Annotated in this window: 215 protein-coding genes and 1 riboswitch (2 of these 216 only partly in view); of the genes, 96 read left to right on the forward strand and 119 right to left on the reverse strand. The window is 44.9% G+C overall.

The features are described from left to right. Together dcd and apbC are read right to left on the reverse strand one after the other, a co-directional pair. On the reverse strand, positions 1-416 hold the 5' portion of the coding sequence (gene dcd, locus DFP76_RS06865; RefSeq protein WP_113873915.1) for a dCTP deaminase. 175 nt of this gene lie to the left of the window's left edge; 416 of the gene's 591 nt are visible here — the first part of the coding sequence; the start codon lies at positions 414-416; its stop codon lies off the left edge, out of view. Positions 417-425: 9 nt separating this feature from the next. Continuing rightward, entirely contained in the window at positions 426-1,508 is a 1,083-nt protein-coding gene (gene apbC / locus DFP76_RS06870; RefSeq protein ID WP_113873916.1) for an iron-sulfur cluster carrier protein ApbC, read from the reverse strand. A gap of 312 nt (positions 1,509-1,820) precedes the next feature. Between apbC and metG the strand changes: the two genes are divergently transcribed. From metG to DFP76_RS06920, 10 genes are all read left to right on the forward strand, one after another. Continuing rightward, positions 1,821-3,872, forward strand: a complete 2,052-nt coding sequence (gene metG, locus DFP76_RS06875) for a methionine--tRNA ligase (protein ID WP_113874147.1) — start codon at positions 1,821-1,823, stop codon at positions 3,870-3,872. Between the two features lie 243 nt (positions 3,873-4,115). Further along, a complete protein-coding gene (rsxA, locus tag DFP76_RS06880) occupies positions 4,116-4,697 on the forward strand; it encodes an electron transport complex subunit RsxA (RefSeq protein ID WP_063333039.1) in 582 nt (193 codons plus the stop codon). 10 nt (positions 4,698-4,707) lie between these two features. Beyond that, positions 4,708-5,304, forward strand: coding sequence for an electron transport complex subunit RsxB (rsxB, locus tag DFP76_RS06885; protein WP_113873917.1), 597 nt, complete (start codon positions 4,708-4,710; stop codon positions 5,302-5,304). Continuing rightward, on the forward strand, positions 5,304-8,408 hold the full coding sequence (gene rsxC / locus DFP76_RS06890) for an electron transport complex subunit RsxC (RefSeq protein ID WP_113873918.1): 3,105 nt from the start codon (positions 5,304-5,306) through the stop codon (positions 8,406-8,408). The genes rsxB and rsxC overlap by 1 nt, the downstream gene beginning before the upstream one ends. Further along, positions 8,409-9,467 carry an electron transport complex subunit RsxD gene (gene rsxD / locus DFP76_RS06895; protein WP_113873919.1) on the forward strand — a complete coding sequence of 353 codons (1,059 nt, stop codon included), beginning with the start codon at positions 8,409-8,411 and terminating at the stop codon, positions 9,465-9,467. It begins immediately after the preceding gene. After that, on the forward strand, positions 9,467-10,084 hold the full coding sequence (gene rsxG / locus DFP76_RS06900) for an electron transport complex subunit RsxG (protein WP_113873920.1): 618 nt from the start codon (positions 9,467-9,469) through the stop codon (positions 10,082-10,084). Before rsxD ends, rsxG begins: the two co-directional genes overlap by 1 nt. Before the next feature lie 9 nt (positions 10,085-10,093). Next, positions 10,094-10,888: an electron transport complex subunit E gene (locus DFP76_RS06905; RefSeq protein WP_245931902.1), complete on the forward strand. Its 795-nt coding sequence runs from the start codon at positions 10,094-10,096 to the stop codon at positions 10,886-10,888. 12 nt (positions 10,889-10,900) lie between these two features. Then, on the forward strand, positions 10,901-11,536 hold the full coding sequence (gene nth, locus DFP76_RS06910) for an endonuclease III (protein WP_113873921.1): 636 nt from the start codon (positions 10,901-10,903) through the stop codon (positions 11,534-11,536). A gap of 151 nt (positions 11,537-11,687) precedes the next feature. Then, positions 11,688-13,025, forward strand: a complete 1,338-nt coding sequence (aptA, locus tag DFP76_RS06915) for an omega-aminotransferase AptA (RefSeq protein WP_113873922.1) — start codon at positions 11,688-11,690, stop codon at positions 13,023-13,025. 154 nt (positions 13,026-13,179) lie between these two features. Then, positions 13,180-13,506, forward strand: a complete 327-nt coding sequence (locus DFP76_RS06920) for a hypothetical protein (protein WP_063333032.1) — start codon at positions 13,180-13,182, stop codon at positions 13,504-13,506. A 118-nt stretch (positions 13,507-13,624) separates the two neighbouring features. On the opposite strand, the gene DFP76_RS06925 is transcribed toward DFP76_RS06920, so the two are convergent. The 4 genes from DFP76_RS06925 to DFP76_RS06940 all read right to left on the reverse strand — a co-directional run bounded on the left by DFP76_RS06925 (position 13,625) and on the right by DFP76_RS06940 (position 18,037). Next, complete coding sequence (locus tag DFP76_RS06925; protein WP_113873923.1) at positions 13,625-14,566, reverse strand: nucleoside hydrolase; 942 nt, start codon at positions 14,564-14,566, stop codon at positions 13,625-13,627. A 22-nt stretch (positions 14,567-14,588) separates the two neighbouring features. Further along, entirely contained in the window at positions 14,589-15,482 is an 894-nt protein-coding gene (locus DFP76_RS06930) for a ribokinase (protein ID WP_113873924.1), read from the reverse strand. A gap of 205 nt (positions 15,483-15,687) precedes the next feature. Further along, positions 15,688-16,917 (reverse strand): argininosuccinate synthase, encoded by a 1,230-nt coding sequence (locus DFP76_RS06935; RefSeq protein ID WP_113873925.1) that lies wholly within the window; start codon positions 16,915-16,917, stop codon positions 15,688-15,690. Positions 16,918-17,110: 193 nt separating this feature from the next. Next, the gene (locus DFP76_RS06940; RefSeq protein WP_113873926.1) at positions 17,111-18,037 is read right to left on the reverse strand and encodes a flagellar protein MotY; all 927 of its coding nucleotides are present in this window, start codon (positions 18,035-18,037) and stop codon (positions 17,111-17,113) included. Positions 18,038-18,091: 54 nt separating this feature from the next. Between DFP76_RS06940 and rnt the strand changes: the two genes are divergently transcribed. The 7 genes from rnt to DFP76_RS06975 all read left to right on the forward strand — a co-directional run bounded on the left by rnt (position 18,092) and on the right by DFP76_RS06975 (position 27,023). Next, positions 18,092-18,760 carry a ribonuclease T gene (gene rnt / locus DFP76_RS06945; protein ID WP_113873927.1) on the forward strand — a complete coding sequence of 223 codons (669 nt, stop codon included), beginning with the start codon at positions 18,092-18,094 and terminating at the stop codon, positions 18,758-18,760. A gap of 63 nt (positions 18,761-18,823) precedes the next feature. Then, positions 18,824-19,204: a YbaN family protein gene (locus DFP76_RS06950; RefSeq protein ID WP_113873928.1), complete on the forward strand. Its 381-nt coding sequence runs from the start codon at positions 18,824-18,826 to the stop codon at positions 19,202-19,204. Between the two features lie 60 nt (positions 19,205-19,264). After that, positions 19,265-22,306, forward strand: a complete 3,042-nt coding sequence (locus DFP76_RS06955) for a DUF748 domain-containing protein (protein ID WP_113873929.1) — start codon at positions 19,265-19,267, stop codon at positions 22,304-22,306. A gap of 272 nt (positions 22,307-22,578) precedes the next feature. Next, the gene (locus DFP76_RS06960; protein WP_113873930.1) at positions 22,579-22,839 is read left to right on the forward strand and encodes an HP1242/YdcH family protein; all 261 of its coding nucleotides are present in this window, start codon (positions 22,579-22,581) and stop codon (positions 22,837-22,839) included. 288 nt (positions 22,840-23,127) lie between these two features. Further along, the gene (locus DFP76_RS06965; protein WP_113873931.1) at positions 23,128-25,221 is read left to right on the forward strand and encodes a TonB-dependent siderophore receptor; all 2,094 of its coding nucleotides are present in this window, start codon (positions 23,128-23,130) and stop codon (positions 25,219-25,221) included. A gap of 193 nt (positions 25,222-25,414) precedes the next feature. Continuing rightward, a complete protein-coding gene (trhP, locus tag DFP76_RS06970; RefSeq protein ID WP_113873932.1) occupies positions 25,415-26,770 on the forward strand; it encodes a prephenate-dependent tRNA uridine(34) hydroxylase TrhP in 1,356 nt (451 codons plus the stop codon). 1 nt (position 26,771) lies between these two features. Next, the gene (locus DFP76_RS06975; RefSeq protein WP_113873933.1) at positions 26,772-27,023 is read left to right on the forward strand and encodes a YfhL family 4Fe-4S dicluster ferredoxin; all 252 of its coding nucleotides are present in this window, start codon (positions 26,772-26,774) and stop codon (positions 27,021-27,023) included. Positions 27,024-27,098: 75 nt separating this feature from the next. Here the strand turns inward: DFP76_RS06975 and DFP76_RS06980 are convergent, their stop codons facing one another. Then, complete coding sequence (locus DFP76_RS06980) at positions 27,099-27,758, reverse strand: NADPH-dependent FMN reductase (protein ID WP_113873934.1); 660 nt, start codon at positions 27,756-27,758, stop codon at positions 27,099-27,101. Positions 27,759-27,775: 17 nt separating this feature from the next. Continuing rightward, on the reverse strand, positions 27,776-28,360 hold the full coding sequence (locus tag DFP76_RS06985) for a TetR/AcrR family transcriptional regulator (RefSeq protein ID WP_113873935.1): 585 nt from the start codon (positions 28,358-28,360) through the stop codon (positions 27,776-27,778). A gap of 130 nt (positions 28,361-28,490) precedes the next feature. Between DFP76_RS06985 and DFP76_RS06990 the strand changes: the two genes are divergently transcribed. Next, positions 28,491-29,048 (forward strand): carboxymuconolactone decarboxylase family protein, encoded by a 558-nt coding sequence (locus tag DFP76_RS06990; protein ID WP_113873936.1) that lies wholly within the window; start codon positions 28,491-28,493, stop codon positions 29,046-29,048. 53 nt (positions 29,049-29,101) lie between these two features. Here the strand turns inward: DFP76_RS06990 and DFP76_RS06995 are convergent, their stop codons facing one another. The 19 genes from DFP76_RS06995 to DFP76_RS07090 all read right to left on the reverse strand — a co-directional run bounded on the left by DFP76_RS06995 (position 29,102) and on the right by DFP76_RS07090 (position 45,073). Further along, a complete protein-coding gene (locus tag DFP76_RS06995) occupies positions 29,102-29,563 on the reverse strand; it encodes a methyltransferase family protein (RefSeq protein WP_113873937.1) in 462 nt (153 codons plus the stop codon). Positions 29,564-29,635: 72 nt separating this feature from the next. Beyond that, positions 29,636-29,998 (reverse strand): hypothetical protein, encoded by a 363-nt coding sequence (locus tag DFP76_RS07000; RefSeq protein WP_113873938.1) that lies wholly within the window; start codon positions 29,996-29,998, stop codon positions 29,636-29,638. Positions 29,999-30,095: 97 nt separating this feature from the next. Further along, positions 30,096-30,758 carry a YoaK family protein gene (locus DFP76_RS07005; protein WP_113873939.1) on the reverse strand — a complete coding sequence of 221 codons (663 nt, stop codon included), beginning with the start codon at positions 30,756-30,758 and terminating at the stop codon, positions 30,096-30,098. Positions 30,759-30,921: 163 nt separating this feature from the next. After that, entirely contained in the window at positions 30,922-31,542 is a 621-nt protein-coding gene (locus DFP76_RS07010; protein ID WP_113873940.1) for a LysE family translocator, read from the reverse strand. Between the two features lie 41 nt (positions 31,543-31,583). Next, positions 31,584-32,024: a hypothetical protein gene (locus tag DFP76_RS07015; RefSeq protein WP_113873941.1), complete on the reverse strand. Its 441-nt coding sequence runs from the start codon at positions 32,022-32,024 to the stop codon at positions 31,584-31,586. Positions 32,025-32,154: 130 nt separating this feature from the next. Next, positions 32,155-32,610, reverse strand: a complete 456-nt coding sequence (locus tag DFP76_RS07020; RefSeq protein ID WP_245931890.1) for a GFA family protein — start codon at positions 32,608-32,610, stop codon at positions 32,155-32,157. Between the two features lie 195 nt (positions 32,611-32,805). Continuing rightward, the gene (locus tag DFP76_RS07025; RefSeq protein WP_113873943.1) at positions 32,806-33,441 is read right to left on the reverse strand and encodes a DUF998 domain-containing protein; all 636 of its coding nucleotides are present in this window, start codon (positions 33,439-33,441) and stop codon (positions 32,806-32,808) included. An 80-nt stretch (positions 33,442-33,521) separates the two neighbouring features. Further along, positions 33,522-33,932, reverse strand: a complete 411-nt coding sequence (locus DFP76_RS07030; RefSeq protein WP_113873944.1) for a GFA family protein — start codon at positions 33,930-33,932, stop codon at positions 33,522-33,524. 201 nt (positions 33,933-34,133) lie between these two features. Further along, positions 34,134-34,565 (reverse strand): GNAT family N-acetyltransferase, encoded by a 432-nt coding sequence (locus DFP76_RS07035; protein WP_113873945.1) that lies wholly within the window; start codon positions 34,563-34,565, stop codon positions 34,134-34,136. A gap of 151 nt (positions 34,566-34,716) precedes the next feature. Continuing rightward, positions 34,717-35,256 (reverse strand): hypothetical protein, encoded by a 540-nt coding sequence (locus DFP76_RS07040; protein ID WP_113873946.1) that lies wholly within the window; start codon positions 35,254-35,256, stop codon positions 34,717-34,719. A 544-nt stretch (positions 35,257-35,800) separates the two neighbouring features. Then, complete coding sequence (locus DFP76_RS07050) at positions 35,801-36,226, reverse strand: hypothetical protein (protein WP_113873947.1); 426 nt, start codon at positions 36,224-36,226, stop codon at positions 35,801-35,803. Between the two features lie 56 nt (positions 36,227-36,282). Then, on the reverse strand, positions 36,283-36,849 hold the full coding sequence (locus tag DFP76_RS07055; protein ID WP_147084181.1) for a hypothetical protein: 567 nt from the start codon (positions 36,847-36,849) through the stop codon (positions 36,283-36,285). A gap of 470 nt (positions 36,850-37,319) precedes the next feature. After that, positions 37,320-37,565, reverse strand: a complete 246-nt coding sequence (gene brnA, locus DFP76_RS07060) for a type II toxin-antitoxin system BrnA family antitoxin (protein ID WP_113873949.1) — start codon at positions 37,563-37,565, stop codon at positions 37,320-37,322. Next, entirely contained in the window at positions 37,555-37,818 is a 264-nt protein-coding gene (locus tag DFP76_RS07065; protein WP_113873950.1) for a BrnT family toxin, read from the reverse strand. The genes brnA and DFP76_RS07065 overlap by 11 nt, the downstream gene beginning before the upstream one ends. Before the next feature lie 921 nt (positions 37,819-38,739). Next, complete coding sequence (locus DFP76_RS07070) at positions 38,740-40,410, reverse strand: amino acid ABC transporter ATP-binding/permease protein (RefSeq protein WP_113873951.1); 1,671 nt, start codon at positions 40,408-40,410, stop codon at positions 38,740-38,742. Then, positions 40,379-42,151: a thiol reductant ABC exporter subunit CydD gene (gene cydD / locus DFP76_RS07075; RefSeq protein ID WP_113873952.1), complete on the reverse strand. Its 1,773-nt coding sequence runs from the start codon at positions 42,149-42,151 to the stop codon at positions 40,379-40,381. Before cydD ends, DFP76_RS07070 begins: the two co-directional genes overlap by 32 nt. A gap of 5 nt (positions 42,152-42,156) precedes the next feature. Further along, on the reverse strand, positions 42,157-42,267 hold the full coding sequence (gene cydX / locus DFP76_RS07080; protein ID WP_113873953.1) for a cytochrome bd-I oxidase subunit CydX: 111 nt from the start codon (positions 42,265-42,267) through the stop codon (positions 42,157-42,159). Positions 42,268-42,360: 93 nt separating this feature from the next. Beyond that, on the reverse strand, positions 42,361-43,497 hold the full coding sequence (gene cydB, locus DFP76_RS07085) for a cytochrome d ubiquinol oxidase subunit II (RefSeq protein WP_113873954.1): 1,137 nt from the start codon (positions 43,495-43,497) through the stop codon (positions 42,361-42,363). Between the two features lies 1 nt (position 43,498). Continuing rightward, the gene (locus DFP76_RS07090) at positions 43,499-45,073 is read right to left on the reverse strand and encodes a cytochrome ubiquinol oxidase subunit I (RefSeq protein WP_113873955.1); all 1,575 of its coding nucleotides are present in this window, start codon (positions 45,071-45,073) and stop codon (positions 43,499-43,501) included. A gap of 332 nt (positions 45,074-45,405) precedes the next feature. On the opposite strand from DFP76_RS07090, the gene DFP76_RS07095 reads away from it, so the two are divergent. Beyond that, positions 45,406-46,293: an alpha/beta fold hydrolase gene (locus tag DFP76_RS07095; protein ID WP_181799805.1), complete on the forward strand. Its 888-nt coding sequence runs from the start codon at positions 45,406-45,408 to the stop codon at positions 46,291-46,293. Positions 46,294-46,390: 97 nt separating this feature from the next. Here the strand turns inward: DFP76_RS07095 and DFP76_RS07100 are convergent, their stop codons facing one another. From DFP76_RS07100 to DFP76_RS07115, 4 genes are all read right to left on the reverse strand, one after another. Then, on the reverse strand, positions 46,391-47,665 hold the full coding sequence (locus tag DFP76_RS07100; RefSeq protein WP_113873957.1) for an O-acetylhomoserine aminocarboxypropyltransferase/cysteine synthase family protein: 1,275 nt from the start codon (positions 47,663-47,665) through the stop codon (positions 46,391-46,393). A 160-nt stretch (positions 47,666-47,825) separates the two neighbouring features. Beyond that, positions 47,826-48,731, reverse strand: a complete 906-nt coding sequence (locus DFP76_RS07105) for a patatin-like phospholipase family protein (protein ID WP_113873958.1) — start codon at positions 48,729-48,731, stop codon at positions 47,826-47,828. 18 nt (positions 48,732-48,749) lie between these two features. Beyond that, the gene (locus DFP76_RS07110) at positions 48,750-49,220 is read right to left on the reverse strand and encodes a hypothetical protein (RefSeq protein WP_113873959.1); all 471 of its coding nucleotides are present in this window, start codon (positions 49,218-49,220) and stop codon (positions 48,750-48,752) included. Position 49,221: 1 nt separating this feature from the next. Beyond that, positions 49,222-50,172, reverse strand: a complete 951-nt coding sequence (locus DFP76_RS07115; RefSeq protein ID WP_113874149.1) for an SDR family oxidoreductase — start codon at positions 50,170-50,172, stop codon at positions 49,222-49,224. 224 nt (positions 50,173-50,396) lie between these two features. Here DFP76_RS07115 and DFP76_RS07120 point away from each other — a divergent pair, with 224 nt between their 5' ends. Together DFP76_RS07120 and DFP76_RS07125 are read left to right on the forward strand one after the other, a co-directional pair. Beyond that, positions 50,397-51,293 carry an AraC family transcriptional regulator gene (locus DFP76_RS07120; protein WP_113873960.1) on the forward strand — a complete coding sequence of 299 codons (897 nt, stop codon included), beginning with the start codon at positions 50,397-50,399 and terminating at the stop codon, positions 51,291-51,293. Positions 51,294-51,365: 72 nt separating this feature from the next. Beyond that, positions 51,366-51,731 (forward strand): DUF4345 family protein, encoded by a 366-nt coding sequence (locus tag DFP76_RS07125; RefSeq protein WP_113873961.1) that lies wholly within the window; start codon positions 51,366-51,368, stop codon positions 51,729-51,731. 67 nt (positions 51,732-51,798) lie between these two features. Here the strand turns inward: DFP76_RS07125 and DFP76_RS07130 are convergent, their stop codons facing one another. From DFP76_RS07130 to arfB, 10 genes are all read right to left on the reverse strand, one after another. Next, the gene (locus DFP76_RS07130) at positions 51,799-52,662 is read right to left on the reverse strand and encodes a TauD/TfdA dioxygenase family protein (protein ID WP_113873962.1); all 864 of its coding nucleotides are present in this window, start codon (positions 52,660-52,662) and stop codon (positions 51,799-51,801) included. A gap of 72 nt (positions 52,663-52,734) precedes the next feature. Next, on the reverse strand, positions 52,735-53,088 hold the full coding sequence (locus DFP76_RS07135) for a hypothetical protein (protein WP_113874150.1): 354 nt from the start codon (positions 53,086-53,088) through the stop codon (positions 52,735-52,737). Positions 53,089-53,193: 105 nt separating this feature from the next. Continuing rightward, entirely contained in the window at positions 53,194-53,625 is a 432-nt protein-coding gene (locus tag DFP76_RS07140; RefSeq protein ID WP_113873963.1) for a BLUF domain-containing protein, read from the reverse strand. Between the two features lie 137 nt (positions 53,626-53,762). Next, on the reverse strand, positions 53,763-54,077 hold the full coding sequence (locus tag DFP76_RS07145) for a 4a-hydroxytetrahydrobiopterin dehydratase (RefSeq protein WP_113873964.1): 315 nt from the start codon (positions 54,075-54,077) through the stop codon (positions 53,763-53,765). Between the two features lie 188 nt (positions 54,078-54,265). Beyond that, positions 54,266-54,571, reverse strand: a complete 306-nt coding sequence (locus DFP76_RS07150; protein WP_113873965.1) for an NIPSNAP family protein — start codon at positions 54,569-54,571, stop codon at positions 54,266-54,268. Positions 54,572-54,656: 85 nt separating this feature from the next. Beyond that, positions 54,657-55,283, reverse strand: a complete 627-nt coding sequence (locus DFP76_RS07155) for a LysE family translocator (protein ID WP_113873966.1) — start codon at positions 55,281-55,283, stop codon at positions 54,657-54,659. A 53-nt stretch (positions 55,284-55,336) separates the two neighbouring features. Continuing rightward, positions 55,337-55,870: an NADPH-dependent FMN reductase gene (locus DFP76_RS07160; protein WP_113873967.1), complete on the reverse strand. Its 534-nt coding sequence runs from the start codon at positions 55,868-55,870 to the stop codon at positions 55,337-55,339. Between the two features lie 85 nt (positions 55,871-55,955). Next, complete coding sequence (locus tag DFP76_RS07165) at positions 55,956-56,249, reverse strand: antibiotic biosynthesis monooxygenase family protein (RefSeq protein WP_113873968.1); 294 nt, start codon at positions 56,247-56,249, stop codon at positions 55,956-55,958. Positions 56,250-56,363: 114 nt separating this feature from the next. Continuing rightward, positions 56,364-57,059, reverse strand: a complete 696-nt coding sequence (locus DFP76_RS07170; protein WP_113873969.1) for an aspartate/glutamate racemase family protein — start codon at positions 57,057-57,059, stop codon at positions 56,364-56,366. Between the two features lie 208 nt (positions 57,060-57,267). Continuing rightward, positions 57,268-57,681 carry an alternative ribosome rescue aminoacyl-tRNA hydrolase ArfB gene (gene arfB / locus DFP76_RS07175; protein ID WP_113873970.1) on the reverse strand — a complete coding sequence of 138 codons (414 nt, stop codon included), beginning with the start codon at positions 57,679-57,681 and terminating at the stop codon, positions 57,268-57,270. A 138-nt stretch (positions 57,682-57,819) separates the two neighbouring features. On the opposite strand from arfB, the gene hisA reads away from it, so the two are divergent. Together hisA and DFP76_RS07185 are read left to right on the forward strand one after the other, a co-directional pair. Continuing rightward, a complete protein-coding gene (gene hisA, locus DFP76_RS07180) occupies positions 57,820-58,581 on the forward strand; it encodes a phosphoribosylformimino-5-aminoimidazole carboxamide ribotide isomerase (RefSeq protein ID WP_113873971.1) in 762 nt (253 codons plus the stop codon). 147 nt (positions 58,582-58,728) lie between these two features. Then, positions 58,729-59,460 carry a hypothetical protein gene (locus DFP76_RS07185; RefSeq protein ID WP_113873972.1) on the forward strand — a complete coding sequence of 244 codons (732 nt, stop codon included), beginning with the start codon at positions 58,729-58,731 and terminating at the stop codon, positions 59,458-59,460. A 131-nt stretch (positions 59,461-59,591) separates the two neighbouring features. Here the strand turns inward: DFP76_RS07185 and DFP76_RS07190 are convergent, their stop codons facing one another. After that, positions 59,592-60,083, reverse strand: a complete 492-nt coding sequence (locus DFP76_RS07190) for a hypothetical protein (protein ID WP_113873973.1) — start codon at positions 60,081-60,083, stop codon at positions 59,592-59,594. A 232-nt stretch (positions 60,084-60,315) separates the two neighbouring features. Here DFP76_RS07190 and DFP76_RS07195 point away from each other — a divergent pair, with 232 nt between their 5' ends. Continuing rightward, positions 60,316-61,668 carry a sigma-54 interaction domain-containing protein gene (locus DFP76_RS07195; RefSeq protein WP_113873974.1) on the forward strand — a complete coding sequence of 451 codons (1,353 nt, stop codon included), beginning with the start codon at positions 60,316-60,318 and terminating at the stop codon, positions 61,666-61,668. Between the two features lie 110 nt (positions 61,669-61,778). On the opposite strand, the gene DFP76_RS07200 is transcribed toward DFP76_RS07195, so the two are convergent. Next, entirely contained in the window at positions 61,779-62,084 is a 306-nt protein-coding gene (locus DFP76_RS07200) for a hypothetical protein (RefSeq protein ID WP_113873975.1), read from the reverse strand. Between the two features lie 355 nt (positions 62,085-62,439). Between DFP76_RS07200 and DFP76_RS07210 the strand changes: the two genes are divergently transcribed. From DFP76_RS07210 to DFP76_RS07230, 5 genes are all read left to right on the forward strand, one after another. Continuing rightward, positions 62,440-64,311 (forward strand): cation:proton antiporter domain-containing protein, encoded by a 1,872-nt coding sequence (locus DFP76_RS07210; protein WP_113873977.1) that lies wholly within the window; start codon positions 62,440-62,442, stop codon positions 64,309-64,311. 76 nt (positions 64,312-64,387) lie between these two features. Beyond that, complete coding sequence (gene hemG, locus DFP76_RS07215) at positions 64,388-64,915, forward strand: menaquinone-dependent protoporphyrinogen IX dehydrogenase (protein WP_113873978.1); 528 nt, start codon at positions 64,388-64,390, stop codon at positions 64,913-64,915. A gap of 27 nt (positions 64,916-64,942) precedes the next feature. Then, entirely contained in the window at positions 64,943-65,743 is an 801-nt protein-coding gene (locus DFP76_RS07220) for a M48 family metallopeptidase (RefSeq protein WP_113873979.1), read from the forward strand. Between the two features lie 30 nt (positions 65,744-65,773). Further along, complete coding sequence (locus DFP76_RS07225; RefSeq protein ID WP_113873980.1) at positions 65,774-67,195, forward strand: SLC13 family permease; 1,422 nt, start codon at positions 65,774-65,776, stop codon at positions 67,193-67,195. A gap of 69 nt (positions 67,196-67,264) precedes the next feature. After that, positions 67,265-68,641, forward strand: coding sequence for a YdgA family protein (locus tag DFP76_RS07230; protein ID WP_113873981.1), 1,377 nt, complete (start codon positions 67,265-67,267; stop codon positions 68,639-68,641). Positions 68,642-68,743: 102 nt separating this feature from the next. Here DFP76_RS07230 and DFP76_RS07235 read toward each other — a convergent pair whose 3' ends face one another. Further along, a complete protein-coding gene (locus tag DFP76_RS07235) occupies positions 68,744-69,511 on the reverse strand; it encodes an SPOR domain-containing protein (protein ID WP_113873982.1) in 768 nt (255 codons plus the stop codon). An 83-nt stretch (positions 69,512-69,594) separates the two neighbouring features. After that, a complete protein-coding gene (locus DFP76_RS07240; RefSeq protein ID WP_113873983.1) occupies positions 69,595-70,026 on the reverse strand; it encodes a YqaA family protein in 432 nt (143 codons plus the stop codon). 158 nt (positions 70,027-70,184) lie between these two features. Between DFP76_RS07240 and DFP76_RS07245 the strand changes: the two genes are divergently transcribed. The 4 genes from DFP76_RS07245 (at position 70,185) to glgX (ending at position 79,388) form a co-directional block, all read left to right on the forward strand. Then, a complete protein-coding gene (locus DFP76_RS07245) occupies positions 70,185-71,795 on the forward strand; it encodes a methyl-accepting chemotaxis protein (protein WP_113873984.1) in 1,611 nt (536 codons plus the stop codon). 186 nt (positions 71,796-71,981) lie between these two features. Continuing rightward, positions 71,982-75,107, forward strand: a complete 3,126-nt coding sequence (locus DFP76_RS07250) for a phosphorylase b kinase regulatory subunit alpha/beta (protein ID WP_113873985.1) — start codon at positions 71,982-71,984, stop codon at positions 75,105-75,107. A gap of 23 nt (positions 75,108-75,130) precedes the next feature. Then, positions 75,131-77,323, forward strand: a complete 2,193-nt coding sequence (gene glgB, locus DFP76_RS07255) for a 1,4-alpha-glucan branching protein GlgB (protein ID WP_113873986.1) — start codon at positions 75,131-75,133, stop codon at positions 77,321-77,323. 28 nt (positions 77,324-77,351) lie between these two features. Next, positions 77,352-79,388, forward strand: a complete 2,037-nt coding sequence (gene glgX, locus DFP76_RS07260) for a glycogen debranching protein GlgX (RefSeq protein WP_113873987.1) — start codon at positions 77,352-77,354, stop codon at positions 79,386-79,388. A gap of 4 nt (positions 79,389-79,392) precedes the next feature. Here the strand turns inward: glgX and DFP76_RS07265 are convergent, their stop codons facing one another. Beyond that, complete coding sequence (locus DFP76_RS07265) at positions 79,393-80,961, reverse strand: methyl-accepting chemotaxis protein (RefSeq protein WP_113873988.1); 1,569 nt, start codon at positions 80,959-80,961, stop codon at positions 79,393-79,395. A 210-nt stretch (positions 80,962-81,171) separates the two neighbouring features. Here DFP76_RS07265 and DFP76_RS07270 point away from each other — a divergent pair, with 210 nt between their 5' ends. From DFP76_RS07270 to DFP76_RS07280, 3 genes are read left to right on the forward strand one after another with little or no spacing between them, the layout of a single operon-like run. Beyond that, a complete protein-coding gene (locus DFP76_RS07270) occupies positions 81,172-82,437 on the forward strand; it encodes a response regulator (RefSeq protein ID WP_113873989.1) in 1,266 nt (421 codons plus the stop codon). A gap of 60 nt (positions 82,438-82,497) precedes the next feature. After that, positions 82,498-83,466, forward strand: a complete 969-nt coding sequence (locus DFP76_RS07275; protein WP_113873990.1) for a serine/threonine protein kinase — start codon at positions 82,498-82,500, stop codon at positions 83,464-83,466. Next, positions 83,466-85,409 (forward strand): RecQ family ATP-dependent DNA helicase, encoded by a 1,944-nt coding sequence (locus tag DFP76_RS07280; protein WP_113873991.1) that lies wholly within the window; start codon positions 83,466-83,468, stop codon positions 85,407-85,409. The genes DFP76_RS07275 and DFP76_RS07280 overlap by 1 nt, the downstream gene beginning before the upstream one ends. A gap of 34 nt (positions 85,410-85,443) precedes the next feature. Here the strand turns inward: DFP76_RS07280 and DFP76_RS07285 are convergent, their stop codons facing one another. From DFP76_RS07285 to DFP76_RS07300, 4 genes are all read right to left on the reverse strand, one after another. Then, the gene (locus DFP76_RS07285) at positions 85,444-85,842 is read right to left on the reverse strand and encodes a VOC family protein (RefSeq protein ID WP_113873992.1); all 399 of its coding nucleotides are present in this window, start codon (positions 85,840-85,842) and stop codon (positions 85,444-85,446) included. 84 nt (positions 85,843-85,926) lie between these two features. Beyond that, entirely contained in the window at positions 85,927-86,244 is a 318-nt protein-coding gene (locus DFP76_RS07290; RefSeq protein WP_113873993.1) for a GIY-YIG nuclease family protein, read from the reverse strand. 18 nt (positions 86,245-86,262) lie between these two features. Beyond that, positions 86,263-86,865, reverse strand: coding sequence for a LysE family translocator (locus DFP76_RS07295; protein ID WP_113873994.1), 603 nt, complete (start codon positions 86,863-86,865; stop codon positions 86,263-86,265). 3 nt (positions 86,866-86,868) lie between these two features. Then, entirely contained in the window at positions 86,869-87,060 is a 192-nt protein-coding gene (locus tag DFP76_RS07300; RefSeq protein WP_113873995.1) for a DUF1127 domain-containing protein, read from the reverse strand. A 236-nt stretch (positions 87,061-87,296) separates the two neighbouring features. On the opposite strand from DFP76_RS07300, the gene DFP76_RS07305 reads away from it, so the two are divergent. Continuing rightward, entirely contained in the window at positions 87,297-88,700 is a 1,404-nt protein-coding gene (locus tag DFP76_RS07305; protein WP_113873996.1) for an aminotransferase-like domain-containing protein, read from the forward strand. A 52-nt stretch (positions 88,701-88,752) separates the two neighbouring features. Here DFP76_RS07305 and DFP76_RS07310 read toward each other — a convergent pair whose 3' ends face one another. The 6 genes from DFP76_RS07310 to DFP76_RS07335 all read right to left on the reverse strand — a co-directional run bounded on the left by DFP76_RS07310 (position 88,753) and on the right by DFP76_RS07335 (position 95,853). Next, complete coding sequence (locus DFP76_RS07310) at positions 88,753-89,553, reverse strand: ABC transporter ATP-binding protein (RefSeq protein ID WP_113873997.1); 801 nt, start codon at positions 89,551-89,553, stop codon at positions 88,753-88,755. A 46-nt stretch (positions 89,554-89,599) separates the two neighbouring features. After that, complete coding sequence (locus tag DFP76_RS07315) at positions 89,600-90,673, reverse strand: FecCD family ABC transporter permease (protein ID WP_113873998.1); 1,074 nt, start codon at positions 90,671-90,673, stop codon at positions 89,600-89,602. Beyond that, positions 90,670-91,689: a FecCD family ABC transporter permease gene (locus tag DFP76_RS07320; RefSeq protein ID WP_113873999.1), complete on the reverse strand. Its 1,020-nt coding sequence runs from the start codon at positions 91,687-91,689 to the stop codon at positions 90,670-90,672. The genes DFP76_RS07315 and DFP76_RS07320 overlap by 4 nt, the downstream gene beginning before the upstream one ends. 5 nt (positions 91,690-91,694) lie before the next feature. Continuing rightward, a complete protein-coding gene (locus DFP76_RS07325) occupies positions 91,695-92,636 on the reverse strand; it encodes an ABC transporter substrate-binding protein (protein ID WP_113874000.1) in 942 nt (313 codons plus the stop codon). Positions 92,637-92,840: 204 nt separating this feature from the next. After that, the gene (locus tag DFP76_RS07330; protein WP_113874001.1) at positions 92,841-94,754 is read right to left on the reverse strand and encodes a TonB-dependent receptor domain-containing protein; all 1,914 of its coding nucleotides are present in this window, start codon (positions 94,752-94,754) and stop codon (positions 92,841-92,843) included. A 31-nt stretch (positions 94,755-94,785) separates the two neighbouring features. After that, positions 94,786-95,853, reverse strand: a complete 1,068-nt coding sequence (locus DFP76_RS07335) for an MBL fold metallo-hydrolase (protein ID WP_113874002.1) — start codon at positions 95,851-95,853, stop codon at positions 94,786-94,788. 132 nt (positions 95,854-95,985) lie between these two features. Here DFP76_RS07335 and DFP76_RS07340 point away from each other — a divergent pair, with 132 nt between their 5' ends. Next, entirely contained in the window at positions 95,986-96,900 is a 915-nt protein-coding gene (locus DFP76_RS07340; RefSeq protein ID WP_113874003.1) for a LysR family transcriptional regulator, read from the forward strand. Between the two features lie 104 nt (positions 96,901-97,004). Here the strand turns inward: DFP76_RS07340 and DFP76_RS07345 are convergent, their stop codons facing one another. The 4 genes from DFP76_RS07345 to DFP76_RS07360 form a co-directional block, all read right to left on the reverse strand. Then, complete coding sequence (locus DFP76_RS07345; protein WP_113874004.1) at positions 97,005-98,717, reverse strand: tannase/feruloyl esterase family alpha/beta hydrolase; 1,713 nt, start codon at positions 98,715-98,717, stop codon at positions 97,005-97,007. 209 nt (positions 98,718-98,926) lie between these two features. After that, positions 98,927-99,730 (reverse strand): cyclase family protein, encoded by an 804-nt coding sequence (locus tag DFP76_RS07350; protein ID WP_245931891.1) that lies wholly within the window; start codon positions 99,728-99,730, stop codon positions 98,927-98,929. Then, entirely contained in the window at positions 99,720-100,715 is a 996-nt protein-coding gene (locus DFP76_RS07355; RefSeq protein WP_113874152.1) for a fumarylacetoacetate hydrolase family protein, read from the reverse strand. The genes DFP76_RS07350 and DFP76_RS07355 overlap by 11 nt, the downstream gene beginning before the upstream one ends. Before the next feature lie 29 nt (positions 100,716-100,744). After that, the gene (locus tag DFP76_RS07360; RefSeq protein ID WP_113874005.1) at positions 100,745-101,968 is read right to left on the reverse strand and encodes an MFS transporter; all 1,224 of its coding nucleotides are present in this window, start codon (positions 101,966-101,968) and stop codon (positions 100,745-100,747) included. Between the two features lie 269 nt (positions 101,969-102,237). On the opposite strand from DFP76_RS07360, the gene DFP76_RS07365 reads away from it, so the two are divergent. Then, on the forward strand, positions 102,238-103,143 hold the full coding sequence (locus tag DFP76_RS07365) for a LysR family transcriptional regulator (protein WP_113874006.1): 906 nt from the start codon (positions 102,238-102,240) through the stop codon (positions 103,141-103,143). A 66-nt stretch (positions 103,144-103,209) separates the two neighbouring features. Here DFP76_RS07365 and DFP76_RS07370 read toward each other — a convergent pair whose 3' ends face one another. Both DFP76_RS07370 and DFP76_RS07375 read right to left on the reverse strand, forming a co-directional pair. Then, on the reverse strand, positions 103,210-104,361 hold the full coding sequence (locus DFP76_RS07370) for a porin (RefSeq protein WP_113874007.1): 1,152 nt from the start codon (positions 104,359-104,361) through the stop codon (positions 103,210-103,212). A gap of 415 nt (positions 104,362-104,776) precedes the next feature. Beyond that, a complete protein-coding gene (locus DFP76_RS07375) occupies positions 104,777-105,682 on the reverse strand; it encodes a LysR family transcriptional regulator (protein WP_013796865.1) in 906 nt (301 codons plus the stop codon). 176 nt (positions 105,683-105,858) lie between these two features. Here DFP76_RS07375 and DFP76_RS07380 point away from each other — a divergent pair, with 176 nt between their 5' ends. The 13 genes from DFP76_RS07380 to DFP76_RS07440 all read left to right on the forward strand — a co-directional run bounded on the left by DFP76_RS07380 (position 105,859) and on the right by DFP76_RS07440 (position 119,042). Next, positions 105,859-106,845 carry a 2Fe-2S iron-sulfur cluster-binding protein gene (locus tag DFP76_RS07380; protein WP_113874008.1) on the forward strand — a complete coding sequence of 329 codons (987 nt, stop codon included), beginning with the start codon at positions 105,859-105,861 and terminating at the stop codon, positions 106,843-106,845. A 109-nt stretch (positions 106,846-106,954) separates the two neighbouring features. Further along, complete coding sequence (locus DFP76_RS07385) at positions 106,955-108,211, forward strand: aromatic ring-hydroxylating dioxygenase subunit alpha (protein WP_113874009.1); 1,257 nt, start codon at positions 106,955-106,957, stop codon at positions 108,209-108,211. A 2-nt stretch (positions 108,212-108,213) separates the two neighbouring features. Next, positions 108,214-108,687, forward strand: a complete 474-nt coding sequence (locus tag DFP76_RS07390) for an aromatic-ring-hydroxylating dioxygenase subunit beta (RefSeq protein ID WP_013796868.1) — start codon at positions 108,214-108,216, stop codon at positions 108,685-108,687. A 22-nt stretch (positions 108,688-108,709) separates the two neighbouring features. Continuing rightward, positions 108,710-109,024, forward strand: coding sequence for a non-heme iron oxygenase ferredoxin subunit (locus tag DFP76_RS07395; RefSeq protein WP_013796869.1), 315 nt, complete (start codon positions 108,710-108,712; stop codon positions 109,022-109,024). Between the two features lie 77 nt (positions 109,025-109,101). Next, positions 109,102-110,064, forward strand: coding sequence for a TAXI family TRAP transporter solute-binding subunit (locus DFP76_RS07400; protein WP_113874010.1), 963 nt, complete (start codon positions 109,102-109,104; stop codon positions 110,062-110,064). A gap of 41 nt (positions 110,065-110,105) precedes the next feature. Beyond that, positions 110,106-112,049 (forward strand): TRAP transporter permease, encoded by a 1,944-nt coding sequence (locus DFP76_RS07405; protein ID WP_113874011.1) that lies wholly within the window; start codon positions 110,106-110,108, stop codon positions 112,047-112,049. A gap of 9 nt (positions 112,050-112,058) precedes the next feature. Further along, positions 112,059-112,700 (forward strand): maleylacetoacetate isomerase, encoded by a 642-nt coding sequence (gene maiA / locus DFP76_RS07410; protein WP_013796872.1) that lies wholly within the window; start codon positions 112,059-112,061, stop codon positions 112,698-112,700. A 38-nt stretch (positions 112,701-112,738) separates the two neighbouring features. Next, entirely contained in the window at positions 112,739-113,770 is a 1,032-nt protein-coding gene (locus DFP76_RS07415) for a cupin domain-containing protein (protein WP_113874012.1), read from the forward strand. A gap of 35 nt (positions 113,771-113,805) precedes the next feature. Beyond that, positions 113,806-114,504: a fumarylacetoacetate hydrolase family protein gene (locus DFP76_RS07420; protein WP_013796874.1), complete on the forward strand. Its 699-nt coding sequence runs from the start codon at positions 113,806-113,808 to the stop codon at positions 114,502-114,504. 259 nt (positions 114,505-114,763) lie between these two features. Next, entirely contained in the window at positions 114,764-115,837 is a 1,074-nt protein-coding gene (locus DFP76_RS07425) for a TRAP transporter substrate-binding protein (protein ID WP_113874013.1), read from the forward strand. A gap of 253 nt (positions 115,838-116,090) precedes the next feature. After that, positions 116,091-116,723 (forward strand): TRAP transporter small permease subunit, encoded by a 633-nt coding sequence (locus DFP76_RS07430; RefSeq protein ID WP_113874014.1) that lies wholly within the window; start codon positions 116,091-116,093, stop codon positions 116,721-116,723. Positions 116,724-116,731: 8 nt separating this feature from the next. After that, a complete protein-coding gene (locus DFP76_RS07435; protein WP_013796877.1) occupies positions 116,732-118,081 on the forward strand; it encodes a TRAP transporter large permease in 1,350 nt (449 codons plus the stop codon). Between the two features lie 190 nt (positions 118,082-118,271). Then, positions 118,272-119,042 (forward strand): IclR family transcriptional regulator, encoded by a 771-nt coding sequence (locus tag DFP76_RS07440; RefSeq protein WP_113874015.1) that lies wholly within the window; start codon positions 118,272-118,274, stop codon positions 119,040-119,042. Between the two features lie 34 nt (positions 119,043-119,076). Here the strand turns inward: DFP76_RS07440 and DFP76_RS07445 are convergent, their stop codons facing one another. After that, positions 119,077-120,081 carry an AraC family transcriptional regulator gene (locus DFP76_RS07445; protein WP_113874016.1) on the reverse strand — a complete coding sequence of 335 codons (1,005 nt, stop codon included), beginning with the start codon at positions 120,079-120,081 and terminating at the stop codon, positions 119,077-119,079. 189 nt (positions 120,082-120,270) lie between these two features. Here DFP76_RS07445 and DFP76_RS07450 point away from each other — a divergent pair, with 189 nt between their 5' ends. The 13 genes from DFP76_RS07450 (at position 120,271) to DFP76_RS07510 (ending at position 137,191) form a co-directional block, all read left to right on the forward strand. After that, on the forward strand, positions 120,271-121,722 hold the full coding sequence (locus DFP76_RS07450) for an FAD-binding oxidoreductase (protein ID WP_013796880.1): 1,452 nt from the start codon (positions 120,271-120,273) through the stop codon (positions 121,720-121,722). Positions 121,723-121,793: 71 nt separating this feature from the next. Further along, complete coding sequence (locus DFP76_RS07455; protein WP_342767821.1) at positions 121,794-123,053, forward strand: (Fe-S)-binding protein; 1,260 nt, start codon at positions 121,794-121,796, stop codon at positions 123,051-123,053. Further along, positions 123,053-124,729 (forward strand): FAD-binding oxidoreductase, encoded by a 1,677-nt coding sequence (locus DFP76_RS07460; protein WP_113874018.1) that lies wholly within the window; start codon positions 123,053-123,055, stop codon positions 124,727-124,729. Before DFP76_RS07455 ends, DFP76_RS07460 begins: the two co-directional genes overlap by 1 nt. 62 nt (positions 124,730-124,791) lie before the next feature. Beyond that, complete coding sequence (locus DFP76_RS07465; protein WP_113874019.1) at positions 124,792-126,312, forward strand: class I adenylate-forming enzyme family protein; 1,521 nt, start codon at positions 124,792-124,794, stop codon at positions 126,310-126,312. A 35-nt stretch (positions 126,313-126,347) separates the two neighbouring features. Next, positions 126,348-127,778, forward strand: a complete 1,431-nt coding sequence (locus DFP76_RS07470; RefSeq protein WP_013796884.1) for an aldehyde dehydrogenase family protein — start codon at positions 126,348-126,350, stop codon at positions 127,776-127,778. 138 nt (positions 127,779-127,916) lie between these two features. Then, the gene (locus DFP76_RS07475; protein ID WP_113874020.1) at positions 127,917-128,849 is read left to right on the forward strand and encodes an NmrA family NAD(P)-binding protein; all 933 of its coding nucleotides are present in this window, start codon (positions 127,917-127,919) and stop codon (positions 128,847-128,849) included. Positions 128,850-129,215: 366 nt separating this feature from the next. Next, entirely contained in the window at positions 129,216-130,187 is a 972-nt protein-coding gene (locus DFP76_RS07480; RefSeq protein WP_113874021.1) for a fumarylacetoacetate hydrolase family protein, read from the forward strand. Between the two features lie 2 nt (positions 130,188-130,189). Further along, positions 130,190-130,702: a cupin domain-containing protein gene (locus DFP76_RS07485; protein ID WP_113874022.1), complete on the forward strand. Its 513-nt coding sequence runs from the start codon at positions 130,190-130,192 to the stop codon at positions 130,700-130,702. Positions 130,703-130,815: 113 nt separating this feature from the next. Then, positions 130,816-131,751 carry an NAD-dependent epimerase/dehydratase family protein gene (locus DFP76_RS07490; RefSeq protein ID WP_113874023.1) on the forward strand — a complete coding sequence of 312 codons (936 nt, stop codon included), beginning with the start codon at positions 130,816-130,818 and terminating at the stop codon, positions 131,749-131,751. Positions 131,752-131,773: 22 nt separating this feature from the next. Continuing rightward, positions 131,774-133,381 carry a carboxyl transferase domain-containing protein gene (locus DFP76_RS07495; RefSeq protein ID WP_113874024.1) on the forward strand — a complete coding sequence of 536 codons (1,608 nt, stop codon included), beginning with the start codon at positions 131,774-131,776 and terminating at the stop codon, positions 133,379-133,381. A 95-nt stretch (positions 133,382-133,476) separates the two neighbouring features. Then, on the forward strand, positions 133,477-134,268 hold the full coding sequence (locus DFP76_RS07500; protein ID WP_113874025.1) for an enoyl-CoA hydratase/isomerase family protein: 792 nt from the start codon (positions 133,477-133,479) through the stop codon (positions 134,266-134,268). 5 nt (positions 134,269-134,273) lie between these two features. Then, positions 134,274-136,295, forward strand: coding sequence for an acetyl/propionyl/methylcrotonyl-CoA carboxylase subunit alpha (locus tag DFP76_RS07505; RefSeq protein ID WP_113874026.1), 2,022 nt, complete (start codon positions 134,274-134,276; stop codon positions 136,293-136,295). Continuing rightward, positions 136,292-137,191: a hydroxymethylglutaryl-CoA lyase gene (locus DFP76_RS07510; protein ID WP_113874027.1), complete on the forward strand. Its 900-nt coding sequence runs from the start codon at positions 136,292-136,294 to the stop codon at positions 137,189-137,191. Before DFP76_RS07505 ends, DFP76_RS07510 begins: the two co-directional genes overlap by 4 nt. Positions 137,192-137,220: 29 nt before the next feature. Here the strand turns inward: DFP76_RS07510 and DFP76_RS07515 are convergent, their stop codons facing one another. Continuing rightward, positions 137,221-138,132 carry a LysR family transcriptional regulator gene (locus DFP76_RS07515; RefSeq protein ID WP_013661360.1) on the reverse strand — a complete coding sequence of 304 codons (912 nt, stop codon included), beginning with the start codon at positions 138,130-138,132 and terminating at the stop codon, positions 137,221-137,223. A gap of 147 nt (positions 138,133-138,279) precedes the next feature. Here DFP76_RS07515 and DFP76_RS07520 point away from each other — a divergent pair, with 147 nt between their 5' ends. From DFP76_RS07520 to DFP76_RS07565, 10 genes are all read left to right on the forward strand, one after another. Next, positions 138,280-139,875, forward strand: coding sequence for a DUF1302 domain-containing protein (locus DFP76_RS07520; RefSeq protein WP_113874028.1), 1,596 nt, complete (start codon positions 138,280-138,282; stop codon positions 139,873-139,875). Between the two features lie 15 nt (positions 139,876-139,890). After that, on the forward strand, positions 139,891-141,252 hold the full coding sequence (locus tag DFP76_RS07525; protein WP_113874029.1) for a DUF1329 domain-containing protein: 1,362 nt from the start codon (positions 139,891-139,893) through the stop codon (positions 141,250-141,252). Between the two features lie 158 nt (positions 141,253-141,410). Further along, the gene (locus DFP76_RS07530; protein ID WP_113874030.1) at positions 141,411-142,568 is read left to right on the forward strand and encodes an alpha/beta hydrolase family protein; all 1,158 of its coding nucleotides are present in this window, start codon (positions 141,411-141,413) and stop codon (positions 142,566-142,568) included. A 22-nt stretch (positions 142,569-142,590) separates the two neighbouring features. Beyond that, the gene (locus DFP76_RS07535) at positions 142,591-143,544 is read left to right on the forward strand and encodes a VOC family protein (protein ID WP_013796896.1); all 954 of its coding nucleotides are present in this window, start codon (positions 142,591-142,593) and stop codon (positions 143,542-143,544) included. 242 nt (positions 143,545-143,786) lie between these two features. Beyond that, positions 143,787-144,953 carry an MFS transporter gene (locus DFP76_RS07540; protein WP_113874031.1) on the forward strand — a complete coding sequence of 389 codons (1,167 nt, stop codon included), beginning with the start codon at positions 143,787-143,789 and terminating at the stop codon, positions 144,951-144,953. Continuing rightward, complete coding sequence (locus DFP76_RS07545; protein WP_113874032.1) at positions 144,950-146,011, forward strand: WD40/YVTN/BNR-like repeat-containing protein; 1,062 nt, start codon at positions 144,950-144,952, stop codon at positions 146,009-146,011. Before DFP76_RS07540 ends, DFP76_RS07545 begins: the two co-directional genes overlap by 4 nt. Next, entirely contained in the window at positions 146,008-148,518 is a 2,511-nt protein-coding gene (locus tag DFP76_RS07550; RefSeq protein ID WP_113874033.1) for an efflux RND transporter permease subunit, read from the forward strand. The genes DFP76_RS07545 and DFP76_RS07550 overlap by 4 nt, the downstream gene beginning before the upstream one ends. After that, complete coding sequence (locus DFP76_RS07555) at positions 148,515-148,880, forward strand: Rieske (2Fe-2S) protein (protein ID WP_113874034.1); 366 nt, start codon at positions 148,515-148,517, stop codon at positions 148,878-148,880. Before DFP76_RS07550 ends, DFP76_RS07555 begins: the two co-directional genes overlap by 4 nt. Position 148,881: 1 nt before the next feature. Continuing rightward, positions 148,882-150,012: an FAD-dependent oxidoreductase gene (locus tag DFP76_RS07560; RefSeq protein WP_113874035.1), complete on the forward strand. Its 1,131-nt coding sequence runs from the start codon at positions 148,882-148,884 to the stop codon at positions 150,010-150,012. A 45-nt stretch (positions 150,013-150,057) separates the two neighbouring features. Further along, the gene (locus DFP76_RS07565) at positions 150,058-150,642 is read left to right on the forward strand and encodes a cupin domain-containing protein (RefSeq protein ID WP_113874036.1); all 585 of its coding nucleotides are present in this window, start codon (positions 150,058-150,060) and stop codon (positions 150,640-150,642) included. Positions 150,643-150,842: 200 nt separating this feature from the next. On the opposite strand, the gene DFP76_RS07570 is transcribed toward DFP76_RS07565, so the two are convergent. Both DFP76_RS07570 and DFP76_RS07575 read right to left on the reverse strand, forming a co-directional pair. Next, a complete protein-coding gene (locus DFP76_RS07570) occupies positions 150,843-151,082 on the reverse strand; it encodes a hypothetical protein (protein ID WP_013661371.1) in 240 nt (79 codons plus the stop codon). After that, the gene (locus DFP76_RS07575; protein WP_113874037.1) at positions 151,079-152,665 is read right to left on the reverse strand and encodes a phytoene desaturase family protein; all 1,587 of its coding nucleotides are present in this window, start codon (positions 152,663-152,665) and stop codon (positions 151,079-151,081) included. Before DFP76_RS07575 ends, DFP76_RS07570 begins: the two co-directional genes overlap by 4 nt. A gap of 116 nt (positions 152,666-152,781) precedes the next feature. Here DFP76_RS07575 and DFP76_RS07580 point away from each other — a divergent pair, with 116 nt between their 5' ends. The 4 genes from DFP76_RS07580 (at position 152,782) to DFP76_RS07595 (ending at position 159,907) form a co-directional block, all read left to right on the forward strand. Continuing rightward, complete coding sequence (locus tag DFP76_RS07580; RefSeq protein ID WP_013796904.1) at positions 152,782-153,729, forward strand: AraC family transcriptional regulator; 948 nt, start codon at positions 152,782-152,784, stop codon at positions 153,727-153,729. 375 nt (positions 153,730-154,104) lie between these two features. After that, positions 154,105-155,481, forward strand: coding sequence for a TolC family protein (locus tag DFP76_RS07585; RefSeq protein ID WP_113874038.1), 1,377 nt, complete (start codon positions 154,105-154,107; stop codon positions 155,479-155,481). Continuing rightward, positions 155,478-156,725 carry an efflux RND transporter periplasmic adaptor subunit gene (locus DFP76_RS07590; protein WP_113874039.1) on the forward strand — a complete coding sequence of 416 codons (1,248 nt, stop codon included), beginning with the start codon at positions 155,478-155,480 and terminating at the stop codon, positions 156,723-156,725. Before DFP76_RS07585 ends, DFP76_RS07590 begins: the two co-directional genes overlap by 4 nt. Beyond that, positions 156,722-159,907, forward strand: a complete 3,186-nt coding sequence (locus DFP76_RS07595; protein WP_113874040.1) for an efflux RND transporter permease subunit — start codon at positions 156,722-156,724, stop codon at positions 159,905-159,907. Before DFP76_RS07590 ends, DFP76_RS07595 begins: the two co-directional genes overlap by 4 nt. A gap of 100 nt (positions 159,908-160,007) precedes the next feature. Here DFP76_RS07595 and DFP76_RS07600 read toward each other — a convergent pair whose 3' ends face one another. Then, positions 160,008-161,900 carry a methyl-accepting chemotaxis protein gene (locus DFP76_RS07600; protein WP_113874041.1) on the reverse strand — a complete coding sequence of 631 codons (1,893 nt, stop codon included), beginning with the start codon at positions 161,898-161,900 and terminating at the stop codon, positions 160,008-160,010. A 121-nt stretch (positions 161,901-162,021) separates the two neighbouring features. On the opposite strand from DFP76_RS07600, the gene DFP76_RS07605 reads away from it, so the two are divergent. The 3 genes from DFP76_RS07605 to DFP76_RS07615 all read left to right on the forward strand — a co-directional run bounded on the left by DFP76_RS07605 (position 162,022) and on the right by DFP76_RS07615 (position 164,639). Then, a complete protein-coding gene (locus tag DFP76_RS07605) occupies positions 162,022-162,228 on the forward strand; it encodes a hypothetical protein (RefSeq protein ID WP_113874042.1) in 207 nt (68 codons plus the stop codon). 164 nt (positions 162,229-162,392) lie between these two features. Then, positions 162,393-162,869: an Lrp/AsnC family transcriptional regulator gene (locus tag DFP76_RS07610; protein ID WP_113874043.1), complete on the forward strand. Its 477-nt coding sequence runs from the start codon at positions 162,393-162,395 to the stop codon at positions 162,867-162,869. Positions 162,870-162,920: 51 nt separating this feature from the next. Then, positions 162,921-164,639: an aminotransferase class V-fold PLP-dependent enzyme gene (locus tag DFP76_RS07615; protein WP_245931893.1), complete on the forward strand. Its 1,719-nt coding sequence runs from the start codon at positions 162,921-162,923 to the stop codon at positions 164,637-164,639. Between the two features lie 30 nt (positions 164,640-164,669). On the opposite strand, the gene DFP76_RS07620 is transcribed toward DFP76_RS07615, so the two are convergent. The 3 genes from DFP76_RS07620 to DFP76_RS07630 are packed head-to-tail and all read right to left on the reverse strand — an operon-like array spanning position 164,670 to position 166,193. Further along, positions 164,670-165,125, reverse strand: coding sequence for an MOSC domain-containing protein (locus DFP76_RS07620; protein ID WP_113874044.1), 456 nt, complete (start codon positions 165,123-165,125; stop codon positions 164,670-164,672). A 16-nt stretch (positions 165,126-165,141) separates the two neighbouring features. Then, positions 165,142-165,561, reverse strand: a complete 420-nt coding sequence (locus DFP76_RS07625) for a GNAT family N-acetyltransferase (RefSeq protein WP_245931894.1) — start codon at positions 165,559-165,561, stop codon at positions 165,142-165,144. Further along, positions 165,558-166,193 (reverse strand): DUF6500 family protein, encoded by a 636-nt coding sequence (locus DFP76_RS07630; RefSeq protein WP_220150986.1) that lies wholly within the window; start codon positions 166,191-166,193, stop codon positions 165,558-165,560. The genes DFP76_RS07625 and DFP76_RS07630 overlap by 4 nt, the downstream gene beginning before the upstream one ends. Before the next feature lie 153 nt (positions 166,194-166,346). Between DFP76_RS07630 and DFP76_RS07635 the strand changes: the two genes are divergently transcribed. The 5 genes from DFP76_RS07635 to DFP76_RS07655 all read left to right on the forward strand — a co-directional run bounded on the left by DFP76_RS07635 (position 166,347) and on the right by DFP76_RS07655 (position 170,055). Further along, positions 166,347-166,607 carry a DUF4212 domain-containing protein gene (locus tag DFP76_RS07635; protein ID WP_113874046.1) on the forward strand — a complete coding sequence of 87 codons (261 nt, stop codon included), beginning with the start codon at positions 166,347-166,349 and terminating at the stop codon, positions 166,605-166,607. A gap of 6 nt (positions 166,608-166,613) precedes the next feature. After that, positions 166,614-168,380, forward strand: a complete 1,767-nt coding sequence (locus DFP76_RS07640) for a sodium:solute symporter family protein (RefSeq protein ID WP_113874047.1) — start codon at positions 166,614-166,616, stop codon at positions 168,378-168,380. 89 nt (positions 168,381-168,469) lie between these two features. After that, complete coding sequence (locus tag DFP76_RS07645) at positions 168,470-168,976, forward strand: hypothetical protein (RefSeq protein ID WP_113874048.1); 507 nt, start codon at positions 168,470-168,472, stop codon at positions 168,974-168,976. 90 nt (positions 168,977-169,066) lie between these two features. Next, a complete protein-coding gene (gene bluB / locus DFP76_RS07650) occupies positions 169,067-169,726 on the forward strand; it encodes a 5,6-dimethylbenzimidazole synthase (RefSeq protein WP_113874049.1) in 660 nt (219 codons plus the stop codon). 125 nt (positions 169,727-169,851) lie between these two features. Further along, on the forward strand, positions 169,852-170,055 hold the full coding sequence (locus tag DFP76_RS07655) for an RSP_7527 family protein (protein ID WP_113874050.1): 204 nt from the start codon (positions 169,852-169,854) through the stop codon (positions 170,053-170,055). A 149-nt stretch (positions 170,056-170,204) separates the two neighbouring features. Here DFP76_RS07655 and DFP76_RS07660 read toward each other — a convergent pair whose 3' ends face one another. The 3 genes from DFP76_RS07660 to DFP76_RS07670 form a co-directional block, all read right to left on the reverse strand. After that, positions 170,205-170,732 carry an Mpo1 family 2-hydroxy fatty acid dioxygenase gene (locus tag DFP76_RS07660; protein WP_113874051.1) on the reverse strand — a complete coding sequence of 176 codons (528 nt, stop codon included), beginning with the start codon at positions 170,730-170,732 and terminating at the stop codon, positions 170,205-170,207. Between the two features lie 246 nt (positions 170,733-170,978). Then, the gene (locus DFP76_RS07665) at positions 170,979-171,461 is read right to left on the reverse strand and encodes an FKBP-type peptidyl-prolyl cis-trans isomerase (protein ID WP_113874052.1); all 483 of its coding nucleotides are present in this window, start codon (positions 171,459-171,461) and stop codon (positions 170,979-170,981) included. A 216-nt stretch (positions 171,462-171,677) separates the two neighbouring features. Further along, the gene (locus tag DFP76_RS07670; RefSeq protein WP_113874053.1) at positions 171,678-172,040 is read right to left on the reverse strand and encodes a DOPA 4,5-dioxygenase family protein; all 363 of its coding nucleotides are present in this window, start codon (positions 172,038-172,040) and stop codon (positions 171,678-171,680) included. 185 nt (positions 172,041-172,225) lie between these two features. Here DFP76_RS07670 and DFP76_RS07675 point away from each other — a divergent pair, with 185 nt between their 5' ends. Then, entirely contained in the window at positions 172,226-175,669 is a 3,444-nt protein-coding gene (locus tag DFP76_RS07675) for a PAS domain-containing hybrid sensor histidine kinase/response regulator (protein ID WP_113874054.1), read from the forward strand. Between the two features lie 23 nt (positions 175,670-175,692). On the opposite strand, the gene DFP76_RS07680 is transcribed toward DFP76_RS07675, so the two are convergent. The 17 genes from DFP76_RS07680 to ppsR form a co-directional block, all read right to left on the reverse strand. After that, on the reverse strand, positions 175,693-176,313 hold the full coding sequence (locus DFP76_RS07680) for a TetR/AcrR family transcriptional regulator (protein WP_113874055.1): 621 nt from the start codon (positions 176,311-176,313) through the stop codon (positions 175,693-175,695). A gap of 82 nt (positions 176,314-176,395) precedes the next feature. Next, positions 176,396-176,767, reverse strand: a complete 372-nt coding sequence (locus DFP76_RS07685) for a DUF2750 domain-containing protein (protein ID WP_113874056.1) — start codon at positions 176,765-176,767, stop codon at positions 176,396-176,398. Between the two features lie 27 nt (positions 176,768-176,794). Then, complete coding sequence (locus DFP76_RS07690) at positions 176,795-177,484, reverse strand: pseudouridine synthase (protein WP_113874057.1); 690 nt, start codon at positions 177,482-177,484, stop codon at positions 176,795-176,797. A gap of 17 nt (positions 177,485-177,501) precedes the next feature. Beyond that, positions 177,502-178,032: a GNAT family N-acetyltransferase gene (locus DFP76_RS07695; RefSeq protein ID WP_113874058.1), complete on the reverse strand. Its 531-nt coding sequence runs from the start codon at positions 178,030-178,032 to the stop codon at positions 177,502-177,504. A gap of 145 nt (positions 178,033-178,177) precedes the next feature. Then, positions 178,178-178,798: a YitT family protein gene (locus DFP76_RS07700; RefSeq protein WP_113874059.1), complete on the reverse strand. Its 621-nt coding sequence runs from the start codon at positions 178,796-178,798 to the stop codon at positions 178,178-178,180. Between the two features lie 129 nt (positions 178,799-178,927). Further along, entirely contained in the window at positions 178,928-179,230 is a 303-nt protein-coding gene (locus tag DFP76_RS07705) for a S24/S26 family peptidase (RefSeq protein WP_281269730.1), read from the reverse strand. 83 nt (positions 179,231-179,313) lie between these two features. After that, positions 179,314-179,817, reverse strand: coding sequence for a superoxide dismutase, Ni (gene sodN / locus DFP76_RS07710; protein ID WP_113874061.1), 504 nt, complete (start codon positions 179,815-179,817; stop codon positions 179,314-179,316). Next, the gene (locus DFP76_RS07715; RefSeq protein WP_113874062.1) at positions 179,807-180,028 is read right to left on the reverse strand and encodes a hypothetical protein; all 222 of its coding nucleotides are present in this window, start codon (positions 180,026-180,028) and stop codon (positions 179,807-179,809) included. Before DFP76_RS07715 ends, sodN begins: the two co-directional genes overlap by 11 nt. Before the next feature lie 29 nt (positions 180,029-180,057). Next, positions 180,058-180,501 (reverse strand): tetratricopeptide repeat protein, encoded by a 444-nt coding sequence (locus tag DFP76_RS07720; RefSeq protein WP_013796931.1) that lies wholly within the window; start codon positions 180,499-180,501, stop codon positions 180,058-180,060. Positions 180,502-180,711: 210 nt separating this feature from the next. Then, entirely contained in the window at positions 180,712-181,326 is a 615-nt protein-coding gene (gene cobO / locus DFP76_RS07725; RefSeq protein ID WP_113874063.1) for a cob(I)yrinic acid a,c-diamide adenosyltransferase, read from the reverse strand. 22 nt (positions 181,327-181,348) lie between these two features. Beyond that, positions 181,349-181,963: a trimeric intracellular cation channel family protein gene (locus DFP76_RS07730; protein WP_113874064.1), complete on the reverse strand. Its 615-nt coding sequence runs from the start codon at positions 181,961-181,963 to the stop codon at positions 181,349-181,351. Positions 181,964-182,047: 84 nt separating this feature from the next. Beyond that, complete coding sequence (locus DFP76_RS07735; protein WP_113874065.1) at positions 182,048-182,647, reverse strand: histidine phosphatase family protein; 600 nt, start codon at positions 182,645-182,647, stop codon at positions 182,048-182,050. After that, positions 182,644-183,429 carry an adenosylcobinamide-GDP ribazoletransferase gene (gene cobS / locus DFP76_RS07740; RefSeq protein WP_113874066.1) on the reverse strand — a complete coding sequence of 262 codons (786 nt, stop codon included), beginning with the start codon at positions 183,427-183,429 and terminating at the stop codon, positions 182,644-182,646. Before cobS ends, DFP76_RS07735 begins: the two co-directional genes overlap by 4 nt. Positions 183,430-183,475: 46 nt before the next feature. Continuing rightward, positions 183,476-184,537 (reverse strand): nicotinate-nucleotide--dimethylbenzimidazole phosphoribosyltransferase, encoded by a 1,062-nt coding sequence (gene cobT / locus DFP76_RS07745; protein WP_113874067.1) that lies wholly within the window; start codon positions 184,535-184,537, stop codon positions 183,476-183,478. 10 nt (positions 184,538-184,547) lie between these two features. Continuing rightward, positions 184,548-185,315, reverse strand: a complete 768-nt coding sequence (rlmB, locus tag DFP76_RS07750) for a 23S rRNA (guanosine(2251)-2'-O)-methyltransferase RlmB (protein ID WP_113874068.1) — start codon at positions 185,313-185,315, stop codon at positions 184,548-184,550. 44 nt (positions 185,316-185,359) lie between these two features. After that, positions 185,360-187,936, reverse strand: coding sequence for a ribonuclease R (rnr, locus tag DFP76_RS07755; protein ID WP_113874069.1), 2,577 nt, complete (start codon positions 187,934-187,936; stop codon positions 185,360-185,362). Between the two features lie 372 nt (positions 187,937-188,308). Then, the gene (gene ppsR / locus DFP76_RS07760; RefSeq protein ID WP_281269731.1) at positions 188,309-189,127 is read right to left on the reverse strand and encodes a posphoenolpyruvate synthetase regulatory kinase/phosphorylase PpsR; all 819 of its coding nucleotides are present in this window, start codon (positions 189,125-189,127) and stop codon (positions 188,309-188,311) included. Positions 189,128-189,360: 233 nt separating this feature from the next. Here ppsR and ppsA point away from each other — a divergent pair, with 233 nt between their 5' ends. Beyond that, a complete protein-coding gene (ppsA, locus tag DFP76_RS07765; RefSeq protein ID WP_113874070.1) occupies positions 189,361-191,757 on the forward strand; it encodes a phosphoenolpyruvate synthase in 2,397 nt (798 codons plus the stop codon). Between the two features lie 222 nt (positions 191,758-191,979). On the opposite strand, the gene DFP76_RS07770 is transcribed toward ppsA, so the two are convergent. Beyond that, positions 191,980-193,098, reverse strand: a complete 1,119-nt coding sequence (locus DFP76_RS07770) for an enoyl-CoA hydratase/isomerase family protein (RefSeq protein ID WP_113874071.1) — start codon at positions 193,096-193,098, stop codon at positions 191,980-191,982. A gap of 189 nt (positions 193,099-193,287) precedes the next feature. Between DFP76_RS07770 and DFP76_RS07775 the strand changes: the two genes are divergently transcribed. Further along, on the forward strand, positions 193,288-193,833 hold the full coding sequence (locus DFP76_RS07775; RefSeq protein ID WP_113874072.1) for a DUF3237 domain-containing protein: 546 nt from the start codon (positions 193,288-193,290) through the stop codon (positions 193,831-193,833). 69 nt (positions 193,834-193,902) lie between these two features. On the opposite strand, the gene DFP76_RS07780 is transcribed toward DFP76_RS07775, so the two are convergent. Beyond that, positions 193,903-195,102 carry an MFS transporter gene (locus DFP76_RS07780; protein ID WP_113874073.1) on the reverse strand — a complete coding sequence of 400 codons (1,200 nt, stop codon included), beginning with the start codon at positions 195,100-195,102 and terminating at the stop codon, positions 193,903-193,905. 101 nt (positions 195,103-195,203) lie between these two features. Here DFP76_RS07780 and DFP76_RS07785 point away from each other — a divergent pair, with 101 nt between their 5' ends. The 3 genes from DFP76_RS07785 (at position 195,204) to DFP76_RS07795 (ending at position 199,186) form a co-directional block, all read left to right on the forward strand. Next, complete coding sequence (locus DFP76_RS07785) at positions 195,204-196,085, forward strand: LysR family transcriptional regulator (RefSeq protein ID WP_113874074.1); 882 nt, start codon at positions 195,204-195,206, stop codon at positions 196,083-196,085. Positions 196,086-196,173: 88 nt separating this feature from the next. Continuing rightward, complete coding sequence (gene tmpT / locus DFP76_RS07790; protein ID WP_113874075.1) at positions 196,174-196,815, forward strand: thiopurine S-methyltransferase; 642 nt, start codon at positions 196,174-196,176, stop codon at positions 196,813-196,815. Between the two features lie 127 nt (positions 196,816-196,942). Continuing rightward, complete coding sequence (locus DFP76_RS07795; protein WP_113874076.1) at positions 196,943-199,186, forward strand: YgiQ family radical SAM protein; 2,244 nt, start codon at positions 196,943-196,945, stop codon at positions 199,184-199,186. A gap of 57 nt (positions 199,187-199,243) precedes the next feature. Here the strand turns inward: DFP76_RS07795 and DFP76_RS07800 are convergent, their stop codons facing one another. The 23 genes from DFP76_RS07800 to iscR form a co-directional block, all read right to left on the reverse strand. Beyond that, positions 199,244-199,858: a hypothetical protein gene (locus DFP76_RS07800; RefSeq protein ID WP_245931896.1), complete on the reverse strand. Its 615-nt coding sequence runs from the start codon at positions 199,856-199,858 to the stop codon at positions 199,244-199,246. Positions 199,859-200,065: 207 nt separating this feature from the next. Next, the gene (gene der, locus DFP76_RS07805) at positions 200,066-201,406 is read right to left on the reverse strand and encodes a ribosome biogenesis GTPase Der (protein WP_063332707.1); all 1,341 of its coding nucleotides are present in this window, start codon (positions 201,404-201,406) and stop codon (positions 200,066-200,068) included. Positions 201,407-201,493: 87 nt separating this feature from the next. Beyond that, positions 201,494-202,627 (reverse strand): outer membrane protein assembly factor BamB, encoded by a 1,134-nt coding sequence (gene bamB / locus DFP76_RS07810; protein WP_113874078.1) that lies wholly within the window; start codon positions 202,625-202,627, stop codon positions 201,494-201,496. Between the two features lie 2 nt (positions 202,628-202,629). Next, positions 202,630-203,271: a YfgM family protein gene (locus tag DFP76_RS07815; protein WP_113874079.1), complete on the reverse strand. Its 642-nt coding sequence runs from the start codon at positions 203,269-203,271 to the stop codon at positions 202,630-202,632. A 58-nt stretch (positions 203,272-203,329) separates the two neighbouring features. Next, complete coding sequence (gene hisS, locus DFP76_RS07820; RefSeq protein ID WP_113874080.1) at positions 203,330-204,601, reverse strand: histidine--tRNA ligase; 1,272 nt, start codon at positions 204,599-204,601, stop codon at positions 203,330-203,332. Between the two features lie 9 nt (positions 204,602-204,610). Then, a complete protein-coding gene (ispG, locus tag DFP76_RS07825) occupies positions 204,611-205,723 on the reverse strand; it encodes a flavodoxin-dependent (E)-4-hydroxy-3-methylbut-2-enyl-diphosphate synthase (RefSeq protein ID WP_113874081.1) in 1,113 nt (370 codons plus the stop codon). Positions 205,724-205,731: 8 nt separating this feature from the next. Then, positions 205,732-206,901, reverse strand: a complete 1,170-nt coding sequence (locus DFP76_RS07830; protein WP_245931897.1) for a RodZ domain-containing protein — start codon at positions 206,899-206,901, stop codon at positions 205,732-205,734. 1 nt (position 206,902) lies between these two features. Beyond that, positions 206,903-207,523 (reverse strand): hypothetical protein, encoded by a 621-nt coding sequence (locus DFP76_RS07835; RefSeq protein WP_245931898.1) that lies wholly within the window; start codon positions 207,521-207,523, stop codon positions 206,903-206,905. Between the two features lie 182 nt (positions 207,524-207,705). Further along, positions 207,706-208,821 carry a dual-specificity RNA methyltransferase RlmN gene (rlmN, locus tag DFP76_RS07840; RefSeq protein ID WP_113874084.1) on the reverse strand — a complete coding sequence of 372 codons (1,116 nt, stop codon included), beginning with the start codon at positions 208,819-208,821 and terminating at the stop codon, positions 207,706-207,708. Positions 208,822-208,964: 143 nt separating this feature from the next. After that, on the reverse strand, positions 208,965-209,372 hold the full coding sequence (gene ndk, locus DFP76_RS07845) for a nucleoside-diphosphate kinase (protein WP_013796955.1): 408 nt from the start codon (positions 209,370-209,372) through the stop codon (positions 208,965-208,967). 167 nt (positions 209,373-209,539) lie between these two features. Beyond that, positions 209,540-211,639 (reverse strand): putative bifunctional diguanylate cyclase/phosphodiesterase, encoded by a 2,100-nt coding sequence (locus tag DFP76_RS07850; RefSeq protein ID WP_113874085.1) that lies wholly within the window; start codon positions 211,637-211,639, stop codon positions 209,540-209,542. Between the two features lies 1 nt (position 211,640). Further along, positions 211,641-212,144 carry a Rab family GTPase gene (locus DFP76_RS07855; RefSeq protein WP_113874086.1) on the reverse strand — a complete coding sequence of 168 codons (504 nt, stop codon included), beginning with the start codon at positions 212,142-212,144 and terminating at the stop codon, positions 211,641-211,643. After that, positions 212,145-213,911, reverse strand: a complete 1,767-nt coding sequence (locus DFP76_RS07860; protein ID WP_147084184.1) for an OmpA family protein — start codon at positions 213,909-213,911, stop codon at positions 212,145-212,147. It lies immediately after the preceding gene. Positions 213,912-213,919: 8 nt separating this feature from the next. Next, positions 213,920-214,498, reverse strand: coding sequence for a hypothetical protein (locus DFP76_RS07865; protein ID WP_113874088.1), 579 nt, complete (start codon positions 214,496-214,498; stop codon positions 213,920-213,922). Positions 214,499-214,702: 204 nt separating this feature from the next. Continuing rightward, complete coding sequence (locus tag DFP76_RS07870) at positions 214,703-215,851, reverse strand: IscS subfamily cysteine desulfurase (protein WP_113874089.1); 1,149 nt, start codon at positions 215,849-215,851, stop codon at positions 214,703-214,705. 21 nt (positions 215,852-215,872) lie between these two features. Continuing rightward, positions 215,873-216,298 (reverse strand): SufE family protein, encoded by a 426-nt coding sequence (locus tag DFP76_RS07875; RefSeq protein ID WP_113874090.1) that lies wholly within the window; start codon positions 216,296-216,298, stop codon positions 215,873-215,875. A gap of 131 nt (positions 216,299-216,429) precedes the next feature. Continuing rightward, on the reverse strand, positions 216,430-216,960 hold the full coding sequence (gene sufT / locus DFP76_RS07880; RefSeq protein ID WP_113874091.1) for a putative Fe-S cluster assembly protein SufT: 531 nt from the start codon (positions 216,958-216,960) through the stop codon (positions 216,430-216,432). Positions 216,961-216,965: 5 nt separating this feature from the next. Beyond that, positions 216,966-217,316, reverse strand: coding sequence for a HesB/IscA family protein (locus DFP76_RS07885; protein ID WP_113874092.1), 351 nt, complete (start codon positions 217,314-217,316; stop codon positions 216,966-216,968). An 8-nt stretch (positions 217,317-217,324) separates the two neighbouring features. Beyond that, positions 217,325-218,542, reverse strand: coding sequence for an aminotransferase class V-fold PLP-dependent enzyme (locus DFP76_RS07890; protein WP_113874093.1), 1,218 nt, complete (start codon positions 218,540-218,542; stop codon positions 217,325-217,327). A 12-nt stretch (positions 218,543-218,554) separates the two neighbouring features. Next, positions 218,555-219,814: a Fe-S cluster assembly protein SufD gene (sufD, locus tag DFP76_RS07895; protein ID WP_113874094.1), complete on the reverse strand. Its 1,260-nt coding sequence runs from the start codon at positions 219,812-219,814 to the stop codon at positions 218,555-218,557. Between the two features lie 3 nt (positions 219,815-219,817). After that, the gene (gene sufC, locus DFP76_RS07900; RefSeq protein ID WP_113874095.1) at positions 219,818-220,594 is read right to left on the reverse strand and encodes a Fe-S cluster assembly ATPase SufC; all 777 of its coding nucleotides are present in this window, start codon (positions 220,592-220,594) and stop codon (positions 219,818-219,820) included. Between the two features lie 13 nt (positions 220,595-220,607). Then, on the reverse strand, positions 220,608-222,044 hold the full coding sequence (gene sufB / locus DFP76_RS07905) for a Fe-S cluster assembly protein SufB (protein ID WP_113874156.1): 1,437 nt from the start codon (positions 222,042-222,044) through the stop codon (positions 220,608-220,610). 70 nt (positions 222,045-222,114) lie between these two features. Beyond that, positions 222,115-222,603, reverse strand: a complete 489-nt coding sequence (gene iscR, locus DFP76_RS07910) for a Fe-S cluster assembly transcriptional regulator IscR (RefSeq protein WP_113874096.1) — start codon at positions 222,601-222,603, stop codon at positions 222,115-222,117. A gap of 264 nt (positions 222,604-222,867) precedes the next feature. Between iscR and DFP76_RS07915 the strand changes: the two genes are divergently transcribed. Beyond that, on the forward strand, positions 222,868-223,377 hold the full coding sequence (locus tag DFP76_RS07915) for a hypothetical protein (protein WP_113874097.1): 510 nt from the start codon (positions 222,868-222,870) through the stop codon (positions 223,375-223,377). A 54-nt stretch (positions 223,378-223,431) separates the two neighbouring features. Here the strand turns inward: DFP76_RS07915 and DFP76_RS07920 are convergent, their stop codons facing one another. Beyond that, positions 223,432-225,453 carry an NADPH-dependent 2,4-dienoyl-CoA reductase gene (locus DFP76_RS07920; protein ID WP_113874098.1) on the reverse strand — a complete coding sequence of 674 codons (2,022 nt, stop codon included), beginning with the start codon at positions 225,451-225,453 and terminating at the stop codon, positions 223,432-223,434. A 123-nt stretch (positions 225,454-225,576) separates the two neighbouring features. Here DFP76_RS07920 and DFP76_RS07925 point away from each other — a divergent pair, with 123 nt between their 5' ends. Further along, positions 225,577-226,176, forward strand: coding sequence for a TetR/AcrR family transcriptional regulator (locus tag DFP76_RS07925; RefSeq protein ID WP_113874099.1), 600 nt, complete (start codon positions 225,577-225,579; stop codon positions 226,174-226,176). Positions 226,177-226,211: 35 nt separating this feature from the next. Here DFP76_RS07925 and DFP76_RS07930 read toward each other — a convergent pair whose 3' ends face one another. Continuing rightward, positions 226,212-226,883, reverse strand: a complete 672-nt coding sequence (locus DFP76_RS07930; protein WP_113874100.1) for an energy-coupling factor ABC transporter permease — start codon at positions 226,881-226,883, stop codon at positions 226,212-226,214. A gap of 60 nt (positions 226,884-226,943) precedes the next feature. Continuing rightward, positions 226,944-227,169: riboswitch (cobalamin riboswitch) on the reverse strand. Positions 227,170-227,554: 385 nt separating this feature from the next. Between DFP76_RS07930 and DFP76_RS07935 the strand changes: the two genes are divergently transcribed. Continuing rightward, positions 227,555-228,931, forward strand: coding sequence for an EAL domain-containing protein (locus tag DFP76_RS07935; protein WP_181799806.1), 1,377 nt, complete (start codon positions 227,555-227,557; stop codon positions 228,929-228,931). Between the two features lie 53 nt (positions 228,932-228,984). On the opposite strand, the gene DFP76_RS07940 is transcribed toward DFP76_RS07935, so the two are convergent. Together DFP76_RS07940 and yegD are read right to left on the reverse strand one after the other, a co-directional pair. After that, positions 228,985-230,055, reverse strand: coding sequence for an FUSC family protein (locus DFP76_RS07940; protein WP_113874102.1), 1,071 nt, complete (start codon positions 230,053-230,055; stop codon positions 228,985-228,987). A 37-nt stretch (positions 230,056-230,092) separates the two neighbouring features. Continuing rightward, positions 230,093-230,686, reverse strand: partial view of a molecular chaperone gene (yegD, locus tag DFP76_RS07945; RefSeq protein WP_113874103.1) — the final stretch only. Its footprint extends 771 nt past the window's final position; only the last 594 of its 1,365 coding nucleotides appear in the window; its start codon lies off the right edge, out of view; its stop codon occupies positions 230,093-230,095.

The following is a 230,686-nucleotide window of genomic DNA, read 5'->3' on the forward strand; positions in this document are numbered from 1 at the left end:
AATTCCAAAACAATACCCCCACTCCAACCTGGGTCAATACGATGAGCCGTTACGTGCACCATGAGCCCTAAACGCGCCAGAGAAGAGCGACCGTCTAACCACCCCACCAAGTCATCTGGAATCGTCACCGACTCTTTGGTCACACCCAACACCAGTTCCCCTGGGTGAATGAAGAAAGGTTTGCCATCCTCCACTAAAATTTCGTCGCTCATGACAGATTCGATAACTTTACTCAGGTCATCTTTGGAACTGCTCAGGTCAAGGTAAGGCGCAGGGTGACCTTGAAACACTCGAAACGAGTTGCCCAAACGCAAATCCACCGACACACCGCTGATCACGCTGTTGTCTGGGCGTGGTTCAATCACTATGTCGCCTTGGTCTAGGGCTTTAATTATATCTCGGTCACACAAACGCATGTTACTTCCTCAATCGTCGCTCATGCCAATGGTTGGCATCACAAATTGCTGTTCTTGTTGGCGGGCAAGGGTAGCACCCAACTGACGAGCAATCGACTGATAAATGCCCGTCACGTCACTATCGGGGGAATTTACCACAATCGGCTTACCTAAATCACTCTGTTCACGGATCGATAAACTCAATGGCAGCTTGCCAAGCACATTCACACCGTATTCTTTTGCTAAGCTGGCACCGCCCTCATCCCCAAAGATGGCTTCATGATGACCACAGTTAGAACAAATGTGCGTCGACATGTTTTCCACCACGCCTAAGACTGGAATCTTCACCTTGTTAAACATTTCAATGCCACGACGAGCATCCAATAAAGCAATGTCTTGTGGTGTGGTGACGATCACTGAGCCTGCTACTGGCACTTTTTGCGATAAAGTGAGCTGAATATCCCCTGTGCCCGGCGGCATATCAACAAATAAGTAATCCAAATCATCCCAATCAGTTTGCGTCAGGATTTGCATCAAAGCCCCCGTTACCATGGGACCACGCCATGCCACAGGCGTATCTTTGGTCGTCAAAAAAGCCATCGACATCACTTGCACACCATGCGCGCTCGGCGGAATAAAGAACTTTTCATCACGCACTTGTGGTCGAGTACCATCAGCAAAGCCCAGCATCATACCTTGGCTTGGACCGTAAATGTCTGCATCCAGAATACCAACCCGCGCGCCTTCACGCGCCATCGCCAAGGCCAAATTCACCGTAGTTGTAGACTTGCCAACCCCACCTTTGCCCGACGCCACGGCGATCACATTTTTCACGCCATTCAGGCCAGGTAAATTACCCTGTGTGGTGTATTGACTGATTTCGTGCTCAACCTCTAAAGTCAATTCCCGACTATCATGCAAGGCAGTTTGAACGACTTGCTCCAATTCGGCCTGCTGTTGTTGCGCTGGGTAAGGTAAAGTCAAGCGCAGATGCAAACGAGTGTCATCACCGGTCAATTGCCAGACATCGCCATAGGCTTGTTGGGTATTGGGGTCGATCAATTCAGCCAGAATGGTCTGCTGTTTAGCATGCAATTCGTCTAAGGTGGACATGTAGGCTCCTATTAACAAGCGGCGCAAATAAATGAGTAAGATGATGCCAATGTGGGGGCAAATTGCGGAAAAGCAAGGCTGAGACTTGCACTCAACCTGCACTTAATAAGAAGTAGAGACTTATTGCACAAAATAAGAAGTGGCGACTTATATCGCGGAAAAGCAAGGCTGAGACTTGCACTGAATAAGTGGCGACTTATAATGTCGCCTTCTAATAGATTATCCCTATTTTTGACATGCGCTCAATTAGCATCAATAACAAGAATACGGATGGAATTTTCGACCTTTTTTAATCCAGTAGGCTTATCAAAAATGGCACAAACGCAACGTAAAATACTCGTCACCAGCGCCCTTCCTTACGCAAATGGTTCTATCCATTTAGGACACATGCTGGAACACATCCAAACCGACATCTGGGTGCGTTTTCAGAAAATGCGTGGGCACGTGTGTACTGCGGTTTGTGCTGATGACGCTCATGGCACTGCCATCATGCTCAAAGCGGAACAAAACGGCATCACTTCAGAAGAGCTGATCGAAGGCGTGCGCCAAGAGCACATGAAAGACTTCAATGATTTCTTGATTGGTTACGATAACTACCACTCAACTCACTCAGACGAAAACCGTGAGATTTCTACCAGCATTTATAAAGCTCTGCGTGATAACGGCAAAATCTCAGTACGCTCCATCGTGCAAGCCTACGATCCAGAAAAAGAAATGTTTCTTGCTGATCGCTTCATCAAGGGAACTTGCCCTAAATGTAAAGCAGAAGATCAATACGGTGACAACTGTGAGGTCTGTTCTGCCACATACACGCCAATGGAAATGATCAACCCACGTTCGGTGTATTCCGGTGCGACCCCCATTGAAAAAGAGTCTGAGCATTACTTTTTCAAACTGCCAGACTTCCAAGATTTCTTGGCAAAATGGACCCGCAGTGGCACCTTGCAAGACCAAGTGGCGAATAAATTAGCAGAATGGTTGGACTCTGGTCTGCAAGAATGGGACATCAGTCGTGATGCACCTTATTTTGGGTTTGAAATCCCAGATGCACCAGGCAAATACTTCTACGTTTGGCTAGATGCCCCGATTGGCTACATGGCGAGTTTCCAAAATCTGTGTGAGCGTACTGAGGGTTTGAACTTTGAGGAATACTGGGCGAAAGATTCAGACGCTGAGCTTTACCACTTCATCGGTAAAGACATCATCAACTTCCATGCCCTGTTCTGGCCAGCCATGTTGGATTGTGCAGGATACCGCACGCCAACTGGCGTCAATGCCCACGGCTATGTCACGGTAAACGGCACTAAGATGTCTAAGTCACGTGGTACTTTTATTAAAGCACGTACTTACTTGAATCATTTGGATCCGCAATACTTGCGCTACTACTTTGCCGCTAAGCTTAACGCCAGTGTCGATGACATAGATTTAAATTTAGAAGATTTCATCCAACGAGTGAATTCTGACGTAGTAGGTAAAGTGGTTAATATCGCCAGCCGTACCGCCAGCTTTATTACTAAGAAGTTTGATGGTCAGTTGGCTACTGAGGTCAGCGAAAACGACATGATTCAATCTTTCATTGATGCAGGCGATGTGATTGCCGAGCATTTTGAAAGCCGCGAATACGGTAAAGCCGTTCGTGAAATCATGCGTCTAGCGGATGTGGCGAATACTTACATTGCCGATCAAGCCCCTTGGGTATTGGCAAAAGACGAAGCCACGCTGCCTAAGGTTCAAGAAGTCTGTACCGTAGCACTCAACCTATTCAGCATTTTGGCGACGTATTTAAAACCAGTTATGCCAAACATGGTGGCTGACGCCGAAGCCTTCTTAAATAAAGAGCTGACTTGGAACAATCGCTCTGAATTATTGTTCGGCAACACGATCAATAAGTTCAGACCATTAATGGGTCGCATTGAACAGAAGCAAATCGATGACATGATCGAAGAAGGCAAAGTAGAAGCTGCAGCAGAGGCCGCAGCGAAAGAAGCGTCAAACACCAGCAAGGAAGAAACCGAGCTGAGTAAAGAGCCGATTGCTGAGGAAATCAACTTTGACGATTTCGCGAAAGTGGATTTGCGCATTGCTTTAATTGCGAAAGCAGAGCATGTAGAAAAAGCCAACAAGCTTTTGAAACTAACGCTTGATATAGGTGGTGAAACACGCACTGTTTTCTCTGGTATTAAGTCAGCTTATAAGCCAGAAGATTTAGAAGGCAAATATACGGTCATGGTCGCAAACTTAGCGCCACGTAAGATGAAGTTTGGTTTATCTGAAGGCATGGTATTAGCGGCAGGCCCTGGTGGTGAAGAGATCTACTTACTAGAACCACACGCTGGCGCAAAACCTGGCCAACGCGTCATGTAACAGCGATCCGCTATTGTTTAACCTAGATGAGAAACATTCTTAATAGGTTAAACAATAGCATTGTAATAGATACATAAATCCAACTTATATAATCGAAACTTATTATCTATATACTAAATCAGACTATATATCTGGCATTTTTACCTTTGTTAGTTATAAGCAGATTGGTATAGTTACGCTCGCAGGAAGTGCTCGGGCAAGCACTATTAGTTTCAATGAATTTACCCTTTTTTTGGACGTGAGATGACTGAATATCTGTTGATACTAGTCAGCACCATTTTGGTGAACAATTTTGTCTTGGTACAGTTTTTAGGACTCTGCCCTTTCATGGGTGTGTCTGGCAAACTGGAGACATCTATTGGTATGGCCATGGCCACCACCTTTGTACTGACACTTTCCAGTCTGTGCAGTTATCTTACTTTTACCTACATATTGCAGCCATTTGGCTTGGAATATCTGCAAACCATCTCCTTCATCTTGGTGATTGCCGTTGTGGTGCAATTTACTGAAATGGTGGTACACAAAACTAGTCCTTTGTTATATCGCGTATTGGGGATCTTCCTACCCTTGATTACAACCAACTGTGCTGTGTTGGGTGTCGCGCTGCAAAATATCAGCAAACAAAACGACTTTGTTGAATCCATTTTATATGGCTTCGGTGCCGCCGTTGGTTTCTCCTTTGTCTTGGTATTGTTTGCCGCCATGCGTGAACGCATTAATGTGGCTGACGTGCCTGTGGTGTTTAAAGGCTCAGCAATCGGCATGATTACGGCAGGTTTAATGGCTTTGGCTTTCATGGGCTTTACCGCCCTAGTACAGATTTAGGAGCCAAACCATGACAACTGTATTATTGGCCATCGGCATCCTAGTTTTATTAGCGTTAGTCTTCGGCGGTATCTTAGGTTATGCCAATGTACGCTTCCATGTGGAAGGCGATCCTATTGTTGATCAAATCGATGCTTTGTTACCTCAAACTCAGTGTGGCCAATGTGGTCACCCAGGCTGTCGACCATACGCAGAAGCCATCTCCAATGGTGAAGCCATCAACCACTGTCCACCGGGTGGTCAAGCAACGATTCAAGCTCTGGCCGACCTACTCGACGTAGAAGCTATTCCTCTAGACGGTGATCACGGCACAGAAAGTGCCAAACGCGTGGCCGTCATTCGAGAAGACGAATGCATAGGCTGTACAAAATGCATTCAAGCTTGCCCTGTTGACGCCATTTTGGGTGCAGCAAAGCAAATGCACACAGTGATTTCAGATGAATGTACAGGCTGCGATCTGTGCGTCGAACCTTGTCCGGTAGATTGTATTGATATGGTAGAAGTGGGCGTAAACACCAAAACTTGGTCTTGGGATAAACCTCAAGGCGTGGCCAGCACCTCGTTGAATATTATTGCGACAGATCGTCAGACGGAGGCCGCGCACTAATGCAGACGTTTGATATTTTTTCTTTTCATGGGGGCATTCATCCACCAGAAAACAAGGCTCAATCACTGCAGCTGCCTTTGGGACGTCCAAGTCTACCAAACGAATTAATCTTGCCGTTGGGTCAACACATTGGTCAGAGTTCACGACCTATGGTGAAAGCCGGTGACAGGGTATTAAAAGGCCAAGCCCTTGCCATGAACAATGGCTTCTTAAGCAGTTTTTTACACGCGCCGACATCGGGCACCATCAGTGCCATTGAAGAACGTCTGATTGCTCATCCATCAGGTTTAAGCGATCTGTGTGTCATTTTACAACCAGATGGTTTGGAAGAATGGCAAGCCCTAGAACCTTTGGTCGATTGGCAAACCCAAAACCGCACTGACGTGTTGGCTTACTTATCAGAAATGGGCATTGTCGGCATGGGCGGCGCAGGCTTCCCTACACAAGTCAAACTGCAAGGTGCCAACAAATCCCCTTTGACTCACTTCATCATCAATGCTGCAGAATGTGAACCATACATTACAGCAGACGATATGCTGATCCGTGAAAAAACCTTGGAATTGATCCTTGGTATCGAAGTGTTACAACACCTAGTTAATGCCAGCCAAGTAGTGATCGGCATTGAAGACAACAAACCCACTGCCATTAAATTACTGAACGACTTATTGGCTGAACGCAACAGCACCATCAAAGTGGCGGTGGTGCCAACCAAGTATCCGTCAGGTGGTGAAAAACAGTTAATCCAACTGCTTACTGGTAAAGAAGTTCCTAGTGGTCAACACCCAGCCGACATCGGCATTTTGTGCCAGAACGTGGGCACCTGTGTCGCCGTACACGACGCTATTTATCTTGGTAAACCCCTGATTTCTCGTTTTACCACATTAACAGGCGACGCTCTGAATGCACCACAGAATGTGGAAGTGTTACTAGGCACACCTGTGTCTCACCTATTGGAATACGCCGAATCACAAGACAACAAATTGCATCGCTTAGTGATGGGCGGCCCTATGATGGGCTTCACTCTAGACTCTACCCAAGTCCCCGTTGTGAAGACCAGTAACTGTATTTTGGCTGCGACCAAAGAAGAGTTGCCGCCTCCAGCGCCAGAGCAGGCCTGCATTCGTTGTGGCATGTGTGAACAAGCCTGCCCTGTTAGCTTGTTACCACAGCAATTGCTTTGGTTTAGCAAAAGCCAAGAACACGAAAAAGCCGAACACCATAATTTATTTGATTGCATAGAATGTGGCGCTTGCTCTTATGTTTGCCCCAGTAGCATCCCATTAGTGCAGTATTATCGTCACTCTAAGAGCACCATTCGTGAAGCTCGTGAATCCGCTGTGAAAGCCGATCTGGCTAAGCAACGTTTTGAAGCGCGTAAAGCTCGTCAAGAAGCGGAAGCGGCTGAGAAAGAAGCGAAACGTCTGGCACGCCAAAAACCGGCACCAGCAAAAGACGCTAACAAAGTCGCACCAAAAGCGGCTGCCAGTGCGGCACCTGCGACAAACGACGAAGCCAAAAAGCTCAAAGTGGATCTGGCCATTGCCAAAACCAAATTGAAGAAGTTGGAAAAGCAATTACTAAGCGCACAAGAAAACGAGCATGTAGAAGAAATCAACAGCTTACAATTACAAGTGACAGACCAAGCTAACCAAGTGAAAGACTTGGAAGCACAAATGGCCAAATTTGCAGAGGCTGCACCGGTTGCTAAACCAACACCGGCTAAACAAGACAGCGCCGGCGATGAGTTGAAAAAGGCCAAAGTGGATCTTGCTCTGGTGGGCGTGAAGCTGAAAAAAGCCCAAAAGCAACTGGACGAAACACCAGACGATGCGGACTTGAAACAAAAAGTCGCAGACTTGGAAGCACAGCAAAAAGCCGCTCAAGCCAAATTGGATCAAGCAACAAGTGCCGCACCCGCTCAGACGACGCCAAAAGCAGCAGCAAACACTAACAGCGATGAATTGAAAAAAGCCAAAGTAGATCTAGCGCTCGCTGGCGTGAAGCTGAAAAAAGCACAAAAGCAGCTAGCTGAAGCACCTGATGACGCAGACTTGAAACAAAAAGTGGCAGACTTGGAAGCGCAGCAAAAAGCGGCTCAAGCCAAATTAGATCAAGCGCAAACAATTGATACAGCGCCAACCAAACCAGCCAATGATGGAACGACGGCCAACAACGATGAGCTGAAAAAACTCAAAATTGACGCAGCCATTGCCAAAGCAGCTGTGAAGAAAGTGGAAAAGGCCTTGAAAAAAGCCGAAGAGCTGCAAGCGCCTGAGCTAGACACCTTACGTCAGCAATTCAAAGACGCTCAGCAAAGAGCTACTGAATTGGAGAACGCTCTGGCCAACCCAAATGCACAACAGGCCACAGCCACACCCAAATCGGCTGAAAACAATGTCGGCACAGCAGACGAAGATAAAAAGCGCAAAGTGGACCTTGCCATCGCCAAAGCGGGCATCAAAAAAGCCGAAAAGAACATTGCCCTATTAAAAGAGCAAGGTAAGAGCGAGGAAGAGATTCAAGCTTCCGAATGGCCGCAAAAACTCATTGAAGCACAGCAAAAATTGGCACTATTAGAAACAGCGACAGCAGCGGAAGACACCTCGTCGAAAGAAACATCGACGGCAACTCAAGCACAGCCAGCCGCACCAACGAAGGCGGACGATGATAAAAAACGTAAGATCGACCTTGCCATCGCCAAAGCGGGTATTAAAAAAGCCGAAAAAAACCTTGTCCTGTTAAAAGAGCAAGGTAAGAGCGAGGAAGAGATCCAAGCTTCCGAGTGGCCGCAAAAATTGCTTGAAGCTCAGCAGAAACTGGCTCAACTGGAGTCGAATGAAGCACCGCAACCGGCAAACGCTGAGCCATCGAATGCCGAACGAGCGAATGACGAAGCCCCTCAAGCTAGTTTGGCTGAGCAAATTAAGCAACAAAAAATTGCCGTTGCACTCGCTAAAGCCCAAGCCAACAAATTGGCGAAAAAACTTGGCGTAGAACCAGACAATGCCGAGCAGGTGCAGCTAGAAATCGCGCAACTTAAAGACAAGCAAGCGCAAGCAGAACATTTGCTTGAGCAACTGATGAAACAGCAAGAGAGTCAATAAATGGCATTATTGAGAATATCATCTCCCCATGCGCAACGTGCCGGTCATCGCACTTCTTGGGTGATGCAAATGGTGATCTTGGCAACTGTGCCAGGCATCCTAGTGCAGACTTGGTTATTTGGCTTTGGCACCCTAATCAATGTTGTCATTGCTTGTTTAACCGCTTTGGCCAGCGAAGCGCTGATTCTGTTGATCCGTAAACGCTCTGTGGCTTTCTTTCTAAAAGACTACAGCGCCTTATTAACGGCTGTATTGCTGGGCGTTGCCCTCCCTCCTGTCGTGCCTTGGTGGGTCACAGTCACTGCGGTTGGTTTTGCCATTATTTTCGCCAAACAATTGTACGGAGGTCTGGGCAATAACCCATTCAACCCAGCTATGGTTGGCTATGCCATTGTATTAGTGTCCTTCCCTGTACCCATGAGCCAATGGCTTGGTCACACCAGCCTAACCACTTCAGGTGAAACCCTGTCTTTCTTGCAAAGTCTGCAAGCCATCTTCCATCATTTACCCAGCATTGATGGTTATACTATGGCGACCCCATTAGACGGCTTTAAGCACAAAGATTTACTCGACAGTGACGCCGCTTTTAATACCATCCCAGCCTTACAAGCAGCCAGTGTAAACGCTTGGCTGTGGATCAACCTTGCTTACCTCATCGGCGGTTTAGGGCTACTCTGGTTGCGCATCATTACTTGGCACACGCCAGTGGCGTTCTTATCAGGTTTGCTACTGATGTCTGGCGTGTTTTATGTCATCGATCCAAGCCTCTTCGCTTCGCCAGTGTTTCACCTAGCAACAGGTGCAGCCATGTTTGGTGCCTTCTTTATTGCCACCGACCCAGTGTCCTCTTGTACCAGTAATCGTGGCAAGCTGATCTACGGTTTAGGCATTGGCATTCTCATTTACATTATTCGTACTTGGGGTGGTTACCCTGATGGTGTGGCATTTGGCGTACTCTTGATGAACTTTGCTGCGCCACTCATTGATTACTACACCCAGCCACGTAGTTATGGTCATAGCAAAGCCAAAAAAGGCCTAAAATTCGGGGAGGATAAATAGTGGACATCCTTTCTTCGATTCGACGCAACAGTCTTGGCTTAGGCATATACGCTGTCTTAACGGCAGGCTTGATTGCCGTGACGCACCAGCTGACAGATCACACGATCAAGGACAACATTCTTGAAGCTCAGATTTCGGCTTTTAATGAAATTTTGCCTGCTGACTTTTACGACAACGACCTCACCAAGGACACTGCCATTTTACCAGTTGATCCTTTGTTAGGCAGTGAAACAGGCACTAAGATACACATTGCTCGTAAAGACGGTGACGTCACTGGCATCATCTTCGAAACCACCGCCACTCGTGGTTACAATGGTAATTTGGATATGCTGGTAGCGATTAACCGTGATGGCGTCGTAACCGGAAGTCGTGTCATCAGTCACAAAGAAACACCTGGCTTAGGTGATAAAGTAGACTTGAAAAAATCCGACTGGATCCTTAGTTTTGCCAATAAATCCTTAAGCAACCCACAGCTATCCGGCTGGGCGGTGAAGAAAGACGGTGGTGACTTTGACCAATTTACTGGTGCGACCATTACACCAAGAGCCGTGGTTCGAGCGGTCAAAAACACCCTTTTGTACTTTGATCAAAACAAGGACGCGCTGTTGGCGCGTTAGTGAATGACGATGAAAATGAGCGCACAAACCGCCGTCGCTGACGACGTACAAGACCCTAGTTCACAAAGCACAGATTCAGCTGAGGCAAAGCCAACCGCTAATTATGCCGAGATCATCTACAACGGCATCTGGAAGAACAACCCAGCCTTAGTACAGTTACTTGGCTTGTGTCCCATGTTGGCGGTCACTAGTACGGTTGTTAACGCGTTAGGACTTGGCCTAGCAACACTGGTGGTGTTAGTCGGTTCCAACATCGCGGTGTCTATTATCCGTAACTATGTCTCTGAAGCGGTTCGTTTACCAGCTTTCGTGATGATCATTGCTTCTTTCACCACCTCCATCGAACTTATCATGCAGGCTTATACTTATGAGCTGTATCAGATCCTTGGCATCTTTATCCCTCTGATTGTAACCAACTGCGCGATTCTAGGCCGAGCTGACGCCTTTGCCAGCCGTAATCCTATTTTACCGTCGGCGATTGATGGCTTAATGATGGGCTTGGGCTTCATGGTCATATTGGTGGCCTTGGGAGCCATGCGTGAATTGATTGGTCAAGGCACCCTCTTCTCGGATATGCATTTATTATTTGGCGACATGGCGCTGCACTGGAAACTCACGGTTTTCCAGAATTACCCAAATGTCTTGTTTGCCATTTTGCCGCCAGGCGCCTTTATTGGATTGGGCTTACTGATTGCTGGCAAGAACTACTTTGATGAAAAAGAGAAAAAACGCATTGCCGCTGCGAAAGCCGAAGCCGGTCCTGCGGAATCAAAGCGTGTACGTGTGACTGGACAAGCAGGTTAAGGTTGTTCACAAATGAATAAAGCCAAACGCTATGAAATTTTTTCCCGATTACGAGCAGAAAACCCAAACCCAGTAACCGAACTGGAATACAGTTCGCCGTTTGAACTGCTCATTGCAGTACTGTTCTCCGCACAAGCGACGGACGTCAGCGTCAATAAAGCTACCCGTAAGCTTTTTCCTGTCGCTAACACACCTGAAACCATGCTGGCCTTAGGTGTAGAAGGGTTAAAAGAGTACATTAAAACCATTGGCCTATTTAATGCCAAAGCCGAAAACGCCATTAAAACTTGCCAAATTTTAGTCGAACAACACAACAGCCAAGTCCCCGAAACCCGTGAAGCACTTGAAGCACTTCCGGGGGTTGGTCGAAAAACAGCAAATGTGGTTTTGAACACCGCTTTTCGACAAATTGCTATGGCCGTGGACACACACATCTTCCGCTTCAGTAATCGCACAAAAGTAGCACCTGGAAAAAACGTCTTAGAAGTAGAGATGAAATTATTAAAATTCGTACCAAAAGAATTTCTACTGGACGCTCATCACTGGATGATTCTTCATGGTCGCTACATCTGCGTTGCTCGCAAACCCAAATGTGGTGCCTGCATCATTGAAGATTTGTGTGAATTTAAAGAAAAAACGTCCGATTAACCCTTATCTTTTCGCTATCGCGAGCACTCAATTAACCAACACCATTTAGTTAAATAAAAGCTAAACTAAATTTAACTAACCTGAGATTTATCTAACCTTTCCTTCAAGGCATCCTCAATGTCATGTTTTTACCCATGATAATGAGGATGCTATGAGCCATATCGCTAATACCAACTTAACTCAAGCTCAACTTGATGCCCATTGGATGGCCTACACAGGCAACCGTCAATTTAAGAAAGATCCTCGTATTATCACGGCGGCGTCAGGTCACTATTACACCGATGCGGACGGCCGCCAGATCTTTGATGGCTTATCAGGCCTTTGGACCTGTGGTCTAGGGCACAGCGTCCCCGCCATCAACGAAGCCGTAGCCAATCAAGTTAAAACCCTAGATTATTCCCCCGCCTTCCAATTTGGTCACGAAAAGTCTTTCCAGTTGGCAGAGAAAATTACTGAATTCATGCCAGCTGGTTTAAACCGCGTATTCTTCACAGGGTCAGGCTCTGAGTCCGTGGATACCGCACTCAAAGTAGCACGAGCATATTGGCGCAAAAAAGGCATGGGTACCAAGACTAAGTTCATTGGTCGCGCTAAGGGTTATCACGGTGCGGGGATTTCTGGTTTCAGTGTCGGCGGCATTCCTGCGAACCGAGTTTTATATGGACAAGGCCTAGAAGCCTATCATTTGCCTCATACCCAAGTACCGGGCACAGAGTTTAGCAAAGGCATGGCAGACACAGGCAAAGAGCGCGCAGAAGACTTACTAAACATGATTGCCATGCACGATGCCTCTAATATCGCAGCCGTTATTGTTGAGCCTATGTCTGGCTCAGCTGGTGTCATCGTACCACCAAAAGGCTACCTACAACGCTTGAGAGAGATTTGTGATCAACACAATATCCTGTTGATCTTTGATGAAGTCATCACAGCATTTGGCCGTATGGGAGCACAATCTGGCTCCGAAGCCTTTGGGGTAACGCCTGACATTATTACCATGGCAAAACAAGTAACCAATGGTGTGATTCCAATGGGCGCCGCGGTATTTAAACAAGAAATTTACGACACCTTTATGGACACAGGTGGTGCAGATTACATGCTAGAGATTCCCCACGGCTATACCTATTCAGCTCACCCTATTGCCTGTGCGGCGGGTTTAGCATCGTTAGAAACCATTCGTTCTCAGGGGCTGATTGAAAGAGTCAAGCAGATGAGCCCAATATGGGAAAACTACGTTCACTCTTTAAAAGGCGCAAGCGATGCCATTACAGACATTCGTAACTATGGTTTTGCCGCTGGTATTAGCTTAGCCGCCGTTGACGGAGAAGCGGCGAAACGGCCTTTCCAAATTGCCATGTCCATGTGGGATAAAGGCTATTATGTACGTTATGGTGGTGACACCATTCAATTGGCTCCGCCGTTCACAACGGAGGAAACTGAAATGAGTAGTCTAATTGACGCGCTAGGGGAAAGTATCAAGAAATTCAGCTAAATTCGCTGAAATCAGCAGTAAAAATCAATAGATTGAATTTCGAACTTTTCATTCAATCTATTGATTTCACTTCCTTCCTTCCCAAAATAACATGCACTATACTGTTATCAATAACGCCACCGGCGACATCCCATAGATAGGAAAGGAATGGCCCATGTCTATTACCCAATCCCCTTATGTCCGCTGCTTTTGGACGGGGTCTTTGTATCTTACTAATGGCAAAGTGATGCCAATTCACTGCACCCACATATCAACCAAGATGATTGAAGTGGAAGCGCCAACAGGACTAGAAGGTTCCAAAATGGTCAAATTGGAACTTAAAGCCATGCACGAAGGAGAGCGCAAACTGATTAAGGTTTTGTGTGACCCAGACCTCGACATTTTCAACGAGCACAACAAGCATTACATTAAACTCAAATACCACACCATTTCAGACAAAGATGTGGCCTTTATTAAAGACTTTGTTGAAGCGCACGAGTAACACACCAAACAGCGCTGATTATTCCTTCATAGAAAACCCATAAAAAAACCACAAAGACCAACGCCTTTGTGGTTTGTTCAACGTCTTAACAGAACGCTAATCAGCGCTATTGTTTCCGTTAAGATAATGTCGTTTCAAAGAGCTTCAGCAGCTTGTCACTGTCCACTTCCATGCACACCTGTGTCATTGGCACGTCTGCCCAATGTGGCTCAGGGAAAGTCATCCCTTCCGGCGCAAAGATAGTTTGACCAATACCAATGCCTTCACACGCAACACGCACTGCACCAAGTTCTACACCAAAGATGCTTGGGTCCATAAGATAAGCAATGGTTGACGCATCATGGAAGTAACATCCGTCCATATCGAATCGGCTGCTGTAGAAATTGATGTAATGCTGCGCACAATCGTACAAGAAACCACCTTCAGTTGGGTTAGCTTCACGAATACGCTCAAGTACACCGTTGTCTAGCAAGACTTGGTGAGTAACATCCAAGCCAATCATGGTCACTTGCCAAGGCGCAGTGAAGACTTTATCTGCCGCATGAGGATCATTCATAATGTTCGCCTCAGCAACAGGAGAAACGTTACCGTATTCGATCGCAGTACCGCCCATCAACACCACTTCATCCACTAGGTTGGCTACCTCTGGATCCAGCTCTAACGCTTTCGCTAGATTCCCTAACGGGCCAAGCGCCACAATCGTGACTTCACCTGGATTAGCGCGAACGGCATCAACAATAAACTGCGCTGCACTTTGCTCAACAGCCTGACCTTTTGGCGCAGGCCAATCGATATTACCAAACCCATCTGAACCATGAACGAAATCTGGGTGTGGTCGTGGGGCGATGACACTCGGTACCGCAACCCCTTTAGCAACAGGCACATCAACCTTGGCGATTTCCGTTAAGGTGATGGCATTTTGAGTCGCCAAATCCACCGACACATTACCAAAGGTTGTGGTCAGACCAAGTACCTCTAATTGCGGTGCTTGGAAAGCAAAGAAAATCGCCATAGCATCATCAATGCCTGGATCCGTATCAATAATAATTTTACGAGCCATATCGCCTGTTCCTCTTTTTAAACTAGTCATGCTGAGCAAGAAATTCAGTCACTTCTTGCTGCGTTGGTATAGATGAAGCCGCCCCTAAACGGGTGACACATATTGCTGAAGCGGCACAAGCACGTCGAATGGATTCAGCCATGCCTTGGCCTTGCATCATGGCCGACAAACAAAAACCAATAAAAGTATCACCGGCAGCCGTAGTATCAACCGCCTTCACGGAAAAGGCCTCCACTTGAATACGCTCTTCACCATTAAAATAACACACACCAGCTTTGCCTAACGTCATCAGTACCGCTAAATCAGGGTAAGCGTCTGGAAATGCCGTAATGGTCGTGTCGATGTCAGGCGTACCAATTAAGTCCATCGCCTCCACTTCATTAACGATTAATAAATCTACCAAACCAAGTACTTGTTTGGTCAGAGCTACGTCCATTGGCGCAGGGTTAAAAGCCACTTTTACACCTTGCTGTTGCGCTTTCTGCATCACATATTCAATGAGATTGGTCTCATTTTGCAGCAACACCCAATCACCCTGCTGAGCATTTTCCAATACCTGATCCACCTGCTCTTCCGTTAAAGCATGGTTTGCACCTTGGTAGAGAATGATCGAATTTTCCGCCTCTTTCGTCAGCTGAATAATCGCGTGCCCTGTTGGTACATCAATTTGTCGGATTAAACTGGTGTCGACACCCAAAGACTGCAGTTGTGTCACCACACTTTGATCGCTATGGTGAATCGCTCCAACGTGTTTAACGTCAGCACCGGCTTTCGCTAAGGCAACGGATTGATTCGCCCCCTTCCCTCCCAGCAAACACTGGTAATGGTCTGAGGCCATAGTTTCACCAGGTCGAACGAAATGGTCTAACTGATAGAGGTGGTCGAGATTAATCGAGCCAACATTATAAATTGTCATATTGCCCATCCTTCTGGGTGACACAAAGCCAAACACTTGGCCCATTTTTATTCGTAGCCAAGAGTGTACGATAAAAAAAGTCACTCGTCGGCGTTATCAATGGATAAATTAGCAAATTTTGACCGATTGGACAAAACATAAAAAAACGCTCAATCCAATTTGGAAGGAGCGTTTCTTAGAAACACTAATAAAACAATATTAGTCTTTATTTTTTATCTAGAAAGCCACGGCCTTTTTGTGCCGCAATACGCATGCGCAATGCATTCAATTTAATGAAGCCTGCTGCGTCTTTCTGGTCGTAAGCACCGGCATCATCTTCGAATGTCGCCACAGAGCTATCGAACAAGCTGTTTGGAGACTGACGACCAACAACTTCAACGTTGCCTTTGTACAATTTCAGACGCACAGTGCCATTTACGTGCTCTTGAGATGTGTCGATCAAAGCTTGCATCATACGACGCTCTTCAGACCACCAGAAACCGTTGTAAATGATTTTTGCGTAACGAGGCATCATTTCATCTTTCAAATGTGCCGCTTCACGGTCTAGGGTGATGGATTCAATCGCACGGTGTGCTTTCATCATGATGGTGCCACCAGGTGTTTCGTAACAACCACGGGCTTTCATACCAACAAAACGGTTTTCAACGATGTCGACACGGCCAATACCGTTCTCGCCACCAATCTTGTTCAATGTTGCCAAGATGGTTGCTGGAGACATAGCTTCACCATTGATGGAAACTGGGTCGCCTTTTTCATAACCGATTTCAAGATAAGTCGGCTCATTTGGTGCTTCTTCAGGAGACACAGACCAACGCCACATGTCCGCTTCTGCTTCCGCCCAAGGATCTTCCAGCATGTCACCTTCGTAAGAGATGTGAAGTAAGTTCGCATCCATAGAGTAAGGAGATTTTTTCTTCTTGTTAGAGAAGTCCACTGGAATCTGATGTTTTTCACAGTATGCCATTAGAGTTTCACGAGACGTTAAGTCCCACTCACGCCAAGGCGCAATGACTTTCACACCTGGTTTAAGGGCATACGCGCCTAATTCGAAACGTACTTGGTCGTTACCTTTACCTGTCGCGCCGTGAGAAATGGCATCAGCGCCCGTTTCATTAGCAATCTCAATCAAACGCTTAGCGATCAAAGGACGAGCAATTGACGTACCTAGTAGGTATTCGCCTTCATAAATAGTGTTCGCTCGGAACATAGGGAATACGAAGTCGCGGACAAACTCTTCACGCAAATCTTCGATGTAGATTTCTTTAATACCCAACGCTTGAGCTTTCGCGCGAGCTGGTTCAACCTCTTCACCCTGTCCTAGGTCAGCGGTAAAGGTCACCACTTCACAGTTATACTCTTCTTGAAGCCACTTCACGATTACGGAAGTATCCAGGCCGCCTGAATAGGCAAGCACTACCTTCTTCACGTCAGACATTATTTCTATTCTCCTCAACGAGCTCGCGCTCCCACGCCAATGCTTTTAAACCAGTACACGGCGGCGCAAATAATTTTAAAAAAAGGGGATGTAAGTTTAAATTTTCGCTACTGGCTTAGCAAGTAAAAAGCCTTATTTCGCGAGAAAATAAGGCTTTTAGAAGAGAAATCGAGGCACACAATTATGCGACAGACTAATTGATGTCGTTTTTTTCCAAACGAATGGTCACCCGTCGGTTACGCTCACGACCTTGCACATCATTATTGCTGGTCGATGGATAACGTTCACCGTGATAACGAGAAATAATTTTCCCCGCGGCCACGCCCTTTTCTAATAAATACGCGGTGACTTTTTCCGCCCGAATTTTCGACAGTTCACGGTTATCTCGACGAGAACCTATGTTATCGGTATGACCATCGATGTAGATGTATTCCACACTAGGATCAGACGACACATACAAGGCCACCAAATCCAAACGAGCTTTAATGCGGTCCGTTAGGTTTACACCGTTAACAGGAAACAGCGCAGCCGTTCGTGCAATTTGATCATAATTTACCGGTAATAAAGTAGCTAAGCAGCGACGAAATTCATTATAGGCGGGGGCGAAATTGATATTCGACAAGCCCACTTCAACGGTTTCTTTGCTGTTTTCCCATGCTCTGCCAGCCACCACAGGGTGACGGCCACGGTCTAAACTGGTCAGCATGCGTTCTGCTACTTTACCGCCCACTTCCACCGTCAGACCGTATCCAGGGTAAGGTAAAATATCCAAAGTTTCAGGTTTGCTGCCAGGAGACCAGTCCGGCGCTTGAGAAAGAATGTACACCTGACCCGGTCCGAGTTTTTCATTTCTAGGCTGCAACACAAACTTCATAGGCTCGCCCGCTTCTTTAATAAACTGGCCTTCACCATAGTGTGGTACTGGGTGTGTCAAGCTACAGGAGAAAATATCCCCAGATAACAGCCATTCAGAATCGGTAATTCCGGACTGATAATGAGTCAATGCATAGGCCTGGTTAAAACTTAACCCAGCCGTCAGTAAAAACGTTGTTCGAATTAGCAGTTGTTGGGCAATTCCCATTGAGACATCTCGTTCAAGCGTAATCAGTTGTGTTATCATCAAATCCTATTGTACCGTTAATCTTATACAAGCGGCAGAATTAAGGACCTTCTTTTGTCAAACCATGAAATCAAAGATCGATTCCGCGGCTTCCTACCCGTAGTTATCGACGTCGAAACCGCAGGCTTTAATCAAAAAACCGATGCATTGTTAGAAATGGCTGCCAGCATCCTCAGAATGGATGACAATGGTGACCTCTACATACATGAAACCGTTGGCTTTTTAATCAAACCGTTTGAAGGTGCCAACCTAGAAAAAGCCGCTTTGGAGTTTACTGGCATTGATCCTTTTGAGCCTGGCCGAGAAGACATGACCGAGAACGAAGCCATTACTCAAATGTTTGCTAAAGTTCGTAAAGAGCTAAAATCCGTAGGCTGTAAACGTGCGATTTTAGTGGGTCACAATGCCGCATTCGACCATGGTTTCCTAAATGCTGCAATCGAACGTGCCGACATCAAGCGCAACCCATTCCACCCTTTTTCCAGTTTTGACACCGCCAGCTTAGCCGGTTTGGTGTTCGGACAAACTGTGTTGGCAAAAGCTTGTGAAGTCGCCTCTATTCCCTTCAGTAACTCAGAAGCACACTCCGCCAAATACGATACGGAAAAAACCGCCGAACTATTTTGTGAAATGGTAAACCGTTGGAAACGCCTTGGTGGCTGGCCATTAATTGCCAACGAAACCGAAGATGACATGTCAGCGATTTTCAATTCTGGTCAATAAGCACCATAATGAAACCCTATCGCAGATTTTTACTGTCTTCACTTCGTCCATAAGGTGGTTGCTATGATGCCAGCAAAAAAATACCTTTACCTGCTACTTGGCTGGTTATCGTTAATCACAGGTATTATTGGCATCTACCTCCCCTTGCTTCCGACTACTCCTTTGGTACTGCTTGCGGCTTGGTGTTTCTCCAAGTCGTCCAAACGTTTCCATTCATGGTTGATAAACCACAAATTCTTCGGCCCCATTGTCCGCGATTGGCAATCGGAAGACGGCATTCCCAAACGCTCTCGTAACCGAGCCATTATTTTCATGTGGCTCGGAATGAGCATTTCCATGCTGATTGTTTACCGTTTCTGGGCAACGGTAGGCTTGATAAGCATCGGCGTTTGCGTCAGCATTTATTTACTCAGATTACCGCTCCGCGAAGATCTGCAAGACTAACACCCTGCGTTGTTTGCAGATTGACAGACATTTAATTTCCAAGACATCATAAGGTCATCCATGATAACCCGTCGCCAGTTTCGTCTATTCATCTTTTACCCAGCTCTCGTTATCAGCTTAATCATAATGTGCTTATGGGGAGCCGCGCCGTTTGTCGCCAAGCACTATCTACAAGACTTTTTCCAACAACATGGTCAACGTGCTACGCTGGATGCGCCAGCCATTGATTTCTTTCCGCCCCGACTTGAGGTCAATAACCTCATCGTCCAACAGCAGAATACCCCAACATTAACCCTAGAACATGCCGAGTTCGCCATTGAGTTTTGGCCCTTGTTTAATCAAACGTTAGCCGTGTCCATTGCCGACATAGAAGGCCTAAACCTTAACGTAAAACAACAAGCGGACACTTGGATCATCGCGGGACTGGATCTGGAAAAACTGACATCAGACAACACAGAAACAAAGGATGTTGCGCAACCAGACCTTTCAAATGCCGAAACAGATAACAACGCAAGCGCATCACCTTGGGGAATTTCTGTTCCTCAAATCCAGATTAAAAAAGCCTTTGTGGATCTCACCCGTGACACCAAACAAAACGAAGCCGCCCAGACAGATCGCTTAGGCTTGACCTCATTAGAGGTCCAAAACCTCATTGGTCAAGGTTTAGATTGGCAAGCCGACATCGCTCTCGCAGCACAAGTAAACGATGCCACGTTGCGCCTTGATAGCGAGCTAAACTACCTGAAAGAACAAGCCAATCTAGTGATCAACACCTTATCCGCAAACCTATCGGTCGAGAGTATTCGACACTTTTTACCTGCCGACTATCAGGCCACAGAAGGCGACATAACGTTAAATGCTGCCTTATCCTTGACGCACGATGCCACCAGCGGAAAATTTAAACTCGATGCATCATTCTTTAACTTAGACCTTAAAAATGCCTTCGTGCCTGTTAAGCAAGCACAGAGCATTCGCTTGCAAGCGGCTAATCTAGACCTAAAAAACAGCCAACTAGACTATGTTCTTCCTCCCAAAGCGACCGATGCGGACCATGAAATCATCAATCTAACAGCCAATACCAAGCTAACCCTAAAGGCTTCAGATGTGGCCATCCAACAAGGTGAACAAAGTCTGGCTTGGCAAACATTGGACATCACGAGCCCAATCAAGGCCATTAGCGATGAATCCGGATATCAATTGCAGTCTGACCGTTCGACACTCGCCCTATCTGAATTAAAGCTCTCCTCCGACAGCCTGATTCTAAGTGGTCAAGCCCTTGCTCTACAGCTGGCAAACCTTGATCTTACTCTGGACTCTGATAATCACATTAAAGTGGCCGTCGACAGTCAATTTAACAGTCAACAGATAGCGATTGAACAAGCCGGCAACAGCTTGTCATACCAATCACTGGCGCTGGACAGCCAGTTAGCTTTTTTACAAGACGCCCAACACACACATGCACAAAGTGACGCGCTCAATCTCCAACTGGACGAATTTAATGGCGACCTCATTAACGGGCAAAGCATTTCATTGCAAACAACTAAGTTAAAGGCAGATCAGCTGACACTGGATCAAACGACAGATCAGTCACCAATAGCAACCAGCCTTTCAGGTCGACAGGTTTCTCTCAGCACCGAAGGCTTAGACAGCTACGCCAGTCAAGATAAGCGCCTTGCCGCATGGCAAAGCAGCCAGCTTTCTGGGGTCAATTTTGAACAACAAGGGGACTTATTTTCGGTGCAAGCTGAGCGTTTAGACGTTAATCAAATCAGCTTATCAGACCATCTTGACGCCCCAGACACGCCAGTGCTAGCGACATTAGGGAAGATTAGCATTAGCCAACTGGAAGCCGATCAAGACGTGGTAAAGATAGACACCATCAACACTCAAGATGTGATCATTAATTTGCTGTTAGACGCCGAAAAAAATCTCGCTAATCTAGTCTCAATCAACGACACGCCAGCGACCTTGCCAGAACCGAAACTGCAATCGAACGCTAGCCCGAGAGTGTCTGACGTCCGTGAAAGCAGCCCCTCAAGCACACAAGAAACGGAAACAACCGAGTCAGCGTTTAAAGCCCCTTATCAATTGGTGTTAAACCAATTTGCCATGACGGGAAAATCCCATATTTATGTCAAAGACGAAAGTATTTCACCAGCATTAGAGCGCACCTTAGACATTGACACCCTAACCCTGGCTAACTTGAATACCCAAGACGAAAAACAAGCCATGGACGTCACCCTAAAAGCCCATAATGGTAAGTACACAGAAATCCAATCCGATGTAACCCTATGGCCATTGGCGGACAGACTCACCATGCAGAGTGAATTAACCATTAAAGAAGCCGAATTACCGCCTTATTCCGCTTATCTTGCCTCCGTATTAGGTTATCAAATTGACTCAGGACAATTAGACCTTGACCTCAAATTGCATGCCCAACAAGGGCGTTTGGATGGCAATGCGCATATTTTACTTCGGGAATTTGACTTAGGCGGTCGGCAAGAAAGCGGTTCAGTCATGCAAGCAGGCGTTGTCCCGCTCAATATTGCGGTGGGGATTTTAAAAGACAGCGACAATAACATTGATCTCGACATTCCGCTCTCTGGTGACGTCGACAACCCTGAATTTGGCTGGCGCAACTTCCTATTCCTACCGGTTCGAAAAGCTTTATATTCCGCATCCAGTAACTACTTGATGCAAACCTTTATCCCTTATGCCAATGTCATCAGCATTGCTCAATTAGCAGGGGATCAGCTGCTAAAAATTCGTGTTGAACCGCTTATTTTCGAGCCAGCAGAAGCCCAACTCAGTGACAGTCAAAATGATTTTTTAGTGCAACTGAGTCAACTGATGAAAGACAAAGAAGACAGTCAACTAAAAGCTTGTGGCGTTACCAACTATGTGGACCTTGGCTTTGATACACCGCCTGCGACCTTGGATGAGAGCCAGAAAGCACAAGCAAGAGAGTTAGCCCAAACAAGGGCAAATCACTTAAAGGACTATCTTGTGTCCTCAGGCATCCGCTCGTCACGTATTTTGCTCTGCTCGCCAGAAATTGACTTGTCTAAAGACAGTCAACCACGAGTGGAACTCAACTTTTAATTCAGACGTTTTCCTCTCGCGTTTCTCTCACTCACTTGTCCGTTGTCATGCAACGGACAAGGACTCTGTCAGCAAACTTTCAAGTGCCACTACAAATGTCCAACAAATGCGTAGTCAGCGAAACCTGCGTTGAAAATACAAGCGTATGACCTATTACTTAAGAGAAGAAGATAAAGGTTAGAAAAGCTGACAAGGGTCAAGAATGTTTCTCTTTGTCTGAGCTAATCTATAAATAAGCTTAATGATTAAATGAATGCAGATCGGAGGACACTATGCCAATTTCAGATCACAACTTAGTGAATGAATTCCCAGAGTACAAAGACGACATCCACCACTTAAAAATGGAAGATGCCCATTTCAAAAAGCTATTTGATGAATACAACCATCTAACTCATGAGATTGAAAAAATGGAACAAGAATTGATTCCTTCTACTACTCAAGAGGAAGAAAGCCTGAAAAAACAACGTTTGCAACTCAAAGACACATTACAAGGTTACATCAAAGCCAGCAAAGCAGCGGCCGAAAAAGCCTAACCACGACAACTCAAAGACGTGAAAAAGCGGGCCTTTATGGCTCGTTTTTTGTGTCTCCCCTCCCTAAGCCGCCACTTTTTCTACAATGAACTTCGCAGGTTTAAGGTACGTTTACTTCGGCAAACCACAACACATTGACACATTTTCTCATCACGCTAGCAGACGCTCTTAAAAACCCAATGACCTTAGCGTGACTTTTGTAAGAATTGCCCTACAAATATTGATTGTAAACCATTCTCATAATCATTATCATGCCGACCTTTCTCCCCCGACCTAGAGACACTCTCCATGTTTAAGAAAACCTTTTTGATGATGCAGGCATGCGGCGCTCTGACGTTCTCGTGTATTGCATTTGCAGAAACAGCAACGGATGATGACACCATTGAATTACAGGCATTAGAAGTGCAAGGTCGCGCTCTATCCTATTACAAAGAAGATGAAACCAGCTTAGCCACTAAAACGGCGACCAGCCTCGATAACACGCCTCAATCCGTTCAAGTGGTCACTAAGACCTTGATTGAAGACCAAGCGGCTCGCCAGATTACCGACCTCTATCGCTCCATCTCTGGTATGTCGCAGAACAATGTATCCACCGTGACGTTACGTGGTTTTGCCCAAGACGAGATTCTTTACGATGGCTTAAAAGGCAACCCATTTGGCAACTTTTCCATCCCGCAGCTTTTTACCATAGAGCAAGTACAAGTGTTAAAAGGCCCTTCTGGCGCAATTTATGGGGCTGGCGAACCCGGTGGTGTGATCAACTATGTGACAAAAAAACCCACCTATGAGCAGCAAAATACTCTGCAAGTCACTGCGGGCAACAAAGATTTCTTAAGTGGCAGTATTGAATCATCAGGTCCAGCTAACGAAGATGCCTCACAACGCTACCGCGTGGGCATTTATTCCGACAGACAAGATTCTTACCGCAACAATGTGGAAGAAGAAAATCAAATCATTGATCTTGGCTATGCTTGGGACATTGATCAAGACAATACTTTAACAGTGCAATACACAGACATTCACCAATACCTTTCCGGTGCTCGTTTACGTGGTATTCCAACCGATGACGATGGCAATTTCTTAGCCGATACCTCATGGAACAACAATGAGAAATCCGATTACCAAGAGCTGGATGCCCAAGTCTTCCAAATGCGCCTTGATCACAGCATCAATGACTGGCTAGAAAGCAATGTCGCCCTACGCTACTTTGAGAATACCGAAACGCAAAAATACCACGAAGTCGTCGGCTTACTAGACACCGACAGTGATGGTGTAATGGATACCACACAGCGACAATATCGTGACCAAGTGCGTTCACGCCAAGGCATCACACTTGCCGGAAACCTGATTGCCGAATTGGGCGATCATACTGTGCTGCTTGGCAGTGACTATCTCCATGAAGAAAATAGCTTTTTATACTACCGCGCCAGCAAAACAGCGGATGGTGTCTCTAACCTGAGCCTGGCCAATCCTGTCTATGGTCAAGACGATGTCAGTGATTACACCATGCACCTTAAAACAGATGAGACCACCACGTCGGATCGTCTTGGTGTCTACGCCCAAGACCAATGGCAGATGACCGACAAACTAAACTTGCTCAGTGGCATCCGCATTGACCGCTATGAAGAAAGCTACCAAGATCACACGTCCAGTGATGGAGAAAAGCAATATAACGACACAGGCTACTCTTCTCGCATTGGTGCCAGTTATCATGTCAATGAGATTTGGAAGCCCTATGCCTCTGTCTCTACAGGCTTTGCACCACAAGAAGCAGATGACCAACAAAAGTCGCAAGATGGCCAATTATTTGACCCTGAAGAAAGCCGCCAAGTTGAAGTCGGAGTGCGCAGTTACTGGTTTAATAATAAGCTGAATATCAATTTAGCGGCTTATCACATAATACGTAAAAACATTCTACAAGATGACCCAGAGGACGATAGTTATCTGGTTTCCATTGGTCGTATCCGCAGTCAAGGCGTTGAATTAGACATACTCGCTGATATCACACCTCGTTGGGTGGCGAATGTCAGCTACGCCTACAATGATGTGAAAGTGACTGATGCCGAAGATGGTGTCTATTTTGCCAACACACCTTATCATCAGCTTGGCGCATGGACCCGCTATGACTTCCCTAGCATTCAGTCTTCTATTGCTTTTGGTGCAGATTACGTTAGCCAACAAAAAAACCGTGACGAGCAAATTGTTAAACCCTTCACGGTTTACGACTTGTCTTGGCAAACCCATTGGCAGGATTGGAAATTCCAAGTCAATGTAAAAAACTTGTTTGATAAAGAATACGCGGTCAGCGGCTTTACCGAAAAAATCGGCTCTTTCGTAGGTGAACGACGTCGCGTTTACCTGAGTGCGGCTTACCAGTTTTAGTGTGACTTGATAATAAACACTTTGATACAAGCGAGTCTAAGTACTCGCTTTTTTTGTGTTCAAGAATCCCCTTTTAGCGAAATTTTGACCTAAATCAAACCTCCCTCAATTAGCTTGGCAAAGCCCTGCCAATCTCTTGAGTTCGTTCTTCAAGAGGTTACACTCCGCGCGTTTTCAATTTTAGGGCCAAGTCATGTTTACACCAGAATTATTGTCGCCAGCCGGTTCGTTAAAAAATATGCGCTATGCTTTTGCTTACGGTGCAGACGCAGTGTATGCCGGACAACCTAGATATTCTCTTCGTGTGCGCAATAATGAGTTCGACTTAGAAAAACTTGAAATCGGCATCAATGAAGCCCATGAGCTGGGTAAAAAGCTTTATGTGGTCAGCAACATCGCCCCCCACAATGCCAAGCTAAAAACCTACATACAAGACTTAACCCCTGTCGTAAAAATGCACCCTGACGCCCTGATTATGTCGGACCCTGGCCTTATTATGATGGTTCGCGAGGCGTTTCCGGATCAAGCAATCCACTTGTCTGTCCAAGCCAATGCGGTGAACTGGGCGACGGTAAAATTTTGGCAACAGCAAGGTATCTCTCGTGTCATCTTGTCTCGGGAATTGTCCCTAGACGAGATCGAGGAAATCCGCATGAAGGTGCCTGAAATGGAACTGGAAGTCTTCGTCCATGGGGCTTTGTGCATGGCGTACTCTGGCCGTTGTTTACTGTCTGGCTATATGAACAAACGCGACCCGAACCAAGGGGCTTGCACCAACGCCTGTCGCTGGCAGTACAATGCTCACTCAGCCACACAAGACGACAGCGGACAAATCATCGCTACAACCAACTCGGCGGTGCAAATTCAAGAGCCAAGCGATCAGCTGTTTTTATTGCAAGAACAAGGTCGACCTGACGAATACATGCCCGCCTTTGAAGATGAGCATGGCACCTACATCATGAACTCCAAAGATTTACGGGCGATTCAACACGTAGAGCGCCTAGTGAAAATGGGCATCCACTCGTTAAAAATTGAAGGTCGAACCAAGTCTTTCTATTACTGTGCGCGAACCGCACAAATCTATCGCCAAGCCATCGACGATGCAGTGGCTGGAAAAGGCTTTAACCCACAATTGATGGACAATTTAGAGAATCTTGCCAATCGTGGCTACACCGACGGTTTCTTGCAGCGTCATCGTCATGTGGATTTGCAAAACTACGAAACGGGCAATTCCGTTAGCCATCAGCAACAGTTCGTCGGCGAAGTCTTATCTTGCCACAACAACCAACTGACACTGGAAGTCAAAAACCGTTTCAGTGTCGGCGATTCACTGGAATTAATGACACCGCAAGGCAACCAAACCTTCACCCTGACTCAACTATGGGATAAAAAAGGCCAAGACATTGACGTCGCCAAAGGCAGTGGCCACATTGTCAGCCTCCTCTGCCCTGACGGTATGAAGGCATCTATGGGCATACTGTTACGCAACTTGCCAGAGGGTCAAACCACCCGACAACCGCACAAGCAAGCCACAGCGGAAAGGGAATAAGATGGCTTTGTTGATCAATGAGCGTTGTATTAACTGCGACATGTGTGAACCAGAATGCCCTAATGACGCCATCAGCATGGGGCCAAAAATCTATCAAATCGCTCCTGAGAGATGCACGGAATGCGTGGGGCATTACGACCAACCGACTTGTGTCGCGGTGTGTCCAATTGATTGTGTAAAACCCGATCCCAAAAGACAAGAAAGCGAAGCACAGCTCTACGAAAAATTTGTCGAGCTGCATTTTGATATTTAACCCAGCCTTGATGACTACCAAGCATCGGCTTTAAGCGATTTATACCAAGCTCAGCAATTGAGCTTGGTTGGAGTATTAAGGGGCGTTTCGTTGAGAAGGTTGACGAGTAAAAGCCTTCGCATGGGTGAACGGGTCTTCTATTTGACGTTGCTGGTGAGTCGCTTCTGCCCACCAAACCAGCTGATAAAAACTACGGCCAAAATAATCAAACCAAGCACTCTGGTCTTCCCCCACTTGCAACGCACCATCGTCATGAAAGACTTCTTGCGCCTTAGGGATGTGAATCATTGCTGAGACCGACAAACAGCCCAATTCAGCCAAAAAGTTTCTCATGCCTAGCGCTGCTCGCATGCCACCCCACTGACCAGCCGAATAAGTCACAATGGCACTGGGTTTGTAGGAGAAAATCGAACTACCAAAATGGTTTAGCAAGTTCGCCAGCGCAGGACTCATAGAATGGTTGTATTCTGGGCTCACCATAATGTAGCCATCGGCAGCAGCAATCTTATCCGCCAAGTTATCTAAAGCCGTTGGCGCTTTGCCTTTCACATAGGCGAAGTGTGGTTTGAAAACAGGCTCCATTGGATAATCCAACGCATCGATGAGTTCTACCTCATGGTCGGCAAAACGCTCTGCAAAGCAGTCTAAGCAAGCTTTGGCAACGCGTTCACCCAAACGTGCAGGTTTAGGTGGCGTACTGTTACGGACACTGCCAAGAAACACCAAAAACTTCATCATTGAACTCCATTTAATCAGCTCAGGGAATGTTCGAAAAAATCCTCGATCATCGCCTCTAAAATCTGAATATCATCACAGGTTTTAGCATAGACGCGCAAGCCCGTTATTTGAATTTGTAGCAATCTTGCCAGTTGTTGTGGGTCTTTCTGCGCAGAAACTTCATTTTGTTGTTGCGCTTCAGCCATAATCTTAGCAAAGGCATCTTCCACTCTTTTTAAAGCGGCCTTGGCTTGCTCAAACAAATCACCCTGCTCTTCCGTTAGCTCCGCCACGGTTTTTGCCAGTAAACACATACTGCTCGGAGCATTTTGACGTGATTCAATGACCACCAATCTCACAAAACGCTGTAACGCATCGAGCGGTGAATCCGATTGCTCTCGTAATTGTTCAAGCTGATCTAGACTGACCTGTACGTAATAGTCAATCGCCGCCTTAAAGACCCCATCTTTACTACCGAATTCGGCATAAATACTTCCCGGGCGCATATCAATAGCGTCTTGGAGATGGCGCATCGACGTTGCGTGATAGCCTTTTCCCCAATACAAATTTGTTGCTTTTTCAATGACTTGCTGGCGATCAAACCTTGGCTTTTTACTCACTTCATAACCTTATAAAAAAATATAATTGAGCGAATGTTCAAATATATATTGAACGATCGTTCAATTAAAGTTAAATTGCTCATTACTTAAGCAAAGCACACTTTTCATTAACCAACCTAAGGCCGTAAAAATGACCGAATTTACATTACATGACTTGGACTCCACTCCTGAAGGCAGCAAAGCCATTTTGGAAAATGCTGTAAAACAAATGGGAACCGTACCTAGCCTGTATGCAGTGATGGCAGAATCACCAGAGATTCTTCAAGCCTATACGCAACTGCATCAAGCTTTCACAAACACCTCTTTTGATGCCGAAGAACTGACCGTTGTTTGGCAAACCATTAACGTTGAACACGAATGTCACTTCTGTGTTCCAGCACACACTGCTATTGCTCATTCTATGGGAGTGGACAAAGAGTTGATCGAAGCACTACGCAACAGCGAACCAATGCCCACTGAAAAATTACAAGCGTTACAAGATTTGACGTTAACATTAGTCCGTAAACGTGGTTTTGCTTCTGATGAAGAATTAGCCGCTTTTTATGCCGCTGGCTACGAGCCTAAGCAAGTGTTGGAAATCATCTTAGGATTGTCACAGAAAGTGATTAGTAACTATGTGAATCATGTCGCGAAAACCCCAGTTGATGAGATGTTCAAGCCGTTTGCATGGCGCAAAAAACAAGCTTAACGTCACCATTCTTTAGACAAAAAAATAGGAGCCATGGGCTCCTATTTTTTTACCTAAAACCAGCGCCTAACGCGTGCGGAATATGAGTCAAACTCCTCGGCAAACTTTTCTTTCATATGCCGCTCTTCCGGCACGATCTGAAAGCGTGTCATATAGAACACAAAAGCAAAAATCCAAACCACCGCCAACAGATTCATTAAGTACCAAGCCACACCAATCAATAACAACACAAAACCTAGATAAATAGGGTTACGACTCACCCCAAACACACCACAGCTGACTAAATGAGAAGATTGTTCAGGATAACGTGGGTCCAGCGTGGTTTTCGCTTGACGAAACGCTACCACCGACAGAATGATCAACGCCCCACCAAGCAGAAAAAAACCACCAGCAACAAGCTTAGCCCAAGCAAAAGATAGAGAGACAGCAGGCATAAACACCGCCGTTACCCACATACCAACAAGACAGATAAGCAGCAATAAAACAGGCGGAATACGCAACTCAAGTTTTGACATATTAAGCTCCAATGAACTGAGTCTAAATAGATGAAATGTGTTTATTCGGCCACGCCAAGTAATCGGTTGAATTTACTTTGGTCGATGCCCCAGTAAATACGCCGTCCAAGTTAAAAGACTAATAAAAACACACGCCGTTATGGCGATGAAAGCCAAGATGGCCCGCACCAAATCACTACCGTGCACATGGCCTTGCTCATTATCTTTTGCTAGCGAACTCAAACAATGTTTTGGGCCGTCTAACGGATAGAAGGTGAAATCGATGACCCGTTCCAAAAATCGCCAATAGTAATGGAACTGCTTGTTAGGGCTTCTATTGGCGAAGTAACCAACCCTCGCAGAGATGGTAATATCAGGATCCCCTCCGGCAATGGCATTGCCAAGTTGATCAATGGCCACCAATACGTTCCACAACCATTTAGCGACGGCATCCATAGTTTATCCCTCGGCACACTTGATGGATGATAAAAGCAACATAACACTAATACTAGTCTACTCAAGGGCACTCTTGCTTAAAAAACAAGCGATTCTTTTATGCTGATTGGCGGGTCATATAGACACGATAAATAAACGCCATCAGCAAACAACTTGCCGCAGGAAATAAAAGCGCCATAAATTGAAACGACTCATACAATAAAGCCCCAATGGCACCGCCAGAAACAAAGCCAATGATGATGTACAGGAACAGCTGAACCTTACGTTTATCAAGCGCTTCCCCCCTGATACACTTACCCAGCATAATGCCCAAATCGGTAAAAATCCCCGTTACGTGAGTGGTTCTGATAATGGCGCCGCTGTAAGTCGTGGCTAAAGCATTTTGCAAACCACAGGCCGCCGACGCAAAAAAATGCCCATAAAAAGAACCGTTCGATAACAGAAATAAAGAGACAAGTAACAAGATGGCTTCTAGGAACAAGGCCGTATCATAATGCCGTCCCAATTTAAGGCTTGCCCCGTGTAAAAGAACACCTGACAACACTGAGCCTAGTAAAAAGGAGAAAAGCACACCGAGCAGATGCAAACTGGTTTGAAAAGAAGAATAGAAAAAGCCTGTACCAAGCAAGGTTGCCGTGCCCGACAAATGCGACACTGACTGATGATCAAAACTCAGCAAACCAATGGCGTTCACACAGCCAGCCACCAGAGCCAGAAAAAAGGCACCTACCTCTACCCATCTCGGTAATTGTGAAATCAAGGCTGAAAGACTCCTATACAACTCACATCATTCTAAGTGAATAAGCCATAAACTACCGCCAGATCTGGCTTCGAACACCACTTCTCATATTCTCTGCGATGTACTTTCGTTGCTGTTTCAGACAGAGAAGAACAAGGTTCTTACTAACAAAACAAGTAATGGGTTACGACAAACGTTCACTAAGCGCTAATTTGATCCCAAGTGCTGCAAAGCTTGAAGCAAAAAACTTCTGCATAGCCAGACTCGCCTTTTCAGACTTCACAATAAACGCACTGAACGTTCCCGATAAAAAACCATAAAAAAGAAAAACGACAAACGTCATCAACATAAAAATAGAGCCGAGAGCCAGCATGTTCATGAACACACTTTGTGTTACATTGGGAATAAATTGAGGCAAAAAGGCCAAGAAGAAAATAGACAATTTAGGGTTTAAAATATTCAACAGAAAACCCTTCATAATAAGTCCACGATACTTAGTCGCAGCTTGCGCTTCATTAACAGACAGAGGCGAAGAAGCACGCCACATTTGCCACGCCAGATACAGTAAATACATGGCACCAGCATACTTAACGACCTGAAAAGCGAGCGTACTGGTGTGAAAAATTGCCGCTAACCCAAACGAACTGGCTAATAAAGCAGGAAGAATGCCCAAGGTACAACCCAAAGCGGCAAAAAAACTGGCTCGTTTCCCCACAAAAAGCCCAATCGCCACAGTATACAAAACACCCGTCCCTGGCATTAGCACAACCACCAAAGACGTCAGTAAAAACTCAATCGAAATCATATTCTCATTCCTTTTCGTTGAAAGACAAACTCACTCGTTATTTAAACGTCTTCATGGTCCCTAGGAATTGACTCTAAATCCGGCGCCAAAAAATGCCTTCTTGCCTGATCCGAGAACAAGAGCTCAGCTGAGTAATGACTCAGCATGATATTTGAATCCAGTAATACGGTATTTTGTTGAATAAAATCTTTTGCGCAATCAGCAGACTCTGTCTGGTGCATAAAATGATGGACAGCATAAATCCAAGCTTGCGTCATCGTCTCGTGATACTTAACACTAGGATCTATCCCTGCATGTATTAAAAGGGCATGTAAGGCCGACTTCATTGAACGGATAGCCGAATCCGTATGTTGATCCTCTACCAGATACACATAGGCCAATCGAATGTGAGCAGCATGGTCAAAGTCTGGAATAGGAAAGTCACAAGAGGCGACAGAGTCTCTGAACGCCCTATCGTCATCACTTAGCTTAAAATCGTTCATATTGCCTCCCAAATGATCGACACAAACCACTAAATTACACATTTACGGGTGGCTAAAACACCTAACTCATAACCACTCAATAAAGTACTAAAAGCCACAGAGCTTTAGTACTTAGTCTTTCACCTGTCTTTTAGCCTTGCTTTTGCGCGTATGCTTGAAGCAACTCAGGAAAGGCTTCCTGTGGTGGGAACTGACTAAAACTGTGTTCTGCACCGGTCACTGCCCACGCCAACTTTTCATCCGTGTAGGTTTCAACAAATGGTTGATAGCTTCCTGCGTCGTCTAACATGGTTGAACGCACATTGACAAAATCATCCATTCCTTCTGGGCGAGTAAATAACCAACTCATACAGTGCCCGCAGAAAAAATGACGCGTGCTGCCGTGCAGTCCACCAATCACAGGCTCCCCTGCCGTAATCGAAAACGCAGCACTTGGAAATAACGAACTCAAGCTAAATGCACTCGCCGTCATTTGCTGACAGCCTGTACAATGACAAGCCATAGTAATCATTGGCTTAGCATTTATTTCAAATGTGACCTGACCGCAACGGCAATGTCCCTTAACTTTATGAGATGTACTGTTCACGTTACTCTACCTCCAAATGTAAAATCGTTAGCGCTTACTCCATCCCGAACCAAAAATTGCAAACGAGATACTGAAAAATAAATCCCTTTTAATCCGAAATTTTGAGCACCCCCTTTAATCCCCCTTACCAAGGGGATTAAAGGGGGTTGCGAAGCGGATTAATACGCCGTTGGCTTAAGTGCAAAAATACAGTTGTTATTTGTCCCGTTTTAAAGCTTTGTTAGGCAATTTCCTTCTCAAAAAGTACCCAAAATAAATAAACCATGAATACAGTATAAACTCCAAAACGCGCTGATTTAACCCTACTGTGTTTGAACTTGGATCTAAATTGATCAAGGCGAACACAGCGAGTATCCCTGCCACATAACCAGTGTATCTAAATGTCCTTGATTTGGACCATGACTTAGAAGCTGAAGATATACAGAATATGGCGAGAATCCCGCATAGATAGCCTGGAAAAGCCGATGCCATATGAATCATGTGAGACAGTGTTGCTACATCAGGTTCACACTCAAAATCACATGGGAAAAAAGCCGCAACACCAAGACTAACACCATAGACTGCTACCAAAATAAGTCCAATGGTATTCCACTTTGTACGAGGCAATACGGAATAACTAACAAAGACAAAACCAAGCAAGAACAATTCAGTAGGGATAAAGCCTAAATAGTTCACGTAATCCCCATAGGGCGACCCAGTTGCCCCCAATTCACTTATAAATTGAGCAACATGACTGTAATCTGGATAAAAGTGACCAGCTATAAAAATAGTACTGACAAACCAAAGAAAGCTAAATACAGGTAAAGCGAGAAGAAAATATCGACGGTTCAACGTGCCCTTCCTTGTTTGACTATGAGTATCTCAGCGAGCTGACGAAAACGTTTATGCGTTAATTGGACACATACATAATGCTAACTTGCCCTATTTGGTTCAAAACCATCATATCTAGGTAATTCTGCATCCAAATTATCCCAGTTTGCTTTAGATGATACGAAGTTATGAGATGCCGGTCTTTCTTTAATGTCTGTATCTAAAATACCAAGGCGAATTCTAAGTTTTGTCGGGTTGTCTGAGTTTGAGCTAAAAACCGGAGAAGCGCACACAGAGCAAAAATGCCTTAACTTACCCTCTTTAAATTTGAAGTGACTAAGTTTATTTTCTGGGTCTAAGACATTGAAGTCTTCTGTGTTTACGAACCCATTTGTAGCGTATGCCGTACCACTATTTTTACGACACAATGAACAATGACAGTGAATTATGTTATCAATTGAACCCTTAAGTTCAACTTTAATTGCCCCACATAGGCAAGAGCCCTTGTACATGAATAGATCCTTTCAATCAGAGAGTCGGAGTATGATTTGTTTAATTTTACTCTGAACCTGATTATTCGATACTGAAAAATAATTCCCCTTTAATCCGAAATTTTGAGCACCCCCTTTAATCCCCCTTACCAAGGGGGATTAAAGGGGGTTGCGAAGCGGATTAATACGCCGTTGGCTAAAGTACAAATTCCCGATCATTTATTAAATCGCCTTGTCGTAAACATGAGACGTTTTAGCACAACGGAACCCCATCGCTGCGTAAAAAAGATGAGAAGCTTCACGCGATACGTTTGATCTCACGACGATTTTTGCTAAGCCCTGCTCTTTCGCCCAATCCTCAGCAGCAGAGACCAAAGCCTTGGCAATGCCATGGCGACGATAGCTTTCACCCACCACCAAACCCGTAATTTCAGCCTTATAACCCGATTCAAGAAACAAACGCTTTTCTACTACCAACCAAGCGGACACTTTGCCCTCACACACAGCCACAAAGACTTGATGAAAAGCTGAGTGGACTAGGGATTTCAACCAGAGTGTCGTTTCTTCTCGATTCGCTTCATAACCTAATGCTTGGGTTAGATACATGATGTCATCAGCATCTTTTAATCTGGCAGGAATGATTTCTAAAAGCACGGGGGTAAGCCTTTAATGTGGGTGGGATTGGGTTGGGTTCGATTTTACTCTGATTATGTCCTGTAGCGAAGTAAGCGGAGCGGTGTTAATGTTTGAGCGCAGCAAGCTACACAAAATTGCGTAGTGCACATCGTCTATCTGAAGCAGCTTATTAGGCACCCCGTTGATAAGCCTTGCTAAGCTCGAGATAGAAATCTTTGCGGGCTTTCGATATTAGTTCTTTATGATTATTTAAGTTTTCTTTTGTACAGTTACTATTACTTATACTACCAATCCTAAAAAGGGCATCGAACTCAGTTCTTAATACAGACAATTTGGCTTCTGAAATTTCTTCACCAAGAAGTAGTAACTTTGCTCCACTTGAATTTAAAAGAGTGAATGCTGCGAAGAAATTATTTTGAAGCTTATCAAGTTCTTCTTTTTCATTTTCGAGGATTTGCTGATTATTATCTCGTTTATAAACAGTATTCGCTAGGTTTGCCCAGAATAGAGACGCTGCATTTGCGGATGAGTCAACGGATTCTAATACTCCTTCAAGAATTGCCCTTCGCCTATCGTGAAGGTCTTTCTTTACCTGACTCTTGTTGTTCATCCATGCTACAAATAGACCAAAACCTCCCCCCAAAAGAGCACCCAAACCAATTTTAACTGCATTATCTGCAACATTAATCCATGTTGTTACATCAGTCATACTTCGTTCCTTCTAATTGATAACTAACGCTTTACTAAGAGGTTTTAAAACAGGTTAATTGAGGCAAATTTAAATATATTTAATTTTACTCTGACCCCAATTATTTGACCCCAATTATTAATGTCTATAAGTGAATGTTAAAATTAAGTTACTCTGTTCCACGGTTCTAATAATCATATTAATTCTTAACAGGTATAAGACCTCGCCGACTTGATATCAAAGCAACATCCTTATTTTTAGGTATTCGCTGCAGACGCTGAATAATTTTCTGCTGAGTCTCCGGCGTCCAAAAAACCTTCAAATTTTCCCTAGCCCTTGTAATTGCGGTATAAAAAATACTATGAGAAATATCATCTTCGTTAGAAAATTGATTAGGGTCAGAGTTAAATTATATTTAATTTTACTCTGCCCCTAATTATTCTAATTTTACTCTGACCCTAATTATTCCGGGTGACGACCGCGCAGCGGTTGGCAACCCAGCGGCCGCAGGCCGCGAGTGCTGCGCCTTGTTAGAGGTTTATTTTCAAACTTGCAGGGGTTAGATTTAGTGTTTTCTATTTTTACCAAGACCATATGTCCCACCGTTTAAAACTAGTTTTTTTTCAAATATATCTTGCTGATCTTCCTTAGCATCTGGACCCAATTTTTCCCTCCAGAATGCCTCACGTTCTCTTGAACTGTTAAATCTATTCTTTCCAGTATTTGTAGCTTGCGTGACCTGACTAGGGTAAAGCCCGTGAGTTTTTGCGCAATGGTCGATTAGATTTTTGCTTTTTATTTGACAGTTGCAGACATGACAAATAACTAGGCTGTTATCTATTTCTTTCTTTGCCATTTTTTCACGCTCAGCTGTCAGTCTCAAGACTTCCGCTTGCGGGCTATGGACCTTCTTTAAATGCTTTTTCAATCTATGAGAACGAATTAGAACTTTGCATTTTGGACATTCCACTAGCTCAGAAGGTGAATCCATAATGACCTCTAACGCTTCACTCAGCCGCAGCTTTAGCTGTCGGCTGGAGTGACTTGTTATGAGCTTGGCTGAAAAATAAGTATATGTTGAACATAATTAAAATACGTTTCATTAACATCAAAATGCGCTATGAATGGGTCTTTACATCCAAATTTCTTATACAAAAAAATTATCTTGCACAAAGTAGTACCCGCCAACTTCACAAGGCGGTCAGTGTGAACACCTTGTGCTTCATGCTCGTAGCCATAACGCTCTGAAGTAAATACTGACCTGTGCTCCGTTAACGTGTCAATATCCGAATGTGAAAATAGATAACTTTGAAAAACTGGGTCTATTAGCTCATATAAACATACTAAGTCATGAGCTTTACCTTTAAGGTCCTTTACTCTTTTATTTGGCTTGTATGTCTCATTAATTTTACCCGCATTAGTCGAAACCTCTGCATTAAAACTCTTAAGCATAATTTCTAGTGAAAGCGCACTAAGACTAGTTTGGATAAAGCCTTTTACTCGGGCGTGATTTTGAGCAACAAAGAAATAGTCAGCCGCTGTTTCGATCATATATGGTCGAAAATCAGGAGATACTACATCATCACAGTTCGGTTTAAAGCTCAATTCACTCAAATGTCTGCGACCTCATAATATTTTAATAGTGCGCATGCGCGTTAAGACAATTCCAAAACTTCACCAATACCTTTATAAGCAATTGAAAAGTAGTACTTTTATATACCTATTAACAATATCCAAATCTGGAAAAACGAGCATGCGCATTATAAAAAATAGGATGTGAGATCAAACTAGGTAGGAAAGCTCCTTCTCAATTCATTCGTACATCCTTTACTTGAATTTCATCATAGAACAGCGTTTTGAGTTTTTCCAATAAGAGTTATAATTTTTTAACTAGGATTCATTTCGTGATCTCAAGTCCGCAAGTGTTTGATGGTTTTGTTTGAGGCTGCTGGACTAACCCCACCCTCACCCTCCCCTTGAAAGACATAAGGGGAGGGAACATGAGATTTGGTTTGGCTGTAGATGGTTTTGTTTGATGGCGCTGCGCTTATCAAACCTACAGATCGTAATTTACGCTACCCTGTTTAACGGTCGATGCGATCCAAGGATTCTGACTGTTCTAGCCTTTCGGCTAACCAGACTTTTATGATGGACTGACGAGTCACTCCGATTCGACGAGCTTCTTTATCAAGCGAGTCTATCATCCATTCTGGAATATCTACGTTGATTCTTTTTTGTTTCTGTAAAGGACGCTGGGCTTTTATCACATCAAGCTGCTCTAGCAAGTCTTCTCCTGCATCAAATTTGTCATCAAATTCTTTAGCTTTCATATAAGATTACCTCTGATTTTCTTGCGCGCCGCACTGATATGATCCTTATGTTGTTGTTCCTGTATGTGATAACAGCGGTCCAATGCTTATCATCCATACGGCCAATGACAACATACCTTTCTTCATCTTCTGTTTTGGCGGGAATTTCGAGCAACATTGAATCATCCCACAGTCTCTGAGCTTCATTGAAGTCGATTCCATGTTTAGCTAAATTCGCATCACTTTTTAGTTGGTCAAATTCAAATGCATGCATGAGTAAAAAATATGCTTTTTTTACTCATCCTGCAAGAAATGGCATTTGATTTGATGGAATTAATTTTGTTTGATTTAGCCTGTCTGATGGCGATGCGCTTATAAGACCTACTTTTTTCGCGGTTTACTCTGAATTTGTCTGAGGTTGCTGGACTAACCCCATCCTAACCTTCCCCTTAATAAGGGGAAGGAACAAGAGATTTGGTTTGGTAGCTTACTCTGAGTTGCTGTGAGGCTGCGGGACTAACCCCACCCTAACCTTCCCCTTGACTTTCCTTTCGAAGATAAGGGGAAGGAACAAGAGATTTGGTTTGGTAGCTTACTCTGAGTTGCTGTGAGGTTGCTGGACTAACCCCACCCTAGCCCTCCCCTTGAAAGACATAAGGGGAGGGAACAAGAGATAATGAGCCACTCAACCCTTGTCAGTTCGACGCGATCCTGATTGCGCGACCTTATGGTCTTCCCAAGTCAGTAACCGACAGTCAACTTCCAGCCATAAGTGCCATTCAACACCTTACGGTACAGAACGCTATATAAATATAGGAAGTGTCAAAAAGAAAAGAGCCCTTATGATTCTGAAAAAGATTTTTTGGTTACTTTTGCATCGTTTGGCAAAAGTTACCCGCCTAGCAGGGCGGAAAAAAGCTCCCCAATCAAAGCCAATCAGAGGAAACCCAAAAACTATCGAACACAGTAAAACCCCATCCTAACCCTCCCCTTGAAAGACATAATGGGAAGGAGCATGAGATTTGGTTTGGTAGCTTACTCCGAGTTGCTGTGAGGCTGCAGGACTAACCCCACCCTAGCCCTCCCCTTAATAAGGGGAGGGAACAAGAGATTTGGTTTGGTAGCTTACTCTGAGTTGCTGTGAGGCTGCAGGGCTAACCCCACCCTAGCCCTCTCCTTAATAAGGGGAGGAAAATTATAACTCAATGACTCTTGCTTGCTCCGACAATGGGCTATCGATGTGACTCACTAAGATCAGCATGTCAGGTTGGTAATCATGCTGCAGGGCATGACAAATGCGTTCGATGGTGGCTTTGTCTAGGCCGTCAAAGGGTTCGTCTAGTAAGAGTAAAGGCGCGCGGCGCAGGAGCAGTCTTGCTAGCACGAGACGTTTGCGCTGTCCGCCGGAAAGGTCGCGGCCTTGTGAGCTAAGTAAGGTGCTCAGTCCGTTGTCTAATCCCCTCACCCAGTCGGCTAACGCCACGGCTTCCAGTACGGCCCACATTTCGGCATCGCTGGCATCGGCTTTGCCCAGCATGAGGTTGGCGGCGATGCTTTGTTGGAACACATAAGGCGACTGGGGTAAGTAGCTGAGCTGCCCTTGGAAGTTCGGATTGTCGTAAATCCCGCATTCATCTTGGTTAACATATGCCTTGCCTGTGGCTAGGCAATCTCCAGCAATGGAAGCCAATAAGGTGGATTTACCGCTGCCGCTGACACCGCGCAACCAAAGGCTGTCCCCTGTGTTGAGTTCAAGGTCGATAGCTTGGTTGCCCATGCCACTTGCTAGGTGGTAACCACGCCAATCTCGCAGTGATAAATGAGTGAGTTTTTCCAAAGCAGAAGCGGATACCGGTGGTGCGTCTTGTTGGATTTGGTTTAAGCGACGCAAGCCCACTTGCGACTGTCCTTGTGCGACAAAGGATTGCACCAAGGGCAACACCAGTTCATTCACTGCTAGCAAGGCCAGTACTAAGCCGACTAACCAAGTGCCAGACACTTGGTCTTTGAGTTGCCAGCTCATGGCGCTGGCTTCGGACGTGTCTGTTTGAAAGTCGCCTAATAGAAGAAATACGCTGGCGAGTAAGCCGATGGTGACCATGTATGCCAATAATCGCCCTAGGCTAATGGCTTGTTGAATCACCACTTCCATGCGTTTTTGACGATTGTCTAATTGCTCTAAACGAGCTGCGTAATCTTGCCAATGCCCGCGAATGGTTAGGGTAATCAAAGCGGAAAACAAACTGACAAAACGGCCACGTCTGTGCACGCCAAGAATTTGTCCAACGTGCACGGCATGGGACGCAAAACGGCCACATACATAAGGCAAAACGACTAGGTGGCACAATGCCGCGATGCCTAGCAGCCAGAGTAAAACAGGGTCGATGAAGTAGGCAAAAATGCTCACGCCAACATAGCCGAGTAAGGCGTAGAGCCAAGGCAAAAACACTACCAAGGGCCAACGTATGATCTGATCCAGATCGCTCACCAAGCGTTGCAATAAGTCGCCACGGCTTTGTTGGTGCAAATCGGCAATCGGTTTGGCGACACGCTGATCCCACACCCAAAGACGCAAGGTGCGCAGTAAACCTAATAAATGGTTGTGTGCGGTCACTTGTTCACCGTAGCGCCCTGCTGTTCTGAGGATGGCTAAGCCGCGCACTATGGCACCCGGCGTTAGGTAATTAAAGACTAAGGCGGTGCCCAAGGCGGTGGCCAATCCGGCGGCGGAGATAAACCAGCCAGACACGCCCAACAGAGCCACGCCAGCAATACTGGACGCCACACCGGTTATGACGGGAATGATAAAGCCCCAAGGATTGGCTAATAATAGTTTAGCGAGGGATAGCGTAGTTGGCTTTTTCATCCAATCCTCCTGTGCTCTCATCCAGCCCTTCTTTGTTTAGGCTCCAGTGTTTGTCGGCCCAGTGAATCGGGTGTGTATCATGGCTAACAATGAGTAAGGTTTTTCCTCGGGAGACGGTTTCTAAGGTGTTTAATACGGCATCGGCGGTGTCTGTGTCTAAGCCAGAACAAGGCTCATCCAGCAGCCAGACGTCAGCCTTTGATAACAAGGCTCTAGCAATGGATAAGCGCTGCATTTGCCCACCCGATAAACCACTGCCCAACTCCGTTAAAGCGGTGTCTAAACCATTAGGAAGCGCAGCAATAAAGTCCGCACATTGGCTGTCTTGCAAGGCTTTTTGTATGCAACTTTCGTCCGGTTCAGTAATGCCCAATAAGAGATTGCGACGAATGCTACCATTCACCCATTCAGGGGTTTGTGGCAACCAAGCCAGTTTGTTGCGCCAGTCTTTTAAGTTAAGTGTGGAGAAGGCTTTGCCTTTAATATAGAGCTGACCTTGGTAGTTTTCTTCAAAGCCCAGTAGTAAGTGCAATAAGCTGGACTTACCGACACCAGACTCACCGCTCAGCCAGACTCGCTCTCCTTTAAGAATATTGCCTGTAATCGGTGCTAGACGTTGTCGTCCTGTGTCTTGCCAAGCCAGCTCATAAAACGATAAATAAGCCAATTGCGCTGAGCTTGGTACGTAGTCTGTGGTGCTCTCCGATGTTGTCTCTACCGACAAAGGCGTGTCTAAAATACTCATAAGATCCGTGGCCGCCGCTTCGGCTTTTTGTTTGGCGTGGTAATCGTTGCCTAGCTGACGCAGTGGTAAGTAGAACTCAGGGGCAAGCAGTAAGAGAAACATGGCTTGAGTTAATGTCACAGGCGCAGTGCCCACTTGCCAAGGTAAAATTTCCAATAGGCCCAAGCCTAAATATAAGGCGATCATGGCAATGGAAATGGAAGCAAACAGCTCTAGGGTGGCGGTGGATAAGAAGGCCAATAACAACACACTCATGGTGGTTTTTTGGTACGCCTTGGCGCTGTTAGACAGACGATCTCGTGCAGCGGGTGTACGACCAAGGCGTTTGAGTTCCGCCAAACCTTGGCTGAGATCCATAAATTGGTTGGACAACATGGCCAGCACATTAAATTGACGACGATTCGCCTGCGCCGCCTTGTAGCCGACAAAAATCATAAACACGATCACCAATGGCGCGGTGAGCATGAAAACTAAGAAGGCCACCCATGACACAGGGGCGACCGATAATAAGATAACGCTGGGAATCAGCGTGACCATAAAAACTTGTGGTTTATAGCGACTGAAATAATCGTCTAAAGCGTCTACTTGTTCGTAGACTCGTGTCGATAGTGCCGCGTCTTCTTCGATGCGCAAACGCGCTGGGCCCAATTGCGTGAGATGGGCGATCAATTTGTGCCGCAAGCCGTAACGAATGTGTCGGCTCGCCGAGGCACAAACGCGCTCTCGACCATAGTTGGCAAGAGCGCGCAGTAACAAAGCAAATAAAGCCAGAAACAGGAAGGAAAGCGAGAACGCCTGTTGCAACACCATGTCGGAAAACACGTTGGCAAACGCCCAAGCTTGCAGCACCAAAGCCACCGCAAACAAGACACCAAAGCCTTGCGCTAATCGGTACTGAGCCGACTGTTGCGTCGCCAATTCCGCTAGGAAACCAGCTTCAGGGGTTTTAATGCGCTTACTTTTTGACGCTTTGGAGACTGCTTTTCTTCCCGCCATAATGCTTAGTGTTGCTCCTCTTCACCTTCGTAACCGCTAAACTCTAACCATACCGCATTGATGATACCGAAAGAGCAAGCTAATAAAATGCCTAGAATCCAAGCGAAATACCACATGATTCATTCTCCTATTTATGGATTGGCTGAAGTATCAGGCCTCAGCCAATCTTGGGTCAATATTGTTAATGTCTTATCTCTATCGATCTAGACTTAGTACAAAGAATGCTTGTTGGCTTCAATGTGCTCTTTGTTCAAGCGACCGTACATGACGAAGTAGCTCCACAAGGTGTAGCCCAACACGATTGGCACAAAGATGCAGGCCACAACAAACATGATCATCATGGTGTTTTCGCTAGAAGTCGCGTCCCACATAGTCAAGCTCATGCTTGGGAAACTTGATGAAGGCATCAAGAATGGGAACATAGAGCCACCAGCCGTGACAATAATGCCTGTAATACCCAGAGAAGAGCTCAAGAAGGCCATGCCACCTTTACGCTTGATGCCTGCAATCGCCGCCATCAACATGCCTAAGATGCCAATCGCCGGTGCCAACATCAGAGCTGGTACTTTTTCATAGTTCGCTAACCAAGCACCTGGCTGAGTTTCCGCTGTTTTCATTAGCGGTGTCATGGCTTCATTACCATTAATGGCGCTAGTAATCACATAGCCGTCAATACCAAAGGCTAACCACACACCCGCAAGGATGAAGAACACCGCGGCCAACAAACCTGTAATGGATGTTGCCATACCAGCTTTACGCAACAGGTCGCCTTCGGTTTTCATTAGCAACCAAGCACCGCCTTGAGTCACCAGCATCATCAAGCTGACCAAACCACATAGGATGGCGAATGGGTTCAGCAAGGCGAAGAAGGAACCTGTGTAAGTGACACGAAGGTATTCATCAAACTGGAAAGGCACACCTTGTAGCAGGTTACCGAATGCTACACCGAAGATAATCGGTGGCACAGCGGAACCAAATACAATGCCCCAATCCCAAGAATTACGCCACTTTGAGCTTTCTAACTTAGAGCGGTAGTCAAAGCCGATTGGACGGAAGAACAAGGCCGCCAACACCAACATCATGGCAAAGTAGAAGCCAGAGAAGGACGTTGCGTAGACCACAGGCCAAGCCGCAAACAAAGCACCACCAGCGGTGATGAACCAAACTTGGTTACCGTCCCAGTGCGGTGCAATGGAGTTGATCATGATACGACGCTCAGCATCGTTACCACCGATTACTTTCAACAAGCTACCGACGCCCATGTCGAAGCCGTCGGTTACGGAGAAGCCAATCAGCAAAACGCCGACCAACACCCACCAAATGATTTTTAATAATTCGTAATCCATCTTATACCCCTTGCTTTAACTGATCAGCTTCTTGTTCAAGCGCGTAGCGTCCAGTGTGTAAGCTGGAAGGCCCCTGCTTGGCAAAACGAATCATCAAGTACATTTCTGCCACTAAGAAGGCGGTGTACAGAACGGTGAAACCAATAATAGTCAGCCAAATTTCGCCAGCAGTTAGACTGGAAACCGCTACGTGAATCGGTAAGACCTCACCAATCGCCCAAGGTTGACGACCGTATTCGGCAACGAACCAGCCAGTTTCACAAGCGATCCAAGGCAGTGGCAAGCTGGCAACGAAGAACTTAAGCAAGGTACGGTTTTGACCAATGCGACGACGTGCGTTTTGGTAGAAAGCCACCGCAAACATCAGCAACATTAGGAAGCCACAAGCCACCATGATGCGGAAGGAGAAGAACAAAGGTGCTACTCGTGGAATGGAATAGTCCACCGCCATATCGATGTCTTCAGGGGTTACTCGGTTAATGTCTTCGTTGAAGGCAGTAACCAGCAAACCGTAGCCTAGATCGTCTTTCACTTTCTCAAAGTTTTCGATGAGCAAAGGATCTTTGTTGCCAGAACGCAATTCTTCCAACAGCTGATTGGCATAGATACCGTTAATAATGCGCTGACGGTTATGCTCTTTCAGGTCTTTGATGCCCATCACTTCTTCGTCTAAAGAACGTGTGGCAATCAAGCCCATCAAGCCGGGTATACGCAAGGCAAACTCAGTTTCTTCAAGCTCTTGATTTGGGAAGCCAATCACGGTGAAAGGCGCTGGTGCTTCGTGTGTTTCCCACTCAGCTTCAACCGCCGCCAATTTCACTTTTTGTACTTCACCTAACTCGTAACCCGACTCGTCACCAAGGATGATCACACTCAATACAGACGCTAAACCGAACGCAGAAGCGATAGCGAAAGAGCGACGCGCAAAGGCAAGATCACGACCTTTTAATAGGTAATAACTGGAGATGGCCAATACGAACACTGCGCCAGTTGTGTAACCAGCAGAAACGGTGTGAACAAATTTCACCTGTGCCACTGGGTTCAATAACAAAGCACCGAAATCCACCAATTCCATTCGCATGGTTTCGTAGTTGAAGTTTGAGCCAACTGGGTTTTGCATCCAGCCATTGGCGATCAAAATCCATAACGCCGATAAGTTAGAACCTAATGCAACTAACCAAGTCACCATCAAGTGCTTGACCTTGCTCATACGGTCCCAACCAAAGAAGAACAAGCCGACTAAAGTGGACTCTAAGAAGAAGGCCATCAAGCCTTCAATGGCCAGCGGCGCGCCAAAAATATCGCCCACATAATGAGAGTAATATGACCAGTTGGTTCCGAATTGGAACTCCATGGTCAAACCGGTAGTTACCCCCAAGGCAAAGTTAATCCCAAACAATTTACCCCAAAACTTCACCATGTCTTTGTAAATTTGTTTACCCGTGATCACATAGACCGACTCCATGATCGCAAGTAAAAAAGCCATCCCTAGTGTTAAAGGGACAAACAAAAAGTGGTACAGAGCAGTAAGAGCAAACTGAAACCGCGATAATTCCACTACAGCTTCGTTAATCATATGACTTCAACCCATTCATTTGATTGAGAAAAAGGCGTTTGTCGACACATTCTGGCACCGTGTTCTTTTTATCTAACGCCCACCGAAGCCCCAAAACTAATATCAGGGCTTACTATAAGAATGGATTATGATTGCTGTTGAATTTCGAAACATTGCTGTAGATCAAGATAAAGAGATTGAAAGAAATAAGCAGGAAAAAACTTTGCTTTGAAAGTAAAGAGCAATGATTATTGCTAACGATGATGTACAATCTTTAGCTTTATCGAACAAGTGGTCGCGGATGACCCTGACTATCGCTATACGGAAATCAATTCATGAAGGCCTTTTTTAACATGTTTGCTTTTTTACGTCTGATGACATTCGTGTCGTTGGCTAGCTTATTGCTGGCTTGTGAACAGAGTACGGATGTCGAAAAAAACGCCAACCTGACACAACAGGTCACGAATAACCCAGAAGGTGTCCAAAACCACCTACTCTATATGGAAGGCCCAAGTGGCGATTTTAAACTCCATTATGCCAGCAGTGACCGCACGCTTACCCCAAGAGACACCCTAGTTTTTATTCACGACACTGGGGAAGACTCATCCAGCTTTCGCCGCTACTTTCAAGCGGATAACGTCAAACAAAAGTATCGTTTAATCGCTTTGGATCGTCCTGGTTGGGGCAAGTCCACCTACGCTGGTGATTTTCCGAGTCGCTTGGAAATACAATCTGAAATGCTCGCGCCTGTGATCCAGAATATCTGGGAACGTAATGGCAAAGAGAAAATTTTGTTAGCCGGACAAGGTTATGGTGGCGCGTTGGCTTCTTTACTGGCCGCCGAGCACCCAAATTTTGTGCGCGGGGTTGTCTTGATCAATGCCACACTCACCGAGCAACAAACTCAAGCCGCATGGTATGCCTCAGCCTTGAAATGGCTGCCGAGTTTTTTCTTTTCTCAGTCTTGGCAACATGCTCAATTGGAGCAGGTTGATTTGGCGTCGAGTTTAAACCAAGCAAAAGTCCAATTTGCGGGTTTAAATCAACCTATCGGTTGGTTGCAGACGGTTGAGGCGGAATCGGCTCATCCGGGCACGTATATGCGCTTGGCCAAAGACTTATTTCAACAGGCTGATATCCATCTCACCCTAATCGAAAAAGCCGACAATAAAGGCCAACAACAATATCCAGAGCAAGTCATGAGATCGGTACAAGCCATTAACATTCATAGCCGCTATTAATCGCTGTGACGTAATGGCTGTGACGGCTAATCGGAAGAAAGACAAAGCGGCCATTTTGTTCATTAAGAGACCGCTTCGTTTCATGTTCCAAGTGACGTTAGCTTACCGCTTCAAGGGCTTGGCGCACATCGGCAATAATGTCGTCAATGTTTTCGATGCCAACAGAGATACGTACTAGGTCTTTACTCACACCCGCTTTCGCCAGTTCTTCATCATTCAACTGACGGTGAGTGGTCGACGCCGGATGACACGCTAGAGATTTCGCATCACCTATGTTCACCAGACGCAGGATCATCTGTAAAGCATCGATGAATTGCGTACCAGCCGCTAAACCACCTTTGATACCAAAGCTCAGTACCCCAGACGCTTTACCACTGGTAATGCGTTGGCTGATGTCATGATACTGGTTGTCTGCCAAGCCCGCATAATTTACCCAGCTGACTTTGTCATGGGATTGTAGATAGTTCGCCAGTTTTTCAGCGTTCGAGCAATGACGTTCCATGCGCAGACCAAGGGTTTCCAAACCCTGCATAATCAAGAAAGCACTGTGTGGCGAAAGTGCTGCACCGGTATTACGCAGCGGCACCACACGACAGCGACCAATGTACGCTGCCGCGCCTAACGCTTCGGTATAAACCACATCATGATAAGACGGATCTGGTTCATTCAACATAGGGAAACGAGCTTTGTTGGCCACCCAATCAAACTGACCAGAATCGACGATGATGCCGCCGACAGTGGTCCCGTGACCGCCAATGTATTTGGTTAGGGAATGCACCACAATGTGTGCGCCCAATTCAAACGGACGACATAAAAATGGTGTCGCCACCGTGTTATCAACAATCAGCGGAATACCGTGTTTGTTAGCAATTTTTGCTAAGGCTTCAATGTCGACAATGTTACCTGCTGGGTTGCCAATGGATTCACAAAAAATCGCGCGGGTATTGTCATCAATGGCGGCTTCAAAACCGTCAAAATCGTCTGCTGATACCATACGCGCTTCAATGCCTTGACGCGGAAAACTGTGAGCAAACAAATTATACGTTCCGCCATACAACTGACTGGTACTGACAAAGTTACTACCCACATCGCAAATACACTGCAACGCATACGTGATGGCCGCCATACCGGAAGCGACTGCCAAGGACGCAATGCCACCTTCCATTGCCGCAATACGTTGCTCAAGCACGTCTGTGGTTGGGTTCATGATGCGTGTGTAAATATTGCCTTGAACTTTTAAGTCAAACAGATCTGCGCCATGCTGAGTATCATCAAAGGTGTAAGACGTGGTTTGATAAATCGGCACCGCTGCGGCTTTCGTGGTGTCTTCGGAAGTGTAACCATGGTGAAGAGCAAGTGATTCTAACTTCATTTTTATCGCCTGTTATTGTTTTTAGGGGAAGATAATAGTACGCAGAACCAGAGACAGGATAAAGGGCAAAACTGTCAACTGAGTATGAACCCGCTTAGTCACAGGAGACTAAGCGGGTTCGATGCTATTGATACCCTACTCTCTTTATCGTAAACAAGGATTAATCGACTTGGCCTAACAACGACTTTAATTCTGGCATTTTCGCCATCATCGCTTGGTATCCAGCCTCTACGCCAACCTGTTTGGAGCTCGAAACACCACTGCCTTTTGGCTCATAACTTGGCCTCACCACAAGGTCGGCACTCATAATTTCGTCTTCGCTGAGACGACAAGCCAGTAACCTGAAGGTAGCCAGTTGCACGCCTATCGAAGTTTTATCCGCCGCAGGCTGATTGCCACAATAGATATCAACGGCGATGACCATATCTGCTCCCATGGCTCTGGCGTAATGCACAGGCACAACATTTAACACACCACCATCGACTAACAAATGCTCATTGTGCTGAACGGGAATAAACGCCCCAGGGATGGAGGAGGATGTCTGCACAGCCTGCCCCGGGTTCCCATCCGTGATCAACACCGATTCAAGGTCTGTCATATCAGTGGCCGTAATGCCAATCGGTATACTCATGGCCGATAATGTTTGCTGAGGCACCGACGCATTTATCCAGTCAGCCAGATTTTGTCCGTTCACAAGACCTTGCTTTGATAACACAAAGTCCATTAAGTCATACTCGCTAAACGCCATGAGAATACTTTCTAGCTTGTCATAAGACTGACCAGAAGCATACAAGGTAGCGGCAACAGAACCAGCCGAAGAACCAGTGACTAAGTCCGCTTTAATGCCATGCTCATGCAATGCTTTGATCACCCCTAGATGCATGTAGCCTCTCAAGCCACCACCACCAAAAGCAATTGCTAAAGTTTGATTATCTGTCTGTAAGGGTTCCACCGCCATTTGCTTAGTGATGTGCAATTGTTGATAGTGGTTGTCTTTGGCACATCCCACCAACAGCCACAAAGAAAGCATCACCAAGCTGATGAAGCGAATTTGTCTATTAATCATTTGAGGATTTTTCCTGAATCAGTATAGATAAAAGCGGACCCCTAATGCGGCCGTTGTTTCGTATTCCTGTTGTGACGCAAAAAACAGCGTAGGAACAACTTCTGCGAAAAATGACATTCCAGAATCCAGCAAGACTTCTGCGCCTATCGGCAATCTGAGTCCCCACACTTGCTCTTTACTGCCATGAAAGTCTCGAAAAGCATTCGCAGACATTACAACCCCTCCTATTCCGCTATAAAGTACGAGAGCAGGTGCAAACACCGACTGAGAGGCCGTTGAATAAAGATGCGCGTCCAAATATAAGAAGTGTGAGCTGTTTAGGTCTGAATACGCGCCTAAATCCATACTGAATCCATCAAAGTAAGCTTTATCGGTATAGTAGAAAGCATCATTGTTATAATGCCCTATCCCCAGTGAAAAATGCTCTGTCGCGATTGCCCCACTGGGCAGCGCCCCTAAGAAGATGCTAAATAAAACCCACTTTTTCATCCTACAAAGTCCATTTCAGGGAGGTTTTTTCTTCCGATAGCTGCCACAACTTAGCGGCCATATTTCTGTCTAGCGCCACCTCGTCCAGTGGACACTCTCCCACTGGGCCAACCGTCTGAGCTCGGCTGGTTGGACCATAAAGTTTGTTTGCTTTCAGGTTATCTTGAGTCGCACACATGACTTCTGGCCATGCGCCTTTCTCCGCGGACTGAGCAATCACACGAGATAAGACAGCCCAAAGAATCTTATTGAAACGGCTTGCCGTATCCTTCAATAAATTTGTTCTTGAAGCCCCTGGATGACAGACTTGTACTTGAACGTTGGCATTCGATGCGGCAATGCGTCTTTGCAGCTCATAAGCAAACATCATTTGCGCTAATTTGCTTTGCGCGTAAGCATTCCAAGCGGAGTAATTTTGGTTAAAGTTTAAATCGTCAAATTGAATGGTCTTCAGTCCCATTTTGTAGGCATTACTTCCCACTACAACAATACGCCCACCAGTTGCCTCGATACGCTCAAACAACAAACCACACAACAAAAAGTGACCGAAATGATTAACGCCTAGCTGGCTTTCAAAACCGTCGACCGTCATTTCCTGTTGCGCGACTTGCGCTATGGCCCCATTGCAAATCAGCGCATCAATCTGTTGAACATTTTCCAATATTTGCGCCGCAGCATGACGAACCGAATCCAGTTTGGCGAGATCCATTTGAATGAACGAGAGCTCCGCCTTCTCACCAAACTCTTGCTTGAGATCCGCGATGGCTTGTGTCGATTTCACTGGATTTCGATTCAACATGACAACTTTCGCTCCTTTGCGAAGGAAGATGCGCGCTGCCTCAAACCCAGCCCCCGAATTTGCGCCAGTGATCACAAAGGTTTTACCGTCCAAAGTATCAATCGCTTCTGGTGTCCAGCCAATTGCACCAAATAGATGTTTATTCGTTGTCATAGTGTTAGATCCCATCGTTTTTTCCTGCCCCAACAATAAGAGGTCGAGCGTCAGAGAAAGTGAATTTATATAAAGTATTCAAATGTCTGAGGAACACTATAACTCTCAGACAAGAACACAAATAGGCGATAAACTCTCTAAAAATTGCCTATTTGTATCATTACATTGATGAGCTGATTTTCGGATGCTAATTTAATGGCAACACTTCATAGCATGGTGACACGATGAGTAAACCTTTAATAAAACAGCTGATTGAAAGCAAAATGAGCGAAGATGGTATGTTCGATACCGGCATCAAGGGCGTACAACTGTTTCGAGTTACTAGTCCTGTTCGCTGTGCACCTGCTGTTTATGAACCGAGTGTGATTGCCATTGTCAGCGGGGCCAAAGAAGCCATCTTAGACGGGAAACGCTATGTGTATGACAACAGCCAATACATGTGTTGTTCAATGTCAATGCCAGTTGAAGCTGGCACGCCGACTGCCTCCCCTGAAAAGCCATTATTGGGCGTTTCCATTTCCTTGAGTACTAAGGTTATGACAGAACTGGCGATTGAAATGGAAAATGCCAGTGGGGCCATTCGCAAACCTCAATCCAGCGCCATTCCACCAGGCTTTGCGCTGTCTGAGTGGGATGATGATTTTTCCGATGCGTTATTAAGGCTTTTACAGTTAGGTCATAGTGCAGCGGATTCCTCTATCCTTGGTGAAGGACGACTTCGTGAGCTTTATTATGCGGTACTAAAAGGCGCTGCTGGGGAATCAGCAAGACGGGCTTTTGGCGTCGGTAATGAAATTGCCAAGTCCATTGAATACCTTTCAACTCACCTTAACGACACCATTACTATTGATGAAATGGCTTCTCAGATAGGCATGAGTCGCGCGGTTTTACATCGCAAATTCAAGGAAGCCACGTCTATGTCTCCTATTCAATTTGTGAAATCAATGCGATTGAATACCGCCGCGATGAAAATTGCGACCGGAACCAATGTTAGTCAAGCCGCAATGGAAGTGGGTTATGTCAGTTCTTCTCAATTCAGCCGAGAGTTTAAACGCATGTACGGCCAGTCGCCCAAACAATGGAGTCATGGCTCACAGATACCAGACAGCATCAAAATTTGATGCTCTAAGCCCATTGTCATTAAGGCATGGAACCATTCTCAATATCTAATTTAACGAACGCAGGAACCGTAAATGGACTCTGTTTTACTCTACAGAATGATCGGCGTGGTGCTCATTTTTCTTGGTATTTTACTTGCGGTGAACCCAGAGCTGGTGAGCCATAAGCCCATTCCCGAAGATACCTTTAAAGCCATTGAAAGACGAATTTGGTGGGGGTTATTGATTGGCGTGGGAATGCTACTGCAGTTTCATCAGCAGTGGCTTCCTTGGCAAGCGACAGTTTCAGCGACAGGCGCAACCTTGCTCCTAGGGTTACTGATCGCCCGTCTGATTGGCATCCTCTTGGACGGTTCAGTCATGAAACAATGGGTAAATGTCGGTATTGAGATTATCTTACTCATACCTTTTATTTGGTGGTATATGAAAGTTCGTGTGTAGGCTGTTTTTAATCTTCATCAGTAAGCCGCGACAGAATAAGACACCTTTCATTCTATTTCTGACAGGGTTAAGCCTGAGATGCATTAGAGTGAAAAGGCTGCGCCGCCATTTCAGCATCGCCTTGCACGGTTACTCGATGCAAACGTCGCGGTTCATCACCATAATCAGTGACTGCAAAATGCTGCGTAATACGGTTGTCCCAAATCGCCACGGAATTTTCTTGCCATTGAAAACGCACCTGATGCTGGGTTTGTCGAGCTTTGCTAAAAAGTCGCTCTAATTGTGCGTCACTTTCCTGTTCACTCATGCCGACAATAGCGCGAGTAAATTGTTCATTAATGAAAAGTACGCTTTGTTGCGTTTCGGGATGCGGTTGTACCATGGGTCTGAGCAAGGGCGGAAAATCTTCGGATCGTTTGCTCACCGAGCTTTCACCCTGTTCATTTATGTCATCGTAACGACTGCTGGCAAAGGCGTGCAATGCGTGAACCGCTTGTTTATCTTGCACGCTTTCTTGTTCGGCTTCACTCAGCTCTGTCCACACGGCAGCCATGTCACACCAGATGGTATCGCCACCCTGTTGTGGAAGATGCTGCGCATGTAGGATGGAGCATTTAGGAGGGATACTTTGCCAGGTCATATCCGTATGCCAGAAACTTTTACCTGGCGGATTACCGCGAGCCGTTTCAATCACCACCACACGATTATCCTCCTCCAAATGAGGGAAAAATGGGTGCGCAGCTTCCAGTTCCCCAAAGCGCTTGCCTAAGGCGAGATGCTCATCGACCGTTAACCCTTGATCTCGAAAGAACAGCACCTTGTGCTGCAAAAAAGCCTGATACAAGAGCGCAAACTGCGCATCAGACAAATCGCTCAATACCACATCTTCCACCATAGCACCGATGGATTCCGTTAACGCTTGTATTTTCATCACAGGCTCTAATTCTCTTTGGCTCGACACAGTTTCATATTATTAGACGTGTTTTCCCTGTGATGATTACACTTATAAGAGTCGAAAACCGACCTCTTTCACCTCTTCACCGATTTGCTGGATCGAATAGCAAGCCAATGCTTCGCCTTCAACCTGAGTGCTGGTTTGTTTCCAAACCAAAGTGGCGACGCCCCCACGCCGTAAGATCGTGAGTAGCTGCCATTCTAGATCCAAGCTGGTCAGAAACTCGCTCTTCTGCCACTGAGCCTCAACATTCTTTCTGTTATCTGGGTCGTATAATTCTTCATCCGTTTGGTATTTAGAGAAGAGCGCCCAGTCTTTAGCATTGGATCCCTTAATCACGTCATCAATCATTGGCTTGGCAGTGCTAAAAATATCTTCGTCTGTTTTTTCCGTTACCTTCATAATACCGACCTCGATGCTTCCTTTTATATTGATCATTCAAGACCAAGAATTCGCTGATGATTTCCTGAACTCAGTCTCCAACAGCCTCATGTTTTGCCGAATGAATTATGACGTTTGCAAAGCTTTCTGTATTTCTGCCTTAATATCCAACAACAATAAAAAAGCCCCCTCTGGCGACATATTGTAAGGGTCAAATTGATCATTTGAGCTGTACTGATAAAACAGCTCGGACAAGGTCTGAGTGTCTTGTAAATAGCCCATGTGCCATTCAGAAAACGATCGTTTAGGGATGGATTGATAGTCAAGGATTTCAAGACGCTGATGCCGCGGATCACGAGCAATACGGTGGTATATTTCGTTAACCTGCTGACGAGAGCCCTCAAGGCACTGTAAAAAATATTGCCGATTAAAAGACAGCATTCCAGTGACATGTTGCTTCGCATTGTTTCGCTCAGCCGAGGACAGAATCTGCTTAATGTCATCTGGGGAAAAATCGTCACTAATGGTACTCGCATAAAGCAAACAAACTAAACTCATAACCACCCTTAAACTGTACAAAATTATTAACGTTGACGATTCTTATCGTCGTGATGTCGTTCTGTCTTTACAGAGAGTATGCAGGCTCAATCTTAAAGAAAAGTAATACCCCGAGGTTTCCTCTTCAGTTTAGTCAATCAAACCAGTGTTAAAGAAGCAGCACAGACATCCATGTATTTCGCCAACTGAGCGTCTTTCTCAGAGATACCAGACACATCATGCGTGGTCAATTGGACGTTCACCTTACTGTAGACATTAAACCATTCGGGGTGATGGTTCATTTTCTCCGCGTACAAGGCCACCATAGACATAAAACCAAAAGCGGCGACAAAATCCGCAAACACAAACTGCTTGGTGATTTTTCCCTCTTCTAAATGCCAACCATCATGGTGCTGATTGAGTTCAGCCAGAAGCGCTTGGATTTGAGTTTGGTTGTATTTTTCAATCTGCATGTCACTTCCCCTGAAATGATTCCACTCATTTAAATAATCAACAATGCCTGAAGCTTCCTAAGCTGGCTTGCCTATTCCTACAAAACCTAGAATATTAGTGTAAACAAAACAAGTTTAGTACTAAGCAAAGAAGAACGTCACTGTCGTCTTAAATAGCGCAATCATGACGACGATTGTCTGTTATCTCTTTATTCAAAAAGCGGGCGAAAAAAGCTTCGATCGTAACTTAAAATACACTGAGTCTCTTCTGCATATTGGAAGGCGCGAATGCATTCTTCATCTGCAAGCGATTTCATTCGATATTCTTCGTATGCCGCTAAGCTAGGAAAAGAAAATAAGGCCAAGGCTTTATTATTAGCGCCCTCTGAAGGAAGAAAATAGCCATGATGGGTGCCACCAAATTTATTGACGAGTGGGATCCAAAGCTTAGCGTAATGCTCAAATTCTTTCACTTTGTAAGGGTCAATGACGTAATTAAGATAACAAGTAATCAATTTTACTACTCCAAATCTCTATGCTTAACCTTCGGCTAAGCGGTATATAAAAGGTTATTGCTTGACGATGCGGCGCAAACCGCCTTTATGTCTTATTACTGAAAACCAGTGCCGACCCAAACCCAACGAAGATTCCTCCAGTAATACGGTTAAACCACACCAAGACTTGCTCTTGTTCTAAGTAGCTACCTAACCGAGAGGCCAATACAACATAGGTGACTAGAAACAAGAAGGAACAAATGGCAAACGTACCAGCGAGTATGACAAATTGCAGAAAAACAGGTTGATCAAGATTGATAAATTGAGGAAATAGCGCGGTATAAAAAGCAATCGCTTTAGGGTTACTGAGACCGACGACATAGGTTTCGCCAAATAGTTTTAAACGACTTGGGATTGCCAATTTCACAGATGTGAAACGATCTCCATCACGAGATACTGGCTGAGAACGCCATGCTTTTACACCCAAATAAATCAGGTATAAGCCCCCTATCACTTTTATAACGGTATACAACACGGGAGACGCTAAAATAACGGCCCCCAAACCGACTGCCGACACAGAGGCCAACGTCAGCATGGCGACGACATTACCAACGACTCCGATAAGCGCCCTTCGCACTCCATATTTCGCACCATTTTTAATAGATAAAAAGACCGCTGGTCCAGGGCTTGCGGTCGCGACAATGCAAATACCCAAATATAAGAAGTAATCCATCCTTTCAACTCCACTAATAGGTAAAAGTTATCAGTATTAACGAATAAATTGGTTCAGCGACAAGCTTGAATGTCATCACAAAATGCCTTGAAAGCCACCTGCAATACACTGGCTATGTCTTTGTCGTTAACAATGCCATCAGAGTCTAAACCACTGCTCAATAAAGGTATCGAGACACAAGCCTCTTCAACAATTCGCCCAGACATGGTGGTGAGCACTTCCCTTAAGTGCGCTTGCGCATGAGATGCTCGTGGCGATGTGTTGATCAGCATTATGGGCTTATATGGAAACTCAAGGCTGCTGACCAACCAATCAAGGGCATTTTTTAAAGGCCCGCTAATGCCGTGAGCATATTCCGGCGTTGCCAACACTAACCCTGACGATGCTTTTAACGCGGCCTTTAAATTCTCCAAAGAAGCAATTTTTTCGTTTTCACGATCTGGATTAAATAACGGCAAATCCCCAATCTCGCCCACCTCGACTTCGACATGATCAGGTGCCAATATTTTCAGTGCATTGATGACGGCTGAATTGTATGAGTTTTTTCGAAGGCTGCCCGATAATGCGAGGACATTTAAAGTTTCCATTTAATGCAATACTTCCTAAAGGTAATACGAAGCGCCTAGCAGTGTGAGCCAAATAGCGCTATGTGATACTAGAGTTTGTTAGATATTACACACCGATTAACTTAAGAACGCTTGCAGGCCCAGCTCTAAAGAGTGGACTAATGGAATCAGCTTCTTTCATGTGAGGCGTTTCATCATGCTTAGCAAGACATTCTTCTGATGCCCAACGTTCCGTTAGAACAAATTTCACATCGCTGCCTGACACCCTATTCAATTCATACTCAAGACAACCCTCTTCACCCAACACAAGCGGCCTAATTTTTTGGTATAAACTGATTTGCTCCTCAGCCTTTCCGGGTTGAACTTCAATTAATATGACAAGTTTTACTTCCTTTCCCATTTCTTTTCCTTAATCAATTTTGCAAAAAGCGAATCTGATCGATTGAGCACACGTTTCCTTACTCATAATGACCGCCTGTCGTTGATGTTAATGCCTTTACCAATGGAGAACACTTCATTTACCTAATGAAAGTAAAACAGCTTGTTCAGCATGAATCGCCGTCGTGTCATATAAACGCACACTTGTATGCTCTTGTTTTACCAATAGCGCTATTTCTGTACAACCGAGCACAATCGCTTCTGCACCCTGCTGATGCAAACGATCTATTATTTCGAGATATTGGTTTCGAGAATCCTCTTGGATAATACCGAGACACAACTCATTGTAAATGATGTCGTGAATCACCTTTTGGTCATCTAAATTCGGCACCATGACGTCGACACCAAATTTATCAATAACGCGCTGCTTATAGAAATCTTGCTCCATCGTAAAACGTGTGGCTAATAAACCAACTTTTTTAACCCCGTCAGAAACCAATTTGTTGGCCGTGGCATCTGCGATGTGAAGAATAGGAATGGTAAGGGAGGATTCAATTTGAGAAGCCACTTTATGCATAGTATTCGTGCAGATTAGTAAAAAGTCGGCACCGCCCGCTTCAATACCTTTAGCGGCTTTCGATAAAATATCAGCCGTCTCAGCCCACTTTCCCTGATGCTGTAGATGTTGGATTTCATCAAAATCCACACTATACAAACAAATTTTAGCAGAATGTAGACCACCTAAATGGTGTCTGACAGATTCATTGATGGCTTTGTAATAACTCGCGGTGGATTCCCAACTCATGCCACCCAACATTCCAATTGTCTTCAAAGTTTTCTCCAGATGTCGGTTCAGTTTTTGCTTCTGCTTTGACCACCGAAAAGAGCATTAGCTATTGATACGCTTTCTTGCCACTCTACTGTTTCTTTCTTCCAATTGGGAGTTCTAGATGTATAACCACCTTATTATCGACTTTTTTAGAAAAAAGTACTCCAACGCCAGCCAGAAGAAATCGAAACACTTGCGAGCAGAGAAAAAACTAATCCCAATTACGCTTTCGCAAGCTTTTAATCTGCCCCTTTTTCTTCTTGCTATCAACACGCTTTTTCTGTGAAGAGCGAGTCGGTTTGGTTGGGCGACGGACCTTTTGCACCTTGATCGCGTCAAGAATCAGTTCTTTGAGGCGTGCTAAGGCGTCTTCTCGGTTCAGTTCTTGGGTACGATGCTGCTGAGCTTTAATCACAATATCGCCGTCTTTTGTAAGACGCGAATCTTGCAACGCCAGCAATCGTTCTTTATGAAAGTCAGGTAAAGAGGAGCTGGCTACATTGAAGCGCAGATGAATAGCGGAAGAGACCTTGTTGACGTTTTGTCCACCCGCGCCTTGTGCTCGAATGGCGGTCAATTCGATTTCGTCATCGGGTATGGCAACCGCGAGGGATATTTGCAACATAGTCAGTTCATTCTTTATCTATTTGATTGATGGCAAAGAGTATATCAGGATTTGTAATTTGTGACTTTACGGCATCGTTTCGTGGGTTTTTATCCGCTATACTGGGTGTTTTATTTTGGCTAAATTTAGGAGTGTCATGTGACTCAGTTCCGCCCTTGTATCGACTTGCATCAAGGTAAGGTTAAACAAATCGTTGGCGGCAGCCTCAATGATGAAGGCGCAACAGAGAACTTCATCAGTGAGTACAATGCAGAGCATTATGCTCGCTTGTACCGTGAACACGGTTTAACGGGTGGTCATGTGATTGCGTTAGGCAAAGGCAATAAAGATGAGGCCATGAGCGCCTTACGTGCCTACCCTAACGGCTTGCAATATGGCGGTGGCGTGAAAGATTCTAATGCTGCTAGTTATCTAAACGCTGGCGCTTCTCACGTTATTGTAACGTCCTACTTATTTGAAAATGGCGAATTCTCTTGGGATCGCCTTGATAAAATCAAACGTGAAACCGGCACAGACCGTTTAGTATTAGATTTAAGTTGCCGACGCACTGCAGACGGCTGGTTCATTGCTACGGATCGCTGGCAAACCATTACCTCAACGCAAGTCAATCACGATAACTTGGTGGAATTAGCCAATCACTGCGACGAATTTTTGATTCACGCGGCCGATGTAGAAGGCTTGCAAGCAGGCATTGATGAAGACTTGGTCAGCCTACTAGGAAAGGCCTGCCCTGTGGCCGTCACCTATGCTGGTGGCGCGCGCGCTTTGCACGATTTAAAACGTGTTCATGAATTGTCCGCAGGTCAAGTGGACTTAACCATTGGCAGTGCCTTGGATATTTTTGGTGGCAAAGGGGTGACCTTGGACGAATGCATTCTGTGGAATCAATCCCAAGCATAATACCTTGCTCAAGCCTTACCACAGACAAGCTTTACACTTTATTTAGTCAAATTCGACTGGGATGTCGACTTGGCTTATCTCGACATCAAGTGCCGCATACCGCATACTTGGTGTCTGTATTTTTTTCCTAATTGTCAGGACGGTTAGATGTCAATATTTCGTAGTGGCCTGTTACTTGTGACGCTCTTTTTGAGCGCTTGCTCGATGCCCATTTTTTCTCCTCAACCAGACGCTACTGACCAAGTTAAAGACTCTGCAACGGATTTGATTACACCCAATCAACAAGTTGTTATCGAAGAGCCAGCAAAAGCGACTGGCTATGCGGAGGACTTGGCAGATTTAAACAAATATCAGCAAAGTGCTGAAAAGCATTATCAAGCATTAAACACTCGTCTTGGCAGTGCCAATAAGCCGCCGAGAATCATTGAGGCCGATCTATTATCTCGTGAAGCCTTGCAAGCCAGTATTCAACAATTGCGCACTTATATAAGCCAAACCAATACGGAATTGGCCGCATTGGATGCCCGCGTAGGTGAGCGTCAACAAATGCCGATCAGCGGCGATCTGGTGCGTTTGTTCTTATCTGAAACCACGGTCAATGAAGCGGTAGGCAGTTTTAAGGCGCAACCTCTGATTGGTCAATGGGTCCGCGGCGAATCCCGAGTCATTCGTTTAAAAGACAATTTTTTGTTTGAGAGCCCGAATTCAGAAGACGTAACCATTACTTTTTCTGAGCGATATCAAATTTTGATCAACGGCCAAGTCGTAATGACAGTGTCGCCACAAAGAGCTAAGAACAGCGCCAAATTCCAAGTCCCTACTCAGGATCAAGGCGGCTCATTGATTGGTAAATTGGATTATCGTCTGGTCAACAACTGATCTCTTTGAAGGGTTATTGCGTGTTTGGCTTAAGGTATAACCAGATGATGAGAAGGATCAATTAAACTCTGATCCTCATGTGAGCCATTATCACGTCCGTGAAAACATGTGGCCCTCAACCAGACTTAGCATCACGACTCAAGGGGCGTGATGCTCTCGCCTTTCGCAGCTTCCCGCTGTCGCTGCGCATTGTCCATCTGTACTTTTAATTGTGACAATGGTTTAGTGAGCGCTTTCATCAGTGACTTGGTGTTAACTTGTTGAAGCAGCTTTTCCAACTGATGAGCCACATATTGGTTCACTTGCATTAACCTTTGCGGTTGCTGTGTAAGCGTCATTTTCTGACTTTGCCAGTAAGCGTCACCCACAGAACCACTTAACGCACTGGCAGCTTGATGGTGTGTCGTATGCGGTGATTTATGCTTTTCAATCATGTCCCAAATGGTTTCACAAAACTGCTGGAACGCTTCACCTAAACGGTGAAAAACTTGTTTATCTAAGGTGTTCGTTGCTTTACGGCAAAAGTCCAAATTGGCCATCATGCCGTCATAACAGATGGACACCATATCCTGTAAAATGCGCATGTCTATGGCGAGTTTGCCACGTCGGTAAAATCTCAACATGTTTTCCTCCCATGCTATTTAAATGACTTTAATCTGTCTTAATGTGTTGACCTTAACCCTGAGGCAAGGGTTTTGACTTTTTGGTTAAATCGTTTTCAATAAAGGGTGAACTTTGTGCAAACAAGTTTGAATAAACTGAGAGTTAGCGCAAAGTAACAACCTATGGCCTAGGCTTAGACCCTTGCCTTGTGATCTCATTTGGCTAAGTTCATAAAACTAACGAAAGGAAATCATGAAAACAGCGCCGAAGTTATTCTTACAAATTCAACAACCAGAGCTGGCCAGTGAGTTACTTGCTTTGTCTAGCCTGCAGCAATTTGAACTGAATATCAGTCAACAAGGACACAGCTGGTTAGCACAACTGATCGACAGCCAATGTGATATTGCGATCATTGAAGCCAATGCGGATCAGCAAGAGCAACTTGAGGCATTGAGCCAACACCCTGTCTTGGATAAGGTGCAATGTATTTTCCTTAGCCAAGGAGAGCCGTCTCTGATCATGGATCAGTTAATGCGACAAGGCGCTGGTGTTCACTACCGAGCTCCGTTTAACTTCTCGCAACTCGAAGCCAATTTGAGCGAGTTGTTTTCGTCATTAGATCCAGCACCACAAACACCTTCGCCACAAAGCAGTTATCTCGATCAATTCGGTTTACTGGTTGGCTCATCACCCTGTATGCATCAGCTGTATCGCACTTTACGAAAAGTTGCCGCCAGTGATGCCAATACCTTTTTGATTGGTGAGAGCGGCACGGGTAAAGAGCTGGTAGCTAATACCTTGCATTTATTTAGCCAAAGGTCAGATGCGCCTTTTATTGCCGTAAACTGCGCCGCCTTAAGTCCAGAGTTGATCGACAGTGAGCTCTTTGGTCATGTCAAAGGGGCTTTTACTGGCGCGCACAAAGACCATATTGGTGTGTTTGAACAAGCCGAAGGCGGCACGCTTTTTCTCGACGAAGTCACCGAGATGCCCTACGAGCATCAAGCCAAACTGTTACGTGTTTTGGAGTCTGGTGAATATCGTCCAGTTGGTTCGCAAAGCTTTAAACAAGCCAATGTACGCGTGGTCGCCGCGACGAACCGAACCCCCAAAGACGCGATTGAGGAAGAAAAGTTCCGCGAAGATTTATACTTCCGTCTCGCCCACTTTCCCATTCAGGTGCCTCCCCTACGCAATCGTCAAGGTGATGCCGTTGGTCTTGCCCAACACTTTTTGGCCTATCGCAACACTCAAGATCAGACAAATAAAACTCTGTCCGATCAAGCGATCAATAAAATCGCTGAGTACAACTGGCCTGGTAATGTGCGTGAACTAAAACACACCATTGAACGTGCCTTTATCCTTGCGGAACACACCATATTAGCCGAGCACATAGTGACCGATGGTTTGACAGACACCAACGACTCTCAACAACAGATCCCCACGGGCATGCCGCTGGAAGACATTGAGAGAATGGCTATTCTCAAAACCCTGGCTGAAAATCAGGGCAACCGTAATGACACGGCACAGCAACTTGGTATCAGTGTCAAAACCCTCTATAACAAGCTAGACAAATACGGTACGGATTCGTTGCCTCAGGCTTAAGCTCAACCGTGTCTGTTGCCACTCTTTAACAGAGCCGTCTTTGACCAGACTATTAATGCGATCAAGTCAAAACAAAAAAGGGCTCAAACGAGCCCTTTTTCCATATGCTCTTAGCAATCCGTGTCTTTGCTGTCCATTTTCTCTTTAACTTGTTCACACGTATCTTCCACGGCGTTGCCCGCATCCGTCATAGTGCTATCTAGACTGTCACCGGCTTCGTCCATAGTACCTTGTACGCTTTCACCCGCATTGTTTAGCGCATCACCTGCATCGTCAATGGTTTGCTCTACTGCATCACCTGCTTGTGATAGAGAGTCTTCTACTGCGTTCTTTTCTTCATCCTGACCACATGCGGCCAATGTACCCGCTGTTACCAAAACCAATGCTGTGTTTAAAAGTGTACGTTTGATGCTCATAATGTTCTCCATTTTAGTTTCTAGTCCAAGAATGATCGTTCAGGCCAAATCGGCTGTATGTATTCGAACTCTTGTCATCGCAATCGATGTCTTACCGATTCGCTGTAATCTGTATATTGCGAAGCCTGTGCCAACTTTTAATAAAACTTATAAGATATTGTTTTTAATAGATAATTTTATTTTCTCTGTGATTTTTAGTGTCTTTTTTACTGTTTTTAATCGGTTATTTTTACTGATTGGCTCGGTAACAATTTCCGTCGAATAAATGTAAAGACGCAAAAAATATGGCAAAGTCCTGTGTTACTGGCCGTTACGATGGCGAACGGACTTTGATGCTCAAAAATTAGGATCCCTCATGACTGACGCTTTGTTGCTGACTTTTATTTTTCTTGTTGCCGGTGTGGTTTCCGTTCCCATTGCAGCACGCTTAGGTCTTGGCTCTGTACTGGGCTATTTGCTGGCAGGCATTTTGATCAGCCCGTTATTATCCTGGTTTCATGTGGACATAGTGTCGCTGCAACACTTTGCTGAATTGGGTGTGGTGCTGATGCTGTTTTTAGTCGGCTTGGAATTGCACCCGAAAAAGTTATGGTCGATGAAAGCACGCCTGTTTGGCTTAGGTGGGGGGCAAGTTGCGTTCTGTGCCGCCTTTATCATGGCAGTGGCCATGCTGTTCGATCAGCCTTGGCAAACCAGTTTAGCCATTGGGTTAGTATTGGCCTTGTCCTCTACCGCTATTGTCATTCAATCACTGACCGAAAAAGGCTTGATGAAGTCCGATGGTGGTCAATCCTCTTTTGTGGTTTTGTTGGCGCAGGACATTTTGGTCATTCCTATGTTGGCGCTCATTCCCTTGTTAGCCTTACCGGAATTACAGCATTTAGTTCACGCAGCTGATGCTGACACCACAAGCCATAGCGCTGTTTTGTTAGAAGGCTTAGCGTCTTGGCAAGTACCACTGGTGATCATCGCTGCCATTGCTAGCATCATCATAGGGGGCAGTTATTTGGTCACTCCTATTTTTCGCTTTATCGCCGTTGCGCAGCTGCGTGAATTGTTTACTGCTACGGCGCTCATGTTTGTAGTGGGGACGACATTATTAATGTCTTTGGTCGGCCTATCTCCCGCATTGGGCACTTTTCTAGCGGGCGTGGTACTGGCCAATTCGCCTTACCGCCATGAGTTGGAGAGTGACATAGCCCCTTTTAAAGGCTTGTTGCTGGGCTTGTTCTTTATGACCGTTGGTGCGGGAATCAATTTCACCTTGTTATCGGATAAATGGTTACTGATTCTTAGTCTAACGTTAGGCTTAATTTTGCTTAAAGCGAGTGTACTTTGGTTACTCGGTTGGGCCTTTAATATTCGCGGCTCGAATCGCTGGTTGTTTGCACTGGGCTTGGCTCAGGCTGGTGAATTTGGCTTTGTGCTCTTGTCTTTCACTGTCAGTAACGGTGTGATTGCGGACGCTGTTGCCGATGTACTGTTACTGGTGGTAGCCATTTCTATGCTGCTGACACCATTGTTATTTATTCTCTATGATAAAGTCATTGCTCCACACTATGCAGCGGGCCAAAGTGATAAAGCATTTGATGAAATGCCAGACGACAATAACATTTTGATCGCCGGTTCAGGGCGTGTCGGTACTACCCTAGACAACCTCCTCCGCTTGGCGGGCTTCCATTCTACTGTGATTGACTTCAGTACCAAACGCTTAGAGGCATTAGAGAAGTTTGGCGTTAAACATTATTTCGGTGATGCGACCCGTCCTGATTTATTAAAAGCCGCTGGGATCGAAGATGCCAGTGTGTTTATTATTGCTATTGATAACCCTGAACAGGTCACTCAGTTAGTGCAGCACGTAAACCACCACTTTCCAAACATTCACATCATTGCCCGTGCTTTTGATAACAACCATGTTTACGACCTATGGTCTTATGGCTGTCGAGATATTATTCGTGAAACCTATGACAGTAGCTTACGTATGGGGCGTTCTACTTTTGAAGCTCTAGGTATGAATCGAGACACGGCCGAACAAATGATTGATGTGTTTGTCCAACACGACAAAGTGTCTATGATTGAGGTTGCCGATGCCCATAAAATTGGTGTGCCCTTCCATGAAAACCAAGCTTTTATTCAACGCTTGCGAGAATATCTGGAAGAGAAAAATCCGCAGTTACAAGCCGCTATGGAAAAGATCAAGACGGAAGACAAGCAAGACTCTCTTTGACAGCACTGGTGGGAATGTTTATAACAAGACCCCAAATGCACAATTACCTTTCGATGAGGCAGATTTCTGACTATTTATGGCGAATATTTTATTTGTTTACTCCACAACAGACGGCCACACTCTAAAAATCAGCCAAACCATGCAAACGGTTATGGAACAAGCAGGACAACAGGTTCAACTACTGCCTCTTGATCAGGTCAATGCAGAACAACTGTCTCAATGTGACAAATTGGTGATTGGCGCGAGCATCCGCTACGGTAAGCACCAAGCGAGTTTGGTGCAATTCATCGCTGATAACAAAGCCGTCATTGAAAGCAAACCCAGTGCTTTTTTTACCGTTAACTTGGTCGCTCGCAAGGCTGAAAAATGCGAACCTCATACCAATCCATACATCATTAAGCTACTTGATCAATTGGCTTGGCAGCCTAGCTTACAAGGGGTGTTTGCCGGTAAGTTAAATTATCAACAATACGGTTTCCTTGATCGCAATATGATTCGCTTCATTATGTGGGTAACCAAAGGGCCAACCGACCCAACCACCAATCAAGAATTTACCGATTGGCAAAAAGTAGATGAGTTTGCCCACGCCGTTTGTCAGCTTTAAATCACCGTCTATTTGGGAGTATTTAGAATGCTAAAACGCTTCTACTGGTGTCTAATCGCCCTCATTTCGATCAGTTTAATGGCTTGCAGCACATCGCCGACAGGCAGAAAACAACTTATTTTATTACCCGATTCACAACTGGATGAAATGGGTGTGGCCTCTTTTCAGGAAATGAAAGCGGAACTACCGCAGACCGAAAATGAGGCCAATATTAAGCAAGTTGAATGTATCGCAGATCGCATTATCAATGTGCTACCAGACAAGTATCGCAATCAAGCTTGGGAAGTTAGAGTCTTTGAAGACGATCAAGTCAACGCCTTTGCTCTTCCTGGTTATAAGATTGGCGTATACACAGGCTTAATAAAGATCGCAGACAACGCCTCTCAACTCGCCGCCGTCATGGGCCACGAAGTTGCTCATGTACTAGCACGCCACGGTAATGAAAGAGTCTCCACGCAACTCGCGACAAGCCAAGCGCTGAATGTGACCTATGAGTTAAGTGGTGAAGACAGCAAAACCAAGCAAGCTATTTTTCAAGGTTTGGGCATCGGCGCGCAAATCGGTATTATTTTGCCCTTCAGTCGTACTCATGAAACAGAAGCCGATGAAATTGGTTTGGAGTTAATGGCCAAAGCAGGGTTCGACCCAAGAGAAAGCGTTAAACTCTGGCAGAACATGAGCAAACTGGGCGACAGTAAAAATCCAGAATTTTTATCAACACACCCCTCTAATGAGAGCCGTATCAGAGACTTGAATGCCAAGATGACCTCACCACTGGCAAACTACCTCAGGCTGAAAGAACAAAATAACATTGCGCGCTGCGAATAATTAGACAACGGATAATAAAAGGCTTTATTTATGTCGGATAAGATGACTTCTAGTGTTTCAGGATCAAGCAAAACCTCGCCAGCAAGTAAATCTTGGCCTTTATATTTGATCATCATAAGTGCGGTTTGTTTAACCTTCATTAGTCAGTTGTATTTAACCTCGGCACAAAGCCTCACTGCAGGGTTACTGTTTGCTTGTATTGCCCTTTGGGCCACTTCGATTGTACCAGCCTATTTACCTGCCCTTGGGCTGTTCGCCTTCGCCACCGCCACGGAATTAGCCCCTAACCAAGTGGTCTTTGCGGGCTTCCATTCATCCACTTTCTGGCTGTTGTTCAGTGGTATGGTCTTTGGTGCCGCCATTAAACACTCAGGTCTCAACCAGCGCGCCACTTTCTTACTTACCCGTATTCTGGGAAACAGCTATCAGGGCACCATCATCAAGATTGCTTTATTCGCTATGGCTCTGGCGTTTTTGATTCCTTCTGGTGTGGGTCGCGTGGTATTGATCATTCCAATTGTGGCGACCTTAGCAGATCATTTTGGCTATCAAGAAAATTCAAATGGCCGCACTGGTATGCTGTTAGCCGCGGCCTTTGGCACCTTCTCTCCTGCCTTTGCCATTCTCCCAGCCAATGCGCCCAATATGTTGCTGGCCGGTATGTTAGAAGCGCTTTATGATTCTCCTGTGTCTTATTGGCAATATTTAACCCTGCACTTTCCAGTGCTAGGTTTGGGGAAACTGGTGATGATTGTTGGCATCATTCTATGGTTATTCCCTGATCAGGATCCAGAGAAGAACTTGACCAGTAAGATAGAAGAAACCGTCATGAGCAATATCGAAAAGCGTCTACTTTGGGTGCTGTGCGTTTGTTTTGCTTTTTGGTTTACTGATACCTTGCACCATATTTCACCCGGTTGGATTGGTCTAATTGCCGCCATTATTTGCCTCTGGCCCAAATCAGGTTTAACCAGTAAGCAATGCATCGATAAAGACATCCAATACGGTACGCTGTTTTTCGCTGGCGGTGTCATAGGGTTAAGTGCCATAACCGCTTACTCAGGTTTAGGGGATATTTTGGTCAATACCTTGACTAGCGCTGTGCCTTTCTCAGCGGATTCGTCTTTCATTAATCTTGGTTTACTTACCTTGATCTCCACCTGTGTTGCCGTGGTCACTAACTTAACTGGGGTACCTGCTATCATGACCCCAATGGCTGAGCATTTGGCCGACATCACCGGGCTGTCTACCCAAGCGGTACTGATGAGCCAAGTGCTGGCTTTTTCTAATGTGTTATTACCCTATCAAGCACCACCACTCATTACCGCCATCGCCCTTGGCAAACTGTCCATTAAAGCGGTTTCCAAAGTGTGCCTGTTGAGCTTTTTGTTGACCAGCGTGTTGTTATTGCCTTTAAACTTACTCTGGTGGCAACTGCTTAACATGATTTAAGTTTTCTTTTAAAACGACAAGACGGTATGATTTGCGCTCTTCATTTAACCTCATGAAAAGGAATTTTCAGTGAAAAAAATCCTCGCTGTGCTCGTATTTGTTTTGCTTGCAGCTTGTCTCATCGCACCCAAATTTATTGCACCAAAATACCAAGAACAACTGTCGCAACTGGTAACCAACTTAAACTCAGCGCCTAGCTATGAAGCCAGCCTAGACACACTGGAAGAAGGCTGGTTCAAGTCTAAAAGTGTGTTACACCTGAGCTATGATTTGAGCATGGTTGACCCAAACTTATACGGTCAAAAACTCGAAGCCGACTTAGTACTTGATAGCCGTTTCGGCCCACTCCTGTTGTCTGATGCTGGTACGATTGGTTGGTTTGATGTTCACGCATATTATGCGGGTGATTCATTGCGCGAAACGCTCAACTGGCCGGAGGATCAAGCCTTTTTCGATGCGTCTGTGGTGATGGATTTGATGGGCAACGTAAAATCCGTCGACCAAATCCCAGCCTTCGACATTAACGAGGGCGATTTCACCTTTAGTGGTTACAAGGGCAAAGGCACATTCGCCTCAAATAGCCTGGCATACCAAGGCCAAATAGAGCAGCTTAATTTAGACAAACACGATGACACATTACAGCTCGCCAATACCCAGCTAGCATTAAACATTCAAAGTAGCGCTGAAGTCTTAACCTCCGGTGGTTTCTACAATGGCGACATCAGCATTGGGTTTGATCAGTTTTCTTTAGGTTCACAAGATAACCCAAATGAGCTTGAAGTAAACGGCGCTTCACTCTTAGTGTCTTCTCAACTGGACGAAGACGCCCAATTAGGCAAAATCGTCTCTCGCTATGCCGTGAATAACGTTCGATCAGATGAATTCAGCGCTGATGACTTATCATTGGTGATTGAAATGACCAATTTAAGTAACCAGTTTTTCTTGGATTACAAAACCTTTTCTGATGCGGTATTAGCCGATGGCAAAGTTTCCCCAGACGAACTTACCATTGCCTTGTTCACTTTCATGACAGACAACATAGACGAATTGCTGTCACACCAACCTGAGATGAACATGACTGAATTCCGTGGTCGTTTAGCAGAAGGGTCATTCCATGCGACATTGAACAGCCGCCTAAAAGACATCAATGGTCCCATTAGTATCGATCAATTGTTGGATCAAAACTTTTGGTTATGGAACTTGATGGTGAACGCTAAACTACAAGCCGATGAAACCTTGATAAGTCATTTAGGCGAACGCTATTTAGCACAACAGATGCGCACTACCATCGATTCACCTCAGGTAAAACAGCAGGTGCAAATGCTGCTTAACAACTTCGTCCAGCAAGGTTTTATTAAGCGTGACAATGATCAACTGATGACGGAGATCGAGATTGCCGATGGTCAGGGAAAAATCTACGATTTCCCGTTCCCATTAGCCTACTAAAATCCATCATTCGTTTTGGCATTCAATAATGCATAAAAAATGGCCGCTTTCTTATTTAGGAAAGCGGCCATTTTATTGTCAAACTATCGGATACTTACGTCATTAAAACGCTTCGCCATTGTATTGCGTGACCATACAGTCTTTGCCTTTTTCTTTCAGCATCATACAAAAATCGACACTAAAGGACTTTTGTAAGAAAGGCCCTACTTTTAGCTGATACATAGTGCGACCTTTGACGTCTTTTTGATTAATCTTAGGCACTAACCCATCATAAGCTGTTGGATCGTTTTTCATTAATACCTGCCAGCCGCGAACCGCTTCATTACGATTTGAATAAGCCGCTAACTGCACACCGTAACCATCATTCGACATTGCGCTGTTAGTCGCTTGTGATGACGCCTGAGACACTTCTGTTGACGCCAAGGGTGCAGCTTGAGCCATGTTCATGTCATCCTCTGTCGCCGCTGCCAATGGTGCCGCTGGCATGGCTTCTGAGGACATAGCTTCTGAGGACATTGACGTTGAATCAGCCGCCATGGGGGCCATTGTGTCTGGAGAAGTTTCGACTAAAGGTGCAACATTGGTTGCCGCCATACTGTCATCCACATCAATCATAGTGGATTCGGAAGAGTCTGGCATTTCGTTGGCCGCTTCTAAAGCTAACTTTTCTTGTTTCAAGGCCGCCACTTCTGCCTCAAGCGCATCAATCTTATCTAGCTTAACTTGAGCGGTTTGCCACTGCTCTTCATGGGTTCGGACTTTGGTTTGTAAGTCTTCATAGCTCATGAAGGTGTTCTTTTCACCAGTTGATGAACAAGCCGCCAACACTAATCCCATTTGGACTACGATTAGCTTTTTCGTTATTCCCATTGCCATTCTCTCCATCTAGACGAATTATAGGGCTTGCACGTGAGCGTTATCGCCTCGACAAACCTGCAAGCCAAAAAATACCTTCAGCCAGTATATATAAGGTGTTGTCCCCATAAAATCAAAGCGTAGCGGCCAGCCTTACCAAGCACCACTAAGGGGATAAAATACCAAAGCGAAGTTCTAAAAACACCTGCCGCTAAAGCTATACCATCGCCTATAATGGGTAGCCAAGTAAAGAGCAAACTCCATACTCCATAGCGATTAAAGTAATATTCTGCTTTTACGCGCTTTTTTGAGTCAACTGGAAACCACCGACGCCCTTCAAAACGAGTCAGGTAAGCACCAAGAATCCAAGTGGTTACTGCGCCTAAACTATTACCGATAGTTGCCCAGCTCCAAAGCCAAATAAGGCTAATGGTTTCTTGCGCTGCGTAAAACAGTAGCAAGGCTTCAGACCCCAAGGGTAATACGGTGGCCGACAAAAATGACACGACCAAAATGGTGACATATTCCAAGTGACTTCTTACCTTCTAACAGACTTTCGGGGTCATTCACCAAAACCATGATCTAGCTCATGAAAATCGGCTAGCAATAATTATAAAAATAATTAATCCTACTAGCTGAATGAATTCTATATAACAAAATCAAGAGAGCCGAAGCACGGAGGCAAACCATGCTCAACCGCATAAATGATATCAAAATTCGCTATAAACTCTGGGCCATCATCGGCTTAATGTCATTGGGGACAACGGCGTTAATTTTGGTGTCGCTTTCGTCGCTTTTTTACAGCCACGTAGACGCTCGAAAAGAACGCACTGCTGACATTCTCGACATTGTAAACACGTCTCTATTATCCCTTTATCAACAGCAAGAAAACAATCAAATATCCCCACAGCAGGCAAAACAAGACGCTTTAGCCCTCTTGTCTGAGTTTCGCTATGGTGATGGGCAAAGTGTTTGGGTATTACAAAACAATGACCGCGAACTTATCAACGCACCAGCGTCTTATACTCGTCAACAACCTCCAGCGTCTTTAACCGCAGCGTTAAAAGCATCACAAACATCAAACACGGCGCAGCAAAACATTGAATTTCATTACCAAGATGCAACCGGTAATGAGCACAGCATGATTGCCAGCGCCCTAGACTTTAAGCCATGGCAACTGACGGTTATCACCACGACGTCTATGGATGCTGTCACTAACTTCTTTTTGGTGGCGCTAGTGGACTACGCCATTCTAGTGGGGATTTTAACCTTAGTCGTTGGCGGCACAGCCTTGTTTATTATTCATATGGTCACCACTCGTGTTACCAGTTTGTGCCATACCATGACGACGGTTCAACACTCAGGTGATCTCACCCAGCGAGTGGAATTTAGCGGCAAAGATGAAATGGGCGCGATGGCGAAAGCATTTAACAGCATGATGAATGATTTTCAAAGCATTGTACGCAATGTCACGCACTCCAGCGAAACCCTAGACGGCATTGTTGGGCAAACCAATCAGTCCACACAGAAAACTGTTGAAGGGGTGGCGCGTCAACTTTCTAACACAGACCAAGCCACAGAATTAATGCAAAGTGTGATGACTTCAGTTGAAGAAGCATTGGGCATTGCTGAGCAAGCAAAGAATAAAACACAGGAGCTTGGTCAACACTCGAAGCAAGGCTTGGGTGTGATGGACAAAGCCAATCAAGACATTCAACGCCTCTCTCATGAAGTTGGTCAGGCCGCTCAGCAAATACAAACCTTACGAGAAGAAGTGACACACATTCACGAGCGGCTGGGCATCATTTCCGAAGTGGCCGAACAAACCAATTTATTGGCGTTAAATGCAGCAATTGAAGCGGCACGAGCTGGAGAACAAGGACGTGGATTTGCGGTGGTCGCCGACGAAGTTCGCCATCTGGCACAAAGATCCCAGCTGGCCGCCACCGAAATTGGTGGGTTAATTGATCGATTAACACAGCAAACCGACACGGCGGTGGGGGTAATGGAGTCAGCACAAAGTACGGCCAATCAAGGGGCAAACCAAACCGCAGAAGCCGGACAAGCCTTTTCCGAAATTGCTGAAGGGGTGATTTCCATCTCGCAATTAAACAGCCACATCAGCCAGGCGGCTGATCGCCAATACGAATCTTCTCAAACCGTTCACCAAGCGTTAGGGGACATTGCGGTGATTTGTCAGGAAAACAACGACAACTCAACCGACATTCGGACTTCGGTTGATCAGCTACAAGACTGTGCGACACAGCTACGTCAGCTGGTCCATCAATTCAGCATCTAACTGCATGATTGGGCGTTTCAGCCTGAGCAAACGCCCAATCATCCTCTTTAATAAACAAATAATTTGCAAACAGGCCGATTTACGACTTTAACTTATTGGTGAGTTTCATTTTATTTGGGTATAGTGATCCAAAGGTTGTACGAAGAGTTCCTATTTTCATTACGCTATTAAAGGGTAGAAATAGAAATGCCGTCCGATACGCAAGATACGCTCGACTCTCTTTATCAACACATTCAAGCGGTGATTTTATCGCGCCAGCACCCTGTCACTGGGCTCTTTCCAGCCAGCACCAGCATTAATAACCACGGTAATTATACCGATGCTTGGGTACGTGATAATGTCTATAGTATCCAAGCCGTTTGGGCCTTATATTTGGCTTATAAACGCGCCTCTGATACCGATAAGCGCGCTCATGAGCTAGAGTTTGCTTGCATCAAGATGATGCGTGGCTTGCTGTTCGCCATGATGCGACAATCCCACAAAGTGGAAGCCTTCAAACACAGTCTTGACCCCAAAGACGCCTTACACGCCAAATACGACACAAAAACCGGTTTAGAAGCCGTCGCCGATGATGCGTGGGGGCATTTGCAAATCGATGCCACCAGCTTTTACTTGCTGATGATGGCGCAAATGACCAAAGCCGGCAGTAAAATCATTTTCTCTCGTGATGAATTCAATTTTATTCAAAACCTCATCTATTACATTTCACGTACCTATCGCACGCCAGATTACGGCATCTGGGAACGTGGCAATAAGGTGAATAATGGCAAGGCGGAAATCAATGCCAGTTCCGTTGGCATGGCCAAAGCCGCCATGGAAGCCATGGATGGTTTAAACCTGTTTGGTGACGACGGTCCTGAATGGGCTGTGGTTCACTCCTTTGCCGATGCGGTCGCGCGGGCAGGCTCGGTTTTGCAATCATTATTGCCGAAAGAGTCTCGCTCAAAAGAAGTCGATAGCGCTATTTTAAGCATCATTGGCTTTCCCGCTTTTGCCGTCAACGATGAAAAGCTTACCCGACGAACTCGGCAAGAAATCCTCAATAAATTGGGTGGTGAATACGGTTGTAAACGCTTCCTTCTGGACGGACACCAATCTGTCTTAGAAGACAAAAACCGGATTCATTATGAGTACGATGAACTCATTAACTTTGAACACATTGAGTCAGAGTGGCCGCTGTTTTTTACTTACTTATACATAGATCGTCTGTTTGCTCGTGATTGGGAAAGTGCCAATTACTATCGCCACAAGCTCGAAACCCTAATGGTTGAAAAAGACGGTCAAAAACTCTTACCTGAGCTTTATTATGTCCCGCAAGAGAACATCTTAGCGGAAAAAGAAAAGCCCGGTTCACAACGTCGTTTGCCGAATGACAATTTGCCGCTGGTATGGGCGCAGAGCTTATACCTTGTCGGTAAAATGCTTGATGAAGAGCTGATTAAAACTGACGACCTAGACCCACTCGGATTGCACAAGATCCAGCATAGAAAACATAAAATCACCACCTCTATGGTGATTTTGGCGCAAAACGATAAAGTCAAACAAAAGCTAATGGACGCGGGCTGCTTGTGCCAAACCCTTGACGAAATTGCACCTCTCAAAGCCATTACCGCCGAACAGCTGGTGACAACCTACCAACACTTGGGCGAATCCACTTCCCTCGGCTTAACCGGTCGTCCAAATCGCGCCCTTAATAGTTTGGCAACGTCACAGGCGTTTAGCATCAATAACGAGCATTATTTGTGTCTCTCTTGGATACAAAACGAAGACAAAGATTACCGTAAGATTGACCCAGATTTGTTCCAAGCGCACATTCGAAATGAGCTTACCAGCTTAGCAAATCATTGGTATTACCAAGCCAACGCGGTGTTTACTATTTTAATTGACGAAGCCATCAGTGAAATGAGCAACAGTCATGAACTGTTTGAATTCATTCGTCTTTTACAAAAGCGTGAAAATGATGCTTATCGCGTCATCCCACAATCCGCTAAAAACGCATTCAAATCAGGCAATCGTCGCGTCATTACCATGAAGCCGAGTGACTCTCTGCAGTTGGGCATTCAATTAAGCCATCATGAACGCAGCTGGCCACTGGCGGACGATGATCAATACTTCTCCCTTGACCAAGAGCATGCCACGACCGACAACCTATTGTCGCAGTTGTCTGAAACCCCTTCTCTTAATCAAGCCGTACATTGCCTGACCTTGCTCGGGGAACGTAAAGCTTTGATGAATACCTTACCCAATTCAACGCCAGCCACGACCGCATACAAAGTACTGCATAAAGTCTATTTGCAAACCCTTATCTCCGAGAACTGGCGTGCCGCTCGGCAACTCTATGCTCTGTTGATTACACCAACCACGGATCTAGCGACCTACATCGCAGATATTACCGTAAGACAACGTTTCTTAGTTGTTGGCGAAACCCCAGACAGCGAGATTGAGATCAGCTCCCCCTTACATCAAGACGCCATTCTTGAAGCGATGAGAAAGACGTCCAGCAGTGCCATCAGTTTGGTTCTGTGTCATGAATTAATTGCCATCGCCGGTACCTTAATCCGCACTCAGCCAGACTTCTTTTCGGGGATCCGCACCATTCGCATTCATAACCTTGTAATGCTGTGTGCTCGCTACTTTGACCCAGATGACTCTGCTCCTATCTATGACACTTTGGCTAAAGTATCTCCAAGCGCACTCTACTTTGCCCTTGAACATGTGTTAAAACAAAAACACGACGAATTCGCCCACGTTGCCACCAGCTTGCGATACCATCACACCACAGATGCCCAAGGGGCCCTAAAAGACATTGATTGGTTCGAGTGGCGCTCAGAGCAAGGCATGATTACCAAGCTACCGGATAGTCTTTTGCTGCAATTTTGGGAAAGTCTAAGTCACGTCAATACCATTGTCTTTGGTGACTTACAAAGCAATACACGACTCGATTGCAAACGCGCCTTAAACTCCATGACACCTGGGGAGGACACCTTTGCCCTACTCGTCGAAGACCTCACCTCTGACATTCACCCTAGTTGGTATAAGAGTTTAATTTTTGAGGGCTTATACGCCTTCATTCAGTTCTGTCAGCAACACAAAAAATGTCAATTTGAGCAGGAGGTCAACCTTCCTGTATTAGTGTCTCAAGCCGCTATGGACTATGCTAAACAGTATCAGGCAGAACATCCTGAAGAAGATCAAATTGCAGCGGCCGTGGATGACTTTGCCCAGATCACACCAAGCAAAGCCAATCAGTTCTTGCGCTGGGCGGTCAGCAAGCTTCATAGTCATCAGTACCAACATTCATCGAGTGAATAAATTGACTCTGGCTGGAGAATTGAATGGATTTAGTCAAGCACGACTTGTTTCAAGATTTAGCGAAAACGCAATGTGCCGACCCTTTTGGGTGTTTAGGACGTCACCAAGATCCAGTGACTCAACAGCAAACCTTGTATGTGTGGCAACCTGAAGCGGAGTCCGTTCTGGTTTTAGCCATTGATCAAGATAAAACTCTGATGCAAATGACGCCCTCTGAACTCAGTGGGCTCTTTACCGCCCCTTGGCCTGAGGACATTGGTCACACACATTATCGACTAAAAATCCAATACCAAGATGGTAATCACCATACTATCGTCGATCCATATCAGTTTACTGACAGCAGTTTCAAAGACCCTGAACACCACACAGCGAATCTCTTTAAAAGCCAAGGAGCCATTCAGCGCAGCGCGTACATTCATGATGAGCTAAGCATCCAAGGGGCTCGTTTTGCTGTCTACGCTCCGGCCGCTCGCTCTGTGTCTGTGGTGGGAGATTTTAATAGTTGGGATGGGCGAGTTCATCCAATGTCGAGTAACGGCGATGGCATATGGCGCTTATTTATACCAGACGTCAACCATGGCGCCCGTTATAAATTTGAAATTCGCGCCCATGACGGTGAATTATTACCTCATCGTACGGACCCTTACGCACAACAGATTGAACAATTCCCATCATTTGCCAGCATTACATGCTTTGATCGTCACCATGTTTGGGCTGACTCAGACTGGCGACAACGCTCCGTTGAGGATCTCTACGAACGTCCCATGAGTATTTATGAAGTACACCTCGGCTCATGGCGGCGCAAAGCGGGCAATCAGCCTCTTAGCTATTTAGAACTCAAAGACCAGCTGGTGCCTTATGTTAAAAGCATGGGGTACACCCACGTAGAGCTATTACCCATCACTGAATACCCGTTTGATGGCTCTTGGGGCTATCAACCAGTTGGGCTGTATGCTGTCACCTCACGCTTTGGTCACCCTGAAGACTTTAAGGCTTTGGTTGATGCCTTTCACCAAGCAGGTATTGGCGTGATTATGGATTGGGTGCCTGCGCATTTTCCGGCTGACAGTCATGGTTTGGCGAATTTTGACGGCAGCAAACAATATGAGTACCCAGATCCGAAAAAGGGTTGGCATCCAGAATGGAACTCCTTGATCTATGATTTCGGCAAAGATCACGTGGTCAATTACTTAATCAGTAACGCGGTTTATTGGTTGGAAGAGTTTCATATTGATGGTTTACGCGTCGATGCTGTGGCTTCCATGTTATACCTTGATTATGCCCGAGAAGAAGGAGAATGGATTGCAAACCAAGACGGCGGCAATCACAACTATGAAGCCATCGCATTCCTGCGAAAACTCAATGAAACCATTTACCTTAATCACCCCAGTTGTTTTACCGTGGCGGAGGAATCGACCGCTTTTCCTGGCGTTTCTAAACCAACCTTTATGAATGGCTTAGGTTTTGGCTTCAAGTGGAACATGGGATGGATGAATGACACCCTAGACTACATGCAACGAGATCCGATTTATCGACAATATCATCAAGGCGCATTGAGCTTTAGCATGGTGTACGCGTTTGACGAGCAATTTGTTTTACCCATTTCCCATGACGAAGTAGTCCACGGTAAATACTCGATGATCGACAAGATGCCAGGTGATGCCTGGCAGAAGTTCGCAAACTTACGCGCCTTTTCAGCTTACATGTATTGTCATCCGGGGAAAAAGCTAAATTTCATGGGAAATGAATTTGCACAGGGACAAGAATGGAGTCACGAACGCTCACTCGACTGGCATTTGCTCGACATTCCCTATCATAAGGCGCAACAGGATCTGACCAAAGATTTAAACCAGCTCTATCAGCTACAAGTCAGCTTGCATTGTGATCATTCTGCCGAAGGCTTTGAATGGATCAGTCACGATGACAGTCAGAACAGTATTCTGGCCTTTGTACGACGGGCTAAAGACTCCTCTCAGCACCTTTTGGTCATCATCAATTTTACGCCAACGCCCCACTCTTCCTATCGAATTGGTGTGCCCGAAACTGGAACATATCGAGTGCTAATGAATACGGATGATGCGGTTTACCAAGGCAGCCAGTTTACCCAGCAATCAACCTATTCAACCGAGCCTATATCGCATCACGGCCGGGCGAATAGCGTCGAGGTACAGGTTCCCCCATTGTGTGGACTAATTTTAACGTGGCAGCAGGATTGATTCGGCGATTTAACTAGGAGAATTCAAGGTGAGCGCATATCAGGTGACCCAAGGCCAAACGTTTCCGTTGGGCCCTTCTATTCATCCCGATGGGATCAATTTCGCCGTGGTATCAGAAGACGCAAGTCAATTGTACCTCTGCCTATTTGATGAACATAACCAAGAATTGGAATCCATCCCCTTTATTGCCAAGCACAGAGGCATTTGGCATATGCTCGTGTTGGGGTTAAAGGCGGGACAAAGATATGGCATTCGAGCCGAAGGTCCATTTGAGCCGGAAAAACAACTCGTGTTTAACCCAGCCAAGCTGCTCATTGATCCCTACGCAAAAGCTCTAACCGATAAATTAGTTTGGCATCCAGATCAAGCTGCTATTACTGAACAGGGTGTGATCCAAGCACAAGACTCTGCTCATTGCGTGCCTAAATGTCTGGCCATAGAACCCAAGGCTCAAGCCACACGACCTGCTAGAGTCAATGTGGCGAGCCATGAGCGCAGCCTATATGAACTGCACGTAAAAGGCTTTACCCAACAGCTGGATATTGACGAACAACACAAAGGCAAATACTTAGGCGTCATTTCTCGCCCTGCGATTGCCCATCTACAGTCTCTCAATATCACCACCATTCAGTTGATGCCTTGCTTTACCTTTATGACGGAAAGGCATCTGCACCAACTGGACCTAAATAATTATTGGGGATACAACCCAATCAACTTTTTTACCCCAGAACCGTCCTATGCTGAAAACGATGCGGTAGTCGAATTTCAAGCCATGATTGATGGACTCAGAGAGGCGGGATTCGAAGTTATTTTGGACGTGGTATATAACCACACGGCTGAAAGCGAATTGGATCAATCTTGTGTGAGTTTCAGAGGATTAGACAACGGACGCTATTACCGCCATCAAGCGGGACAATACTTAAACTACACAGGGTGCGGAAACTGCTTTGATACCTTCAATCCAGCCAGTATTCGTCTCATTTGTGACAGCATGCGCTATTGGGTGGATGTCATGGGAGTAGATGGCTTTCGCTTTGACTTAGGTGTGGATCTGGGGCGTACCGACCATGACTTCAGCGCCAATGCACCTTTACTGCAAGCCATCTTACAAGACCCAATCCTAAGCCAAACCTGTCTTGTCATGGAACCTTGGGACATCGGCCCAAACGGTTATCAAGTCGGGCAATTTCCGAAGGGATTTTTAGAATGCAATGATAAATACCGCGACTCAGTGAAGCGGTTTTGGCATGGTGATTCAGGCATGATAGCCGAGTTCGCTACACGGCTTTTAGGGTCAAGAGATTGTTTCCATAAAGGCCATAAGAGCGCATTGAATTCCGTCAATTACATTACCTATCATGACGGTTTTACATTAGAGGATTTGGTGTCTTACGAAGCGCGCCACAACCTGGCTAATATGGAAGACAATAGAGATGGTCATGGCGATAACATCAGTCAAAATTTCGGTGTGGAAGGCGAAACCCAAGACCCCGAAATACTGGCCTTGCGACTCAACCAGAAAATTTGCTTTCTTGCCACCTTATTATTAAGCCAAGGCACTCCTCACCTATTAGGCGGCGACGAGCTGTCTCACAGTCAACAAGGTAATAACAATGCATACTGCCAAGACAATGACATCACTTGGCTCAATTGGTCTAAAGCATCACAGAGCCAGATATTAAAAGACACCATCAGCCAACTCATGGCATTACGCAAAGCCTACCCTATTTTGGCTGAGGTACACCTTGAAGATGATGCTTTGTTTCAGCATTTACCAGCTGACCAAGTGACTTGGCTAAATGAAAACAGTGACACTATGAGCCACGGAGATTGGCACACCCCGGATCGACATTTTATCGCCTTACTGTTAACCACGGCCAACCTGAGCAGTCGCTTATGGTTGATCTTTTACAACCAAGCTGCGCCAATTAACCTGCCTTTTCCTTCCCTGTCCGACCAAGATCAGGAGGTGAAGGCTGAGGTGCTATTTCAGTCTCCTAATGTTCAATTGACAGAGAAACATGTCACTTGCTCAGGTGCCAGCGTGGCTTTAGTTAGACTCTAAAAATCTATGTCCTTGAGGATTTAAAGCCCATACGAAAGCCACCCCAGTGCTGCCCTTTCACATAGATGGGCACGGATAAATCGTGAAGAATTTCCCCTGTATCACGCTTATAGGTTTGCAATAAGAAGCTCTCCGTGTGAGCACCACAGCGACGCCCGGTTGGATCATCAAAAATACGTTTAGTACGGTTACTCACTAAGTCCTTGTCGTAATCCCCTGTTAACGGTTGACTGAATTTCCTATTGTGAGTTGGAAAATACCCATTGAGATCGACGGCCCCCGCAAACATGACTTCTTCATGTCGCTCTAAAACTTCCTCCTGAATAGCCGGAAAAGTTTGGTCGCTGTAATGATCATAAGCGGTACTGTACTTTGTCGGATTCGTACCTTGAATGGCTTGATAGTCTTGCGAGAAAACCTGTTTTATCGTGAGCTGGTTTTGATCAACGGCCGCTTCCAAGACCAGTCCAATTTGCTGGGCAGCCTGTTGCGCCGTTTGCAATAGTTTCGAAAAGAACAAGTCTGAATTCACTTTGTCTAACTCACGGAAAACGATTTCCGCGCCATTGCTCAAGCTGGCTGCTTCTTCAGATAAGCGATCACTGCGCTGTGAGATGTCTTGTAAAGATTGACCAATACGAGCAATTGAGCCGCTTATTTGCGAACTAACGGTTCCTAATTCTTCACCACTGCTTTCCACTTCGGATAACACGAGAGAGGCATTTTGCACTTCTTCTGTTAACGCAATAAAGCGATCGGTTTCTCCTAACAAGGTTGCCGACAAAGACTCAGATAGACTCTTTAACGCATGCATTTCTTGATTCGTGCCAGAACTGTTGTGCCGAACTTCAATCAGTAAGGCAGATATTTGCTCTGAAGCATCCGCACTTTTTCCCGCCAACGCTCGTACTTCATCCGCCACCACGGCAAAACCACGCCCTTGTTCACCAGCCCTTGCAGCTTCAATTGCTGCATTCAGTGCCAGCAAGTTAGTTTGCTCTGATACCCCTTTAATCACCTCAGTGATGCGGTCAATGTCGTCAGCACTTTTGGTCAATTTGGCCAGTTGATCATTAGCACTTTGTACTTTTTCTGTGAGTTCATTAATCTGATCCGCACTTTGTGACAAAGCAGTCTGCGCTGTGCTGCTGGATTGCGCGGTATCCGACATGGTTTTGGCAAGCTGCCCCAAGTTATTAGACAAGCTCAAACCTGTGCTAGATAACGTCTCTACCGCTTGAGTAATTTGCTCACTGTCTTGATGTGTATGGTGGATGTCTTTACTTAATGAGTCGACAAAGTGAGACACTTCCGCAGCTCCGATGGCCATACGTGAAGTGGCTTGGGTAACATTTTGACCGATTTCAGAATAAGAGGATGAGGAATAAATGGCTGACGTATCCCCTACTTTATCAGGTAGGTTAAGTCGTTTCTCTAGATAGGTACGCCATAAGGTCAACCCGGCTAACAAAGCACCGATAAGACTATAAGGTAAGGCAATATCACCAGAGAAATAACCAATGGCAAATAGGATAAAGAGCCCTAGTACGCAGCTCATTTGAAAGTACAACATAGTATCATCCTTTATTATAATTATTTTTTTATCCTAGGCTCGGATTAATCTGGGTCAATGTAAATCGGATCAGATACGACTAAAGTCTAAGTCCATAACCTTCATTTAATAACATCCTTAACATACGATCTATTACATTGCAGTCTTAGGATTTTTATCGTGAACGTGATATAACAAGACTCTAATGGATTTTAGGTATTAGGTAGTAGTTTGACAGATGTAACCGCATTCAGTGTTGACAGTAGCAACAGCATACACCAAGAAATAATGGACATTTCGCAAAAACGTGTTCTGATTATAGAAGACATAGGTGAGATGCGCATTATGCTTAAGTCATTAATGACGTCACTGGGTTACAGCAAAATTGATGTGGAATACTCTGGCCAAATGGCCATCAAACGAATCCTAGAAAAACATTACGATGTTATTCTTTCTGACTATAACCTTGGCGGCAGCATCGACGGCCAACAGATCCTAGAAACGTCTCGCAAAAACTATGCTCAAGATCATTCCACAATTTTTATCATGGTAACCGCAGATACGGCCTATGAAAGTGTGGTCAGTGTATTGGAATATCAACCAGACAGTTATCTGGTAAAGCCCTTCCCTCCCGCCGCTTTTTTCCGTCGGCTTGAAAAAGTTCAAAAGCAAAAGAAGATCTTCGAAGGCATCAACACTGCTCGTAAACTCAATGAATACGAAAAGATGGAAGCGCAGGCAAAAAGCATCATGGCGGAATACCCTCATTTCGCCAGCCAATGCCTAAAAATCATTGGGGAATCTTTGTATGCCCGTGGTCGCTATAAAGATGCGAAAAGTCATTACATGCTGATTATTAAGAATCATAAAACGCTCGCTTGGGCCCATTACGGCATTGCGCAATGTGAAATGCAACTGGGTGCCGTGGGAGCGGCCATTAAGAAGTTAGAACAGACCATCGAATTAAGCCGTCACTTTCTGTCTGCCTACGATTTGCTCGCGAATGCTCACGAAGACCAAGGCAACCTTGAAGACGCTCAGTTTGCTATGAAACGCGCTCTCGAAGTTTCTCCTCGATCGAATGAACGTTGCTTGCGCTTAGCGGATTTAAGCGCCAAAGTCGCCGATTGGGAAACGGCTGAACACGCCTATTCTCGTATTATTCGTCTCACTCGTGACACCATCAATGAGAAAGTCGAATACTACTATGAGTACCTCAAGTGTCTCACCAATATGATGAATGCTGGCGGTGACAACGCGAAACTAGCGGATAAGTTTAAACGCTCTTTAATTCGTTTACGTTCCTTTGGTAAGGCTAACCCGGCGGCTATCTCCAATTCGTTTCGCATTGAAATACAGCAATATCTCACCCGTGAACACACTGGGGAAGCCATTAAATCTTGGAAGCAATGGAACCGATTAATTAAGTCGGGGCAAGCTTCGCCTCTCACGGATGCCCAAAAACACACGCTGAAAAAGCGTCTTGGCTTGCTATAAACCCCATTTCCTTTTACTGTCTGGGCGATATCCATTAGCCAATAAGAGTGTGTCCATTTTATGTCGTCTAACCAAGACTTTTCGAATCTCATGCCCGATGTCATCCTCGATGCAGTGGAGTCACTCGGCTTTTGGACAGATGCCAGAATTTATCCCCTGAACAGCTATGAAAACCGTGTCTATCAAGTAGGCATTGAAGATGCATCACCTCTTATTGCAAAGTTCTATCGCCCTAACCGTTGGACGCTGGCTCAAATTCAAGAAGAACACGATACTTTAATCAAATTGGCCAATGAGGGACTGCCTGTCGTCGCTCCTCATGTGATTGAAGGTAAAAGTGTGTTTACCCATCAGGGGTTGGTATTTTGTCTGTCACCAAGACTTGTGGGCCAACACCCAGAAGCCGAAAACCTAGATCAGCTGTTTCAGATCGGTGAACTGATCGGCCAACTACATCAGAGTCTTGGTCAAACAAGCTTTCAACATCGCATTGAGGTGTCTCCTCTTGAGCAAATTCGCAGCGCTGCCTCTCGTATTCTTGACAGCACCGCGCTGCCCAAAGCATTAAAAGCACCTTATCAACAACAGATTTCAAGCTTATATGACTTGTGCGAGACACAAATCCAACGCTATTGGCCAGCTCAATTGCGCCCTATTCATGGCGACAGTCATCGCAGTAACCTCATTCTCAGTAACGAACAATTCCACCTACTGGATTTTGATGATTGCCAAAATGGGCTGGCCGTTCAGGATTTATGGTTACACCTAACCCAAGTAAACCTTGCCAAACAACAGCTAAGTGAGCTGCTAGAAGGCTATGAAAGCTATCAATCGTTTGACTCTAGAGAATTGGCCTTGATCGATGTCTTCAAATGCTCTCGTGTGATTTGTTACGCCGCTTGGCTACTTCAGCGACAAACAGACCCAGCATTTGTCAAAGCTTTCCCTTGGTTTGCCAGTGAAGAGTATTGGCTAAATCACCTGAATGAATTAAAAGAATGCCAGAACGAATGGGGACAAATTCTCTAATGACATCTCTTAATGCCAACCTTAAATCATTATTTGGTTTCGAGTCCTTCCGCCAAGGACAAGCTCCAGTGGTTGAACAACTGTTAGCGGGCCACTCTTCGCTTGCCGTGTTTCCAACAGGCTCAGGCAAATCATTGTGCTATCAATACACAGCGACTCAGTTACCTCACCTCACATTGGTGATTTCACCTCTGATCGCTCTGATGCATGACCAATTAGCTTTCCTAAAAGCCAAGGGCATTGCTGCTGCCAGTTTGGATTCCACACAAAGTCGAGAAGAAAGCCAAGCGGTCATGGCAGGCGTAAAAACAGGACAAATCAAAATCCTGATGATTTCAGTGGAACGTTTCAAGAATGAAAATTTCCGCCGTTTTATCCAGCAAGTTGCCATTTCACTACTCGTTGTGGACGAAGCACATTGTATTTCGGAATGGGGCCATAACTTTCGACCAGATTATCTGAAACTGCCGTTTTACCAGCAGGAATTAAAAATACCATTGGTGTTATTGCTCACCGCCACAGCCACTCGTCGAGTGCAAAAAGACATGGCGCAGAAATTTCAGATCCAACCACAACACATCATTCAAACCGGCTTTTATCGCTCCAATTTGGACATCGAATTACAACCGATTCCAGCCATACAAAAAAACCATCAGCTTGATCAAATTCTAAGGCACACGCAAGGGGCAAGCATTGTCTATGTCACTTTACAAAAGACCGCCGAAGACGTCGCACACTACCTCATTCAACAAGGTCATCAAGCTCAAGCCTACCATGCGGGACTAAACAGTGAAGACAGGGCGCAGATACAACAGCGCTTTATGTCTGGTCAAACGCGGATCATTGTCGCCACCATTGCCTTTGGTATGGGCATAGACAAAGCAGACATACGTCTAGTGGTACATTATGACTTGCCGAAATCCATTGAGAATTACAGCCAAGAAATTGGCCGCGCTGGCCGCGACCAAAAGCACAGTAAATGCATTTTATTGGCGAATTTAGAAGGTCTACATACCTTAGAAAATTTTGTTTATGGTGACACACCTGAACGTCATAATATCGCGTGTTTGCTTGAAACCATCTTACAAGAAACACAACAACAAGAATGGGAAACGCAACTTTATCATTTGGCCAATCACACCAACATTCGATCGTTGGCCTTAAAAACACTCTTGGTTCAGCTCGAGCTCAAGCAAGTCATTGCGCCTAAATACAGCTACTATGCAGACATTAAAGTAAAGTGGGAAACGGATCCTCAGCAGTTTATGCAGCAGCTACCATCCCATTGGCAAGCAAGCTTCCCCTTGCTACTAGAAGGCATTCATTTCAAAAAAATCTGGGGCGTTCCTGACTTTGCGTGGCTGCAAAACAACGCTAATTTAAACCGTCAACAAGTATTAGAAATGCTGGAATTTGCCGAACAGCAACAGGCGCTTACCTTAGACAGTAAAAGTCTGACTGAGGTTTATCAGGTATATCCTGAAAGACTGCAAGATACACTTTTATTAGAGCAGTTGGATGAATACGTTCAGCAGAAAGAGACATCAGAAATAGAACGCATTGCGACCATGATTCGATTCTTCGAATTAGACCGATGTCTGAATCACAATTTGGCCCGTTACTTTGGCGATCAACAAGCGCCTGAGCATTGTGGGCATTGCTCAGTATGTCGACACAGTGTGTTGCATTTTCCACCGCAGCACTCGTCTCTAGCACCTTCTTTGGATAGCTTGGGGGAATACATAAAACCCTTTTGTCAGGCCGTACAGCAAAAAGCGCCCAACATACGTGTCACGGCAACCTTGATCACACGCTTTTTAACCGGCCTGAGTCAGCCTATTTTCACTAAAATAAAAGCCCGTCAATTGCCAGGCTTTGGTGATTTTGAACAAGCATCTTATCAAGCCGTTTACGCACAGGTAAGGAAACAGTTTCAAGAGTAAGACGCTTGCGAGATAGGAAACAGAGTATCGAAACTCACTGCTCTTCAATGCGAGGGTCTGAGGCAGGTTCTAACACACTCACCTCTATCAGATTGTTATCGGGGTCATTAAAGTACACCGATTGAATCGGCCCAGTAGCACCACTCTTTGCGACAGGGCCTTCGATGATGTTGACCTCACAAGCTTCAAGGTGAGCCACCAGCTTTTCAAGTGACCAATGGGCAATCAAACATAAGTCACCGGCTCCTTCCATGGCGTGATTTCGCAACTCTTGACCCAATTTTTGGAAGTTGATTTTCTGTTCACCAAAACGCACCGCGCGTCGACCTTCGCCAAAGGTAATGGCTTCCATCTGTAAGACTTTTTCATAAAAAGCGACGGCAGTCTCAATGTCTGCAACGGTTAATACTATGTGGTCAATATGACTAATCATCCGCGCTTAATCTCCTGTACAAATCCGTTGGTATCGCGCCATGCTACGAGGGATAAGAAAGAAAAACAAGCTTAAAAAGCGAACTCAATTCAACAGGGAAATCGGGTCCATTTGACCGTCTATTAAGCCTTGTTTTTGACGACGGTTGAGCTTTTTAATACGACTTTCAATCATCAAAGCTTCCCGTTTTGAACCTACCGGATGTTGCCAAACTAATTCTAATGGCCCTTTCCCTCGCAGATAGCGTGCTGCTTTTTTACTGTCACCAGAATGCTCTTTAAAGCGCCTGTCCACATCAGTACTTATACCAGTATATAAGGTATTCAGACGAGTCTTAATAATATAGAGACTCCAATTTGTGTCCGTCTTATTCGCCACCGCTATTTGCCTTGAATCCGTCACCTTATCTCCTTAGTTTGCTTAGCCAATAATCATAAACAATGTCAACGCCGTTGCCAGCCCCATAAGGTAATTAAAACCACGCTGACGTTTGGGCTCCGTCAACCAAATACGTATTTTCATTCCCGCCCAAGCCCAGATGGAGATAGCAATAAAACCAAGACAAGCAAACGCCAGCAAAATCGACATACCAGATGTCAAATAGTCATCGCCAGCAATCGCAAAGGTACTGACGCAACCTAAGGACATCATCCAAGCTTTTGGATTCACGTATTGAAATAAAGCAGCTTGCCACCAACTCATCGGCTTGGCCGCCAGTTCACCACTCTCAAGACGACCAACAGGCGCACTGGCAATTTTCCAAGCCAACCACAGCAGGTAGACACAGCCCAGCCATTGCAAAACAGAATATAAAGGCGGATACAAACTGAACACCGCCCCTAACCCTAATAAGGTGGCTAATAACAAACTGGACATACCAAGGACAATCCCCAGCATATGCGGAATGGTACGACGAAAACCAAATTGCGCCCCAGATGCCAATAACATGATGTTATTTGGCCCTGGTGTTACCGAGGTAATAAAAGCAAACATGGCCAATGCCACAAAAAACGATGTATCCATCTGCTAATCCTTTTTATATTGAAACACGTCCTGCAAAAAGCCTTTGATACTGGCTTTTTTCGCTTCCAAACGCTGCTCTTCAGGCTTCACACCAATATCCGCACATTGCTCTACTGTCATTGTTTTTAATGCTTTACGAGTTTGAAAACGTAAAACACAGGCTTGTAAATGAGCGAATAAACCAATTGCTAACATGACCTATCTCCTTGCGCTGACGGTGTATCCTAATAATACCCCTTTGTGTATGTCCCTATACTTTAATGCAGGGCTAAGTCCCAATACAGATTCAAAAAAACCTTTATTTCATCATACAGATTGGCAGATTACGCTCTGTATGGTGTCATTTTAGCAAATCTGTATGGTTATTTTCTGTATTCAAGCATCTTACAATAGTGGCAACGCAATACAGTTAAACAGATTGGGAGAAATAAATGACTCTATATGAAAACCTCGCCATTCGTCTACGCGAGCACATCGAGCTTGGTTTCTATAAACCTGGAGACAAACTTCCTTCTGTTAGACAACTCGCGAAAGAACATGGTGTTAGTATTTCCACTGTTCAAGAAGCCTATCGCCAACTAGAGCAAGAGCTCTTAGTAGAAGCCAAACCAAAATCAGGTTACTTTGTTAGTGTTCAAAACAAGGACAATCTACCCAGCATTTCTCGTCCACCACAACGCCCTTTAGAAGTATCTCAGTGGGAAGAAGTCCTCAACATGCTGATGATTCGCAGTCGCACTGATGGCGTCCAATTACAGCATGCGATGCCTGACATGAAAGCCACCACACTTAAGCCACTACTAAAAGATTTGAGTAAACAGAATCCTGAGGTTGGTTTAAGCTATTCTGACGTTCGGGGTACGAAAGAACTCAGAACGCAATTGTCTCGTTTGGCTGTAGCATCTGGCTGTCAGCTCCACCCTGATGACCTAGTCATCACCTCTGGCTGTCAGGAAGCCTTATCTGTGTGTTTGCGCGCAGTCACCGAGCCTGGCGACATTATAGCCATCGAATCACCCAGTTTTTATGGCTCTATGCAGGCGATCAAAGCCGCTAACCTAAAAGCCATGGAAATCCCCACTCATCCAGAAACAGGCATCAGTTTAGAAGCGCTAGAATTAGCACTGGATCAATGGCCAATCAAAGCCATTTTCGTTACACCAACCTGTAATAATCCTATGGGGTACACCATGCCAGAGGATAAAAAGGAGCAACTTTACCGACTGGCGCAAAGTTATGACATTACCATCATAGAAGACGACATTTACGGTGATATTTCCTTCCAGTTCCCACGCCCTAAAACCATCAAATCCTTCGATACTGATGGACGTGTCTTATTGTGCTCTTCATTTTCCAAATCCATTGCGCCCGGTATGCGCGTCGGTTGGATCGCACCAGGGCGATACCGCGACAAGGTGACGCACATAAAATATGTGTCTAGTTCCATGTGTCCAGTCACGCCACAATTAGCCGTGGCCAAATTCATTCGTCTTGGCGGCTATGCAAAACACATCCGAAACATGCGACTAAATTATGAAAAACAAAGAGATATGTTGCTAAAAGCCATTAAGGCCTATCTTCCCAAAGACACTCGTGTCAGTTTTCCGGCTGGCAGTTTTATCTTATGGGTAGAATTAGCAAAAGACATCGACAGCATGAAATTGGTAGAAAAATGCCGCCAAAAAGGCGTCGGTTTTGCCCCTGGTCCCTTATTTTCGGCCACCGGAAAATACCGTAATTGCTTTCGCTTAAATTACAGTGAAAAGAATGTTGAAAAACGGGAAGCGGCCATTAAGACACTGGGGCAAGTCATTGCGGAGATGCAGCCAGACTGATCTGAACAGCGCTTTAAACATTTAAATAATGCGACCAATCGGTCGCATTATTTTAGGATTTGACGCGTTTAATGTTGATTAGAATTGGGCTGCCTGTCATAGGGTCTGGTATCAAATCACATTCCACACCATACAGCTCCATGACGAGCTCTTTCGTCATCACGTCTTTCGGGCTGCCCTGAGTAATGATCTTGCCGTTTTTCATCGCCACAATGTGATCGGCATAACGGCAGGCACTGGGTAAATCGTGAACCACCATGGCGATGGTTTTGCCCTCTTCAGACAATTCCCGAATCAGCTCAAACACTTCAATTTGATGGCCCAAGTCCAAAGCCGAAGTAGGTTCATCCAAAAGCAGTAACGGGGTTTCTTGCGCAATAGACATGGCAATCCAAGCTCGCTGTCTTTGACCACCTGAAAGGGTATCCAATAAACGCGCTTGAAGGTCACTCAAATCCGCCGCTTTAAGAGCATAATCAATGGCTTCTTGATCACTCATGGCCCATTGCTTAAGGGCACTTTGATGCGGATGGCGACCAAAACGAATTAATTCACTTACCGTAATCCCATCTGGAGCAATGGTATCTTGAGGCAGTAAGGCTAAGCGCCGCGCCACTTCTTTTGAAGGCAACTTATGAATATTTTTGCCATCCAATAAAACGGCACCACCACTCGGCGCATGAATACGAGATAAACCATTCAATAAAGTCGATTTACCACACCCGTTAGGGCCAACAATCGCAGTGACTTTGCTACTGGGCAAACGAATGTCTAACCCTTCGATAATCGTGGTTTTACCATGCTTCAAGGTTAACGCTTCAGCACCTAAAGAAACGGTATCAGACTGACTCACGAAACACTTATCCTTCTTAAATGACCTTAATAAAAGGCCTGATAATTTATATTGTCGACTTAGAACGCTGACGTATCAAAATCCAAATCAAATACGGACCACCAACAACGGAAGTCACAATACCAACAGGCAACTCAATCGGCGACAACACAGTACGGCCAACCAAATCTGCAACCACCATAATAAAAGCCCCAGCGAGCGCTGAGCCAATTAATGGAATACCTCGATAACGTGCAAACACACGCGCCATTTCCGGCCCAATCAAGGCCACTAATCCCACTGGGCCTGCCACCGCCACTGCCAAACCAGTTAAAATAATCGACAAACTTAAAGACGACAAACGCAACCATTTAGTGCTGGAACCCAGACCGGTAATCACCGCATCGGAAAATGGCAACAAAGAAAATAGATGAGTCAGCAACAAGCAGGCGATTAGACAAAATAACAAGCCAGCGCCGAGGATATTCACCATCAGTTCAGGACGAGCACTTAAACTACCCACCGTCCAAGGATACGCGGCATTCGCTGTATCAATGTCTACCTGACTTAACATCAGCTGAGTCATGGCTCCCGCAATGGCACCAATGCCAATACCAGCGACAATGAAACGATAACCGCGAGTACCACTACTGCCCGCTAGACCAAAGGCTAATGCCGTTGCGGTTGCCGCTCCGGCGAGCGCCATGGCGGATGGTGCGATGGAAATGGCGGTGCTGACCACAGACGACACAGCAAACGCCATCGCGGCGTTATCAATACCAATAATGCCTGGTGTGGCTAAGCGATTACGGGCTAAAGTTTGCATCAAGCAACCCGCCAGACTAAACGCGGCCCCCGTATAAATCCCCGCCAGCAAACGCTGCAAACGTAAATCTTGGACAACAAACTGACTTAAGGCATCACCATAACCAAACAAGGCTTGAATGACCTGCCATGGTGATAAAGCAACCGTGCCAATGGCCAGCGACGCAATACTGGCAAGTATCACCAAGCCTAGTAACAAAAGATTGCGGCGCAGCGCACGACGATCAAGCAAGCAAGAAAGTTGTCCTACAGTCAGGTTCACATAGCCCTGTGGCACGTTCGCCTGAGTAGAAGTAGTAGAAAGGCTATTCATCATAATGTCGGTAACCTATGCGCCCTGACAATCGCCAATAAAACAGGGGCTCCCACCATAGCCGTTAAAACACCCAACGGCATTTCGGCTGGCTGAGCCACCAATCGTGAGAACACATCCGCACTTAAAATCACCAATGGTCCAATCGGTAAACATAACCATAGGGTTCGACGAATGTCTGGGCCAACTAACGCGCGGGCGGCAAAGGGCACCACCAGACCAACGAACATTACAGGGCCAGCAATGGCCGTCGCAGCACCAACCAGCAGCGCTACAGCAAAGACGACAATCAAACGAATTCGTCCAGGCTTATAACCTAATCCTATGGCGACTCGCTCGCCAAGCGCCAAGGAGGCCAAGGGTCTGGCCACATAAACAACACAGGCAATAGCAATGGCAAATGAGGGTAATAATGACAACAGTTGCTCCACATTGCGGCCCGCAATGCTGCCTGTCACCCAAAAGCGGATTTCATCGGCGGCGCGCTCATTGTACAGCAACAACAAAGAGGTCATGGCAATCAATAAACTGGACAGGGCTGCACCAGCTAACACCAAGCGTATAGGATCATTACGCTGGCCTTGCATTTGCGCTACACCAATCACACAAAAACAACCAATAAGAGCTCCTAATTGAGCAAGACCAACCGACAAGGTCGCCGTACTAGCGCCGAAAGCCAAAGCAATCGCGACGGCAAAAGCGCTGCCTGAACTGACGCCAAGCAGACCAGGCTCAGCCAAAGGATTACGAGCGACCGACTGCATAAGCGCGCCAGCCAAGCCCAAACTTAAGCCAGCAAAGATACCAATTAAAGTACGCGGCAAACGAAGCTCGAATACAACAAAACGAGTGTCGTCGGATCCGGCTCCCATAAATAGAGCCATTACGTCACTCGGGCCAACATCGCCAGCACCAAAAAACAGGCTCGCCAGACAGCAAAATACCAGCAGCAAGGCTACTGGTATTAAAACGCTCAGAATCGACCGCTGAGCAGGCGGTGTTTGAAACCACAGTTGCATCAGGCTTATTGAACCTTGCTGTCCAGTACGTTTTGAATGTCATCCAAAATCGCATTGGCTGCAATCGGCCCTGAAGCACTGGTCCACAATTGACCATCAACCGGAATCACATGATCACGCTTAACCACATCAAGACGAGCAAAAGCCGGCGATTGTTTGGCGGCATCTAACGCCTTTTGACCTTCTTCATCCAATGTTGCCATGAAGATCCAATCATTATCGATTTTAGACAAGTTTTCCAAACTTAATGGACTGGAATGCGGACGGCCACGCTTAATCAAACCTGAATCCGTTACCTCAAATCCCGCTTGAGCCAATAGCCCACTGGTGAAAAATTGAGTCGTCAGTACTAGAGCGCCTTGTGGCATCCAACGAATCAGAGCCGCACCACGTTGATCCGCTGGTAATTTGGTCTCTAGCTGAGTTTTAATCTGTGCCGCACGATCCGCAACCGCTTGGATAATTTGTTCTGCTTTCTGTTCACGGTTCAACGCTTTTGCGTAAACACGCATTTCACGAATCCAACCATCTGGGCGAATCCCTTTTCCTTGCGGCACTATGGTCGGTGCGATTTTTGACAACAAAGCATATTGCTCTGCTGGTAAACGGTAAGAAGCCAAGATAATGTCTGGGCGCTGAGCAATCACCGCTTCGAGATTGGTTTCTCGTGACGTGCCGACGATATTGACGTTTTTGGCAGTTTCTTGGATATAGCTTGCCACACCGTCACCACCTCGAGTTGAGATCGCACCGATAGGCTCAAAGCCTAACGCAAACGCAGCATCAAGAGCACCTTCATGCACAGTGACAATGCGCTCTACTTTATCGCTAACCGTTACATCACCGTATTTAGTCGCCACCGTAATGTCATCGGCTAACACAGGTAACGCACATACTAATCCCAAGAACAAACCTGCAGAACGACCTAATCCACCTAACAGGGACATATCAACCTCTTCTCTTTAAAATAAATGGTCATGAAACAAATGGCTTTTGAATCAATAACGCTTGCGAATCACATTAATCATTGCGCTAAAAAGCACGAATAATAACTTTTATCATTGCGCGGCAAAACACGAATAATAACTTTTATCATTTGTGAGATAAAGCGAATCAACTCTGCTTTACCTCACTTTACTTACAGAGGGAATTTAAAAACTGTATTCCAAGGAAGCCCAGTACTCACGTCCTGCATCAACAAAACCATATTCTGAAAATTCAAATTCTTCATTGGTCAGGTTGTTAATGCCAGCTTGCACAACAAAACGATCATTGACCTCAAACTGCATGCCTAAATGAACTAAGTCATAGGAAGGCGCTTGAGTTTCGGTATTACTAGACAAACCGGTTTCTTGTGACTCCTCACCTCGATATTCGTAATCGACCCAAGCCTTAACCTTATCTAATAATTGCCAATTCAATGACGTTGCAAATAGATGCAGTGGCATTTGTGTAAGAGGTTGGCCTTTGTTGTCACCAGACAACTGCTCGGATTTGGTATAGGTGTAACGCACACTTAAATTCAACGTATCACGTAACTGAAACTCGGAGCTTAACTCAACACCTTGGGTTTTGGCTTCATCAACATTGACGTTGTAACGAGATCCAAACACAGAACAAATCGAAGTTGGACAACTGGTTGTCATGATCTTGTCATCAAAATGATTATCAAACACTGTTGCACTGATGACTTTATTGCCTGCACTGTAGATAACACCAATTTCTTTACTAAGAGAGGTTTCTGGCTTTAGAACTGGATTACCATAAATGTCCCCGCCGCGGCTGTCTTGCACCCAACCACTGGTCATTTCACGAAGCTCTGGGGTTTGATAGCCCGTCGCGATACCCGCTTTCACTGTCCAGGTTTCGGTGGCAAACCAATTAGCGTAAAAGCGAGGGCTAATTTGACTGTCAAAATTCTCGTTTTTATCTATGCGCATGCCTGACGTCAATGATAAGTCTTCAGCGAAAAACCACTCATCCTCACCGTAGAGAGAATACTGATCGTTACTAATGGTATTTGTGTCGAGCACATTTTCTTCGTCTTTCAGGTCGGCTTGAGTGATATTACCGCCCACAGTAGTAATATGCTCTTCGCTTGGAATAACCCATCGGCTATCCACCACCAAATTGGTGATGCGCATATCACGACCTTCATTGTAGGTGCTCTCTCTTTGCACATAAGAAGTATCCGATATGTCCCCCCAACTGCCTGTGTGGGTTAGGGCAAACGAATTTTTATCATTTTGCGTTTCACTATCATTGCGCGCACTTCCTGCTGCTGACTTTCCTACCGTGGTAATACGCTTTTGATTGCTTTTCATTAAATCCAGATCAAAAGCATGGTCGTCATTCGGCGTGTAACGCAGTTGCGCATTGTAATTATGGATTTCTTTTTCGGAAGCGCCACGTGACACTTCGTCTTCTTCATTAAAAAGACCGCGAGCTCCCAAACGAAGACTTAAAGTATCAGCAATGAGAGGTCCAGCCAGATAAATAGAAGCTTGCTTACTGCCACCATAAATATCATCTTCAGGCTGAGTCACATCAAAACGGACATTACCATGCCATTCATCAGTGGCTTTACGAGTGATGATATTGACCACACCACCCATTGCGTTTGCTCCGTACAAGGTCGACATAGGACCGCGGATGATTTCAATACGCTCAATGGACTTTAAAGGTGGCAACCATTCTTGATCCATGCCACCGCCACCACTTGGCTGTGACTCTCTAGAAGACTGTGGACGACCATCTACCAATAGCAAAGTATATTTGGTCGGCATACCTCGAATGGAAATATCGTTACCCGATGCACCACCAGTAGCAAACACACCAGGCACATGACTCAATACCTCGGTGATGTCTTTGTAAGCCCCCTGGTTAATCGTTTCTTGATCGATCACAGTAATACTGGCTGGCGCTTCTGTCACTTCTTGCTCGTACCCTGAGGCAGAAATAACTAGCTCAGAAAGTTCTGCTCCGTTCTCAGCCATAACAAGAGTAGAAATCAAACTCAATTTTAGACCGGTTGCTGTTGCCAGCAATAAAGAATATTTACTCATTAAATTAGACTCAGATTCTTAACTTATTCAATTAATTGGTGTTTTTCTGTACACGATCTTGGTAATTCGAGATCTTCACTACACGGGCTAAGCTGCAATCGCGCAACAAAGCAAAAGCGTTAGTGGCATTTTCATCAACAAAAGGGTGTGCTTGATCAGGCTGACGTTGCTGCAAAGCTTGCATGCGCTCTACGCTGTTGTCTCGGGTTGGGTGATTCGATAAAAACACATCCACCCCTTTGTCATCTGCCAATTGCTTAAAGCGCGCAGCAGAATCTGTGTACATTTGCAGGCGCTCAATGTTAGGACCGAAGTTCAGTCCCGTGCCGCCCCACATCGCCGCCATATGGGTTTTCCCGCCATCTTTCACAGGGAAAATCAGCGAAATAGTGCCTAAGGTGTGACCTGGAGTCACATACAATTCTACCTTAGTATCACCTAACTCAATGACTTCACCGTCATGGATGGTGATGTCTCGAGTCGGTGCTTTGCCCCATTTAGGATTAACGATTTCAGGCTCTGGGCTTTCCAGTTCAGTCCAATCCGCGTCACTCATGACTACTCTTGGCTGGAAGGATTTCACCAAGTATTCTTGACCGCCATAATGGTCACCGTGAGCATGAGCAATAATCAGGTAACGTATGTCATGAGGATCCATACCAAGCTTTTTAATGCCAGCGGCAATGACCTCTTCCGCCTGACGATTACTGTTCATGGCATCGAGTAGAATAAGCCCTTCAGAGGTTTTGATCACCCAACTGGCGACCGAACGGTTACCCACAAAGTAAAGATTATCAAAGACTTGTTGTGGCTCAATATAAGAACGTTTGGCACGCTCCGCTCTTTGCTCATCCGTTAACGTACGCTTCTTATTCCTCGAACCAGATTTTCGCGCCGTAATGTCTCTTAATGGCTGATCAATAGCGCAGATATTCGCTAAGCCGGGATAGTCTTTACCCGCTGCTAAACCTTGTGCCACCAATGCTTGTGGCGACAAGGTAGTTTGTGCCATGCCATGATGACTGAAAGTTAACGCAGAAAAGCACAAAGTGGACACTAAAATCTGTTTAGAAGAACAAATAGTGCGGCGAAATATCATAAAAGTCTCAACTTTATAAATAAGATTGGTTACTATTTAGATTCTCACACAAAATGACCAGCAGGACTCGGAACGGTGTGTTCCGAAATATGCAATACTACTCTGCACATCCAAGACGATTAGGCACGCTGTATGTACGATTTAAATGACCTACAAAGTTTTATTACACTGATTGAAACTGAAAACTTAACCCAAGCCGCTAAACGTCTTGGTGTTTCCAAGTCCACCCTCAGCCGCCGTATCGCCAACCTTGAAAATCAATTGGGACAAGCCTTACTGTTGCGCCAAGCAAACCAGATGATCGCCAACGACGCAGGACGTGCTTTCCATCCCTTTGCTTGTAAAATCATTGAAGCAGCCAAGCAAGCACAGAAAACCATCGACTCTTTACAAGACGCGGTCATTGGCGACTTAAGCATAGCGGCCTATTCAGGCCTTGCACGTTCGTGGTTACCGAAAGAGATCATTCATTTTGCTAACCAACATCCTGAAATAAACTTTTCACTTAAAACCACGTCAAAATTTTCTGAGTTAGAACAGGCGGATATTGGCGTTTGGTTAGGCTCACCTGAACCCTCTCGATTTAAAGAAGAAATGGTCGGTTATCTAACTTGTGGGCTTTATGCTTCTAAAGAGTTTGTTAACAACAACCCCAATCTGATTGATGTAGCAGAGTTAGAAAACATTCCTTGGGTCAACTTTCACCATTTTTATCAGCCCGCTGGGGATTTAGAGCTGCACCATTTGGAAGACGGCGCGAAGCGCATTCAAATTCCAAAGTCGCAAATTTGGACTGATCAAATTGCCATGCAATTAGAGCAAATAGCCAAAGGGACTGGGGTTGGTGTTCTTCCAGATTACATGGTTACCATGCGAGAGAAACATCATCCGGGCGATCTCATTCGAGTACTCCCTCAATGGCAATTACCCATGATCCCCGTCTACCTCTTGTATCCCTATGGCAGCTTACCCAAGCGTATGTCGGAATTCTTACACCATTTCCGCAATCGCACTCGTGATATTCTGGATAAGCAAAAGTCTCAATAAGCCATCCAATACTATCTTTTAGAACAAAAAAGGAAGCCAAATTGGCTTCCTTTTTTCTTTCTTGTAACCTATTAAAAGATAAAGAGTGCGAGATGGTCGTTCACTTATTGACAGGCAAAACTGGCCGCACTTTCTGGATCACCCTTACCATCATAAGTCGCAACGCTTGGGAAAGGACACAAAGGACGAGTACGATCGTCAGACCAATCCGTCGGTAACTCTTTGTTTGCTCCACCTGGGTTATTGGCACCGCGCGCAGAGGCAATAACTTGCTCTGGTTGTTCGCCCTTTTCTACCCAATTCACCAGAGGCGTCAGCATGTCGAATTGATCAACCGACTGACCGCCACGACAGTGCGCCATACCAGGCACTGGATAAAATTGTGCGAATTGCCCAGCCTTGCCTTGATTCTCTTGATCTAGCGCCTGATACCAATCTTGCGTATCTTGCACAGAGAAAATCGGATCGGACACACCGTGATAGACCATAATTTTGCCACCACGGTCACGCATCACACTCATGTCTTGCGGATTTTGTGGCGTCATGAAGCTCATACTGGCTTCTTGATAGATTCCTTCTGTGGCATAGACTTTTTTCACCAGCTCATCGATATCCGCATTGAATACGTATTCTGGGCCATTGAAATTACGAATGCTCAGGTCTTTCAGTTCCACTGGCGGCGTTTGAAAAATCATGCTCACTGCACCAGAGTCACGTTTGATTGGCGCACTGTATTCCCAGTTCATTTGATCTTGGTTGCTGATGCCTGCATCGTAAGGGAAAGAGGCGTATACCCGTTCTCCGTTTGACTGACGAACGCCATCAAAAATGGTAGCGACTGCGGTTTTCTGTTCTGGGGTCAAACAAGAACCATCACGCCCTGCACTACAAGAAGGAACATCTTTGTCTAAATCAAACGCACTTTGGCAAGCATTGTAATCTTGCACCAAACCATCTTTTAAACCATCCAAAGCATCACACTGCTTTAATACGGCTTTGGACACCAGTTGTCGTTCCTGCAAGGTAAAGGCCGCACTCAAATCGGCTTGCGTTGTACCAGGTACCGACGCATAGACCTGAGCACCTGCAATATTAGCCGTTGCGGCTAAAGGTAAGCGATAACCAGGCGCGCCCACTAAAAATCCATCGTATTGATCTGCGTATCGTGTTGCCGCCACCATGGCATGACGACCACCATTTGAGCAACCGGCAAAATAACTACGATCTGGTGCTTTGCCGTAAACTTGCGACACCACAGATTTCACCATAGGCGTTAACGTACCAACCGCTTGATAACCATAATCCAAGCGCGCTTGAGGGTCATAACCAAAGGTGGGTAATGGGCGATCATGGCCGGCATCTGAACTGATAACAGCAAAACCTTGGTACAAAGCGTTGGTAATAGGGCCACCAGCAAAACCACCTTCAGCCGGTTTTACAGAGCCATCTAAGCCGCCATTGGCTTGATATAAAAGGCGACCATTCCATGCTTTCGGCAGGCGAATTTCAAAGCCTATAGCGTATTCTTTGCCATCTACTGAACTGACGCGTCGGTTCATTTCCCCTTTTACCAAGCAATGCTCACCAATGGCTTTGCCTGCCACCGACATCTCACCTTTGGCAACCGATGCTACGGAAAGTATGCTGGTGTTTTGATAAGCAAGTTGATTAGCAAATGCCTCACATTGTTGGGTTAACGTCTCTGAACTGGCTGGACTAAGCTGCGCAGTAGAAGACGGTGAAGTAGAGCAAGCGGTCAAAAAAGCAGATGAGACCAGTGTTGCCAATAGTGGTTTATAGGCAGAGTTGCGTTCCATTATATCTCCTTGTAGCCGTTTACGGCTTATATTGTTGTTATTTTCAACAATAAGAATATATAACAAAATTCATTTTGCAAACCCATAACCACAATTAATAGCCGACCTACCAGCGAGCTTCCACACAAAGTCATTTACTAGTCCGTTAAAGCCAATGGTAAGTCAGTCTTTTTACTCACTTACCATGGTATGTATGCGTGCTACTGGACTTAATCTTCAAAAATCGCCACTGCTCTTACAAAGCCAGCCGAGGCTTTTTCTATCTTGTAGGGGAAGCATGACACGGTAAAACCATAAGGCGGCAATGACTCTAAATTAGACAGTTTTTCCATTTGACCATAGGCAATATCACGACCAGCCTTGTGTCCTTCCCAGACAATGGCCGGATTTTTTTCATCAGCAAAACGTTTTGCCGTATGACTAAAAGGCGCATCCCAACTCCATGCATCCGTCCCAACAATGCGCACTCCTTTTTCTAACAAGAATAAAGTTCCCTCTCGCCCTATCCCTACACCGGCATTTAAGTAGTTAGGCGTACCATATAATTGCCCTGCTCTGGTATTGATCAACACGATATCCAATGGCTGAAGTTCATAATCAATCCGATCCAACTCCTGCTGAATTTCCTCAGCGCCAATGACATAACCATCGGGAAAATGCCTAAAATCCAGTTTGACACCATTTTGCAAACACCAATCCAACGGCATCTCATCAATCCCCCAAGATGGATTACCTCCATCCGTAGTCGATGCATAATGCCAAGGCGCATCCATATGAGTGCCACTATGGGTAGTCAAGACCATATCTTCGACAGCCCAGCCTTCTTGACCGGGCAAATCCTCAGCACTTAACCCTGGAAACATAGCCAACAAACTAGGTAACCCTTGCTGGTGATCTTGGTATTTAATTTTCGGTAATAACAGCGGCGGGTCAGTATAAGGATTATTGTTAAGGCTGACGGACAAATCCACCATACGACGTTTTGACGATGACATAGTTGCTTTAATCTGCAAGGTTAGTTCCCCCTTGGATAACAATTTGATCAATGGCTCCGAAGATGCTCTCTGCAGAACCATTAAATGCTTCCATACGGATACGATCACCAAATTTCATGAAATCCGTTTGAGCCTGCCCTGTAGTAATCATTTCGAGCGCTCTTTTTTCAGCAATACAAGAGCTCCCTCGTGCAGTCTCTTTGTTGGAAACAGTACCTGAGCCAATGATGGTCCCTGTGGTAAGTTTTCGAGTTAGAGCGGCATGCGCAATCAGTTCACCAAACGTGAAATTCATTTCATCACCGTTAGCGTTACCAAACCATTGTCCGTTCCACGTTACGCTCAAAGGTAAACAAACACGACCGTCACACCACTGATCACCCAGTTCATCTGGGGTAACCGCAACGGGTGAAAAGCTGGAAGAAGGCTTCGCTTGCAGGAAACCAAAACCGCCCTTTATTTCCCTTTGGATGAAACCGCGCAGACTGACATCATTCACCAACATAATCAGGCGAATATGTGACAGCGCTTGTTCCACGGAGCACCCCATTGGTACCTCTTCAACTACCACCGCAAACTCACCCTCAAAATCAATGCCATGACGCTCATCCGGTAATTCAATTGGATCATTAGCCCCCAAAAAACAATCGGACGCCCCTTGGTACATCAAGGGTATGGTGTCGAAATCCTCCTGTGGCGGTAGTGAAAATGCCTTCTGAACCAGTTCCCCATGGTTTAAAAACGCGGAACCATCACACCACTGATAAGTGCGAGGTAAGGGAGCCATCATTTGTTCACTGTAAAAATCAAAAGAGGCTTCCAGTTCACCGTTATTCAATGCCTCATATATTGGTTGCATAACAGGCATTAAGCTTTGCCAGTGATCTAATAAATGCTGCATAGTTGGCGCGATCGCATCCAAACTAAAGGCTTTGGATAAATCTCTGGAAACCAGTAGCAAACCGCCGTCCTTAAGATCATTTTTCATTGTTGCAAACTTCATCAAACCTCCCATCACCTCAACAAGGTGAATTAAACTGCCGTTTTCTCACCTTTAATGGAATCTGTTGATGACTCTCTCGGCCCAGTCACCGGAATAAACAAGGACAAGATACCCGCCAAAAGCAGTAAACTGGAGGCTGTCATTAACCATGAGATATAGTTGCCTGATAGATCATAAAGACGACCAGCCAAATACGGACCAACAGCCCCACCCACTAAAAACACGGCATACACTAGACCATACGCCAAGCCATAAATTTGACGCGCAAATAAGCGACCAATTAAGAAGGCAATCAAATCCACTTCAGCGCCGATTGCTAAACCGGTAATAATGGCCCCCAACTTAGCGTAAGCTGGGCCACCTAGACCAAGAACCAAGAAGCCGGCACTGGCGACCACAAATAACCCTGCGGTAATGAAGGCTGCCGAAAATCGGTCCAACAAGAAACCAACAACCAGTCGACCTATGATCACAGAGACACCGATTAAAGAAGCAATTGCCCCCGCTTGCGGTGGTGTTAAGCCACTGTCAGTCAACATAGAAAAGAAATGCGCGACTGTGCCGAGCACAGCCAATGCGGTGAGCAAAAAGATCAAACATAGGTGATAAAAACACCAGTTATTTAACAAAGTACTAATCGGCGTTGATTTCACTTCTTTCGTGACCTCAGAGTCTTTCGCACCGATTAACAACAACCAGACAACGGGAATGGCAGCCGCCACGACAACACCGAGGACAAAGTAACCTGCTCGCCAACCATGACTGGCGACGTAAGGTGCTAATAATTCCGGTAATAAAATCGCCCCTGTGCCAGTACCAGTCAAAATAACGCCCAAGGCTTTGCCTCGGTTTTTTTGAAAAGCCACAATCACTAAACGAGTAAAAGGCAATGGGGTTGACCCCGCTGTCAGCATGGACATAATGGCAATAATCACCAAATAACTGGTCAATCCAGTTGTAAAGTAGCCCAATGAGAAGAAAGACAATGACACCAAAGCTAAGGAAATTAATGCGACCTTAGCGCTGCCAAAACGATCGACGAGCCAACCTGTAGGAATCACCATGATGGCCGCAAAGCTGGTACCGATTAAAGCACCCAAAGAGGAATCCGCCCGAGTCCAACCAAACTCAGCCGCCAAGGGCTTCATAAAAATGCCAATGGAATAGAAATAAATGGAGCTAACGCCGACTGAAATACCAATGAACGCGGCAAGCAGAACACGCCAATTTTGTAGAAATTCGGAATCTTTCATTTTACCTCTCCTGTCGATTGTCCGTTAATGCGCAACGCCTCAATGCCTGAAATAGCATATGAAAACATTGCCAACGAAAAGGCATTTACAGTAGGGTAAAGTGAATGCAGAAGTAGATATATTCGTTTCATGATTGAGTTTTCCTCATTTATTTTTATTGTGTCGGTATGCAAAATCCATAATAAATGAAGAATAAAGTATTAAAAAAATCGTATTTCTCGATATCAAGCATCTATTTTTTTGAATACTAATAAAAAGAAGGAAATTCAATGCGTTTTCATCATTTAGACCTAAACTTGCTGGTCGCACTCGATACCATTTTAACCGAGCGAAATGTGACTCATGCCGCACAAAAACTAAACATTAGTCAGTCTGCTGCAAGTGGTTTGTTATCTCGGTTGAGAGAGTATTTTGACGATGAGTTACTGGTGCAATCAGGGCGTCAAATGTTACCCACTCCACTGGCTGTCTCCTTACAAGAGCCTCTCAAACGAGTCTTATTAGACATCAAAACCAATATCGTCGGAGACAAACATTTCGACCCCCTTGAATCGAATCGCCATTTCAAAATCATGGCCTCGGATTATGTAACAACCGTTTTTCTGAGCCCTTTATTCAACCAGGTCCATCGTTTGGCTCCGAACATGACCTTCGACATTATCCCCAATAACAATCATTACAACGACGCCATCGCCAGAGGAGAGATTGACTTTCTGATCCAACCTAACTTCTATATGAATAATGATCACCCCAAGGCACTTTTATTTGAAGACTCCTATTCCTGTGTCGTTTGGCGAGATAACCCTCTAGTGGGCGACACCATTAATAATGAAGAGTATTTGAATTTAGGTCACGTGGTGATCAATTTAGGTGAGATGCGGGCTCCAAGCTTTGAAGAAGATTTCGCGAAAAAGTATGGTCAAGACAGGCGTATTGAAGTCTCCACCAGCGACTTTAATACCTTGCCCCACTTGGTTGTAGGCACCAACCGTATCACTGTGATGCAGACTCGCCTGGCTCGCATTCATGCGAAAACCCTGCCGATTAAGATCATTAATACACCTGAGCCCATCCCAAGTTTGCGAGAATACATGCAATGGAATCATATTCTCGACAGTGACCCTGCACACCAATGGCTTAGAGACCTGTGCCAGAAAATACTGTCTACAGACTAGACAAATAAAAAAAGAGGAGGCAGTCGCCTCCTCAAATGCTCGGGAAATCTATCACTCTATTCGAGTTTAAAAGGCGTAGCTTACGCCTGTACCATAGCTAGTACCAGAAGATTGATCCGTGACCTCATCTTTCATTATGCGCGTAAACCAAGTCGCTTGTTTCGATAGCGCATAGTCATAACCCAATGTCACCGTAGTACGCTGCAGATCTTTCGCCCAACTTCGTTCCATTGTGCTGTTGCCCAAAGACGCTTTTACCACGCCTGAAGCAACGGGTGAAGACACCCCAACTTGCAGCATTTTAATTTGAAAATCTTGGTTAACACTGGCCCGTAAACCTTCGACCTTACTCTGACTTACTTGTCCGTAAAGCTTGAATGTTTTGAAGTCATAGGACAAACCTAACTGAGTATTCGAGTAATCTTCCGCGCTGAAAGTTGGCGTCGCTTCTGGCAAAGAAGAGAACCCAAGAGGATAAGTAAAGGTCGCACCTTTGATCTCATCCACCGAAACAACAGCAGCAAATGGGAAACCACCTACCGTCACACTCGCACCGTAACGCTCGCCTGTCGTACCACCCTCATCTGGAGCAGCCATAACAGCGACGCTCATACCTGATATCTTAGGCAATGAATATTGTATGGCGTTATCCCACGCCGAGTCAGTGCTGCCCAATCCGGTTGCCATGGGTTGCGCCGGACTGCCCACATAAGTGTGCATAAAACTTGGGCTGTAAGTACTGGTCGCACCAAAAGGGTTAAAACGAATGGTATTGATGAAGTTCAATGACGTCAGTCGACCGGCTTTGATACTCCCTAGAGAACCTTCTAAGCCCCCCCACGCATAACGACTATAGAAGCTCTCATTCGTTAATCCTCTGGTGCTATCGCCCTTGTCAATTTGGATAAAGCTCGATATGCCCATTTTCGCCGTCAAGCCATCTGACAACTTAGACTGCCCAGACAAAGCAATATGAGATGTGGTCATCATATTGCTGTCCACAGACACATCGGCATCGCCTTGACTACTCAATTGCCGCGACTGAACGCCTAAATTGAATACCCCAGAAAAACGTAACGAAGATGTTTCCGATGAATACAAGTCTCCGGCCACCGCACTGCCAGTCGCCAAAGCACAGGTAAGAAAAATGCCTAAAGGTTTTAGAGAAATACATGAAGAGAAAAGGTTTACACTAGAATTTCGCGTGACCATGTTCATAGTTTAAGTATCCATATTGTTATTTTTGTTAAGATTGTTTTGAAGCTAAACAATAAATAAGGAAACTTATCTTTAAAAATCGATTATTGTGATATCTTATATCCAATTTTTAATATAACACTTTATGCAATTTTGCCCTGTGCCATTTCTAAATAAAGCACATATTTTGCTTTCATATAATGGTATGAATCCCTATATTATGCGTGATATATATGTCAAAAAATTACGCTTAAAGTGCTATGAGTCAACAAGACGGTGGCAGCGATACTAGTGAGTTGGGACGTTTGGCTAGACGTTTTAAAAGCAAGTGAATGACGATATTACTCATAATATGAGCCATCGCCATCCTGCTAGAAAGGCCTGCCTTACTGACAATGAGGCTCTTATCAGGATGACTAGAATTGAACTCAGTTTACTATTCTGAAAACAATTCAAAGATCAAATTCCGAAACCAGACATTGCCCGTGTCCTGATGATAACGGCGATGCCAAAACATATTGATTTGCGCTGGAGGAATATCGACAGGATGGGCTTTCACGATTAAATTCAGATTTTCGGCCGTTTGTAGAGCCAGCTTTTCAGTCACGGTGGCAATAAGATCGGTTTTTGCCACAATGTAAGGTGCCGAAATAAAGTGCGGGAGTTTCAATTTACTGACTCGTAATACTCCACTTTTTGCTAATAATTTCTCCACCCTACCATGCCCTGTATCTCGAGCCTCTATTATAATGTGCTCTGATTTAGAGAAGTCTTCTAAGGTTAACTTTCCCGTCGCACAAGGATGTCCTTCTCGCATCAAACAAACATAATCTTGATCGAATAAACGACGCTGATAAAAACCAGCTTCCAGTTGTGGTAACAGTCCAATGGCCAGATCCACACTGCCAGTTTCTAGCTCTTCTTTTAAGGAATGCCCTTGGTCTCTTACCGTGCTGACCGAAATATTAGGGGCGTGCTCAGCAAGGTAGGCCATCAGACGCGGCAACATATAAATCTCCCCCAAATCCGTCATATTGATGCAAAAAGATCGGTCACTCGACAAAGGATCAAAACGCTCCTGATAATTTAATCCGTCCTGCAATGTACTCAACGAATAGCCAATAGATTCCGCAATACTGTCTGCAAATGGCGTAGGTCTCATACCTCGCGCCGTCCTTTCAAATAACTCGTCATGCAAGGCCAGCCTTAGCCTCGCAAGCGCATTACTGACCGCAGGTTGTGTCAATCCTAGGTGCTCTGCTACCAAACCAGTTTTCCGTTCTCGGTACATTAGTTGAAAAACAACCAGCAAATTTAAATCAATATCTTGTAGTCGAATCATGGTAGAGATCTCACCGTTGTGAATAGTTATTATTAGGATTATTTTATATCTGAATATCTCAACAACTTCTATAGTCAATTCCATGCAACAGCATCGCACATAAATCAAACAATAATAAGAGACCTTTTCACGTCATCACAGTAGCCGTATAAAGATCTCAATTAATAAGAGCGACCATGGAAATACTCATTAAACCTACCAATAAAACGATCAGTGCCTCGCAAGGCAGCACCTTGCTAGAAGCGTTTTTGGAAAATGACATTGCCATTTCCTATAGCTGTCTCTCAGGTCGATGTGGAACCTGCCGCTGTAAAGTTATTGAAGGTTCAGTGAACGGACCAGCAGCTGCAGAAGGACGTTTAGCACAACAAGGCCAATTCGTTTTAGCCTGTCAAAGCCGTGTTGAAACGGATTCGATTATTGAAATCCCAGAACCTGATGAAATCGTTACACACCCAACAAAGACGATAAAAGCGGAAATAGTGTCTTTCGATATATTATCGAATGATGTGCGTAGATTAAGACTCAAAACCAACAAAACCTTCGATTATTCTCCCGGTCAATTCGCCAACCTAACCTTTTGGCGTGAAGACGGTACTCGATCTTACTCTATGGCAGGCACATCAGACGATGATTCATTAGAGTTCCACATTCGTCTTGTGCCGAATGGTCGAGTGACATCCAAACTCGATGAACAAATCAAGATTGGCGCATCCATCAAACTCAATGGCCCACTTGGGGCCTCTTATCTTAGACGTAAAAATACCGACCCTATGTTGTGTATTGCTACCGGGACAGGCCTTGCACCTATCCTTTCAATTGTCCGAGGCGCACTAGAATCTGGAATGCAAAATAACATTCAACTGGTGTTTGGCGCGCGCACTGAAGAAGACTTATACGGCTTGGATTATTTGGAAAAATTGGCCTCTGAATACGCCAACTTCCAGTACCTAATTGCCTTAGATCATACAAAACCCAATAGTCCACATTTTCGAGGTCTGGTAACCGAGGCCATCACAGAACGTTTTCCAGAGCTTAAAAATTGGCGCATTTATTTAGCGGGAGCGCCAGCGATGGTGGAAGCCGCCTCTTTGGTTTGCAGCAAACGCGGAGCCGATATCGATCGTATATATGCTGATGCCTTTTACCCTAGCGGGGTTTAACAGCATTTATCTAATTTTTTGACATAAAAGTAAGGCCTCTATAGGAAACCAGTCATTTCTTTTTAAGGCCAATATTCAACCCACAATAAAGACAAAAAGGGCGAATAAAATGAGTCATGAAAATCCTATTCCAATGACACCTGTTTGGGAGCATGAAGACACCAGTCGAATTCCCTTTTGGGCTTATACAGACGAAGACATACACAAGCAGGAGCTTGAGAAACTCTTTTATAAAAAACATTGGTGTTATGTCGGATTAGAAGCCGAAATTCCACAACCTGGCGACTTCAAACGCACGGTTATTGGCGAACGTTCCGTCATTATGGTCCGTCATGAAGATAACAGTATTTATGTGGTTGAAAACGTTTGCGCCCATCGGGGCATGCGTTTTTGTCGAGAAAAACATGGCCATGTCAAAAGCTTTACCTGCCCTTATCACCAATGGAATTACGACCTAGAAGGCAAGCTGCAAGGGGTTCCTTTCCGCCGAGGTGTCAAACAAGATGGTAAAGCAAAAGGCGGCATGCCTAAAGATTTCAAAACATCTGATCATGGCTTAACCAAACTATTAGTCGCAACGCGCGGCGGTGTTGTTTTCGCCAGTTTTGACCATGATGTCGAGTCATTTGAAGATTTTCTTGGCCCCACTATGTTGTCCTACTTTGATCGAATGTTTAATGGTCGCAAGCTCACCTTGTTGGGTTACAACAAGCAACGTATTCCAGGCAATTGGAAACTGATGCAGGAAAACATCAAAGACCCTTACCACCCAGGTTTACTGCATACCTGGTTTGTCACTTTTGGCTTATGGCGTGCAGATAACCGCTCTGAGTTAAAAATGGATGAGCATTTTCGCCATGCCGCGATGATCTCAACACGAGGCTCAGGCGGTAAAGACACACAAACCACGAATGTTTCCAGTTTTAAAGAGTCCATGCAGCTCAATGACCCTAGCTTCTTAGATGTCGAAGTCGAGCCATGGTGGGATGGCCCGACCGCCGTCATGATGACCCTCTTCCCAAGCGTCATTCTGCAACAGCAGGTTAACAGTGTCAGTACCCGTCATATTCAACCAAACGGCCATGGTTCGTTCGACTTTGTTTGGACGCATTTTGGCTACGAAGACGATACCCCCGACATGACCGAGCGTCGTTTGCGCCAAGCGAATCTGTTTGGCCCTGCGGGCTTTGTTTCGGCGGATGACGGTGAAGTCATTGAATTTTCTCAACAGGGTTTTGAGCAGAAACCTTTCCATCGTTCACTGGCAGAACTGGGCGGGAAAGAAATAGAAGAAACCGATCATATGGTCTCTGAAACCTTAATCCGAGGCATGTACGCCTACTGGCGCAAAGTGATGGGAGTATGACAATGAAAGCAGACAACTACCTAAAACTGACTCAATTTTACCAAAACTACGCCGCTATGGTTGATCAAGAAAATTGGGACGCGTGGCTCGACATGTTTAGCGAAGATTGCGTTTACAAGGTTCAAGCCAGAGAAAACTATGAACGCAACTTGCCCATGGCCGCGTTATCACTCACCAGTAAAGGCATGCTGAAAGACCGTATTTACGGTATCACAGAAACCATATTTCACGACCCTTACCACCAGCTGCATCTGGTTTCATCGCCTCTGATATTAAGTGAATCAGATGACGGCATCATTGAATCACAAGCTAATTACACGGTTTTTCGAACCAAGAATAATGGCATTGCTGAAGTCTATAACGTCGGTCGTTATCTGGATCATTTACGCCTAACTGAACAAGGTATTCAGATCAAATCTCGACTCTGCATTTTTGACAACGAGATGATTCTTAATTCTTTGATTTACCCAATTTAATACTCGAAAAAAGAGGTTTTCCATGAGTGATAACTGGATAGAGACCATCAGCATTGACGATGTTCCTGAAGACGATGTCATTGGCGTTACGGTCAATGGTCATCAAATCGCGCTGTATAAAGTCGAGGATGAAATCTTTGCGACAGACAATGTCTGCACACACGGGCATGCCCTATTAAGCGATGGATTTTTAGAAGACGGAGAAATCGAATGCCCGCTTCATCAAGGGAGATTCTGTATAAAAACGGGAAAAGCCATGAGCGAACCCTTGACTGAGGATATCAAAGCGTACGCAACTCGAATGGAAGACGGGCAGGTTTTCCTAAAGTTTAGATAAGATTAATAGCTCGTTCGTAGAACCATCGCGAACCACTTAGCCAGCAAACAATAACTATAAATAACCTGGAGAGAACAATGAAAAAACCAATATTAGCACTGATCACTGCGAGCGTTATTGCACTAATCTCTACCAATGTATCGGCACAAATTTTGTCGATCGCGTCACCACCACAAGGTTCTATTTGGAACACCATGAGTAACGGCATGGCCAATGTTGGGCGCTCTAAAGCCAATATCAATTTGGTTGTTCAACCCTATAGTGGTAATCGCGCTATGATGGATGCCGTTAACCAAGGCTTAGCCGAGTTTGCTATTAATGATATCAATGACGCCATTGTCGCGGTACAGGGAAAGGCTAATTATAAAGGTAAACAACGTCGTCATTTAAAAGTAGCACTGCGCATTAGCCCTCAGCCGATTGGCATTTTTGTCAAAAAGCAATCCGACATTAACCGCATCGAAGACCTAAAAGGGAAACGAGTCGCTTCGGGGTGGAATGCGTTTCCGATTGGCCGCCCGCATATGGAAGCTATGCTGGCGACTGGCGGTTTAACTTGGGAAGATGTAAAAAAGGTTCCTGTCCCTGACCTAATCCGTGCCGCAGACAATCTTTCATCAGGCCGACTGGACGCCACTTATTTTGCCATTGGTGGACCAAAAGTAGCGGAAGTAGATGCTTCCGTAGGCGGTGTAAAATTCTTACCCGTTAACACAGATCAAACGGCACGCGATGCCATTCTTAAAGTACGTCCAGCCTTTTATTTTTCCGAAGTAAAACCAGCGCCACATCTAGTTGGCATAGACAAACCAACCCAAATGCTGACTTGGGATAACGTTCTAATCGTTAACGATAAAGTATCTGACGAAGATGTTTATCACATGGTAAAAGCCATTCTCGAGAACAAAGACGCTTTAATTAAAATATTCCCAGGTTTTAAAGCACTCGCGGTTAATACCGTGAATAAAAACTATCCGGGGATTCAATATCATCCTGGTGCCATTCGTTACTTCAAAGAACAGGGCCTTTGGGAGGAATAACCTCCTTTCATCACCCTATTTTTTCTGAAAAGGTACTTTAAATGAACGTTGAATCGTCCAACCCAGAAACCATGATGACTGAACCTGCGATAATGTCAGCATTAAGAAATGGCTTAGGTGTCCTGATTGCTTTGGCAGCCATTGCTTTTGCTGCTGATCTGTTTAGCCGAATTGGGATTGCCATTTATACCGAACAATACCTTGCCGTGGTGTTGGGAATAAGTCTCTCGCTGGTTTTCCTAAAACCACAAGAAAAGACCATTCAACGCCTGTGCAATGCTGCTATTGCTGTCATTGGTTTGCTGACCAGCTTGTATTTAGCGATACAGTACCCTGATTTAGTTGAGCGCCAAATGGATTTGCCTTTGGATGCATTGGTGATCTCCGCACTGCTGTTTATTTTAGTGTTAGAAGGTTTAAGACGAGTCGTCGGCATTACCCTCGTCATTGTTGTTTTGTTGTTTATGGGTTTTGCCCTGCTCGGCAGTCACCTTTCCGGCCCTTTGCAGACCCGCGAAATAACCCTAGATAGACTGTTCGTTTATCTAGGGGTGGACACTAACGGCATGCTGGGGTTAACCCTAAACGTTGCCGCCACCATAGTGATTGGTTTCATCTTGTTTGGGCAACTCTTATTGCGCTCTGGCGGTGCCGATTTTTTCAATGATGTGGCACTGTCACTGATGGGGAAAAGTCAGGGTGGTTCAGGTAAAATCGCCACCATTGCTTCGGCCTTATTTGGCTCTATTTCTGGCGTCGTGGTGTCCAATATCGTGGCAACGGGCGTCGTGACCATCCGCATGATGAAGAAAGGCGGTTTTAAACCCCATACTGCGGCGGCCATAGAAACAGTCGCCTCGACAGGCGGGCAAATTATGCCACCAGTCATGGGCGCTGTGGCGTTTTTAATGGCTGAGTTCTTACAAATCAGCTACAGCCAAGTGGTTCTAGCCGCTTTGGTTCCAGCCATACTCTATTATGCTGCTCTTTATATTCAAGTGGACTTGGAAGCCGCCAAACAACAAATAAAACCCATCGACCCTAAACTGATTCCTTCCAAACGAGACGTTATCAAAAGCGGTTGGGTGTTTATCATTCCTTTCAGCGCCGTGATCCTAGCTTTGTTTACCTTTAATCAACGACCTGAAACCGCCGCGCTTTGGGGCGCTCTTGGCGCACTTATTGTTGGCCTATTAAAGGGCTATAAAGGCAAACGCATGCATGCCAAAGACGTAGTGGCCAGTTTAGAAGAAACAGGTCATTCCATCGTCGACATCATCATGATTGGCGCCGCCGCCGGTTTCATTATTGGCATACTGAATATTACAGGTTTGGGTTTCGGTTTAACCTATTTCTTGGTGGAGTTAGGGCAAGGTAATCTATTCCTCTTATTGGTCATTTCAGCTGTGGTTTGCATCGTTTTGGGAATGGGGATGCCAACCGTTGGTGTCTATCTATTGCTCGCGGTTTTGGTCGCTCCTTCTTTGATTCAGGTTGGCGTAGAGCCCATTGCAGCGCACCTATTTATCTTCTATCTGGGCATGATGTCCATGGTTACACCGCCCATTGCCATTGGGGCTTTCTTTGCCGCCAGTATCGCCAAAGCCAATCCGATGAAAACCGCTATGACGTCAATGAGATTGGGCTGGACGGCTTATATTATCCCCTTCTTATTCGTTACTACGCCCTCTCTTTTGCTCATCGGCGAGACGTCGCAAATTGTGATTACCGTGATGAGTGCCTTGGTCGGAGTTTGGGCTGTATCCATCGGCTTTGCAGGCTACTTCAGAGACAAACTCAAGCCCTTCTTTCGAATCAGTTTTGTCATAACTGGAGGCTTGTTTCTACTGCCTAATTTACAAGGTGGAGAGACACCTATTATGCCGAAAATAGTAGGAATTGGATTATTAATGACCTTGATATTCGTTACTTATTTGATCAAAAAAACAGCATCAAAACCGTCACCTAATTCGACCCAATCATAGGAAAAAACCATGCAGTTATATAACTTTTTTAACAGTTCAACGTCCTACCGAGTGCGAATTGCACTCGCCTTGAAAGGACTAAGCTACGAGCATCACGGCGTCAACATTCGTATTGGTGAGCAAGCAACCGAGAGCCATATAAAACTCAATCCAGCAAAGGGCGTCCCTGTGCTGATTACGGATGACGGCCAAACACTTACACAATCCATGGCTATTTTGGACTATTTAGAACTCACCTACCCTGACTCGCCGTTACTGCCTAAAGACACATTAGAACGGGCAAGGGTTTTAGAAATCTGTCACATGATTGCAAGCGACATGCATCCGGTTAATAACCTTCGCATCCTAGGCTATCTCAAGCAGCAACTAGAGGTTACGGATGAACAAAAAACGGCGTGGTATCAACACTGGATTCAAGAAGGGTTCGAAGCACTGGAAAGCCGTTTAAACGAATACGGCTATGGTGATTATTGTTTTGGCGATCAGGCCACATTGGCGGATTGTTGCTTAGTCCCACAAGTGGCCAATGCTCTGCGTTTCGGCTGTGATTTGTCGTCTTTTACGAAAGTCTTAAGCATTTATGAGCACTGCCAACAAAACACGGCTTTTCAACAAGCCGCGCCCAACCAACAACCCGATTTCATCGCTTAATTTTGTGAAATTGAAAAATAAATAATAAGGAGTTTCCCATGCAATCATTAGGTACTCTTGAGGATTTACCTCAATCCTACCGCGATAAATTAACCGATTTAAACCTGGTGCCACTCTGGCCCAATATGCGTGCCGTTTTGCCTCATAAGGTCCCAAGCCGTAAAACCCAAACGTTAAATTGGCAATTTGACACACTTCGCCCTCTGTTAATCGAAGCTGGCGATTTAACGCCGATGGAAAAAGCCGAGCGTCGCGTATTGGTGCTGGCTAATCCAGGACACGGGCTGACCAATATGCAAGCCACTCCCAGTATTTATATGGGCTTGCAGTTAATATTACCGGGCGAAACCGCCCCCAATCACCGCCATACACCCAACGCCGTACGCATTATCATTGAAGGCGAAGGGGCAACCACCATTGTCGACGGCGAGCCTTGCATCATGGAACGAGGTGACTTGATTCTGACGCCATCTGGAAAATGGCACGAGCACCAGCACGACGGCGACGGACCGATTATTTGGTTAGACATACTCGATCTACCTTTGATTTATCAATTAGAAGGCTCTTGGGCCATTGAGGGAAAAACTCAGACCAAGGTGCTTGAACGGGATAAATCCTTTGCCGAATACAGCGCCGCAGGCGTGGTGCCTGAATTGGATTTTAAAAGAGAGAATACGGATTCGCCGATGCTGCGCTACCCATGGACAAGAACACGGGCTTGTTTGATGGAAATGGCTCAGCACTACAGTGATAGTCCAATCCGCATCGCTTATGTCAATCCAGAAAACGGAGCCAGCTTATTCCCCAGCATTGGCTTTGGCGCCATGATGCTACGCCCTAACGAAACCCTATCTTTGCCTAAGCGCACAAGCGCCTGTGTTTTCCATATTGTCGAGGGTCAAGGCTCTCTACAAGTGGATTCAAACGACGCTTTGCAATGGACAGAAAAGGACACGCTCAGCGCGCCCGGTTACAGCGAGGTAACGCTCAGCAACCCCTCTGCAACTGAGCCTGCGTTCATTATCACTGCCGACGAAGCGCCACTACATCGTTACCTCGGTATTTTTTAACCCTTATCAATACACCATTAATAAAAGGAAAAACCATGACAAATAAACTCGTATTCCCCGCTAAAGAAACCATTTTGGCGCCCATTGAAGGCTCTGATAGCCTGTTTCCTATCCATCGTATTTTTTGTGTGGGACGAAATTACCATGCTCATGCGGCAGAAATGGGTGCCACCGTTGATAAAAGTGTACAAAGTCCTTTTTACTTTATTAAGGATGCCAGTACTTACGTGGCAACAGGGGCAAGCATTGATTACCCTCCCCAAACAGACAATTACCATTATGAAATGGAGTTTGTCGTTGCGATTGGTGAAGAAGGCTTCAATGTCAGTGAAGAGAAAGCCGAAGACATCATTTTCGGCTACGCATGCGGTTTGGACATGACCCGTCGAGATCTCCAGTTAAAAGCGAGAGAAACAGGCCGTCCTTGGGATCTGGGTAAAGACTTTGAAGAGTCTGCGATTCTAGCCCCCATTGTGCCAATAGGTAAAACAGGTGTGTTAAACGACGGCAAAATCGAATTGGCCGTGAATGGTGACACCAAACAATCTTCGGATATAAATTTGTTAATCTGGAACGTGCGTGAAATCATCGCCGACTTGTCCAAATTTTACCATCTACAACCCGGCGATTTGATTTACACTGGTACGCCAGATGGCGTTGGGCCTGTCGTTTCTGGAGACAAAATAACCGGAAGTATCGAAGGTGTCGGCGATATTCAGCTAACCATCCGTTAATCCCCCGTCAAAACATCATCAATAAAAGCTCCCAAATTAATGAAATATAGGGAGCTTTTTCTTAAGTGCTAAAAAACGACCATGACTAAAACCGAAAAATAATTTATATCGATAAAATAATTATCACTATAAGTTGATTAGCAGGTTGACTGAATAAAAAATATACATAATGATAAATATCGTATTAGAACGATACGCCTGTGTAGGACAATAAAAATAAAACTGAGAATATTCTCGGACACTTACAAGGAAAATAGTCATGTTTCGCATTAAAACGTTGGTCAAACAAACTTGTGTTGCTGCCACTGTCGCAACGCTTCTCGCCACCACAGCAAACGCCACATTCGCTGCTGAAGATAAAATTCGTTGGAAAGTCCAAGCCGTCTTTGGTACTCATCTCCCTGGATTAGGAGATCCCATCATTCACGTTGCCAAACAGCTCAAAGCCGCAACAGATGGCCAGATCCAATTTAAGGTCTATGAACCAGGTAAAATTGTACCTCCTTTCAGCATCACTGAAGCCGTCAGAAACCACCAACTCGATGCTGGCTATGCTTGGCTAGGTTACGATCAAGGTAGAATTCCCGCTTCGGCCTTGTTATCCGCCGTCCCCTTTGGCATGGAACCTTGGGAATACTCCGCATGGTGGTATGACGGCGAAGGTAAAAAATTAGCCGAAGACTTGTACGCCAAACACAATGTACACCCTGTGTTATGTAGCATCATTGGTCCTGAAACAGCAGGTTGGTTCAAAAAAGAAGTCAATGCCATGGAAGATCTGCAAGGTCTTAAAATTCGCTTTGCGGGTTTAGGAGGTAAAGTCCTTCAAAAAGCAGGAGCATCGGTGACCGTTCTGCCCAGCGGTGAAATATTCCCAGCGTTAGAAAAAGGCGCGATCGACGCGACTGAATTTTCTATGCCTGCGATAGACAAGATCATGGGCTTCGACAAGGTCGCCAAAAATAACTACTTTCCCGGTTGGCATCAAACCTTCACTGCGTCTCATTTAGTCATTAACAAAGGCGTTTGGGATGACCTGTCGAGTGCCACTAAAGCCACCATTGATATGGCCTGCACAGCAAGTACGTTCCGCGCGCTGACCCACGGTGAAGCGATCCAAGGGAAAGTACTGGCTGAACTAAAAGACAAAGGCATTAAAACTCGAACACTGAATTCTGAGATGCTCACTGGCCTCAAGAAAATTACCGATCAAGTCATGTCTGAACTGTCTGCAGAAGATGAAGATTTTAAAAAGATCTACGACTCTCAACAGAACTTTAGAGCGGAATATAAAGAGTGGCGTAAACTCGCTTATCTTCCTTTAGATCTTTAGATTTCTAATCGCGGTTTCCATTCCCATTAACGACCTAGTTAGCACCTAGGAAACAACGAATAAATACACGGATGGTCATTAGAGAAGGTATCTCTCCTCCTCTAATGACCCCTAAACGTCTGCGTTTTCTAACAAGACTGACGCCATAGTGCTTAATCCAAGCCTAACGAAGTGATTTTTCATCGTCACACTTGGTAGGAAATAGGCATGGGAATGTTGGTGTGACTTAAGCGTATTTACTCAGGAGGATATTATGCAAATGGCCCCTAACAATAAGACTGATAAGGTTGCGGCGACGAAACTATCTAGTTCTAAGCTATCTAGTTCTCAGCGACCGAATACGAAACTTCCCGAGACCAGACTTTCCAAACATATCGACAGCCTATTAAAAGTCATAGGTAACGCAGCGTCTTGGATTTGGGTGGTACTTATGGGGGTTATCATTCTGAATGTCTTCATGCGTTATGCATTGGGCGAAGGCCGTATTGAATTTGAGGAATTGCAATGGCATTTTTATGCTGTCGGCTGGCTTATTGGTCTTTCTTACTGTTTTGCTTATGACCAGCACGTTCGAGTGGATCTGATTCATGGTCACTTAAGCTTGCGAGCTAAGTCTTGGATTGAGCTATTCGGTATAGTGCTGCTTCTATTGCCGTTTACCTGCACGGTGATTTGGTATTCTGTTCCTTTTATTAGCTATTCATGGGAAATGCATGAAATTTCCTCTGCGCCCGGTGGCTTACCTTACCGCTGGATCATCAAATCGAGCCTATTAGTGGGGTTCGTTTTGTTGGCACTGGCGATCATCTCGCGCCTCTCTCGTGTTCTTGCCTTGCTGTTTTTGCATTCGCGTTCTGACACTCAGTCTATTACGACACAAGCTTAGGAGAGATCATGGAAATTAACGAAATCCTCGCTATCTCAATGTTTGCGACCTTTATTGTTTGTTTATTCAGTGGCTTTCCGGTTGCTTGGGTATTGGGGGGCATTGCCATTGTGTTTGCTGTGATCGCCATGGCAGCCGATTATTGGTTAGACGCTTTTATCGGTGTCGATTGGAATTATGTATCGATCACGGTCCAACGTATCTGGGCCGTGATGACAAACTGGGTTTTAGTGGCATTGCCCATGTTCGTGTTTATGGGGTTGATGCTGGATCGATCAGGTGTTGCCGAAGATCTCATGGGGAATCTAGCGCGACTATTTGGTCGAGTGCGTGGTGGACTTGCCGTTACCGTGACCTTCGTCGGTCTGCTATTGGCGGCCTCTACCGGAATTATAGGGGCATCTGTCGTATTATTAGCGGTGCTGGGTATTCCGATGATGTTACGAGAAGGCTATAGTAAAGAATTGGCTTGCGGCACAGTCTGTTCAACAGGCACTTTGGGGATTTTAATTCCGCCCAGTATCATGTTGGTTATGATGGGAGACCGTGTTGGCATTCCTGTCGGTGACTTGTTCCTCGGTGCATTATTACCGGGGCTTTTACTGGCGGCTATGTATGTTGCTTACATCATGATTTATGCGTGGTTGAAGCCACACGCTGCCCCTGCCCCACAAGACAGTGAAAACGTCACCTTTAGCATTCTTTGGAAGGTTTTTAAGGCGGTATTACCCACTGCTGGCCTTATTCTCGCCGTACTTGGGTCCATTTTTTTCGGTATAGCTACCCCCACTGAAGCGTCTGGTGTTGGCGCATTTGGAGCCATGCTTCTGGCTTGGAGTAAGAAACGTTTAAGCATCAAAGTACTTCGTGAAGTGGGTCGTGAAACCACCAAGACCACCGCTTTTATCTTCGCCCTTCTACTTGGTGCAACGGCTTTTTCATTGGTATTTCGAGGGCTAGGTGGCGACGAAATCATTGAAGGCGCCTTAACCAGCTTGCCGTTTGGCCCAACTGGTATCGTGATCACCATATTATTTGTGACCTTCCTTTTAGGTTTTTTCCTAGATTGGATCGAACTCACCTTGATCATCCTTCCATTGGTTGCCCCCGTTGTCTCAGGGCTCGGGTTTGATCTTGTATGGTTTACGATATTGTTTGCCGTCTGTCTGCAAACCTCTTTCCTGACGCCCCCCGTTGGTTTTGCGCTCTTCTATTTAAAAGGGGTAGCCCCTAGTGGCATCAACCTAGGCCATATTTATCGGGGTGTTATACCCTTTATTTTAATTCAGCTGCTTGGATTAGCGATCGTCTTTTATTGGCAAGGTATCGTGACTTGGTTGCCTAAGATTGCTTATTAGGGCTTGAACAAGGCGGTGATTCCAACGTAATAAATCTGACCTCACCGCCTTGCTATGAAATACATTATTTTAGATATGAGAGGCATTAGTCGATTCGAACGTCAAACGCCAAATTGCGCTTGTTGTATGCCTATTCGGCATTTATTATTTTTTAATGAAAAATGCCGAAAGACAAGATTAAGGTTTATTTATGAGCACGCAGCGTCGCGAAAAAGGTTCAAGTATTTCCCGTGTACTTGAAATTATAGAAGCCATTTCTAAATCCGAGCACCCTCTCAGTGCAGCGGATCTCTCCGAGTTATTAAATATCCCTAAACCCAGTGTGCACCGTCTATTACAACAATTAGAAGCCGAAGGATTCTTACAAACCAATATGCGAGGCTTGTTAGTGCCTGCTGATCGCCTTCATGATATTGCCTTGGGTATTATCTATTCCAGTCGTTTTAAAGCACAACGCCAAGCGATTTTGCAACACTTGGCCGAGAAAATTGGTGAGACCTGTGGTCTCTCCATTCCGAGTGGCACAGATATGATTTATTACGATCGCGCACAAACAAACTGGCCATTGCAAATCCATTTACCCGTTGGTATTCACACGCCTATTTGCTGTACTGCCAGTGGTAAACTCTATCTGAGTTCCTTAAGTAAGGAGCGCCGTCAGCGTATTCTTGGCGCGATACCCATGAAGCAGTACACACGAAACACAAAAACGAACCCAGACTGTTTAGAACATGAACTGCTCTATATCCAGAAAACCAATGTAGGTACCGATAATGAAGAATTTATCGACGGCATGGCGGCGGTCTCTGTGCCAGTTGTCGACAGTCATGGACGGCTGATCGCTTGCCTATTCTGCCATGCTCCCGTTATTCGTAAGAACCTAGATGAGTTGCTGCATTTTCTCCCTGAATTACGTGCGGCGGCAGTTGACATCGGAAACCTAGCGGAAGAAGTGGATTAGAACAGGCTACTGACGGTTTATGTTTCAACATTCATCATGACTTAGAAGCGTTGCTTTTCGAATACTCTTTAGGGCTTTGTCCGGTCATTTTCCGAAAGGCGGTCCGAAAAGCCGATTCTGACTGATACCCTAATTGCTGAGCCAATGTGGTAACGGTTGTATCAGTGGTTTCCAATGCTAATCTGGCCAGATGCATGCGCCATGCACAAACATAATCCATCGGAGACTCCCCCATGACGTCGGTAAAACGTTTGGAAAAAACCGATCGAGACATCCCCGTTGCTTGCCCCAGCGTCTCAACACTCCATTTATAGCCAGGATCTCGGTGAATACAGGTTAAGGCTTTGGCGATTCTTGGATCAGAAAAACCCTTTAACCAACCTTCTCTATCACTGCCATAAGTCACCGCAAAGGTTCTAATGGCATGAATTAGAAATAATTGTGCGGTTTGTGCAACAAGGGAACCAAAACCCGATTGCTCAGGCTGCGCCTCTTTGAATAGAAAGCTCACCATAAGGTTTTGCAAGGTGGTACCTGCGTCTTCAGCATTGATCCTCATTAACTCAGGCAAGGTATCAATCAGAGGACCATAACATTGATCAAACCAATGAAAGGCAAACGAAAAAATGCGGACCATACTGCCGCCACCGCCCCAGCTAATATGTTGAGGATCGGCCAAGTTAAATGGAATATGCTGACCTTTATCAAACAGCTCGTTCGCGGTGATCCAGCTTTGCGGAAACTCTTCTGAAGACGAGATATAGTAAGGCTTACCACGCATGCCTTTCGGTAAAATAAAGGTATCCCCCGCTCGAAAACATTGCGTTACCCGGTTTTGATCACTCAACCACAGTTCACCTTCCACCACAGTACAGCTGATGGGAACTTCATACTCTATTTTGATGGCCCATGGCGAGGTAAATTCAAAAAATACCACAGCGGAGTCGGCCACCAACAAAGAGGACAAAACGTCATCAAGAAAATCTCGCTCTGAGTTGGCTTCAATTGGAATATAAGGCGCACGTGTTGGAAGTTTCATGGGCAAATTATGTCAGGTTTAAAAAAAAAGTCATCGCTAATCTAGTTAAATTAGTCGTTATTTTCTAATTGAGATACAAAATTCAGGACGATTTAGACCATATGAGAGATTTATTCGGCGGTATAGTCTCTAATCAATCCCTATAGTAACTCTCGTAATCTAATAATAATAAATGATGAGAAGATGCTAATGATTAATGACGCGTTTCCGCTTCCAAAATTTGTCACCTTTGAAAACGCCACCATAGCGAAAGAATTTTTAGGTGTTTCTACCGAGAATTCACTCAAGGTTCAAGGTATTGCTAGGCCAGAAGACGAACAACAAGTCCAACAACTTGTTCAGTGGGCCAATGAACACGAAGTGACGCTTGTCCCTTTGAGTTCACCATCAGGAAATCGTCGACACGGACTCGCCGGCTTAAAAGATGCGCCTTTTGTCGTGCTTGATATGTCGAAAATGTCTCGGGTAATTCATGCTGATGGCGAAGATGCCATTGCCATTATCGAACCTGGGGTTACCTTTCCTGAGTTCGATGCTCAGTTACAAAAACATAACCTACGATCGATCAAACCTTTCCTCCCCAGAGCAAGCAAGTCAGTACTAGCCTGTTACCTAGAACGTGAACCGACAACCTTACCCAATGAGCACTGGGATTCAACCGATCCATTAGCAAGCCTAAGCCTCACCATGGGCAGTGGAGAAAGTTTTCGAACCGGTGGTGCCGCACTGTACGAAGACCTTGATGAAGCTTTAAAAAATGGTGCTCGCCAAATGATGGCTTCCGGTCCAATCGGCACAGATTACACCCGTGTTATGTTAGGTTCTCAAGGCACATTAGGCGTTACTTCTTGGGCCTCCATTTATTGTCAACGAATCCCCAGCATTGAACAGGGATTCCTTTACGGTGCCGAAGACGTCACCACGCTAATCTCCATTGTACGTCATCTGGCATTGCATCAGCTTGGCGCGCAGTATTTTATGCTTAGCCGAGTTCAGCTCGCCGCAGCATTGGCCAAGGACAGCACCCACTTTGCGGAGTTACACCAACTCTTTGGCAAAGATGCGATGCCTGCTTGGTACCTCTATGTCAACATTGCTTCGCGTGACGTGTTACCCGAAGAAAGCATGCAGTGGCAGTTAGCAGACCTCTCTTCCTTAGTCGATACCTTGCCGGTAACCACCATATCGCAACAGTATCCCAGCTACCTTGCTGAGCTGGAAGCGCGCCTAAGTACACCCTCTAAAGAATTTTATAAAGACGTGCCTTGTGGCACCCATACCGAGGTGTTCTGCATCACCCAAATGAGCAAGGTCGCCAACCTTGTAAACCTTGCTCAAAACCTACTGGCGGACCTATCGGATGTCCAAGTGGGCTTCTATTTACAGCCGATGATTCAAGGCACGAATTGTCACCTCGACATTTCCCTATTCCATACAGATGAGCAAACAACACAACTGGCTGACATCGAAATGCAATTGGTAAAAGTATTAGCAGATAACGGAGGTTTCTTCAGCCGACCTTATGGCAAATGGTCCGAGGATGCGTTTGCTCGCAATGAAACCATTGTGCCTCACCTTCGCAGGGTAAAAGACATTTTTGACCCTGCTGGAATTTTAAGCCCTGGGAAACTGTGTTACTGAGTTTTTCGAGACCTATCTAATAACAATAACCTGGTAGAAAAATTATGTCCTTAGAAGATCGAATCCATAATATGGAGCAGTGCAACCGCTGCTCCCAGTGCAAGTTTGTGCACATGCCTAAAAGTCAGGAATTTTCGAGTATTTGCCCAAGCAAGTACCAAAGCCGCTTCCATGCCTCCTCGGCTGGAGGGCAGGTTATTTCAGCGTACGGTTATCACAACAAACTCATTGAAGCATCACCAAAGATGATCGACAGCGTTTTTGCATGCAGCATGTGCGGTGCCTGTGAAACCATGTGTAAAAGCCATATGGGTGACAATGTTGAACCCTTTGATACCATTTTAGAATTCCGTGCGCAGTTGGCTGAAGATGGCAAGGTTCCCGAAACCTTGAGCAACATGGTCAAACACCTAGAACAAGAAGGCGCACCTCATGGCAAACGTGATGAGCGTAGTCGCTGGGCGGAAGGGTTAGATATCAAAGATGCCCGTAAAGAAACCGTCGACGTGCTCCTGCATATCGGCAGTGGCCAAGCTTATAGCGAAAAACAATGGGATAACCTTCGTTTTATCGTCAAATTGCTAAAAAGCGCAAAAGTCGACTTTGGTATTGCATATGATTCAGAAAGTGACAGTGGTGGTTTAGCGTACGAAATTGGCTACCGCTCTGTTGCCGACAAACTGGCTCAAGAATGGGCGGATTTGGTTCAAAAAAGTCAGGCAAAAACCCTGCTCGCCATCAGTGCTGAAGCCTATTCCGCGTTTAAGAATGTCTACCCTCGTTTAAACAAAACACTCTCCTCAGTACGGGTTCTGCATACTACCGAGTATTTCGAAGAATTGCTTCAACAGGGCAAGTTATCACTGGGCATGAAAAACACCGGCAAGGTTGCCTACCATGATTCTTGTCGTCTTGGACGACGCAGTGAAGAGTACACACCTTGGAACGGCGAATACATTCGAGTTCTGAACACCATGGCGGTGACCGACACGCCTCGTAAAGTCAATTACGGTAACGATGGTAACTATGACGCGCCTCGCCAGTTGCTATCAAGAGTCGACGGATTAGACATGGTCGAGCTAGAACGCACTCGACAATATTCTTTTTGCTGCGGTGGCTGTACAGGTGTCAAAGAAACCTACCCTGAGATGGCCGACGGCGCAGCTCAAGAGCTTTTGCGCGAAGCCGAATCCGTGGGAGCTGAGGTGTTAGTCAGTGGTTCTTCGTGCTGTCAAGCAAACATGGCGGCGGCGGCAAAACGCAGCAACTCCTCCGTCAAGGTCGCCTATCTTTTTGACTTGCTAGCCGACTCAATTCAGGAGGGCGCGTAATGAGTAATCTACCTCCACACATATTAAAAGCCTTTGAAGCCGTCGTTGGTCCAGACAATGTGTCTGACGAAGATTTTGTTGTTAACTGTCACGACTGGATGGGCTTGGGCGCAGACCCTTCTACCCGTACTTTATTAGGTAAAGCACCGGCCGCAGTGGTAATGCCGGGGTCAACCGAAGAAGTGGCGGGGGTCGTCAAGGTATGTAATCAATATAAATTGAAGTTTAAAGCGCACAGTACAGGATACGGTAACTATTCTGGTGTCGGCACTAAGGGCTCCATTTCCATCGATTTATGTCGTATGAAAGGCTTAGAAATTGACCCAGAAAGTCGTATGGCGATTATCCAACCCTATACCACCGCAGGTGAATTGGTCTCTGAAGCCCATAAGCATCAATTAATGTGCCACATCATTGGTGCTGGCCCAATCCATTCCCCGCTCGCCTCTGCCACCTCATTTGTGGGGGTTGGGGTCGCAGGTAATCATACCAGTATCAACTCACGCAACATGTTGTCCTTAGAATGGGTCACTCCAGAAGGTGAAATCGTGCGTATTGGTAGTAGCGGTTCGGACGCAGGCTGGTTTACCGGCGAAGGCCCTGGGCCTGGATTCCGCGGCATGATACGTGGTCTTTATGGGGCCGCGGGTGGCTTAGGCGTGTTTACCAAAATAGGCATCAAACTTTATCCTTGGGCAGGCCCTAAAACCCTTGAATGGAGTGGTCCACATCCATACAGAGGCACACCGCCGCCAGAAAATTTCGCCACCTACCAGCTTGATTGGGATAACTGGGAAGACGCAACGAAAGCCACCCAGATGATGAAAAACAGCAAGGCAGTGGCCTTCATCAATCGTATGCCACCCGCCGCTGTTGGACACTGTCTCACGGCGACCAATCGTGAGTATTATGATTTACAACGCACCGGCAAATTACCGGACATTGCCACGAAAGCCAATGCAGTCGGCTGGTCTGTCACCACCATGGCGTGGACTAAGGCGCAATTTGACTGGAACGAAGCGGTACTGAATAAAATCCTCGCCGAAACCAATGGCCGTAAAATGGACATTTCCGAACGCGAGCGAGATATCCTCACGGCAGCCGTGCTGACCTCTCATTACGTCGCCCGTTTCAACCGTATGGGTGACTGTGCGGGAGTCAGTATGGGCGTACTCGATTCCATCAATCTAATTCCAGAAGTTGTCAAACGAACCAACGACGATATTGGTGATAAAGAAACCAAAGCCGGTGGCAAGATGATGGAAGTCGACACCGAACAAAACTGGATGTGGTTATCAGAAGGCCGACACTTCTGGACAGAAAATAACCCTGCCAGTACCCGTAGCTTTGTGAAAAACATTGTTGCTTGTGTGGACTTTATCCTTAGTAGCTTTATTAGCAATGAGAAAAAACCACTGGGTGCCGCGCTCTTTGTTCATGGTGAAGCGAGTGATTTATTTGGCCCCAAACTTGGCCACCCCAATAAATGGATGCGCAAGGTAAAAAATACTTGGGATCCAAACAATCTCTCAGATTCAAAGCACTTTATTCAACCCGAAGCGGCAAAAGAGTCAAAAGCTTGGCCAATTGCTAAAAAGATATTTTTCCACCCTTGGGGCAAGCCTATCTTTCGGAAGATCCTGACCAAAGAGTTTGGTAAAGACGATCCCAAGTAAAAAGCTACTGTGTTGCTGATCTCAAAATATAACCAATAAAAAGAAATTTAGAGGTGAGAACAATGATAAAAAATTTAAGCGACGTCATCACCCTGTCGGCAGAAAAGTTCGGTGATAAAACAGCCTTAATCTACAACCAGCAGTCTTTCACTTACCGTGAAATAAATCGTCTGGCCAACCGATTAGCCAGTGCACTAAAGAAAAAAAGCATTGGCCCTGGCGATAAAGTCACCCTTTACGGTGAAAACTCATGGCAATGGCTGGTCAGCTATTATGGCATTTTGAAAACCGGGGCTGTGGTCAACCCTGTTAACGTCATGTTAACCCCTAATGAAGTCGAATTTGTCGTCCAAGATTGTGATGCAAAAGTCATCATTGCCTCTCAATCTAAAGGCACGCCTCTTGTAGGAATTCAGCAAAAAACGGGGGTTGAATCCCTTATTTTGTATGGTGAGGATATCCCTGAAGGCGCGGAATCTTTTGATCACTTTTTAGAACAAGGTCGTGATGACTTTACCAGCTTTGAGGTTAACACCAATAGCCTTTCGACGATTTGCTATACCTCTGGCACTACTGGCAATCCGAAAGGCGCCATGTTGTCCCATCGTTCGGTGATCAGCAACTTCTTGATGACGGCACAAATGCACGGTCGCTCAGAGAAAGACACGGTTGTTTCAGCCTTACCCTGTCCGCATGTTTACGGCAACATTGTCTTCAACAGTACCTTTTACAAAGGTGGCACCTTAGTTATGCATAGTCTGTTTAATGTGGAGGAGGTATTTACATCAATCAACCAATATCAAGCCACCATGTTTGAAGGGGTACCGACCATGTACCTATATATGCTGGATCACCCCAACTTATCCAATGTGGATTTTTCTCATATGCGGATCTGTACGGTAGGCGGACAAACCATGCCAACCAGCAAGATGGAAGCCGTTGAGGAAGCCATCGCCTGCCCGCTCATCGAACTTTGGGGAATGACTGAAATCGGTGGGCTTGGCACAACCTTCGCTCACGATGGCGAATACAAACATGGCTCTATCGGCGTGGCATTGCCCTATACCGGAGCAAAAATTGTCGATGTCGACAACGCAGAAGTAGAGGTAGCACGTGGAGACGTCGGCGAACTGATGATCTCCGGACCTTTGGTTATGCAAGGCTATTATGGCAATCCTCAAGCGACCCAAGAAGCCATCACTGCCGATGGCTGGCTGCATACCGGTGATCTAGCCAAAATGGACAAGGACAACTGCATTTTTGTCGTCGATAGAAAGAAAGATTTAATTATTACCGCGGGGTTCAACATCTACCCCGCCGAATTAGAACGGGTGATCGCCAATCACCCAGATGTCGCCATGGTGGCAGTGGGGCCTATTGCAGATGAAGCCAAAGGTGAACTCGCAAAAGCCTATATTGTTGCGAAACAAAATACCACCCCCGACATCGACCAGATTATCGCTTATTGTCGTGAACATTTGGCCGCCTATAAGGTGCCTCGTGACATTCAATTTGTCGATGATTTACCCAAAACCTCCAGCGGTAAAGTGATGCGCCGCAAACTCCATACCTTAGATAAATAACAATAAAAACTGTCATTCAGTTAGGAGCGATACTCATGTTCGATGCACATAATCACTATCAAATGGTCATTAATGGCGAGCTCATTGCCACAGAAAAAAGCTTGCCTGTGTATAACCCAGCAACCAAAGCAATCATTGCACAGGTGCCAGACTGTCCAAAAGAGTGCCTTGATACGGCGGTATACAGTGCTAAAATCGCCTTCAAAACTTGGTCAAAAACCAGTTTTGATCAGCGTAAGGCTGTACTTACTAAGCTTGCCGACGCATTGGAAGAAAATGCCGAAGACTTCATGGCTCTATTAACTCGTGAACAAGGTAAACCTCGCTCCGGTACAGAATGGGAAGTGTTTGGCTCGGTTGCTTGGTTACGTGCCATTGCCGAACAAAAACTGGAAGACGAAGTCGTTGATGAAAATGACGAACGCTCTGTTATCACTCGCTACACGCCACTGGGTGTGGTCGGCGCAATTGTGCCTTGGAACTTCCCTATTTTGCTATCGGTATGGAAAATCGCGCCCGCATTAATGGCTGGCTGCACGGTTGTCGTCAAACCCTCGCCTTATACGCCATTGTGTAATCTTAAATTTGCCGAAATGGCAAAAGACATTGTGCCACCAGGTGTGCTCAATTGTGTCAGTGGTGGCAATGAACAAGGTCAATGGCTAACAGAGCACCAAGACATCGCTAAGATTGCTTTTACCGGCTCAACGGCTACTGGTCGTAAGGTAATGAGTGCCTGCTCTGAAACCGTGAAACGGGTCACGTTGGAACTGGGTGGCAATGATCCGGCCATCGTTCTGCCAGATGTCGATCCGAAAGAAGTTGCTCCAAAACTTTTCTGGGCTGCTTTTCAAAATAATGCACAATTTTGTAACGCCACCAAACGACTCTACATTCATGATGCTGTCTATGACCAAGTACGAGACGCCTTGGTGGATTATATTAATAATGAAGTCATTGTTGGCGATGGTGCCAAGGCTGATACCACACTCGGTCCGATTCAAAACAGCATGCAGTTTGAAAAGGTAAAAATGTACTTTCAAGACTGCATAGATCAAGGCCAAAAATTTGCAGTCGGCGGAGACATTGACGATAACGCCGACGGCTGGTTTGTTCCTGTGACACTGGTTGATAATCCATCAGACGATTCTCGTATTGTCACCGAAGAACCGTTCGGTCCTATTCTGCCATTACTGCGCTGGTCCAATGAAGAAGACGTTATTGCCCGTGCTAATGACACGATTTATGGCCTAGGTGCCAGTATTTGGGGTAATGACGCAGCCGCAACCCAACGCATCGCGGAGCAAATCGAAGCCGGAACCGTATGGATTAATGAAGTGCATCAATACTCTCCGGCACAAGCTTTCGGGGGCCATAAACAATCCGGTCTTGGCTGTGAAAACTCGCTGCATGGCTTGATGGAATACACTAACTGGCAAACCATTACTCGTAATAAACAGGCTTAATACACGGTTTTTAACAGGATCAAATAACTTATAAAGAGCACTGTTTGATCCTGTTCACCCAGCTTATGGTCGTTAAAGGTTTACAACACATTCTTAGTATTTGATTACTTAGTATTAAATAATTTTTAGGAAACATTTATGAGCTATATCAAAAAACAAATCCCCAGCAGCATTTTGATCTTTGGCGCGGGAAATCACATTGGCAAACCCATGGCCAAATTTATTGAGAAGAACGCCCCTCAAATTAAACTGCGCTTGGTTTCCAGCCGAGAAGAAGGCATTGAACCACTGCGTCAAGAATTCCCTAACGCTGAAATCGTACAAGCAAACTACCTCGACTTGCCTTCCATGGAGGCTGCCGTGGATGGCATGGAAGGGATTTATATGTCAGTCCCCAATCACCTGCCTTTCTTACCCGTTACAAACAACTTTGTCGCAGCGGTTAAAAAGAGCGGCACAGCCATTCACATTGTCCGTCAGGTGGCCATGGTACCAGGTTACAACTACCGCCTAATGCCAGAAGCGATGAAGAAAATGATGGGCGACGAATACCCTGATTTGGTCACCAAACGAATTTACGAAGAAAATGATTTACCGACGACCTTTTTGAACTTTGGTGCCAGTTTTATGGATAACTTTACCACTCGTGCCGGTAGAGCCATTAAAGAAGACAAGCAGTTGATTTGGCCACCAAGAAAAGTCCCTTACATAGATGCCAACGAGATAGCAGAAGTAGCGGCACAACTATTGCTCTCCGATAACCAAGGTCACATTGGTCAATTGCACACGTTAAACAATGGCCAAGACAACCTACGTGGTCACGAAGTCGCTGACATCATGTCAGACGTTCTAGGCACCAACATCGACTATGTCGGAAACAAAGAAGCGTTTGTCAAAGAATACACTCGTATCTTTGGCCCAGCCGCGCCGATGATTTGGGGATTTTTTGAGTTTGAAGCCACCTATGAAGAAGGTTGGGTACTGAGTGATTTTGTTGAAAGAATGATTGGCCGTAAGCCCAAATCACTCCGCACATGGCTTGCAGAAAATCGTGATGCGTTAATGAGCTAACCTTTACGATTTAACACACTGACCATGTCCCCAAAGCAAGGTTAGTTGATGAATTGATCATTCGATAAAGCTGAATGATCAATTCGATTTAAAGGGTTTTTCTGCAAAACCAAGGGTGATCTATATTGATTGACATTGTTCTTAACAATAAAAATAAAACTTACTCGGTAGGAAGAACACGTGAAAAAAATCCCTATTTTCCTCTTAAAGATCTGCTTAATTTTTTCAGCTGTTATCTCTGTCAAGGCGGCGACCAATAGGTTTGATCAATCTGCGATTAAATCGATTTCAAATTAGACAAGCTAGTCGACTATTAAGTTGTTTTTTCTGCCTAACCCTATCTATCTAAAATGAGAACCTATCAAAATGAAACTTGCGACATTCAATAATAATACTGCAGACGGTCAATTGGTCGTTATCTCCAACGATGGTACACGTTTCGCGCCAGCAGGCACTAGTATGCAAGCTGCATTAGAAAATTGGGCGAGCTTTGAAGCATCATTAGAAGCCATTTCAACCGCACTGAATAACGGCACACTTGCAGGGCAAACCGTTCAAACCACAGAACTCTGTGCCCCACTCCCTCGTGCATGGCAATGGCTTGATGGCTCAGTATATAAAAGCCATGCCGACCTGATGGGCGCCGTGACGGGGATGGAAGTCAAAACACTCGAAGACCGCCCATTAATGTACCAAGGAATGTCCGACACCTTTCTCAGTGCGACGGCGGATGTGCCGATGGCCAGCGAAGCCGATGGCATCGATTTTGAAGGCGAATTTGGCATCATTGTCGATGACGTTCCAATGGGTGTTACCCCAGAACAAGCACGTCAACATATCAAATTAATCGTGCAAATAAACGACTGGTCATTACGGGCGTATTCCGGCCCTGAAATAAGCACAGGCTTTGGTTGGATTCACGCTAAGCCACCTTGTTCAGTAGCCCCCTTTGCCGTGACGCCTGAAGAGCTTGGCGAGCACTGGGAAAATTGCCAAGTGCAACTTCGTCTTAATATCGAGTGGAATGGCAAAAAATTTGGTCACGCTCACGGCGGTCACATGCAATACGGCTTTGATGAGCTTGTTGCCCACGCCGCTAGAACGCGCAATTTGGTTGCTGGCACCGTCATTGGATCAGGAACCGTTTCCAATTACGAGTACCGAGAAGTGGGGTCATCTTGCATTGCTGAACGTCGTGGCATTGAACTGCTTGATCAGGGCGAAGCAAAAACCGGCTTTATGCATTATGGCGACACGGTTCGCATGGAAGCAAGAACACCAGACGACCAAGTTGTATTTGGTGCCATTGAGCAAAAAGTGACGCAGCCTGGGAGCTAACGATGACAGTCTATAAACCCTTTCAACGTGTGGTCACCGGACATGATAAAAGCGGTCATGCCATTATCCGTTCAAATGAGAATATTGTTCCAACAGAAATGCCCGGTGCAGATGGTGCTGGCTTTGCGACAATTTGGTCCGCCCCTGAGATCCCAGTGGATAACAACGATGAAACGGATGGCCGTGACCGCAACGCTGGCATCACGCTCCCCGGAGGCTCTGTGATACGCATGGTTGATACACCTCCAGGCTCGGAATCCCCTATGCACCGTACCAACTCCATTGATTACGGCATCGTGTTAGAAGGCGAAATCGAGCTTGAACTCGATAAAGGCGTCAAAACCATAGTCTCAACCGGAGGCGTTATTGTGCAGCGCGGAACCATACACGCATGGCGAAACGTCAGCGACAAGCTGTGCCGTATTGTCTTTGTATTAACCGAAGCCAAGCCCTATTTGGTCAATGGCGTACCACTGGACGACCTTAAACCTGAGGATATGGACGGCTTTCATTGATGTAACTGAGTTTATATGGCGCCATTCGCTTAAACACCGATTCCTGTGAGTTCGATCACTTACGAATGCGGTATTCATATTATAAAAACGTTTTAAAGCACTGGAGAATACAAATGACAGTTTTAGTAACAGGCGCGGGCGGCTTCATTGGCTCCGGCGTTGTAGAAGCACTGTTAAAGGCTGGCAAGTCTGTCGTGGCGACAGATCGTGAATTAACGGCACTAACACAACATCAAGCCTTAACCCTTAAACAAGGTGACCTAGCCGATGCCAGTTTCCGTGCGTCACTGTTTGATCAAACCATAGAATCAGTGGTTCACCTTGCAACCATTCCAGGCGGTGGCGCAGAAAGTGCTCCCGAGTTATCTTTCAAAATTAATGTAGAAGCGACCGTTGACCTTATTCAATTAGCCGGCGCAAGCACAGAAAAGTGTCGTTTCGTCTATGCCTCGGCCATTGCGGTATTCGGTGATGCCATTCCGCCTGAAGGTGTGAACGATGACACGCCGTTACAACCTAAACTGCATTATGCCATGCATAAGATGATGTCTGAGGTCGCGCTGGGAACCTTTACCCGTCGTGGCACAATTGATGGTGTCGGTGTTCGCTTACCCGGTATCGTGGCTCGACCACAAGGCGCTGAAGGGTTTAAATCAGCGTTTATGAACGATATTTTTCATGTCATGCTCGCTGGTAAAACGATGACGATGCCCGTCTCTAAAACGGCACAAGTTTGGTTAATGTCCCGCACTCAAACAGTCAACAATCTCGTTCACGCACTCGGTTTAGACAGTCAAACCATGCCAGAAGACAGAGTCGTCACCCTACCGGCTATTCACGTCGTAATGGGCGACCTTATTAATGCTCTTTCAAAGACGACAAGCACCTCAGTAGATAATATTCGTTACGACTCTGACCCTCAGTTAGAAGCCGCTTTTGGCGCTTACCCTCCCCTTACAACCTTGAATGCTGAAAAAGCCGGTTTTGTACATGATGGTAGCGTAGAACAGCTGATCAGCAACACATTAGCCGACATTCAGTCACGTTAATCAATGACGATAAGGCATATTTATGGCAATTTTAAATACCAAAGTGAATACGCGTAGTACCGAGTTCACAGAAAATCAGGCCGCTATGCAAACTCAAGTGGACGACCTTAAATGTAAAATAGCGGAGGTCAGTCAAGGCGGGGGGGATAAGTATCGCCAACGCCATGTTTCACAAGGCAAGTTGTTAGCCAGAGATCGAATTAACGCGTTGCTGGATAAAGGATCGCCTTTTTTAGAGTTGTCTCAGTTAGCCGCCTATCAAGTGTATGATAGCCCCGTACCGTGTGCCGGTGTGGTAGCTGGCATTGGTATGGTTTCAGGCCAAGAATGCATGATTGTCGCTAATGACGCCACCGTAAAAGGCGGCAGCTACTTCCCGCTGACCGTTAAGAAGCACATACGCGCACAAACCATTGCTGAAGAAAACAATCTACCCTGCATTTACATGGTGGATTCCGGCGGTGCAAATTTACCCAATCAAGACAACGTCTTCCCCGACCGAGAACACTTTGGTCGTATTTTTTTCAATCAAGCCAATATGTCCGCACAGGGGATCCCGCAAATTGCCGCTGTGATGGGGTCTTGTACTGCTGGTGGAGCCTATGTACCAGCAATGGCGGATGAATCCATTATCGTCAAACAACAAGGCACCATTTTTTTGGCGGGACCACCCTTGGTCAAAGCCGCGACGGGGGAAGTGGTCAGTGCTGAAGAACTCGGAGGCGCTGATACCCACTGTCGCACGTCCGGTGTCGCCGATCATTATGCTCAAAATGACCAGCACGCGATTTCACTAATCCGTCAATCCGTATCTCGACTTAATCGAGTTAAGCCTAGCCAACTTGATACACAAGCCTCCCGTGAACCTTTGTATGACAGCCAAGAGATTTACGGCATAGTACCGAAAGATAAACGACAGCCATTTGATGTTCGCGAGATCATTGCTCGTATCGTCGATGCTTCAGAATTTGATGAGTTCAAAGCACTTTATGGCACCACCCTAGTCTGTGGTTTTGCTCGGCTTTATGGTTACCCCATCGGCATAGTGGCCAACAATGGCATTATGTTTGGCGAGTCCGCTGAAAAAGGCGCGCACTTTATCGAGCTCTGTACTCAGCGGAAAATTCCGCTCATTTTCTTACAAAATGTCACCGGTTTCATGGTGGGTAAACAATATGAAGCGGGTGGTATCGCCAAACATGGCGCAAAAATGGTCAATGCCGTGGCGTGCGCAAAAGTGCCCAAACTGACGGTGTTAATCGGCAGCTCATACGGTGCAGGTAATTATGGTATGTGTGGCCGCAGTTACGATCCACGTTTCCTGTTTATGTGGCCAAATGCGCGCATCTCAGTCATGGGCGGTGAACAAGCCGCTGGCGTACTAGCGCAAGTTAAACAAGCGCAATATGAACGTGAAGGCAAGCGTTGGACAGACACCGAAGAAGCGGACTTTAAACAACCCATCTTAGACATGTATGAGCATCAAGGGCACCCATATTATGCCTCAGCAAGACTTTGGGATGATGGCGTTATTGACCCAGCAGACACCCGAAAAGTACTCGGTTTAAGCCTTTCTGCTGCATTGAATAAGCCTATTGAAGAAACGCGATTTGGTGTCTTCAGAATGTAACGAATGCTAATTATTGCGGATTCACTTGTTATACCCTGCGAGGTCTATTTCGTAATCCGTTGAATAAGTAAGTAAAACCATTAAAGAGAACACTTATGTCTGACTCAATTGTCCTTTATAGCCTGAATAAGTCGGGTGTCGCAACGGTGTGTTTAAACCGAGCGGAAAAGCATAACGCCTTTGATGACAAGGTCATTGCCGATTTGGAAATGGCGTTCCAACGTGCTGCTGACGACCCTAAAGTGAAGTTGGTGATATTGGCCGCAGAAGGAAAAAGCTTTTCCGCTGGCGCTGACCTGAATTGGATGAAGCGCATGGCGCAATATGATTATCAAGACAACCTTCGTGATGCTCAAGGTTTAGCAAGTATGTTGAAAACGCTCAACTTTCTTGAAAAGCCCACCATTGCCCGTGTTCAAGGTGCGGCCTTTGGTGGCGCGGTGGGTTTGGTATCCTGCTGTGATTTTGCGATTGCCAGTGAACAGGCTTCTTTTAGCCTCAGTGAAGTAAAACTCGGCTTAATTCCCGCCACCATCAGCCCTTATGTCATTGCCGCCATCGGTCAACGAGCCGCACGCCGTTACTTTCTGACTGGCGAGCGCTTTTCGGCCAAAGAAGCTGAACAGTTAGGACTGGTAACAAAAATAGCAAGTCACAATGAACTGGATTCAACCCTAGATCAGTTAGTTAATCAGCTACTTAACAACAGCCCTCAAGCACTCAAACAGGCCAAGCAATTGGTTTTTGATGTGGCCGACAAAAACATTGATGACGCTTTAATACAAGACACTTCTGAGCGCATTGCTGCCATACGTGTGTCGGATGAAGGTCAAGAAGGATTAAGCGCCTTTTTCGACCAGCGCCCTGCCGCGTGGATAGGAGAATAACCAAGATGTTTGACAAAATACTCATTGCTAATCGAGGCGAAATCGCCTGCCGAGTGATAAAAACCGCTCGAAAAATGGGCATTCGTACTGTTGCTGTGTATTCTGATGCTGACCGTCACGCCCTCCATGTTGAGATGGCAGATGAAGCCGTACACATAGGTCATGCCCCTTCTCGCGAATCGTACCTCGTCATAGAAAAAGTCATTGCAGCGGCAAAACAAACCGGAGCTCAAGCCATTCATCCGGGTTATGGTTTCTTAAGTGAAAATGCCGATTTTTGTCGAGCTTGCCAAGACAACAACCTAGTCTTTATCGGCCCGCCTGTTGGTGCGATCGAAGCCATGGGGTCAAAATCGGCTGCCAAAGACATCATGGGAAAAGCCGATGTGCCATTAGTACCAGGTTATCATGGCGCGAATCAAGACCCAGAGTTACTCAGAGCAAGTTCGGAACAAATGGGCTACCCCGTACTGCTAAAAGCCGCTGCCGGTGGTGGTGGTAAAGGCATGCGCCAAGTTTGGCAAGCCGAGGATTTTGATGAAGCTTTAGCGGCCGCTAAACGCGAGGCGATGAATGGTTTTGGTGACGACACCATGTTGGTGGAGAAATACTTGACCGAGCCTCGTCATGTGGAAATTCAAGTTTTTTGTGATCAACACCACAATGCCGTTTATTTATTTGAGCGCGATTGCTCATTACAGCGCCGTCACCAGAAAGTTATTGAAGAAGCTCCTGCTCCCGGCATGTCGGATTCTTTACGCCAACAAATGGGTGAAGCCGCAGTCAGAGCAGCCCAAGCGATTGATTATCAAGGCGCTGGTACAGTGGAATTCTTGCTTGATCATGATGGCCGCTTTTACTTTATGGAAATGAATACTCGCTTACAAGTGGAGCACCCTGTTACCGAAATGATTACGGGGCAAGATTTAGTAGAATGGCAACTGCGTGTCGCCGCGGGACAAACATTACCCTGCCGACAAGAGCAATTAACGATTCATGGGCATGCATTTGAAGCTCGGGTATACGCAGAAGACCCCGATAAGGATTTCTTACCCGTTACCGGTCAACTGCATTTGCTACGTCCCCCAGCCGGTAACGATAATGTTCGAGTGGATACCGGCGTTCGACAAGGCGATGAGGTCAGCGTTTACTACGACCCCATGATTGCCAAACTGATCGTTTGGGATGAAGACAGAGAAACGGCGTTACAACGCTTACGCCAGTCCCTACGTGACTACCAAATTGCAGGCATGAAAACCAACCTACCTTTTCTCTACAAGTTGGCCAGTGTCGATGCGTTTGCCCATGCGGATCTGGACACGCGATTCATCGAGCGCCATGAGCAGGAGATCTTCAAGCCCGATGAACATGACCAGACAAAGCATTTACTACTCGCCACATTATTTATGCTCCTGAAAGAACGTCCGTACCATTCTGGCGACGCTCATTCATCTGTCGATAAACGTTCACCTTGGTTGGAAACACATGACTGGCGCATGAATTTAGTTCATTGCCAACACATCACGCTATTGATCGATGACGAGCCTCATCATCTCAAAGTCCAAGCCAGCACGCGAGATACACTTGATGGCTACAGGATTCAATATGACGGACAAGACTATTTTGTCGCTGGGGAACAGGTTGAACACGAGCTTATCGCTCACATTGAAGGACACCGACAAACAGCAACCGTGTCGCTCCAGGATAACAAAGGGATGCTATTTACTCAGCAAGGAAGGCTTGAATTCACCTTGCCGGAAGTCGATTTAGGCATAGAGGATGCCAGCCAGTCACAAGGCGCGCTAGCGGCACCCATGAACGGCACAGTGGTTGAACTGGCCGTCAAAGCCGGTGAGAAGGTTAGCAAAGACAGCCTATTACTCGTCATGGAAGCAATGAAAATGGAGCACAGTATTCGTGCGCCAGCCGACGGTTACGTAGAAGAATTCTATTTCACCGCTGGTGATTTGGTCGACGGTGGTGCGCAACTTATGTCCTTTAATACGGAGGCAGAGACCGCCCTATGAGCTTACCTAAAAGGGTCAAAATCGTTGAAGTCGGCCCAAGAGATGGTTTGCAAAATGAGTCGCAGATTATCTCAACTGAAACCAAGATTACACTGGTTAAAAAGCTCGCTGAAAGTGGTTTAGGCTATATTGAAACAGGCAGCTTTGTTAACCCTAAGTGGATTCCCCAGATGGCCGACAGCGAACAGGTATTTAGCGGCATAGAACGGCTGCCCGATATTACCTATGCGGCCTTAACGCCCAATCTAAAAGGCTTCCAACGGGCAATGGACGTAAAGGCTTCTGAGGTGGCTATTTTTGCCGCTGCTTCAGAAGCTTTTTCTCAAAAAAACATTAATTGCTCGATAGCCGAAAGTTTACAGCGGTTTGAACCACTGATCGCCGCCGCCAACGAGCAAAAAGTAGCGGTGCGCGGTTATGTGTCCTGTGTTTTAGGCTGCCCCTATGAAGGCGATATTGCCCCCAGAAAGGTCGCAGACGTGACAGAACAATTACTCGCCATGGGCTGCTATGAAGTCTCCCTTGGCGACACCATAGGCGTGGGCACCCCAGCTGCCGTTGAACGCTTGTTAGATGAGGTTTTAATCAATACCCCAATAGACAAACTGGCGATGCATATGCACGATACTTATGGGCAAGCGTTGGCTAATATCTATGCCGCCCTATTGCGTGGTATCTCCGTGGTCGATGCGTCCGTGGCTGGATTAGGCGGCTGTCCCTACGCCAAAGGCGCATCTGGGAACGTGGCGACAGAAGACGTGGTCTATCTACTCAATGGTTTAGGTATTGAGCATAAGGTGAATCTAGGAAAACTGATCGAAGCGGGTCAATTTATCAGCTCTGCTCTTGGGCGGAACAATGCGTCTAAAGTAGCTCACGCCCTTTCTCAGCAATAAAGATGCTTATAAGGCTGACATGGGATCCTTTAGGATCCCATGTTTTGTGCCGCCTCTTGAAAGGCATTTCGTAGCCAAATAAGTCCTTCGTCTTTGTGACGATACTGGTGCCACTGGGCACATTGTTTTAAGACTGGAATATCAAATGGCAGAGGGTGAATTTTTAGCGGCCATGCTTGGGCCATCTTATGCGCTAACCTCGCGTGAATCGTCGCAATATTGTCAGTGCCAATGACTAAAGCGGGCAAGGAGGCAAAACTGAAGGTAGTCGCCGCAATACGACGCTCTATATTGTGTTGGTTCGCAAAAGACAGTTCAAAAAAGCCTTTTTTCATACCACCTGGGCGCATCACCACATGACCTGCCTCAGCATATTTTTGCTTAGTCAACTCGCCTTTTGCCAGCTCACTATGCTGCCATACTACACAGGCAAACTCTTCTTCATACAAAACATCGTTGGGATGCTCCTTCGAAACAAAATCGGAAGGAATGATTAATAAGTCTGCTTCACCGCGCTCTAATTGCTCATGAGGGTTATCGATTTGCGCTAAAAACTCAAAACGTGCTGTGCATTTGTGCTGCCCAACCACCTCAAGTAAGTAGGGAATAAAAACAGTTTGCGTATAGTCGGAACAAAAGATGCTAAAAATTCTATCTGTGTTCTGTGGCTCAAACGTAGGCTGAATAAGAATCGTGCTTTCTATGTTGTTCAAGGCATTGCGTACATGCACTTTTAAGTTCTCACCAAACGGTGTAATCAGCATTTTTCGACCCACTTGTGCCAGCAAGTCATCATTAAAATACTCTCTCAACCTAGATAAAGAATTGCTCAGTGCCGAGGGACTCATATTCAGTTTCTCTGCCCCTTTGGTAATGCTTTGCTCCGTCAGCAAGGTGTCTAATGCCACCAGCAAATTCAAATCAAGCTTTTTAAAACGCATGGGAATCTACCCTTCTTTATTATTTTAATCATTCGATAGTATCGAATCATCGATTCAATTTAAAGGGCTCTTGTGAATGATAAAGCTGGCTTATAGTGGACTTGTTCTTAACGATAAAAATAAAACCTTCAACGAGAGGAAGAACAAATGAGTAGATTTAACTCCGCGTCATTTCGGCTTACGTCTGTGGCTGTCGCCATTATTTCCAGTACGTCAACCGCCTATGGCTTCAATATCGATACCGGCAGTTCTGATTTTAGGCTCAGCCTAGACAATACGGTTAAATACAGTACGGCGCTTCGCTTAGAAGACGCATCTCCTGGCCTGACAAACAGCGCCAACCAAAACGACGGTAACAATAACTTTGATAAGGGTCTGGTTTCCAACCGGCTTGATTTGTTCAGTGAACTGGATGGCTCCTATAAAAACATGGGCTTTCGAGTGAGTGGTGCCGCTTGGTACGACGACGTCTATAACAGTTCTACCGACAACACTAGCAGTACCGCTAATAACACACCTGCCAGCGAATTTTCTGATAACACCAAAAAAATCATGGGTGATGATGCTGAAATACTGGATGCCTTTGTCTATGGTTATTTTCCCGTTATGAATGGGATGGAAGGAACCGTTCGTTTAGGTCGTCACTCCCTCTTATGGGGTGAGAGTTTATTCTTCGGATCTAATGGTATCGCAGGCGGACAAGCGCCTAATGACGTGGTGAAACTGCTATCTGTTCCCAACTCCACATTCAAAGAAACCGTTCGACCAACGGGCAAACTGTCGGTCGACATACCAATCAGTGATGAAGCAACCATTGGCGCCTATATCGGCTATGAATGGGAAGCGTCACGTATTCCACCTGTCGGTTCCTACTTGTCCAGTGGCGACGCCATTGCTTCAGATGTCTTACTTATTGGTCAAAATAAAGCTCAGAAAACCAAGGATGAGGAAGCCAGTGACTCGGGGCAATATGGTCTGCAATTGCGTTGGAGCGATAATGATCTGGATGCAGATTTTGGTTTGTATGCCATTCGCTACAATGCTTATAGCGCCAGTAACCAGTATATGGTTGCACCTAGTGGTATTCCAGAGCAATTCAAATTTGCCTACGCCGAAGGCATCGAAGCTTACGGTGCCAGTATGGCGAAAAGCGTTGGCGTTTGGGGTCTGGCAATGGAAGTATCTTATCGCCGTAATGCCCCTCTACAAAGTAAGGGCCAAACAATCACGCCATCAGGCGTGCAATACGACAACAATGATAATCCAGGTTATGCGGTTGGTGAAACAGCCCATGCTCAGTTCTCTTGGATGGCAAGTCTAGGACCAAGTTTTATCTCTAAAGAAGCCAGTTTTATGGGCGAAATTGCTTGGAATACTCGAGTCAAAACCACTGAAAACGAAAGTATGCTAAACCCCAATGCTGACCGCTCTGCGGTCGGTTTGAGAATGGTGTATAGCCCAACTTACCGTCAAGCTTTTGATGGCCTTGATCTGTCTCCATCCGTTGGCTTTGGCCACACTTGGGGGAAATCGTCTGCAGTAGGCGCCTTTGGGGTTGATGGGGGCGGTGATGTCAATGTCGGCATTAAAGCTGTCTATCTAGATCGGTGGAATATGTCCTTAAGCTACACCAAATACTTAGGTGAAGAAGGCAACTTCCTCGATGACAACAATTATGCGCAATATAAGCAAACGTTGAAAGATCGAGACTTCCTTGCAGCTTCTATTAACACCACCTTTTAAGTTTTGGAGAACGAAATGTATAAAAACAAAAAACACCGTTTGAACGTTCTTTTCACCTCAGTACTTTTGAGCGGTTTTGCTTCACTAAGCTTGGCCGCGGTCAGCCCAGAAGAAGCGGCTCGTTTAGGCCAGGATTTAACCCCTTTCGGCGGTGAAAAAGCAGGCAATAGCGCAGGCACGATTCCCGCTTGGACAGGAGGATTTAACAAACCTATCCCTGGGGAGATTTTAGGAGGAAAGCGCTTAGATCCATTTAAAGATGAAAAGCCGCTGTATTCCGTCACCGCACAAAATATGGCGCAATACAGTGAACATCTAACAGATGGCGTCAAGGCGATGCTTACTAAGTACCCGGATACCTATCGTTTAGATGTCTATCCTACGCACAGAACGGCGACAGCACCAAAGTGGGTCTATGACTTTACGATGCAAAATGCACTCAAAGCAAAGTTAGAGGGGCATAAACTGATTGACGCTTATGGTGGCACCCCATTCCCTATCGCTAAAAATGGTCTAGAAGCCATTAATAATCACAGATTATCTTGGCGTGGCGTAAGCTGGGAAGCCGCATTCAACCAATATCAAATTACGTCAAGTGGCAAGGTGGTACTGACTACCGATGGCTTTATAAAACGTCAAGTTCCCTATTATTTTGAAGATGGCTCAAGTGAAGACTTCAATGGCTACTTTGAGCAGATTCTGCTGGAGAATTATGGTCCGCCAATTCGAGCTGGAGCACTGATTGGTGGACAAACCAATCTCGACTCCTCGAAAACCAAGTCGTACGTTTACTTAGCTGGCCAACGCCGAGTAAGAAAACTCGCCAATCCTTGCTGTGATACACCAACGCCTGCTACCGCTGGCTTGATGTCCTTTGATGAAATAAGTGTGTTTTCTGGACGTACCGAAACCTTTGATTGGAAGTTATTAGGTAAAAAAGAAATTTTCCTACCTTATAACCAGAATCATTTTTTGCAATACCCAGACAAAGACATCATTACTGGAAATCACTTAAATCCAGATGCGGTTCGCTGGGAGCTACACCGAGTCTGGGTGGTTGAAGCAACTGTGGCGAAAGGCAAACGTCATCAAGCCGCACGTAGCCGATATTATCTTGATGAAGATACTTGGCAAGCCATGTTGGGCGATCGCTGGGATTCAAAAGGACAATTATGGAAAACACTTTGGGGTTTCAATTACATCATGCCGGAATTCCCAGGCACCATCCCTCAGACATTCGGCTTTTATAACCTACTGTCAGGGGAAGGTTACGCGGCTAACGTGATGAACGATAAAGCATTTCATTATCGTCCAAGAAAGCGTTTTCCTACCAGTACCTTTACGGGTCAAGGTATCGCGCGACAAGGTATGAGGTAACTAGAAATAAATTGAGTTGAACGGTTTGCCTTGAGGAGTGAGTAGCCTTACTCCCCTTTAGGTTACCTCATTGCCTTGGGGCAAACTGCTTTTTATCTATCAAGTTACTAAACAATTTAAACCGACTATTAAGCTGAAATAAAACAATTGGAGAACTTATGTTTCGTTATTTTCCGAGCAATTATCCATGGGACCTTTCGATCAATCTGGCACTAGAAATGGGGGCTCGTATAGGGGAAATTGAAGAGATGTGCGCACCGCTAAAAGAAGCGGCTAAAGCTAAAGACGAAGCAGGTTCAATAGCCTTTAGAGAAAGCTGGGAACGCATGGCGGATAAGCTGTGTGATTTGGCACAAGAAGACGAAGACAAGGGTCGATTGTTATCGGCTGGTGACAAATATGCTCGAGCAGCAACCTATTATGGCACAGCTGAACGCTTGCAAGGCCTTGGAAGCGAAAGTCGACTAACCCTATACAAACACTTTTTAAAAGTCTTCGCTAAGGGAACGACCTTAGCGAAAGAAAACTGTGAACGCGTTGAGATTCCTTACGAGGGTAAACACATATCCGCCTTATATGTTCGCGCCGAAGGCGTCGAAGGCAAAGCGCCCATTCTCGTTCAAGTCAATGGCCTAGATTCTATTAAAGAGATGATCTATCGCGTAGGCGTGCCTCAATTATTAGCAAAACGTGGCATTTCCTCTCTCATTGTTGACCAACCAGGTACAGGCGAAGCCATACGCCTACAAGGGTTTACTGCCCGCTATGACAGTGAACATTGGGCCAGTCGAATTGTCGATTGGTTAGAAACACGTGACGAAATTGATGCCAAAAGAATTGGCTTACAAGGGGTTTCCCTCGGCGGTTATTACTGCCCAAGAGCCGTTGCTTTTGAACCTAGATTTGCCTGTGGCCTTGTATGGGGTGCTAACCATGATTGGCGTGATGTACAAAAACGTCGCTTAGAAAAAGAAGGTGACTTTCCCGTTCCGCACTATTGGGATCATGTACGTTGGGTGTGGGGCGCAAAAGACATGGACGAATTTATGCAAATCGCTGAAAACGTCCACCTTGATGGTGTACTCGATCAAATCAAGGTGCCATTCCTCGTCACTCATGGTGAAAAAGATTCTCAGATCCCTCTTAAATGGGCGTACCGAACCTATGAGCAACTCGTCAATAGCCCTAAACGAGAACTTAAAATTTTCACTGATCGAGAAGGTGGTGTACAGCACTCTAGCTTTGATAACTCCGCCAATGCAGGTGCCTACTTAGTCGACTGGGTGGCAGAAACGCTCGGTGGTCATACAGCCTAACCACTTACTAGAGGAAAGAGATATGAAAGTTGTAGGTTTAGAAACCATTATTTTTGGGGTAGACGATATCCCTTCTTGCGCCACCTTTTTAACCGATTATGGTCTCATTCCAGTCGATGTTACTGATGAAGGTGGGCGCTTTGAGGCGCTGGATGGCACAGGCGTTGTTCTGGCTAAAACAGAGGATCCGAGTCTGCCAGCCAGTGTTGGCAATGGCTGTATGATGCGAAAAACAATCATGGGCGTCGCTGACCAACAAAGTCTTGACGACCTGTATGCTGAGCTCAGTAAAGACCGTGCAGTCGAAACATTAGCAGATGGGTCTATCGAATCTCATGATGACTCAGGTTTCGCCATCGGCTTTCAAATCTCTAAGAAAAAGCAGATTAACCTAGTGGGCGAAATTTCAAACCTTCCAGGCTCGCCATTTCAAAGACCGGTTAACCAACTGGGCGTCGACGTCGATGCAGAACAAATTCGTCCGATAAGCCTGTCTCACATTGTGTATTTTGTGCCAGATGTTAAAAAAGCAGAAGCCTTCTATGTTGAACGACTGGGCTTTCGCTGTACCGATCGTTTTGAAGACATAGGGCCGTTTTTACAACCGAGTGGCAGTTTAGAACATCATACTCATTTTTTAATTGGTGCACCGCCGTTCATGCAAGGTGTTGAGCATTTTACCTTCCATTTTAGTGGCCCGACTGAGTTGATGCAAAATGGCGAGCGTTTTATCAAAAAAGGTTATCAAGCCTTTTGGGGACCAGGTCGTCATATTTTAGGTTCAAACTGGTTCTGGTATTTCAACAGCCCGTTTGCTTGCCATATTGAAATGGACGCCGACATGGATCTTCACGACAAAAATTGGACGCCTCGTGTTTCACCAATGGGAGCAGATGCTTCACAGGCTTTTTTGATGCGAAATCGAGAGAAATGGGCGCCTGGGGCAGACACCCCTCACAACGGTGATTATGAATAAAGGATCGAGAGAAAAAGAGTCGTTCTTCCCTAACAAAGCGTGGTACGAAGCACCATTCCCCCTTGTTTATTAACAAGGGGGTCGGCCTATAACAACGGCCTTTAGTCTTCGCGACCACAGAATAAAAATAAATAACGTGGGTGATAAAATATGTTGATACTAAGAATCACAAACCAGATACGCTTTGGCAAAGCAAAAGCCAGAATTTGCCGACCTATTATTTTCCAATTAGGAGAAGTGTTATGAGTCAGCGATTTGGTTTAAAAGGTAATGTCGCTATCATGGCGTCGAACTGCGCAGGCATGCTTGATTTGGTTGCGTTACCCCTCTGGATAGGCGTGTTAGTAGCGGCTTATCATTATGACGCTCAGCAAGCTGGCGCGTTAGTCACTCTCTTTCTCATCGGTGCTGTTTGCGCAAGCCTATCAATTGCACCGCGTTTTAAAAAAATGAATCACAAACTGGTGACTACGGTTGGTTATCTGGCTGCGGGGGGGTGTTTTTTTATTGCCTCACAGACTTCCAGCTTTTTGCATTTAGCCATACTGCACTTGATTGCCGGTGCTTGTGCAAGTTCAGCGCTTAGCATGACCCATGGCACCGTTGCACGGGCTGAAAACCCTCATAGATTATACGCTATGACTGGGTTCGCATCCGGCTTGTTAGGCTTGGCATTTATGGCCGTTACGCCAAACATCATCCAGCTAAAAGGTGGCCATTCCTTGTTTATTATCTTTGCGGGAGTAATGGTCTTAGCCGCTTTAATCTGTGCCCTAGCCTTCCCTAGAGTCAATTTTGACAAGCAAGAGTTAGAGAAAAGCGAAACCCTAACTCATAAAAAAATCCCCACTAATGTTTGGTACGGCATGATAGGCATTAGCTTAATGGTGGTGACACAGGCCATGACCTTTAGCTTTATGGAACGTGTTGCCAATGAGAGAGGCTTTAGCGCAAAGGAAATCACCTTCATTCTAGTGGCGCTTTCCCTATTTAACCTTTTTGCTACTGTCATGGCTGGTATCTCAGAAAAACGTATCTCGACTCGTTTAGTACTTTTCCTTGGCCCTGTCATACAGGTGATCTTAGCCAATATTATTATGAATTCGTCGTCATTAGTGTTATTCGGTGCCGCGTCTATCGTCTTTGTCTCACTCATCATGTTCACCCATACCTTTGTATTTGGTTTGTTAGCCAAATTAGATACTTCTGGACGTGCTTTAGCCGCCACACCTGCAGTACTAATGATAGGCGCCGCCATCGGCCCGGTTCTTGGCGGCACCATTGTCAAGCTAGCCGGCTATCATGGTATCGGTATTGCGGCACTGTGTTTTGGCAGTCTCTCTGTGTTTTGTTTTATGCGGGTTTTTCACCAAGCTCCTCTAATGGTTAAATCGGAGCCTACAGTATGAAGGGACAAGGTGGAAAATTAGGCTTCTATCCTATCGCACTACTGCTTTTGCTTATTTTCTCTATCAGCAAAAGCCAAGCGGCAACCAAGGATGCAATGGAGCGCGCTGCGACCCAATCCGATTTAGGTGATCATTCTGTTCTATTAGGTGCCGCCTACGCGGGCGCTTCTCTTTTTACCGTGGGTGAAAGAGGCTTAATTCTCCGCTCTAACGATAATGGTGAAAGCTGGCAACAGGTCCCCTCTCCAGTGAGCGTGACCTTAACTGGCATAGCCTTCAGCGATAAGAATAACGGTTACGCGATTGGGCATAGCGGCATTGTCTTAGGAACAAGCAATGGTGGTGACAGTTGGCAAGTTAAGTTAAATGGCCAAGCCTTAGCAAAGCAGTTACTCACGGAAGCCATCGATGACGGCGATGACCAAACGATTCAAGAGATGCAGCGTCTCGTGACAGATGGCCCAGACAAACCTTTTTTGGATCTTTTACAACTGGGTCCAAAACATTTGGTGGTCGTCGGTGCCTATGGCCTTGCCGTTGAAACAAAAGACGCAGGAAAAACGTGGCAATCTTGGATGGGGCGCATCGAAAACTTTTTCGGTTACCACCTTTATGCCGTCAGAAAACAAGGCGATCGAGTATTAATCGCGGGGGAACAAGGCTTCATTGCATTATCCGTGGACAATGGACAGACCTTTAAGACACTAGAGTCGCCATATGAAGGCAGTTTTTTCACTGCTGAGTTACTCTCAAATAACGATCTGATTGTTGCAGGCCTTCGAGGCAATGCTTTTGTTTCTCATGACAAGGGTTCTTCTTGGGAAAAAATCATTGATCCGCTACCTGCGTCTATTACCGCCTCGCTGATCAGCAAAAATGGACAGCTGTTTATGTCAAATCAAGCCGGCATGATACTGTCATTAGCAAACGACCAGTTGCTTCCTATTAATCACAAACCACTTCCGCCACTAACTCATCTAATAGAAACCTCTAAAGGTAATCTGCTTGCTCTTAGTATCAGTGGTTCCATTCCAGTACACATAGGAAACTCAAAATGAAGTATGAAGTCCCTGTTTCCGACACTAAAAAAGCGCCTTTCGACCCAAACTCTGGGCAGCTGATTGAGAGAATACTGTTTAATCATAGATTGATTGTGTTGATGATTTTTACCGTTTTGTCGGTCATTCTTGCATGGCAATCCAGTAAACTGACCATTAATGCAAGCTTTGAAAAGACTCTTCCGACAGAACAAAGCTATATCAAAAATTACCTTAATTACGAGACAGAACTGACCGGGCTAGGCAACGCGCTTAGAATTGCCGTCGCCAATCCTGGTGGCAGTATTTATGATGCCCACTATCTTGAACTTTTGCGTCAACTAAGCGATGAAGTCTTCCTTATGCCAGGCGTGGATCGTGTCCAAATGAAATCCCTTTGGACACCTTCTACTCGCTGGATCGGTATCACCGAAGAAGGCTTAGAAGGCGGCCCAGTTATTCCAGAAGGATACGACGGTTCTCCTGAAAGCCTACAACAGCTTAAAGCGAATGTTGCTCGCTCTGGGCAAATAGGCCAACTTATCGCCGCAGACGAAGAATCGACTGTGATTTATATGCCGCTGTTAAATCAAGACGCAACAGGCAAGCCTCTTGATTATGCAAGCTACTCTGAAAAATTAGAGAAGCTACGTGCTAAGTATCAAGAAAAAGGATTAGACATTCACATAACGGGCTTCACAAAAGTGATGGGGGACCTCATTGCGGGAGTGCAAACCGTTATTTGGTTTTTCGTTGTTGCTGTGATCATCGCCACGTTAATGGTCTTTTGGTACACCCGCTGCGTTCGCTCCACTGGCTTAGTGGTGTTTGCTTCTTTATTGGCTGTGGTATGGCAGTTGGGCATATTGCCAACGCTAGGTTATGACCTTGATCCCTATTCCATCCTAGTGCCCTTTTTAGTCTTTGCGATCGGTATGAGCCACGGGGCGCAGAAAATGAATGGCATTATGCAGGATGTAGGCCGAGGTTTTGACAAACTTGTCGCTGCTCGATTTACCTTTAGACGGCTGTTTCTAGCGGGTCTTACCGCCTTACTTGCTGATGCGGTTGGCTTTGCCGTGCTATTAGTGATTGATATCAAAGTCATCCAAGAATTGGCCATCGCCGCTTCCATAGGTGTGGCGGTACTGATCTTCACCAATTTAATTCTACTTCCTATCCTGCTTTCCTATGTGGGTGTCAGTACTTCGGCGGCACAACGCAGTGTCGTTAACGATATAACGTCCGATGAAAGCAAAAAAGCGCCCATTTTATGGCGTCTTTTGGATAAATTTACTCAACGAAAATGGGCAACCGCGGCCTTAATCTGTGGGTTTATATTAGCGGCAGGCGGCTATTATCAAAGTACTTATCTAAAGATTGGGGATTTGGATCAAGGCGCACCAGAGTTACGTAAAGACAGTCGATACAATCAAGACGTTGCCTTTATGAATAAGCATTATGGCGCTTCCAGTGATGTATTAGCCATTATGGTCAAAACCCCGGATGGTCAATGTTCTCAATATCAAACACTGAATAAAATTGATGCGCTAGAATGGCAGTTACGCCAATTACCGGGCGTAGAATCCACCAATTCACTCCCTTTATTGTCTCGCAGAGTGTTAGCTGGATTAAACGAAGGCAACCCAAAATGGTATGAATTTTTAGAAAACCAAAGAATGTTAAATTACATCACTGCTGGTGCGCCCCGTGGGCTGTACAACAACAGTTGTAATTTACTGACTATTTATACCTATCTTGAAGATCACAAGGCCGACACCTTAAGCCGGATTGTGTCCCACGTCGAACAATTCGCTGCACAAAATAATACTGATGATGTCCAATTTCTGCTAGCGGCAGGCAGTGCTGGTATTCAGGCAGCAACCAACATAACGGTTAAAGAAGCTTGGTATAACATGCTCTTCCTTGTTTACGGGGCGGTCATCATTCTCTCCTTTATTACCTTTCGCTCATGGCGCGCCGTCGTGGTGGCGGTACTTCCGTTGATGCTGACCTCAGTGTTAGCAGAAGCGCTAATGGTTCAACTTGAGATGGGCGTAAAAGTCGCTACCTTGCCAGTTATCGCCCTTGGAGTAGGTATTGGCATCGATTACGCCTTGTATATTTTATCCATTACTCTGATGGAGTTACGTCGAGGTTCAAGCCTATCAAAGGCTTACTTAAGAGCACTTAATTTCACTGGAAAAGTGGTCATGCTCACAGGCATAACCTTATCGATTGGTGTTATTACTTGGGTACTTAGTCCCATTAAATTCCAAGCCGATATGGGACTATTGCTGGCCTTCATGTTCTTATGGAACATGTTAGGAGCGCTTATTTTACTGCCTGCGTTAGCACACTTTTTATTAAAGCCCAGTTATGCCAATGCAAACCAGCAGGAGGTAAGTGAGGCTCGTGATCAAGATGTCACGCCACCTCAAACAACGAAAGCTGAGTCGATAGCAGACGCGTCATCAGAAAAGACGCTGTCTGATACAAGCAACCGGCCCCTATCAACATCATTATGAATAAGTTCTCTCCTCTATGTCATGTTGATGACCTAGAGAATGACTGCACAAAAGGTTTTCTAGAAAACGAAAATGGGCAGGATGCCATTTTTATCGTGAAGAAAAACGGTGAGCTTTACGGTTGGAAAAATGCGTGCCCGCATGTGCAGGGAGCGCCGATGGCATGGCGTAAGGATCAGTATCTGAATACTCAGAAAACGCACCTTACCTGCTTTGCTCACGGTGCATTGTTTGACCCTACCACAGGGCTTTGTATTCAAGGTCCCTGTCTTGGTAAGACATTAGAAAAAGTTGAACTCTTCGTCAGTTCTGAAGGCATTGTTTCATTTTTAGACCTAAACAATAAAAATAAGGAGTCATGATATGTCAGCTGTAAATAAAGTTTTGGTGATCGGTGGTGGTTTCTCGGGAATGGCCGCGGCAATCAGGCTATCTCGCAACGGAATCGATGTCGACTTGGTCGAGATTGACCCAGATTGGTGTGAACTGGGTGCTGGTATTACTATTAATGGTGTCTCCATGCGAGCTTTAGAGATCCTCGGTCTTTATGATGATGTCGTTAAGCAAGGGTGTGTAACCGATACCATCGGCATGTATTTAAGTAATGGTCAGCTGCTAACCAATCTACCGACGCCAAGCCCAGTCGGTTCGAGCGTAGGCGGTTGTGGCGGTATTTTTAGACCGACCTTGGCACGCATTATGTCCAATGCAACACTTGAAGCAGGCGTTAACGTGCGTTTGGGTTGTACTTATAACAGCATTACTCAGGCAGAAAATGGGGCGGAAGTGACCTTCACTGATGGTACGACAGGCCAATATGATCTCGTCATCGGTGCGGACGGTATCCACTCAAAATTACGCCAAGAATTTTTCCCAGAGGTGTCAGATCCTGAATATGTCGGTCAAGGTGTATGGCGTGCCATTATGCCTCGCCCAGAAGAAATTGACCGTGTTCATATGTGGTTGGGGCAACACCTAAAACTGGGTGTTAATCCTGTTTCTGATTCGCTCATGTATATGTTCATCACAGAAGATCGTCCAAACAAAGAGCACATTGATAAATCTACCTGGCCAACCCTGTTTGCCAAGTTAATGTCGGAATTTTCCGATCCCATTGTTCAAGCCTTGATTCCTCGTGCTTATGATGAACGAGCCAGTATTGACTACCGCCCTCTGATGAACATCTTAGTCAAAATGCCTTGGAACCGTGGTCGCCTTGTTTTAATCGGTGATACCGTCGCCGCCACCACTCCTCACCTGGCCTCAGGCGCTGGTATTGGCATTGAAAGTGCCATCGTTTTAGCAGATGAGTTAGCCAGAAATGAGGATCTAGACAGCGCGTTTGCAAGATTTCACGAACGTCGTTGGGAACGCTGCAGAATGGTTGTTGAAAACTCGGCTCGCCTCTGTGACATCGAGATTCATGGTGGTGACAAAGAAGAACATTCCGCCATTATGCGTGAATCTTTAATCGCTCTGTCTCAACCTATTTAATGAACCTTCTTTTTTTAACCTGCTGTACTATAGGAGTGAAGCCGTATGACTCTTCCGACAACTCATCGTGTTATAACGGGTCATGATGAAGAGGGTAATGCCATTATTGTCGAAAATGGCCCAATACCCACTACGATGGATTTCGACGCCATTCCAGGGACAAAATTTCATGAGATATGGAACACCACGGAAACACCAAGCGTCATTAATCTTGATGATCAAGACCCAACATTAGGGCCAGTTGTTTTATCGCCGCCAAAGAATGGGACACGTATTCGTTTTGTCGATATCCCGCCAGATACGGAAGAGTTTTTAACTCAGGGTAAAGACAAAATGGAGGGGGTCTTTTCGAGCATTGGTAGTAGTGAGTTTTCAACGGTAAAAGAAAATTCACCTCATCCCCTAATGCACAGGACAGAATCCGTCGATTACGGCATCGTCATAGAAGGAGAGCTGACCCTCATTGTGGACGATGGAGAGGCACAGCTAAAACCTGGCAGTGTGGTCATACAACGAGGGACAAATCATGCTTGGGCGAATAAATCCAACAAGATGTGCCGAATTGTCTTTATCTTGGTTGATGCTTGTTATGACGCGGAATTAGACAAGGCTTTAACCGCTAACAATTAGCCAATAATCAAAGTTCAAAAAGCCATTCCAGCGGAATGGCTTTTTTGTTATTAAACAGGATAAGTCTTTGCAGTGACATTCCTGAAAATAACGGATTCTCAGGAAAATAGAATAGATGGCGAGCGTCCAAATTGAAACGTCCTGCATTGAGAATAGCAACATAAAACCATCGTTACTCTCAATACAGGACGTTTAATTGGTTACGATTTCGAACGACGAAATAAAATGGTCAGTACGAATAATATCGTTTTGAAATTAAGCAACTTAAGAGCGGCTCTGGCTTCTTCAGGCTTAAGTCGCGCTTTCATTGGCATCGATCCAAATATCTTTCCCGTTATGACCAGATCGTCACCATCTTGCTCCAGCGCTCGGATGGTCATCAGCTCCTTACCTTGACCATCGTATACCATCATCTGTTTTTTCTTGTCGGAACGGCTCATCGCACTTCCTCATTGAATACTTTATCGTAGTCAATACCAAGGTCGTCCATCATTTGAATAGCAGTTGCACGGCCTCCGCCTGTCACGCCACCACCTGGGTGCATAGCGGGGCCCACTAGATACAAGCTTTCTACTTCAGGGACTCGGAAATCGCCAAGGTCAGGGGTCGGTCTATGCCCCATACTTTGATAAAAGGGATTTGCCGCACCATGAATATCGCCATTCAGAAAGCTGTTCGGGCTATAACGTTGATGGTCCATTGGCGAACCAATATGACGCGCTATAATATTGTCATCCTCAAGGCCGTCATAAAACTTACGATATTGTGCTAAAGCTTCATCAGCAATGGCTTCTTTGCTCTCATCCCACCCTTCTAATCCGCCTTCATGCAGCTTAGCAGGCACTAGATGTACACCGTAAAACACACCGCTGCCCGCCGGCGCTCTGGATGGATCTGTGTGAGTGACATCAAACCCACCAATCAAACGAGATGACGGTACTCCGCGTCGAATTTTATCAAACTCCATGCACATGTCGCGAACCGTATAAAAGTCCATCAGTTCTACCGCATGTGAGTGATACTCTTTGCCGACCTTCAGGGTCGCTTGCTTTTTCAAATTTAGGTGAATCATATTGACCGATATTTCAGTGGTCGTAACACGCTTTGCACGCTTAACAACAGGCTCTGGAACCCCCTCAACGAACTTATCCAAAACGTGCGGATGGATTGCGCCAATCACACCATCTTTCGCCATAAAGGTTTCGCCGTTAGTCAGTTCAAGTCCTGTCGCTTTTCCAGAAGAGACGATGACGCGTGCCACTTCAGCATCACATCGCACTTCCCCACCATAATGCTCAATACACTTAACTAAGGATTCAGAGAGTTTGCCAGATCCCCCTTTCGGGACACCACCGCCATAGGTATGAAGCATGGCGTTAGACAAGAAAGCCGCAATGCCTGTACTCAAATCATCAGGATTAATCAAGGCTTCAGCGACGGCACGAAGCAAATGCAATTTAACCAGTTCATTTTCAAAGGTTTCTTCGATAATGTCGCGAGCGCTACGCTGCATCATATCAAACATAAAACGTCCCTGATCGGATTGATCCATCATGGCGACAAACGCACCTAATGGCGTTGGCGGAATAGCAAGTCCTGTCATCATCATGGGCAAAACTTTCTGCCCCGCTTGAACAAACTGTCGATACACTTCGGCATCACGAGGAGAAACTTTCGCAAACTCTTCACAGGTCCGATCAAGATCTTTCCATGAAACGAGAACAGTGCCATCATCCCACACACTCACGACACTGCGATCCATGTAGTCATAACTCAAACCAAACTTAGACTGCAAACCCAGTTCGTCATTTTGTATTAAAGGGTTCGCTAAAATCATAACGTGCGTTGCGGAATGCTCGTCATTAAAATAACCAGGGGTCATCAACTCTCTTGTTGTGACACCACCACCGTAAAAAGGCTGCCGCTCCAAAACAATTACTTTTTTGCCAGCTTTCGCCATGTAGGCAGCAGCAACCAAACCATTGTGGCCGGCGCCCATTACAACAACGTCATAATGACTCATCTCACTTACTCCTATTATTTTTTTTATAGATTGGGTTATAGTCTATCCTTCCTGAAAAACACCAATAAGTGCGAAATACACCTCTTTTTAGATCAAACCGTACATAAGGAAGGGCTATGGATCTCTTAAGCGAAACGTTACTTTCCCTAAAAATAAAAAATATGTTGATCGGAACCTATCACTTAAGCGCCCCTTGGGGGTTTAGCTCACAAGGTTTTGACTATGGCTTCAGCTTTAATGTGATTGAAAACAGTTGCTGGATAACACCAGAGGGAGAAGAGCCAATTGAACTTCACTCAGGCGATTCTTTTATCTTTCCCCGTGGTGGGCCTATGTCACTCAGTTCTGATCACCAAGTAGAGATTCATCCTGTTGCTGACGTCTGGAACTCAGAGGAGGAAAGCTTTATTGGGTTTGAGCAACATCCACCTGGTGCCTATTACGAAACTCATTGGGGAGGCGGTGGTGAAAAAACTCGCTTGCTGAGTTTAGTGTTTGAAATCGAGGAACAAAGCCGAAGCAGTTTATTCAATGCCTTGCCACATTTTTTAGTATTACGTAAACATGAATGCCAAGAGTTTCATTTGATTCGTTCTGCCCTCTATGCCATTGCTCAAGAAAAAACCAATATGCAACCGGGAGAATATGCGATTAGAAACCACATCAGTGAAGCGCTTTTAGTCAGCCAGTTACGCGCCCATGTCGCTCAAACACACTATTCATCGGGATTACTGGCCGCCATTAAAGACCCCTATTTGCAACCGCTATTAATTGCGTTACATAAAACGCCACAGAAAAAGTGGAGTGTGGAATTGATGGCCAAAGAAGCCGGATTGTCGCGGACAGCGTTCGCCAAACGATTTAACAACATACTGGATAACACGCCGATGAATTACTTACATCAACATCGAATGGAGCTGGCCGCAACCAAACTAAAAGAGACTCAAGCTAATGTTGAAACCATTGCTCAGGATTTGGGGTATGCGAATAGTCAGCACTTTAGAAAACACTTTTTACGTACTTATCAACAATCACCAAGTGCATACAGAAACTCATCGTCTTAAGGTGCTTCGCTCTTTTTTACAGTACCCTTTTGTGCGAGGCGAAATAAAGATACATCATCGTATTTACAAGACACTTTGCTCTTTTTAAAAGTAGTGTTTTGGGTGTTAACTAGGCCCCATGCTAGGCAAGAAGCTTTACAGGGAGATAATGGATTAGGACAATGCAGGGGCTGTTTCTTGTCACCAATAAGCTTGCTCGAACCCTCCCTAAAAAAACATTTCTATGCCTTCATGTTAATGTAAATAAATGAAAATATACTTTATTGAAAATGCCTTTAAACCAATAATCTGGTGCTACTCAACACCTTTTTAAAGCAAACTTACTCTAGTCCGAGCCAACACAGTTCGCATTAGAAAATAATCAGGATTGATTCAATGACAAGCAAACCGTTCCGTTGTGCAGCTCTGTTTTGCATCAGCACCGCTTTGGTCGCTTGTAGTAGCTCACAAGAAAGAGTGAATTACGCGGATCTAGCGCAGCAAGAATTTGACAAGACTGAGGTCCAAGCCAATCAATGGCAATCCTTGGATCAAGCGGGTGAAATAAGCTACCTGACAGATTTAATTCAAAGTGACGAACTGGATCAACTCATTAAAGAAGCCTTAGTCGCCAATCCAAGTCTGCAAAAAACCGCCCTAACCCTGCAAGCAAGCTTATGGGAACTGAAAAAATCCCATGGTGCAAATTTACCCTCCGTAGATGCCAGTATTGGTGTCAATGAAGAAAAAGACAGTGATACCAGTTACTCTGCAAAAATCAGTGTCAGCTGGGAATTAGACTTATGGCAAAAGCTCGCGAATGCGGAGTCGGCGTCAGCGAAGAGCCTCGCTAGCGATGAAGCCTTATACCAATCCAGTCAAGACACATTAGTGGCGAGTGTCATGAAGACGTGGCTCTCTTTGACCGCCAAGCAACATGCCATAGAAATAGAAACTAAACGCTTAAACCTGTTAGAAGCCAACGAGCAGTTGATCGTCAAACGTTTCAAAAGTGGCTTGGACAATTTAGAAGCGTTAGACGAAGCACGCACTTCCACATCGCAATCTCGGGCATCTTTGGCGCAATATCGCGAAAACCTTGAAATTCAAAAGCGTGAATTGCAAACCTTATTAGGACGTAACACGCCGCTGATTTTATCTGCGCAACAAGAGTATCCAGAAGTCAGCTATTCCTTATCCGGTTTACCTGAGCAAAACCTACAACGCCGTCCCGATTTAAAATCAGCCTATCTGACTATAGAAGCGGCTGATTTAAGCACGCAAGTGGCCTACAAAGACATGTTGCCTTCCATCAGCTTGAGCGCTGCCCTTTCTGATGCGGCAGAATCCCCGCGCATGGCTTTATTTACTTCTCCTATTTGGAGTTTGGCAGCGCAATTGACTCAGCCTCTTTATCAAGGCGGTCAATTAAAAGCCGCCGCGGAAGTCGCCAAGCTGCAAACCGCGCAAGCGTTTCAAGGCTACCGAGACACCTTATTAACCGCCGTGAATGAAGTAGAAGATGCGTTGGGACAAGAAAAAGTATTGCAACAACGTCTCACTCATATCCGCAATGCGTTACAAAGTTCGCGCAGTAACTTAACTCAATATGAAACAAAATATCGTAATGGCTTGGTGGAACTGAGTGACTTAATCTCTGCGCAAACCACCATGTTTGATCTCGAAGCACAGCTTGACGAGCTGATCTACGAGCATTTAGCAAACCGAATTACCTTAGGGCTGGCATTAGGACTGGGAGTAAAACCAGAATGAAGCAATATTCACGCTGGATCATACTAGCATTATCAATTGTGTTGGCGGTTACCAGTTATTTTTACATCGACAGCAAACTCAATACTGACAAATTTGCAGGACAAATGGGCCAAGGCCCCTCCGGTCGTGGTGGTCCTGATGGGCCAAGAGGGGCTCCAGGATCAGGCATGTCTAATAGCCGCAACCAAACCGAAGAGACAGATGAAACCGCGGTAAAAGTATCAGTCATTAAGGTTCAATCTGGTGAATACGCGCCCATTATTCAAGGCTCAGCCGTGACTGCCCCGCGCTATTCTCTGACACTCACCAGTCAAGTAAGTGGCGAAGTGATTGAAATCTCTTCTCAACTAGAAGCAGGCAAGCGCGTCAAACAAGGTGATGTGTTAGCGGTTTTGCGTAATCGTGAATTAAACAGTGCGGTGGCCAGTGCAGAAAAAACCTTAGCCAGTGCCGAATTGGCATTAAAAGAAGAGGTTCGCCAAGGCGATCAAGCCAAAGCCGAATGGCAAGCCGCAGGCTTTACTGATCAACCCGATTCCGACCTGACATGGCGTATTCCTCAGTTGGCCGAAGCCAAAGCCGAAGTGAACTCGGCAAAAGCCGCTCTAATGGAAGCCAGAGACAACTTAGAAAACACCAAGGTCGTTGCACCTTTTAATGCTCTGGTCACGGCGCGTAATATCTCGCCCGGCTCATACCTTAGCTCCAGCAGTGACATTGCTACTTTATACAGTACCGACCGAGTCGAAATCACATTAGAACTCGCCAGTTCGGATTGGGCGAAATTGCCTGACGCAAAAACCTTGCTTGCAGGTAATTGGCCTGTCACTGTAAACAGTATTGACAGTCAAGCAAGCTGGTCAGGCAAGGTGATCAGTGTCGGTCAACACATAGACACCACAACTCGTATGCGTAGCTTAACCTTGGCAGTAGACTCGCCCTTGGATCAAAACACACCTTTATTACCTGGCGCCTTTGTCACTGTTGAACTGCAAGGTAAAACCTTACAAAACCTTTGGAAATTACCTAACTCTGCCTTAAGTCAGCGTGGTGATATTTGGTTTATAAACGAAGCAAACCGTCTCGACTATTTCCCTACGACGCCCTTATTCGTGGATGCCAAATACACTTACATCTTGGTCCCAGAAACCATGCGAGACCAACCTTATTCAGTGCTAACCAAACCCTATAACAGTTATCAAAAAGGCACCCTAGTTGACGCCATGGAGCAAACTGAAAAATGAGTCCGAACGATCAACAAAGAGGCATCATTGCTTGGTTTGCTGGAAATCCAGTCGCCGCCAACTTACTGATGATTTTTATCATTACCTTAGGGGTGATCAACATAGGCTCGTTAAGTAAAAAGAGCTTCCCGACATTACCACCAAATGGTATCGATATTGATGTCAGCTATGACAGTGGCTCGGCCAAAGCGACCGAAGAAAGCGTCACCATCTTAATTGAGCAACAACTGGAAGGTTTGGAAGGCATAGATAATGTTATGTCGACGTCGACTAGCAGTGGTGGTTCCGTCAATGTTGAGATCAAAGATGGTTATGACCTAGATGAAATTTTCAACAACATTAAAGACAAGGTTGATGAAATTTCTTCCTTTCCCAGTGACGCCGATCCTGCAGTCATCACCAAAGACACCCGTTCTGAACTGGCTATTATCATTCAGCTATTTGGCGACACTGATCGCCGAACCTTACAAAAAGCGGCCTATGATTTAAAAACCGACCTGTTATTAGATAAAGAAATTAACTCGGTTTCCATTTCAGGTTGGCGTGATCCCAGCATGCTGATTAAGGTCGATAAAAATCAGCTAGAAGCTTATGACCTGACTTTAGCGGATATCAGTACTGCAATAAACGCCGAATCCGCCAGTGCATCAGTCGCGACACTCAGCAATGAAGACCTATACCTCAAAGTCAGTACCTCTGAGCAAGCCTATTTCAAGCAAGAGTTCGCTCGTATTCCGATCAAAACCAGCACAAGCGGCGCAGAGCTCAAACTCAGTGACATCGCCACCGTCCAAGATGCATACGATGAAGACGACTTTGTGTTGTCGCGTTTCAATCAACAAAATAGTTTGTCTTTGCGGGTAAATACCATCGGCAAGGACGACATCATCAACACAGTAGAAGCAACGAAAAAACGTGTTGAAGACTGGCAAGCATCAGGGAAACTGCCTTACAAAGTTGAATTAACCACCTGGAATGACCGCAGTGAATCCATCAATCAACGTCTTGAGTTGATGGTGAAAAACGCCCTAACCGGTGTGATTCTGGTGTTTGTACTGCTCGCTATATTCCTCAATATTACGGTAGCTTTTTGGGTGGCCGCAGGCTTGCCATTTATCTTCTTTGGCACCTTGTTTTTAATGGGCACCAGTCAGGTCGATTTAACCTTAAACATGATCACCACCTTTGGCTTTATTCTGGCCTTAGGCATAGTGGTAGACGATGCGGTTGTTGTGGGTGAAAACATCTATTCCGTGCGAGCGCGGGATGGCGACACTTTAAACAACACGATAAAAGGCACTATGGAAGTCGCTGTGCCTACCCTGTTTGGTGTCTTTACCACAGTGGCGGCCTTTTGGGCTTTATCCAACATTGATGGTCGTTTGGGCAAGATTTATTCTCAATTTGCACAAGTAGTGGCCATTTGTTTGGTATTGTCCATCATTGAGTCAAAAATCATTTTGCCGGCCCATTTATCCCATTTAAACACTCACAAAGCCCCCGCTAAAAATTGGCTAGCGAAAGTGTGGAGCATGGTGCAAAAAGGCGCAGATGATGGTTTGCAATTTTTCAGTAATCGTCTGTATAAACCCGCCATTGAGTTTTGCCTAAGCCACAGATATGCCATGAGCTTGGTCTTCATCAGTATGTTTGCTTTGGTGATTTCCATGCCTCTGACGGGTGAAATTCGCACCAGCTTTTTTCCTCGTATTCCGGGTGATACCGTACGAGCTTCCTTAACTATGTTAAGCGATGCCAGCTATGGTCAGACCGAAAAAGCCTTGATTGAGATAGAGCAAAAAGCCTATCAGGCCGACAAAAACCTTACCAAAGCGGTGAATGCCAAGCAGGCTGATCAAACGGATTTACCGAGCAGTTATTTAAAAAACATTGAAACCTATACTTCCAGCGATCAATCCGGCAGCTTTCGTGTCGAATTGGTGAATGGTGCACCCTATTCATTAACTCAGTTCTCAACCGAATGGCAGCGTTTAGCAGGCACACCAGAGGGCGTAAAAAGCTTGCGTATTCGCAATGGGCAAGACGGCGCAGTAGATGCTCTTAATGTGGAACTCGCTAGTTCTAATGCCACTTCCCTTGATGAAGCATTGAACACACTAGTAGACGCGTTAAACCAAGTCCCCGCTGTGACAGGCATTGAAAAATACGACACGCCACCTGAATCACGCTTAGAACTCAGCTTGAGTGAGCAAGGTCGCTTACTGGGGTTAACCACTTCCGAATTAGCGAGCCAAGTGGCCAGTAACTTTGATGGTACAGAAGTACAGACCTATCAAAGAGACAATGACGAAATGGAAGTTCGCATTGGCTACCCAGAAGCACAACAAGAATCCCCTGCGGCCATCATGAACACTAAGATCACCCTGGATAATGGCTCACGTGTGCCACTAGATACGGTAGCCAAATTGGGACAGATTGAGGTGCAAACTGAGATCATTCGTATTGATGGCAAGCGCTCTTACTACCTGTCGGCGGAAGTAGACAAAGACATTATGTCTTCGACCGAAGTGGTTGAATTATTGCAGCAATCAACCATGCCGAACATCAAAAAACAATTCTCAGAAGTGGATTTTAGCTTTTCAGGAGAAGCGGAAGAACAAGCGGAAACACAATCCTCTTTGTTTCAGATGTTTATGTTGGCGCTGTTAATTATCTATGCCTTACTGGCCATTCCGTTGAAGTCCTACAGCCAGCCAATCATCATTATGATGGCCATTCCATTTGGCATCATTGGCTCTTTGTTAGGTCACTGGATGAATGGACTTGCCTTGAGTATTTTCTCATTAAACGGCATTTTGGCGCTAAGTGGCGTGGTGGTAAACGATAGCTTACTACTGGTGTCTCGCTACAATGATTTGCGCCAAGAGACCATTCACATTCGTCGTGCCATCATCATGGCATGCCAAAGTCGTTTGCGTGCCGTATTACTGACCTCGTTCACAACCTTTGCAGGCCTTGCGCCCATCCTGTATGAAACGTCGCGTCAGGCGCAAGCCTTGATCCCTGCTGCGGTTTCCCTCGGCTACGGCATCATGTTTGCCACTTTGATCACCTTGGTATTGATGCCGATTCTCTTGATGATCAAAGAAGATGTGGAAAACGTGATCAAGCGTATCAAAGACAAAATGAAACCTAAATCGGATGTTCCCGTTTCATCGTGACCTATGCCCGGTTGATCTTAAAAAGGCAGAACGAATAAACAAAACCCCGATGCTGATAACAGCATCGGGGTTTTTAATGGTAACAAGAAAAGCACTAGGGTTAGACTTTAAAACGTGCCACCAATTCATCAAGGCTGTTCGACAGTTCTCGTAATGCTTTACTGTTGTCTGAGACATCATTTGCCGTGGTCACACTGGTCTCAACCGAATTCTGAATACCAGTAACATGACTTGCAACATCTTCAATCGCGAGTAATTGTTGCTCCGTAGATGTCGCCACTTGTTGGTTAATCGCATTCATGGTTTTGACTTGCTCTGCAATGCTGTTTAATGAAGCTTGCGCTTCTTGCATCGACTCTACACCTTCACCAGCAATTTGCTGTCCTGCCTGTGATGCCGCTAACGCTTTGCGAGACTCTGCTTGCAACTGATCAATCATCTCCTGAATTTCATCCGTTGACTGTGCCGTTCGTTTAGCAAGATTACGAACTTCATCAGCCACCACAGCAAAACCTCGACCGGCTTCACCTGCACGTGCTGACTCGATTGCTGCATTCAATGCCAATAAATTGGTTTGCTCTGAGATATTGCGAATCACCTCAAGAATGCTGCCAATTTGTTCAGAATTTTTCGCCAAATCTTCTATGACCTGAGCGGTTTTCTGACCTTCTGCCGCTAGATTTTCGACGGTTGCTTTGGCCGATGACACCACATTTAGACCGGATGTCACTTCGTGTTCAACTTGGTTAGCACTCTCCGCCGCTTGTGCAGCATTTCCAGAGACTTCACGTACCGAGGCTTCCACCTCATGAATCGCAGAGGCCACCATAGAGGTTCGTTCACTCTGCTCTTTGGCATCCGATTGCATGGTGTTAGCCGAACTTAACATCTGCTCTGAAGCATTGTTAAGCTGAGCGCTCGTTTGGCTCACTTGTTTCACCATGTTGTGAATGATGCTGACAAACTTATTAAAACCAGAGCCGATATTGGCTAATTCCGCAGGGCCTTGATCGCTTAACCTGTGTTTTAGATCACCGTCACCTTCACCAATTTCGGTTAAGTTATTTGCCACAACTTGTAGTTGCTTAACTAACTTAGTGCCCACAAACAAAGCGGCAAACACAGTAATGATACTTAAAATGATGCCCATAATAAGCAAGGCGTGTCCCATAGTAGTCACGCCACCAAACACGGCTTTATTTGGGATCTCAGCGACTAAAGTCCAACCCATAGCTGGAATGTATTCGCTGGCCAATACAGCATCATCAGACATAACGATGTTCAAGCCATCGCGTTTTAATAAAGTCTTACCGACTTCATCGCCATATAAATCGGTTACTTTGGTGTTCTCTAAAAGAGACTCATCACGGTGAACTTTAAGCGTACCGTCACCGGATACTAGATAAACGAAGCCACTACCATTAAAGGTAAAGCTGTTTAAATAAGCCGTCATTTTGTCTAGGTTCATGCCAAAACCCGCTAAACCACGGCCATTGGTGTTTTGGTAGTTCACAAACAGCTTCACCTCACCAGAAGTCTGGCTTCGGTAGACGCTGACATTGCGATCATTTGTCGACTTCGTAAAATCAAAAAACCAAGTATCGCGCTCTGGCAGTAAGGTCCGCAAAAAACCGTCTTGGTTCCAATATTTGGCCGTTTCACGATCTGCCCAAGAAGCCGTATCCAAACCAAGCTGATTTTTGATGTTGCCTAATAGCTCAATTAACTTCTCTTCCCCTTCCGGATCAAAGCCGTTCTCCGCCCAATCAATGATTAGAGGGTTGTTGGCTAGTGTTTGAGCAGTAGCAGCAAGGTTTTCGATTTGATTTTCAACCTCACTTTTAATCTGTTTGATTTGCGCTGGAAGCTCTGTACCTGTCGTACGCTCCAACATGACCGAACGGGCTTGATAAAAGCTTAACAAGCCCATGGTGATGGTACTGATAAGTACCACAGCAACAAAGGCATAGATGAGTCGAAGTTTTAGTGACACCGAGTTGAATCCTTTTTGGTTAGTGAATTTAATCTTGACTGTTTGGTTAATTATTAAACTAAACGAACAGACTGTAAACTGATATAAAGTTATTTATCCATCCGATTTACAGAGAATGAATATGAAAAAATGTATTGTCACATCCATCAGCCTCATTTTAGTCGCCATACAAACATCTTGCACAACAAAAGGGGCTTATGAAGCCTTTCAATATAATCATGCCTCGGCTTGCCGTGAATATCGCGGCCAACAACAGGATGATTGCTTAGCAAACTATAGTAAATCGTTCGAGGAATACCAAAAAGAGCGAACAGGCTACTCGGAATAAGGCAATTCACTCAATAAAAGCGATAATTTAAAAACTTTTTTCCTACCTCATCTTGGATTGATATTCCATAAATCCCCTTAGATGAGAAATGTTGTTGCTTAAACGTATAAAACCATTACCCTTAAGAAATATTATTCCCATACAAATAAAATAAAGAGCACAAAATGCACTTAGACAACACAGACCTGCAACTTCTTGCTTTAATTCAAAGCAATGATAGTATTTCGACAGAAGCAATGGCTCAACAAGTAGGCTTATCCAAAACCCCTTGTTGGCGACGCATTCAACGTTTAGAAAAGTCAGGCTACATCAAACGTCACGTGGCTTTATTAGACGCTGAGAAATTGGAACTGGGCGTGTCGGTTTTTGTTCAGGTAAAAACCAATCAACACGATGCCAATTGGGCGACTGAATTTGCTCAGGTGGTTTCTCAATTTCCAGAAGTTGTGGAGTTTTATCGCATGGCGGGTGAATACGATTATTTACTGCGCGTTTTGGTAAAAGACATTCCAGCCTATGACCAATTTTATAAACGCTTAATCAGTGCCACTGCGTTAACAGACGTTACCTCCAACTTCGCTATGGAACAAATTAAATGGACCACGGAGTTGCCTTTACCTCAGCTAACAAAAGCCGAATAAACGGATATTAAGCAGAGGTCGAGTCTGTCAATCAAGGCTAAGGATCTCAAAATGTTAACGATAGACTCGCCCAATGTCAGCCCTCTTGCCGCCTCTTGCAAGACAACCACATATCACTTAGATCCACCGTCTATGCTTTTATTAGACACCATCCGACGGAGCATTATTGGCGCTCAACAAAACATCATCACCCCCTTTGGAGAACGCAAACTCACTTACGCAGACTACACTGCATCAGGTCGTAGTTTGGACTTCATCGAACAAGCCGTACAAAAGGCCATGCCTTTTTACGCCAACACCCACACGGAAGCCAATGCCACCGGCATGCAAACCACGGCATATCGTGAACAAGCGCGAGAAGAAATTCGTAAAGCTGTGAATGCTAGCCCTGAAGATTTGGTCATTTTCTGCGGCAGTGGCGCCACCAGCGCCATCAACACTTTGATTTCTCAGCTCGGTTTAAGACAATTAGACGCCACCGAAAAAACACAAACTCGCATTCTGATTGGCCCTTATGAGCATCATTCCAATGAATTACCCTGGCGCGAATTAGGCATTCCTGTGATTCGTATCCAGGAAGGCGAGCAAGGCGGAGTCTGTCTGCAAGACTTAGAAAAACAATTGCAGCAACATCAGGATAAGCGACTCATCGGCAGTTTCAGTGCCGCTTCTAATGTCACTGGCATCCTCTCAGACCAAGATGCGATAACCAGCTTATTGCATGCCTATAACGCGCTCTCCTTTTGGGATTTCGCTGCCGCCGCGCCTTATGTGAAGATCGATATGAATCCTGCGCAGTCCAAACACCAGCACAAAAACGCTATTTTCTTCTCTCCACATAAGTTCATCGGCGGTCCCGGCACTCCCGGTGTTTTAATCGTCAAAAAGAGCTGCATTGAAAATGCGCAACCGAGCCATGTTGGCGGTGGTACTGTGTCTTTCGTGACACCGAATGATCATACTTTTTTACCCATAAGTGAGCGCCGTGAAGAAGGTGGCACTCCTGCTATTTTAGAATCCATTCGCGCTGGTTTAGTCTTCAAACTCAAATCTTTAGTGGGCGATGATGTAATTCAACAGCAGGAACACCAATTCGTTAAGCTTATTGATCAACATTGGCAAAACCACCCTTCGATTGAACGCCTAGGTCATAGCACTGCCGAGCGTATTTCCATTACCGCATTTCGCATTAAAACATCGCTAGGCTATTTGCATCATGGTTTTGTCACTGCATTATTGAATGATCTCTTTGGTATTCAGATGCGCGGTGGTTGTTCATGCGCTGGACCTTATGGACACGCTTTGTTGAATATTGACGAACACAAATCTGAACAAATTCAGCAAGCCCTGAAAGCCGGGGAGAAACTTCTGAAACCTGGCTGGGTGCGTTTTAACTTGAACTATTTCATCAGCCAACAGGAAGCCGACTTTATTCTGCGTGCGATTGATTTCATCAGCCAACAGGGTCTCACCTTTTTGCCTTTTTATGGGTACGATCAGCATAAGGATTTGTGGCGTTTTCAAAACCAAAGAAGTACAGCCATGAGTTTAGATGATCTCTTTGAGTTAGAGGATGTGTACACAGAGAAACCAACTCAAAAAGAAACTCAGCAGCCTCATAGTGAGTCTTATGAGTCCTATTTAACGCAAGCAAAACAGTTAGCCGAAACACTAAAAACACCAAGTCAATCAGACTATGTTAAGCAAACACAGCCTTTTAACCATGCATATGAATCGTTGCGAGATTTTGTGCTAGTCACGGACTTATAAAGCTGAATGCCATCAAAACGAACAATACACCTAGTCTAAAAGTTCAAATGGCATGCCCACTCGCAATACGCCTGAGCGAATCACATCGGCTCGTAACCCTCCTCTGTGCAGCCAAGCTCTAACCACTTGCGCTGCGCTCATGGTGTCGTTCGCTAATCTGCGTCCCAACAAAGAACAAGGCTCACACAACTCGACACCATAAAATTCCGCTTCACCAATACGAAAGCGTTTGCCAACCAAGTCATTCAAACTGACCCCATGGGTCACCACATTGCGGCGAGTGTCGGAAAGCGTGATGTGTTGTTCAAAGTGTTGATTGAAGGCTTGAATTTCTTCCTGTGCAACAAAGGTAATGTTTGGGCCATCATTGCCTTTTTTTCCGTAGTACCTATCCCCTACGATGCCCTTGCCCGCATCCACTTTTACCGCCTCTATTTCAATTTGCGCTTGCTTGGCTTTTTTCGCCACAAAAATGGCTTGGATCATATAACACTTCCCTTCACTAAAAAGACACAGACATTCGACGATAAGGAATGTCTCCTTTGTAGAAACGCTCACCCGATACTGTCATCCCAAAACGCTGATATAAAGAGCAGGCACTTTCTCTGGCATCACACCAGAAGGTACGAACGCCACTGGCTTTTAGGTCTTCAATAATACGACTTAACACAAACTGACCTATGCCCTGCCTCTGAAAAGCCTCTAAAGTAGCAAATTTTCTTAACCTTGCCGTATCTTGCTGAATAAAAACAGACGCCACGCAAACCAACAAACCTTGTTTATCCACACCATAGTGTTCCCCCAAATCATCGTCCTCAACGCGGCATTCCTCTAACGTTTTATTTGGCCATAATACTTGTTGGCGCAATGGTAAGGTTGTCTCAGCATTAATTTTTCGAATCGCTAGCGCTTCTAGTGTCACGATAACCACTCCAACCCCTGATAGGGCGTTTCTTTTAACGAGGTCAAACGGGATGACAAAGACCCAAGATGGAACTCCAATTGATGACCATCTGGGTCTCTTACGTACAATGAATCCCCTTCACTTTGGTTGACTTGCCAAATATCCAATGCAGGATCATCACGCATCGCCTTTAAGGATGCCGTATCAATATTGAAAGCATAATGAGTATAGTGAACACTCATCTCTTCTTTTTCATCCGAACACAAAGATAAGCACAGCCAAGCATCACCATAAGATAAATAAGCGCCCGTTGCCCAACGAACCTCGGCGGTAAAACCCAACTGATTCTCATAGAAATCGAGTGAGCGACTAATATCCTTGACTGACAATGTAAGGTGATTAAAGCCTTTTACGGATGATTCAAGCTTTTTATCTTGATATGACTTGATCATGGCAAAAATTTTAGTCGCTTTCTCAAAGTGATTAAGCTGGTGCTCTTCAATCCACCAACGTGCTACGGACATTAAAGTTTCTGGTTGGTCATTTTTATTGGCAAAAAAAGCATAAAATGACACCTGAACCTTTTCGCCTTTTTGTCTTATTTTTTCCTGGCAAACTGAAATAATCTTTTGCCTCACTTCTAAATTCATGACTTTATTCCCTTTTTTAATCTTTTCACTGCTTGATACTTGCAACTATAAGTCTCATTTATACTCCCTATGCGACTAAAGTCTGACTTCTTATTCAATTCGCCCCTGCTAGATTAGAGATGCGTAATAAAAATAATTATAAGGAGATCTACCGTGTCAGATCATAGCATTAATGCAGAAAAGTATTGGCAAGCCAACCTCCGGCTCATCCTCGGAAGCTTGGTGATTTGGGCCCTTGCCTCTTACGGTTGTGCCATCCTACTACGTCCCATGCTCTCAGGGATTCATATTGGAGGAACAGACTTAGGTTTCTGGTTTGCCCAGCAAGGTTCCATCCTCGTTTTCATTGCTTTGACTTTCTTCTATGCCTGGAGAATGAATAAGCTAGACGAAGAATTCGGCCTGCAGGAGTAATTCAATATGAGTCAATTTGCTATTAACTTGTTATTTGTCGGTGGGTCCTTTGCGCTTTACTTCGGTATCGCGATTTGGGCTCGTGCAGGATCAACTAAAGAATTCTACGTGGCAGGTGGTGGTGTTCACCCAGTCCTCAATGGTATGGCAACCGCTGCCGATTGGATGTCTGCGGCATCCTTTATTTCCATGGCAGGCCTCATTGCGGCCGGTGGTTATGCTAACTCAACTTTCCTCATGGGCTGGACGGGAGGATATGTACTTCTCGCGATGCTACTCGCACCTTATTTGCGTAAATTTGGTAAGTTTACCGTACCAGACTTCATTGGTGATCGATTCTACAGTCGTACTGCCCGTCTGGTTGCCGTGGCATGTTTGATTACCGCGTCTGTTACTTATGTCATTGGTCAGATGACTGGTGCTGGTGTGGCTTTCTCACGCTTCCTAGAAGTAGATAAAAACACAGGCTTAATGATCGCTGCTGTTGTGGTGTTCTTTTATGCCGTATTAGGCGGTATGAAAGGGATTACCTATACACAGGTTGCGCAATATGTGGTGTTAATCATTGCTTATACCATTCCTGCTGTCTTTATTTCTTTGCAACTAACGGACTCTTTTATTCCAGCGTTAGGCTTGTTCTCAACTCATACTGAATCCGGTATGCCGTTGTTGCAGAAACTGGATGAGGTGGTGCGTGAACTCGGCTTTAGGGATTACACGGCCGATGTAGACAATAAACTGAATATGGTTCTCTTTACTCTATCCTTGATGATAGGTACTGCGGGTCTGCCTCACGTTATTATTCGCTTCTTCACTGTCCCTAAAGTGGCTGATGCACGTTGGTCTGCGGGTTGGGCATTGGTCTTCATTGCCTTGTTGTACCTAACAGCTCCTGCAGTAGCGTCTATGGCTCGTTTGAACCTAATGACAACCATCTACCCATCAGGTCCTACTGAGCAACCAATTGAATACGCCGAGCGTCCAGATTGGATTCAAACTTGGGAAACCACCGGTTTGATCAAGTATGAAGACAAAAATGGCGATGGTCGTATCCAATTCTATAACGATACTCCAACCTATGAAGCGGAAGCGACAGCACGTGGTTGGGAAGGAAACGAGTTAACGGTTAACCGTGACATTCTGGTATTGGCTAACCCTGAAATTGCCAATCTTCCAGGTTGGGTCATTGGTTTAATCGCAGCAGGTGGCCTCGCAGCCGCACTTTCCACCGCCGCAGGCTTATTGTTGGCTATCTCTTCTGCCGTCAGTCATGACGTCATAAAAGGCTCGATTAACCCCGACATCAGTGACAAGGGGGAATTAACGGTCGCCCGGATATCCATGTTTGTCGCCATTATCGTCGCGACCTACCTCGGTATGAACCCGCCAGGATTCGCCGCACAGGTAGTTGCTCTGGCGTTTGGTATCGCGGCAGCGTCTATCTTCCCAGCATTAATGATGGGTATTTTCTCGAAACGCGTAAACAGCAAAGGGGCTGTAGCAGGTATGCTAGCTGGTTTGATTTCAACTTTGGTTTATATCTTCTTATTCCTAGGTTGGTTCTTCATTCCGGGTACAGCTACCCTAGCCAACACACCAGATAACTGGTTGCTGGGTATCTCTCCATTGTCTTTCGGTGCCGTTGGCGCAGGAATCAACTTCGCCGTTGCCTTTGCCGTCTCATCGATGACAGAAGAGCCACCTAAAGAAATCCAAGAACTGGTTGAAAATGTTCGTTACCCACAAGGAGCAGGCAACGCAGTTGATCACTAACTGACAAAGCCCTGTTCACTATCGAGCCTTGCTTTTCGCAAGGCTCGATTTCCTTATAATAAGAAAATTAAATAAAGGAACACAGTCGTATGATTTGGGAATTGGTCGCAACCGTTTTTGCTGGTCTTGGTGGTGCAGGCATCGCCTTATTAATTCGTAAACTCTCTAAACAGGCTGCGCCTAAATGGTTAGTACCAGCGTTTGCAGGACTTTGTATGCTTGGTTTTCAAGTACAAGGTGAGTACGATTGGTACGATCATCAAACTGGTTTATTGCCAACTGGTGTTGTGGTTGTTAAAGCCGTTGAAGAAAAAGCCATTTGGCGTCCATGGAGTTATGTCTTTCCTCAAACTACCCGATTCATTGCCGCCGATGTTGCCAACTCAGCACAAAACAAAATTGACCCAAATTTAATCTTAGTGGATTTGTACTTTTTTGAACGCCGCTCTGCCGCAAAACGAGTACCACAAGTCATTGATTGCGTACAATCAGCTAGAGCAGATTTCACCGATTCATTCAGCGCTGAAGCCAATTCCACCACTCAATGGTATCCATTAGGCGATAACGATCCGTTAATCAACGCTGTCTGTAGTTGAAGAATTCCATCGCTCGCTTGAATATAATTGCCTTGGCATAACTTTTTGCTCAGATCATAATGGCTTTTTTCAGCCCTCTGAGTCGATGTTATGACCATTACCGAAAACGAACGCGATGCCGTCTATAAAACCATCTTTAGCCGACGCGATGTTCGTCGTGAATTCAAGTCGACACCGATTCCAAAAACCGTCTTAGAGCGCATGCTACTGGCAGCTCACCATGCCCCCAGTGTCGGCTTTATGCAACCTTGGGATTTTATTTTAGTATCCGATCAAGACACTAAAGCCAAAATCAAACAAGGCTTTTTACAAGCCCACGCCGAAGCGGCTGAGCTGTTTCAAGGTGATCGTCAGGAAAAATACAAAACGCTCAAACTGGAAGGTATTGAGGAAGCACCTTTAGGAATATGCGTAACCTGTGATCGCGAACGAACAGGTCCAGTAGTATTAGGACGAACAGCGAAGCCTGAGATGGACTTATTCAGTTCAGTTTGTGCCATTCAAAATTTATGGCTGGCCGCAAGGGCTGAAAATATTGGACTGGGTTGGGTGAGCATTTTACATGATCAGGTCCTCCGAGATCTTCTAAAAATACCGGATAACATTGAGATTATCGCTTACCTGTGTATTGGCTACGTCGAAGCCTTTCAAGACACACCAGATTTAGAAAAAGCCGGTTGGTTATCACGCCGACCTGTTGAATCGGTTATTCACCACGGCGTCTGGCAGGAAAAAACAATTGGTGAATAAAATTCACCTTTGAGGGTATTTTTTATCGTTTGTCTTCTTTGTTGACTCTTCTTATCATTAATACATCGAAAAAATTCACCATAGACCAGCCAAAAGCGGGTCACTTGATAAAGAAGGAAAACATTATGAACAACTCAAAATCTGTCTCTGAACTAATCAACAATGTAAACGCTGCTTACCTAACTGACGCTGACGTTCGTATCGCTGTTGCTCGTGCTGAACGCGCTGAATTCATCGTTGCTTCATTTGCTGCAGCTGGTAAAGCCATCAAATCTGTTGTTGCTAAAATCAAAGCAAACTTAGTATCTTCTTCTGCGCAACACGCTTAAGAGCGACTAAAAAGAGTTTAGAGTAAGCACTTTTCTTGGGAACCCTCCCATAAAGGTTCATTGGCTTACTCGTTACGGAAAAGGCGCTAAAATAATAATTTATAGCGCTTCCCCGCTCTCTCTATCTACCAATCACTTCATAACAATCATTAAAGACCTTTCGTCATTTCATTTTCTTGATTTTTAAGATCACAAAATTGTTCTATTTGTTTCTGCCATTCGCCCTTTATTCCTAATACAAAAAGAAACTCAACAAAGACAAACAATGGTCCAATGATCAAGCCTACAACATCATCCAAAAAAGCCGGCTTCTTGCCCTCAAAGTAATGCCCAATAAATTGAAAAATCCAGCCAACAATAAACAAGCCTAATCCACTCACTAGCCAAATGACGGTGGTTTGTGCCGCAAGGTAGTCTGCGATAAACAAACTAAGTATCAAGAGACTAGACATAGCGAGTCCAATCACCAAATGCAAAGATAAATAAAATAAACTGCTCAGTACCACCACAATCAATGCTGGCGTAAAAGATACATCAAAAAAGGAGAAATTCGGGCGAGATAGCAAGACAGCAATGGCTAAAACGATCATTGGAATACCAATGAAATGCGTTGCTACATTACGTCTATCTTGATGGTAATAAGCATATTGAGATAAATGCGCCAGTAGGCTCTTCATAATCAGACCTCTCTTATTATTGTTTGAGATATCAGTAAAACGCATCATCATCACATTAGTCAATACTATTTGTTAATATCATATTTCCATTTATATGCTTTGTTTATAACGCGTTTTTCAAGCAAACCCACATTTTCCGTTTTATCAAGAATGACAAAAAGTACGCACTTAAATCTGTTTACAGATATACATAAAAAACGGCTTCCGAAGAAGCCGTTTTTCTTAATCAATATGAAGCCCTAAAGCTTAGTGGTGGTGACCACCTTCGCCATGAACATGTCCATGCTCAACTTCTTCTTCAGAAGCTTCGCGAACTTCCACAATCTCAACATCAAAGTTCAATGTTTTGCCTGCTAGAGGGTGATTGCCATCTAACATCACACCATCTTCTTCGACACCAATAACAGTAACTGGCTGCTGACCACCTGGGGTTTGCGCCATGAACTGCATGCCAACTTGGATGTCATCCACACCTTGGAAGTTTTCAGCTGGTACTTTTTGAATCAACTCTTGATGAATCTCACCGTAGCCATCTTCAGGAGCGACAGATACCGTCAATTTCTCGCCAGATGTTTTGCCTTGAAGCGCTTTGTCCAAGCCGTCGATGATATTTTGCGCACCGCTTAAGAATACCAATGGCTCTTGACCGACAGAAGAATCGAGTTGCTGACCTTGGTCGTCAGTTAGTGTGTAGTGCATGCTCACAACGGTGTTTTCAGAAATTTGCATTGTCTTCTCCAGCTTTATCTTGAATAAGGGAACGAGCGCTTGATACAAGCAAACAATTTTGCGATACACCGCCACAACACGAACCCGAGCGTTAGTTATGATAACGTTCTAATAACATAATCACCAGTTCGTAGATCTTGGTCTTATAAGGTATTTTTAAAGGGGTAAGGCTATTTTTTTTGAGAAAAAGTCAGAAAAAAGCCCTTTAACTCAGTGTTATCGAACATTTTTTGCTCGAAATTGTGATGTGTCCAATGTGTGTGACTGACCTAACCAACTGACACCTTGGGTATGATCTAGATAATCATCACCTGTCAAAGGATGGACAAAAACATCCAAGCTTTGGCGGTTCATTATCAACCATGGAATAAAGTCACCAAAAGTCTCTGCAGCAAAAGACAATTGGCAGCTCCACAATGGATGAGGCCCTACTGGCTTTTGATGGAAACGCCCCACACGAATATCAAACAAATTAGAGGCTTGTTGGGCTAACGCTTGCGCCATTGCCAATCCTTTTTCATCTTGATAGTAAAGATGAGCGTGAAACGCCTTTATCTGAGTGTGGTCTGGTAACGTCATGCTATTTCTCCTCAATATTCGTCTGCAGTTTAACATGCCTTCAGCCTTTTAGGATCGGCTAGGGAAGGTACGAATAAGTCTACTAGGGCTCAACACGACCTAAGTCTTAGAGGATTATCAAATTAAGTGTGTTACATTTTCTCTTCAAAGAATAAGACAATGCTTTATATTCAGGTGCTTAGGCCATGACGGTTTTTTGGATTCTATTAGCTATTTTATATGTGATGGGCCTATTTTTTATCGCTCTGTGGGGAGATAAGGAAGGTCCTCAAGCGAAGAAGTTAACCAGACACCCTCTGGTTTACAGTCTTTCATTGGCGATTTATTGCACCGCTTGGACATTCTATGGCTCAGTTGGCGAAGCCACTCGCTCTGGTTGGAATTATCTGCCGATCCTATTAGGTCCCATTTTATTGTATTTATTCGCCTTTCCGTTATTGCGCAAAATGATCACCGTCAGTCACAAGCAAAACATCACTTCGATTGCTGACTTCATCTCTTCTCGGTATGGCAAACGCCCTATGACGGCACCACTGGTGATCTTAATTTGTATGCTCGCCGTCATTCCTTATATTGCATTACAACTCAAAGCCATCGGCTCTAATTTTGCTCTGTTCGTTAATCAAGATGAATCTTCTTCTACGCTCATTGTTTTGATTGCGACCATACTGATGGGCGTCTTTGCTATGCTGTTTGGCACTCGTAAAGTCGAGGTCACAGAGTATCGGTCTGGGATGATGTTGGCCATTGGCGCAGAGTCTCTTTTCAAACTCATTGCCATTATCGCCGTTGGATTAGTCGTCTGGGCCATGACACAAGACTTAAATTTTGCCGCGTTAGAAGGGAAAGTCGATGTGTCTGTTTGGCACCCTGAAGCCTTCCTTTCTTTCCCTTTTCTAATGCAAACCTTTATGGCCGCCGCAGCAGTAATCTGTCTGCCACGCCAGTTCCATGTGACGGTTGTTGATCATCAAGACAAGCGACAATCCAACATGGCTCGATGGATGTTCCCTTTGTATCTGGCGATTTTCGCTCTCATCATCCCGCCCCTCTCTCTCGCCGGCCAAGGTCTATTCGCGTCCAACATCAACCCAGATACTTATGTCATTCAATTCGCTTTGGTTTCTGACAACCTACCATTACAAATATTAATTTTTCTCGGCGGCATCTCAGCAACCACCGCTATGACCATAGTCGCGACTTTTGTCTTAAGCATCATGATCAGTAACGATGTGATTCTGCCCATTATGTTGGCTCGCGCTAGCGCGCAACAGCAAGCTTTGCCTCTATATCGTCGACGTATTTTAGTAATTCGCCGTTTAGCCATGATGGGGATCTTAACTTTGTCTTTCTTGTACTATCAGAAAATGGCCAACCACGAGTCCCTATCCGGGACAGGGGTTTTAGCCTTTTCTTTAGTATTGCAATTAATGCCCGCCGTATTCGGAGGGCTCTACTGGAAACGAGGTCACGCTTATGGTGTATACACTGGTCTAACGTTTGGCTTTATCAGTTGGATATTACTCATGATGTTGCCATTAAGTGGTAGCATCGAATGGGGCTTAGACAGTGAACAGTCCCGTTCTGAAGTCATTAGTTACGGTGCTTTCATCAGTTTATTAGCAAACATTTTTGGTTACATCGTTGGTTCTTTACTATCAACCGAAAGATTGATTGACCGAATTCAAGCGACCGCCTTTGTCAGCCCAACAACCGAGCTCGAAAAAGGCTTCTTTAAACCCAAAAGCAAGGCAACCAACAGTGATTTCTTTGTCTTGCTGAACACCTTTTTAGGTAAGCAAAAATCACAGCAGGTGCTGGACAATTTCGAACGTGATTACAATCAGAGCATGACACCGAGCGATTCGCCAAACCGTTTGTTTGTCGATTATTGCGAACGCATTTTAGGGGGGGTTTTAGGTGGCTCATCAGCGCGCACCATCATTAATTCCATCTTGATAGACAAACAAATCAAGGTGGAAGAAATGGTGACTTACTTAGACGAAACCACTCAGGCCATTCAATTTAGTCAGAACCTATTATTTGTTTCTATGGACAACCTTGACCAAGCCATTAGCGTAGTCGATAAGGACTTACGAATCGTCGCTTGGAACAAGACGTACCGACAACTTTACCCTTATCCAGAAGGCATGCTTAAAGTCGGTTTACCAGTGGAGGAGTTAATCCGCTACAACGCCCAACGAGGCGAATGTGGTGTGGGTGAAATCGAAGACTTAGTAAACAAGCGCCTCGATCATCTTAAAAAAGGCACCTCTCATCGTTTCTTACGTCGCCGTGCCAATGGCCGAGTGATTGAAATGATCGGAAACCCATTACCAGATGGCGGGTTTGTCACTAGCTTTACTGACATCACAGAACACATCGAAAGCCAACAAGCTCTTAAAGAAGCCAACATTGACCTTGAAAAGCGTGTAGAAGCTCGCACAGAAGAAGTTCAGAGTATCAACCATGAGTTACTTCAAGAAATAAACCGTCGAAATAAAGCAGAAAAAGCCCTTATGGATGCCAAAGGCGAAGCGGAACAAGCCAATGCCTCAAAAACCGAGTTCCTTGCATTAGCCAGTCACGACATTTTACAACCATTGAACGCAGCAAAACTCTACATGGGCATCCTTAACTCAACGGAATTAGAAGATGACACAGGGCATGTGATTCGAAAACTTTCCGATTCATTAGAGTCCACCGAAGCACTGATTTCGACCTTGTTAGAAATTGCACGCTTAGATCAAGGTGCTATTCAACCAACGCTTGAGACCTGCAGTTTAGACAATATTCTTCGCCCCATCATCACCGAGTTTGATGTCATCGCAGCCAGTAAAAACATTCAATTGAGCACCCATATACGTTCATTTAATGTCTATTCAGATCCTATTTATTTACGTCGTATCATTCAAAATTTTGTCTCTAATGCCGTGAAATACACAGCAAAAGGTCGAGTTCTATTGAGTGTGCGCCCACGAAAAAACCAAGTACTGTTGCAAGTTTGGGACACTGGAGTAGGCATTCCGGATGCAGAGCAAGACAAGGTATTTGATGACTTCTATCGTTGGGAAAATACGCAAGAACCAGGAATGGGGTTAGGGTTAGGTTTAGTACGCCGCATGCAAAAACAACTGGGACTCGTTACTCAAGTGCGCTCTATTCCAGGTAGAGGGAGCTGTTTTAGCATTCATATTCCGATGGCGATGAACCAGACAGTCCCGCTGGCTAACACAAAAATCGAATCCGATGAAAAGACTCAGGATCACACAAGTTGCCGTGTTTGGTGTATCGACGATGACGCTAATAACTTAGCCGCTATGGCGAGCCTTTTAGCACACTGGCAATGTGAATGTCGCAGCTTTCAAAGTTACGACCAAGCGCTTGCAGCAGAAGGGGAAGCAGAATTGCTTTTAGTGGATTATCATTTAGACGATGATAAGGACGGTCTTAACCTGATTCAAGCCTTACGAGAGAAAGCCGGTTACTGTATTCCCGCAGCATTGTTAACGGCTTCAAGAGAACCTGATTTAATTGAGACCTGTAAAGCTCAACAGATCAGCTATATGGCCAAACCGGCTAAGCCAGCTAAGCTCAGAGCGTTAATACGCCATGTGCAAAAATCCTGAACTTAGCCTAAAAAGCACAAATATTAAGCCTTTGTAAGACCACAACCAGCAAGAACGATGCCGCTTATCGCGTCACCAATACGTATTAAGTCGTCCTCGTTGTAACCTTCTTTACCACTTAACGCGAGCACTTGCGCTTCAAAATCAGCATAGTGTTGAGTCGTTGCCCAGATCATAAAAATCAGACTAGCAGCGTCAGTTTGGCGCATTTTTCCAGCGGCCATCCAAGCCTCTAACAGTTCAACTCGTGACACAAACCATGGACGTAAATCTTCTTTTAAATAATCACCTATGTGGCTTGCACCACTGACGACTTCCATGGCGAATAAACGTGATGCTACAGGCTTCTCAAAACTGTTTTTTAATTTCACTCGAATAAAACTGTCTAACACTTCTGCCGGATCATCTTCTACCGTGGCACGATCAAACAAATCGTTCCAGCCCATCAGCGTCTGATCTAACACCTGTTTATATAGGTTCGCTTTCGATTGAAAGTAATAAATAATATTGGGCTTTGGTAGACCTGCACGTTCCGCAATATGCTGCAAACTAGCACCGTTATAACCCTTCAACCCGAACTCAACTTCAGCGGCGTCCAGTATTTTAACAAAGACTTCTTCGCGATGATTTTGGCGCTTACTCATAAGGGGTAGTTCCTTAATTTTGATATCCCATAGCAAATACGCACATTCGTTATGCCTACGAATGGCTTATTATTAAACGTCGTTACTCAGCTAAAAGAGTGGTCAATTCTTCCGCTGTCGACAGTTTTCCTTCGTCTTCAATATTTGGAAAAACAGCCACTGTGATTTTATCGGCGGCAAGACTGGGTAACCACTCAGTTTTAAACGTCTCAAGAGAAACCGCCACTGGCTCACAATCATCCCAGTCTTCAATCGCCCATTGGCTGGCAAACTCAGCATCAGGCCATACCATCACACAATCGCCATCGTCTGTTTCAACCATGACGAAGCCTTCTTCGTTGCTTAAACTCCAGACTTGCTGAGTGGCCTTAGCTTGTTCAATAAAATACCCTAAACGCTCACTGTCTGGTGACACCAACAATTGTACTCTTTGATCCATCGATAATTCTGTCATTGTGTTTTTCTCTTTATCGTTAAGTCTTTAAAAGTAAGCCACTTCATCGCTAGTTAAAGCTCGATATTCTCCCGCTGCAAGTGCTTCATCCAGTTGCAAAGGACCAATCTGATCACGATGCAGCTCTGCGACTCGATTCCCTACAGCCGCCAACATACGTTTCACTTGATGGTACTTACCTTCTTGGATGGTGAGATAGATCGCATCACTTGCGATACGCTCCACCTTAGCAGGCTTCGTTAACTGACTTTCACCATTTAACAGCACCCCATTTTCAAGTTGCTGTATCGCCTCATCCAAAATAGGAGCCGCCAAATGAACACGATATCGCTTGTCACAAACATGTCGAGGAGAAGTGATACGGTGCAACCATTGACCGTCGGTTGTCAGCAACAACAAGCCCGTTGTGTCTTTATCCAGTCGACCAACTATGTTTAATTGTTGACCAAGGTGGGGGGGCAGTAAATCCAATACAATCGGATGTTCAGGGTCCTGATTAGCACAAACGTAACCCGCTGGTTTGTTCAGCAAATAATAACCTTCTGATGGCCACGCCAGTAATTCGGAATCGAGACAAATTTGATCCGATTCTTGCACCGTATAATTGGCTTTTTTGACCACGTCACCATTGACGGTTACTCGGCCTTTCGCCGCCGCAATTTTAGCCGCTTTACGAGCGAGTTCAGTCACATGGGATAAATAAAAATCAAGTCTCAATGGTTGGCCTACGCTGATTAAGAAAATACTTCATGGGTGGTTTCAATTTCTTTATAAAAGAAAGTAGAGTTGTGCAACATGCCATTCGCACTGCGGCTATAACCAGGCACTTCCCCAAACGGAATGTACCCCATGTTGACATACATATCGTGAGCAATGTCATCACTTCGTACTTCAAGGATTAATAGTTGTCTTTGCATCGCAGCAGCAACTCGCTCGACACCTTGCATTAAGGTGCTACCTAAACCATTTTCACGAGCTTGAGTGTGTACCATAAGCTTCTCGACATCACATCGATGTAAAGCATTGGCCTTAGGCGACATGCCGATCTGCACGCTGCCAACCACTTTATCATCCTCTCGAACTAATAAGACTTGGCGAGCATTTTCTAGCAATTCATCATTTACAGACAACCAATAGGCTTTTGCCTCTGGTTCACTCATTGGTGGTAAAAAACCAATCGGTGCGCCGGCATCAACAGCATCAATGAGCAATTCAACAAGGTCATCTAGATAAGGATTAAGGTTATCTACTTTTAATAACTCCAAACGCTTATTTCCTCTGTTTTACATTTGGCGTAATCATACCCGAGAGGCCATATTTTAGGAAATTTTAAGTAAAAAATTCCGCGATTGAGTGGATAAATACACAAAAAAAGCGGCAAATGCCGCTTTTAAGATAGGTCATACTGTTTTATACATTGCCCATATATCGTCCTGGTTTATGATTCACCGCAATGATCATATTTAAGGCGATCGCGCCAACAAACGAAATGATGATCAAGCGATAATCGACGACAAAAATAGACGTCATCACTATGGTGCAATCAATCAGCATCTGAAACTTCCCCATGGAAATCCCATATTTTTCAGCCAAATAACGAGCAAGAATATTCACACCACCTAAGCTGGCATTATGACGAAACAACATGAGAAAACCCACTCCCATCAAAAAGCCCCCTGTCATGCTGGCATAAACAGGGTCAACCGCTTCAAACGATACCAACATAGGCGTGATATCTGAAAAAGCCGACACACAGAAAACCGCAAAAAAAGTCTTCAATGTAAAATTCCAACCAAAGTGCCAAACAGCCAACACATAAAATGGTAGATTAATTAGGAAGAACGCCTGACCAAAGGTTAATGACGTTGAATACTGAATCAAAAACGCCAAGCCTGCGGAGCCACCGGTTAACAGTCCGGCTTGAGTAAACAAACTCACTCCCAGCGCGATGATTAATGTTCCGATCACCATGGCTTGAATATCTTCTAAGCGGGTATGTTTTTGAACTTTTGGTAACTCTGTGGTGGACATACTTTTCCTTTGAGTATTTAACTTGATTCGTAATGGGCGGGATTTTAGAGAAAAAGAGCAACGAGACCAAGATAAGCAGAGTACACAAATTCTAGGGTTTTGAGGAAAGTGTCTACTTTTATAGACACTTTATTGAGGTTTCCTTTGAGAAGCGCAAATACGACCAATCACCTTCCCCATGACACGCCTTGGTGATACCCAACCAATCCGCTCAGACTGGAGACTTTTATTATTTTCACCACCAAGCCATAGCTGTCCATCCGGTGCAATATGCAATATTTTTTTAACGATATAACCATATAAAGCATGGTCAACCACAACGAGTTGGCCAATTTTGAGCTTACGATACCAACGACTAATAAAGACAAAATCGCCATCGTGAAGATTGGGCGCCATGCTTTCCCCTTGAACTTTAATAAAGCGCAACATCATCCCTCCTTCATCAATAGATAATACGGCTGAAACAAAACATCAGGAAAGGACGTTGACCTTTCCTGATGTTCATAAAAACCAATCTAACCCTTCAGATCAGGGTAGACAGTGTCCAACATAGGAGGATAAGGACAAGGTGCTCTGTAAGTTGTGACCCCCTTCGTTAACCAAAAGGCTTCAGCAAATTCATTCACTAATGACACCAGCTTTTCACCTTCTTCACGGTTGATGCCTTGCTTACATTTTGACGCTTGCAGCATAATGCTGTGCGTCAGATCATGCGCATTAGGCACTTGTTCGAATTGAGGTGCTTTGAAGTAATCTCCCCAAATAATACGAACGGCTTCTTTTACCTCTGTGCTCGCCGACTCTTTTTCACCTACTAAGCGGGCGATCTGAGCATAATCAGCAACCGTTAATGTCTCTTTGTCTTCGATTTCTTTAATTAAATCCATCAAGCGAACACAGCTTAAAGCCGCCAATAGAGCGGTTGAAGGATCGTAAATTTTGCATGGAATATCACAGTGAGCTTGAGCGGTTTTAAAACCAATCACCTTGTCTAACACTTTCACCATATTATGCATCATGGTTTTTATCCTCCTGCTTAGAACCTTTACGACGTAGTACTTGCTTATAAATTAAGCCGCCTACGATCACACTGGCAATGGCTAGCCAAGTTAACATATGAATCAACTCACTAGACCAATGAGCATGGTCGTGACCTGGGTGTGCTAATACCATTGAACTCATTAGAGCCAAACAGAGACTAGCAACGAGTGATGTAACAGCAGATTTCATATATTTATCCTTATCAATTTAAAGCGAATTTAATGGCGCACCATAGTGGCCTGACTGGTAACAACATTTGTAATAGAACGCATCAGCGCTTTACTTTGAGCCATAACATGTTTGCTATGACTCTGTGAGAACAACTCCCATTCAAAACGAATGTGAGTTGCTGTTCTCATAATCAAGCCACGTTGGTCTTCATCCATATCAGGACGCACAATGACTGCCTGTAAAAAGTTCACAGCGCTTTCGTATTGTGTGTTTGCGGAAAGGAAATCACCTAAAGCAGTATAAGACTCGGCGATATTGAGAAAACTGACTGCTGCTGCGGCAACAACAGACTCAGCATCTTGATGAAAATCATCATCAAAAGACTGCTCGACCTGCTGAAGCGCTTGTTGATTAAGCTCAATAGAGTCTGAGTAATCATGGTTTGAGTAAGCTTTATTGGCTTGTCTTGTTAAACGTTCCCAGTTTTGCATCGTTTCCTCCGCGACCAAGTAGGTCAATCATTAAGATCTAATGAGAATCATTATCGTAAACAAAACAGAATAAATCCAGTTATTTTGAGAATAAATCTCATTATTAATAATAGTTTTTTCGAAAATATGGAAAAGAGAGACACAAAAAAGGCCAGCTTATCGCTGACCTTCTTGATGACATTCAGAAATGGTTTATTGGTCTAGAAAACACTACCACTCGATACCGGGTTGCGCTTTTACGCCACCCGCAAACGCATGTCGTTCATTAGCAATCTTACTATGCGTATCTACGGTATCAAGAAGAATCCGCGGCGCTGTTCGCCCTGTCATCATCACATTCTGATGTGCTGGACGAGAGGCTAACGCATCGATTAAATCGTGTTCGTTTAAATAGCCATATTTATACATATAGGTGATTTCATCTAATAAAACAAAATCAATATTCTCATCAGCCAGCATAACCTTAGCCATAGACCAGGCCTGATTCGCTGCTTTTTGCTCCAGCTCAGGGTCACGGGTTTCCCAAGTAAAACCATGTCCCATTACATGAAACTCAACGCGTGGATGTTCACCGAAAAAGAGTTGTTCACCGGTAGCCTTACGACCTTTAATAAACTGAATCACACCACATTTTTGGCCATGACCTAATGCTCTCGCCATGGTGCCGAAGGCACTGGAACTTTTCCCCTTGCCATTGCCCGTTAACAAGATGGTCACACCACGCTCTTCTGTCGCAGCGGCAATACGCTGATCCACAACCGCTTTCTTTTTTAACAAACGCGCTTGCTGTTTTTCGGCTTCGGTTTGCGTTGCTGTATTTGCCATTAGCCTTGTCCTCTTTTATCTCTTAACGCTTTTTATAAAGTAACCAGCTTGGATAATATAAGTCTTTATGGATTGCAAAGACCCTCAGTATAAAGACTAATGCCACGGCGTAAATCGAGTTAAATTCATGTGAAGGTATGTTTTTTTCTAGTAGCACTAATAACAAGGCCCCCAAAAAAGCCGGTGTTGCATAAAACTCTCGACCTAATACTAAGGGCGGGCGATGACTCAGCACATCTCGAATAATGCCCCCTGCAATCCCCGTGATCACTCCCATAGTAATGGCTATCGTGGGCGGAAAACCTAGGTTCAATACTTTTTCCGTAGCGACCACGGTAAACAAGGCTAAACCAAAAGAATCGGCATAATGGAAAACACTCTGTCGATCCTCCATATAACGCACTGCGAAAAAAGCCGTCAAAGAAGATAAAAAAGCGACCCAAAGATAAGACGTATCACTAACCCAGTAAACATCCTCAACACCCAATACCGTGTCTCTAATCGTACCGCCACCTAGTGAGGTTACCATGCCAAGAAACACCACACTGAACAAATCCATGTCTTTTTTGCCTGATGAGATCACCCCAGTCACAGCAAAAGCCGCTATCCCAAACATACCTAATAGATATAACAACATTATATATTTTGTCTCTGTCGAACTAAGCTAACTTAGCGATTACTAAGTCATTTGATGATGAGTCGTTTATCATGATTCGTTTGCTTATTCAGGCGTATTGAGAAACCAATCCCCTGCCCCCAAACGCTTTAATGACACCCATTCGCCTTGTATGGAGAATTCACTCACACTGGTGAAATCAACATCGATACGAAAACATTTTGATAAAGGCCATTCACACAACAAGCTGACAAGCACTTTAATCACACCTGAATGCGCTACCAGCACACAAGTATCCATTGGCTCATCTTTCACACTAAGCCACCATTGCCACACTCGATCGGCTACAGCTTGCAAGGTTTCACCTTGAAATGGGTTTTCATTAACAATATCACTGGCCCACACATCCATCTCTTGTCGCGGAATATCAGACCAACATAGACCTTCCCAATGACCAAAATCCATCTCTCGTAAAGCATCCACAGGCTGAGACTGACCATCACTGATGTGGTTGGCCAACAAAGCCGCTCTGCTTAAAGGACTGTGGTAACAACGAGTCTTGTCATTGTCATACTCTAAATTCAGTGACGCTTTTAACGCCTGAGCATGAGTTTGCCACCCCTTCACCAACGGCACATCCATATCCCCATAACATAAACCTGCTTTCACATCCGGTTTGGGGTGTCGAACTAGAAGCAATTTCATGATGCACACACCAATAAAGCCGCAATCATAAAGATTTCGCCCAGTTGCTCGCTAGCGCCCAAGGTATCACCATTAAAGCCTTGAATCTTATGCTGCAAATATTGACGTATGGCCAATAAAAATAACGCAGCCAACACAGCAACGAGTGCAATTTCCAATAGACTCAAAGACAAAATGGCCAAAATCGCACAGGGCACCAAAGCCACAACCCATTCTTTCATGCCAAATCGGGCAATCATGCTTTTAGCTTTACTCTCACCTAATGTGACGTAATCCAGACAATGCATCAAAACAAGAGGAAAAACGCGCGCCAAAACATGAACAGCACACCAAGAAGTGATCAAATAGATTAAGCCTAGAAAAGAATTAGAAGCGGTATTTAATAGCTCGCTCAACAATAACCATTTCAAGGTTAAGGAAAACCAAATGGTCAGAGCGGCATAACTGCCTAAACGAGAGTCCTTCATAATGGTTAGGCGTTGCTCTTTATCCCAACCGCCGACCAAACCATCACAACTGTCCATCAAGCCATCTTCATGAAAGCCCCCCGTTAAAAGCACAGCCGTCAGTAACATGAACAGCGCCTGTAACGAGGTTGACCAATCAAACCATAATGGCCAAGTACTCAAAATAGCGATGACGATACCCACCCATGGCAAAAAACTCACTGCCGGAAGGTGTTCAATATCATCACGCCAATCGACTCGTAATGGAATGCGTGTGTATGTTGCTAAACTGCGTTTAAAGCCTTGCCAATAAGCGCTGGTTAATACGTTTTTCATACTATTCTCATACCCCTTAATCAACCCACCAAGCCATCAATTAATATTAGGCTTGATCACTTACGCCGGCACTTTCGAAACTGGCCATTTGTGCCATAAAAACACAGGCACTTTGAATTAAAGGGTAAGACAAAATCGCACCAGAACCTTCCCCTAAACGCAAATCTAAGGACAAAATTGGCTCCGCGTTAAGAAACTCAAGCAAACGTTGATGCGCCTGTTCATTTGATTGATGAGCAAAAATAGCGTATTCCTTCACCAAGGGCGATACTTTATGAGCAAACAACAAAGCCACAGAACAAATAAAACCATCAACGACAAAGGCGGTCTGCTGCTTTGCTGCCTGTAGCATAGCCCCGGCCATTGCCAATATTTCAAAACCGCCAACTTGCTCAGCAAGGGTTTGTGAGCTCCAGTCAGCCATACGCTGACCCGTTTCTTGTTCCGCTCGTAACAAAGACTGCTGGATAATGTTTGCCTTGTGAGACACGCCATGGTCATCCAAACCAGTCCCTCGGCCCGCCGTCACAGTGGCGTCATCACCTAATAAAGCCGACATCATGCAAGATGAAACACAGGTATTACCAATGCCCATTTCACCAAACATCAAGAGCTGGCTGCCTTCTGCTATGGCCTGATCCACTTCGTCTACCCCAGCCTGCAGCGCCTTAGTGACTTGCTCAGAAGTCATGGCTGCCGTTTGGCTAAAATCTTGGGAGGCATAGGCTACTTTGTGCTTGGTTAACAATGGATGATCATCCAAATCCACTTTCACACCGACATCAACAACTCGCAATGGCACATTATGCTGCTGACAGAATACGCTCACCGCCGCGCCTCCCATCAAAAAGTTCATCACCATTTGTGGTGTCACTTCTTGTGGAAATAAGCTAATACCTTGATCGACCACTCCATGGTCCGCCGCAAACACAATCATCTTGGCACGACTGACATCAGGTGTTGTCTTGCCTTGAATTCGCCCCAATTGAAAAGCAAGTTTTTCAAGGGATCCTAACGATCCAGGTGGCTTAGTTTTGGTGTCAATTTTATGCTGTAGATCCACGTCAAAAGCCGACGAAGGAGCTTGAATTTGAAACGACGATAACAAGGCTTACTCCTTAACGCTTAGCTTTCACAGCACGCTGTCGAACCACTTCATACAAGCAAACACCTGTTGCGACGGAAACATTCAAACTGGATACCACGCCAGCCATAGGGAGCTTAACGAGATAATCACACTGTTCACGAGTTAAGCGGCGCATACCTTCCCCTTCTGCGCCCATCACAATGGCCGTCGGAATGGTTAAGTCCTGCTCATAAATGGTACCTGTCGCTTCGCCTGCTGTACCGAAAATCCAAATACCTTGGTCTTGCAGTTTTTTCATCGTACGAGCCAGGTTCGTCACCGCATATACAGGCATACTTTCCGCCGCACCACAGGCCACTTTACTGACAGTGGCATTGAGCGGCGCGGAGTTATCTTTTGGCATAATGACGGCGTGAGCGCCAGCGGCGTCGGCACTTCGTAAACAAGCACCAAGGTTATGAGGGTCAGTCACACCATCCAAAATAATGACCAGTGGCGTTTCATCCAATCCCTCAACATAAGCGTGTAAATCGGCTTCGCTGCCTGCTTTGGTCATAGTGGTATAGGCGACAACCCCTTGATGTACGACTCGTTCTTTGGTTTTGCTAAAAAGCTGATCTAAGTCGCGACGTGGCACCAAGCTGTAACGAACCTTGTTCGTTTTACATAACTTCATTAACCGCTGTGTTTTCTTGTCGTCACGGCCTTCTTGAAAACGCACTTCTTTAATACGATCAGCTTGTTGTGACAACGCATTTTCTACGGCATGAATACCGTATATCCATTCTAAATCGGACATGTTTTATTTCATTCTCTCTATATCGGCATTTAATCGACTATTGGTTAGTCTCTAGATCGTGGTTTCGCATTGCTTTTTTTCGCTTTGCTGACCTTTTTCGCTTTTTTAGGCTTCTTCGCACTATTTGACGACGTTTTTGTCTTAGCCGCAGCTTGAGCCGTTTTCTTTTGCCTAATGCGTTTGCCCTTGGAAGGGACGCGACGCTTTTTACTCTTCGGTTTATCTGACGCTGTGTCTTTCGCGCCTTCTTTTTTATTTCCAGTTCCGTCTTCCGAAGTGGTTTTTGCCTTTGGTTTAGAGCGACCACCTAATTCAATCGGAGGCAGTTGCGCCAATTGCATTTCCAATTCGGTCAGGTCATCACGCTCGACCTTCTTACGAGGACGTGAAGCCGACTCATCTAATGTCAGATCAATCTTACGCTGCTCTAAATTAACACTTGCAACTCGAACTTTCAGACGATCACCAAGACGAAACACCCGACCAGTTCGCTCACCAATAATGGCTTGATGCTCAATATCATGAACAAAGTAATCCTGACCTAAACCAGAAATGTGAACCAAACCATCGACAAACAACCCTTGTAACTCGACAAACAAGCCAAAAGACGTCACCGCCGTAACCACACCATCAAAAGCATCGCCTAGATGTTGCTCAACGTATTGGCATTTAAGCCAAGCTTCAACGTCGCGAGTGGCTTCGTCAGCACGTCGCTCTGTCAAAGAACAAGAATCGCCTAAGCCATCCATATCGGCATGGTCATAACCGTAGATTTTCTTCTCTTTTAATAGAGGACTGCCAGCCACTCGATGAGCTTGAGTCACATTCGGTCGGCCTTCGCCACGAATCAAATAACGAATCGCCCGATGAACCAGCAAATCAGGATAACGTCGAATCGGCGAAGTAAAATGGGTATAAGCTTCATAATTCAAACCAAAATGGCCCATGTTATCGGCTTGATAAACCGCTTGCGACATAGAACGTAACATCATGGTTTGAATGCTTCGTGCATCCGCTCGGTCTTTAATTTGCTCTGCCACCATAGCGTAATCCGCAGGAGTCGGTTTTAGACCACCAGTGAGCTCTAAACCAAGCAATCCAAGATAGCTGCGCAAAGTCAGTAGTCGATCTTCTTTTGGTCCTTCATGAACACGGAACAAGGCCGGTAAATCCGCTTTAATCAATAACTCTGCCGCTGCCACATTCGCACATAACATGCACTCTTCAATTAACTTATGGGCGTCATTTCGTTCGACCGGCACTATGTGTTCAATCTTCGAATGTTCATCAAACACCATACGGGTTTCAACGGTATCAAACTCCATCGCTCCTCGTTCTTCACGAGCCAGTTTTAGCACTTGATATAAACCGTTGAGATCATCAATATGAGAGACGATACTTTGATAGCGATCACGCAAAGCCAGACCTTCATCTTCTGGTTCTGCCGCAATCATTTTAGACACTTTAGTGTATGTTAGACGGGCATGGGAACGAATCAAACCTTCATAGAATTTAAAGCCACGCATCTTGCCTTTTGTGGTCAGAGAAATCTCAGCCACCATGGCAAGTCGATCGACATCTGGGTTCAATGAACACAAACCGTTGGAAAGCACTTCCGGTAGCATTGGAATCACTCGGCCAGGGAAGTAAACTGAATTACCTCGCACAATGGCCTCTTCGTCTAATGCGGTGTCTTTTTTAACATAATGAGACACATCTGCGATGGCGACAAACAGCTTCCAACCACCTGGTGTTTTTTCACAATATACCGCGTCATCAAAGTCACGGGCATCTTCGCCGTCAATGGTGACAAAAGGTGTCTCGCGTAAATCCACTCGATGGGCTTTGTCTTCTTCCGCGACTTCAGGGGTAAAGTGTTTAACTTGTTGCTCAACAGCCGCAGGCCACTCGTTAGGAATTTCATAACGATGCATAGCCACTTCAATTTCAACACCCGGCGCCATGAAGTCACCCAGTACTTTCTTCACAATGCCTTTTGCTGATTGACCTCGATCGGCATAAGAAAGGATCTCAACCAACACATATTGACCATGTTTAGGCGCCAGTCCGGAATCTTTACCAATCAGAATGTCTTGTGCGATTCTTGGATTTTCAGGCGTCACAAAAGCCGTCTGGCTCTCTTCATAGTAACGTCCGACTAACTGGGTATGCTTTCGTTCCAATACTTCAACGATAACACCATCTAAACGGCCTTTTACACTGCGACCAGACAAGCGAACTTTAGCTTTATCACCGTCCATTACGTTCATCATCTGACGAGCGGACAAAAAGATGTCGTCATCGCTGGCACGCAATAAGAAGCCATGACCTTCTTTATTGCCTTGTACGTACCCTTCGATGAAGTCACTTTCTAAAAGAGGCTTATATTCATTATTGGCATTACTGGATAGCTGACTGTCGCGACACATGGCAATTAAACGACGACGCAATGCTTCTATCTCATCTTCTCCTTTAAGAGAAAATAAGTCGCACAGTTGTGGGTGACTTAAAGCGGTATTTTGTGTTGCAAGAAATTCTAAGATGTATTCACGACTAGGCACCGGATTATCGTATTTTGATGCTTCGCGCTGCGAGTGTGGATCGTTAATTTTTTTACTCAATGTATGTTTATCCTTGGTTTTTTTAGTAAGACATCCTGTTATAAATCACCAATATGAACATCTTACGATTGAGAATGTGGTTTTGGCTTTGGCAACGTGCCCTTTATAAGCCCACATAAGTTATCTCATTATAGAGTATTCTCAGGGAATACTCTCTATAAAAGCCTTGTTCTCTCTATTATCTGCACACTGTGGAAAGGTTATTTTGTAATTCGACAACAAAACGTAAAAGAAAGCCTTATTTTATCGAACAATAACTCTGTTTTTGCTGGGTCAAAATAGTCATAAATAAAAAATATGACTTTTTTCTGTTTAATTATTCAGCAAAATCGATGAATAGATCGAATAATTCGATCTATTTCGACTCTAATTTCATTGACGATGACGCTCTAAATTCATTTCGGCCATCACTTTGGTGGAAATTTCTTCCACCGACAGGGTCGTAGAGTTTAAGAAGGGGATGCGCTCCTGACGATACAAAGACTCTACTTCCTCAATTTCATAGCGACATTGCCTGAAAGAAGCGTATTTACTTTGCGCCATACGACCAGTACGAATTTCATGCAACCTCTGCGGATCAATAGTCAGCCCAAACAGCTTTTTCTTGTGAAGTTTTAATACTTTAGGTAAGCCAGCAGAGGAAAAGTCGTCTTCCGTTATCGGGTAGTTTGCCGCTCTAATTCCGTACTGCATGGCCAGATATAAACTCGTCGGCGTTTTGCCCGAACGAGAAACACCAAGCAAAATGATATCCGCTTGATCGAAATTTTTGATGGATGCCCCATCATCATTCGCCAAAGCATAGTTAATCGCGTCTATCCGACCATCATAAACCCCCGCTTTCATACCATGGGCTTTTTGTGCCGAAGGTTGAGCTTTGACCCCTAAGGCCTGCTCAATGGGCGACAACATATCACCAAACACATTGTAACAATGGCACTGACAAGACTGCACTATGTCACTGATAGCTTGGTCTGAAATGGTATAAAAAACCAATACCGATGCCCCCTGCTCAACCTCTAAATCAATTTGTTGTTTTAGACCATTAGCTTGGTCCTTAGTGCTCAAAAAAGGCACACTTTTGGTCAATATGTCGACATCAAAAAAAGACAACATAGCAGAACCAAACACTTCGGCGGTAATCGCCGTTCCATCGGAAACAAAATACACTTTCATGTCATTTTTACTCATTTTGTTGTTATCTAACGACATCCGTTTTTTCGATTGAAATAAAACTACATCGAATAATCGATTTTATTCAACGCATCCCAGCTACATACAATGGACCCAGAGTTAAGGCTTTGACAAGCCCTAGAATGACCTTGTCAGCAGACACTCTTACTCGGCGGGTAGCTCTTTACATTGTGCCCGCAAATGATTTTTATTGATTCGATAATAAAAACACTCAACCATCGGAGTCTCTTGTGAGCAAATTTATTAAGTGGTTTAAAGATCTTCGTTTAGAAGATGTCGGTCAAGTAGGCGGGAAAAATGCCTCCTTGGGAGAAATGATTTCTAACCTGACAGACCTTGGTATCCAAGTACCAAATGGTTTCGCAACCACTGCTTATGCCTATCAAAGCTTTTTGGTTGAGACGGGGTTAGAAGACAAAATCCACCAGACTTTAGACAGTTTGGATGTAGATGATGTGCATGCTCTTGCCGAGACTGGCGTCAAAATTCGCCAGTGGATTGAAGACGCGTCTTTCTCTGACGAGTTCAACCAAGAAATTGAACACGCTTTTGCGGTTTTGTGTGAAGACAATGCCGAAGGTACTTCCTTTGCCGTTCGTTCTTCTGCCACTGCGGAAGATTTGCCTGATGCGTCCTTTGCAGGTCAACAGGAAACCTACCTTAATGTGATAGGTTTAGCGGACATTAAAGCGTCAATCAAACGCGTTTTCGCCTCTTTATTTAATGATCGTGCGATTTCATACCGCGTACACCAAGGCTTTGAACATCAAGGCGTTGCTTTATCTGCTGGCATTCAAAAAATGGTCCGCAGTGACATTGGCGCATCTGGTGTCTTATTTACCTTGGATACTGAATCCGGCTTCGATGAAGTGGTCTTCATTACCGCCGCATACGGTTTAGGTGAAATGGTGGTACAAGGTACCGTTAACCCTGATGAATACTATGTTCACAAACCCACCCTCGAATCCAACCGTCCAGCCGTTGTACGTAAAAGTCTTGGTAGCAAAGCACAAAAAATGGAGTACGCAGAGGCAGGTAGCGACGAGTTTGTTAAGGTTGTTCCTGTTGCTCTCGACGATCAAAACCGCTTTGCTTTGAGCAATGACGAAATAGAAGATTTGGCACGACAAGCTTGTATTATCGAAAAACATTACCAGCGCCCGATGGACATAGAATGGGCCAAAGATGGCATAGATGGAAAACTCTACATAGTGCAAGCTCGACCTGAAACGGTTCGTAGCCAAAGCAGTGCTCAGAGCATGGAACGTTACAGCTTAAAAGAAACCTCTCAGATCATGATTACAGGTCGTGCCATTGGTCACAAAATTGGTACAGGGGCGGTAAAAGTACTGTCATCCATTACTGAGATGGATCGCATCCAACCTGGTGATGTTCTTGTCACTGACATCACAGACCCAGATTGGGAACCCATCATGAAGCGTGCCTCGGCGATTGTCACCAATCGTGGTGGTCGAACCTGTCACGCGGCCATTATTGCACGTGAATTAGGCATTCCAGCCGTAGTCGGTTGTGGCGATGCAACAGAAGTCTTGAAAAATGACCAGCAAGTAACCGTTTCTTGTGCGCAAGGCGATATGGGCTTTGTTTATCAGGGAGCATTGCAGTTCGATGTGATTACTTCTGAAGTGGGCAACATGCCAGACTTACCCGTCAAAGTCATGATGAACGTTGGTAATCCAAATCGCGCTTTTGACTTCGCGATGCTACCAAATGCCGGCATTGGTTTGGCACGTCTCGAATTCATTATCAACCGTATGATTGGCATTCACCCAAAAGCCTTACTGAATTACGCAGATATGGACGCTGCTTTAAAAGAAGAGATCGATCATCGTATCGCTGGTTACCAAGGTCCAGTCGAGTTTTATGTCGACAAACTAGTAGAAGGCGTAGCAACTCTGGCGTGCTCTTTTTCTCAGAAACCCGTCATTGTTCGTCTTTCTGACTTTAAATCCAATGAGTATCACAATCTCGTTGGAGGACCATTGTTCGAACCAGATGAAGAAAATCCAATGCTAGGTTTCCGTGGTGCAGCTCGCTACATTGACGACTCATTCCGTGATTGTTTTGCCATGGAATGTGAAGCCATTCGTCGAGTTCGTAACGACATGGGGCTGACCAATGTACAGATTATGATTCCATTTGTACGTACGTTAGAAGAAGCTCAGCAAGTCACAGAATTGCTTGCGGAACAAGGCTTGGCTCGCGGTGAAAACGGCCTCAAAGTCATCATGATGTGTGAACTACCGTCTAACGCACTTTTAGCTGAGGAGTTCCTACAGTACTTCGATGGCTTCTCTATTGGTTCCAATGATTTAACACAACTGACTCTCGGGCTCGATCGAGATTCAGGCTTGATTGCCGACAAGTTCGATGAACGTAACCCAGCAGTGAAAAAACTCTTAAAAATGGCCATTTCCGCTTGTCGTGAACAAGGAAAGTACGTAGGGATTTGTGGTCAAGGGCCATCAGACCATGCGGATTTTGCTGACTGGTTGGTCGCTCAAGGTATCGAAAGTGTTTCTCTTAACCCGGATACCGTCGTCGAGACTTGGTTGCACTTAAATGAAGTCATTGAAAATGCGTCGTTAAATAAAGACGCCGTGTAATTTATACCTGCCACCTCATTAACAGAGTAGATGGCAGGCACCAACTGCATCTTGGTAGGTTTTCCTATTAAGTCAGAATGCCGTTTAATCGCGGTTAGTGACCTTATTGTTGTCACACTCTCGTTTAAGCCCTGCATTGCAGGGCTTTTTTTATACTCAAAAATGCATCAAACAAAGTCATTTTGAGTGCTCTGAATAGCTCGCTGCTGTGGTTGTGACACACTAATTGAAAGGTAAAAATTGCTCCACATCCTCTAGGTTCACGGAGGTTACACTGCTAAATCGCCACGTTGGTGACTTATCTTTATCTACCAATAAGGCTCTCACACCTTCTGCAAAATCTCCTTTATGGCACAAAGCGGTGATTAGGTTTAATTCTGAGTCAAACACCTGATGCAAACTTGACTGCCGGTGTACTTCCAACTGACGAAGAATGATATGAGCCGATAACGCGCTACCGGAAAGAAAGCTTTGCTTGGCTTTTTTCAACCAAGCCGTCTCAGGTTTCCATTGCCTAATTTTCTGATCTATTTCCTCGATGGAACCTACCATTAACGGTGCTATTTCGCTGGTATGTTCTTTCACATGATTATCTACATGATTCAAGCTACTTAGCCGTTGAGACAAGGGTGAGATGAGTTGCTTAAGACTTACTAACGATCGTTCCTTATCCCGACCATCCCAATGCACCTTATCCAGACTCTCCAACAACGCTTTTTTTGACTCTTGTGAGACTAGAACATTGGCCATCCCTAACGCCATTGCGTCCGAACAACTCAAATGACATCCAGTCAAAGCGATAAAGCGAGCCCAAGTAACATCTATTTGATTAAGAAAATAACTTGCTCCAACATCAGGAAATAAGCCAATGGTGATCTCAGGCATAGCCAAGCGACTCGTCTCTGTCACTACTCGGACATCCGCAGCCATAAATAAGCCCATGCCGCCGCCCATCACGATACCCTGCCCCCAACAAATCACAGGCTTGGGGTAAGTATGTAAGCAGAAATCTAACGCATATTCTTTTTTAAAATAGTCCTCTACGACGGCTGGATCTGGTCTCTCTGCTGCGACAACAGATTCATAGACCTCCACCACATTCCCTCCAGCACAAAATGCCCGCTCCCCTTCGCCTTCTAACCACACCGCCACAATGGCTTCATCATCTTTCCAGACCTGTAATTGCTGGGACATCAATTCAACCATTTGCAAACTCAACGCATTCAAAGAAGCAGGCTTATTAAGTCGAATGATGCCTAATTTATGCGAATCTTTCAGTGCCTTTTCAAAAACACGAACTGGGGCATCTGCGCTTTTATTTGTGAGTTGAATTTCGTGCATTATATGGCCTCATCATTTTTATTATTAAGATAAGAAGCAGCTTAACAATTCATCAAGGTCGCTTCTATGAATATCTAAAAAACCAATTCCCTATCTCAAATAGCAATTATTCAATAATGAATCAGTTTAGTAACCTACTGAAATCCAACTCATGGATAAGACAAGAAAATAATAACAAGGAGTAATACCATGCCTACATCCCTTAGCCATTTAACCTTTGCGACAATAGTCTGTTTGCTATTTAGCTCTGTTCTTCATGCCACTGGACAAGATCCAAACCGAGACGAACGATTTCAAACCAAATTTGTATATGAATCCCGTGTCACAATAGACCAAAACCGTCCCATTGTTGGTAACAGTAAGTACGGTAACCGTGGCATCGTGTGGATTACTGGAGGCGAGTTTGAAGGCCCTCGATTAAATGGCACAGTCATTCCAGGCGGTGGAGATTGGCAACTAACTCGCCCAGACGGAAGCAAAGAGCTAGATGCCAGATATGCATTAAAAACGGACGATGGTTACGTTATTTATGTTCATAACAAGGTGCTTACCGTACCTCGACCAACCGACGCTAATCCTCGTAATCGATATGCTAAAAGCGTGCTGAGTTTTGAGGCTCCAATTGATAGTCCTTATGAATGGATGAATCAAGCTGTATTCTTAGGCACTTTAGAACGAGCCAAAGATTACGCCACCAATCCAGCTGTCATTATTCGAGTTTGGGAGCTACTTTAACACCATAGAGCGCCATGTCTTAAATATGGCGCTCACCTTTCCCGATGTATTCTATATAGTGTTTTTAAATCAACTCACTTCATGACTAAGCGACGATGCTTTAAAGCGAACCAAGCTCATACCTGCCAATACCACAAACCCTAAAATAATCCAGGAACCGATAATAACACCAGTCCATCCACTGTATTGCCAGAAAGGGTCCAGATAAAAGCCCCCCAGACTTGCTCCCAAATAATAGAACACGAGATACAAGGAGGAAGCACTGGCTTTAGCATGCTTAGCATGACGACTAACAAAACTACTGGCCGTTGAATGACATAAGAAGAAACCAAAACTGTTAATCAATAAACCGATCAAAATCATCCAAATGGAACTTCCCAGCGTCACCAAAGACCCAAACATGAAAATACAGGTCCCCAGCACTAATATATTGGCCTGAGCATAGCGTTTCGCTAACTTACCTGAAATAGCAGAACCTAGAGTGCCAGATAAATAGGTCAAGAAGAGTAAACCAACAAATTTAGGCGACAAGTGATAAGGCTCAGCTTCCAACACAAAGGTAACGTAGCTGTATTGATTGATAAAAATAAAAAAGCTAAAACCGCCAATCAGGTAACAGGTTAACAACCGACGATTATGCAAATGACTTTTGATATTCTGCCAAATAAGGCCCACACGCAGTGGTTTCGATTCAAAATGTTGTGAAGAAGGTAAAAGAAAATAAAAAGCCAATAAACAAACCAGACTGATGACCGCCATCACCGAAAACGTAGCAGAATAACCAAGCCATTCACCCGTAAAACCTCCTATTAGGCGACCACCAATTCCCCCTAAGGTATTACCACTGATGTACAACCCGACTGCCACCATCAAAGCATCCGGCGTATATTCGTCTCCTAAATACGCTACCGCAATGGCCGGCAACCCTGCCAAGAAAAAGCCTTGCAACGCTCGCAGTGCAAGCAGTTGTTCATATTGCTGAACCTGAGACAAACACGCTGTCGTTAAGGTAATCCCCACCATGGTAAAAACCATGATGCCTTTTCGCCCCAAGGCGTCAGAAATAGGCCCATAAAATAACAGTGAGATGCCCAAGGTCAATGTTGTAATGGTGAAACTGGCGCTGGCTTGCAAAGGGCTAATTGAAAACGTTTTTGCAATCATGGGTAATAAAGGCTGAGTAACGTACACATTGGCAAAAATCATAAAAGAGCCAATCACCAACGCCAGCGTACCTCGCCAGAATAAACGACTACCAACTTCAATCACACTCACCTCACCTTAATCTAAGTTCAACCGAAACGTCACTATACGCCTAGACAATTTATCAATAAAATATATCTAACTTATCCAATCCATAAGAGTTATTGATGGACATAAAACCGCTTCGTTACCTTGTCTGCATTGCAGAAACCGCCAGCTTTACCAAAGCTGCTCAGCAACTGGGAGTCGCTCAACCAGCGGTGAGTATGGCCATTAAAAAATTGGAGCAAGAGTTAGGCTTAACCCTCATTCATCGAGCAGATCGTCATGTCTGTTTGACAGACGAGGGCAACAAGCTCTATCAGCACGCGAAAAGAATTGTTCAAGCAACAGATGAAGCCATCTTAGAAATGTCAGAATTAAACGGGCTCACTCAAGGAGAAGTCCGAGTTGGTATTCCGAGCATGCTTGGTTCGTATTATTTCCCTCCTATTCTGATGGCGTTTCGTAACCGTTACCCCAGTATTACCCTTAAAGTCATCGAAGGTGGTACTTGGCAATTGCAGAAGATGCTGGAAAAAGGCGAACTGGACCTCAGTGTCATTGTGGCTGAAACCTTACCCGCCAGCCTACAGGCAGAACATTTATTAGAAGAAGAAATGCGAGTCGTCGTCGCCAAAGACCACCCTTTTAGTCAACTTAACAAGGTCACTCCAGCGGCGTTCTTTAATGAAGAACTGGTGATGTTCAAAGAAGGCTTTTTTCACCGCCGCATTGTCGACAAACTTGCAGAGAAAGCTGGGCTCAAGCCAAACATAGGATTTGAAACAAATCTGATTCCCCTCATCAAATCCATCACCAAACAGGGTTTTGGTATTTCAACCATGCTGTCCATGGTAATCGAAGACGACGATCAGCTGATTACCCGATCATTTGATCCTCCCATCTGGTTAGATTTAAACATTGCTTGGCGAAAAGACGGTTACTTATCTAAAGCCAATCAGGCGTTTCTGGATTTTGTCTGCCAGCAAGGAAAATCTGTCTCATGAATTTACAAATTGCCTAGTAATTTCACACATTAAACTGCCGACAAAATGGCCTATAATAAAAGCCAACCATTTTGTTCGAGAGGTCTATATGATTACCAATGATTTTTGGTTAGAGCGCTGGCAAACCGGTCGTATTGGCTTTCACCAAGAAGGCATTAACCCCAAATTAGTGGATTATTGGCCAATTCTAGCCAAACAAAGCAAGGTGCTTGTTCCTCTTTGTGGTAAAACTAATGACATGATTTGGTTAGCTGAACAAGGCTATCAGGTAACAGGCGTGGAGTTATCTTCCCTTGCCATTATTGAGTTTATTGGGGATAACGATTTAACCTACGAAACCCTTCAACAAGGCAATCTCAAGATACATACAGTCAATGAGCTACCAATTAGACTCATCGAGGGTGACTATTTTGACTTTAACGAACAAGGGTTTGATGCTTGTTATGATCGCGCTGCGATGGTCGCAATGCCTCAAAATGTAAGAGAAAAATACGTTCAACACACCCTACAAAGATTGTCACAAAAAGCTTTTGTATTGCTCATAACGCTGCAATACCAAGGCGATAAAAAAGGCCCGCCATTCTCAGTTGCAGAGAAAGAAGTGATTCAACTTTGGGGCACTGACATTAAAAAACTAGCATCGGAAAATCTTATGGAAACCAACCCAGACTATCGTGACGGTAGCTATACTTCATTTGAAGAAAGCGTTTGGCACATTGATCAAAATTAACTCAACTTCCTTATCAGCAAAGGCTGTTTACCTGAGTGGTTTTCTGGGATAATGCCGCACATTATATAAGGCTAAATTATGACACGCTCATAATGATGTCCAGCGATTCACCTAGCAAGAGCAAACCATGATCAAACGACACAAAACCGCCCAGCATTTATTCTCATATCCAGCATATTGGGCTGAATGCTATGGCGTATCTCCTTTCCTACCCACGACTCGAGAAGAAATGGATGCCTTGGGATGGGACAGCTGTGATGTCATCATTGTCACAGGAGATGCCTATGTTGATCACCCAAGCTTTGGCATGGCGGTATTGGGTCGCTTATTAGAATCAAAAGGTTACCGAGTTGGCATCATAGACCAACCGAACTGGCGAAATACCGAGGACTTCATGCGCCTTGGCCGTCCTAACCTGTACTTTGGTGTTACTGCGGGCAACATGGACTCCATGATTAACCGCTATACGGCAGACCTTAAAGTACGAAATGATGATGCTTATACACCTTATGGTGAGGGCGGGAAGCGTCCAGATCGTGCGGTCATTGTTTATTCACAACGCTGTAAAGAAGCCTTCAATGATGTGCCTGTTATGATCGGAGGCATTGAAGCCAGTTTACGTCGTATTGCGCAATATGATTATTGGAGCAATGAAGTTCGCCGTTCAGTATTGATTGATTCCACTGCCGACATTTTATTGTACGGCAACGCTGAACGCGCCATGCTAGACGTTACCCATGAATTGGCCATGGGTAAAACCTTAAATCAACTCAAAAACATACGCGGTACAACGATTGTTAGAGATGCGCCTCCAGGTGGCTTTACTGAGATTGATTCAACACGAGTTGATTGGCCCGGTCAGATTGACAAGATCTACAGCCCTTATGAGTATATTCCTGAAGGCAAATGCCAAACCGAAGAAGAGCAAGATGTGATGCCTATTCGCGTCATTCCAGCACCACTTCGTCGAGGCGAAAAGCTGGATCCCGAAACAACCTATATTCGTCTGCCTTCTTTTGAAAAAGTCTCAAAAGACCCTGTGTTATATGCACATACATCACGTATTTTACATTTAGAGTCCAACCCACATAACGCAAGGGCTTTAATTCAAAAGCATGGCAAAAAAGAAATCTGGGTAAACCCGCCACCGATTCCATTGGAAACAGATGAAATGGACGGGGTATTTGACTTACCCTACGCTCGGGTTCCGCATCCAAAATACAAAAAAGCCCGAATTCCAGCTTACGACATGATCAAAACCTCCATTAACATTATGCGAGGTTGTTTTGGTGGCTGTACTTTTTGCTCCATCACGGAGCATGAAGGTCGGGTGATTCAGTCGCGATCTCATGAATCCATCCTAAATGAAATCGAAGACATCAAAGCCAAAGTGCCAGGTTTCACAGGTCATATCTCCGACCTAGGTGGACCAACATCAAACATGTATACCTTGAACTGTAATGATGATGAGGTTCAGGCTTCATGCCGTAAACTGTCTTGTGTTTACCCTACGATTTGTTCAAATTTAAACACAGACCATAGTCCAACGACTCAGTTATACCGTAAGACACGTGCTATCGAAGGCATTCATACCGTCTCGATTGCCTCAGGTCTGCGCTATGATTTGGCCGTGGAAGACCCTGAATACGTTCGGGAATTGGTGACACATCATGTGGGCGGACTGCTAAAAATTGCACCTGAGCACTCAGAGGCTGGCACCCTTTCAAAAATGATGAAGCCTGGCATGGGAACCTATGACCGCTTCAAACGCATGTTTGATAAATACTCCAAAGAAGCAGGCAAAAAACAGCACCTGATTCCCTATTTCATTGCCGCTCACCCGGGCAGCTCAGATGAAGACATGATGAACCTAGCAGTTTGGCTAAAAACTAACGACTTTAAACCAGATCAGGTACAAACCTTTTACCCATCTCCAATGTCACTAGCGACGGCCATGTACCACTCTGGTAAGAACCCGTTAAAACAAGTGACCTATAAAAGTGAAGACGTTTATACCCCGAAAGATTATGAACAACGACGTGTTCAAAAAGGCTTTCTCCGTTACCACGACTCAAGTAACTGGCAAGGACTTCGTGACACTCTAATTAAAATGGGTCGCGCCGACTTAATTGGTCATGGTGACAACAAACTTGTACCGCCAGCCGAGCAAGACAAACGTGTTCCACGAAGACCCAAAAACGCCAAACCAGGGCAAAAAACGGGCGCATCCCATACGTCCAACCGACCGACAATCAGTAAAAATGCCGCCGCTGAAAAAGCCCGTAACAAGGCGAATAAAAACAAGCCTGGTGCGAGACCAAAAACAGGCAATCAGCCGAATAAAAAACGCGCTTCCAGTAGAACAAAATAAAAAAATCCCCTAGGGCCCTAAAGCCCTAGGGGATTTTAAATTCTTAATACTCACTTCTTAATGGGCTAACGCTTTTCTTTGTTGACGACGACAAGCTAACGCCAATTCCATAGCAGAGATAAAAATCAAGGTATAACCAAGGGTCTCAATACCTTCCTCCACTATGTTTTTTACCACCCGCATGTACGCATCGCCCATGACGGCTTCCCAAAATGAGCCACGCCCCATCAAGCGAGAAAACCCTAAGATGGTCACAAACCCAGCTAAAAACGTACCAAAACTAGCGTGTTTGGCGTATTCCTTCATAGAAGGGTAAATGGCTTTAAATTGCCCCCATAGGAACACAACAACACACCCAAGAATAAATAAAACAACCGTTTGCCAAGCCCCATCAAAAACATAGTGATCAAGCAGAGAATCGGATTCTCGAACAAACATCATCGCCATCAGCGCGGCTAACAAAGTGGTCGCAATCTTCATCGGCTCGGAGTGACGAGACACATATAAAAACAACACAAAACTTAAGAAAGACATCACATCTTGCAAATGCTCTGTGACTGAATGCTCACTGTATTCAGCAGCCGATAGCATTTCATAACCTTCCAAAGAAATGAGCTGAGCAACCACCGACACTAAAAGTAGATAAAGAAAACCACGTAAAAATAACATCATGTACCCCACAATAGATGTCGAGATACTAATGAAAAAAAAGTGAAAATTCGACGTAGCACACTTAAATGACACGGTTATTACTAGATTCATCCTTTAATGATTTCATTTATACAAAAAAGGGAATAAAGCAGTAAATAGTGAACCGCTATATATAAAAAATCCCCTGCGATGCGAACAAAGCAGAGGACTTTTAAAACAACATTGACCCTATTTTTTCTTGGGTGCAAATGGGTTATCGGACGATTTGAATTCAAAAATAATAGGAGTACCTGTTATTTTCAAAACTGAGCGAAACTTATTTTCCAAATAACGCTTATAACTGCCAGGCAAGGAATTCACCTGATTTCCATGTACAACAATACGAGGAGGATTCGACCCACCTTGGTGTGCATAGCGTAGTTTTATACGACGACTGTTTACCATAGGAGGTTGATGCTCAGAAACCGCATCTTCTAATATGCGTGTCAGACGATTTGTAGACCATTTCGCATAGCAAGACTCATAAGTCGTCTCAATGGTGTCATACAAGTCACCTACCGCCGTACCATGTAGAGCCGAGATGTAATGCACTTTTGCGTATGGTACAAAGCCTAATCGACGTTCAACTTCACTTTTAATGTGCTCGCGCTCATCTTTTTGGAGACCATCCCACTTGTTAATGGCGATGACGACTCCACGACCCGCGTCCAAAACATACCCTATCATATGAAGATCCTGCTCAACCAAGTCTTCATGTGAGTCAATGACCACAATCACCACATTGGCATCTTGGATAGCTTGAAGGGTCTTCACAATGGAGAACTTTTCAACCGCTTCCTTCACATGCTTACGTCGACGAATCCCCGCGGTATCAATCAAAGTGTATTCTTTATCATGACGTAAGTAAGGAATGTAGACACTGTCACGTGTTGTGCCCGGCATGTCATAAACGACCACTCGGTCTTCGCCTAACATACGGTTAACCAAGGTGGATTTACCAACATTTGGACGACCAACCACACCAATACGAATACCACGAGAATCTAAATCAATTTGATTTCGTGCTTCTTCTACTTGTTCGGCAAACGGCAACATCACATGATCAATTAACACATGCACCCCTTTACCATGGGCTGCTGCAATAGGTTGTAACTCACCGAATCCTAACGAATAAAAATCCGCTAAGGCGATGTCTTCATTGATGCCATCCGTCTTATTTACGACCAAGGTGACAGGCTTGCTAGAACGGCGAAGGTGATTCGCGATCATTTCATCAGCTGGATTCAAACCATGGCGGCCATCCACAAGAAATAACACAGAGTCAGCTTCTTCGATTGCCAATAAAGACTGGCGTGCCATTTTTTCATCAATGCCCTGCTCATCACCACTGATACCACCAGTATCAATAACAATAAACTCATGACCACCGACTTTGCCATCACCGTATTTACGGTCACGGGTTAAGCCTGGATAATCTGCCACCAACGCATCACGTGAACGTGTCAGCTGATTAAACAAAGTGGATTTGCCAACATTGGGTCTACCTACCAATGCAATTACTGGTATCATTTTTTTACCTTTATAAATAGAAAGTGGCCGCCATCCCAATTTAGCGATGGCAGCCCCTTACAAAATCACAATTGTTCGAACTTAACCTCAATACGTAAGAGAAGTCACATCCGAGTCTGGTGTTAATATGAACAGCTGCTTTTTATGAGCCAGCATGCGACTTCCTGGCGCCACATTTTTTTCATTGGCCAACTCTCGAGCCATCACAGCACCCGTTCCCAAATCGATTAAATGCACATAACCTGCGCGATCCATTAATGCCACATAATCACCAAAGAACTCCGGTGAAATTAGGTCTCTATCCAATAAATCTGAATTCTTCCATACTTCAGAGCCATTCTTAGCGTTTAATGCAATCACATTGCTTTTCATATCAACAGCAACCAATAATTCGCCATTCACCGCCACACCAACGGAACTAGCAATATTACGTTGCCAAAGTGGTCGACCTGTTTCTAATGCCAACGCGACAAGAGTGCCATTATAAGCGACAGCATAAACCACATTATCTTTCACTACTAAGCGACCATCCACGTCACTTAAGCGTTCAATTTCATAACGCCCTTCTGGCTTGCCAGCAGCATACGACCAAAGTTCTTCACCTGATTGAAGAGAAAACGCTTTCACTTGACCATCAGCAAAGCCCGCGACGACTTTACCATTTGCAATGACAGGTGAGCTGGTACCGCGCACCGTCAAAGCAGGCAAGTCTTGTTTGGCACGCCACAATGTATTACCCGAATCGGCCTCTAGCACATTCAACCAGCCATCTGCCGTTTGAATAGCGATCTTACCTGCGGCATAAGCCGCTTCCGACAACACTTCTGAACTCAAACTCTTTTCCCAAAGAACGGACTTATTCGTTAGCGACACCGCCACCAACTGAGCATCATAAGTGCCAAAATAAATTGAGTCACCTTGTAATGTCACACCTGAACTAGGAGCATAGCCTGTCTCAATTTCATGTATTTCATCGCCATCCGCTTGGTTCAAGGTATAAAGTGTTCCCTGATCCGTAACAAAATAAAGCTTATCATTCTCAGCAACTAGACTGAAACGCTCACTGGTTTCACCAAAGTTACCATCCACACTGGTTCGCCAATCTTTATGAAGGTCGACTTCATTTGAAAGACTCGGCAAATCGGGTAAATTAGGGCGAGCATTGGAACACCCTTGAATAATAACGGCAGATAATAACAGCAGAAAAAGAGACTTTTTCATTATTAACCTTTTACTAAGTCCTGAAGTTTAATATCAAGCAGAGGATGATTGACACCTGCTCCAAGTGCTTCACTGGCTTTTTCATAAGCAGTACGAGCGTCATCACGCATTCCTTGCTGCAAGTAAATATCACCAATCACTTCTTGTTGCTGTGCAAGGTACTCAGGCTCGGTCACCAATTGAGCACGACTCATGGCCGCGTCAAAATCGCCTTTTTGCAATAACAAGCGAGCAATTCTCAAATTTGCAATGGCCACAAAAGATGCGTCTTCTGTTTCTTTTATCGCCAACTCTAATGCACTAACCGCGTCATCATAATTACCTTGCTCCGCATCTACACGCGCCAAAAACAATTGGCCAAACATGGCATAACCGGTATCACTGTAATCTTCAGACAACTGTTTGGCGATAAAACTCACTGTCTTCTGATTATTTTCATCGTCCAAATTAGCGGCCGCTTCCACTAGGTTTTGGTATAAAGCAGAAGCTTCGCTTAAATGCGCTTCTTGGCTATTCTTCCAAGCTTGAAAGCCAAAATAACCACCTACAGCAACCGCGACTACGACAACCAAGGCAGTACCATTCTTTTTCCACCAAGCCTTAAAAGCTTCGATTTGTTCTTCTTCCGTCTTTAATTCAGACACTTCTTACTTCCTCATACAAAGCCTGCAAAAAGCAGGATAAGACTTAATTTAAAAAAGGTTATAGCGACGCTATATAACGTGGCAATTCATCAATTGAGCAAGGCACCTGTTCACCCGTTCGCATCTGCTTCACCTGACAGATACCTTGATCGACTTCATCTTGCCCTATAATTACCGTCATTGCTGCGCCAGAACGATCGGCTTTCTTCATTTGGTTTTTAAAGTTACCGCCGCCACAATGACGCAATACAACCCTATCTGGATTTGCTTCACGGATTTTTTCAGCCAACACAGTAGACGCCAACTCAGCTTCTTCACCTAAGCTGATCATGAAAACGTCTGTTTGGTATTTCGCTACTTCTGGAACCAAATCAAGGGTTTCCAGTAGCAAAATTAAACGTTCAACACCCATTGCAAAACCAACGGCTGGCGTGGCTTTACCACCCAACTGTTCGACCAAACCATCGTATCGCCCACCGGCACAGATCGTTGCTTGGGCGCCCAAATGTGTTGTTACCCACTCAAAGACCGTTTTCCCATAATAATCTAAGCCTCGAACCAGACTATTATTAATCACAAAGGGAACGTTATTGGCTGTTAAAATTGCCTGTAAACGATCAAAGTGGGCGCGTGATTCTTCACCAATAAAGTCGTCCAAGCTTGGAGCATTTTTCAGTATTTCTTGTGTCTTTGCATCTTTTGAATCCAATATGCGCAAAGGATTCGTTGTCAAACGACGTTGACTGTCCTCATCCAACTGATCTTTATATTCAGTCAGATATTCCACTAAGTTAGCTTTAAACGCTTCGCGCTCAGATGCCAGACCAATGGTATTAAGCTGCAGTTCAACATGCTCGATTAGGCCTAGTTGTTTCCACAGCTTTGCAGATAACACGATTAATTCTGCATCGATGTCCGCACTGGCCATTCCAAAAGACTCAACGCCAATTTGATGAAACTGACGATAACGCCCTTTTTGTGGACGTTCATAACGGAACATAGGGCCGGTATACCAAAGACGCTGCACCTGATTAAACAATAATCCCGCTTGATCCGCTGCACGTACACAACTGGCCGTACCTTCAGGGCGCAAAGTGAGTGACTCACCGTTACGGTCGTCAAAGGTGTACATTTCTTTTTCAACAATATCGGTCGTTTCACCAACACCACGTTTAAATAATTCCGTGTTTTCAACAATAGGGAAACGAATTTGTTGATAGCCGTAGGATTTAACCACATCGGCAACTGTCTTCTCTAAGTAGAGCCAGACGGATGATTGATCAGGTAGAATGTCATTCATTCCTCTGATCGCTTGAATTTTACGAGCCACTATGGATCCTTAATTTTTCACAATGATATTAGCCATTTCCTGTTCTTTTAGAACGGCTTTCTCACGAATCTTCTTCTCTAAATCATCTACTAGGGAAACATTTTTGGTTTTACTGTCAGGTTTACCATCTTGGTAAATCAAATTATTTGGCGTACCACCCGTCAAACCTATGTCAGCTTCTTTTGCTTCACCTGGACCATTAACAATGCAACCAATCACAGCAACATCCATTGGAATGGTGACGTCTTCTAAACGCTCTTCCAATTCATTCATGGTTTTAATCACATCAAAATTCTGACGTGAACAGCTTGGACAAGCAATAAAGTTAATACCGCGGCTACGCAATTTTAAGCTGCGTAGCATATCCCAACCGACTTTAATTTCTTGAACTGGATCGGCGGCCAATGAAACCCTTAAGGTATCACCAATGCCATCCATTAATAACAAACCTAGACCGATGGACGATTTCACTGTACCAGAACGCAACCCACCCGCCTCTGTAATCCCTAAATGCAATGGATTATCAATTTGAGACGCTATTTTACGGTAGGCTTCGACCGTCATAAAAATATCAGATGCTTTTAAGCTCAATTTGTATTCATGAAAGTCCAACTCATCAAAATATTGAATTTGACGAAAAGCCGATTCAACCAGCGCATCAGGGGTCGGTTCACCGTATTTTTTCTGCAAGTCTTTTTCAAGAGAGCCTGCATTAACCCCGATTCGGATCGGAATATTTTTATCACGTGCGCAATCAACAACCGCTCGAACTCGGTCTTTGTTACCAATGTTTCCCGGGTTAATACGCAAACAATCCACCCCATATTCAGCGACTTTCAAAGCGATTTTATAATCAAAATGAATGTCAGCGACCAATGGAATAGACACTTCTTCACGAATTCGCTTAAAGGCTTCAGCGGCATCCATAGAAGGAACAGATACTCGAACAATATCGGCGCCAGCATCCGCAATCGCTCTTATTTGAGCAACGGTGGCATCAACATCACAGGTTTCCGTATTGGTCATACTCTGAACACTGATTGGCGCACCACCGCCAACCGGCACATCACCCACCATAATTTGGCGTGATTGACGGCGTTTAATAGGTGATTCAAAATGCATAAATGTCTCTACTTGAGCTCAAAACGAGCCAAATCTTTACGAACATAAGATGAAAAATCAAACTCTTGGCCTTTGTACTTCAAAGAGGAAACCCCTCTTGAGTAACCAAACACTACTCGATATGGAGCCTCTCCCGATAGATTCAACTCACTACCGGCCGCTTTCACACCAGAGAATAGAATTTTGCCCGTACTATCACGAATCTCGGTCCAGCAGTCTTCACTAAAGGTAATCTGCACATCATCCAGATAAAAAGGTTGTGCTGGTGTATCTTCAACCTCTTTGACTGGCTCTTGGCTCGCCTTCACCACATCTTCTGGGCTAACACCGGCTTCTTCTAATAAAGCGACGGTTTCAGGAGACAAGCCTGTTACGACTTGATCATCAGATAAACTTTGAGACTCTTGCGCAGGCGTTGGAGCATCATCAACAATCGTGGACTCTTGTACGTCAGTCTCTTCTAAAGGTTCAGCTGATTCTGTTGCAACCACTTCCGGTTCTGGCTCAGGTGACGCGGATTGAATAACGTCAGGACTTTCTACCTGAGCAGCGGCCGCATCACTTGTCGCCGCATCATCTGAACTTTGTGACGGCCACCAAAATACAAAAAATACCAATACCGCGACAATAACCACGGACACAAAAATAACAATGGGGTCACCTAGATGAGATTGTTTGTGAACAACCGTATCAACCGGTTCGATACTCGGCTTAGAGACTTGTTGCTGCTCATCAAACGCACTTAATACGTCTTTTGCATCCAGCTCCAAAAGACGACTGTAACTTTTGAGGAAACCTCGTGTGAAGGTAATCGAGCGGAAGAAACTGAAATTGTTCTCTTCCATTGCTTTAACTTGATCTTGTGTAAGCTTTAATTCAGCCGCGACCTGTTTTTCATCAAACCCTAACGCCAAACGTTTTTCTCTTAAGGCTTGACCGATATTCATAGTGAATGCTTGCTGAGCCTGTTCTTCCTCGACAGGCGCGTCTTCTACTTGCTCTTCTTGAAGTGCCGCTTGAACACTGGAATCTAAATCTGCTGTTGTCGTAACGTTTTCAGTAGCGGTGATTTGTGGCTCTTCTTCTGGTGTTTTGTCTGTTTGGCCAATGTCTGTTTCGAGAGCGTCTACTGGTTTTTCTTGTTCAAAAGGAGTGTCAATTTGTTTATCAGTTGTCATGTCAATACCTTGAGCCATTGAGGCATGTAAAATCACTCGCATACGAGTACTTTGCCGCGTCATCCACGTGTCGATGTATATACTTGGATAAACATTTGAACTCGTCAAAATGTGCCCATCCTAGAGCAACATTTTCAAAAGTTTGGATATTATTAAAAATTATGCGAGCTTTGTCATTATTACCCTGTATTAAAACAAGATTGAGCTCAGTCAGCAAACCTATAACAGGCAATTCTGCTATTTCTTTTGCTTGATCCAAGTGCTTTTCAGCCAATTTTACATCTTCCTGACGTAAAGCACATCGAGAAAGATTTATTTGCACAGATTGGCGTTTCGGAAAAGAAAAATCATTTGCCTGCTGAAAAAGAGAGCATGCTTTTTCCCACTCTTTTTTCGTTCCCAATATCACACCATAATTATTAAGCAAAAAGCCGTCATTAGGGTAATATGACAAGCCCAGTTTTGACACTTTTAACGCTTGTTCCAAGTTTTCAACACTTAGCCAATACAGGCTTAATAAGCGCCAATATTCCCGCCCATGGGCAGCACTTGAAATGCCCTCTAACTGTTCTTTCGCAAGAGACCACTGCCCTAGCAATAAATGGGCTTGCGCTAAGGACAAACGCTTAGAATCCGTTAAAGGCACAACCGGAAAAGAAGAGGTATGGTGGGAACAGGCACTTAGCCATAACAGACTAACCACCCAGAGCAATTTAACCTTTAGCATACAGACATCCTTGTCTTATTCTCATCTCTCTAGCAAAGGCAGATCCTTTATGCCCGCTATTCTAATCATCTATTTTATTATTGACTTACTTCTCTAAGCTCAATGTATTTCTGACTGCGGCGCGTCTTGTCATGAAAATCACCAACCAATTGACCACAAGCCGCATCAATATCATCACCACGAGTGGTTCGTACTGTCACCGTATAACCCGCATCCGCCAAGATTTTTTGGAAACGGCGTGTACGATTATTTGATGGCTTCTCGTAACCAGAATGCGGGAATGGATTAAATGGAATTAGATTGATCTTACACTCCAAATCCTTGAGCAATTCCGCCAATTCATGCGCCTGCTCTTCATTGTCATTCACACCCGACATCAAGGTATATTCAATCGTGATATGGCGTTTATCTGGCAAGTTGGCCAAATAGTGCTGACAAGCTTCCAATAACTCAGCAATGGGATATTTACGGTTGATTGGCACCAATTCATCTCGCAATGGATTATTTGGCGCATGCAATGAAATCGCCAACGACACATCAGTGCGCTTAATCAACTCGTAGATTTTAGGTACCACACCCGAAGTACTCAACGTCACTCGACGCTTTGACAAGCCATAAGCATTGTCGTGCATCATTAGAATCATCGCATCGACCACAGGCTCGAAGTTCATCAAGGGCTCACCCATCCCCATCATTACCACATTAGTTACGCGGCGAGGACCATTCGGATCCATAGGGCCGAAGGATTTGATCGCGATCCAAACCTGCCCAATAATTTCAGCAGGCGTTAAGTTACGATTAAACCCTTGTTTACCAGTAGAACAAAAGCTGCAATCTAATGAACAACCAACCTGCGATGAAACACATAAAGTAGCTCGATCGCCATCAGGAATCAAAACCGTTTCGACACAATCATTCTTGCCACCTTCGGTGCGAATAATCCACTTACGGGTACCATCTTTAGAGATGTTCTGGGAGACCACCTCTGGCGCACGAATTTCACAAATCGTCTCCAACTTTGCTCGTAACGCCTTACTAACATCCGTCATTTCATCGAAACTTTCTGCCCCTTTTTGATGAATCCATTTCATCACTTGAGTGGCACGAAATTTTTTCTCACCGATGGACTCAAAGAATTCAATCAGTTTGGTTGGTGATAAACCCAGCAGGTTTACTTTTTTGGTGTCAGTCATAATTCCAGATCGCTTGCTATTTATAGCATTAAGTGTAAACGAAAAAAGCCTCTGAAAAGATTTTTCTTTTCAGAAGCCTCTGTAAAAAAGCGGGCCAAGGCCCGCCTTTCCAAATGCATTGAGCGAATCGCTCAGGCAGTCAATTACTTACCGAAGAAGTAAGCAATTTCACGAGCTGCTGATTCTACAGAATCAGAACCGTGTACCGCATTGGCATCGATAGATGTTGCGTAGTCTGCACGCAATGTTCCAGCCGCTGCTTCTTTCGGGTTAGTTGCGCCCATTAGTTCACGGTGACGAAGAACCGCACCTTCACCTTCAAGAACAGAAACCACAACAGGACCAGAGGTCATGAAAGCAACCAAATCTTTGTAGAAAGGACGCTCTTTGTGCTCAGCGTAAAAACCGCCAGCCAATTCGTCGTCAAGTTGAATCATTTTCGCTTCAACAATTTTAAAACCAGCACGCTCAAAACGAGTGTAGATTTCACCGATTACATTTTTAGCAACCGCATCTGGCTTGATGATAGATAGAGTGCGTTCTAACGCCATGGTATAACTCCAAATTAATTTTTTATGGGTGATGACTAGTTTGACAAAAAACACAAAAGCCATGACCCAGGACTTAAAAGTTTCAGCGCGTGGATTATACGCATCAATTTATGAAAATTGTATGCTCATTAGCAAAAAATTGTGTTTTATTATCAATTTAAAAGAAATTAAAGAAGCTTTCGAAAATCATCATAAGTTAAAGGTCGGCTAAACAGATAGCCCTGAAGAAAATGACAGCCATGCGCCTTTAAAAACGCTTTTTGCTCTTCTTTTTCGACGCCTTCAGCAATCACTTCCAACTTCAAACTGGTTGCCATGGCGATGATGGCTTTGACAATGGCTTGATTACTTTCATGCTCCATCAAATTAAACACAAATGACTGATCTATCTTTAAATAGTCGATAGGGAGCTTTTGCAAATAAGACAATGAACTGTAGCCTGTTCCAAAATCGTCAATCGCAACACTCACCCCCATCTTTCGAATTTCCTGAAGAAAATCGCTAACTTTATCAAAGTCGTCGACCAATACACCTTCTGTCAATTCAAGCTCAAGATATTTAGCATTGAGACCACTTTCTTTCAAAGTGCATCTAATAAAGTCCAGTAAGCTACGATCATTCACTTGAGATGGGGATAAATTAATAGATAGCTTTATATATTTTCCCTGACGATGTAGCTCTGATAATAACCTAATAGACTCCTCAATAACCCACTTACCTATTTTGATGATTAAACCTGTTTGCTCAGCGATAGGAATAAATTCAGCAGGCGAAACCATCCCTAGATCTGGACGGTACCAGCGAATCAACGCTTCAGCCTGCGTAATGTTCTCTGAGGACAAGTTGAGTACTGGCTGCAAATAAAGTTCAAATTGCTTTTTTTCTATTGCCTCACGTAATGCAGACTCCATTTCTATCCGTTTGCGCGAGCTGTCCTTAAGGTCTTCAGAATAAAACTGAATAACGCTTTTTACATTTTGCTTGGCCGTAAAAGAGGCCAAGTCTGCATACTTCATTAACTCTTCAGCACTCAGACCATCTTTAGGGTAGTGAACCCCTCCTATACTCAAGCCAACACTGCATTTAAATTCGTCCTCTGCGTAATAAGGCTCCTTAACAGCTGAAATCATTTGACCTGCAAGCGACTCGCATTTTGTATAATCAATGTCACGCACTATGATAGAGAATTCATTTCCGCCTATTCGCGCAAAGACATCATTAGAACTCAGCAAAGGTCTAATGCGATCGACGATTTCTTTCAAGACGAGATCACCGACAGAAAAACCAAACTCTTCATTCGTTCGTTTCAAGTGCTTCACATCTAACAATAAGACATAAAAGCTCTGATTCGTTTCGATAGACGTTTCTAAATATTGCCAAAAATATTGGCGATTCGGTAAATTAGTAAGAGCATCAAAATAGGTTAACTTTTCATTACTTTGCTTAAGGTATTTCTCTCGGGTGATGTCCGTAACCAAAAATAACCAGCCACTACGATCTCCTGATTCATCTTTTACAGGGCTAACTGTTAATTGCAACCAACGACTCAGAGCGGGGGGGTGAAGCCAATAAATCTCGCCATTCCAACGACTGCCAGTCTCCAAAACTCGTTCGAAGCCAGAAAATTGACTGTGACAAAGTTCAAGTAGCAAATCGGCTGGAGATCCGTCGTCATTCGGTGACATTTCAAACAAATTATAAAGTGCTAAATTTTGCTCCAGCCTTTGCATATTTGCATCGAGAATCGCAACCCCAAATTCAGCATGATCAATTACCTCTTTAACTGGAAATTCTACGCCTTTAACCTGTTCAGAACCCGACGCCAAAGATTCAACTCTGTCACGAATAAGTTCATGCTGCTCCAAAACTTTATCATTTGAAATAAGAAGCTCTCGTGCAGATTGAAGCATTCCCTGTCTTTTATTAAACTCGTTCTCCATATTAAAAAGAACAAGATAATCTATTCCTCTACTAAAAATCGCCGCAGCTTCTAATCGCAGTAAAGCATCTTCAGTTTGCTCACTCCAAACCCCTGAATTAATTCTTCCATCTGTTTTTAATTGCCAAAATTCATCCGCATCAAAAAGAAAATCGACTAAGAAAAAGGGGCTGTCATCAATAACACATAGCTCACCTTTCAATTTATTCTCAAACAGTGTAATAAACCAAGGAGCATTTCCATAAAGCACCATAAATTTATCGTTTTCAACTCGCTGCAAAATAGCACAGTCAAAGAGGCCTAGCTCTTGAAAAAACGATGCTTTCATATCAACCTACTTTTGTTTTCAAAGCCAATTCAGCGATAGCCAGAAACATATTTTCAACACCCTCTCCAGTCTTTGCACTGGTCTGAAAATTCGCCTCAATCATCGCCAAACCATCATTTTCCGCCACACCATCCCAACCATCTGCTTTTGGCAAATCACTTTTATTAATGACCATCACAACAGGAACATCTTTTTCTGCTTTAATCATTCGACAGATTTCCAAGCCATCAAGTAAAGACTGTGGCCTAGTCTGATCCACCACAACAATAGCAGCAGCTGACCCACGTAAATATTTTGGGTTAAAACCCGCATAGCGATCTACCCCCTCTATATCCCACAACATCAACTGAACAGAAGAATCACCGACATCCACTACCTTTTTGTCAATTTTCACACCAATACTGGTTAAATATCGGTCTGAAAAAATCCCTTCAACATACTGCTTGACCAAACTGGTTTTTCCAACAGCAGATGCTCCTAGCATACAAATCTTTTTTTGTATCATTTAATTCTTCGCTTTTTCTATGTTATCAGGCTCCAATCTAATGACCTCAAAGATAACCCGACGCGCATCATCATTAACCCCCAACCCCCCAAGACCTGCCACCCTCAGTACATCAGGATCAACGCCTTGAGTTATAAGTGCGCCTTGAACTGTCTCTGCTCGCTCTAAGCTAAGTTTTTGATTATGCCCATCAGAACCATCATTTGAACTAGCCCCCATAATCACAACCAAAAATCGCTGACCTAATTTTTTCGATAACGCTGTGGTATAAATTATTTTTTCACTTATATCCTTTACAGCCTCAGCGTTAGAATCGACCAAGTTTTTTTCATTCATATTGAACAAAAAACTGGCGTCCCTTATTTCAGATTTATTTTTCTCAAACAACATTTGATTGAGTAAACGCTCATCCACACCCTGCGGTGACACTTGAACATCACTTAAAACATTATTTACTGTTGCGCTTTCAAGCATTGAACTCAAAGCCGCCCTCAACTCTTGAAAACGATCATTAGAAATAGAACCAAAAAACTTAAGCTCTGTTTGGTTATAACCAATTTCTGGGAAATCATGATGTATTCTCTGAAGTTTTTCAGGAAGTAACTTCATATCCAAAGACTGATAAGAACGTTCATCGATACGAAATAAGGTTTGCGAAAAACCTGTCGACATAAGCCAAGACATAGTTTCCTGTGCAGCAGGATCTCTTAAGGTTTTCACGCAAATTTTGTCATCGCATAACTCAGCATCCAATAAGACAATTCCAGAAACTTCATCAAGTACCAACACCTTTTCAAGCAAATTATCTAACTGCCAATGCTTCACTATCCAATAAGAAAATGCACTAAGAGCCATTAACAACGGCACAATGACCAACCAAGGTATTTTTTTGGGACTTTCTTGTTTATCACTTTCTTTTTGTTGCTCAATCAAACAGCTATTTAATTGCTGTTCTGTATTCTCGAAAACAGATGCATCACCTTCAAAATTATTCAGCTCGTCGTTGTATATTTGATGAATGTTTTCAAGCGTTTTCTGAAATTCACTTCCAATGTTGGCAGGTGGATTCCCTGTAATGGCCGCCACTAAAACAGCCTTGGGCCCCTGCTTAATTAAGAGCGTAAAATCATCCGTTTTAATTTCATCTAAACTTTGTTCATTTCCTTCACTTTGATGTGTGAATGAATCGGCCACAAAATCATTAATAGCGGTCAACATGGCTGAAAACATATCGCCATCAGCGGTTTGAGTTTTATCTCTAATAACGGTTTTTAATAACAAGCCCGTTTCTCTATGAATTAACAAGACCTGCTCAACTCGAAATACAAACGTTTGTTGAACAACATATTGAGAATAACTAACGCCCGCTCGACGAGCTTCAAATCGCCAACGCAACCCCTTGTAAGTCAAGCTACTTTCGAGCATCTCATTCGTTTGCTCAATAATTTCCGCTAAAAAAGCACTGACAGACTTACGTACTAAACTCCCCACCAGCGGGTACAAATAACTGACAAATTGTTCTTTTCGATCATTGACCGAATTTTCGACTGCTTTTTCCACTAAAGGCGTAAGAACACCCGAAACACTGCCATCCGCTTTTTGTCGATCATGAAGTGCTTCCGTAAGAACATCAGCCACTAAATCACGAGCGTTCTCTTCAACAGCGTCACGTACCAACTGATTGTCTTTACCCAATATCAGCTGGCGAAACTGTAACATCTCCTCACTGTTACCAAGTGAGGCTTCATTATCAGTGTTACGATTCATAGCCTCACTCAACTGTCATCCTCAGTTTCGAGATTGCTTGCGACCGTCGCTAAAAGTTTAGCGAGCGTTTTTCTATCTGTTTTAGACGAGTTTAGTTCTTGCTTCATTTGATTTAATAAATCAATTGTTTGATTATGCTTCTGAGTATGTTTATCCGTCAGCGTTCGAACTTCATCATCAATACGTTTATGAAGCGCGTCATCCCCTTGTTTACTGCTTACATTATTTTCTTCTACTTCTTGATCCAGTTTCTGAGCACTTTGTTCAATTTCAGAGGTTTTATATTCATAATGGCTATCGACTTGAGCAATGCTCTCCTCAAGAGTAGACACACTACTTTGCAGCATAGATTGCAATTCTGACACCTGCTGCTTAAGCTCTTTAGTTGCTTGATCAAACCCCGCGCGCATTTCCTCTCTCAACTCAAGTATACGATTGTCTAAATCCACCTTTGCAGAACCAAACACGATATTCCTAAGCTGATCTAATTCTGAAACAGGCTCCGTTGTAGATGACAGTTCCGTTGCCTCTGCCTCATTTACAAAATCGGTATTTTCAATTAATTCCGCCTCTTCAGACTTAGACATATTTTTTTCCTTTAATAAACTTAAAGACAAGCCTATAAACCAATCACATTGAATCTTACTCATTTCATTATTAGTCAGATCAAGTTTGATAAAGACATGGCCATTCAAAAAATAACATTAGGCTATAATATATGAAGTGTAAATCCGCTTAAATACATTTCAGCCTTCATTCGCAACTAGAACACCTGATAATATGGTCGGCATTCACCTTCGAAGCATCATCACCGCGTTTTTAATGGTTTGAATCGCAAAATCCACTTCTTCTTCCGTGGTAAAACGTCCTACCGATAGGCGCAATGAACTGTGCGCCAAATCTTCAGCCAAACCAATGGCACGCAATACATAAGAAGGCTCTAAGCTGGCGGATGTACAAGCAGATCCCGATGAAACAGCAATATCACTCAAGGACATGAGCAAGACTTCACCATCCACATCAGCAAAACCGATATTGATCACACCAGCAACTCGCTGTTCAGCATCACCATTTAAATGGACGCCATCCATAGTGGACAAACCTTCCCATAAACGCTCACGCAAGACTCGAATACGCGTACAATCGCTTTCCATATATTGTGCTGCAATACGAAACGCCTCACCCATCCCCACAATCTGATGAGTTGCTAGGGTGCCAGAACGCATACCACGCTCATGACCACCACCATGGATTTGCGCTTCCAACTTAACCTTTGGTGAACGCCGAACAAACAAAGCCCCAATACCTTTTGGCCCATAGGTTTTGTGTGCAGTTAACGACATCAAATCCACATTCATTGCATTCACATCTATGCTGACTTTGCCCGTAGTTTGCGCGGCATCAACATGCAGAAAAACACCTTTCGATCGCGTAATCGCACCAATAGACTCAATATCTGTTAACACTCCTAACTCATTATTACCATGCATTAGAGAGATCAGTATCGTATCTTCTTTTATGGCCGCAGCAACTTGCTCAGGTGAAATCACACCATGCTTATCTGGCTGCAAGTACGTCACCTCAAAGCCTTCTTTTTCAAGTTGCTTACAAGGATCCAATACAGCCTTATGCTCAATCATAGAAGTAATAATGTGACGACCTTTTTGACGATACGCATACGCCACACCTTTTAATGCCAAGTTGTTCGCTTCTGTCGCCCCCGAAGTCCATACAATCTCACGCGCATCGGCATTAATCAGGCTCGCAACCTGTAGCCTAGCCTCTTCGACAGCCTCTTCCGCTTTCCAACCAAATAAATGCGAGCGAGAAGCAGGATTACCAAAGTTACCATCCTGCGTCAGGCAAGCCATCATTTTCTCGGCAACTCTAGGATCCACTGGTGTCGTCGCTGAATTATCTAAATACACAGGTATATTCATTTGTTCTTCTCCACCACCAGATCAAGCTGCCGCTTGAGCAATCGATTGGATACGCGTCACAATAGAACGCAGCCCATTTCCTCGGGTTGGGCTTAAGTGACGCTCCAAATCCAACTCTGAGAAATATTGCGCAATATCAAAGTCCATAATTTCTTGCGGTGTTTTTCGATCAAATGCCGCTAATACTAACCCCAACAAACCACGAACGATAATGGCATCACTGTCAACAGCAAAGGTAAGCACTTCCCCTTTCTCAGCATCTTTATCATGATCAGGCTGAATCCAAACACTGCTCTGACACCCTTTCACTAATCGCTCGGACGTTCGCCATTGCTCATCAAACTCTGGTAGAGATTTCCCAAGATCAATGATGTATTTGTACTTATCTTCCCAATCATCAAAAAAAGAAAGGTCATCAACAATCTCGTCTGTGCTAGGTAAAGACATATATCCTCTCTGTTAATACCCCGAAAAAATGGGGCTTACTAAAAAATAAAACGACCTTAATGATACCATTAAAGTCGTTCTAATTTGTGTCAGCCATTAACACCCAGTATTACGAATACCAAGTGCGCTTACTAAAAAAACAATCCAGCTTCTAACTGAGCTTCTTCGCTCATCATCTCGCGAGACCAAGGCGGATCAAAAACCAGCTCGACCTTCACCTCTTTAACATTGGGTACTTTTTCAACCCGATATTTGACGTCGCTAACCAATACTGGCCCCATACCACAACCTGGTGCTGTGAGCGTCATATTGATAGAGACGGATTTATTTGACTGATCCAAGGCGACGTCATAAACCAAACCAAGCGACACTAAACTAATCGGAATTTCAGGGTCATACACCGTATCTAACGCCTGCCAAACCTGCTCCTCACTGATGTCAGAGGACCCTAAATCTTGGAACTCTAATACTTCTGCCTGCTGACCAATCGCTTCTGCATCGGTGCCATCAATGCGCAACATGTTACCTTGCCAAGTCACCGTATAATTACCACCTAAACTCTGGTTAATGGTAATAAACTGGCCTTCTGGAATCACCGTCGGCTCGCCACTTGGCACTCGACGAGCTGGACAATCCCGCTGTGTTACAACCATTTTTTGCATGAAATTTAACTCACACTAAAGCTTTCGCCGCAGCCACATTCCGCCACAACGTTAGGGTTATTAAACTTCACCACCTGATTAACACCTTCTCGAACCAAATCGATCTCAGTACCACTCAACATAGCCATGGATTTAGCATCAACGGCAAGCGTCACATCGCCAAACGACAGAACGGTATCTTGCTCTTCTGCTTTTTCAACAATATCCAAAACATAAGCAAACCCAGTACAACCACTTTCCTTCGTACTCAAGCGAATCAAATTACCCGACAGAGCAGCTAATTTAGCAGCAAAATACTTTTCGGCTGCAGCAGTCAAAGAAACACTGGACTCTGGGTCAAATGTAGTTACTGTCATAAAACCTCCTACGCCAACATGCTGCGCACTTTCTTCAATGCAGCAAATAAAGCATCTACTTCCTCTAACGTATTGTAAATCGCAAACGAAGCACGTGCCGTACCAGGAACATTAAAACGCGCCATTAAAGGCTGAGCGCAATGGTCCCCTGTTCGAACGGCAATACCTTGGCGATCTAATAAAAAACCAATGTCTGCCGGATGACCTTGGTCCATCACAAAGCTTAATACACCAATCTTATTCTTAGCTCGACCGATCACCGTCAAACCGTCAAATTCATCCGCCAGTTTCGTTGCATGAGCCAACAAAGCCTTTTCATGCGCCGCCACAGCTTCTTGATCCAATGCGGAAAACCAACGAATCGCTTCGCCCATAGCAATGGCATCCGCCACATTCGGTGTGCCTGCCTCAAAACGATAAGGCAACACATTCCAAGTAGCGTCTTGCAGCGTCACAGTGGAAATCATTTCCCCCCCCGTTCGCCACACAGGCCAATCTGCTAAGACAGCCTCTCGCCCCCACAACACACCAACCCCCATAGGGCCGTATAGTTTATGAGCCGAGAAAGCATAAAAATCACAACCAATGTCTTGTACATCCGCCCAGCCATGCGCGGCACCTTGAGCACCATCAATTAACACCAAAGCCCCAACAGCTTTTGCCTTCGCCGTCATCTCTTTGACTGGATTAATGGTTCCCAGCGCATTGGAAACATGAGGTATGGCGACAAACTTAGTACGTTCATTTAGCAGAGCTTGATACGCCACCAAATCCAACTCACCATCGTCAGTGACAGGCACCGTTTTAAAGGTTGCCCCAGACGTTTTGCAAGCTTGCTGCCAAGTCACCAAATTCGCATGATGATCCATCCCTGTTGCAATGACTTCATCACCCGGTTGCAACAAAGCCGATAACCCGTTGGCAACGATGTTAATGCCTTCCGTCGTCCCTGTTGTCCAGATGACCTCTTCACGCTTCGGAGCATTCAGAAACGTTTTCACAATATCGCGAGCATTTTCAAAATGGCGAGTCGCCTCGTCCGCCAAACGATGGGCACCACGATGAACATTGGCATTGCAAGTGGTGTAATAATCCACCAGAGCATCAATAACACATTGTGGCTTCTGAGTTGTCGCAGCGTTATCAAGGTATACCAAAGGCTTACCATCAATTTCACGCTTTAAAATCGGAAACTCGTCACGAATGGCGGAAACATCAAAACTCATTCTATTCCTCGCTTACTTAACTTCCATTTGCGCAAAGCGCTCACGGATAATAGGACGAACCCACTCGGCTAAGGCTTCATTTGGCATTAAATCGATCAATTCATTAATAAAACCAAAGTTCAACATCACTTGTGCTTTTGATTTACTAATGCCGCGCGTTTCTAAGTAATAAAGCGCCTGCTTATCGATTTCAGCAATGGTTGCACCATGAGCACAACGCACATCGTCAGCGTAAATTTCCAATTCAGGCTTTGTGTTGATTTCCGCTTTGTTCGACATCAACAAATTACGGTTATTTAACTCAGCCAAAGTCTTCTGTGCATCACGATGAATGTGAATACGGCCGTTAAACACCGCTCGCGCACGATCTGCCACAATACCACGCACATTTTCTTCTGTGGTGCCATTTGGCATCGCATGCTCAACGGTAGCATGCAAATCAAACAACTCTTTGCCATCCAACAAATACATGGCATTAAGCTTGGCATCGGCAAATTCACCTGCGTGAATAATATCCGTATCTAGACGAGACAACTCGCTACCAAAGCCAACAATCGTACTGTGCATTTTAGACTTGTCGCTCAATTGGAAATGACTACCGCCAATAGTGAGGTTCGACCCAGTTTGCAATGCAAAACGATAATGCTCGAGAGACGCTTCTGCCGCCACATCGTATTCAACAAAAGCAGTACTAAGACTATCGCCCTGCGATTGAACATCCTCAATCACCGCCAGCTGAGCACCTTTCTCTAGGCGCACTAAAACACGGGTATGAGATTCCGCTCCAGCACTTAGCAAAGAACTGATTCGCAACGGCTCAGCAATTTCAATACCTTCTGCCACGGTAACCAGTAGCACGTCTTTCGCCAGTGCATCATTCACCAAACCGAATAAATGACGTTCCGGCTTAATATTTGAAAAAGAACGCAAAGCTTCTGCTTGCTGATCTGCTGACAAATCTTGACCAAGCTGAACAGTCAGTCCCGTCGGCAAGGCTTTAGTCGATTGCAAAGCATCAAATTGACCATTTACAAATACCAGCTCAATCGCAGAAACATTCGGAATAGCCACAGGCGTTAAGTCAGACACACTGTCTAGTGCTTTCGCCGAACTACGCTCAACGGCTTTAAGAGGTGTGTAGCGCCAAGCTTCTGTTTTCCGTGTTGGCCATTGAGTATTCGCCAAAGCATCAAGTGCCTGAGCACGCTTTGGTGCTAACCAGTCTTGATTATCTTGCCCTCGAGCGATGGCACTTTCTAACCATTCACTCATGCGTTACCCCTCTAACTCATCTTCAGCTGGCTCTGTTTGCAACCAAGCGTAACCTTGTGCTTCCAATTCATGAGCCAAAGAAGCATCGCCACTTTTAACAATTTTTCCGTCTGACAAAACGTGTACAAAGTCAGGCTTAATGTAATCCAATAAACGCTGGTAGTGAGTCACAACGATGAAGCTACGATCTGCAGAACGCTGACTGTTTACCCCTTCTGCGACCACTTGCAATGCATCAATATCCAAACCTGAGTCGGTTTCATCCAAGATGCAAAGCTTCGGCTTCAGCAACAACATCTGCATTAGCTCGTTACGCTTCTTCTCACCACCAGAGAAACCTTCATTTACGCCACGCTTTAGGAATGACACGGGCAAATTAACCTGTTTACAAGCCGCTTTGGCTTCTTTTAGGAACTCAGCCGATGTCACGGCTTCTTCACCACGGGCTTCACGTTGAGCATCAACAGCCGCTTTTAGGAACTCAAGATTGCTAACGCCAGGGATTTCGACAGGGTATTGGAAGGCCAAAAACAAACCAGCGCGAGCACGCTCTTCTGTTTCCATATCAAGTAAATCTTCGCCATCCAGAGTCACACTGCCACTTTCAACAGAATAACCATCACGACCTGACAACACATAACCCATGGTACTTTTACCTGCACCATTTGGTCCCATAATGGCATGTACTTCGCCCGGCTTAACCTCAAGGTTAAGGCCTTTAATAATGTTCTTTTCTTCCACGCTGGCGTGTAAATCTTTAATCGTCAATAAATTCGACATGCTAAACAGTTCCTTAACCTACAGAGCCTTCAAGGCTAATTTCTAGTAACTTGCCCGCTTCTACGGCAAATTCCATCGGTAATTCTTTAAACACTTCTTTACAGAATCCGTTGACGATCATCGAGACCGCTTTTTCTGGATCTAGACCACGTTGCTGACACAAAAACATCTGCTCATCACTGACCTTAGACGTCGTCGCTTCGTGCTCGACAATGGCAGAAGGATTGCGACTCTCAACATAAGGGAAAGTGTGAGCACCACATTGATCGCCGATCAACAAAGAGTCACATTGAGTAAAGTTACGTGCACCTTCCGCTCCTGGATTCATTCGCACCAAGCCACGGTAGCTGTTATTGCTCTTACCGGCTGAAATACCTTTCGAAATGATAGTCGACTTGGTGTTTTTACCAAGGTGAATCATTTTGGTACCGGTATCCGCTTGCTGACGACCTCGCGTCAAGGCAACCGAATAAAATTCACCAATGCTGTTGTCGCCTTTCAATACACAGCTTGGGTATTTCCACGTGACGGCAGAGCCAGTTTCAACTTGCGTCCAAGAAATCTTGGCATTGGTATGACAAACACCACGCTTGGTCACAAAGTTATAAATACCACCTTTGCCCTCTTCATCACCTGGATACCAATTCTGAACCGTCGAGTATTTGATTTCTGCATCGTCTAGTGCAACCAACTCAACCACAGCCGCGTGCAACTGGTTTTCATCTCGCTGAGGCGCTGTACAGCCTTCTAGGTAACTCACATGGCTACCTTCGTCAGCGATAATCAAGGTACGCTCAAACTGACCGGTATTTTGCTCATTAATACGGAAATAAGTAGATAACTCCATTGGGCAACGAGTCCCTTTTGGAATATAGACAAATGAGCCATCCGTAAACACAGCACAGTTAAGCGCTGCATAATAATTGTCTTTTTTAGGCACCACGCTGCCTAGGTATTTTTTCACTAGATCTGGGTGCTTGTGAACGGCTTCTGAAATAGGGCAAAAAATCACCCCCGCTTCTTCAAGCTTTTCTCGGAAAGTGGTAACAACAGAGACAGAATCAAATACCGCATCAACCGCAACACCAGCCAGCATTTGCTGTTCAATCAACGGAATGCCAAGCTTTTCATAGGTTCGCAATAGCTCAGGATCCACCTCGTCTAAAGACTTAGGTTTGTCTTTCATACTCTTTGGCGCGGAGTAGTACGAGATCGCCTGAAAGTCGATTTTGGGGTAATCCACCAGCGCCCAATCTGGCTCGTCCATTTTTAACCAATCACGAAAAGCACTTAAACGCCATTCGAGCATCCATTCAGGTTCACCTTTCATTTCTGAAATACGACGAATGACATCTTCATCCAGTCCTGGCATAAATGTTTCTGATTCCACATCAGACACAAAACCCGCTTCGTATTCCCGTGCCAGCGCCTTATCTATCTGCTCTGTCATATAAAACTCACTCATTATTGGAGCCTACTAAAGCGAGAGCTTAGTAGATTCCACACCATTAATTGATTATCTAATCGAGAATAGCCGCACTAATTTTGCTGCTATCAAGGCCGAGCGGTCGACTTTCAAGATTTTGTCGCTCCGCTACTTGGCGCACATCGTTTCGGCGCACCAATTGCTCTAAACTAATTTGACTTAAAAAGTCATGTATTTGATCACTTAAGTCACACCACAAGTGATGGGTTAGACAAGTATGACCACTCTGGCAGTCACTGCGCCCTTTACAGCCTGTCGCATCGACTGACTCATTCACCGCATCCACAATTTGCGCAACGTAAATATCATTATTGGAACGACTCAAACGATAACCACCGCCGGGGCCGCGCACACTGATAACCAATGCCTTCTTACGAAGTTTGGAAAACAATTGCTCAAGATAGGAAAGGGAAATCCCTTGTCGCTCAGAAATATCCGACAAAGAGACCGGCCCTTTGCTCGAATGTAATGCCAGATCTAGCATGGCGGTTACTGCATAGCGACCTTTTGTTGTAAGACGCATAAGCTACCCAATTAATACTTTCTGTAAGCCTAAATAATACACAAAACCTAGTGTTTTTATCAAGTATTTACCTGACTAAAATACTAGGTTATTAACCAGCCAACCAAATTTTCGTGCGCATTTTACGTGGACTTGCATAAAAACTAAACCGCATATTGAGTTTTGAGCAGAAATTCATCGACAAACAGCCCCATAAAAAGGCTCCTAATTGCCCAAAAATCGCATAGAATAAATAGAAATCCATTCACCGATAGAAGAGTCATTATGAAAGACAACAACGACAATTCATCAAACAGCGCAGGACAGAAGCCCAAAAGCGTACTTGTACCGTTTCTACTCTGCTTTATTCTCAGTGTTGGGGCATCTGGTGGCATCAGCTTTTTTCTCGTCAGCTCCTCTAAGGACGACCCAGAACTAGACAGCACGTTAAGTAAGTACGATGCTCGCATCACGGATGTGCAGAATGCGCAAAAAAAATACAGCCTTCAAATTGATAAAATTGAAAAAGACAGTGAAGAGCTGAAACTCTATCTTCGCCACAGTAGTGCGACAGCCCTAAAAAATATCTTAATCAATCAAGAAGAGAACATTCAGTCTTACCTGAAAGTCATGAAATCGGCTATGAACGATTTATCACGTATCACACCGGACAGTGCCGATTGGAACAGCCAATACCAATACCGCTTGGACTTGGCTCTAAAGAACAGCCTGGAAAGAGAAGACTTGTTGCGCTTACTGAAAACCGGTGAACCCAACGAAAAAGCCTCACAATAATGAGGCTTTTTAGGATTACCAATTACTATCACCCCTTCGCAAGAGTAAGCTTATTTAAATGCTAGCGGCGAGAGTTGTGCCTTGCTTTATCGCCCGCTTGGCATCTAACTCAGATGCCACACTCGCACCACCAATCCAATGCATCGGCTTGTTCAATCCGGCTTCCAATAAGCGGTTCGATTCCTGTCCAGCACAGATAATCACATTATCCACATCCAGTACCTGATCTTTGCCCTCTACAGACAAATGCAAGCCCTGATCGTCAATCTTGTGGTATTCACAACTGGACAACAAAGTTGCGCCTTTTTTAACCAATTCGGTGCGATGGATCCAGCCTGTGGTTTTGCCTAGATTCGCCCCGACTTTACTCTTCTTACGTTGTAGCAGAAAAATTTCTCGTTCGGCAGGCTCAAATTTTGGCGTCATACCTTCAACACCACCACGAGCTCCCAAACTCATATCCACCCCCCATTGCGACATAAAGTCTTGGATCTTCTGGGTTTTATAGGTTTCAGCATGAATAAGGTATTCCGAAATGTCGAATCCGATACCACCAGCACCAATAACGGCTACTCGCTTACCAACTGGGTGACCATCCATAACATCTAGATAACTCAACACTTTTGGATGATCGATACCATCAATACCTGGAGTACGAGGCAAAATCCCCGTGGCTAACACCACTTCGTCCACATCAGACTGATTCAGAAAGTGCGCATCCACTTTGGTATTCAACTGTAAATTTACCCCTGTTAATTCCACCTGACGTTTGAAATAGCGCAAGGTTTCATAAAACTCGCCTTTACCTGGAATACGCTTGGCAATATTAAACTGCCCACCAATCTCACTCGCAGCATCGTACAAGGTTACATCATGACCACGCTTAGCCGCGGTTGTAGCAAACGCCAAACCAGCAGGGCCAGCACCAACCACAGCGATGCGTTTCTTTTCTTCTGCAGGGGCAATAATCAATTTGGTTTCATGACATGCACGAGGGTTCACTAGGCAAGAAGTTAATTTGTTAGCAAATACATGATCTAAACAAGCTTGATTACAACCAATACAAGTATTGATCTCGTCGGCCCTGTTTTCCTGCGCTTTTACCACAAATTCAGGATCTGCCAAGAAAGGTCGCGCCATCGAAACAATGTCCGCATCACCGCGAGCTAATACGTCTTCCGCCACATCTGGCGCATTAATACGGTTCGAGGTCACCAAAGGAACATTTAACGACGCTTTTAGCTTAGCGGTCACCCAAGTAAAGGCCGCTCTTGGTACCTTTGTGGCAATAGTTGGTACACGTGCTTCGTGCCAACCTATCCCAGTACTGATGATACTTGCACCGGCTTTTTCAATCGCTAAACCAAGCTCTACCACCTCTTCTAACGTGCTTCCGCCTTCAACAAGATCCAGCATAGACAAACGGTAAATAATGATAAACTCTGCACCAACCGCTTCGCGTACACGACGCACGACTTCAACGGGCAGACGAATACGTTTTTCATATTCCCCTCCCCACTCATCCTCTCGCTGATTAGTTCGGGCTGCAATAAACTGATTCAAAAAGTAACCTTCTGAGCCCATGATCTCCACACCATCGTAACCAGCCTGTTTAGCCAATTTAGCAGCGTTCACAAAGTCATTGATTTGCTTTTCAATGCCTTCATCCGTTAGGGCTTCTGGTTTGAAAGGGTTGATCGGAGCTTGAATGGCAGACGGTGCGACCAGCTTTGGATTATAGGAATAACGACCTGTATGTAAGATTTGCATACAAATCTTACCACCTTCTTGATGAACCGCCTTGGTAATGACCTGATGCTCCGCAACATCTTTTTCAGATGCCATTACCGCCGCCCCAGCGTACACAACACCTTCAGCATTTGGCGCAATACCACCTGTTACGATTAAGGCAACACCACCTCGAGCGCGTTCCGCATAAAAAGCGGCCATACGATCAATGCCACCTTTGACCTCTTCTAGACCTAAATGCATTGACCCCATTAGCACACGGTTTTTGAGTTGAGTAAAACCAAGATCCAAAGGCTGAAATAAATGTGGGTAAGTTGCGTGACTCATAAGCGACTCTCTTATTATTGTGGCTTAAATTTTAACTATTGCTGCTGCCCGCTCGCAATGTTGACACCGTCAAGATAAGTTTTCATTTTGACATTGTCAAGTTAGCCAGATAATAATCACCAGATGACAAACTCAAAAAAATATCATCATGGTGATCTCACCAAGTCGTTACTGGATTCTGCTTCCAGTTTAATCAAAGAACATGGCGTCGAAAGTTTAAGCATGCGCAAACTTGCCGACGTTGTTGGCGTATCACGTACAGCGCCTTACCATCACTTTAAAGATAAAAATGCCCTCCTGTGTGCCTTAGCGGAAAAAGGCTTTTATGAGCAGGAAGAACTGCTTTGTCAGCTTCTAAAACAAACGCTCCCCACAGCAGACTTATTTAAACAGTATGTACACCTTTACTTAGAATACGCACAACAACACAGTGAAACTTATGACCTCATGTATGGACGAGTCATCTGGAAAGCAGGCACACCGACAGACAGCTTAGTCGCGGCTTCGCGACAAACCTTTAAAACTTGGATTGATTGGGTAGAGAAACTACAACAGGAAAACATCTTACCAGCAGACAACAGTGCCCTAAGAATAGGTCAAACGACTTGGGCTAGCCTACATGGATTGGCGAGATTCTATCTAGATGGGATTTACTTAGACAAAGAAGATTTAAGCGGCATGGTTGATCAAATGATCAAAAACCTATGCCGCTCACCTCACTGAACACCCGAATTTAATTTCGAAGTGGACGATACAACTTAATGGAACAAACGCGCTTCAAATAGATTGGATTGTTTGAAGCGATCTAATGTCTTCGCACCAGCTAACACAGCCAGATCCAACACCGGCTCTAATAACACAACACTCATATAAGCTAGGCTAAAACTGGCAACAGAACTGACACTTTCTGCGCCAAAGCCTTGTCCATAAAAAGCCCAAAATGCTACCCAAGCCACAATACCACCTTGGTACATGAGGGACAGCTGCAATGTTTGTTTATAAGAAATATCTACATAGGCTGTGTTAGGTGAAATAACTCGTTTCGCCACCATGGACATGGCAAACAATGGCAGCAATAAGGTCGTCATGTTCATACCATATTGCGGCAAATCAAACGGCGCAAAAAACACACCTTGAATCAATAAGCCTGACGCTAAACCAATGGCCGCCGCCGCGGGACCAAATATGAGAAATAAGGTCGAGCCCAATATAAAGTGAACTTCTGACACACCAACGGCCTGATGAGGCAGCACTTCAAAAAAGAACAAAACCAACAAACTGGTCATCAGACTTCTTCCCAATAGTGAGAACAAACCGGACTGTTTAATTAATTCCAACGACGACTTGAGAGTTAATCCCACTGCCGCCAAAGCCGTACCATAACTCAATAACATCTTGGCGCCGTCAACAACACCTGCTTCAATATGCATTTTTTTACTCCTAATATGCAACACACTCACCCGTATGCGCTAAATCAGTATCTACTCATGTAGACTCTATCCATGAAGGCCGGTCTCCGGACTTGTTAGCCTATTGATCGATCAACATTTACGACTCAACTCCTTCCCACCTTCGCAGTGCAATTGAATCCGTTAACCAAAGCTAAAACATACCGTTGCGGGGGCAGTACAGGCTTAGTATTCACATACCTGTTTCCCGTTTACTCCGTCGCCAGCTTTTAGGTTGCGACATGACACCTTCATAATCCATTACCCTGACGCACTTCAATTAAGCGACAGAATACGCCAAAGAGACTACTGCCTCTGTCTTCATTAGGCAATTTTAAATCGGCATTATTTTTATTTATGGGAAAACCATGAGATACCCAGCCTAAACAATAACAAGATGTAATTTTTCGTTACCAGTTTGCACTTTGTATGATCATTTAGACGCGGCAGATCACATTTAATAAAGAACTAAAGATTTGATTTTATTTACATTTTTAGAAAAAAGAAAAAAGCGAATATATAGACACCTCAGTGATATTTCCTAGAGTCGAACTGCTATTCACAAAAAGACACTATTTCATCGAAAATAAAACACTAGAATTTACACTCAATTATTGCGATGAAATTTGCGAGTTAGCATGTCACATAGGAAAGTGAAAATTACACTGGTTAGTTTACTGTGTTCGTTTGGCTTAGCCTTCTTTTTAGGAGAAGCGGAAAGCAAGCGACTCTCACAACAAGCTTCCGCTGAACTGGCGCAAAAGAACGAAAAACAAATCGCCTTTCTGGAGAATTTATTCCATTCCATTTCTCTGGTGCTAAATCAGACTTCAGATCTCTATCAAGGACAATGCAATACCGACGTTCTAAACTTCATGCGAAAATCTATTTTTAATATTGATGGCGTGATCGAAATTGGTGTTGTGAAACAAGGCAATAACAGAGGCACTTTAACCTGCAGCTCTTGGGGAGAAAGCGAAATTCAAGTTCGTAACCCTGAGTACCATGAAGGGTTCAAGTTTTCTGGTCCACACATCTCCAATTTGTATAACGAACAAATTTACGTAATCAAAAAGTCGACTCAAGAAATTGAATTCAGTGCTTTGATCAAACACACATCCATTGATAACTTACTGCAAAACATCAAGATAGATACCAACCCCAAAGGAGCGGACCTTGGAACCAATGAAGCAGAATTGCCTTCTGAATTCATAAGCAACCTATATTACAGTTACCAAGACAAACAAGAGTTGAACGCGTCTGATGTGTTTTACCTCTCTATCTTTGTGTTGTCGTTTTTGTTTTTTCAATTTATCTCTATTCCTTTTTTAACCTTCCTAACAGACAAGAAAAGGCTAAAGCGTAAAATCTATTCCGATACATTTTTTAATGTTTACCAACCTATTATTGACTCACAGAGCGGCTCTGTTTTTTCTTATGAAATTTTCACTCGCTGCCAAGACCAAGAGCACGCTGTCAGTATTATTAACAGCATCAAAAAGCACAATCTCTATGTTGACCATACTTTATGGCAACTGGATAAACTTTCGACAGAGCGCAGCCATTTTCATTGTAAAAATTTTCAAATCAACCTTTCCGCTAAGCATTTGGTAAACAGTAAAATGATGGATTATTTAGCCTCCATTGATGCGGCTGCACGACAAGAGATTATTATTGAGATTACCGAAGATGAGGACTTGTTCCTCAACCGAGAGAAAATCCAAATGACCATAAAAACGCTCAAAGAGCTAGGTTACCGTTTTGCTTTGGATGACTTTGGGTCTGGCTTTTCGAACTTTTCTTACATTTTTGAGTTCGACTTCGATTTCATTAAGATCGATAAGAGCATTCTAAAATCAAAGAACGGCGAATTTTTGGTGTCTTTCATTGAAATTTTCAAAACCCTCAACATCCCCTGTATCATTGAAGGGGTTGAAGACAAGGAAGACCAAGACAGACTAACCAGTCTTGATGTTCGCTATCACCAAGGCTGGCTCTATGGCAAACCGAAAAAAGCAGGCATGGCTTAAGGAACAACGCAAATGGATGAGACTTGATAGACGCTGCTATCAAGTCTCAATAATTATTGAGACGGCCGACGTCCAGACAAAGAACTACGTTCATTCATTCTCGCCTCTACCCGCTTAAGTAAAGACGTACGATGGAAAATAGTGCCGCCAATAATACCAATGGAACTGCCGATAAAAATGTCCAATAACCTATGCTGCAACAAGATATCAGTCGACATATTAGCGCTGGTAAATTCCGCCATAATCACTGTTAGAGGAGTAATAAAAATCACGGCGGCGCCGTAGTTTTTAACGATTAACACCTCAATCAAAAACTGAAACATAAACATGAACAAAGCCAAATACCAGTAATTAGGCTGAATCGAAAAAACACACCAAGCCAACCCCATACCAATCACAGTGCCAATGATTCGATGTACATTTCGATGCCAAATCATGCGATAGGTTGCCCCTTGCAAAATGGCCGCACAGGAAATCGGCACCCAAAGAGCATTGGCTAACTGTAACCACATAGCGATCAAATAAGACAAACCAATAAAGAACGCGACCAAAAAACCTTCCAATAAAATCGCATTCACTCGAGGATCGGTTTCAAATTGACTGAGCGGTAGATCGTTCGCGCCAGTCATCAAGCTGTAAATAAAAGCAATAACACATGCCATCATGCCGCCCAAAGCCACCATTCCAACATTGGCTGGCAGTTTCGCTAAATCAAACGGTAAATAAATGGCCAATGCCGATACTAAGATAAAGAAAAAACTCCCTGGCGGCGGTAAACAGTAATATCGAGTAATCACGATGGCACCGAAGGATAAAATAGCCAAGGCTAAAGCCGCAGTATACGGGTTAAAACTCGACAAAGCCCCGACACTAAAGCACAACATAAAGCCGAATGAACACATCGCCATGGTTACCATACGATGTGCCGTGCGAGTTTTCGGTAAATATAGAATCACCATGGCCCCCAAACTGGCTAAAGTAGCAATGGCGAACTGACCCAATGCCGCACCAATAAGAGGAGGAATACCAACACAAATAGCCGCCACGACCGCAATGTGCCAAGGACGTTTCACCTCACTCCATGAAAACAGACTTCCTAATTGCTCTTTAATTGACTTCAGCAATGAAACACTCCTTTATTGATCTGACAGAATGTACATATTAACGGTAAATTCGTTCAGCCCACACACTTAACCCAGATGCTACGCTACCAAAATGATCTCCATCTACGACAGGAATACGGCCAATTTCAGCTTCAATAGCAGCTCGGATAACAGGAGATTGAGCCGAACCGCCAGTGATGTAAATGAGGTCAGGTTGTTCTCCTGCTTGCTCAATGGCTTCGATCATCAAAGACAGCATTTTCTGCAACGGCGGCGCTATAGATTTCGCCATGGCTTCACGAGGCAAACTCAACGACAATTCGGCTTCAATGTAATCCAATGAAACTTGATGAGATAACGAACTTGAAAGGGCTATTTTAACCTCTTCCGCATTACGAACAATGTGAAAGTTTTGCTTATCTTCTCGCAATCGAGCAAAACGAGAAAGCAATTCAGGGTGCTCAGCATCTCGTAACAACTCTTCTATCTGTTGCTGAGTTTGCTGACTATTGAACGTAGAAATAGCTGACACATCATTGGTGGTCACGGCATTCCAATACAATTGCGTCGGCATGGGTAAACCGGTTTTAAGTCTCGAGTCCATTCCAAACAATGGCATAAAATGCTTACCCGCAATACGTATGTCTAAATC

Source organism: Marinomonas aquiplantarum (assembly GCF_003314975.1).
Taxonomy (GTDB): domain Bacteria; phylum Pseudomonadota; class Gammaproteobacteria; order Pseudomonadales; family Marinomonadaceae; genus Marinomonas; species Marinomonas aquiplantarum.

What these genes read in the sequence shown, in the direction of transcription:
- apbC (WP_113873916.1), bottom strand. Translation starts at nt 1,508, where the DNA reads ATGTCCACCTTAGACGAATTGCATGCTAAACAGCAGACCATTCTGGCT.
- metG (WP_113874147.1), top strand. Translation starts at nt 1,821, where the DNA reads ATGGCACAAACGCAACGTAAAATACTCGTCACCAGCGCCCTTCCTTAC.
- rsxA (WP_063333039.1), top strand. Translation starts at nt 4,116, where the DNA reads ATGACTGAATATCTGTTGATACTAGTCAGCACCATTTTGGTGAACAAT.
- rsxB (WP_113873917.1), top strand. Translation starts at nt 4,708, where the DNA reads ATGACAACTGTATTATTGGCCATCGGCATCCTAGTTTTATTAGCGTTA.
- rsxC (WP_113873918.1), top strand. Translation starts at nt 5,304, where the DNA reads ATGCAGACGTTTGATATTTTTTCTTTTCATGGGGGCATTCATCCACCA.
- rsxD (WP_113873919.1), top strand. Translation starts at nt 8,409, where the DNA reads ATGGCATTATTGAGAATATCATCTCCCCATGCGCAACGTGCCGGTCAT.
- DFP76_RS06905 (WP_245931902.1), top strand. Translation starts at nt 10,094, where the DNA reads ATGAAAATGAGCGCACAAACCGCCGTCGCTGACGACGTACAAGACCCT.
- nth (WP_113873921.1), top strand. Translation starts at nt 10,901, where the DNA reads ATGAATAAAGCCAAACGCTATGAAATTTTTTCCCGATTACGAGCAGAA.
- aptA (WP_113873922.1), top strand. Translation starts at nt 11,688, where the DNA reads ATGAGCCATATCGCTAATACCAACTTAACTCAAGCTCAACTTGATGCC.
- DFP76_RS06920 (WP_063333032.1), top strand. Translation starts at nt 13,180, where the DNA reads ATGTCTATTACCCAATCCCCTTATGTCCGCTGCTTTTGGACGGGGTCT.
- DFP76_RS06925 (WP_113873923.1), bottom strand. Translation starts at nt 14,566, where the DNA reads ATGGCTCGTAAAATTATTATTGATACGGATCCAGGCATTGATGATGCT.
- DFP76_RS06930 (WP_113873924.1), bottom strand. Translation starts at nt 15,482, where the DNA reads ATGACAATTTATAATGTTGGCTCGATTAATCTCGACCACCTCTATCAG.
- DFP76_RS06935 (WP_113873925.1), bottom strand. Translation starts at nt 16,917, where the DNA reads ATGTCTGACGTGAAGAAGGTAGTGCTTGCCTATTCAGGCGGCCTGGAT.
- DFP76_RS06940 (WP_113873926.1), bottom strand. Translation starts at nt 18,037, where the DNA reads ATGATAACACAACTGATTACGCTTGAACGAGATGTCTCAATGGGAATT.
- DFP76_RS06950 (WP_113873928.1), top strand. Translation starts at nt 18,824, where the DNA reads ATGATGCCAGCAAAAAAATACCTTTACCTGCTACTTGGCTGGTTATCG.
- DFP76_RS06955 (WP_113873929.1), top strand. Translation starts at nt 19,265, where the DNA reads ATGATAACCCGTCGCCAGTTTCGTCTATTCATCTTTTACCCAGCTCTC.
- DFP76_RS06960 (WP_113873930.1), top strand. Translation starts at nt 22,579, where the DNA reads ATGCCAATTTCAGATCACAACTTAGTGAATGAATTCCCAGAGTACAAA.
- DFP76_RS06965 (WP_113873931.1), top strand. Translation starts at nt 23,128, where the DNA reads ATGTTTAAGAAAACCTTTTTGATGATGCAGGCATGCGGCGCTCTGACG.
- trhP (WP_113873932.1), top strand. Translation starts at nt 25,415, where the DNA reads ATGTTTACACCAGAATTATTGTCGCCAGCCGGTTCGTTAAAAAATATG.
- DFP76_RS06975 (WP_113873933.1), top strand. Translation starts at nt 26,772, where the DNA reads ATGGCTTTGTTGATCAATGAGCGTTGTATTAACTGCGACATGTGTGAA.
- DFP76_RS06980 (WP_113873934.1), bottom strand. Translation starts at nt 27,758, where the DNA reads ATGAAGTTTTTGGTGTTTCTTGGCAGTGTCCGTAACAGTACGCCACCT.
- DFP76_RS06990 (WP_113873936.1), top strand. Translation starts at nt 28,491, where the DNA reads ATGACCGAATTTACATTACATGACTTGGACTCCACTCCTGAAGGCAGC.
- DFP76_RS06995 (WP_113873937.1), bottom strand. Translation starts at nt 29,563, where the DNA reads ATGTCAAAACTTGAGTTGCGTATTCCGCCTGTTTTATTGCTGCTTATC.
- DFP76_RS07000 (WP_113873938.1), bottom strand. Translation starts at nt 29,998, where the DNA reads ATGGATGCCGTCGCTAAATGGTTGTGGAACGTATTGGTGGCCATTGAT.
- DFP76_RS07010 (WP_113873940.1), bottom strand. Translation starts at nt 31,542, where the DNA reads ATGATTTCGATTGAGTTTTTACTGACGTCTTTGGTGGTTGTGCTAATG.
- DFP76_RS07015 (WP_113873941.1), bottom strand. Translation starts at nt 32,024, where the DNA reads ATGAACGATTTTAAGCTAAGTGATGACGATAGGGCGTTCAGAGACTCT.
- DFP76_RS07030 (WP_113873944.1), bottom strand. Translation starts at nt 33,932, where the DNA reads ATGTACAAGGGCTCTTGCCTATGTGGGGCAATTAAAGTTGAACTTAAG.
- DFP76_RS07040 (WP_113873946.1), bottom strand. Translation starts at nt 35,256, where the DNA reads ATGACTGATGTAACAACATGGATTAATGTTGCAGATAATGCAGTTAAA.
- DFP76_RS07050 (WP_113873947.1), bottom strand. Translation starts at nt 36,226, where the DNA reads ATGGATTCACCTTCTGAGCTAGTGGAATGTCCAAAATGCAAAGTTCTA.
- brnA (WP_113873949.1), bottom strand. Translation starts at nt 37,565, where the DNA reads ATGAAAGCTAAAGAATTTGATGACAAATTTGATGCAGGAGAAGACTTG.
- DFP76_RS07065 (WP_113873950.1), bottom strand. Translation starts at nt 37,818, where the DNA reads ATGCATGCATTTGAATTTGACCAACTAAAAAGTGATGCGAATTTAGCT.
- DFP76_RS07070 (WP_113873951.1), bottom strand. Translation starts at nt 40,410, where the DNA reads ATGAAAAAGCCAACTACGCTATCCCTCGCTAAACTATTATTAGCCAAT.
- cydD (WP_113873952.1), bottom strand. Translation starts at nt 42,151, where the DNA reads ATGGCGGGAAGAAAAGCAGTCTCCAAAGCGTCAAAAAGTAAGCGCATT.
- cydX (WP_113873953.1), bottom strand. Translation starts at nt 42,267, where the DNA reads ATGTGGTATTTCGCTTGGATTCTAGGCATTTTATTAGCTTGCTCTTTC.
- cydB (WP_113873954.1), bottom strand. Translation starts at nt 43,497, where the DNA reads ATGGATTACGAATTATTAAAAATCATTTGGTGGGTGTTGGTCGGCGTT.
- DFP76_RS07090 (WP_113873955.1), bottom strand. Translation starts at nt 45,073, where the DNA reads ATGATTAACGAAGCTGTAGTGGAATTATCGCGGTTTCAGTTTGCTCTT.
- DFP76_RS07095 (WP_181799805.1), top strand. Translation starts at nt 45,406, where the DNA reads ATGTTTGCTTTTTTACGTCTGATGACATTCGTGTCGTTGGCTAGCTTA.
- DFP76_RS07100 (WP_113873957.1), bottom strand. Translation starts at nt 47,665, where the DNA reads ATGAAGTTAGAATCACTTGCTCTTCACCATGGTTACACTTCCGAAGAC.
- DFP76_RS07105 (WP_113873958.1), bottom strand. Translation starts at nt 48,731, where the DNA reads ATGATTAATAGACAAATTCGCTTCATCAGCTTGGTGATGCTTTCTTTG.
- DFP76_RS07110 (WP_113873959.1), bottom strand. Translation starts at nt 49,220, where the DNA reads ATGAAAAAGTGGGTTTTATTTAGCATCTTCTTAGGGGCGCTGCCCAGT.
- DFP76_RS07115 (WP_113874149.1), bottom strand. Translation starts at nt 50,172, where the DNA reads ATGACAACGAATAAACATCTATTTGGTGCAATTGGCTGGACACCAGAA.
- DFP76_RS07120 (WP_113873960.1), top strand. Translation starts at nt 50,397, where the DNA reads ATGAGTAAACCTTTAATAAAACAGCTGATTGAAAGCAAAATGAGCGAA.
- DFP76_RS07125 (WP_113873961.1), top strand. Translation starts at nt 51,366, where the DNA reads ATGGACTCTGTTTTACTCTACAGAATGATCGGCGTGGTGCTCATTTTT.
- DFP76_RS07130 (WP_113873962.1), bottom strand. Translation starts at nt 52,662, where the DNA reads ATGAAAATACAAGCGTTAACGGAATCCATCGGTGCTATGGTGGAAGAT.
- DFP76_RS07135 (WP_113874150.1), bottom strand. Translation starts at nt 53,088, where the DNA reads ATGAAGGTAACGGAAAAAACAGACGAAGATATTTTTAGCACTGCCAAG.
- DFP76_RS07140 (WP_113873963.1), bottom strand. Translation starts at nt 53,625, where the DNA reads ATGAGTTTAGTTTGTTTGCTTTATGCGAGTACCATTAGTGACGATTTT.
- DFP76_RS07145 (WP_113873964.1), bottom strand. Translation starts at nt 54,077, where the DNA reads ATGCAGATTGAAAAATACAACCAAACTCAAATCCAAGCGCTTCTGGCT.
- DFP76_RS07155 (WP_113873966.1), bottom strand. Translation starts at nt 55,283, where the DNA reads ATGGATTACTTCTTATATTTGGGTATTTGCATTGTCGCGACCGCAAGC.
- DFP76_RS07160 (WP_113873967.1), bottom strand. Translation starts at nt 55,870, where the DNA reads ATGGAAACTTTAAATGTCCTCGCATTATCGGGCAGCCTTCGAAAAAAC.
- DFP76_RS07165 (WP_113873968.1), bottom strand. Translation starts at nt 56,249, where the DNA reads ATGGGAAAGGAAGTAAAACTTGTCATATTAATTGAAGTTCAACCCGGA.
- arfB (WP_113873970.1), bottom strand. Translation starts at nt 57,681, where the DNA reads ATGTTGCAAATATCCCTCGCGGTTGCCATACCCGATGACGAAATCGAA.
- DFP76_RS07185 (WP_113873972.1), top strand. Translation starts at nt 58,729, where the DNA reads ATGTCAATATTTCGTAGTGGCCTGTTACTTGTGACGCTCTTTTTGAGC.
- DFP76_RS07190 (WP_113873973.1), bottom strand. Translation starts at nt 60,083, where the DNA reads ATGTTGAGATTTTACCGACGTGGCAAACTCGCCATAGACATGCGCATT.
- DFP76_RS07195 (WP_113873974.1), top strand. Translation starts at nt 60,316, where the DNA reads ATGAAAACAGCGCCGAAGTTATTCTTACAAATTCAACAACCAGAGCTG.
- DFP76_RS07200 (WP_113873975.1), bottom strand. Translation starts at nt 62,084, where the DNA reads ATGAGCATCAAACGTACACTTTTAAACACAGCATTGGTTTTGGTAACA.
- DFP76_RS07210 (WP_113873977.1), top strand. Translation starts at nt 62,440, where the DNA reads ATGACTGACGCTTTGTTGCTGACTTTTATTTTTCTTGTTGCCGGTGTG.
- hemG (WP_113873978.1), top strand. Translation starts at nt 64,388, where the DNA reads ATGGCGAATATTTTATTTGTTTACTCCACAACAGACGGCCACACTCTA.
- DFP76_RS07220 (WP_113873979.1), top strand. Translation starts at nt 64,943, where the DNA reads ATGCTAAAACGCTTCTACTGGTGTCTAATCGCCCTCATTTCGATCAGT.
- DFP76_RS07225 (WP_113873980.1), top strand. Translation starts at nt 65,774, where the DNA reads ATGTCGGATAAGATGACTTCTAGTGTTTCAGGATCAAGCAAAACCTCG.
- DFP76_RS07235 (WP_113873982.1), bottom strand. Translation starts at nt 69,511, where the DNA reads ATGGGAATAACGAAAAAGCTAATCGTAGTCCAAATGGGATTAGTGTTG.
- DFP76_RS07245 (WP_113873984.1), top strand. Translation starts at nt 70,185, where the DNA reads ATGCTCAACCGCATAAATGATATCAAAATTCGCTATAAACTCTGGGCC.
- DFP76_RS07250 (WP_113873985.1), top strand. Translation starts at nt 71,982, where the DNA reads ATGCCGTCCGATACGCAAGATACGCTCGACTCTCTTTATCAACACATT.
- glgB (WP_113873986.1), top strand. Translation starts at nt 75,131, where the DNA reads ATGGATTTAGTCAAGCACGACTTGTTTCAAGATTTAGCGAAAACGCAA.
- DFP76_RS07265 (WP_113873988.1), bottom strand. Translation starts at nt 80,961, where the DNA reads ATGTTGTACTTTCAAATGAGCTGCGTACTAGGGCTCTTTATCCTATTT.
- DFP76_RS07275 (WP_113873990.1), top strand. Translation starts at nt 82,498, where the DNA reads ATGTCGTCTAACCAAGACTTTTCGAATCTCATGCCCGATGTCATCCTC.
- DFP76_RS07280 (WP_113873991.1), top strand. Translation starts at nt 83,466, where the DNA reads ATGACATCTCTTAATGCCAACCTTAAATCATTATTTGGTTTCGAGTCC.
- DFP76_RS07285 (WP_113873992.1), bottom strand. Translation starts at nt 85,842, where the DNA reads ATGATTAGTCATATTGACCACATAGTATTAACCGTTGCAGACATTGAG.
- DFP76_RS07295 (WP_113873994.1), bottom strand. Translation starts at nt 86,865, where the DNA reads ATGGATACATCGTTTTTTGTGGCATTGGCCATGTTTGCTTTTATTACC.
- DFP76_RS07300 (WP_113873995.1), bottom strand. Translation starts at nt 87,060, where the DNA reads ATGTTAGCAATTGGTTTATTCGCTCATTTACAAGCCTGTGTTTTACGT.
- DFP76_RS07305 (WP_113873996.1), top strand. Translation starts at nt 87,297, where the DNA reads ATGACTCTATATGAAAACCTCGCCATTCGTCTACGCGAGCACATCGAG.
- DFP76_RS07315 (WP_113873998.1), bottom strand. Translation starts at nt 90,673, where the DNA reads ATGATGAATAGCCTTTCTACTACTTCTACTCAGGCGAACGTGCCACAG.
- DFP76_RS07320 (WP_113873999.1), bottom strand. Translation starts at nt 91,689, where the DNA reads ATGCAACTGTGGTTTCAAACACCGCCTGCTCAGCGGTCGATTCTGAGC.
- DFP76_RS07325 (WP_113874000.1), bottom strand. Translation starts at nt 92,636, where the DNA reads ATGTCCCTGTTAGGTGGATTAGGTCGTTCTGCAGGTTTGTTCTTGGGA.
- DFP76_RS07330 (WP_113874001.1), bottom strand. Translation starts at nt 94,754, where the DNA reads ATGAGTAAATATTCTTTATTGCTGGCAACAGCAACCGGTCTAAAATTG.
- DFP76_RS07335 (WP_113874002.1), bottom strand. Translation starts at nt 95,853, where the DNA reads ATGATATTTCGCCGCACTATTTGTTCTTCTAAACAGATTTTAGTGTCC.
- DFP76_RS07340 (WP_113874003.1), top strand. Translation starts at nt 95,986, where the DNA reads ATGTACGATTTAAATGACCTACAAAGTTTTATTACACTGATTGAAACT.
- DFP76_RS07345 (WP_113874004.1), bottom strand. Translation starts at nt 98,717, where the DNA reads ATGGAACGCAACTCTGCCTATAAACCACTATTGGCAACACTGGTCTCA.
- DFP76_RS07355 (WP_113874152.1), bottom strand. Translation starts at nt 100,715, where the DNA reads ATGAAGTTTGCAACAATGAAAAATGATCTTAAGGACGGCGGTTTGCTA.
- DFP76_RS07360 (WP_113874005.1), bottom strand. Translation starts at nt 101,968, where the DNA reads ATGAAAGATTCCGAATTTCTACAAAATTGGCGTGTTCTGCTTGCCGCG.
- DFP76_RS07365 (WP_113874006.1), top strand. Translation starts at nt 102,238, where the DNA reads ATGCGTTTTCATCATTTAGACCTAAACTTGCTGGTCGCACTCGATACC.
- DFP76_RS07370 (WP_113874007.1), bottom strand. Translation starts at nt 104,361, where the DNA reads ATGAACATGGTCACGCGAAATTCTAGTGTAAACCTTTTCTCTTCATGT.
- DFP76_RS07375 (WP_013796865.1), bottom strand. Translation starts at nt 105,682, where the DNA reads ATGATTCGACTACAAGATATTGATTTAAATTTGCTGGTTGTTTTTCAA.
- DFP76_RS07380 (WP_113874008.1), top strand. Translation starts at nt 105,859, where the DNA reads ATGGAAATACTCATTAAACCTACCAATAAAACGATCAGTGCCTCGCAA.
- DFP76_RS07385 (WP_113874009.1), top strand. Translation starts at nt 106,955, where the DNA reads ATGAGTCATGAAAATCCTATTCCAATGACACCTGTTTGGGAGCATGAA.
- DFP76_RS07390 (WP_013796868.1), top strand. Translation starts at nt 108,214, where the DNA reads ATGAAAGCAGACAACTACCTAAAACTGACTCAATTTTACCAAAACTAC.
- DFP76_RS07395 (WP_013796869.1), top strand. Translation starts at nt 108,710, where the DNA reads ATGAGTGATAACTGGATAGAGACCATCAGCATTGACGATGTTCCTGAA.
- DFP76_RS07400 (WP_113874010.1), top strand. Translation starts at nt 109,102, where the DNA reads ATGAAAAAACCAATATTAGCACTGATCACTGCGAGCGTTATTGCACTA.
- DFP76_RS07405 (WP_113874011.1), top strand. Translation starts at nt 110,106, where the DNA reads ATGAACGTTGAATCGTCCAACCCAGAAACCATGATGACTGAACCTGCG.
- maiA (WP_013796872.1), top strand. Translation starts at nt 112,059, where the DNA reads ATGCAGTTATATAACTTTTTTAACAGTTCAACGTCCTACCGAGTGCGA.
- DFP76_RS07415 (WP_113874012.1), top strand. Translation starts at nt 112,739, where the DNA reads ATGCAATCATTAGGTACTCTTGAGGATTTACCTCAATCCTACCGCGAT.
- DFP76_RS07420 (WP_013796874.1), top strand. Translation starts at nt 113,806, where the DNA reads ATGACAAATAAACTCGTATTCCCCGCTAAAGAAACCATTTTGGCGCCC.
- DFP76_RS07425 (WP_113874013.1), top strand. Translation starts at nt 114,764, where the DNA reads ATGTTTCGCATTAAAACGTTGGTCAAACAAACTTGTGTTGCTGCCACT.
- DFP76_RS07430 (WP_113874014.1), top strand. Translation starts at nt 116,091, where the DNA reads ATGCAAATGGCCCCTAACAATAAGACTGATAAGGTTGCGGCGACGAAA.
- DFP76_RS07435 (WP_013796877.1), top strand. Translation starts at nt 116,732, where the DNA reads ATGGAAATTAACGAAATCCTCGCTATCTCAATGTTTGCGACCTTTATT.
- DFP76_RS07440 (WP_113874015.1), top strand. Translation starts at nt 118,272, where the DNA reads ATGAGCACGCAGCGTCGCGAAAAAGGTTCAAGTATTTCCCGTGTACTT.
- DFP76_RS07445 (WP_113874016.1), bottom strand. Translation starts at nt 120,081, where the DNA reads ATGAAACTTCCAACACGTGCGCCTTATATTCCAATTGAAGCCAACTCA.
- DFP76_RS07450 (WP_013796880.1), top strand. Translation starts at nt 120,271, where the DNA reads ATGATTAATGACGCGTTTCCGCTTCCAAAATTTGTCACCTTTGAAAAC.
- DFP76_RS07455 (WP_342767821.1), top strand. Translation starts at nt 121,794, where the DNA reads ATGGAGCAGTGCAACCGCTGCTCCCAGTGCAAGTTTGTGCACATGCCT.
- DFP76_RS07460 (WP_113874018.1), top strand. Translation starts at nt 123,053, where the DNA reads ATGAGTAATCTACCTCCACACATATTAAAAGCCTTTGAAGCCGTCGTT.
- DFP76_RS07465 (WP_113874019.1), top strand. Translation starts at nt 124,792, where the DNA reads ATGATAAAAAATTTAAGCGACGTCATCACCCTGTCGGCAGAAAAGTTC.
- DFP76_RS07470 (WP_013796884.1), top strand. Translation starts at nt 126,348, where the DNA reads ATGTTCGATGCACATAATCACTATCAAATGGTCATTAATGGCGAGCTC.
- DFP76_RS07475 (WP_113874020.1), top strand. Translation starts at nt 127,917, where the DNA reads ATGAGCTATATCAAAAAACAAATCCCCAGCAGCATTTTGATCTTTGGC.
- DFP76_RS07480 (WP_113874021.1), top strand. Translation starts at nt 129,216, where the DNA reads ATGAAACTTGCGACATTCAATAATAATACTGCAGACGGTCAATTGGTC.
- DFP76_RS07485 (WP_113874022.1), top strand. Translation starts at nt 130,190, where the DNA reads ATGACAGTCTATAAACCCTTTCAACGTGTGGTCACCGGACATGATAAA.
- DFP76_RS07490 (WP_113874023.1), top strand. Translation starts at nt 130,816, where the DNA reads ATGACAGTTTTAGTAACAGGCGCGGGCGGCTTCATTGGCTCCGGCGTT.
- DFP76_RS07495 (WP_113874024.1), top strand. Translation starts at nt 131,774, where the DNA reads ATGGCAATTTTAAATACCAAAGTGAATACGCGTAGTACCGAGTTCACA.
- DFP76_RS07500 (WP_113874025.1), top strand. Translation starts at nt 133,477, where the DNA reads ATGTCTGACTCAATTGTCCTTTATAGCCTGAATAAGTCGGGTGTCGCA.
- DFP76_RS07505 (WP_113874026.1), top strand. Translation starts at nt 134,274, where the DNA reads ATGTTTGACAAAATACTCATTGCTAATCGAGGCGAAATCGCCTGCCGA.
- DFP76_RS07510 (WP_113874027.1), top strand. Translation starts at nt 136,292, where the DNA reads ATGAGCTTACCTAAAAGGGTCAAAATCGTTGAAGTCGGCCCAAGAGAT.
- DFP76_RS07515 (WP_013661360.1), bottom strand. Translation starts at nt 138,132, where the DNA reads ATGCGTTTTAAAAAGCTTGATTTGAATTTGCTGGTGGCATTAGACACC.
- DFP76_RS07520 (WP_113874028.1), top strand. Translation starts at nt 138,280, where the DNA reads ATGAGTAGATTTAACTCCGCGTCATTTCGGCTTACGTCTGTGGCTGTC.
- DFP76_RS07525 (WP_113874029.1), top strand. Translation starts at nt 139,891, where the DNA reads ATGTATAAAAACAAAAAACACCGTTTGAACGTTCTTTTCACCTCAGTA.
- DFP76_RS07530 (WP_113874030.1), top strand. Translation starts at nt 141,411, where the DNA reads ATGTTTCGTTATTTTCCGAGCAATTATCCATGGGACCTTTCGATCAAT.
- DFP76_RS07535 (WP_013796896.1), top strand. Translation starts at nt 142,591, where the DNA reads ATGAAAGTTGTAGGTTTAGAAACCATTATTTTTGGGGTAGACGATATC.
- DFP76_RS07540 (WP_113874031.1), top strand. Translation starts at nt 143,787, where the DNA reads ATGAGTCAGCGATTTGGTTTAAAAGGTAATGTCGCTATCATGGCGTCG.
- DFP76_RS07545 (WP_113874032.1), top strand. Translation starts at nt 144,950, where the DNA reads ATGAAGGGACAAGGTGGAAAATTAGGCTTCTATCCTATCGCACTACTG.
- DFP76_RS07550 (WP_113874033.1), top strand. Translation starts at nt 146,008, where the DNA reads ATGAAGTATGAAGTCCCTGTTTCCGACACTAAAAAAGCGCCTTTCGAC.
- DFP76_RS07555 (WP_113874034.1), top strand. Translation starts at nt 148,515, where the DNA reads ATGAATAAGTTCTCTCCTCTATGTCATGTTGATGACCTAGAGAATGAC.
- DFP76_RS07560 (WP_113874035.1), top strand. Translation starts at nt 148,882, where the DNA reads ATGTCAGCTGTAAATAAAGTTTTGGTGATCGGTGGTGGTTTCTCGGGA.
- DFP76_RS07565 (WP_113874036.1), top strand. Translation starts at nt 150,058, where the DNA reads ATGACTCTTCCGACAACTCATCGTGTTATAACGGGTCATGATGAAGAG.
- DFP76_RS07570 (WP_013661371.1), bottom strand. Translation starts at nt 151,082, where the DNA reads ATGAGCCGTTCCGACAAGAAAAAACAGATGATGGTATACGATGGTCAA.
- DFP76_RS07575 (WP_113874037.1), bottom strand. Translation starts at nt 152,665, where the DNA reads ATGAGTCATTATGACGTTGTTGTAATGGGCGCCGGCCACAATGGTTTG.
- DFP76_RS07580 (WP_013796904.1), top strand. Translation starts at nt 152,782, where the DNA reads ATGGATCTCTTAAGCGAAACGTTACTTTCCCTAAAAATAAAAAATATG.
- DFP76_RS07585 (WP_113874038.1), top strand. Translation starts at nt 154,105, where the DNA reads ATGACAAGCAAACCGTTCCGTTGTGCAGCTCTGTTTTGCATCAGCACC.
- DFP76_RS07590 (WP_113874039.1), top strand. Translation starts at nt 155,478, where the DNA reads ATGAAGCAATATTCACGCTGGATCATACTAGCATTATCAATTGTGTTG.
- DFP76_RS07595 (WP_113874040.1), top strand. Translation starts at nt 156,722, where the DNA reads ATGAGTCCGAACGATCAACAAAGAGGCATCATTGCTTGGTTTGCTGGA.
- DFP76_RS07605 (WP_113874042.1), top strand. Translation starts at nt 162,022, where the DNA reads ATGAAAAAATGTATTGTCACATCCATCAGCCTCATTTTAGTCGCCATA.
- DFP76_RS07610 (WP_113874043.1), top strand. Translation starts at nt 162,393, where the DNA reads ATGCACTTAGACAACACAGACCTGCAACTTCTTGCTTTAATTCAAAGC.
- DFP76_RS07615 (WP_245931893.1), top strand. Translation starts at nt 162,921, where the DNA reads ATGTTAACGATAGACTCGCCCAATGTCAGCCCTCTTGCCGCCTCTTGC.
- DFP76_RS07620 (WP_113874044.1), bottom strand. Translation starts at nt 165,125, where the DNA reads ATGATCCAAGCCATTTTTGTGGCGAAAAAAGCCAAGCAAGCGCAAATT.
- DFP76_RS07630 (WP_220150986.1), bottom strand. Translation starts at nt 166,193, where the DNA reads ATGAATTTAGAAGTGAGGCAAAAGATTATTTCAGTTTGCCAGGAAAAA.
- DFP76_RS07640 (WP_113874047.1), top strand. Translation starts at nt 166,614, where the DNA reads ATGAGTCAATTTGCTATTAACTTGTTATTTGTCGGTGGGTCCTTTGCG.
- DFP76_RS07645 (WP_113874048.1), top strand. Translation starts at nt 168,470, where the DNA reads ATGATTTGGGAATTGGTCGCAACCGTTTTTGCTGGTCTTGGTGGTGCA.
- bluB (WP_113874049.1), top strand. Translation starts at nt 169,067, where the DNA reads ATGACCATTACCGAAAACGAACGCGATGCCGTCTATAAAACCATCTTT.
- DFP76_RS07655 (WP_113874050.1), top strand. Translation starts at nt 169,852, where the DNA reads ATGAACAACTCAAAATCTGTCTCTGAACTAATCAACAATGTAAACGCT.
- DFP76_RS07660 (WP_113874051.1), bottom strand. Translation starts at nt 170,732, where the DNA reads ATGAAGAGCCTACTGGCGCATTTATCTCAATATGCTTATTACCATCAA.
- DFP76_RS07665 (WP_113874052.1), bottom strand. Translation starts at nt 171,461, where the DNA reads ATGCAAATTTCTGAAAACACCGTTGTGAGCATGCACTACACACTAACT.
- DFP76_RS07670 (WP_113874053.1), bottom strand. Translation starts at nt 172,040, where the DNA reads ATGACGTTACCAGACCACACTCAGATAAAGGCGTTTCACGCTCATCTT.
- DFP76_RS07675 (WP_113874054.1), top strand. Translation starts at nt 172,226, where the DNA reads ATGACGGTTTTTTGGATTCTATTAGCTATTTTATATGTGATGGGCCTA.
- DFP76_RS07680 (WP_113874055.1), bottom strand. Translation starts at nt 176,313, where the DNA reads ATGAGTAAGCGCCAAAATCATCGCGAAGAAGTCTTTGTTAAAATACTG.
- DFP76_RS07685 (WP_113874056.1), bottom strand. Translation starts at nt 176,767, where the DNA reads ATGACAGAATTATCGATGGATCAAAGAGTACAATTGTTGGTGTCACCA.
- DFP76_RS07700 (WP_113874059.1), bottom strand. Translation starts at nt 178,798, where the DNA reads ATGTCCACCACAGAGTTACCAAAAGTTCAAAAACATACCCGCTTAGAA.
- DFP76_RS07705 (WP_281269730.1), bottom strand. Translation starts at nt 179,230, where the DNA reads ATGATGTTGCGCTTTATTAAAGTTCAAGGGGAAAGCATGGCGCCCAAT.
- sodN (WP_113874061.1), bottom strand. Translation starts at nt 179,817, where the DNA reads ATGATGCATAATATGGTGAAAGTGTTAGACAAGGTGATTGGTTTTAAA.
- DFP76_RS07715 (WP_113874062.1), bottom strand. Translation starts at nt 180,028, where the DNA reads ATGAAATCTGCTGTTACATCACTCGTTGCTAGTCTCTGTTTGGCTCTA.
- DFP76_RS07720 (WP_013796931.1), bottom strand. Translation starts at nt 180,501, where the DNA reads ATGCAAAACTGGGAACGTTTAACAAGACAAGCCAATAAAGCTTACTCA.
- cobO (WP_113874063.1), bottom strand. Translation starts at nt 181,326, where the DNA reads ATGGCAAATACAGCAACGCAAACCGAAGCCGAAAAACAGCAAGCGCGT.
- DFP76_RS07730 (WP_113874064.1), bottom strand. Translation starts at nt 181,963, where the DNA reads ATGTTGTTATATCTATTAGGTATGTTTGGGATAGCGGCTTTTGCTGTG.
- DFP76_RS07735 (WP_113874065.1), bottom strand. Translation starts at nt 182,647, where the DNA reads ATGAAATTGCTTCTAGTTCGACACCCCAAACCGGATGTGAAAGCAGGT.
- cobS (WP_113874066.1), bottom strand. Translation starts at nt 183,429, where the DNA reads ATGAAAAACGTATTAACCAGCGCTTATTGGCAAGGCTTTAAACGCAGT.
- rlmB (WP_113874068.1), bottom strand. Translation starts at nt 185,315, where the DNA reads ATGTCCGATTTAGAATGGATATACGGTATTCATGCCGTAGAAAATGCG.
- ppsR (WP_281269731.1), bottom strand. Translation starts at nt 189,127, where the DNA reads ATGAGTAAAAATGACATGAAAGTGTATTTTGTTTCCGATGGAACGGCG.
- DFP76_RS07770 (WP_113874071.1), bottom strand. Translation starts at nt 193,098, where the DNA reads ATGCACGAAATTCAACTCACAAATAAAAGCGCAGATGCCCCAGTTCGT.
- DFP76_RS07775 (WP_113874072.1), top strand. Translation starts at nt 193,288, where the DNA reads ATGCCTACATCCCTTAGCCATTTAACCTTTGCGACAATAGTCTGTTTG.
- DFP76_RS07785 (WP_113874074.1), top strand. Translation starts at nt 195,204, where the DNA reads ATGGACATAAAACCGCTTCGTTACCTTGTCTGCATTGCAGAAACCGCC.
- tmpT (WP_113874075.1), top strand. Translation starts at nt 196,174, where the DNA reads ATGATTACCAATGATTTTTGGTTAGAGCGCTGGCAAACCGGTCGTATT.
- DFP76_RS07795 (WP_113874076.1), top strand. Translation starts at nt 196,943, where the DNA reads ATGATCAAACGACACAAAACCGCCCAGCATTTATTCTCATATCCAGCA.
- DFP76_RS07800 (WP_245931896.1), bottom strand. Translation starts at nt 199,858, where the DNA reads ATGATGTTATTTTTACGTGGTTTTCTTTATCTACTTTTAGTGTCGGTG.
- der (WP_063332707.1), bottom strand. Translation starts at nt 201,406, where the DNA reads ATGATACCAGTAATTGCATTGGTAGGTAGACCCAATGTTGGCAAATCC.
- bamB (WP_113874078.1), bottom strand. Translation starts at nt 202,627, where the DNA reads ATGAAAAAGTCTCTTTTTCTGCTGTTATTATCTGCCGTTATTATTCAA.
- ispG (WP_113874081.1), bottom strand. Translation starts at nt 205,723, where the DNA reads ATGCATTTTGAATCACCTATTAAACGCCGTCAATCACGCCAAATTATG.
- DFP76_RS07830 (WP_245931897.1), bottom strand. Translation starts at nt 206,901, where the DNA reads ATGACAACTGATAAACAAATTGACACTCCTTTTGAACAAGAAAAACCA.
- rlmN (WP_113874084.1), bottom strand. Translation starts at nt 208,821, where the DNA reads ATGACTGACACCAAAAAAGTAAACCTGCTGGGTTTATCACCAACCAAA.
- ndk (WP_013796955.1), bottom strand. Translation starts at nt 209,372, where the DNA reads ATGGCGTTAGAACGCACTCTATCTATCATCAAGCCAGATGCGGTTGCT.
- DFP76_RS07850 (WP_113874085.1), bottom strand. Translation starts at nt 211,639, where the DNA reads ATGAAAGCATCGTTTTTTCAAGAGCTAGGCCTCTTTGACTGTGCTATT.
- DFP76_RS07855 (WP_113874086.1), bottom strand. Translation starts at nt 212,144, where the DNA reads ATGATACAAAAAAAGATTTGTATGCTAGGAGCATCTGCTGTTGGAAAA.
- DFP76_RS07860 (WP_147084184.1), bottom strand. Translation starts at nt 213,911, where the DNA reads ATGAATCGTAACACTGATAATGAAGCCTCACTTGGTAACAGTGAGGAG.
- DFP76_RS07865 (WP_113874088.1), bottom strand. Translation starts at nt 214,498, where the DNA reads ATGTCTAAGTCTGAAGAGGCGGAATTAATTGAAAATACCGATTTTGTA.
- DFP76_RS07870 (WP_113874089.1), bottom strand. Translation starts at nt 215,851, where the DNA reads ATGAATATACCTGTGTATTTAGATAATTCAGCGACGACACCAGTGGAT.
- DFP76_RS07875 (WP_113874090.1), bottom strand. Translation starts at nt 216,298, where the DNA reads ATGTCTTTACCTAGCACAGACGAGATTGTTGATGACCTTTCTTTTTTT.
- sufT (WP_113874091.1), bottom strand. Translation starts at nt 216,960, where the DNA reads ATGCAAAAAATGGTTGTAACACAGCGGGATTGTCCAGCTCGTCGAGTG.
- DFP76_RS07885 (WP_113874092.1), bottom strand. Translation starts at nt 217,316, where the DNA reads ATGACAGTAACTACATTTGACCCAGAGTCCAGTGTTTCTTTGACTGCT.
- DFP76_RS07890 (WP_113874093.1), bottom strand. Translation starts at nt 218,542, where the DNA reads ATGAGTTTTGATGTTTCCGCCATTCGTGACGAGTTTCCGATTTTAAAG.
- sufD (WP_113874094.1), bottom strand. Translation starts at nt 219,814, where the DNA reads ATGAGTGAATGGTTAGAAAGTGCCATCGCTCGAGGGCAAGATAATCAA.
- sufC (WP_113874095.1), bottom strand. Translation starts at nt 220,594, where the DNA reads ATGTCGAATTTATTGACGATTAAAGATTTACACGCCAGCGTGGAAGAA.
- sufB (WP_113874156.1), bottom strand. Translation starts at nt 222,044, where the DNA reads ATGACAGAGCAGATAGATAAGGCGCTGGCACGGGAATACGAAGCGGGT.
- iscR (WP_113874096.1), bottom strand. Translation starts at nt 222,603, where the DNA reads ATGCGTCTTACAACAAAAGGTCGCTATGCAGTAACCGCCATGCTAGAT.
- DFP76_RS07915 (WP_113874097.1), top strand. Translation starts at nt 222,868, where the DNA reads ATGAAAGACAACAACGACAATTCATCAAACAGCGCAGGACAGAAGCCC.
- DFP76_RS07920 (WP_113874098.1), bottom strand. Translation starts at nt 225,453, where the DNA reads ATGAGTCACGCAACTTACCCACATTTATTTCAGCCTTTGGATCTTGGT.
- DFP76_RS07925 (WP_113874099.1), top strand. Translation starts at nt 225,577, where the DNA reads ATGACAAACTCAAAAAAATATCATCATGGTGATCTCACCAAGTCGTTA.
- DFP76_RS07930 (WP_113874100.1), bottom strand. Translation starts at nt 226,883, where the DNA reads ATGCATATTGAAGCAGGTGTTGTTGACGGCGCCAAGATGTTATTGAGT.